Annotated in this window: 188 protein-coding genes, 3 tRNA genes and 1 other RNA gene (1 of these 192 only partly in view); 103 read left to right on the forward strand and 89 right to left on the reverse strand. The window is 60.2% G+C overall.

What is annotated here, in order from left to right; genetic code table 11:
* The 3 genes from plsX to BMZ35_RS11540 form a co-directional block, all read right to left on the reverse strand.
* On the reverse strand, nucleotides 1–655 hold the 5' portion of the coding sequence (gene plsX, locus BMZ35_RS11530; RefSeq protein ID WP_093094005.1) for a phosphate acyltransferase PlsX. 443 nt of this gene lie to the left of the window's left edge; the window shows 655 of its 1,098 coding nt (coding positions 1–655); it begins with the start codon at nucleotides 653–655; the stop codon falls past the left edge of the window.
* Between the two features lie 22 nt (nucleotides 656–677).
* Nucleotides 678–884, reverse strand: a complete 207-nt coding sequence (gene rpmF / locus BMZ35_RS11535) for a 50S ribosomal protein L32 (RefSeq protein ID WP_093094006.1) — start codon at nucleotides 882–884, stop codon at nucleotides 678–680.
* A 152-nt stretch (nucleotides 885–1,036) separates the two neighbouring features.
* The gene (locus tag BMZ35_RS11540; protein ID WP_093094007.1) at nucleotides 1,037–1,594 is read right to left on the reverse strand and encodes a YceD family protein; all 558 of its coding nucleotides are present in this window, start codon (nucleotides 1,592–1,594) and stop codon (nucleotides 1,037–1,039) included.
* 85 nt (nucleotides 1,595–1,679) lie between these two features.
* Here BMZ35_RS11540 and BMZ35_RS11545 point away from each other — a divergent pair, with 85 nt between their 5' ends.
* The 3 genes from BMZ35_RS11545 (at nucleotide 1,680) to BMZ35_RS11555 (ending at nucleotide 4,810) form a co-directional block, all read left to right on the forward strand.
* Nucleotides 1,680–2,135, forward strand: a complete 456-nt coding sequence (locus BMZ35_RS11545) for an outer membrane protein assembly factor BamE (RefSeq protein ID WP_093094008.1) — start codon at nucleotides 1,680–1,682, stop codon at nucleotides 2,133–2,135.
* A 69-nt stretch (nucleotides 2,136–2,204) separates the two neighbouring features.
* The gene (locus tag BMZ35_RS11550) at nucleotides 2,205–2,942 is read left to right on the forward strand and encodes a GNAT family N-acetyltransferase (protein WP_093094009.1); all 738 of its coding nucleotides are present in this window, start codon (nucleotides 2,205–2,207) and stop codon (nucleotides 2,940–2,942) included.
* A 59-nt stretch (nucleotides 2,943–3,001) separates the two neighbouring features.
* Nucleotides 3,002–4,810 (forward strand): ABC-F family ATP-binding cassette domain-containing protein, encoded by a 1,809-nt coding sequence (locus BMZ35_RS11555; protein WP_093094010.1) that lies wholly within the window; start codon nucleotides 3,002–3,004, stop codon nucleotides 4,808–4,810.
* A 161-nt stretch (nucleotides 4,811–4,971) separates the two neighbouring features.
* On the opposite strand, the gene BMZ35_RS11560 is transcribed toward BMZ35_RS11555, so the two are convergent.
* Nucleotides 4,972–5,565: a hypothetical protein gene (locus tag BMZ35_RS11560; RefSeq protein WP_093094011.1), complete on the reverse strand. Its 594-nt coding sequence runs from the start codon at nucleotides 5,563–5,565 to the stop codon at nucleotides 4,972–4,974.
* A 255-nt stretch (nucleotides 5,566–5,820) separates the two neighbouring features.
* On the opposite strand from BMZ35_RS11560, the gene BMZ35_RS11565 reads away from it, so the two are divergent.
* Nucleotides 5,821–6,291 (forward strand): hypothetical protein, encoded by a 471-nt coding sequence (locus BMZ35_RS11565; RefSeq protein WP_093094012.1) that lies wholly within the window; start codon nucleotides 5,821–5,823, stop codon nucleotides 6,289–6,291.
* Nucleotides 6,292–6,363: 72 nt separating this feature from the next.
* Here BMZ35_RS11565 and BMZ35_RS11570 read toward each other — a convergent pair whose 3' ends face one another.
* Nucleotides 6,364–7,119: an SDR family NAD(P)-dependent oxidoreductase gene (locus BMZ35_RS11570; RefSeq protein WP_093094183.1), complete on the reverse strand. Its 756-nt coding sequence runs from the start codon at nucleotides 7,117–7,119 to the stop codon at nucleotides 6,364–6,366.
* 206 nt (nucleotides 7,120–7,325) lie between these two features.
* Nucleotides 7,326–8,570 (reverse strand): tyrosine--tRNA ligase, encoded by a 1,245-nt coding sequence (gene tyrS, locus BMZ35_RS11575; protein WP_093094013.1) that lies wholly within the window; start codon nucleotides 8,568–8,570, stop codon nucleotides 7,326–7,328.
* Between the two features lie 63 nt (nucleotides 8,571–8,633).
* Between tyrS and BMZ35_RS11580 the strand changes: the two genes are divergently transcribed.
* Nucleotides 8,634–9,746 (forward strand): anhydro-N-acetylmuramic acid kinase, encoded by a 1,113-nt coding sequence (locus BMZ35_RS11580; RefSeq protein ID WP_093094014.1) that lies wholly within the window; start codon nucleotides 8,634–8,636, stop codon nucleotides 9,744–9,746.
* On the opposite strand, the gene BMZ35_RS11585 is transcribed toward BMZ35_RS11580, so the two are convergent.
* The gene (locus BMZ35_RS11585) at nucleotides 9,743–10,186 is read right to left on the reverse strand and encodes a cupin domain-containing protein (protein ID WP_423227756.1); all 444 of its coding nucleotides are present in this window, start codon (nucleotides 10,184–10,186) and stop codon (nucleotides 9,743–9,745) included. The genes BMZ35_RS11580 and BMZ35_RS11585 overlap by 4 nt on opposite strands.
* A gap of 136 nt (nucleotides 10,187–10,322) precedes the next feature.
* On the opposite strand from BMZ35_RS11585, the gene BMZ35_RS21305 reads away from it, so the two are divergent.
* On the forward strand, nucleotides 10,323–10,556 hold the full coding sequence (locus BMZ35_RS21305; protein ID WP_423227760.1) for a DUF1330 domain-containing protein: 234 nt from the start codon (nucleotides 10,323–10,325) through the stop codon (nucleotides 10,554–10,556).
* Between the two features lie 106 nt (nucleotides 10,557–10,662).
* Here BMZ35_RS21305 and eno read toward each other — a convergent pair whose 3' ends face one another.
* Complete coding sequence (gene eno, locus BMZ35_RS11595) at nucleotides 10,663–11,937, reverse strand: phosphopyruvate hydratase (protein ID WP_093094016.1); 1,275 nt, start codon at nucleotides 11,935–11,937, stop codon at nucleotides 10,663–10,665.
* A gap of 306 nt (nucleotides 11,938–12,243) precedes the next feature.
* On the opposite strand from eno, the gene BMZ35_RS11600 reads away from it, so the two are divergent.
* Nucleotides 12,244–13,788: a PAS domain-containing sensor histidine kinase gene (locus BMZ35_RS11600; protein ID WP_165610064.1), complete on the forward strand. Its 1,545-nt coding sequence runs from the start codon at nucleotides 12,244–12,246 to the stop codon at nucleotides 13,786–13,788.
* Here the strand turns inward: BMZ35_RS11600 and BMZ35_RS11605 are convergent.
* The 5 genes from BMZ35_RS11605 to BMZ35_RS20930 form a co-directional block, all read right to left on the reverse strand.
* Nucleotides 13,725–14,669: a DMT family transporter gene (locus BMZ35_RS11605; protein ID WP_093094018.1), complete on the reverse strand. Its 945-nt coding sequence runs from the start codon at nucleotides 14,667–14,669 to the stop codon at nucleotides 13,725–13,727. The genes BMZ35_RS11600 and BMZ35_RS11605 overlap by 64 nt on opposite strands.
* 226 nt (nucleotides 14,670–14,895) lie before the next feature.
* On the reverse strand, nucleotides 14,896–16,203 hold the full coding sequence (locus BMZ35_RS11610) for an HlyC/CorC family transporter (protein ID WP_093094019.1): 1,308 nt from the start codon (nucleotides 16,201–16,203) through the stop codon (nucleotides 14,896–14,898).
* A gap of 67 nt (nucleotides 16,204–16,270) precedes the next feature.
* A complete protein-coding gene (locus tag BMZ35_RS11615; protein ID WP_093094020.1) occupies nucleotides 16,271–17,209 on the reverse strand; it encodes a site-specific tyrosine recombinase XerD in 939 nt (312 codons plus the stop codon).
* A 3-nt stretch (nucleotides 17,210–17,212) separates the two neighbouring features.
* Nucleotides 17,213–18,733 (reverse strand): hypothetical protein, encoded by a 1,521-nt coding sequence (locus BMZ35_RS11620; RefSeq protein WP_242654773.1) that lies wholly within the window; start codon nucleotides 18,731–18,733, stop codon nucleotides 17,213–17,215.
* A complete protein-coding gene (locus tag BMZ35_RS20930) occupies nucleotides 18,723–18,872 on the reverse strand; it encodes a hypothetical protein (RefSeq protein ID WP_165610065.1) in 150 nt (49 codons plus the stop codon). Before BMZ35_RS20930 ends, BMZ35_RS11620 begins: the two co-directional genes overlap by 11 nt.
* Before the next feature lie 132 nt (nucleotides 18,873–19,004).
* Between BMZ35_RS20930 and BMZ35_RS11625 the strand changes: the two genes are divergently transcribed.
* From BMZ35_RS11625 to trpB, 3 genes are all read left to right on the forward strand, one after another.
* A complete protein-coding gene (locus tag BMZ35_RS11625) occupies nucleotides 19,005–19,556 on the forward strand; it encodes a shikimate kinase (RefSeq protein ID WP_093094021.1) in 552 nt (183 codons plus the stop codon).
* Entirely contained in the window at nucleotides 19,553–20,665 is a 1,113-nt protein-coding gene (gene aroB / locus BMZ35_RS11630; protein ID WP_093094022.1) for a 3-dehydroquinate synthase, read from the forward strand. Before BMZ35_RS11625 ends, aroB begins: the two co-directional genes overlap by 4 nt.
* A gap of 102 nt (nucleotides 20,666–20,767) precedes the next feature.
* Complete coding sequence (trpB, locus tag BMZ35_RS11635; protein WP_093094023.1) at nucleotides 20,768–21,976, forward strand: tryptophan synthase subunit beta; 1,209 nt, start codon at nucleotides 20,768–20,770, stop codon at nucleotides 21,974–21,976.
* Nucleotides 21,977–22,101: 125 nt separating this feature from the next.
* Here trpB and pepT read toward each other — a convergent pair whose 3' ends face one another.
* Entirely contained in the window at nucleotides 22,102–23,352 is a 1,251-nt protein-coding gene (gene pepT / locus BMZ35_RS11640; protein WP_093094024.1) for a peptidase T, read from the reverse strand.
* Nucleotides 23,353–23,365: 13 nt separating this feature from the next.
* Entirely contained in the window at nucleotides 23,366–23,878 is a 513-nt protein-coding gene (gene ssb / locus BMZ35_RS11645; protein ID WP_093094025.1) for a single-stranded DNA-binding protein, read from the reverse strand.
* A gap of 217 nt (nucleotides 23,879–24,095) precedes the next feature.
* Here ssb and BMZ35_RS11650 point away from each other — a divergent pair, with 217 nt between their 5' ends.
* Both BMZ35_RS11650 and BMZ35_RS11655 read left to right on the forward strand, forming a co-directional pair.
* Nucleotides 24,096–24,683 carry a lytic transglycosylase domain-containing protein gene (locus BMZ35_RS11650; RefSeq protein ID WP_093094026.1) on the forward strand — a complete coding sequence of 196 codons (588 nt, stop codon included), beginning with the start codon at nucleotides 24,096–24,098 and terminating at the stop codon, nucleotides 24,681–24,683.
* Nucleotides 24,684–24,757: 74 nt separating this feature from the next.
* Entirely contained in the window at nucleotides 24,758–25,894 is a 1,137-nt protein-coding gene (locus tag BMZ35_RS11655; RefSeq protein ID WP_093094027.1) for a cytochrome-c peroxidase, read from the forward strand.
* Nucleotides 25,895–25,906: 12 nt separating this feature from the next.
* On the opposite strand, the gene BMZ35_RS11660 is transcribed toward BMZ35_RS11655, so the two are convergent.
* Both BMZ35_RS11660 and BMZ35_RS11665 read right to left on the reverse strand, forming a co-directional pair.
* The gene (locus tag BMZ35_RS11660; RefSeq protein WP_093094028.1) at nucleotides 25,907–26,242 is read right to left on the reverse strand and encodes an antibiotic biosynthesis monooxygenase family protein; all 336 of its coding nucleotides are present in this window, start codon (nucleotides 26,240–26,242) and stop codon (nucleotides 25,907–25,909) included.
* 89 nt (nucleotides 26,243–26,331) lie between these two features.
* Nucleotides 26,332–27,912 (reverse strand): arylsulfatase, encoded by a 1,581-nt coding sequence (locus BMZ35_RS11665; RefSeq protein ID WP_242654774.1) that lies wholly within the window; start codon nucleotides 27,910–27,912, stop codon nucleotides 26,332–26,334.
* A 152-nt stretch (nucleotides 27,913–28,064) separates the two neighbouring features.
* Between BMZ35_RS11665 and BMZ35_RS11670 the strand changes: the two genes are divergently transcribed.
* Nucleotides 28,065–28,997 carry a LysR family transcriptional regulator gene (locus BMZ35_RS11670; RefSeq protein WP_165610066.1) on the forward strand — a complete coding sequence of 311 codons (933 nt, stop codon included), beginning with the start codon at nucleotides 28,065–28,067 and terminating at the stop codon, nucleotides 28,995–28,997.
* 15 nt (nucleotides 28,998–29,012) lie between these two features.
* Here BMZ35_RS11670 and BMZ35_RS11675 read toward each other — a convergent pair whose 3' ends face one another.
* The 5 genes from BMZ35_RS11675 to miaA form a co-directional block, all read right to left on the reverse strand.
* Nucleotides 29,013–31,100, reverse strand: coding sequence for a dipeptide ABC transporter ATP-binding protein (locus BMZ35_RS11675; RefSeq protein ID WP_093094031.1), 2,088 nt, complete (start codon nucleotides 31,098–31,100; stop codon nucleotides 29,013–29,015).
* A 105-nt stretch (nucleotides 31,101–31,205) separates the two neighbouring features.
* Nucleotides 31,206–32,657 (reverse strand): ABC transporter permease, encoded by a 1,452-nt coding sequence (locus BMZ35_RS11680; RefSeq protein ID WP_093094032.1) that lies wholly within the window; start codon nucleotides 32,655–32,657, stop codon nucleotides 31,206–31,208.
* 15 nt (nucleotides 32,658–32,672) lie between these two features.
* Complete coding sequence (locus BMZ35_RS11685) at nucleotides 32,673–33,758, reverse strand: ABC transporter permease (protein WP_093094033.1); 1,086 nt, start codon at nucleotides 33,756–33,758, stop codon at nucleotides 32,673–32,675.
* Nucleotides 33,759–34,168: 410 nt separating this feature from the next.
* Nucleotides 34,169–35,044 (reverse strand): helix-turn-helix domain-containing protein, encoded by an 876-nt coding sequence (locus BMZ35_RS11690; RefSeq protein ID WP_093094034.1) that lies wholly within the window; start codon nucleotides 35,042–35,044, stop codon nucleotides 34,169–34,171.
* An 88-nt stretch (nucleotides 35,045–35,132) separates the two neighbouring features.
* Nucleotides 35,133–36,014 carry a tRNA (adenosine(37)-N6)-dimethylallyltransferase MiaA gene (gene miaA / locus BMZ35_RS11695; protein WP_093094035.1) on the reverse strand — a complete coding sequence of 294 codons (882 nt, stop codon included), beginning with the start codon at nucleotides 36,012–36,014 and terminating at the stop codon, nucleotides 35,133–35,135.
* Between the two features lie 119 nt (nucleotides 36,015–36,133).
* Between miaA and pyrH the strand changes: the two genes are divergently transcribed.
* The 14 genes from pyrH to BMZ35_RS11760 all read left to right on the forward strand — a co-directional run bounded on the left by pyrH (nucleotide 36,134) and on the right by BMZ35_RS11760 (nucleotide 48,712).
* Nucleotides 36,134–36,868 carry a UMP kinase gene (pyrH, locus tag BMZ35_RS11700; RefSeq protein WP_093094036.1) on the forward strand — a complete coding sequence of 245 codons (735 nt, stop codon included), beginning with the start codon at nucleotides 36,134–36,136 and terminating at the stop codon, nucleotides 36,866–36,868.
* Between the two features lie 60 nt (nucleotides 36,869–36,928).
* The gene (gene frr / locus BMZ35_RS11705) at nucleotides 36,929–37,495 is read left to right on the forward strand and encodes a ribosome recycling factor (RefSeq protein ID WP_093094037.1); all 567 of its coding nucleotides are present in this window, start codon (nucleotides 36,929–36,931) and stop codon (nucleotides 37,493–37,495) included.
* Between the two features lie 5 nt (nucleotides 37,496–37,500).
* Nucleotides 37,501–38,223, forward strand: coding sequence for a polyprenyl diphosphate synthase (gene uppS, locus BMZ35_RS11710; protein ID WP_093094038.1), 723 nt, complete (start codon nucleotides 37,501–37,503; stop codon nucleotides 38,221–38,223).
* Nucleotides 38,220–38,993: a phosphatidate cytidylyltransferase gene (locus tag BMZ35_RS11715; RefSeq protein WP_093094039.1), complete on the forward strand. Its 774-nt coding sequence runs from the start codon at nucleotides 38,220–38,222 to the stop codon at nucleotides 38,991–38,993. The genes uppS and BMZ35_RS11715 overlap by 4 nt, the downstream gene beginning before the upstream one ends.
* Nucleotides 38,990–40,162, forward strand: a complete 1,173-nt coding sequence (dxr, locus tag BMZ35_RS11720) for a 1-deoxy-D-xylulose-5-phosphate reductoisomerase (RefSeq protein WP_093094040.1) — start codon at nucleotides 38,990–38,992, stop codon at nucleotides 40,160–40,162. The genes BMZ35_RS11715 and dxr overlap by 4 nt, the downstream gene beginning before the upstream one ends.
* A gap of 9 nt (nucleotides 40,163–40,171) precedes the next feature.
* Entirely contained in the window at nucleotides 40,172–41,518 is a 1,347-nt protein-coding gene (gene rseP / locus BMZ35_RS11725) for an RIP metalloprotease RseP (protein WP_093094041.1), read from the forward strand.
* A 79-nt stretch (nucleotides 41,519–41,597) separates the two neighbouring features.
* Nucleotides 41,598–41,735, forward strand: a complete 138-nt coding sequence (locus BMZ35_RS20935; RefSeq protein WP_165610067.1) for a hypothetical protein — start codon at nucleotides 41,598–41,600, stop codon at nucleotides 41,733–41,735.
* A 177-nt stretch (nucleotides 41,736–41,912) separates the two neighbouring features.
* The gene (gene bamA, locus BMZ35_RS11730; RefSeq protein WP_093094042.1) at nucleotides 41,913–44,264 is read left to right on the forward strand and encodes an outer membrane protein assembly factor BamA; all 2,352 of its coding nucleotides are present in this window, start codon (nucleotides 41,913–41,915) and stop codon (nucleotides 44,262–44,264) included.
* A 6-nt stretch (nucleotides 44,265–44,270) separates the two neighbouring features.
* Nucleotides 44,271–44,825, forward strand: coding sequence for an OmpH/Skp family outer membrane protein (locus BMZ35_RS11735; protein ID WP_093094186.1), 555 nt, complete (start codon nucleotides 44,271–44,273; stop codon nucleotides 44,823–44,825).
* Nucleotides 44,826–44,917: 92 nt separating this feature from the next.
* Nucleotides 44,918–45,382 carry a 3-hydroxyacyl-ACP dehydratase FabZ gene (fabZ, locus tag BMZ35_RS11740; RefSeq protein WP_093094043.1) on the forward strand — a complete coding sequence of 155 codons (465 nt, stop codon included), beginning with the start codon at nucleotides 44,918–44,920 and terminating at the stop codon, nucleotides 45,380–45,382.
* A 5-nt stretch (nucleotides 45,383–45,387) separates the two neighbouring features.
* Complete coding sequence (lpxA, locus tag BMZ35_RS11745; protein ID WP_093094044.1) at nucleotides 45,388–46,185, forward strand: acyl-ACP--UDP-N-acetylglucosamine O-acyltransferase; 798 nt, start codon at nucleotides 45,388–45,390, stop codon at nucleotides 46,183–46,185.
* 3 nt (nucleotides 46,186–46,188) lie between these two features.
* On the forward strand, nucleotides 46,189–46,989 hold the full coding sequence (locus BMZ35_RS11750; RefSeq protein WP_093094045.1) for an LpxI family protein: 801 nt from the start codon (nucleotides 46,189–46,191) through the stop codon (nucleotides 46,987–46,989).
* Nucleotides 46,989–48,152 (forward strand): lipid-A-disaccharide synthase, encoded by a 1,164-nt coding sequence (lpxB, locus tag BMZ35_RS11755; protein ID WP_093094046.1) that lies wholly within the window; start codon nucleotides 46,989–46,991, stop codon nucleotides 48,150–48,152. The genes BMZ35_RS11750 and lpxB overlap by 1 nt, the downstream gene beginning before the upstream one ends.
* Complete coding sequence (locus BMZ35_RS11760) at nucleotides 48,149–48,712, forward strand: hypothetical protein (RefSeq protein WP_093094047.1); 564 nt, start codon at nucleotides 48,149–48,151, stop codon at nucleotides 48,710–48,712. Before lpxB ends, BMZ35_RS11760 begins: the two co-directional genes overlap by 4 nt.
* Before the next feature lie 34 nt (nucleotides 48,713–48,746).
* On the opposite strand, the gene mnmA is transcribed toward BMZ35_RS11760, so the two are convergent.
* Nucleotides 48,747–49,892: a tRNA 2-thiouridine(34) synthase MnmA gene (mnmA, locus tag BMZ35_RS11765; RefSeq protein WP_093094048.1), complete on the reverse strand. Its 1,146-nt coding sequence runs from the start codon at nucleotides 49,890–49,892 to the stop codon at nucleotides 48,747–48,749.
* A gap of 121 nt (nucleotides 49,893–50,013) precedes the next feature.
* Here mnmA and sciP point away from each other — a divergent pair, with 121 nt between their 5' ends.
* The 5 genes from sciP to BMZ35_RS21210 all read left to right on the forward strand — a co-directional run bounded on the left by sciP (nucleotide 50,014) and on the right by BMZ35_RS21210 (nucleotide 55,794).
* Nucleotides 50,014–50,292 carry a CtrA inhibitor SciP gene (gene sciP / locus BMZ35_RS11770; RefSeq protein ID WP_093094049.1) on the forward strand — a complete coding sequence of 93 codons (279 nt, stop codon included), beginning with the start codon at nucleotides 50,014–50,016 and terminating at the stop codon, nucleotides 50,290–50,292.
* A 95-nt stretch (nucleotides 50,293–50,387) separates the two neighbouring features.
* On the forward strand, nucleotides 50,388–51,107 hold the full coding sequence (ctrA, locus tag BMZ35_RS11775) for a response regulator transcription factor CtrA (RefSeq protein WP_093094050.1): 720 nt from the start codon (nucleotides 50,388–50,390) through the stop codon (nucleotides 51,105–51,107).
* 92 nt (nucleotides 51,108–51,199) lie between these two features.
* Nucleotides 51,200–53,479 carry an NAD-dependent DNA ligase LigA gene (ligA, locus tag BMZ35_RS11780; protein WP_093094051.1) on the forward strand — a complete coding sequence of 760 codons (2,280 nt, stop codon included), beginning with the start codon at nucleotides 51,200–51,202 and terminating at the stop codon, nucleotides 53,477–53,479.
* A complete protein-coding gene (gene recG / locus BMZ35_RS11785; RefSeq protein WP_093094052.1) occupies nucleotides 53,476–55,566 on the forward strand; it encodes an ATP-dependent DNA helicase RecG in 2,091 nt (696 codons plus the stop codon). The genes ligA and recG overlap by 4 nt, the downstream gene beginning before the upstream one ends.
* Nucleotides 55,567–55,671: 105 nt before the next feature.
* Complete coding sequence (locus BMZ35_RS21210) at nucleotides 55,672–55,794, forward strand: hypothetical protein (RefSeq protein WP_278247146.1); 123 nt, start codon at nucleotides 55,672–55,674, stop codon at nucleotides 55,792–55,794.
* 215 nt (nucleotides 55,795–56,009) lie between these two features.
* Here the strand turns inward: BMZ35_RS21210 and BMZ35_RS11790 are convergent, their stop codons facing one another.
* Nucleotides 56,010–56,462: an iron-sulfur cluster assembly scaffold protein gene (locus BMZ35_RS11790; protein ID WP_093094053.1), complete on the reverse strand. Its 453-nt coding sequence runs from the start codon at nucleotides 56,460–56,462 to the stop codon at nucleotides 56,010–56,012.
* A 68-nt stretch (nucleotides 56,463–56,530) separates the two neighbouring features.
* Here BMZ35_RS11790 and hisI point away from each other — a divergent pair, with 68 nt between their 5' ends.
* Nucleotides 56,531–56,890, forward strand: coding sequence for a phosphoribosyl-AMP cyclohydrolase (gene hisI / locus BMZ35_RS11795; protein ID WP_093094054.1), 360 nt, complete (start codon nucleotides 56,531–56,533; stop codon nucleotides 56,888–56,890).
* A gap of 55 nt (nucleotides 56,891–56,945) precedes the next feature.
* On the opposite strand, the gene gluQRS is transcribed toward hisI, so the two are convergent.
* The 4 genes from gluQRS to BMZ35_RS11815 all read right to left on the reverse strand — a co-directional run bounded on the left by gluQRS (nucleotide 56,946) and on the right by BMZ35_RS11815 (nucleotide 61,092).
* Nucleotides 56,946–57,788, reverse strand: a complete 843-nt coding sequence (gene gluQRS, locus BMZ35_RS11800; protein ID WP_093094055.1) for a tRNA glutamyl-Q(34) synthetase GluQRS — start codon at nucleotides 57,786–57,788, stop codon at nucleotides 56,946–56,948.
* Entirely contained in the window at nucleotides 57,785–58,396 is a 612-nt protein-coding gene (locus tag BMZ35_RS11805; RefSeq protein ID WP_093094056.1) for a class I SAM-dependent DNA methyltransferase, read from the reverse strand. Before BMZ35_RS11805 ends, gluQRS begins: the two co-directional genes overlap by 4 nt.
* A gap of 37 nt (nucleotides 58,397–58,433) precedes the next feature.
* On the reverse strand, nucleotides 58,434–59,777 hold the full coding sequence (gene trmFO, locus BMZ35_RS11810; protein ID WP_093094057.1) for a methylenetetrahydrofolate--tRNA-(uracil(54)-C(5))-methyltransferase (FADH(2)-oxidizing) TrmFO: 1,344 nt from the start codon (nucleotides 59,775–59,777) through the stop codon (nucleotides 58,434–58,436).
* 529 nt (nucleotides 59,778–60,306) lie between these two features.
* A complete protein-coding gene (locus BMZ35_RS11815) occupies nucleotides 60,307–61,092 on the reverse strand; it encodes an enoyl-CoA hydratase (RefSeq protein ID WP_093094058.1) in 786 nt (261 codons plus the stop codon).
* Nucleotides 61,093–61,148: 56 nt separating this feature from the next.
* Here BMZ35_RS11815 and BMZ35_RS11820 point away from each other — a divergent pair, with 56 nt between their 5' ends.
* The 4 genes from BMZ35_RS11820 (at nucleotide 61,149) to rpsI (ending at nucleotide 63,773) form a co-directional block, all read left to right on the forward strand.
* Nucleotides 61,149–61,574, forward strand: coding sequence for a PaaI family thioesterase (locus BMZ35_RS11820; RefSeq protein ID WP_093094059.1), 426 nt, complete (start codon nucleotides 61,149–61,151; stop codon nucleotides 61,572–61,574).
* 90 nt (nucleotides 61,575–61,664) lie between these two features.
* Entirely contained in the window at nucleotides 61,665–62,645 is a 981-nt protein-coding gene (locus tag BMZ35_RS11825) for an SLAC1 anion channel family protein (protein WP_242654775.1), read from the forward strand.
* Between the two features lie 180 nt (nucleotides 62,646–62,825).
* The gene (gene rplM / locus BMZ35_RS11830) at nucleotides 62,826–63,284 is read left to right on the forward strand and encodes a 50S ribosomal protein L13 (RefSeq protein WP_093094060.1); all 459 of its coding nucleotides are present in this window, start codon (nucleotides 62,826–62,828) and stop codon (nucleotides 63,282–63,284) included.
* A gap of 3 nt (nucleotides 63,285–63,287) precedes the next feature.
* Nucleotides 63,288–63,773, forward strand: a complete 486-nt coding sequence (gene rpsI, locus BMZ35_RS11835; RefSeq protein ID WP_093094061.1) for a 30S ribosomal protein S9 — start codon at nucleotides 63,288–63,290, stop codon at nucleotides 63,771–63,773.
* A gap of 65 nt (nucleotides 63,774–63,838) precedes the next feature.
* Here the strand turns inward: rpsI and BMZ35_RS11840 are convergent, their stop codons facing one another.
* The 6 genes from BMZ35_RS11840 to BMZ35_RS11865 are packed head-to-tail and all read right to left on the reverse strand — an operon-like array spanning nucleotide 63,839 to nucleotide 69,390.
* Complete coding sequence (locus tag BMZ35_RS11840; RefSeq protein WP_093094062.1) at nucleotides 63,839–65,089, reverse strand: alpha/beta hydrolase; 1,251 nt, start codon at nucleotides 65,087–65,089, stop codon at nucleotides 63,839–63,841.
* A gap of 2 nt (nucleotides 65,090–65,091) precedes the next feature.
* Entirely contained in the window at nucleotides 65,092–65,712 is a 621-nt protein-coding gene (locus tag BMZ35_RS11845) for a TetR/AcrR family transcriptional regulator (protein ID WP_093094063.1), read from the reverse strand.
* Nucleotides 65,705–66,574 (reverse strand): polyphosphate kinase 2, encoded by an 870-nt coding sequence (gene ppk2 / locus BMZ35_RS11850; RefSeq protein WP_093094064.1) that lies wholly within the window; start codon nucleotides 66,572–66,574, stop codon nucleotides 65,705–65,707. Before ppk2 ends, BMZ35_RS11845 begins: the two co-directional genes overlap by 8 nt.
* Before the next feature lie 42 nt (nucleotides 66,575–66,616).
* A complete protein-coding gene (locus BMZ35_RS11855; RefSeq protein ID WP_093094065.1) occupies nucleotides 66,617–67,576 on the reverse strand; it encodes an alpha/beta fold hydrolase in 960 nt (319 codons plus the stop codon).
* Nucleotides 67,560–68,483 (reverse strand): homoserine O-acetyltransferase MetA, encoded by a 924-nt coding sequence (gene metA, locus BMZ35_RS11860; protein WP_093094066.1) that lies wholly within the window; start codon nucleotides 68,481–68,483, stop codon nucleotides 67,560–67,562. Before metA ends, BMZ35_RS11855 begins: the two co-directional genes overlap by 17 nt.
* A gap of 37 nt (nucleotides 68,484–68,520) precedes the next feature.
* Nucleotides 68,521–69,390: an ATPase gene (locus BMZ35_RS11865; protein WP_093094067.1), complete on the reverse strand. Its 870-nt coding sequence runs from the start codon at nucleotides 69,388–69,390 to the stop codon at nucleotides 68,521–68,523.
* A gap of 201 nt (nucleotides 69,391–69,591) precedes the next feature.
* On the opposite strand from BMZ35_RS11865, the gene BMZ35_RS11870 reads away from it, so the two are divergent.
* Nucleotides 69,592–70,473, forward strand: a complete 882-nt coding sequence (locus BMZ35_RS11870; RefSeq protein ID WP_093094068.1) for a sulfurtransferase — start codon at nucleotides 69,592–69,594, stop codon at nucleotides 70,471–70,473.
* Here BMZ35_RS11870 and BMZ35_RS11875 read toward each other — a convergent pair.
* From BMZ35_RS11875 to guaA, 4 genes are all read right to left on the reverse strand, one after another.
* Nucleotides 70,470–71,390 carry a DMT family transporter gene (locus BMZ35_RS11875; RefSeq protein ID WP_093094069.1) on the reverse strand — a complete coding sequence of 307 codons (921 nt, stop codon included), beginning with the start codon at nucleotides 71,388–71,390 and terminating at the stop codon, nucleotides 70,470–70,472. The genes BMZ35_RS11870 and BMZ35_RS11875 overlap by 4 nt on opposite strands.
* Before the next feature lie 41 nt (nucleotides 71,391–71,431).
* Nucleotides 71,432–72,301 (reverse strand): DMT family transporter, encoded by an 870-nt coding sequence (locus tag BMZ35_RS11880; protein WP_093094070.1) that lies wholly within the window; start codon nucleotides 72,299–72,301, stop codon nucleotides 71,432–71,434.
* A 10-nt stretch (nucleotides 72,302–72,311) separates the two neighbouring features.
* Complete coding sequence (locus BMZ35_RS11885) at nucleotides 72,312–72,665, reverse strand: hypothetical protein (RefSeq protein ID WP_093094071.1); 354 nt, start codon at nucleotides 72,663–72,665, stop codon at nucleotides 72,312–72,314.
* A 166-nt stretch (nucleotides 72,666–72,831) separates the two neighbouring features.
* Nucleotides 72,832–74,391, reverse strand: a complete 1,560-nt coding sequence (gene guaA / locus BMZ35_RS11890) for a glutamine-hydrolyzing GMP synthase (RefSeq protein WP_093094072.1) — start codon at nucleotides 74,389–74,391, stop codon at nucleotides 72,832–72,834.
* 257 nt (nucleotides 74,392–74,648) lie between these two features.
* Between guaA and BMZ35_RS11895 the strand changes: the two genes are divergently transcribed.
* Nucleotides 74,649–76,193 (forward strand): trimethylamine methyltransferase family protein, encoded by a 1,545-nt coding sequence (locus tag BMZ35_RS11895; protein WP_093094073.1) that lies wholly within the window; start codon nucleotides 74,649–74,651, stop codon nucleotides 76,191–76,193.
* Between the two features lie 10 nt (nucleotides 76,194–76,203).
* Here BMZ35_RS11895 and BMZ35_RS11900 read toward each other — a convergent pair whose 3' ends face one another.
* Entirely contained in the window at nucleotides 76,204–76,497 is a 294-nt protein-coding gene (locus BMZ35_RS11900; RefSeq protein WP_093094074.1) for a DUF6477 family protein, read from the reverse strand.
* Between the two features lie 244 nt (nucleotides 76,498–76,741).
* On the opposite strand from BMZ35_RS11900, the gene BMZ35_RS11905 reads away from it, so the two are divergent.
* A complete protein-coding gene (locus BMZ35_RS11905; protein WP_423227757.1) occupies nucleotides 76,742–77,824 on the forward strand; it encodes a DUF6456 domain-containing protein in 1,083 nt (360 codons plus the stop codon).
* Nucleotides 77,825–77,878: 54 nt separating this feature from the next.
* Here the strand turns inward: BMZ35_RS11905 and BMZ35_RS11910 are convergent, their stop codons facing one another.
* A complete protein-coding gene (locus tag BMZ35_RS11910; RefSeq protein WP_093094075.1) occupies nucleotides 77,879–78,427 on the reverse strand; it encodes a peroxiredoxin in 549 nt (182 codons plus the stop codon).
* A gap of 211 nt (nucleotides 78,428–78,638) precedes the next feature.
* Here BMZ35_RS11910 and lipA point away from each other — a divergent pair, with 211 nt between their 5' ends.
* Complete coding sequence (gene lipA / locus BMZ35_RS11915; RefSeq protein ID WP_093094076.1) at nucleotides 78,639–79,589, forward strand: lipoyl synthase; 951 nt, start codon at nucleotides 78,639–78,641, stop codon at nucleotides 79,587–79,589.
* Between the two features lie 16 nt (nucleotides 79,590–79,605).
* On the opposite strand, the gene BMZ35_RS11920 is transcribed toward lipA, so the two are convergent.
* The 4 genes from BMZ35_RS11920 to hpt all read right to left on the reverse strand — a co-directional run bounded on the left by BMZ35_RS11920 (nucleotide 79,606) and on the right by hpt (nucleotide 82,120).
* Nucleotides 79,606–80,493 (reverse strand): cytochrome c, encoded by an 888-nt coding sequence (locus BMZ35_RS11920; protein WP_093094077.1) that lies wholly within the window; start codon nucleotides 80,491–80,493, stop codon nucleotides 79,606–79,608.
* A 67-nt stretch (nucleotides 80,494–80,560) separates the two neighbouring features.
* Nucleotides 80,561–81,028, reverse strand: a complete 468-nt coding sequence (locus BMZ35_RS11925) for a c-type cytochrome (protein WP_093094078.1) — start codon at nucleotides 81,026–81,028, stop codon at nucleotides 80,561–80,563.
* Between the two features lie 373 nt (nucleotides 81,029–81,401).
* On the reverse strand, nucleotides 81,402–81,584 hold the full coding sequence (locus tag BMZ35_RS11930) for a hypothetical protein (RefSeq protein WP_093094079.1): 183 nt from the start codon (nucleotides 81,582–81,584) through the stop codon (nucleotides 81,402–81,404).
* On the reverse strand, nucleotides 81,581–82,120 hold the full coding sequence (gene hpt, locus BMZ35_RS11935) for a hypoxanthine phosphoribosyltransferase (RefSeq protein ID WP_093094080.1): 540 nt from the start codon (nucleotides 82,118–82,120) through the stop codon (nucleotides 81,581–81,583). The genes BMZ35_RS11930 and hpt overlap by 4 nt, the downstream gene beginning before the upstream one ends.
* Before the next feature lie 80 nt (nucleotides 82,121–82,200).
* On the opposite strand from hpt, the gene BMZ35_RS11940 reads away from it, so the two are divergent.
* Together BMZ35_RS11940 and BMZ35_RS11945 are read left to right on the forward strand one after the other, a co-directional pair.
* On the forward strand, nucleotides 82,201–82,644 hold the full coding sequence (locus BMZ35_RS11940) for a type II toxin-antitoxin system RatA family toxin (RefSeq protein WP_093094081.1): 444 nt from the start codon (nucleotides 82,201–82,203) through the stop codon (nucleotides 82,642–82,644).
* A gap of 19 nt (nucleotides 82,645–82,663) precedes the next feature.
* Nucleotides 82,664–83,956, forward strand: a complete 1,293-nt coding sequence (locus BMZ35_RS11945; RefSeq protein WP_093094082.1) for an MmgE/PrpD family protein — start codon at nucleotides 82,664–82,666, stop codon at nucleotides 83,954–83,956.
* Between the two features lie 76 nt (nucleotides 83,957–84,032).
* On the opposite strand, the gene BMZ35_RS11950 is transcribed toward BMZ35_RS11945, so the two are convergent.
* From BMZ35_RS11950 to BMZ35_RS11965, 4 genes are all read right to left on the reverse strand, one after another.
* The gene (locus tag BMZ35_RS11950; RefSeq protein WP_093094083.1) at nucleotides 84,033–85,214 is read right to left on the reverse strand and encodes an ammonium transporter; all 1,182 of its coding nucleotides are present in this window, start codon (nucleotides 85,212–85,214) and stop codon (nucleotides 84,033–84,035) included.
* A 159-nt stretch (nucleotides 85,215–85,373) separates the two neighbouring features.
* Complete coding sequence (locus BMZ35_RS11955) at nucleotides 85,374–85,847, reverse strand: CinA family protein (protein ID WP_093094084.1); 474 nt, start codon at nucleotides 85,845–85,847, stop codon at nucleotides 85,374–85,376.
* Nucleotides 85,847–86,329 (reverse strand): phosphatidylglycerophosphatase A family protein, encoded by a 483-nt coding sequence (locus BMZ35_RS11960; RefSeq protein ID WP_093094085.1) that lies wholly within the window; start codon nucleotides 86,327–86,329, stop codon nucleotides 85,847–85,849. Before BMZ35_RS11960 ends, BMZ35_RS11955 begins: the two co-directional genes overlap by 1 nt.
* On the reverse strand, nucleotides 86,326–87,471 hold the full coding sequence (locus BMZ35_RS11965) for a bifunctional 2-C-methyl-D-erythritol 4-phosphate cytidylyltransferase/2-C-methyl-D-erythritol 2,4-cyclodiphosphate synthase (RefSeq protein WP_093094086.1): 1,146 nt from the start codon (nucleotides 87,469–87,471) through the stop codon (nucleotides 86,326–86,328). The genes BMZ35_RS11960 and BMZ35_RS11965 overlap by 4 nt, the downstream gene beginning before the upstream one ends.
* 159 nt (nucleotides 87,472–87,630) lie before the next feature.
* On the opposite strand from BMZ35_RS11965, the gene dusB reads away from it, so the two are divergent.
* The 5 genes from dusB (at nucleotide 87,631) to ntrX (ending at nucleotide 94,860) form a co-directional block, all read left to right on the forward strand.
* Nucleotides 87,631–88,632, forward strand: coding sequence for a tRNA dihydrouridine synthase DusB (gene dusB, locus BMZ35_RS11970; RefSeq protein WP_093094087.1), 1,002 nt, complete (start codon nucleotides 87,631–87,633; stop codon nucleotides 88,630–88,632).
* A complete protein-coding gene (locus BMZ35_RS11975) occupies nucleotides 88,629–89,714 on the forward strand; it encodes a two-component system sensor histidine kinase NtrB (RefSeq protein WP_093094088.1) in 1,086 nt (361 codons plus the stop codon). The genes dusB and BMZ35_RS11975 overlap by 4 nt, the downstream gene beginning before the upstream one ends.
* Complete coding sequence (locus BMZ35_RS11980) at nucleotides 89,714–91,078, forward strand: response regulator (RefSeq protein ID WP_093094089.1); 1,365 nt, start codon at nucleotides 89,714–89,716, stop codon at nucleotides 91,076–91,078. The genes BMZ35_RS11975 and BMZ35_RS11980 overlap by 1 nt, the downstream gene beginning before the upstream one ends.
* Before the next feature lie 101 nt (nucleotides 91,079–91,179).
* Complete coding sequence (locus BMZ35_RS11985) at nucleotides 91,180–93,435, forward strand: sensor histidine kinase NtrY-like (RefSeq protein ID WP_093094090.1); 2,256 nt, start codon at nucleotides 91,180–91,182, stop codon at nucleotides 93,433–93,435.
* A 6-nt stretch (nucleotides 93,436–93,441) separates the two neighbouring features.
* Complete coding sequence (ntrX, locus tag BMZ35_RS11990; protein ID WP_093094091.1) at nucleotides 93,442–94,860, forward strand: nitrogen assimilation response regulator NtrX; 1,419 nt, start codon at nucleotides 93,442–93,444, stop codon at nucleotides 94,858–94,860.
* Here ntrX and BMZ35_RS11995 read toward each other — a convergent pair.
* The gene (locus BMZ35_RS11995; RefSeq protein WP_093094092.1) at nucleotides 94,857–95,294 is read right to left on the reverse strand and encodes a hypothetical protein; all 438 of its coding nucleotides are present in this window, start codon (nucleotides 95,292–95,294) and stop codon (nucleotides 94,857–94,859) included. The genes ntrX and BMZ35_RS11995 overlap by 4 nt on opposite strands.
* 42 nt (nucleotides 95,295–95,336) lie before the next feature.
* Nucleotides 95,337–95,804: a hypothetical protein gene (locus tag BMZ35_RS12000; protein WP_131814370.1), complete on the reverse strand. Its 468-nt coding sequence runs from the start codon at nucleotides 95,802–95,804 to the stop codon at nucleotides 95,337–95,339.
* Between the two features lie 128 nt (nucleotides 95,805–95,932).
* Here BMZ35_RS12000 and trkA point away from each other — a divergent pair, with 128 nt between their 5' ends.
* From trkA to hflX, 4 genes are all read left to right on the forward strand, one after another.
* Nucleotides 95,933–97,309, forward strand: a complete 1,377-nt coding sequence (gene trkA, locus BMZ35_RS12005; protein ID WP_093094094.1) for a Trk system potassium transporter TrkA — start codon at nucleotides 95,933–95,935, stop codon at nucleotides 97,307–97,309.
* Between the two features lie 4 nt (nucleotides 97,310–97,313).
* Nucleotides 97,314–98,831 carry a potassium transporter TrkG gene (locus tag BMZ35_RS12010; protein WP_093094095.1) on the forward strand — a complete coding sequence of 506 codons (1,518 nt, stop codon included), beginning with the start codon at nucleotides 97,314–97,316 and terminating at the stop codon, nucleotides 98,829–98,831.
* Nucleotides 98,832–98,961: 130 nt separating this feature from the next.
* On the forward strand, nucleotides 98,962–99,201 hold the full coding sequence (gene hfq / locus BMZ35_RS12015; RefSeq protein WP_008204623.1) for an RNA chaperone Hfq: 240 nt from the start codon (nucleotides 98,962–98,964) through the stop codon (nucleotides 99,199–99,201).
* The gene (gene hflX / locus BMZ35_RS12020) at nucleotides 99,201–100,472 is read left to right on the forward strand and encodes a GTPase HflX (protein ID WP_093094096.1); all 1,272 of its coding nucleotides are present in this window, start codon (nucleotides 99,201–99,203) and stop codon (nucleotides 100,470–100,472) included. The genes hfq and hflX overlap by 1 nt, the downstream gene beginning before the upstream one ends.
* On the opposite strand, the gene BMZ35_RS12025 is transcribed toward hflX, so the two are convergent.
* A complete protein-coding gene (locus BMZ35_RS12025; RefSeq protein WP_093094189.1) occupies nucleotides 100,469–102,943 on the reverse strand; it encodes a penicillin acylase family protein in 2,475 nt (824 codons plus the stop codon). The two genes, hflX and BMZ35_RS12025, sit on opposite strands and share 4 nt — an antisense overlap.
* Nucleotides 102,944–103,004: 61 nt before the next feature.
* On the opposite strand from BMZ35_RS12025, the gene BMZ35_RS12030 reads away from it, so the two are divergent.
* Nucleotides 103,005–103,898: an NAD(P)-dependent oxidoreductase gene (locus tag BMZ35_RS12030; RefSeq protein WP_110680251.1), complete on the forward strand. Its 894-nt coding sequence runs from the start codon at nucleotides 103,005–103,007 to the stop codon at nucleotides 103,896–103,898.
* Here BMZ35_RS12030 and BMZ35_RS12035 read toward each other — a convergent pair.
* The 3 genes from BMZ35_RS12035 to hemB all read right to left on the reverse strand — a co-directional run bounded on the left by BMZ35_RS12035 (nucleotide 103,873) and on the right by hemB (nucleotide 106,366).
* Nucleotides 103,873–104,676 carry an alpha/beta hydrolase gene (locus tag BMZ35_RS12035; RefSeq protein ID WP_093094098.1) on the reverse strand — a complete coding sequence of 268 codons (804 nt, stop codon included), beginning with the start codon at nucleotides 104,674–104,676 and terminating at the stop codon, nucleotides 103,873–103,875. The two genes, BMZ35_RS12030 and BMZ35_RS12035, sit on opposite strands and share 26 nt — an antisense overlap.
* A gap of 6 nt (nucleotides 104,677–104,682) precedes the next feature.
* Nucleotides 104,683–105,243, reverse strand: coding sequence for a lipid-binding SYLF domain-containing protein (locus tag BMZ35_RS12040; protein WP_093094099.1), 561 nt, complete (start codon nucleotides 105,241–105,243; stop codon nucleotides 104,683–104,685).
* A gap of 121 nt (nucleotides 105,244–105,364) precedes the next feature.
* A complete protein-coding gene (hemB, locus tag BMZ35_RS12045) occupies nucleotides 105,365–106,366 on the reverse strand; it encodes a porphobilinogen synthase (protein ID WP_093094100.1) in 1,002 nt (333 codons plus the stop codon).
* Nucleotides 106,367–106,516: 150 nt separating this feature from the next.
* Here hemB and BMZ35_RS12050 point away from each other — a divergent pair, with 150 nt between their 5' ends.
* Together BMZ35_RS12050 and mfd are read left to right on the forward strand one after the other, a co-directional pair.
* A complete protein-coding gene (locus BMZ35_RS12050; protein WP_423227758.1) occupies nucleotides 106,517–107,005 on the forward strand; it encodes a component of SufBCD complex in 489 nt (162 codons plus the stop codon).
* A gap of 16 nt (nucleotides 107,006–107,021) precedes the next feature.
* Complete coding sequence (gene mfd / locus BMZ35_RS12055) at nucleotides 107,022–110,501, forward strand: transcription-repair coupling factor (RefSeq protein ID WP_093094102.1); 3,480 nt, start codon at nucleotides 107,022–107,024, stop codon at nucleotides 110,499–110,501.
* Nucleotides 110,502–110,536: 35 nt separating this feature from the next.
* Here mfd and BMZ35_RS12060 read toward each other — a convergent pair whose 3' ends face one another.
* The 5 genes from BMZ35_RS12060 to BMZ35_RS12080 are packed head-to-tail and all read right to left on the reverse strand — an operon-like array spanning nucleotide 110,537 to nucleotide 115,994.
* The gene (locus tag BMZ35_RS12060; RefSeq protein ID WP_423227759.1) at nucleotides 110,537–112,213 is read right to left on the reverse strand and encodes a tetratricopeptide repeat protein; all 1,677 of its coding nucleotides are present in this window, start codon (nucleotides 112,211–112,213) and stop codon (nucleotides 110,537–110,539) included.
* Nucleotides 112,214–112,268: 55 nt separating this feature from the next.
* Nucleotides 112,269–113,480: a multidrug effflux MFS transporter gene (locus tag BMZ35_RS12065; protein ID WP_242654778.1), complete on the reverse strand. Its 1,212-nt coding sequence runs from the start codon at nucleotides 113,478–113,480 to the stop codon at nucleotides 112,269–112,271.
* The gene (locus tag BMZ35_RS12070) at nucleotides 113,477–113,839 is read right to left on the reverse strand and encodes a potassium channel family protein (protein ID WP_093094103.1); all 363 of its coding nucleotides are present in this window, start codon (nucleotides 113,837–113,839) and stop codon (nucleotides 113,477–113,479) included. Before BMZ35_RS12070 ends, BMZ35_RS12065 begins: the two co-directional genes overlap by 4 nt.
* Nucleotides 113,836–114,477 carry a DsbA family oxidoreductase gene (locus tag BMZ35_RS12075; RefSeq protein ID WP_093094104.1) on the reverse strand — a complete coding sequence of 214 codons (642 nt, stop codon included), beginning with the start codon at nucleotides 114,475–114,477 and terminating at the stop codon, nucleotides 113,836–113,838. Before BMZ35_RS12075 ends, BMZ35_RS12070 begins: the two co-directional genes overlap by 4 nt.
* Complete coding sequence (locus BMZ35_RS12080; protein WP_093094105.1) at nucleotides 114,474–115,994, reverse strand: class I adenylate-forming enzyme family protein; 1,521 nt, start codon at nucleotides 115,992–115,994, stop codon at nucleotides 114,474–114,476. The genes BMZ35_RS12075 and BMZ35_RS12080 overlap by 4 nt, the downstream gene beginning before the upstream one ends.
* Before the next feature lie 66 nt (nucleotides 115,995–116,060).
* Between BMZ35_RS12080 and BMZ35_RS12085 the strand changes: the two genes are divergently transcribed.
* Nucleotides 116,061–116,687 carry a helix-turn-helix domain-containing protein gene (locus BMZ35_RS12085; RefSeq protein WP_093094106.1) on the forward strand — a complete coding sequence of 209 codons (627 nt, stop codon included), beginning with the start codon at nucleotides 116,061–116,063 and terminating at the stop codon, nucleotides 116,685–116,687.
* Between the two features lie 17 nt (nucleotides 116,688–116,704).
* Complete coding sequence (locus BMZ35_RS12090; RefSeq protein ID WP_093094107.1) at nucleotides 116,705–118,495, forward strand: tetratricopeptide repeat-containing sulfotransferase family protein; 1,791 nt, start codon at nucleotides 116,705–116,707, stop codon at nucleotides 118,493–118,495.
* A 3-nt stretch (nucleotides 118,496–118,498) separates the two neighbouring features.
* On the opposite strand, the gene BMZ35_RS12095 is transcribed toward BMZ35_RS12090, so the two are convergent.
* Both BMZ35_RS12095 and BMZ35_RS12100 read right to left on the reverse strand, forming a co-directional pair.
* Nucleotides 118,499–119,137 (reverse strand): DUF1638 domain-containing protein, encoded by a 639-nt coding sequence (locus tag BMZ35_RS12095; protein ID WP_093094108.1) that lies wholly within the window; start codon nucleotides 119,135–119,137, stop codon nucleotides 118,499–118,501.
* 66 nt (nucleotides 119,138–119,203) lie between these two features.
* Complete coding sequence (locus BMZ35_RS12100) at nucleotides 119,204–119,905, reverse strand: corrinoid protein (protein WP_093094109.1); 702 nt, start codon at nucleotides 119,903–119,905, stop codon at nucleotides 119,204–119,206.
* Between the two features lie 228 nt (nucleotides 119,906–120,133).
* On the opposite strand from BMZ35_RS12100, the gene BMZ35_RS12105 reads away from it, so the two are divergent.
* Nucleotides 120,134–121,240 (forward strand): PA0069 family radical SAM protein, encoded by a 1,107-nt coding sequence (locus tag BMZ35_RS12105; RefSeq protein WP_093094110.1) that lies wholly within the window; start codon nucleotides 120,134–120,136, stop codon nucleotides 121,238–121,240.
* A 44-nt stretch (nucleotides 121,241–121,284) separates the two neighbouring features.
* Here the strand turns inward: BMZ35_RS12105 and bmt are convergent, their stop codons facing one another.
* The 3 genes from bmt to BMZ35_RS12120 form a co-directional block, all read right to left on the reverse strand.
* Nucleotides 121,285–122,301 (reverse strand): betaine--homocysteine S-methyltransferase, encoded by a 1,017-nt coding sequence (gene bmt / locus BMZ35_RS12110; RefSeq protein WP_093094111.1) that lies wholly within the window; start codon nucleotides 122,299–122,301, stop codon nucleotides 121,285–121,287.
* An 84-nt stretch (nucleotides 122,302–122,385) separates the two neighbouring features.
* On the reverse strand, nucleotides 122,386–124,278 hold the full coding sequence (locus tag BMZ35_RS12115) for a phosphatidylglycerol lysyltransferase domain-containing protein (RefSeq protein ID WP_093094112.1): 1,893 nt from the start codon (nucleotides 124,276–124,278) through the stop codon (nucleotides 122,386–122,388).
* A gap of 150 nt (nucleotides 124,279–124,428) precedes the next feature.
* Nucleotides 124,429–124,743 carry a DUF1476 domain-containing protein gene (locus BMZ35_RS12120; RefSeq protein WP_093094113.1) on the reverse strand — a complete coding sequence of 105 codons (315 nt, stop codon included), beginning with the start codon at nucleotides 124,741–124,743 and terminating at the stop codon, nucleotides 124,429–124,431.
* A 154-nt stretch (nucleotides 124,744–124,897) separates the two neighbouring features.
* Between BMZ35_RS12120 and purC the strand changes: the two genes are divergently transcribed.
* The 8 genes from purC to BMZ35_RS12160 all read left to right on the forward strand — a co-directional run bounded on the left by purC (nucleotide 124,898) and on the right by BMZ35_RS12160 (nucleotide 137,360).
* Nucleotides 124,898–125,656, forward strand: coding sequence for a phosphoribosylaminoimidazolesuccinocarboxamide synthase (purC, locus tag BMZ35_RS12125; protein WP_093094114.1), 759 nt, complete (start codon nucleotides 124,898–124,900; stop codon nucleotides 125,654–125,656).
* Nucleotides 125,657–125,747: 91 nt separating this feature from the next.
* Nucleotides 125,748–125,978, forward strand: a complete 231-nt coding sequence (purS, locus tag BMZ35_RS12130) for a phosphoribosylformylglycinamidine synthase subunit PurS (RefSeq protein WP_093094192.1) — start codon at nucleotides 125,748–125,750, stop codon at nucleotides 125,976–125,978.
* Between the two features lie 85 nt (nucleotides 125,979–126,063).
* Nucleotides 126,064–128,811, forward strand: coding sequence for a CHAT domain-containing tetratricopeptide repeat protein (locus BMZ35_RS12135; protein ID WP_093094115.1), 2,748 nt, complete (start codon nucleotides 126,064–126,066; stop codon nucleotides 128,809–128,811).
* A 50-nt stretch (nucleotides 128,812–128,861) separates the two neighbouring features.
* On the forward strand, nucleotides 128,862–129,905 hold the full coding sequence (locus tag BMZ35_RS12140; protein ID WP_093094116.1) for a zinc-dependent alcohol dehydrogenase family protein: 1,044 nt from the start codon (nucleotides 128,862–128,864) through the stop codon (nucleotides 129,903–129,905).
* Between the two features lie 11 nt (nucleotides 129,906–129,916).
* The gene (gene purQ, locus BMZ35_RS12145; RefSeq protein ID WP_093094117.1) at nucleotides 129,917–130,585 is read left to right on the forward strand and encodes a phosphoribosylformylglycinamidine synthase subunit PurQ; all 669 of its coding nucleotides are present in this window, start codon (nucleotides 129,917–129,919) and stop codon (nucleotides 130,583–130,585) included.
* A 37-nt stretch (nucleotides 130,586–130,622) separates the two neighbouring features.
* Entirely contained in the window at nucleotides 130,623–132,386 is a 1,764-nt protein-coding gene (locus BMZ35_RS12150; RefSeq protein ID WP_093094118.1) for a sensor histidine kinase, read from the forward strand.
* 4 nt (nucleotides 132,387–132,390) lie between these two features.
* Nucleotides 132,391–133,725 carry a sigma-54-dependent transcriptional regulator gene (locus BMZ35_RS12155; RefSeq protein WP_093094119.1) on the forward strand — a complete coding sequence of 445 codons (1,335 nt, stop codon included), beginning with the start codon at nucleotides 132,391–132,393 and terminating at the stop codon, nucleotides 133,723–133,725.
* 482 nt (nucleotides 133,726–134,207) lie between these two features.
* The gene (locus BMZ35_RS12160; RefSeq protein ID WP_093094120.1) at nucleotides 134,208–137,360 is read left to right on the forward strand and encodes an Rne/Rng family ribonuclease; all 3,153 of its coding nucleotides are present in this window, start codon (nucleotides 134,208–134,210) and stop codon (nucleotides 137,358–137,360) included.
* 45 nt (nucleotides 137,361–137,405) lie between these two features.
* Here BMZ35_RS12160 and BMZ35_RS12165 read toward each other — a convergent pair whose 3' ends face one another.
* Nucleotides 137,406–137,627 (reverse strand): sulfurtransferase TusA family protein, encoded by a 222-nt coding sequence (locus tag BMZ35_RS12165; RefSeq protein ID WP_093094121.1) that lies wholly within the window; start codon nucleotides 137,625–137,627, stop codon nucleotides 137,406–137,408.
* A gap of 104 nt (nucleotides 137,628–137,731) precedes the next feature.
* Between BMZ35_RS12165 and BMZ35_RS12170 the strand changes: the two genes are divergently transcribed.
* The 3 genes from BMZ35_RS12170 to BMZ35_RS12180 are packed head-to-tail and all read left to right on the forward strand — an operon-like array spanning nucleotide 137,732 to nucleotide 141,098.
* Entirely contained in the window at nucleotides 137,732–138,484 is a 753-nt protein-coding gene (locus BMZ35_RS12170; protein WP_093094122.1) for a cytochrome c biogenesis CcdA family protein, read from the forward strand.
* Between the two features lie 56 nt (nucleotides 138,485–138,540).
* Nucleotides 138,541–139,755 (forward strand): hypothetical protein, encoded by a 1,215-nt coding sequence (locus tag BMZ35_RS12175; protein ID WP_093094123.1) that lies wholly within the window; start codon nucleotides 138,541–138,543, stop codon nucleotides 139,753–139,755.
* The gene (locus BMZ35_RS12180; RefSeq protein WP_093094124.1) at nucleotides 139,752–141,098 is read left to right on the forward strand and encodes a cytochrome P450; all 1,347 of its coding nucleotides are present in this window, start codon (nucleotides 139,752–139,754) and stop codon (nucleotides 141,096–141,098) included. The genes BMZ35_RS12175 and BMZ35_RS12180 overlap by 4 nt, the downstream gene beginning before the upstream one ends.
* Before the next feature lie 19 nt (nucleotides 141,099–141,117).
* Here the strand turns inward: BMZ35_RS12180 and pdxA are convergent, their stop codons facing one another.
* The 5 genes from pdxA to lptF are packed head-to-tail and all read right to left on the reverse strand — an operon-like array spanning nucleotide 141,118 to nucleotide 147,669.
* The gene (pdxA, locus tag BMZ35_RS12185) at nucleotides 141,118–142,086 is read right to left on the reverse strand and encodes a 4-hydroxythreonine-4-phosphate dehydrogenase PdxA (protein WP_093094125.1); all 969 of its coding nucleotides are present in this window, start codon (nucleotides 142,084–142,086) and stop codon (nucleotides 141,118–141,120) included.
* On the reverse strand, nucleotides 142,083–143,300 hold the full coding sequence (locus tag BMZ35_RS12190) for a peptidylprolyl isomerase (RefSeq protein WP_242654779.1): 1,218 nt from the start codon (nucleotides 143,298–143,300) through the stop codon (nucleotides 142,083–142,085). The genes pdxA and BMZ35_RS12190 overlap by 4 nt, the downstream gene beginning before the upstream one ends.
* A 27-nt stretch (nucleotides 143,301–143,327) precedes the next feature.
* Nucleotides 143,328–145,460: an LPS-assembly protein LptD gene (locus BMZ35_RS12195; protein ID WP_093094127.1), complete on the reverse strand. Its 2,133-nt coding sequence runs from the start codon at nucleotides 145,458–145,460 to the stop codon at nucleotides 143,328–143,330.
* Nucleotides 145,457–146,554 (reverse strand): LPS export ABC transporter permease LptG, encoded by a 1,098-nt coding sequence (lptG, locus tag BMZ35_RS12200; protein WP_093094128.1) that lies wholly within the window; start codon nucleotides 146,552–146,554, stop codon nucleotides 145,457–145,459. The genes BMZ35_RS12195 and lptG overlap by 4 nt, the downstream gene beginning before the upstream one ends.
* Complete coding sequence (lptF, locus tag BMZ35_RS12205) at nucleotides 146,551–147,669, reverse strand: LPS export ABC transporter permease LptF (protein ID WP_093094129.1); 1,119 nt, start codon at nucleotides 147,667–147,669, stop codon at nucleotides 146,551–146,553. Before lptF ends, lptG begins: the two co-directional genes overlap by 4 nt.
* Nucleotides 147,670–147,799: 130 nt before the next feature.
* Between lptF and BMZ35_RS12210 the strand changes: the two genes are divergently transcribed.
* Both BMZ35_RS12210 and BMZ35_RS12215 read left to right on the forward strand, forming a co-directional pair.
* A complete protein-coding gene (locus BMZ35_RS12210) occupies nucleotides 147,800–149,275 on the forward strand; it encodes a leucyl aminopeptidase (RefSeq protein WP_093094130.1) in 1,476 nt (491 codons plus the stop codon).
* A gap of 4 nt (nucleotides 149,276–149,279) precedes the next feature.
* Entirely contained in the window at nucleotides 149,280–149,741 is a 462-nt protein-coding gene (locus BMZ35_RS12215) for a DNA polymerase III subunit chi (protein WP_093094131.1), read from the forward strand.
* Nucleotides 149,742–149,747: 6 nt separating this feature from the next.
* Here BMZ35_RS12215 and BMZ35_RS12220 read toward each other — a convergent pair whose 3' ends face one another.
* Genes BMZ35_RS12220 through BMZ35_RS12230 form a run of 3 tightly spaced genes read right to left on the reverse strand, consistent with a single transcriptional unit; the run spans nucleotide 149,748 to nucleotide 152,857 of the window.
* The gene (locus BMZ35_RS12220) at nucleotides 149,748–150,329 is read right to left on the reverse strand and encodes a retropepsin-like aspartic protease family protein (RefSeq protein WP_093094193.1); all 582 of its coding nucleotides are present in this window, start codon (nucleotides 150,327–150,329) and stop codon (nucleotides 149,748–149,750) included.
* 38 nt (nucleotides 150,330–150,367) lie between these two features.
* Nucleotides 150,368–150,994: a MarC family protein gene (locus BMZ35_RS12225; RefSeq protein WP_093094132.1), complete on the reverse strand. Its 627-nt coding sequence runs from the start codon at nucleotides 150,992–150,994 to the stop codon at nucleotides 150,368–150,370.
* Nucleotides 150,995–151,009: 15 nt separating this feature from the next.
* A complete protein-coding gene (locus tag BMZ35_RS12230) occupies nucleotides 151,010–152,857 on the reverse strand; it encodes an ABC-F family ATP-binding cassette domain-containing protein (protein ID WP_093094133.1) in 1,848 nt (615 codons plus the stop codon).
* A gap of 128 nt (nucleotides 152,858–152,985) precedes the next feature.
* Here BMZ35_RS12230 and ndk point away from each other — a divergent pair, with 128 nt between their 5' ends.
* Nucleotides 152,986–153,408, forward strand: a complete 423-nt coding sequence (ndk, locus tag BMZ35_RS12235) for a nucleoside-diphosphate kinase (RefSeq protein ID WP_093094134.1) — start codon at nucleotides 152,986–152,988, stop codon at nucleotides 153,406–153,408.
* Nucleotides 153,409–153,519: 111 nt separating this feature from the next.
* On the opposite strand, the gene BMZ35_RS12240 is transcribed toward ndk, so the two are convergent.
* Nucleotides 153,520–153,852, reverse strand: a complete 333-nt coding sequence (locus BMZ35_RS12240) for a TfoX/Sxy family DNA transformation protein (protein ID WP_093094135.1) — start codon at nucleotides 153,850–153,852, stop codon at nucleotides 153,520–153,522.
* Nucleotides 153,853–154,479: 627 nt separating this feature from the next.
* Here BMZ35_RS12240 and BMZ35_RS12245 point away from each other — a divergent pair.
* The 9 genes from BMZ35_RS12245 to BMZ35_RS12285 all read left to right on the forward strand — a co-directional run bounded on the left by BMZ35_RS12245 (nucleotide 154,480) and on the right by BMZ35_RS12285 (nucleotide 163,769).
* Complete coding sequence (locus BMZ35_RS12245; RefSeq protein ID WP_165610068.1) at nucleotides 154,480–155,736, forward strand: tyrosine-type recombinase/integrase; 1,257 nt, start codon at nucleotides 154,480–154,482, stop codon at nucleotides 155,734–155,736.
* Between the two features lie 32 nt (nucleotides 155,737–155,768).
* On the forward strand, nucleotides 155,769–156,377 hold the full coding sequence (locus BMZ35_RS12250; RefSeq protein WP_165610069.1) for a hypothetical protein: 609 nt from the start codon (nucleotides 155,769–155,771) through the stop codon (nucleotides 156,375–156,377).
* A gap of 89 nt (nucleotides 156,378–156,466) precedes the next feature.
* Complete coding sequence (locus tag BMZ35_RS12255) at nucleotides 156,467–156,667, forward strand: helix-turn-helix domain-containing protein (protein ID WP_093094138.1); 201 nt, start codon at nucleotides 156,467–156,469, stop codon at nucleotides 156,665–156,667.
* Nucleotides 156,664–157,122 (forward strand): hypothetical protein, encoded by a 459-nt coding sequence (locus tag BMZ35_RS12260; RefSeq protein WP_093094139.1) that lies wholly within the window; start codon nucleotides 156,664–156,666, stop codon nucleotides 157,120–157,122. Before BMZ35_RS12255 ends, BMZ35_RS12260 begins: the two co-directional genes overlap by 4 nt.
* A gap of 29 nt (nucleotides 157,123–157,151) precedes the next feature.
* A complete protein-coding gene (locus BMZ35_RS12265) occupies nucleotides 157,152–157,562 on the forward strand; it encodes a hypothetical protein (protein ID WP_093094140.1) in 411 nt (136 codons plus the stop codon).
* Complete coding sequence (locus tag BMZ35_RS12270) at nucleotides 157,562–160,948, forward strand: hypothetical protein (protein ID WP_093094141.1); 3,387 nt, start codon at nucleotides 157,562–157,564, stop codon at nucleotides 160,946–160,948. Before BMZ35_RS12265 ends, BMZ35_RS12270 begins: the two co-directional genes overlap by 1 nt.
* A gap of 285 nt (nucleotides 160,949–161,233) precedes the next feature.
* Nucleotides 161,234–161,593 carry an HNH endonuclease gene (locus BMZ35_RS12275; protein ID WP_093094142.1) on the forward strand — a complete coding sequence of 120 codons (360 nt, stop codon included), beginning with the start codon at nucleotides 161,234–161,236 and terminating at the stop codon, nucleotides 161,591–161,593.
* A gap of 89 nt (nucleotides 161,594–161,682) precedes the next feature.
* Nucleotides 161,683–162,063 carry a hypothetical protein gene (locus BMZ35_RS12280; protein ID WP_093094143.1) on the forward strand — a complete coding sequence of 127 codons (381 nt, stop codon included), beginning with the start codon at nucleotides 161,683–161,685 and terminating at the stop codon, nucleotides 162,061–162,063.
* The gene (locus BMZ35_RS12285; RefSeq protein WP_165610070.1) at nucleotides 162,063–163,769 is read left to right on the forward strand and encodes a terminase TerL endonuclease subunit; all 1,707 of its coding nucleotides are present in this window, start codon (nucleotides 162,063–162,065) and stop codon (nucleotides 163,767–163,769) included. The genes BMZ35_RS12280 and BMZ35_RS12285 overlap by 1 nt, the downstream gene beginning before the upstream one ends.
* Nucleotides 163,770–164,034: 265 nt before the next feature.
* Here BMZ35_RS12285 and BMZ35_RS12290 read toward each other — a convergent pair whose 3' ends face one another.
* The 3 genes from BMZ35_RS12290 to BMZ35_RS12300 all read right to left on the reverse strand — a co-directional run bounded on the left by BMZ35_RS12290 (nucleotide 164,035) and on the right by BMZ35_RS12300 (nucleotide 167,683).
* A complete protein-coding gene (locus tag BMZ35_RS12290; RefSeq protein WP_093094145.1) occupies nucleotides 164,035–165,993 on the reverse strand; it encodes an acyltransferase family protein in 1,959 nt (652 codons plus the stop codon).
* Between the two features lie 620 nt (nucleotides 165,994–166,613).
* Nucleotides 166,614–166,688, reverse strand: a tRNA-Asn gene (locus BMZ35_RS12295).
* Between the two features lie 80 nt (nucleotides 166,689–166,768).
* Nucleotides 166,769–167,683, reverse strand: a complete 915-nt coding sequence (locus tag BMZ35_RS12300; protein WP_093094146.1) for an MBL fold metallo-hydrolase — start codon at nucleotides 167,681–167,683, stop codon at nucleotides 166,769–166,771.
* Between the two features lie 39 nt (nucleotides 167,684–167,722).
* On the opposite strand from BMZ35_RS12300, the gene BMZ35_RS12305 reads away from it, so the two are divergent.
* The 3 genes from BMZ35_RS12305 to BMZ35_RS12315 all read left to right on the forward strand — a co-directional run bounded on the left by BMZ35_RS12305 (nucleotide 167,723) and on the right by BMZ35_RS12315 (nucleotide 173,435).
* Nucleotides 167,723–169,027 carry an ATP-binding protein gene (locus tag BMZ35_RS12305; protein WP_093094147.1) on the forward strand — a complete coding sequence of 435 codons (1,305 nt, stop codon included), beginning with the start codon at nucleotides 167,723–167,725 and terminating at the stop codon, nucleotides 169,025–169,027.
* Between the two features lie 142 nt (nucleotides 169,028–169,169).
* Complete coding sequence (locus tag BMZ35_RS12310; RefSeq protein ID WP_093094148.1) at nucleotides 169,170–170,300, forward strand: efflux RND transporter periplasmic adaptor subunit; 1,131 nt, start codon at nucleotides 169,170–169,172, stop codon at nucleotides 170,298–170,300.
* Nucleotides 170,301–170,306: 6 nt separating this feature from the next.
* The gene (locus tag BMZ35_RS12315) at nucleotides 170,307–173,435 is read left to right on the forward strand and encodes an efflux RND transporter permease subunit (protein ID WP_093094149.1); all 3,129 of its coding nucleotides are present in this window, start codon (nucleotides 170,307–170,309) and stop codon (nucleotides 173,433–173,435) included.
* A gap of 11 nt (nucleotides 173,436–173,446) precedes the next feature.
* Here BMZ35_RS12315 and BMZ35_RS12320 read toward each other — a convergent pair.
* Nucleotides 173,447–173,522 (reverse strand) — tRNA-Ile (locus BMZ35_RS12320).
* Between the two features lie 106 nt (nucleotides 173,523–173,628).
* Between BMZ35_RS12320 and purM the strand changes: the two genes are divergently transcribed.
* The 3 genes from purM to rnd all read left to right on the forward strand — a co-directional run bounded on the left by purM (nucleotide 173,629) and on the right by rnd (nucleotide 176,511).
* Entirely contained in the window at nucleotides 173,629–174,675 is a 1,047-nt protein-coding gene (gene purM, locus BMZ35_RS12325; RefSeq protein ID WP_093094150.1) for a phosphoribosylformylglycinamidine cyclo-ligase, read from the forward strand.
* Nucleotides 174,672–175,265: a phosphoribosylglycinamide formyltransferase gene (gene purN, locus BMZ35_RS12330; protein WP_093094151.1), complete on the forward strand. Its 594-nt coding sequence runs from the start codon at nucleotides 174,672–174,674 to the stop codon at nucleotides 175,263–175,265. The genes purM and purN overlap by 4 nt, the downstream gene beginning before the upstream one ends.
* A gap of 88 nt (nucleotides 175,266–175,353) precedes the next feature.
* Entirely contained in the window at nucleotides 175,354–176,511 is a 1,158-nt protein-coding gene (gene rnd / locus BMZ35_RS12335; RefSeq protein ID WP_093094152.1) for a ribonuclease D, read from the forward strand.
* Nucleotides 176,512–176,573: 62 nt separating this feature from the next.
* Here the strand turns inward: rnd and BMZ35_RS12340 are convergent, their stop codons facing one another.
* Nucleotides 176,574–177,071 carry a hypothetical protein gene (locus BMZ35_RS12340; protein ID WP_093094153.1) on the reverse strand — a complete coding sequence of 166 codons (498 nt, stop codon included), beginning with the start codon at nucleotides 177,069–177,071 and terminating at the stop codon, nucleotides 176,574–176,576.
* 125 nt (nucleotides 177,072–177,196) lie between these two features.
* Between BMZ35_RS12340 and BMZ35_RS12345 the strand changes: the two genes are divergently transcribed.
* Nucleotides 177,197–177,604, forward strand: coding sequence for a SufE family protein (locus BMZ35_RS12345; protein WP_093094154.1), 408 nt, complete (start codon nucleotides 177,197–177,199; stop codon nucleotides 177,602–177,604).
* Between the two features lie 53 nt (nucleotides 177,605–177,657).
* Here BMZ35_RS12345 and BMZ35_RS12350 read toward each other — a convergent pair whose 3' ends face one another.
* The 9 genes from BMZ35_RS12350 to BMZ35_RS12390 all read right to left on the reverse strand — a co-directional run bounded on the left by BMZ35_RS12350 (nucleotide 177,658) and on the right by BMZ35_RS12390 (nucleotide 183,537).
* The gene (locus BMZ35_RS12350) at nucleotides 177,658–177,879 is read right to left on the reverse strand and encodes a ribbon-helix-helix domain-containing protein (RefSeq protein WP_093094155.1); all 222 of its coding nucleotides are present in this window, start codon (nucleotides 177,877–177,879) and stop codon (nucleotides 177,658–177,660) included.
* Nucleotides 177,876–178,055, reverse strand: coding sequence for a DUF4169 family protein (locus tag BMZ35_RS12355; RefSeq protein WP_093094156.1), 180 nt, complete (start codon nucleotides 178,053–178,055; stop codon nucleotides 177,876–177,878). Before BMZ35_RS12355 ends, BMZ35_RS12350 begins: the two co-directional genes overlap by 4 nt.
* Nucleotides 178,055–179,449 (reverse strand): class II fumarate hydratase, encoded by a 1,395-nt coding sequence (gene fumC / locus BMZ35_RS12360; protein WP_093094157.1) that lies wholly within the window; start codon nucleotides 179,447–179,449, stop codon nucleotides 178,055–178,057. Before fumC ends, BMZ35_RS12355 begins: the two co-directional genes overlap by 1 nt.
* A gap of 112 nt (nucleotides 179,450–179,561) precedes the next feature.
* Nucleotides 179,562–180,032 (reverse strand): SspB family protein, encoded by a 471-nt coding sequence (locus BMZ35_RS12365; RefSeq protein WP_093094194.1) that lies wholly within the window; start codon nucleotides 180,030–180,032, stop codon nucleotides 179,562–179,564.
* Between the two features lie 81 nt (nucleotides 180,033–180,113).
* The gene (chrA, locus tag BMZ35_RS12370; RefSeq protein WP_093094158.1) at nucleotides 180,114–181,358 is read right to left on the reverse strand and encodes a chromate efflux transporter; all 1,245 of its coding nucleotides are present in this window, start codon (nucleotides 181,356–181,358) and stop codon (nucleotides 180,114–180,116) included.
* 48 nt (nucleotides 181,359–181,406) lie between these two features.
* Nucleotides 181,407–181,832, reverse strand: a complete 426-nt coding sequence (locus BMZ35_RS12375; protein WP_093094159.1) for an ester cyclase — start codon at nucleotides 181,830–181,832, stop codon at nucleotides 181,407–181,409.
* A gap of 76 nt (nucleotides 181,833–181,908) precedes the next feature.
* Nucleotides 181,909–182,257, reverse strand: a transfer-messenger RNA (tmRNA) gene (ssrA, locus tag BMZ35_RS12380).
* A 55-nt stretch (nucleotides 182,258–182,312) separates the two neighbouring features.
* The gene (locus BMZ35_RS12385) at nucleotides 182,313–182,690 is read right to left on the reverse strand and encodes a P-loop nucleotide/nucleoside kinase family protein (RefSeq protein WP_341350633.1); all 378 of its coding nucleotides are present in this window, start codon (nucleotides 182,688–182,690) and stop codon (nucleotides 182,313–182,315) included.
* 109 nt (nucleotides 182,691–182,799) lie between these two features.
* Nucleotides 182,800–183,537, reverse strand: coding sequence for a FadR/GntR family transcriptional regulator (locus tag BMZ35_RS12390; protein ID WP_093094160.1), 738 nt, complete (start codon nucleotides 183,535–183,537; stop codon nucleotides 182,800–182,802).
* Between the two features lie 289 nt (nucleotides 183,538–183,826).
* Here BMZ35_RS12390 and BMZ35_RS12400 point away from each other — a divergent pair, with 289 nt between their 5' ends.
* From BMZ35_RS12400 to BMZ35_RS12465, 14 genes are all read left to right on the forward strand, one after another.
* On the forward strand, nucleotides 183,827–184,930 hold the full coding sequence (locus BMZ35_RS12400) for a dimethylsulfoniopropionate demethylase (protein WP_093094162.1): 1,104 nt from the start codon (nucleotides 183,827–183,829) through the stop codon (nucleotides 184,928–184,930).
* A 92-nt stretch (nucleotides 184,931–185,022) separates the two neighbouring features.
* A complete protein-coding gene (acuI, locus tag BMZ35_RS12405; protein ID WP_093094163.1) occupies nucleotides 185,023–186,015 on the forward strand; it encodes an acryloyl-CoA reductase in 993 nt (330 codons plus the stop codon).
* Nucleotides 186,016–186,114: 99 nt separating this feature from the next.
* On the forward strand, nucleotides 186,115–186,684 hold the full coding sequence (locus tag BMZ35_RS12410) for a peroxidase-related enzyme (protein ID WP_093094195.1): 570 nt from the start codon (nucleotides 186,115–186,117) through the stop codon (nucleotides 186,682–186,684).
* A 114-nt stretch (nucleotides 186,685–186,798) separates the two neighbouring features.
* Nucleotides 186,799–187,218: an HIT family protein gene (locus BMZ35_RS12415; protein ID WP_093094196.1), complete on the forward strand. Its 420-nt coding sequence runs from the start codon at nucleotides 186,799–186,801 to the stop codon at nucleotides 187,216–187,218.
* Nucleotides 187,219–187,281: 63 nt separating this feature from the next.
* On the forward strand, nucleotides 187,282–188,502 hold the full coding sequence (locus BMZ35_RS12420) for an aminotransferase class V-fold PLP-dependent enzyme (RefSeq protein ID WP_093094164.1): 1,221 nt from the start codon (nucleotides 187,282–187,284) through the stop codon (nucleotides 188,500–188,502).
* A gap of 48 nt (nucleotides 188,503–188,550) precedes the next feature.
* Entirely contained in the window at nucleotides 188,551–189,969 is a 1,419-nt protein-coding gene (locus BMZ35_RS12425) for a cryptochrome/photolyase family protein (RefSeq protein ID WP_093094165.1), read from the forward strand.
* A gap of 64 nt (nucleotides 189,970–190,033) precedes the next feature.
* Complete coding sequence (locus tag BMZ35_RS12430) at nucleotides 190,034–191,242, forward strand: SAM-dependent methyltransferase (RefSeq protein ID WP_093094166.1); 1,209 nt, start codon at nucleotides 190,034–190,036, stop codon at nucleotides 191,240–191,242.
* The gene (locus tag BMZ35_RS12435) at nucleotides 191,242–191,682 is read left to right on the forward strand and encodes a TrgA family protein (protein ID WP_093094167.1); all 441 of its coding nucleotides are present in this window, start codon (nucleotides 191,242–191,244) and stop codon (nucleotides 191,680–191,682) included. Before BMZ35_RS12430 ends, BMZ35_RS12435 begins: the two co-directional genes overlap by 1 nt.
* A 4-nt stretch (nucleotides 191,683–191,686) precedes the next feature.
* A complete protein-coding gene (locus BMZ35_RS12440; RefSeq protein ID WP_093094168.1) occupies nucleotides 191,687–192,811 on the forward strand; it encodes an NUDIX domain-containing protein in 1,125 nt (374 codons plus the stop codon).
* 54 nt (nucleotides 192,812–192,865) lie between these two features.
* Nucleotides 192,866–193,903, forward strand: a complete 1,038-nt coding sequence (locus tag BMZ35_RS12445; RefSeq protein WP_093094169.1) for a cysteine synthase A — start codon at nucleotides 192,866–192,868, stop codon at nucleotides 193,901–193,903.
* An 8-nt stretch (nucleotides 193,904–193,911) separates the two neighbouring features.
* Nucleotides 193,912–196,455, forward strand: coding sequence for a DUF3772 domain-containing protein (locus BMZ35_RS12450; protein ID WP_165610072.1), 2,544 nt, complete (start codon nucleotides 193,912–193,914; stop codon nucleotides 196,453–196,455).
* Nucleotides 196,452–197,171: an alanyl-tRNA editing protein gene (locus BMZ35_RS12455; RefSeq protein ID WP_093094171.1), complete on the forward strand. Its 720-nt coding sequence runs from the start codon at nucleotides 196,452–196,454 to the stop codon at nucleotides 197,169–197,171. Before BMZ35_RS12450 ends, BMZ35_RS12455 begins: the two co-directional genes overlap by 4 nt.
* Before the next feature lie 287 nt (nucleotides 197,172–197,458).
* Nucleotides 197,459–197,548 (forward strand) — tRNA-Ser (locus BMZ35_RS12460).
* Between the two features lie 222 nt (nucleotides 197,549–197,770).
* The gene (locus BMZ35_RS12465) at nucleotides 197,771–198,904 is read left to right on the forward strand and encodes an ABC transporter substrate-binding protein (protein ID WP_093094172.1); all 1,134 of its coding nucleotides are present in this window, start codon (nucleotides 197,771–197,773) and stop codon (nucleotides 198,902–198,904) included.
* A gap of 39 nt (nucleotides 198,905–198,943) precedes the next feature.
* On the opposite strand, the gene BMZ35_RS12470 is transcribed toward BMZ35_RS12465, so the two are convergent.
* Entirely contained in the window at nucleotides 198,944–200,059 is a 1,116-nt protein-coding gene (locus tag BMZ35_RS12470; RefSeq protein ID WP_093094173.1) for a CaiB/BaiF CoA transferase family protein, read from the reverse strand.
* 310 nt (nucleotides 200,060–200,369) lie between these two features.
* On the opposite strand from BMZ35_RS12470, the gene BMZ35_RS12475 reads away from it, so the two are divergent.
* Nucleotides 200,370–201,580: acyl-CoA dehydrogenase (locus BMZ35_RS12475; protein WP_093094174.1), on the forward strand; the 1,211-nt coding region annotated here is incomplete at its 3' end.

Consider the following 201,580-nt stretch of genomic DNA (forward strand, 5'->3'; position numbering starts at 1 on the left):
CCGCGTTTTGGGCGATCAGCTCGTGAGCTTCCCTGAGTTCCGGGCGGCCCTTGTGCTCTTCGGTGCCCACGTTCAGCAGACCCACGCGGGGGCGTTGAAGCTCCATACCGTTGCGGGCATAGGACGCCCCCATGAGCGCGTATTGCAGCAGGTCGTGTTCGTCAGCGCGGATATCTGCGCCCGCATCAAGCATGATGTTGAACCCCTGGGGATTCGCCGATGGCCAGAGCACGGCGATGGCGGGGCGGTTCACTCCGGGCAGTTTGCGCAGGCGGACCACGGAGAGCATCATCAGGGCGCCGGTATTACCGCAGGACACGCAAACATCGGCTTCGCCATTGCGCACGCAGTCCACCGCCGACCACATCGAGGTGTTCTTTCCGTGGCGCATCACTTGGCTAGGCTTGTCTTCCATAGACACGACGTCTTCGGCGTGGCGAATCTCGACACGGCCAGCAAGAGGCTTCTTGCGGGCGACCAGTTTTTCCAGCTGGGGTTTGTCACCATGCAGAATAAACCCGATATCGGGGTTCTTCTTGGCAGACAGCGAAATGCCGGCAACAACTGCTGCCGGCCCGCGATCGCCACCCATGGCGTCAACTGAGACGATGGTGCGCCCGTCTTCCGCGTTTGCTGTCTGAGTCAAACCGGCCATGAGGGCGCAGATCCCGAAAAGGTTATGCCGCGTCTTCGTCCAGATCGACGTCATCGACCATTGCAACGACTTCACGGTCGTCATAGTGGCCGCAGGACGCGCACACGTGGTGCGGACGCTTGAGTTCGCCGCAGTTGGGGCATTCGTTGGGGTTCGCTGCAACCAGGGCGTCGTGTGCACGGCGGTTGTTGCGGCGCGATTTCGATACTTTGTTCTGCTGGACAGCCATTGTCGCAACCTTCGATTTACTGGGGTGAATGACAGCGCATTGCACCCGATTTCCTGAGCGTCCCGAGCCTCTACGCGACCTGCGCGCCCGAGTCCAACTCTAAATTCCAATGAGCGCGCGAAAATACTGTGAAATTCGCGCAACGCAAGCCCCTATTTGCCACCCTCGTCGGACAGTTTGTCCCGTAGCGCGGCAAGCCCGGCAAATGGGCGTGCATCTTCGTCGGTCATGGCCTGTTTGCCGGGTTCTGTAAAGACTGTTTCGTCAAGAGCGGCCCCTTCGCTGCGCGGATAAAGCGGTAGGTTGAGGGCAAGCGACTCGGTCATGATCGCCGAAACGTCGATCATTGTGCCAAGCGGCTCGGCATTTTCGTCTTCGGGCATTTCTACCTCTTCCTCGTCACCAAGGTCGGGCATGTCGGCAAGAAAGTGCCGTTCAACATCGACTTCGAGTCGGGTCGTGACCGGATCAAGGGTCAGCACGCAGGGTTGGATCACCGTCGCCCCAAGATGTGCCTGCAGGACCCAGTCGGCAGAACCGCTGGCGGACAAGGTGCCCTTGAACAGCAGCTTGCGCAGGCCAAGCAGCCCGAGATCCACGGCAATCTTCTCTAGCGCCGCGGCGGCGGGGCGCAATTCAAACGAGGTGGCACGGTTCTGAGGCAGATCGGCAACGCGAAAAACGGCTGAGATGTCTGATTTCCCGGGCATGTGAGGCAGCTTCCATTCTTGAACCGAGGGCATTCCTTCTGTAAGCGGGATAGAAGGCAGAAAAGGCCAACGCAAGAGGGCAGGCATGGCACGTCGCGGCAAAGCGCTGAAATCAATCGTCTTCGGGGCGGCCCTGTTGGTGGCGGTGTCCTGTACCACGCAGTACCGGAACCATGGCTATGTCCCGTCTTCGGAAGACCTCGCTGCGGTCACGCTGGGCGTGGATACGCGCGACACGGTTGCCGAGTCCCTTGGCACCCCGTCGGCCGGAGGTGTGCTGGACGATAGTGGCTATTACTATGTCCGCTCGAAGGTAAGGCATTTTGGTGCCATGAAACCCGAGGTCATCGAACGCCAGGTTGTTGCCATCAACTTTGACAGTCGGGGAATTGCCCGCAACGTGCAGCATTATTCGTTGCAGGATGGAAAAGTTGTTCCACTGGTGCGGCGGATCACGGATAACGGGTTGACCGAAACCAGTGTTATCAAGGCGTTGCTCGGCAATATCGGCAACTTCAGCCCGACCACCTTCGGCGGCTGATCGCCGGTGTCATTCCTCTGTCACGCGTCTGGCACTATATTGAGGTCAGAGACAGATGCGAGGCCGGGTATGGTTGCATTGAGCAGGGGGCGGTATCGCGCCAGAGTGGCAAGCGATACATCTGATATCGAAGCGGCGCAGCAACTGCGGCACCTCGCTTTTTTTGGGGGGGGCGTGGATGGATTGGACGTGGACCCGTTTGACGACATCTGCACACATATCCTTGTCGAAGATGGTGCCTCGGGGCAGTTGGTCTGTTGTTTCCGTTTCCTTACCTTGAATGGGGGGGACGAGATCGAACGCAGTTATTCGGCGCAGTTCTATGAGTTGAGCGCGCTCAGGGCCTTTGACGGCCCCATGGTCGAAATGGGACGGTTCTGTATTCACCCGGCGTTCAAGGATGCGGACATCCTGCGTGTGGCCTGGGGCGCGATGACGGCCTATGTTGATGAAAAAAATGTGGAAATGTTGTTCGGGTGCTCGTCATTTGCGGGCACGGATACTGGCGAATACCTGGATGCGTTTGCCATGCTGCGCGATCGCCATATCGCGCCGCGCCGCTGGCTGCCCAAGGTGAAGGCGCCCAACGTGTTCCGTTTCGCGGCGCGGCTCCGGCGCAAACCTGATCCGAAACGAGCGCATTTGAGGATGCCGCCCTTGCTGAGGACCTATCTGATGATGGGCGGCTGGGTCAGCGACCATGCGGTGGTCGATCCGCAAATGAACACGCTGCATGTGTTTACCGGGCTGGAAATCCGGGCGATTCCCCCGGAGCGCAAGCGGTTGCTACGGGCGATTGCCGGTTGAGCAATCCGGGCCGATGAAAGGCAGTTGACCGGACCGACGCGGCGGTTTAGCCGGGGGCCATGGCACGTATACCCCTTTTGCAGATGAGCGACATATCCCTGACCTTTGGCGGGGATCCGGTGTTTGATGACCTGAACCTTGTGGTGCAACCCGGTGACCGGGTGGCGCTTGTAGGACGGAACGGGTCCGGCAAGTCGACCCTGATGAAAGTCATGGCCGGACTGGTGGAGCCGGACCGGGGCGACATCGTGGTTCCGCCGGGCATCAGCGTCGGATACATGGAGCAAGACCCTGACATGGCAGGGTTTTCCACATTGGGCGAGTTCGCGTCAGCTGGGCTTGATCCGGGCGAGATGTACAAGGTGGAACGCGCGGGCGAAGGGCTGAAATTCGATCCTGATCGCGCGGTGTCGACGGCGTCGGGGGGTGAACGCCGCCGCGCGGCGCTGGCGCGGTTGATGGCCGAGGCACCGGACCTGATGCTCTTGGACGAACCGACCAACCATCTGGATATCGAGGCAATCGGCTGGCTGGAAGAAGAGCTGAAGGCGACGCGGGCGGCCTTTGTCCTGATCAGCCACGACCGGGCATTCCTGCGTGAACTTACGCACGCAACTCTTTGGATTGACAGGGGAATGGTGCGCCGGCAGGAAAAGGGGTTCGCGGGGTTCGAAGCCTGGAGGGACAAGATCTGGGAAGACGAGGACGTGGCCCGCCACAAGCTTAATCGAAAGATCAAGGCCGAGGCGCGGTGGGCCGTGGAAGGCATCAGTGCGCGGCGCAAGCGCAACATGGGTCGGGTGCGGGCGCTGCAGGATCTGCGGGCAGAACGCGCGGCGCAGATCAAGCGGCAGGGTGCTGCGGCGCTGGAGTTGAGCGCGGGGCCGAAATCCGGGAAAAAAGTGATTGATGCCAAGTTTTTGTCAAAGGCTTATGATGGCAAGGACATCGTGCGCAATTTCTCGATCACGGTGCAGCGCGGCGATCGGGTGGCCTTTGTCGGGCCGAATGGGGTGGGCAAAACGACCCTGATCAAGATGCTGATGGGAGAAGTGGAACCGGATGCGGGGACCGTGACCTTGGGCACCAACCTGTTGCCCGCGGTGTTCGATCAGGCGCGCAGCAAGCTCGACCCGGAGATGAGCCTTTGGGATAGTCTGACGGGCGATCCCGAGATGCGGGTTTCGGGCAAGGCGGACCAGGTGATGGTGCGCGGGAATCCCAAGCATGTTGTTGGTTACCTTAAAGAATTTCTGTTCGACGAACGTCAGGCAAGGGCGCCTGTCCGCTCGCTGTCTGGCGGTGAAAAGGCGCGTCTGTTGCTGGCCAAGCTGATGGCCAAGGAAAGCAACCTGTTGGTGATGGATGAACCGACAAACGATCTCGATGTGGAGACGCTCGACCTGTTGCAGGAGTTGCTGGACGACTATGACGGCACGGTTCTGCTGGTGAGTCACGACCGGGACTTTCTTGACCGGGTGGCGACAACCACGGTGGCGATGGAAGGCGACGGACGGGCCGTGGTCTATGCCGGGGGCTGGACGGATTACCGCCGCCAGCGCACAGATGACGCGCCGGCGAAAACCGTTGCGAAAACAAAGCCCAAGGCGGAAAAGGTCAAGCCGGAGAAGGCACCGAAAGAGGGGCTGAGCTTTACCGAGAAACACCGACTGGAAGAGCTGCCCGGGGTGATTGACCGGCTGGGGGCGGAAATCGCAAAGCTGGAAGAGTTCATGGCCGACCCGGAATTGTTCACCAAAGAGCCGGTGAAGTTTCAGAAGGCGACCGAGGCGCTGGTCGAGCGCCAGAAGGCCCTGGCGGCTGCCGAGGAAGAATGGCTGATGCTCGAAGAAAAGGCCGAAGGGTAGGCCGGATAGGCGACTCAAAGGTTAACGCCCTTGTTTTGCTGGATTTGCGCGTCGGTTTGACGTCGGTATCACGTCGGTATTGCATCGGTACGCGGGTGTTCGTCGGCTTTTGCGGGCAAGTGTTACCGTATCGTGCGCAAGGTTTTGGTAACGAAGGGCTGTTAGGGTGAACCTGCCACATCCGGTATGTACCCGGCGCGCAGAGCGGCGAGCGTCGGTTCGGGCGTGAGAACCGTGACCTGTCCGTTGGGGCGGCATTGCGGTGCGCCGTAGCCACTTGGGTGGAAAGGCAAAAGCGCATCCTGCCAGAGCAGTGCAGGGCCGGTGTCGTGCAGGATGAAGGTGCCGTCGGGCAGGGTAGCGGCCTCTGTCATATGGCGGCGTTGGGTGTAGCGGCGCGGGATGGCGCGCGCCGCGTGCAGTTTGGCGTCAAAAGCCGCGATGGGGCCAGTATGCCCGGCCGCGGCAAGGAAAGAGGTGTAATCAGAGCGGCGGCATTCGCCGCAGGGACGGTGGCCCGCAGCGAGCGCAACCGCTTCGTCATGGAAGAAGAGTTCGGTGTAGCGACCGGGGGACATGAGCGTGCGCCTGCGGCCCTTGAAGTTGAGAACACAACAGACCCACGCCTTGTGGCGCCAGCGCCGATGGGTGAGTTCCTTTGTGTCATGCAGGATGCCGCGATTGCCCATGAAGCGCCCGCGTGCAGGGTGTGCGAGGATCTCTCCGGTGGGTTGGACGCGGTTTTGCAGGGTCATGGGAGGAGCCTGCGGGAAGTTGGGCTGGCAGGCAAGGAAAACGGATAAGCGCCCAACGGACGAGGGTGTTATCTGTGGGAACAGTTCTCATGCAGGTTGGCCCGGGAGACGCAGGGCAAGCCGCAGGACCGCACCCTCTATTAACCCGCTCCAACATAGCAGCGATCGAATATGAAGTTTCTTTGACAGATCGCGGTCCAATGTGGACACTTGCCAGGCGAGACGATCTCATCGCGTAACAGGAGGGGAAGAAACATGAAACTTTTATTGCTTGCTGCTGCTGCGGTTGCGGCGGCGTTGACGCTTTCGACATCACAGGCGCGCGCCACGAATTGCGGGGCCGATTTTCAGCATGCCTATGAAAAGGGTGTGCGGGATGGTCGGGCTGATGGGGCGCATCTGCGTGAATACAACCCGTTGAGCCACGGCCGCAAGGTGAGTTTGAAATGGAACCACCGCGGGGATTGTTATCGCGAGGGGTACGATATCGGGTACCAGAATGCCGCAGCGGACGCCAAGAAAAGGCCCGCGCCGCCGAGCCATGACAATGCCCCGACACCCGGGTCAAACGAGCGGGCCTATTACGACGATGGGTGTCATGAAGGAACCGGCGACGCCCAAGCGAGCATGAGCATGGCCTATGAGCGCCATGCCGGTATGTATGACCGTCGGTTCGAGCCATACTTCAAGCAGGGCTACGAACACTGCTGGAAGATGTTCCGGTAACGGACTTTTTGACAGATGGACCGGGATGCGCAGGCAGTTGTCCTGCGCATCCCGGTTCATCCTTGTTCTTGATCACTGCATGCGCAGGGCGCCGTCGATGCGGATGACTTCGCCGTTGAGATAGCCGTTTTCGACGATGAAGCCGGCAAGGCGGGCGTATTCGGAAGGATCGCCAAGGCGGGCCGGGCAGGTGACATCAGATGCCAGTTGATCCTGGACCTCTTGCGGGAGGCCCTGCAGCATCGGGGTCAGGAAAATACCCGGCGCGATGGCCATGACACGGATGCCCGAGCGGGCAAGGTCACGCGCCATGGGCAGCGACAGGCCGACGATGCCGCCCTTGGAGGCCGCATAGGCGGCCTGACCGCGCTGACCGTCCATAGCGGCGATCGAGGCGGTGTTGATGATCACGCCGCGCGCGCCGTCGGCCTCGGGGTCGTTCTGGGCCATGACCTCGGCGGCAAGACGGGCGACGTTGAAGGAGCCGACGAGGTTGATGTCGATGGTTTGCTGGAAGGTGTGCAGCGGGTGGGGGCCGTTCTTGCCGATGGTAGTGGCGGCGGGCGCAATGCCGGCACAATTCACGGTCGCATTGATGCTGCCCATGGCGTCTTTGGCGGCGGCAATGGCGCTTGCGACGCTGTCTTCGCTGGTGACGTCGACCTTGTGGAAGGTGCCGCCAAGTTCGGCAGCCAGGGCGGTGCCGGCCTCTTCGTTGAGGTCAAACAGGGCGACCCTGGCGCCGTTTTCAGCGAAATGACGCGCAGTGGCCGCGCCCAGACCGGAGGCGCCGCCGGTGATCACGGCGCAGGTGGTGGCAAGTTTCATGGGGCTCTCCTCGGACATCATGAAATGAACATGTGTTCAAATAGCCGGGGAGGCGTGTTCTGTCCAGTGTTTCGCGGCGTCGCAGTCGGGGGACGGGTATGGGGGCGCTGCCCCTGTGGCGAGCAAGCTCGCGACTCCCCCGGAGTATTTCCGGTAAAATGAAAGGGGGGGTGGGCCGCCTTGCCGGTGAGGGGCGGCCCTGACGATCAACCGAGCTGCACCAGCGCGTGGCGTTTCTTGCCTGCGCTGAGCTTGATCGGGCTGCCGAGTGCGGCGGCGTCGATCATCAGCCCGGCATCGGTGAGCGGGGCGTCGTCGATCCTGGCGCCGTTTTCGGCAATCAGGCGCTTGGCTTCCTTGCCCGACTTGGCGAGGCCGGATTTCACGATCAGCTGCACGATCGAGGCGGGCAGGTCGTCGGCGGTGAGCGTCAGGGTGGGCAGGTCGTCGCCCACGCCGCCTTTCTCGAACACTTCGCGTGCGGTGGCTTCGGCGGCGGCGGCGGCGTCGGCCCCGTGGCAGAGCGTGGTCACCTCGTTGGCGAGGATGATCTTGGCGGCGTTGATTTCCGAGCCTGCGAGCGCACCGAGGCGTTCACATTCGTCGAGCGGCATCTCGGTGTAGAGCTTGAGGAAGCGGCCGACATCGGCGTCGGTGGTGTTGCGCCAGAACTGCCAGAATTCGTAGGGCGCGCGCATGTCGGCGTTGAGCCAGACGGCGCCGTCCGCAGATTTGCCCATCTTCTTGCCGTCCGAGGTGGTCAGCAGGGGCGATGTCAGGCCAAAGACCTGATTGTCATCGACGCGGCGGGTGAGGTCGATGCCGTTGACGATATTGCCCCATTGATCCGAGCCGCCGAACTGCACCATGCAGCCATAGCGGCGGTTCAGTTCGAGGAAGTCATAGGCCTGCAGGATCATGTAGTTGAATTCGAGGAACGAGAGTGACTGTTCGCGGTCGAGGCGCGATTTCACCGATTCGAAGCTGAGCATGCGGTTGACCGAAAAGTGACGGCCAATGTCGCGCAGGAAGGTGAGGTAGTTGAGATCGTCGAGCCATTCCGCGTTGTTGAGCATCAGCGCGTCTGTGTCGCCGTCCCCATAGGTGAGGTATTTGGCAAAGACCTGCTTGATGCCGGCGATGTTCGCGTCGATCTGTTCGTCAGTCAGAAGCGGGCGTTCGTCGGCGCGGAAAGAGGGGTCGCCCACCTTGGTGGTGCCGCCGCCCATGAGGGTCAGAGGTTTGTGGCCGGTTTTTTGCAGCCAGCGCAGCATCATGATCTGGATCAGCGAGCCGACATGCAGCGATTTGGCGGTCGCGTCAAAGCCGATATAGCCCGGTACCACGCCCTTGGTCAGGGCGGTGTCAAATGCCTCGTAATCCGTGCAATCCGCGACAAAGCCGCGCTCGAGCATCACGGTGAGGAAATCCGATTTGGGCTGGTAGGTCATGGTGTCGGTCCCGTATGATTTGCGGGCCTGTGTATAGGGGCGGAAGAGCAGAAGGAAAAGGCCATGTTGAAGGCCAAGAGAACAGAGGCGGTTGTGCGTGCTTTGGGGGCCATGTCGGGCACCTCTTTGGACGGGGTGGACGCGGCGGTCGTAGAGACCGACGGCGCGGCAATTCACGCGTTCGGGGCGCATGGGTACAGGGCCTATTCAAAGGAAGAGCAGGCGGTGTTGATGGCCGCGCTGGGGAAATGGGCCGGGCCGGAGGTTGAGGCGGCCACTGCCGTGGTGGACAGGGCCCATACCGAAGCGCTGGCCGGGTTTGAGGATATCGAGCTGGTCGGGTTTCACGGACAGACGCTGGCGCATGAACCGCGCGGACGGGGCACGTTGCAGGTGGGTGACGGGCAGGCGCTGGCCGAGGCGCTGGGGGTGCCGGTGGTCTGGGATTTCCGGTCGGCGGACGTGGAAATGGGCGGAGAGGGCGCGCCGCTTGCACCGTTCTTTCATTTTGCCTGTGCCAAGTGGATCGGGGCAGTCAAGCCGGTGGCGTTTCTGAACCTTGGGGGCGTAGGGAATATCACCTGGGTAGACCCGGGCAAGGCCAAGCCGGAGGACGAGGGCGCGTTGCTGGCCTTTGACACCGGGCCGGCAAATGCGCCACTCAACGATCTGTTGCGGCAGCGGCGGGGGCTTGCCTTTGACGAGGGCGGAAAGATCGCCGCGCGTGGAAAGGTGGCGACCGGCGCTTTGGAGCTGTTTCTGGCCGAGGGGTATTTCGCGAGAATGCCGCCCAAGTCACTGGACAGGAACGACTTTTCGGAAATGATCGAACTGGTCAGTGAGTTGTCGGATGAAGATGCGGCGGCGACCATGACGGCGATGTGTGCCGCCGCCGTGGCGCAGGGCATGGAGCATTGTCCGGTGCCGCCTGAGCAGGTCCTGGTGACGGGGGGCGGACGGCACAACCCGGTGCTCATGGAAATGCTGGCAGTGTCGTTGGATTGCCCGGTGGCCCCGGTCGAAGAGGTCGGGTTGGACGGGGATATGCTCGAGGCGCAGGCCTTTGCCTATCTGGCGGTGCGCGTGGCGCGGGGGCTGGCGACAAGTTGTCCGTCGACCACGGGCGTGCGGGCGCTGGTTGGCGGCGGGACCGTGAGCCGGCCGGAGACCGCCTAGCGCGGGATATCAAACCCCGGTGCGGCCAGTTCGAATCCTTCGAAGCGGAAACCGGGGGAAACGGTGCATCCGACAAGTGTCCAGGCGCCTGTGCTGCGTGCAGCTTGCCAGTGGTGGGGCGGCACGATCAGCTGCGGGGACTGGCCTGCGGCGAGGTCGGGCCCGAGGAGATGGTCTTGGGCCGGACCAGTTTCGGTCTCGGCCATGGAAAGCACCAGAGGCGCCCCGGCATGGAAATGCCAGATCTCGGTCGCGTCGACCCTGTGCCAATGGGAAACCTCGCCTTCGGCCAGAAGAAAGTAGATCGCTGTGCCCGATGGGCGAACGTCGCGGGGGGCGGCGGCGATCCACGTCTGGCGGTAATGGCCGCCTTCGGGGTGCGGTGAAAGGTTAAGGTGATCGATAACCTCGCGGGCGGTCATGGTCTTGGCAGGGGTCATTGTGTGTATCCGTTTGATTTTTCAGTATTTTAACGTCCTGGCCCGGTGTTGCGCAACCAATTGCTGAAAAATGCCGCGCGTTCGTGTAGGATGGCGCCCGTATTTGGTGAAAGGCATTGCGATGAGCTATGTGTTTATGGTGGCGCGCCCACGACATGAGGGGAGTGCTGCATTTGACAGGTTTGTTGAGAGTTCCCGGCCGGTTGTTGCGGCCTTTGATGGACATTTCCAGGATACGGACGGCGCGGCAAGTGCGTGCCGGGCGCCCGGATCGGGGGGCATGGTTGTCCGTTTCACGTCGATGTCCCGGGCGCGGGCATTTTACGACTCCGAGGACTATGCCCGGTTGCGCGGAGCGACGGAACAATAAGGCCGGAACAGATCAGATCCCTGTGACGTGGATGCGTCAGAGGTGTGGGGTGAAAAAACCCCGCGCGAAGGGCGCGGGGGTTGAATGTGTCGCGCTGGCGCCGAGATCACTTCAGGATCGAACGACCGGCATACTCCGCGGTCTCGCCGAGCAATTCCTCGATGCGGATCAACTGGTTGTACTTGGCGAGCCGGTCCGAACGCGCGAGCGAACCGGTCTTGATCTGGCCGCAGTTGGTGGCGACGGCAAGGTCGGCGATGGTGGCGTCTTCGGTTTCGCCCGAGCGGTGGCTCATCACGTTGGTGTAGCGCGCGCGGTGCGCCATATCGACAGCTTTCAGCGTTTCACTCAGCGAGCCGATCTGGTTCACCTTGACCAGCATCGAGTTGGCCACGCCCTGTGCGATGCCGTCGGCAAGGCGCACGGGGTTGGTCACGAAGAGGTCGTCACCCACCAGCTGGACCTTGTCGCCGATCTTGTCGGTCAGGATTTTCCAGCCTTCCCAATCATCTTCGCTCATGCCGTCTTCGATCGAGATGATCGGATAATCGGCGCAGAGCTGGGCGAGGTAATCGGCGTTTTCTTCCGAGGTCAGCGATTTGCCTTCGCCGGTCATTTCGTATTTGCCGTTCTTGTAATACTCGGTCGAGGCACAATCGAGGGCAAGGTAGATGTCTTCGCCCGGTTTGTAGCCGGCCTTTTCGATAGAGGTGAGGATCAGGTCGAGCGCGGCGCGGGTCGATTCCAGGTTGGGGGCAAAGCCGCCTTCGTCGCCCAGACCGGTGTTGTGACCGGCGGCGGTGAGTTCTTTTTTCAGGGTGTGGAAGACTTCCGAGCCCATGCGAACGGCTTCGCGGATATTCGCGGCCGAAACGGGCATGATCATGAATTCCTGGATGTCGATCGGGTTGTCGGCATGTTCGCCGCCGTTGATGATGTTCATCATCGGCACCGGCAGGACACGAGCCGAGGTGCCGCCGACATAGCGGAAGAGCGGCTGCGCGGTGAAATCGGCCGCAGCCTTGGCGCAAGCCATCGAGACGCCGAGAATGGCGTTGGCACCAAGACGGCCCTTGTTGGGGGTGCCGTCAAGTTCGATCATGGCCATGTCGATGGCGACCTGTTCGGTCACGTCCATGCCCACCAGTTCTTCGGCGATCTCGCCGTTGACCGCGGCGACCGCTTCCAGCACGCCTTTGCCCATGTAACGACTCTTGTCGCCGTCCCGCTTTTCCACGGCCTCATGTGCGCCGGTCGAGGCGCCCGAAGGCACTGCAGCGCGGCCCATGGTGCCGTCTTCGAGGATCACGTCGACTTCGACGGTTGGGTTGCCCCGGCTGTCGAGAATTTCGCGGGCGTGGATGTCGATAATGGTGCTCATCTTTGAGGTCCCTGAAATGGCCAGTGTGTTGCGCGCAGCTATAGCAGGGGCGGAGAGAATGTAAACCGGGGCTGATAGCGCTAACGGCCTGTTTTTCTGGTCGTTAGCGCTGACAGTGACATGATGGCACCGCTGCGATCCTGCGTGCCCGTTTGGGGCGGTTGGGGAACAGTTGCGTGAATATTCCTTGTGTTGAGTGATTGCCTGTTGATGCAACTTAAGATTTTGTTAGCATTGAGGGACAGGGCCGGGGGTTGCAACTGTGCGGTGGGTGATCCGATCCGATCGCACGGGAAAGGAATTGGGATGGCTGACGGCAGGAACGATGACCGGAACCCCGCCTCCACAACCTGTGCGTCGGCAAACCCGCGCAGAGGTGGCGACGACGGATTTGGCGACTTCATGGAACGGTCGACAATCTGCAAGATTCTGGCCTCGTCCGGCGTCGGGCTGTTCAGTGTCGACCTGGAAACCGGGAAATCGCAGGTGTCGCCAACTTGGAAAACCATGCTCGGGATAGAACCGGATGCGGATATTGAACCGCAGCGAGAATGGCATGCGCGCATGCATCCGGACGACCTTGAACGTTTGTTTGAACGCGATGCCGCGTTCCTTGCCGGGCAGGATTCGGAAAACCGGAACACCTATCGCATCCGCCATGCGGACGGGCATTGGGTCTGGATCGAGTCGAACGCCCATATCATCAAGCGCGATGACAATGGTCATCCGCTCGTGCTTGCCGGGACACATACCGATGTGACGGCAGAACAAACGATCCGGCGGATTGCGAAGGAAACCGACCAGCGCAACCGGCTGATGCTGAATCATTCGCCGGTCGGGATTGCGGTGTTCTGTCCCAAGGCGCGATTGCAGGACTGCAACGCGCTTTTTGCCGAGATGCTGGGCTATGCGCCCAACGAGGTTCTGGGGATGAGCCTGATGAAGCTTGTGTGGTTCGACATGGACCCGGACGAGGTGCGCAGGAAACAGGATTTCTACAACGGCAAGTCCAAGGAAATCACCTTTGAAACAGAGCTGCTGTGCAAGAATGGCGATCGCAAACATGCCATGGTCCGCGGTGTCAGGTTCGTGAACAAGGAGGACGAAGTGCGGTTCCTGTTCCAGTGCTCGGACATTACCGAGCGCGTTCAGGCGGAACTGCAGAAGGACGAGTTCCTTGCCACGGTGAGCCACGAGTTGCGCACGCCGCTGACCTCGATCGCCGGGGTGATCCGGCTTGCCAATTCGGGGGCGATTGGCGAGATGAGCCCGAAAATGAAAGAGCTGATGGCGGTTGCCGAGCGGGGGTGTGATACGCTGCTGCGGCTTGTGAACGAGCTGCTGGACTTCAAGTCGTTGGAGGCAGGAGAGCTGAGCTATTACAATGAGCAGTTCAGGGTTGCCGAGGCGGTGAGGGAGGCGATCGGGAACATGGCCGGTTACCTGAAGCCCGGACAGAAGGTGGAGACCGACGTGAGTCCTCGTGCGGAGGGTGTCGAGATTGTCGCGGACAGGGGACGGTTTCTGCAGATCCTGACGAACCTGCAGTCGAACGCGTCGAAAATCTCACCACCCGAAGCCTGTATCACGATACGGGTCTCATTGGCGCCCGGATGGGTGCGCGTGTCGGTGCAGGACCGGGGGCCCGGCGTGCCCAAGGAATTGGAAGGCAGGATTTTCCAAAGGTTTGCCCAGGCGAATTCGTCGGACAAGCGATCGGTGCAGGGGACCGGGCTTGGGTTGGCGATTTCGAGGCGCATGACGCAGGATATGAAGGGCCAGATCGGCTATTTCAACAACGATGACGGCGGCGCGACGTTCTGGGTGGCCTTTCCAGCCGAGCTGGACTGAGTCCTGGCAGGGGTGCGGGACTGTTTGTGGTGTCGTTCACGCAGGAAGGTATAGAGGCCGGACCCGATGATCAGCGCGGCCCCGGTCATGGTCAGCGGGTTGGGGCGTTCGCCAAACACCAGGATGCCGCCCATGACCGAGAAGACGAGGCGGGTGTAGCGGAATGGGGCCACGACCGAGGCTTCGCCGATGCGCATCGCGATCACGATGCCCCAGTAGCCCAAGGTATTGAAGATGACGGCTCCGGCAAGAAAACCAAGTTCGGGGATGTCCATCGGCGCGAGGCTACGCGGCGACAGGACCAGAAGGATCACCCCGGCAATGCTGAGCGCGCCCATGCCCTGAACAGCGAGGACGTAGGACGACACCGCGACATCCGCGCGGCGGGTGATCAGGTCACGGGTGGCGATCAGGGCGACGGCGCCAAGAACCAGGAGTGTGTCAGGATCGAACCCTTCGAAACCGGGGCGGATGATCAGAAGGACACCGCAGAAGCCGACTATCACGGCGCTCCAGCGGCGCCAGCCGACGGTTTCTTTCAAGAACAGGGCGGCACCGAGTGTGATGACCAGTGGCAGGGTCTGAAACACGGCGGCGACGGTGGAGAGGTCGACCCGTGCCAGGGCAGAGGTAAAAAACATCGCCGCGCCGCCGTCGGCAACGGCACGCAGCACCAGGAGCGGCTGCCACGCCGCGCGTTGCAGGAGGCGCGCGCCCCGGACGCGGGCAATGGCGGCAAAGATCAGGGCGGAAATTCCGCCCATGGCAAACAGGATCTGGCCCGTTGCATGGGTGGACGAAAGCTGTTTCACAAAAACATCCCCCAGCGTGAAGCCGAGCATCGCGCCGATCACGAGAAAGATGCCTTGGAGATTGTGCATGGGCCCGCTCCGATGGGTACGGTTTCGTGTGTGGAACCGAATGCCTGTTGGAGCAAGGTGTAATATTGCACATGTTATCAAATTTTGTTGGGCCGCCCATCAGGGGGCGTTGCCCCGTCACAGCACGCTGTGCCCCCCCCCCAGGGTATTTGAGGACCATTGAGAAGGACAGACGTGCTGTTTCTCAATGGTCATAAATACCCAAATCCCGCGCTTGCGGTATCGCTCAGAGGGGTCGGATCTTGAGATGGGTGATCCGGTTGTCCTTGCGCCCGGTGACTTCGAAGCGGAAGCCGTGGAAGGAGAAGACCTGCCCCACGGTGGGGATCATCTGGGCTTCGTGGATGACCAGACCGGCAATGGTGTTGGCCTCGTCATCAGGCAGGTTCCAGTCGGTGGCGCGGTTGAGATCGCGGATGGTCATGGCGCCCTCGATCAGGAACTGGCCGTCCTCGGATTTGCCGATTGGGTGTTCTGCGTCGGGGTCAAATTCGTCGGTGATCTCGCCCACGATCTCTTCGAGAATGTCTTCCAGCGTGATCAGCCCCTGCAGTGAACCGTATTCATCCACCACGAGCGCAAAATGCGAGCGGCGGCGCAGGAACTGGCGCATCTGGTCGTCGAGCGAGGTGGTTTCGGGCACGAAATAGGGTTTCTTGGCGACCTTGGTGATGTCGAAATTGGTCAGGTCGGCAAGGCTGCCTTCGGCGTCGGCAATCTGGCGGTGCATGCCGCGCAGGAGATCCTTGGCGTGGACCACGCCAATGATGTTTTCGGGCTCGTCCTTGAAGACCGGCAAGCGGGTGTAGTTGCTTTCGAGACACTGTGCGAGCACGTCGGCGGGGTCGCTGTCGGCGTCGATCATCTCGATGCCGGAGCGGTGCAACATGATCTCTTCGACGGCGCGTTCGGAGAGGTCCAGCGCGCCAAGGATACGGTCGCGGTCTTCCTTTTCGACGATGCCTTCGGAATGGCCAAGCTGGATCGCGCCAGCGATCTCCTCGCGCACAGCAAGGATATGGCTGTCGGGATCAGTCTGCACGCCGAACACGCGCAGCACGCCGCGCACCAAGAGGCGCACGGCCGAGACCACGGGGGCGAAGACGCGCACCACGATGCCGATCGTTCCGGCGACGCGCGAGGCGGCGGTTTCGGGGGCGGTGATGGCATAGGTTTTGGGCAGCACCTCGGCAAAGATCAGCACGAGCAGTGTCATCACCAGCGTGGCCAGCGCGACGCCGCTTTCGCCGAAGGCGCGGGTAAAGAGCGCGGTGGCCAGCGAGGCAGCAAGGATATTGACGAGGTTGTTGCCCAGAAGAACGGAGCCGATCAGGCGTTCATTGTCCTCGGTGATATCAAGCGCCTTTTGCGCACCGCGGTTGCCCCGGTCGGCCTGTGTGCGCAGCTTGCCGCGCGAGGCGGCGGTGAGTGCGGTTTCGCTGCCTGAAAAGAAGGCCGAGAGGATCAGAAGCCCGGCGATGGCGCCGGCGCTGATCCAGAATGAGCTGTCGAGAGTGGCGGTGGTTGCGTCCATGGTCCTGACCCGTTGGTTCCATTTGGGTTATGGGGGCAGGCGGGGGCGCAATCAAGGGGCTGGGGGGTCAGTTGTCGTCGCTGTCACGTGCCAGCGGGTGATTTTCCAGCACCAGATCGCGCAAGCGTTCATCAAGGACGTGGGTGTAAATCTCGGTCGTGGCCACGTCGGCATGGCCCAGAAGCGTCTGGATGGCGCGCAGATCGGCGCCGTTGGCCAGAAGGTGTGTCGCAAAAGCGTGGCGCAGGGTGTGGGGCGTGACCTTGTCCGGGGAAACACCACCCGCGACCGCCAGCTCCTTGATCAGCATGTAGAAACGATGTCGGGTCAGGTGGCCGGATTTGCCGCGCGAGGGGAAGAGGAAGCGCGACGGTGCGTGCCCATCGGCCCGGCGCGCGTCTTCGGCGGCATCGCGGGTTTTGAGCCATGCCGCGAGCGCCGTCCGCGCGGGGGGCGAGAGCGGCACCATGCGCTCTTTGGAGCCTTTGCCCATGACCAGCAGCATACGTGGATCGCCGCGCGCGGCGGAGACCGGCAGGCTTACGAGCTCGGTGACGCGCATGCCCGTGGCATAAAGGAGTTGCATCAGGCAAGTGTTGCGCAGGCGGTCGGTTTCGGAGCGGCCCGTGGTGCGGGCCGCGTCGATCAGGCGATCGACCTCAAGCACATCGAGCGTCTTTGGCAAACGTTTGGACCGGCCCGGCCCCTTGATCTGGATCGCGGGGTTGTCGTTGCGCCAGCCTTCTTCGAAGGCGAAACGATAGAGTTGTTTGATCGCGGAGAGGCGGCGGGCGCGGGTGGATTGGGCCAGCCCTTCGGCGTCACAGGCGACGAGGTAAGCTTCGATGTCGCTGCGCTGGATCGCGGCGAAATCCAGACCCTTGCCCTTGGCCCAGTCGGAAAAGGCGCGCAGGTCGCGGGCATAGGCCAGCTGCGTGTTCCGGGCCGCGCCGAGGTCGGCGGCCTGAGCGTCAAGAAAGGTCGATATCCAGTTCAGGTTGTCCATGCATCACCCCCGTGTATCGAGCAGCGCCACCTGCAGGGCGGCGCGCCGGGCCGTGTCTTCGAGACCGACGGCGCGCAGGGTGGCCAGCGCCTCGGTTAGGGCGCCAAGATCGCCCGCGGCCCCGTCATCCATGAGCGCCATGGCGTGCAGGATGGCTTCGCCCAGTTGCCCCCGTGCGAGCATGGTCGAGATTTCCTGTGGTACACCTGCGCCGTGCCAGGCATCGGCAATGGCACGGTGCGTGCGGTCCTGGGGCAGGCGGGGCGGCATACCCAGCGCGAGACCAGCGAGGAAATCGCGCGGTCCGGCATGGGCGGCACGTTCGTATTCGGCGGACAAGAGCGCGATGTCGCGGGCCTGTCGGGCGGTCACGCCCTGCAAGGGGAGCGTGAGCAGGGCGCTGCCGTAAAGCCGGGCAAAGGGGGTTTCCAGATGCACCTGCTGCATTGCCGCCCATGCGCCGGGCAGGGTTTCCGCAACGCGTCCGGCATCGCGGTTGGTCATGGCGCGGTCAAACGCCTGAAGGGCCGAGACCCGGTCCCAGATCATGCCCGACGCGGCCGGTTTACGTTCGGTGTAGATTCCGAGAAGGCGGTTTTCATGCAGGGCGGAGGTGCGGGCCAGCCGTTCGGCGGCCTCGAGCTGGGCTTTCCAGCCAGCGGTATCGCGCAGATCGGCATGGGCATAGGGGCGCGGCAGGGTGGTGGTGGTCTGGCCCTCGCCGATGGCTTCGTAGAGGCGGAACTTGAGTGGGCTCGGGGTGGTGGCCGCGACCAGCAGAGGTTCACCTTCAAAGAGATCAGGATCGAGGAAGCGCAGCAAGAGGGCGTCCATTTCCTCGGAAATGAGGCCCAGCGCCTTGGCGGTGTCGAGCGTCAGGGCCGCGGCGCGCCAATCGCCCGCGCGGGCGGTACAGAAGATACGTGCGCCGTACCCCGGGGCGAGGTGCGGTGCCGCGGTCAACGCCTCGCAGGCGGCATTTTCTTCTCCCATCAGAAGTGTCACGTCGAACCAGCGGGCAAAGAGTGACGGCGTGTCGGGGCCTGCACGCTCGAGCAGGGCGGCGGCCTGTTCCAAGGCACCCATTTCGACCAACTTGTCTACGCGGGCCAGAAGCAATTCATTGGCCGTTCCGGCGTCAAGCGGTGCATTGGCCTCGGCCAGAAGCAGGGTGTAGAGCAGCGCCTGCATCGCAGGAACGACCTCGGCGCGCTGGTCATGAACCATGTCGGCCAGACGCGATGCGTTGGAATTGGACCAGAGCGTGCTGGGCAGGCCGGTCACCGAGGACGGCAGGAGACCGACCGAATCGCGCCCTTCCTGATCAAGCGACGTGACGTCGATGGCAGGCGTGGCGACGCCTTCGCTCACCGGGGGCTCGGCAATGGGCAGGCCCATGTCGAGCGTCACCGTTGGGGTTGGGTTCAGCCATTCGATGGCCGAGAGCGGAGCGTCCTCGGCCAAGAGCGGAGTGACAGGGACAAGCGCGGCCAGCGCCGCGAGCAGGATGGGCTTAGTTACCATGCAGTTCCACGGGAATGCGCGTTTCGCTTTGGGGCGCCGAGAAATCGGCGCCGAAGATCGGGCCGATATAGGCATAGGCCACAAGGGCGATGATCGCCAACAGTACCAGTCCCAGAATTGCACGGATCAGTTTGCCCATGATTGCCCTCAATTTTCCTGCCCATTTTTTTCCAACATATAACTGGCCTTTTGGCCAAGATCACGTCATTCAGTGCGAAATCGTGAAATATGAGCGAGGCTTGGCCGATCAGGGGTCAGTGATGGGCGGTTCATGGGCTATGAATTGAAAAAGACGGTTGTGCTTGTCGGCATGATGGGCGCCGGAAAAACCGCCGTAGGGCGCGCTCTGGCCGCCAAGCTGGGCGTGGCGTTTCTGGATTCGGATGCCGAGATCGAGAAAGCCGCCAACATGACCATCGCCGAAATATTCGCCCGCGATGGCGAGCCGTTTTTCCGCGCCAAGGAAAGCCAGGTGATCGAACGACTGCTGGAAAGCGAACGCTGCATCCTGTCGACCGGGGGCGGGGCCTACCTCGCCGAGGGCAACCGGGCGATGATTGCCGAGAAGGGCGTGGCGGTCTGGTTGAATGCGGATGTGGACCTGTTGTGGACCCGGGTCAGGCACAAGGACACGCGCCCACTGTTGCGTACATCGAACCCGCGCAAGACGCTGGAAGAGATTTTTGCCGCGCGGGTGCCGTTTTACCAGCTGGCGGAGTTGCCCGTCGCCACGCAGGCCGGGTTTTCAATTGAACAGACCGCAGAGCGGGTGATTGAGGCGCTGAAGACGCGCCCGGATGTTTTGGTGGAGAATGACGCATGATGGAAACGGTGCATGTCGGCCTAGAGGGGCGCGCCTATGACATTCACATCGGGCCGGGGCTTCTGGCGCGGTCCGGCGCGCTGATCGCGCCGTTTCTCAAGCGCAAGCAGGTCTGTGTTGTCACCGATGAGAATGTCGCCGCACTGCATCTTGAGGGCTTGCGGGCGGGACTGGCTGCAGAAGGGATTGCCTGCGAGGCGATTGTGCTGCCCGCGGGCGAAAGCACCAAAAGCTGGCCGCATTTTGAGCGCACGGTGGAATGGCTGCTGGAGCAGAAGGTTGAGCGGCGTGACCTCGTGGTTGCGCTTGGCGGCGGGGTGATAGGCGATCTCACGGGATTTGCGGCGTCGGTTTTGCGTCGGGGCGTGGGCTTTGTACAGATCCCGACGAGCCTTCTGGCGCAGGTCGACAGTTCGGTGGGGGGCAAGACCGGGATCAACGCGCCGCAGGGCAAGAACCTGATCGGGGCGTTTCATCAGCCCACGCTGGTGCTGGCGGATACCGAGGTGCTGGGCACACTGACGCCGCGCGATTTCCTTGCCGGGTACGGCGAGGTGGTGAAATACGGGCTGCTGGGGGATAGCAATTTCTTCGAGTGGCTTGAAGAGCAGGGGCCTGCACTGGCGGCGGGTGACATGGGCGCGCGGATCGCGGCGGTGAAACGCTCCTGCGAGATGAAGGCCGAGATCGTGATGCGCGACGAGACCGAACAGGGGGATCGGGCGCTGTTGAACCTTGGCCATACTTTCTGTCACGCGCTGGAAGCGGCAACTGGCTATGGCGACCGGCTCTTGCATGGTGAGGGCGTGGCGATTGGCTGTGCGCTGGCGTTCGAGCTTTCGTATCGGCTGGGCCTGTGTTCGCAGGAAGATCCGAGCCGGGTGCGTCAGCATCTGTCCGAAATGGGCATGAAGGTCGATCTCAAGGATATTCCCGGCGACTTGCCGGAGGCCGAAGTGCTTCTTGACCTGATGGGGCAGGATAAGAAGGTGGTCGACGGGCAGTTGCGTTTCATTCTGGCGCGCGGGATTGGCGAGGCCTTCGTGACGGCGGATGTGCCGCGCGAGACGGTCCTGACCTTGCTGCGGGAAGAGCTGGCGCGCTGCTGAGGTGCTCGCGGTGGCCCCTTGGGCGACCGCGTCAAAACGTCTTATCACGGTTGCCCAAAAAACAGTCAAAGTGCCGTGGACTGAATTTTTGGGAGAAGCTGAATGTCATCTTATTTGAAATCGACACCGAACGCGGAAGGCTATTTCGGGGAGTATGGTGGCGCGATGCTGCCGCCGGTTCTGGAGCCGCATTTCAAGGAGATCGCCGAGGCCTATGCCAAGATTTCGAACTCGGCAGAGTACATTCGAGACCTGCGTTACGTGCGAAAGCATTTCCAGGGGCGGCCGACGCCGGTTTCGTATCTGCGGAACCTGAGTGACATGTCCGGGGGCGCGCAGATCTATGCCAAGCGCGAAGACCTGAACCATACCGGGGCGCACAAGCTCAACCATTGCATGGCCGAAGCCTTGCTCGCCAAGCATATGGGTAAGACCAAGCTGATGGCGGAAACCGGCGCCGGGCAGCATGGCGTGGCGCTGGCCACGGCGGCGGCCTATTTCGGCATGGAATGCGAAATCCACATGGGCGAGATCGACATCGCCAAGGAAGCGCCGAACGTCACGCGGATGAAGCTGCTGGGTGCCGAAGTGGTGCCGGTGGGCTTTGGTGGGCGGTCGCTCAAGGAAGCGGTGGATTCGGCGTTCCAGTCTTATGTGCCTCAGGCCGACACGGCGCTGTTTGCAATCGGTTCGGTGGTGGGGCCGCATCCCTTCCCGATGATGGTGCGGGATTTCCAGCATATAGTGGGCATCGAGGCGCGCGAGCAGTTCCTTGAGATGACCGGGAACCTGCCCGATATCGTGGCGGCCTGTGTCGGGGGCGGATCGAACGCGATGGGCATCTTTGCCGGGTTCATCGAGGACGAGGACGTGGCGCTTTACGGGGTTGAGCCGCTTGGCACGTCGTCCAAGCTGGGCGATCACGCGGCGACGATCACCTATGGCGAAGACGGTGACATTCACGGTTTCCGCACCATGCTGCTCAAGGACGAAAACGGCGAACCTGCGCCGGTGCACACGGTGGCCTCGGGGCTGGATTACCCCGGTGTCGGGCCGGAGCATGCGCATCTTTACCGGACCGGCAAGGCGAATTACGTGGCCGCGGATGACAAGGAGGCGCTGAACGCGTTTTATGCGTTGTCGCGCCATGAAGGCATCATCCCGGCGCTGGAAAGCGCGCATGCGGTGGCCTTTGCCATGCGCGAAGCAAAGAACCATCCGGGCAAGTCGATCCTGATCAACCTGTCGGGGCGGGGTGACAAGGATATCGACTATGTCACCGAAACCTATGGGTTTGGGGACGAAAGCTGAACCAAAGGCGCGAGCCTGTTCCCATCGAGGGAACAGGCTGGCGGGCCCGCTGAAGCGGGCGGTTGCAATACAAAAACGCCGGAGGAATGATCCTCCGGCGTTTTTTTTGGTCATGGAAAGCTGTGTCAGCCGTGCTTGGCGGCGATCTGAACGAGCTGGGCACAGATCCGGGTCGAAAGCACCATGTCCTGAACGCTGATCCATTCAAGCGGGCCGTGAATGTCCTGCATGCCGGTGAAGAGGTTGGGGCAGGGCACGCCCAGTTCGGTCAGGCGCGAGCCGTCGGTGCCGCCCCGGATGATCCCCGGCTTAGGCGTTATCCCTTCGGCGCGATAGGCATCTTGGGCAATGTCGACCGGGGTCATGTCCTCTTCGAGCCAGTAGCGCATGTTGCGGTATTGCTTGGTGATCTCGCAGGTCACGGTTGCGCCGGGGAAGGCGGCCTCGGCAGCGGCGCAGGCATTCTTGAGGCGGGTGCGGCGGGCGTCGAGGCCTTCGCGTTCGAAATCACGCAGGATGAAGCGAATCTCGGCCTCGGCCGAGCCGCCTTCGAGCCCGTAGACATGGATGAAGCCTTCACGATCGGACGTGGTTTCGGGGGTTTCGCCGGGCTTGTCGAGATCGGCCACGATATGCGCGGCGACGTGCAGCGCATTGACCAGCTTGTCCTTGGCATAGCCGGGATGGGCGGACACGCCTGTTACCTTGACCAAGGCGCCGTCGGCGGAAAAGCCTTCGAACTCGATCTCGCCCACGCGGGCGCCGTCGAGCGTATAGGCGAAATCGACATCGAAATCGGTGGGAAGTTGTGGATCGACACCGCGCCCGATCTCTTCGTCCGGCGTGAAGGCAAGCCGCACCTTGCCATGTTCGAGGCCCGGTGTGGTAAGCAGGTACTCGGCCATGGTCATGATGATCGCCACGCCGGCCTTGTCATCCGCGCCAAGCAGCGTCAGGCCGGAAGCCGTGATGATGTCATCCCCGACCTTGGAGGCAAGGTAGTCCGATTTGGAGGGGCTGAGCACCAGATCGGGCGCGTCCGGGTAGGTGATGTCGGACCCGTCCCAATTCGCATGCACGCGTGGTTTCACCCCGGTCGCGTTAAACTGGGGCGCGGTATCGACATGGGCGCAAAAGCCGATGGTTGGCGCGTCGGCCACGGTGGCGGGCACCGTGGCGAGGACCGCGCCATAGGGGGTCAGGGTGATGTCCGATGCCCCGATCCGCTCCAGCTCGGCCACGAGATGCCGGGACATGTCGAGCTGAATCGCGGTGCTGGGTTGCGTTGTCGCGTTTTCGTCACTTTGGCTGTCGATGGCGCAATAGGTGACAAGACGCGCCTGCAGCGCCGCCGCGAAATCGGGAAAACCGGTCATGTGTCAGGTCCGCTTAGAACGGGATTTCGTCGTCAAGGTCGCGCGAGGGGGCCGAGCCACCCTGGTTGCCGCCGCCAAAATTCCCGCCGCCCTGATCGTAGCCGCCGCCATAGTTGCCCTGGTCGTAGCCGCCCTGCGAACCGCCGCCATAGCCGCCCTGATCGCCGCCGCCACTGCGCCCGTCGAGCATGACCAGCGTGCCGCCGAAGCCCTGCAGAACAACTTCGGTCGAATAACGGTCCTGACCGGACTGGTCCTGCCATTTGCGGGTCTGAAGCTGGCCTTCGATGTAAACCTTGGAACCTTTGCGCAGGTATTGCTCGGCCACGCGCACGAGCCCTTCCTGGAAAATGGCCACGGAGTGCCACTCGGTCCGTTCGCGGCGTTCGCCGGTGTTGCGGTCTTTCCATGTCTCAGAGGTGGCAATGCGCAGATTGCAGACCTTGCCGCCGTTCTGGAAGCTGCGCACCTCGGGGTCGCGCCCCAGGTTGCCCACGAGAATTACCTTGTTCACCGATCCGGCCATGCGCCTGTCTCCCTCGGAATCTGTATTGCTTTGTTCAGGGCACCATACACCATTGCCCCTGCCAAATGGGAAGTCGATTCTTGTGGAAAACCCCTTTGGCCGCGCAATTGCCGTGGCGAATTTCGGCCATAGGGCGCAGGGGCCGTGCGGTTGATCTGGAAATTTCCCGATAAAATGTTATAAATCACCGCAAAACACGGGTGGGACAGACAAAGTCATGTCGTGGAAAGTGAGTGGTATAGTGGTTGCAGCCTTGCTGGCAGCGTCTCCGGCGCTGGCGCAGAGCGCGTTTTCAACCAAGTCGCAGGCGCGGCTGTTCAAGAACCAGACCAAGCTTCTGGATGGGCGGGCGTCTGAGCAATACAAGAACTCGGTACGTCTCAAACCCAAGCCGGTTTATACCCCCTCGAAATGGGGTGATGGGCGTTTCAAGGGAAAGTACAACGGCCCCTATCTGGCCATGGCGCGGCAGGCAGCGGCGCTGCATGGGGTGCCAGTGGATCTATTCCTGAAACTGGTTCAGCAGGAATCCGGCTGGAACGCTTCGGCCAAATCGCACAAGGGCGCGCTGGGGCTGGCGCAGCTGATGCCCGAGACGGCAAGGGTTCTGAGGGTGGACCCTCTGGACCCGCAGCAGAACCTTGAGGGTGGCGCGCGCTATCTCAGCCAGCAATACCGCAAGTTCGGTTCGTGGCGGCTTGCGTTGGCGGCGTATAACGCGGGGCCGGAAGCGGTGACAAAATATGGCGGCGTGCCGCCCTACAAGGAAACCCAGAATTACGTGCGTGTGATCCTCGGGCTCTGACGCGCCGTTTGACGGATATCAATTCCCCTTTTGCAGGACCTGATAGAACGGCTCCGGACAGAGAAGGAGCGGTGATGCGCGGGTTTGTCTTGTTGAGTGCTTTTGCGCTGGGGCTGGTGGGAAACGGTCTGGCCGAGCCGCGCGAAGCCCGTCTTGCGGCATTAGGGGAACGGCTGTTCTTTGAAACGCGCCTGTCGCTGAATGAAACGCAATCCTGTGCCACCTGTCACGACCCGGCGCACGCCTTCACCGATCCGCGCGAGACCATCGTGGGGCGGGCTGTGTCGTTGGGGGATGACGGGGTTTCGCTTGGGGATCGAAATGCGCCGACGCTGGGCTATGCGGCCCATGTTCCCGCGTTTCATCGCAACGGGGCGGGGCGCTATGTGGGCGGGCTGTTTCATGACGGTCGGGCGGCGACGCTGGAAGAGCAGGCCGGGGGACCGCCGCTCAATCCGCTGGAAATGGCCATGCCGGACCGGGCGGCGGTCGTGGCGCGGCTGGCGGCGGATCGGGAGTACGTGCTGGCCTTTGAAGAAGCGTTTGGGGCGGGTGTGTTGACCACACCGGACACCGGGTTCGCGGCGATGACGCAAGCCATTGCCGCCTTTGAGCGCACGGAGCCGTTTTCGCCCTTTGACAGCAAGTATGACCGCTCTTTGCGAGGAGAGGCCACGCTTAGCCGTCAGGAAAAACGGGGCCGGGACTTGTTCTTTGACCCGGAGGCCACGAATTGCAGCCTGTGCCATCAGTCATCTCCGCGTGCTGATGATCCGGGCGAAATTTTCACGAGCTTCGAGTATCACAATATCGGTATTCCGGTGAACAAAGCCGTGCGCGCCGCTCATGGGCGGGCCGGACGGGACGCGGGATTGCTGGACAATCCGGGTGTTGATCATCCGGCAGAGGCTGGTCGGTTCCGGGTGCCGACCCTGCGCAACGTCGCGGTGACGGGGCCGTACATGCATAATGGCGTGTTCACCGACCTGCGCACGGCGGTCCGGTTTTACAACAAGTACCAGTCCAAGCGACGCAAGTGGCAGGTCAACCCGGAAACCGGTGAGCCGTGGGCGCTGCCGGAGGTGTTCATGACGCTGGCGGTGGGAGAGCTAACCGAAGGGGAAGCCCTTTCTGAGCGCGATATCGACGCGATCGTGGCGTTTCTGAGAACCCTGACGGATGCGCAATATGAGCACCTGCTTGAGGACTAGGATCTGCTGATCCTACCGCCCCTCGGGGCCGTCATAGGCGCGTTCGACCTTGGCGACGCGCAGGGTGTAATGCTCGTACCAGCGGGTCTTGCCCAGTTTTTGTGCCAGAAGATGCTCGGAGACCTGTTTCCAGGCCTTAAGCGCGGCCTCGTCCTGCCAATAGCTGACGGTGATGCCGAGGCCATCCGCGTCGCGCGTGGATTCGATGCCGATATAGCCCGGCTGGCCGGCGGCAAGTTCCACCATCCTGTCTGCCATGGCGCCATAGCCCTGATCCCCCTCGCGTCGTTGCGCGGTGAAGATGACAGCGTAATAGGGCGGTTCGGGCAGGGGGGCAAAACGGGTCATGGGCGAAGGCTAGGCCGGAGTGCGGACTCTGGCAAGGAAAAGCGCCGCCCCTTGCAGGGGCGGCGCGTTTTTTGGGAGTGGTGGGCGGCTTATTGCGAGAAGCCGCCTTCGGATGCAGTCTGTTCCTGAACATGCGCCTCGTTCTTGACGGCGGAACCGCGCGGGGGGAAATTCGCGAAGGTGCCCAGATGCGCCTGCACAAGCCGGGCCGCTGGGCCAAAGGCCCACATCTTGTTACCCATCCAGCGGGTATACATGCCCGATTCCTCGGCCGCTTTTTCATAGGGGTCGCGCCGGAGATTGAACAACAGCGGCGCGTTCAGCTCTTCCTTGGGGCCGGCCCAGCCTTTTTCCTGGATCACGAAATGCGCCTTCCAGTCGCGATAGCGCACCGCCTGCAGGTTTGTGCCTTCGTAATAGATGATCTCGTTCCGGTTGGAGCCGGTTTCACCCGTCAGGAAGGACATCTGGTTATAGCCGTCGAGATGCACCTTGTAACCTTCGTAGCCCTCTTTCAGACGCGCGGGCAGGTCCTCGGGGCCACCAGCGGCGGCGACAAGGGTGGGCATCCAGTCCAGACCGTCAAAGATACCATTGGCGACGACACCCGCGGGCACCTTGCCGGGCCACCGGATGATGGCCGGAACACGGAAGCCGCCTTCCCAGGTTGTGCCTTTTTCGCCGTGGAAGGGCGTGGTGCCGCCATCCGGCCAAGTCATGGTTTCGGGACCATTGTCCGAGGTGAAAACGACAAGGGTGTTGTCGGAGATGCCCAGTTCGTCCAGGTGTCCCAGTACCTTGCCGACATTGTCGTCAAGTTCCTTCATCACGACGTCCTGAAGCCCGCGACCGTTCCCCAGCATCGCCTCGTATTTCGGGCTGAGATGGGTCCAGACATGCGCGCGGGCCGGGGCCATCCAGACAAAGAACGGCGTCTCGCTGTCCACGGCGCGGTTTATGAAATCGAGTGTTTTGGCCGTCACTTCGTCTTCGAGCGTTTTCTGACGTTTGGGCGGGGCGGGGCCGTCATCCACGATACGTTGTTTGCCGACCTTGCCCCACCGGGGATCGACGGTTTCGTCCTCTTCCTCGGTTGCCCAGGCGTGGATGATGTTGCGAGGTCCAAACTGGGCCGCGAACTCCGGATCATCCGGCCAGTCCGGGTCGGTCGTGTATTCCATCGCATTGAGGTGATAGAGCCAGCCCCAATATTCGTCGAACCCCTTGTTGGTTGGCAGGAAGCGGTTCTGATCCCCCAAATGGTTCTTGCCGAACTGGCCCGTGGTATAGCCCAGTGATTTCAGCATGTTGGCAAGGGTTGGATCTTCGGGCGCAAGGCCGACCGGATCGCCGGGCAAACCCACGGTGTGCATACCGGTGCGCACCGGAAATTGCCCCGTGATGAAGGCAGACCGACCGGCCGTGCATGAAGGCTGGGCATAATAATCTGTCAGGCGCGTGCCCTGTGCCGCCAGGGTGTCGAGGTTGGGCGTTTCGATGCTTTTGACACCTTGATGATAGCTGCCAAGGCTGGCCCAACCAACATCGTCTGCCATGATGACGAGGATGTTCGGCTTGTCCTGTGCGTGCGCTGAGACGGTGAATGTCACCAGCAGCCCAAGGCCGGCGGCCAAGGGGCGCATCAGACTGGACAATGAGATATGTCGCATGTCGGAATCCTGTGGAATGAATTGATGAAGGGCCGCACATTCGGCGACTTGAATGGAAGCCTAGCTTTCGGGCCGCCACCTCTCAATTTGCCGATGCAATTGTTTCGCATTATGAAAGGAACGAGAGAAAAAGTGAAATGATAGGGCGGGCCATGATTGACGAAACTCCCTTGAAGGCAATCCTCAGCCTGGCGCAAACAGGTCGCCTTCAGGACAGTGCGCGTGCTTTGGGGGTGTCAAACGCCACTCTGTCGCGCATCGTTCAACGTGCCGAGGACGAGCTTGGCATGGTCCTGTTCACAAGAGGCCGAATGGGCTTTGCGCTAACGGCGAGTGGGCGCGCCTTCCTGCCGCTGGCCGAGCGGCTGTTGGATGATCTGGGACGGTTTCACAACAAGGCGGATGCGTTGGTTGATGGTGGCGGGGCAAGGCTTGTCATCGGCTGCGGACCGCTGACCACCCGCACCATCGTCGCGCCGATCCTGAGCGATATGATGTCGGACATGCCCGACCTTCAAAGCCAGATCACGGTTGGTGCGGCAGAGGAACCGATTGCCCAGCTGGAACGCGGAGAACTGGACATCTTTGTCGGCGATCTGACGCATACGCCATGGACCGACCAGATCGAGATACAGGTGCTGGACAAGCGACCGGTTGTTTTTGTCGCCGGTCGCAATCATCCCCTACATCGGGATGGTCCACATCATCTGGCTGACGTGTTGCGCGAATATCCTCTGGGCTCGCCATTTCTCCACAAGCACTGGCAGGCCGCGCTGAGCTCGATGCTGGACGACGACGCGGCGGAAGGGGGAAAGACGCGACGTCTGCCACAGGTGCAATGTGACGATTATGCGTTTCTTGCCGCGCTTTGCCAGACCAGCACCATGGTTGTTGGCGGCATGGCTGAAACCTTTGCCGAGCATGTCGCCCAGGGTGATCTGCGCCCAATCCGGTTGCACCGAACGATGACGTGGAACATCTGCATCGCCCGGCGCCTCGGTGCGCGCTCTCTTGCTGAGGACCGGTTCTGGGACGCGGTCATAGCGCGCGACTGCCGCACGCATGGCACGGCATTTGCGCTTTGAGCGGTTGGCCTTGCGTTACTCGGCCGCGATCTTGATCACTGGGGTCATGCGCGCAAGAATATCATCCGCGAGGTGGCATTTGACCTGATGGCCTTCGGCGAGCTGGCGGACGGGCGGTACCTCTTGCTCACACAGGCCCCCGGGCACCTCGGATTTCCAGCGGCAGCGCGTCTGGAAGGGGCAGCCCGGCGGCGGGTTCATGGCCGAAGGAATGTCGCCCTCAAGAACGATGTGCTCCTTCTCCACGGACGTATCGGCAATCGGCACCGCCGAGAGCAGCGCCTCGGTATAAGGGTGATAGGGGGGCGCAAAAACCTGGTCGGTGGATCCCATCTCGACCACGTGGCCAAGATACATGACCATGACCCGATCGCTGAGATAACGCACGATGGAAAGGTCATGGGAAATGAAGAGCAGCGTGGTTTTTTCCTCGCGCTGGATTTCCATCAAGAGGTCGGTCACGGCGGCCTGCACCGACACGTCCAGCGCCGAGACAGGCTCGTCTGCCACCACGATGCGGGCCCCGCCCGCAAAGGCGCGGGCGATGCCGACACGCTGTTTCTGTCCGCCCGAAAGCTGGCGCGGCATGCGATCGGCAAAGGCGCGAGGCAGTTTGACGAGGTCGAGCAGTTCCAGCATGCGCTTACGCCGGTCGGCTTCGGACTCTCCAACGCCGAAGATTTCCAGGGCGCGCATGATCTGGCGGCCCACGGTCATCGACGGGTTCAGCGTATCAAACGGGTTCTGGAACACCATCTGCACGTCGGCCACCGTCTTGGTGTCGCGTTTCTGGATTGGGGTTTGTTCGATGTTGTTCCCATCAAGGAGGATTTGCCCGTCGGTGGCTGTTTCCAACCCCATCAGCACCTTGGCAAAGGTGGATTTGCCGCACCCCGACTCGCCGACAATGGCCAGCGTTTCGGATTCGCGTGCCTCGAAGGACAGGGTTTCGTTGGCCTTGACCACCTTCTTGTCGCCGCCGCCAAAGAGGGCATTGGCCGCCACTTCGTAGTATTTCTTGAGATTGTCCATCTTGAGAACAACCTTGCCGACCTCGGCCTTTTCCTTTTGCTCACCCATGGTGATCGGGGCGTTCCAGTCGATCTCCTCGGATTTAAGACAACGGGTTGAATGGCGCTCGAAGCCTTTGACATTCACCATTGGAATGTCCTGGGCATCACAGCGTCCTTCCTCGAAATAGTCACAGCGCGGGCCAAAGTTACACCCCGGCGGGCGTTCGTGGGGCAAAGGGAAGTTGCCCGGAATCGCCACCAGCGGGCGCGCATTCTTGTCCGCTCCGGGAAGTGGGATAGATCGGAACAGCGCCTGCGTATAGGGGTGCTGCATGTTGTCGAACACATCTTCGATCGAGCCGCGCTCGACCGCTTCGCCGGAATACATCACACAGAGGCGATCACAGGTTTCAAGCACAAGGCCGAGATTGTGCGAGATGAAGAGCATCGACGTGCCGTATTTCTTGCCCAGATCCTTGACCAGTTCCACGACCGCCGCCTCGACGGTGACATCAAGCGCGGTGGTGGGTTCATCAAGGATCAGGAGCGCCGGTTTGGACATCAGCGCCATCGCGATCACGATCCGCTGCTGCTGGCCGCCCGAAAGCTGGTGCGGGAAGGAATTGAGCATCCGCTCCGGATCGGGCAGGCGCACATCCGTGACCACCTCGAGTGCACGGTCCCGCGCCTCTTTTTCGCCGATCCCCTCGTGGATCATCGGCACTTCCATGAGCTGCTTGCCGATCTTCATCGCGGGGTTCAGCGAGGCCATGGGCTCCTGATAGATCATGGCGATCTCGTTGCCGCGAATGTCGCGCAGCTCGTCAGCGCTCATTTCCGAAAGATCGCGGCCCTTGAACTTGATGGTGCCGCCGACGATCTTGCCGTTCTTGCCTAGGTCCTGCATGACGCCCAGCGCCACGGTGGATTTGCCGCAACCGGATTCCCCGACAAGGCCCACGGCCTCGCCCGGTTGCACCCGGACCGAGAAATCCATCACTGCGGGGATCTCGCGCAGGCGGGTAAAAAAGGAGATGGACAGCTTGTCGATCTCAAGGATCGGGCCATCATAATCTGCCAACTTGCTCATGTTCCGTTCTCCCTGTTGGAGCGGTGGGCATGCGCCCTGTATGTCTTCATTTTGCCTGAAATACTCCGGGGGACCGGGGGGCTGGCCCCCCGGCCACCGAAGGTATCAGTCTCTCAGGCTTTCTTCGCGCAAGCCGTCGGCCAGCAGGTTCAGGCCCAGCACAAGGCTCAGCAAGGACAGTGCCGGCACGATCGCGGGGTGCGGATAGATCGACAACAGCTTGCGTCCATCGTTGATCGTGGTCCCCCAGTCCGGGCTTTCGGGCGGCAGGCCAAGGCCAAAGAAGCCCAGTGTCCCGAGAAGGATCGTGGTGTAGCCGATACGCAGGCAGAAATCGACGATCAGAGGGCCGCGCGCATTGGGCAGGATCTCCCACAGCATGATGTACCATGGACCCTCGCCACGGGTCTGGGCGGCGGCGACGTAGTCGCGGGTCTGTATGTCCATCACCAGCCCGCGCACGATGCGGAACACCGTGGGCGAGTTCACGAAGACCACCGACACGAACACCACCAATATCCCTGAGTTGATGTTGAAGAGATCCATGAAGCCCGGCAGCACGTTGATCACCGTGCCCGGCGCGGAAATCGCTGAAAGATAGAGCCAGATCATCACCAGCAGGATCGCTGACAAAAGCGGCGTGCGCAGTTTGGGGCGGGTGTAGAACCGCGAGTTCAGCAATACGCCGACAAAGATGATCGGGAAGGCAAAAAGCACCATGGCCATGTAGTTCGGGATGCCGGTTGCCACGATTTCCGGTGTCACCAGAAGGTAGAACAGCAGGATTACCGGGAAGGCCAGCACGAGATTGGCAAGAAACGACAGGAAGGCGTCGAGCTTGCCGCCGAAATACCCCGCTGGAAGGCCCAGCGTAATCCCGACCATGAAGGCGAACAGTGTCGCGAAGGGCGCAATCACGATCACGATGACCGACCCGTGCACCATGCGGCTGAACACGTCGCGGGCAAGGTTGTCGCCACCCAGAAGGTAATAGGGATAGACCCCTTCTTCGAGATTGCGCAATGGCGTGCCCGGCACCTTGTTCTTCATGCCCGAGAGCTGGGTCAGGGGGTCATGCACCGCGATCATGTCGAAAAGCCCGACAAACAGCGCCGTGTAAAACCAGAACATCAGAAGGCCGAAACCGATCATGCCGATCATGCTGTCAAACAGCTTGCCATAAAGCCCAAGCCTGCGCTTGTAGGTGATTGACAGCAGGAACGTCACCACGAGGGCAATCCAGACCGGGGCGAACTGGGCGGCGAGCGCGCCGACAATGCCAACCGTTCCAAGCGGCGTGAACATGCCGGCCAGGATGTAAAGCAGCACCAGCGCAACCAGCGCCAGGAGGCTGTATTTCACGCCCAAGCCGATCATCGCGTTTGGGCCTGTTCCGCGCCCGATGGTGCCATCGGCATTGATCACTTCGCTCACGGGCGGAAGGAGGTATGAGCCGATGATCTGCAGCACCACGGCGGCGATGAAGATATAGGCGACGAGGGTGAAGACCGGATCGACGATTGCGCCGAAAGAGCCTGTCCAGGTAAGTGGTTCCATGTCTCAGACCCTCCCTTATGAAATCCGGATGCGTGGGTTGAGGTAGACGTAGCCGATATCCGAGATCAGCTGCGTGACCAGAACCACGAAGACCGAGACCACCGAGACCGCGAGAAGCATCTCGATATCGTTGTTGCCGGCTGCGTTCACCAGCTGCCAGCCGAAGCCGGTATAGGAGAACAGTGTTTCCACGATCACCACGCCGTTGAGCAGCCATGGGAACTGCAGCATGATGACGGTGAAGGGCGCGATCAGCGCGTTCCGGAGCGCGTGTTTCATCACGATATTGCGGAAGCTGACGCCCTTGAGCCGCGCGGTGCGGATATACTGTGCCGTCATGACCTCGGCCATGGAGGCGCGTGTCATGCGGGCGATATAGCCCATGCCGTAAAGCGCTACGGTCAGCACGGGCAGGGTGAAATTCTCGAAGGTCACCTTGTCCATCGCCGTTTTTGCGGTGCCCTTGAAAAGCGCCTTGCCCTCGATCAGCCCCATCTCGTGCAGCCACGGCCCAATCCCGTTCCGGGTTGAGGCCAGAAGCGCGATGAAGATCACGCCGGAGACATATTCAGGTGTTGCCGTTGACAGGATCGAGGCGGTCGACAGGGTGCGGTCGGTGCGCGAGCCTTCGTTCATGCCCGCCAACACGCCGATGATCAGGGCCGAGGGCACCATGACCACCATGACCCAGAACATCAGCTTGCCTGTATTGGCCAGACGAGAGCCCAGAACATTGGCAACAGGTTCCTTGGCCACGGTCGAAAAGCCCCAGTCGCCCTGCAGGATGCCGCAGTAACGCGGGGTATCCTCGGGCGCCACGCCCGGGCGGACACATTTGCCGACGACGGATCCGTCTTCCTTGGTCATCGCGTGGCCCGGCAGAACTCCGAGCCATTGCAGGTACTTGATCGGGGTGGGCTGAAGGTAGCCGCGATCCCCGAGATAGCTGGCGACGGCTTCTTCCGACATGCGGAAGTTGCCCTGGGTCTTGGCCAGTTTTTCAAGATTGGGGTACAGGTTGGTCAGGAAGAAAACGATGTAGGTCAGGCAGATTGCCGTGAGCAACATCATTCCGAACCGCCTAAGTATGAATAGTCCCATGTGGTTCCCTGTTCTTTAGACCGCGCCCGCGTCCCGAGAGCCGGGGTGAAAGCGCTGGTGGCAAGGACGGGATCGCCCGCAAGGGCGCCCCCTGTGTCAGTTATTGTTCAGCAGCAAGCGGGGCAGAATGCCCGTGCAAGGGGGCGTGTGAGATCGAAAAGAACGACGCCGCAGATGCGGTAACAGTGGTCTGGCTGGCGTATTGGCAACGATTATCCCCCGGCGTGCCATGTCGCGTGCTGAACAAGCGATTTTGTTATGTGATGCCGTCGGATGCGGCATCTGTTTTGGTTATGAGCTTCATTCGGCAACAGAATTGGCGTTACGTCAACGGTTGCTATCGTCATTTAAGGGGCAAAAAACGACATCGCCGGTGTCGAATTTGGCAAATGAGGGGCTCGCAGGCGTGATCAGATACGGGGGCGGTCGCCCTGGGCCTGTTTGCGAATCTGGCTGGGTGCGTGGCCGAAGTGCTGTTGCGAAAACCGCGTGAAATAGGCCGCGCTGCCGAACCCGAGCGACGCGGCAATCTCGTTTATCGGCTTTTCAGTGTGGATCAGAAGGGCGCGGGCTTCGTGCTGGACCATTTGGGAAAGCATATCGGCAGCGGTCAGTCCGGCGCATTGGCGGCAGACCCGGGTCAGGTGGGTTGGCGTGATGTCGAGCTGGTCGGCATAGGCGGCCATGGATTGCCCGGAGCGGAATTCGAGCGCCAAGAGATCGCAGAAGCGTCGCACCAGTCGTTCGGCGGCCTTGGCCGGGGGTAGGGGGCCAATGCTCTGGATCTGGCGGCGCAGCGCGATCGACATGAGATGCGCCTGTGCGTTGAGTGCCTCGGCGACAAAGGGGCGATCCTCGTGCAGTTCGCGGCGCATGTCATCGAGGATGCCGGTCATCTCGGCCTGCGAAAGTCCATCAGTCAGGCGCAGATGCTGAGTACGGTCGGGCAGGGTGACGCGGCCGTCATCGGGGATCAGGATCGCCTGGCCCTGAACCTGCAATCCAAGTTCGAAGGCCAGAAGCTTTCCCGCCGGAATGAAGAGCGCATTGTGGGGGCCAAAACCGCGGCGCAGTCCGTGCAAGAGGACGCGCCCCTGACCACGGGTGGTCCAGAGCAGAATATGGTGGTTGCGCACATGCAGCTGTTCCAGAAGCCAGGGTTCGCCTTTTACGAGCTGCGCGATGGTCAGCACCTTGATCTGAGAGAGCGGTCGATCCGGAGAGGGATGCCGAGGCACGCTTTCGGACTTGGCCGATTGCAGGGGTTGCGGGCCCGGACGCGTCATGAATGACGGGATATGTAAATTTCGTGTGGTCATCTGGGCACTATGGATGCCCCGGATGTCGTTTTTTGGCAAGCGAGTCGATTCTTGGTCAGGCGGATTCCGGCCTGTACCTGATCCAGTTTCGCATTTTTGAACGGAACCACGTGCGTTGCCGTTTGGCGAACTGGCGCGTTGCCACCGTGGCCTGCATGCGGGCCTCGTCCAGCGTGAGGGCGCCTTGCAAATGCGCGACGAGTTCAGGTGCGCCGATGGCTTTGGCCGAGAGGTGGGCCGGATTCCACGTGGCAAGGTTGGCGCGGGCCTCGTCGAGCGCGCCGTGTTCCAGCATCAGGTCAAATCGGCGGGAAATGCGGGCGTTGAGCCACTCTTTGTCCACGTCGAACAGAATGGCGGTCGTTTCTGACAAGGGCAGCAGGGGGGGCGGGGTGTTGTCCTGCCAGTCGGCCAATGGACGACCCGTGGCCTGCAGGACCTCCCATGCCCGTTGCACGCGCATCGGGTTGAGACGGTCGATTCGGGTGGCGGTTTCGGCATCGAGTTCGGCCAGAAGCGTTTCGAACCCTTCTCGTGCGACGCGGGCATTGGCCGTTTCGCGAATATCTGGAGGGGTGGCTGGAATATCGGCTAACCCCTGTGTGAGCGCGGTGAAATAGAGGCCGGTGCCGCCGACGATTATGGGGCGTTCGGAGCCCTTCAGAAGCGGGGCAACCTCGCGCAGCCAGTGGCCCACCGAGTATTCGGCGTCAAAGGGGACATGCCCGTAAAGCAGGTGTGGCGCGCGCTGCTCATCCTCTTGCGAGGGCCGCGCGGTCAGCACGCGCCAGTTGGCAAACACCTGGATGGCGTCGGCATTGACAATCACACCGCCGCCCCGTTCGGCAATCTCGAGCGCAAGCGCGCTTTTGCCGCTGGCAGTCGGGCCAGCGATCAGGACGGGCTGATCTTTGGGAATGTCTGGCAGGACTGTCATGGCAATTGGGCGCCCGAAAACGTGAAATCATGGAATTGAGGGAACTCTCGCATTGAACCTGACCGCGTTTTCCGACATTTTGCGCGCGATCCTAAATCGACGCGCAGAGGAAGTGCAACATGAGCGACGACACCGCCCCGAACGAGACCACCTACAACCGTGTGATGCTCAAGATTTCGGGGGAGGCGCTCATGGGAGACCAGGGCTTTGGCCTGCATCCCCCTACGGTGCAGCGGATCGCCCGCGAGGTGAAATCGGTTCATGATATGGGCGTCGAAATCTGCATGGTGATTGGCGGCGGCAACATTTTCCGGGGGCTGCAGGGCTCGGCGCAGGGGATGGAGCGCACCACGGCCGACTACATGGGCATGCTGGCGACGGTCATGAACGCGCTTGGGATGCAGTCGGCTCTTGAGGCCGAAGGTGTCTTTACCCGCGTGATTTCCGCCATCCGCATGGATGAGGTGTGCGAGCCCTATATCCGTCGCCGCGCGGTGCGCCACCTTGAAAAGAAGCGGGTCTGCATATTTGCCGCGGGAACCGGCAACCCCTATTTCACTACCGACACAGCGGCGACGCTGCGTGCCAACGAGATGGCCTGTGAAGCGATCTTCATGGGCAAGAACGGGGTGGACGGGGTCTATGACAAGGATCCCAAGGAACACGACGACGCCACTCGCTATGATCAGGTGAGCTATGATGACGTGCTGACCAAGCGTCTGAAGGTGATGGATGCCAGCGCAATTGCGCTGGCGCGGGAAAACAACCTGCCGATCATCGTCTTCGGTCTGGACGAGCCGGGCGGGTTCAAGGGCATTCTCGCGGGCCGGGGCACCTATACAAAGGTCCAGTGAAGCCTTTAGAGTACAGAATGAAACAGGGGTGCATGGCCCCGGCAAAAAAAGAGCAAGCCAATGTCCGAAGAAGACTTTGAGATTGATACCGACGACCTGACCCGCCGCATGGATGGCGCCATGGGGGCGTTGAAGACCGAATTTGCATCGCTGCGCACCGGGCGGGCTTCGGCAACGATGCTGGAACCGGTGATGGTGGATGCCTACGGTCAGAAGACCCCGATCAACCAGGTGGGAACGGTCAACGTGCCCGAGCCGCGCATGGTGACGGTCAATGTCTGGGACAAGTCGCTGGTTAGCGCCGTGGAAAAGGCGATCATGAATTCCGGCCTCGGCATCAACCCGCAGACAAACGGCACGATCGTGATGCTGCCGATTCCCGAGTTGAACGAGGAACGCCGCGCAGAGCTGGCACGGGTGGCCGCGCAATATGCCGAACATGCCCGCGTCGCGATCCGCAACGTGCGTCGTGACGGCATGGACCAGATCAAGAAGGCCAAGTCCGCTGGCATGTCGGAAGATGACCAGAAGATCTGGGAAGGCGAAGTACAGGACCTGACCGACCGTTTCATCAAGCAGGTCGACGCGGCGCTTGAGCACAAGCAAGCCGAAATCATGCAGGTGTAACGCAAATGCCCGAGGACATCACTGCGCAAGGTCCGCGCCATGTGGCCATCATCATGGATGGCAACGGCCGCTGGGCCCAGGCCCGGGGGCGTCCTCGGTTGTTCGGCCACCATGCAGGGGCCAAACGGGTCAAGGAAATCGTGCGCGCCTGTAAACCGCTGGGCGTCAAGTACCTGACTATATTTGGTTTTTCGACGGAAAACTGGAAGCGGACGCAATCCGAGGTGGCCGGGCTGATGAGCCTGTTCCGCGCCTATATCCGCAAGGAAGCGCGGGCGTTGAAGGCCGAAGGTGTGCGGGTGCGATTTATTGGCGACCGTCCGGGATTGGATGCCAAGCTGCGCGCGCTCATGGATGAGCTGGAAGAGCTGACGGCGGAGAATGACGAGGTCAACCTGACCATCGCGCTCAATTACGGGGGGCGGGACGAGGTGGCCCGCGCGACCCAGCGCCTTGCCGAAGATGTTCAGGCCGGGCGGCTCAAACCGGAAGAGGTGAACGAAGAAACCCTTCCGAAATACCTTGATACCTGCGTGTTGCCCGATCCCGACCTGGTGATCCGTACAAGCGGAGAGGCACGGATTTCCAACTTTCTTCTATGGCAGTCAGCCTATGCGGAGTACGAGTTCATCGACACGCTTTGGCCAGATTTCTCGGAAGACGAGTTTCGGCGGCTGGTTGTTTCCTATTCCATGCGTGACCGCAGATTCGGTGCAGTAAGCGCGTGAGCGGGGCGGGCGGCACATGGGGCGATCTGCCGGCGCGGTTGGGCTCGGCAGCGGTCATGCTGATCATCGGGGCGTCGGCGATCTGGGCCGGCGGCGTGTGGTTTCACGAACTGGTGGCGCTGATCTGTGGCGGCATGATCTGGGAATTCTCGCGACTGATGGGGCCGGAAAAGCGCCGTTTCGCGATTCCGATGGGCGTTCTGGCAGCGGCGGCCATGGCGGCGACCATGTTCCTGCCGGGGCAGGCGGTCCTGCCTGTGCTTTTGGCGGTGGCCATCGCAGGGGCAACGCAGCTTGAGAAAGATCGTTTGATATACGGCGCTTATGCGTCGGCGTTGATCCTTGCCTGCTATGGGCTGATCGTTGTTCGCGATGTGCGCGGCGCCTATTGGATCGTTTGGCTGGTGTCGGTGGTCGTGGCCACAGACGTTGCTGGATATTTTGCCGGGCGTCTGCTTGGCGGGCCGAAATTCTGGCCGAAGGTCAGCCCCAAGAAAACCTGGTCCGGGACGATTGCGGGCTGGATTGCGGCAGGGGCCGTGGGTGTTGTGTTCGGTGGGCCGGCATTGATCGTGCTGAGCGTATTGACCTCCTTTGCTTCGCAGATGGGCGATGCGGCTGAAAGCGCGCTCAAGCGGCGGGCAGGGATCAAGGACAGCTCCAACCTCATTCCGGGGCATGGAGGATTGCTGGACCGGTTTGACGCTATGATGGGCGCGGCATTGTTCGTTTTGTTGATGGGGGCGGCGCTGGGGCTGCCGGCACTATGAGAAAAGTCAGTATTTTCGGGGCGACGGGGTCGATCGGGCAGAACACGATCGACCTGATCGCACGTGAACCCGGTGCCTATGATGTGGTGGCGCTTACCGGGGGACAGAACATCGCGCGCCTTGCGGCGGATGCGCGGCGGCTTAATGCACAGATCGCGGTTACGGCAGATGAATCACGCCTTGGCGAATTGCGCGAGGCACTGGCCGGGTCTGGTGTGGAGGCGGCGGCAGGCACGCGGGCGATTGTCGAAGCGGCCACGCGTCCCGCGGATTGGGTGATGAGCGCGATTGTCGGCGCGGCGGGGCTGGCGCCGGGAATGAAGGCACTTGAGCAAGGGGCGACGCTGGCGCTTGCCAACAAGGAATCACTGGTCACGGCGGGCGAACTGATCATGCGCACGGCGCGTCAGCATGGCGGGCGTATCCTGCCGGTGGACAGTGAACATTCTGCCGTATTCCAGGGCCTCGTTGGCGAGGACATGAGCGCGGTGGAGCGGATCATCATCACCGCCAGTGGTGGTGCGTTTCGTGATTGGAGCCTGCAGGAGATGGCCAGGGCGACCCCGGAACAGGCCGCGAAACATCCGAATTGGGATATGGGGCTGCGGATCACCATCGACAGTGCCAGCATGTTCAACAAGGCGTTGGAAGTTATTGAAACCAAGGAGTTCTTTGGTTGTCCGCACAGCATGATCGAGGTGCTTGTGCACCCCGAATCGATGGTGCATGCGTTGGTCGGTTTCAAAGACGGGGCGTTGATGGCGCATGTCGGTCCACCCGATATGCGTCATGCCATCGGGTATGCGCTGCATTGGCCGGACCGGCGCAAACTGCCGGTCGAGCGGCTTGACCTCGCCAAGATCGGAACATTCACATTCCGCCAGCCCGATCCGGTGCGTTACCCGGCACTTCGGCTTGCGCATGAGGTGTTGGAGGCAGGAGGACTGGCGGGGGCGGTGTTCAACGCCGCCAAGGAAACCGCGTTGGACGGGTTCCTGGCCCGGCGGATCGGTTTTCTTCAGATGGCCGAGGTGGTTGAGGAGGTGCTTGAACGCCTCGTGGCATCACAATGCCTTAAGAATGCCGAAATGACCCTTGATACCGTGCAGGAAACTGACCATCTGGCTCGCAAGACGGCCCAAGAGGTCATGGCTGAGCAGGACAGGTAGGAACGCGTTTTGGACATTTTTTCCCTTCTTCCGGGTTTCGGGAACTCGATTCTGGTGGTGCTGGCCTTTGTTGTTGCCTTGTCGGTGATCGTGGCGATCCACGAATATGGGCACTACATTGTCGGGCGTTGGTCGGGGATCGAGGCGGAAGTGTTCTCGCTCGGGTTTGGGCCGGTGATTTGGTCGCGCCACGACAAGCGGGGCACGAAATGGCAGCTCGCGGCGTTTCCGCTCGGGGGCTATGTGCGCTTCAAGGGAGATGCGAACGCGGCCAGCGGCAAGGACGGCGAAGCCATGGAAGGGCTGTCGGACGAAGAGCGGCGCAGCACCATGCATGGCGCACCGCTTTGGGCACGCACGGCCACTGTGGCTGCGGGTCCCTTTTTCAACTTTATCCTGTCGATCCTGATCTTTGCCGGCGTGTTGATGTCCAATGGTAAGGTGGGCGACGCGCTGATCGTTGGCGAACTGCGTGACCTTCCGGGGGTGAACTATACCCTGAAGGAAGGTGACGAGGTTCTGGCGATTGACGGTCGGGCGCTGCCGTCGATGGAAGACGGCGATGCATATGATGCCTTCTGGGAAGACATGACCAAGGCCAATCCACTGCCTTATGAGGTGGTGCGGGCCGGGGAAACCATCGAGGTGACAGGGCCTTACCTCTATCCGCCGATCGTGCTTCATCTCGCGCCGAAATCGGCGGCCTATTCTGCCGGATTGCAGGTCGGGGATGTGTTTACGGCGATTGACGGGACCCCCATCGTGGCGTTTGCGCAGCTCAAGGACGCGGTGGAGAACGGCAATGGAAAGACGCTGCAGCTCACGGTCAACCGGGGGGGAGCCGAGCAGATGTTCGACCTGACACCGCGCCGGGTGGACGAGCCGCAGGAAGATGGCGGGTTCAAGACCTATTGGCGGATCGGTATCGGCGGTGGGCTGGCGTTCGAACCGGCCACGGAAGCGCTGGGGCCGGGGGCTGCGGTCTGGAGCGGGGTCAAGCAGACCGGGCGCATCATCGAGGGGTCGATCTCGGGACTGTATCACATGGTCACAGGCGCGATCAGCAGTTGCAACCTGTCGGGGCCGGTGGGCATTGCGCAGACCTCGGGCGCGATGGCGAGTCAGGGTTTGCAGAGCTTTGTTTGGTTCATCGCGGTGTTGTCGACGGCAATCGGCATGCTCAACCTGTTCCCCATCCCGATCCTGGATGGCGGGCACCTGGTATTCTATGCCTATGAGGCCGTGACCGGCAAACCGCCAAGCGACGGGGCATTGCGTATCCTGATGACGATTGGCCTGACAATTGTGCTTGGATTGATGGCCTTCGGCCTGACCAACGACCTGTTTTGCCCATAAGCGCCACGGGTGTGCCCCATTTCTGCCAGAATCCCTGCCTAGCTTTGGCGGTGACGAACACAGAACCAAGGCCAATGTCATGCACACGATTGAAGACGGATACCGCGCACTCGGATTGCTGATTGATATCAACTGGGATCGCCTGTTGTTCCCGGCGGCGATATTGGGCGGACTGATGCTTGGTGCGTATCTAGGCATGTTCCTCAGCCAGTTCTGAGCCCCCTTAGGAACCGGTTTGACGGCAATGGCCCGCCACCAGATGATGTGGCGGGTCATTGTCATTCTACCAAGCCCTGTGGATAACTCGACAAACGCCTGCGCGTATTGGTCTTTTGACAAGAGGCCTCAGACTCGGTAGTCACGTTCCAACTGGGATGTCTTGCGGAGTTTGGGAATGGCCAAACATGAAAGAGCTTTGGCGGTGGCCAAAGACGGCGGCAATACACGACTTCGACAGATCGTATTTGCGTTTTTCTTTTTGATTTCAGCGGTTTTGCTTGCGCTTCCGAATTTGGCTTCGGCGCAGCAGTACCAGTTCGGCAGTATCGGCGTCGAAGGTAATCAACGGATCGAATCCGCTGCGGTGATCAGCTATGCCGGGCTCAAGACGGGTCAGACCGTCTCTGCCGGGCAATTGAACGCGGCCTATCAGCGGGTTTTGGCCAGTGGGTTGTTCGAGACCGTGGAGCTTGTTCCCAGCGGAAACCGGCTGGTCATCAAGGTGCAGGAATACCCGACGATCAACCTGATCAACTTCGAAGGCAATGCGCGGCTCAAGGATGATGCGCTGGCCAGCTTGATCGAATCGCAATCGCGGCGGGTGCTGAACCCGACGGTTGCGGAGCGTGACGCGGCGCGGATCACCGAGGCCTATGCGCAGTCCGGGCGCCTTGCCGCGCGGGTCACGCCGCGCATCATCCGCCGCAGCGACAACCGCGCCGATCTCATTTTCGAGATTTTCGAAGGCGGCATTGTTGAAATCGAGCGGATCGGATTTGTCGGCAACCAGGAATACTCGGACCGTCGCCTGCGCCGCGTGCTGGGCACCAAACAGGCGGGTCTTCTGCGTGCCCTGTTCAAGCAGGACACCTATGTCGACGACCGGATCGAGTTCGACAAACAGGTTTTGCGCGACTTTTACCTGTCGCGTGGCTTTGTCGATTTTCGCGTAACCAGCGTGAATGCGGAACTGTCGCGGGAACGGGACAGCTATTTCATCACCTTCAATATTCAGGAAGGGCAGCAGTTCGAATTCGGCAAAATCACCGCGACCAGCGAAGTGGCCGGCGCGGATCCTGATGAATATCTTGCCGCGATCAAGCTCAAGCCCGGCGTAATGTATTCGCCGTTGCAGGTAGAAAACGCCATCGCGCGCATGGAGACAAAGGCGCTCAAGCAGGGGCTGGATTTTGTCCGGGTCGATCCGCGCATCACGCGCGACGATGCGAATCTGGCGCTGGACGTGGAGTTCGCCATTGTCAAAGGCCCGCGCATCTTCGTTGAACGTATCGACATCGAAGGCAACACGACCACGATCGACCGGGTGATCCGTCACCAGTTCCGCATCGTCGAAGGTGATCCGTTCAACCCGCGCGAAATCCGCGAAAGCGCCGAGCGCATTCGCGCGCTGGAGTTCTTTGAAACCGCCGAGGTGAATGCCCGTGAGGGGAGCTCGCCCGATCAGGTGGTGATCGACGTGGACGTTGTCGAAAAGCCCACGGGTTCGCTCTCATTTGGCGCGACCTACGGAACCAATGACGGGTTCGGCCTCGTCGTGCGCTTCAACGAGCGCAACTTCCTTGGTCGTGGTCAAACTGTTGGGTTCTCGTTCTCGACGGCGTCGACCATCACCGATTATGGATTCAACTTCCTTGAACCGGCGTTCCTGGGTCGTGATCTCGCGGCCGGTTTTGCGCTGCGCTATCAGGAGTATGAGCCCAACGAGGCCCGCTTCAGCAACACGATTGGTGAGTTTCAGCCGACACTGGCGTTCCCGGTCAGTGAATATGGTGAGATGGCGTTGCGGTATACGCTGCAGAACTCGGAAATGGATATCAACAATGGTGAAGCGCTCGCCGGTTCGATCATCGACACGGAAGCGGCGCGCGGCGATATCTGGAAAAGCTCGGTCGGCTATACCTACAGCTTTGATACACGCAACCGCGGGCTTGATCCGAACCGGGGCGTTTTGCTTGAGTTTGGTCAGGATTTCGGTGGCCTTGGTGGGGATTACACCTTCATCAAGACCACTGCGCGTGCGATTGCAGAAACCCGGGTTTACCACGAGGAAATCACCCTGCGGGCGGTGCTTGAGGGCGGGGCGCTCTATTCGCCCGACAAAGACAGCCGCGCGGATGACCGTTTCATCACCACGGCGCGCAATATTCGCGGTTTTGAGCCCTTCGGGATCGGCCCGCGTGAATATCAGGGCGGCGGAGTGCAGGATGACGCGCTTGGCGGTAACTACTATGCCGTGGCCCGGTTTGAGGCAGAGTTCCCGCTGGGCTTGCCCGATGAACTCGGGATCAGGGGTGGTCTGTTCTATGATATCGGATCGCTCTGGGGGCTGGATGTTTCGTCGCCCAACGTGATCTATGAAGATTTCTCGTTGCGCCACGTGGTCGGCTTCTCTCTGTTCTGGGAAACGGCGATTGGGCCGCTGCGTTTCAACTTCTCCAAGGCGATCCAGAAAGAGAAGTTCGACAAGGAGCAGAACTTTGACTTCACCGTTAGCGCCCAGTTCTAAGTCGTGATGGACCGGCTGTTTGCGCTTATTGCCTCGGTTTTGCTGGCCTTTGGGCCGGCAGGGCCAGGGCAGGCACAAGAGACGGGCGCGCCGATTTCGGCCATTCTGACGATCGACAGCGAGCGTCTTTTCACGGACTCGCAATTCGGCCAGCGCGTGGCACGCGAAATTGCCGCCGAGCAGTCGGTTCTACGGGCCGAGAACCGCCAGATGGAGGCCAAGCTGGCCGAGGAAGAAAAGGTTCTTACCGAGAAACGCAAAGAAATGACGGCGGCGGATTTTCGGGCCGTGGCGGATGCATTTGACCGCCGGGTCGAGGAGATCCGTGATTTCCAGGACAACAAGGCGCGCGAGATTGCCTTGCGCCAGGAGCGAGAGGAAGCGCAGTTCGTTCAGGCCGCGCGCCCGGTGCTGGCCGAGTTGATGCGCGAAGCGCGGGCATCGGTTATCCTGGAACAGCGCACGATTCTGCTTTCGGACAACGCAATCGACGTCACGCAGGAAGCGATTGGCCGGCTGGATGCGGCCATCGGCGACGGATCGGGTCTTCAGCGGGAATAGGCCGCGGGACCATGCGCGCGCTTGCCCAACCGGGGCAGGGTTGCTAGGGACTTGTTCCAACACATGCACACAAATGACGGGAGCTTCTCGGGATGTCCGAAGAATTGAAAAGCGCAGATATCGGCCTGATCCAGCGGATTATTCCGCATCGCTATCCGTTTCTTCTCGTGGACAAGGTCGTCGATATCGACGGCTATACCTCGGCACGGGGCATCAAGAACGTCACGATGAACGAGCCGCATTTCCAAGGGCACTTTCCGGGCAAACCGATCATGCCGGGCGTGACCATTGTCGAGGCGATGGCACAGACCAGCGCGGTGATGGTGGGCGTAGCGATGGACATGGCCGACAAAGAGTTGCTGGTCTATTTCATGGGCATCGACAAATGCAAATTCCGCCGGATGGTGGTGCCGGGCGATGTTTTGGAAATGAACGTGAAAACCGTGCGCGGGCGGCCGGGCGGCAAGGTGTGGAAGTTCGAAGGGGTGGCCACTGTCGAAGGAGAAATGGCCTGTGAAGTCGAGTTCACGGCCATGATGGACCTGCCCAAGGAGTAACCCGGATGGCCATTGCGCAAAGTGCAACAGTGCACGCTTCGGCGGTTGTTGAAGAAGGTGCCGTCATCGGAGAAGGCTGCGTTATCGGCCCACTTTGCGTGGTGGGAGCGCACGTGGTGCTCAAAGAGCGGGTTGAGCTCAAATCACATGTGGTCGTGACCGGGCAGACCGAGATCGGGGCAGACACCGTGGTGTTTTCCTTTGCCGTGATCGGCGAGGTGCCGCAGGACCTCAAATTCAAGGGCGAGGCGTCACGACTTGTTATCGGGGAACGCAACCGCATCCGGGAGCACGTGACGATGAACACCGGCACCGAGGGCGGTGGCGGTATCACGTGCGTTGGTGATGACGGTCTGTTCATGGCGGGCTGTCACATCGCGCATGACGCCCAGATCGGCAATCGGGTGATCGTGGTCAATTCCGCTGCCGTTGCCGGACATTGCGTAATCGAGGATGACGTGATCATCGGCGGGTTGTGCGGCATACACCAATGGGTGCGGATCGGGCATGGCGCGATTATTGGCGCGCTCTCGATGGTGACAAATGACGTGATTCCTTATGGCCTTGTTCAAGGGCCGCGCGGCGCGCTGGACGGGCTGAACCTTGTCGGGTTGAAGCGCCGGGGCGTGGCACGTGCGGACATTACCGCGCTGCGGGCAGCGTTCCAGATGCTGGCGCAGGGCGAAGGGGCGTTCATGGAACGCGCAACGCGTCTCGGGGAGGAAACCGAGAGCGCCTATGTGCAGGAAATCGTGGATTTCATTCTGGGCGACACGGACCGGTCGTTCCTGACGCCGGGCTGAGCCATGGGACGTCTGGCAATTCTGTCCGGGGGTGGCGCACTGCCGCGTTTGCTGGCCGAGGCGCATCCGGATGCGCTGCGCGTGGTGTTCAAGGGCGTGGCCCATGATATGCCCGACCCGGTTGAAGTGCATTCCTTTGAGAAAATGGGCGGCCTTTTTGACGCCTTGCGATCCGCTGGTGTGGACGAGTTGGTTCTGGCCGGGGCAATGGGGCGTCCGGCTCTGAACCCGGCCGAATTCGACGCCGGGATGATGGCGATTGCACCGCGCCTCTTGCCCGCCTTGCATGGCGGCGATGATGCCATTCTGCGCCTGATTATCGCCGTTTTCGAAGAACAGGGGTTCCGCGTGGTGGGCGCGCATGAGGTGCTGCCAGCGCTGACCGTGCCCGAGGGGCTGTTTGCCGGGCCGGAGCCGAGTGCGGACGCGTTGAAAGATGCAGAGAAGGCGAGCGACATTCTTTTGGCATTGTCGCCTTTGGATGTGGGGCAGGGCGCCGTGGTCGCGGCCGGGCTGTGTCTTGGGGTTGAGACGTTGCAGGGCACGGATGCCATGTTGCGCTTTGTGGCAGAGACGCCCGCGCATCTGCGCCGCGGCAAGGGCGTGTTCGTCAAGGCACCCAAGCGGGGGCAGGATCTGCGCGTGGACATGCCTGCGATTGGTCCGCAGACAGTGCAGAACGCCGCAGAGGCGGGGCTTGAGGGGATCGTGGTGTCAGCCGGCAAGGTCTTGTTGCTTGAGGCAGAGGCCACGCGTGCAGCCCTTGAAGACACCGGGCTGTTCCTTTTGGGACGGGTGCTCTGATGAAGGTGTTCCTGGTCGCGGGCGAAATGTCGGGAGACAAGCTTGGCGGCGCGCTGATGGCGGGGCTGAAAACGCTTGTGCCGGAGGTGTCATTTCATGGGATTGGCGGTCCTGCGATGCAGGCCGAGGGGCTTACAAGCCAATTTCCGATGGAAGAACTGAGCGTGATGGGCATTGCCGAGGTGCTGCCCAAGTACCGCCATCTCAAGCGGCGGATTGCCGAGACCGCCGAGGCGGTTCTGCAGGCTCGACCGGATGTATTGATCACCATCGACAGCCCGGATTTCTCGTTGCGCGTGGCGCGGATCGTCAAGGACCGGAGCGATATTCGCACCGTGCATTACGTGGCCCCGACGGTTTGGGCGTGGCGTGCGGGGCGTGCCGAGAAGATGTCGAAAATGATCGATCAGGTGCTCGCGCTGTTGCCGTTCGAGCCGCCCTATATGGAAGCGGTGGGAATGCGCTGTGACTTTGTCGGGCATCCGGTGACTACCGAACCCGTGGCAAGTGACGCGGAGGTGTTGCAGTTCCGCGAAGCGCATGGGTTGGGCACATCGCCCGTGCTGCTTTTGCTGCCGGGATCGCGCCGGGGCGAGGTTTCGCGACTGGGACCGATCTTTGGGCAGGTGCTGCGCGATGTTTTGAATGCGCGCCCTGATCTGCGGGTGGTTCTGCCTGCGGCGGCGCCTGTGGCCGAAATGGTCAAGGAGATGTGCCGCGATTGGCCGGGTCAGGTGATCGTGCTGGACCCGCGGGATCGATTAGAGCACGAAGCGCAGGCCGAGAAAAGAGCGGCGTTCCGGGCCGCAGACGTGGCCCTTGCAGCCTCTGGCACGGTTTCTCTGGAGCTGGCCGCGGCTGGCACGCCGATGGTAATTGCCTATGACATGAACTGGCTCAGCCGCCAGATCATCGGCATGATGCTCAAGGTGGATACGGTGACGCTGGTCAATCTGGTGAGCGAGACTCGCGCGGTGCCGGAATTGATCGGGGCCGCCTGTCGGGCCGATCGGATTGCGCCAGTGGTGCTGGATGTACTGGGCGATCCAAGCGCACAGGCCGAGGCAATGCAGATCACCATGGACCGGTTGGGTCGCGGTGGCGAAGCGCCGGGGATTCGGGCGGCCAAGGCGGTGCTGGATGGTTTGGGGCGGCTTCCATGAGCCTTGCGGTTTTTGCGTTTTCGGTGACGCTGGCGCTGATCCTGACCAATCTCGACAATCTGGCCGTGATGGTGGCGCTCATGTTGCGGTTGCCCAAGAAACGTGTGCTGATCGCATTTGTCACTGCACAGGTCATCGTGCTGGCCGTCGCCAAGGCCATCGCGGAAGGGATCGAGATCGGCTTGTCGGCACAGGCCGGTTGGCTTGGCATAGTACCAATACTGATCGGGGTGCGCGCCCTTTTGCAGGAAAATGGCGGTGAGGGACCGAAGGCGCGCGATGACGCGACTCTTGTGGCGTTGGTGCTCCTGTTCCTGAGTATTTCCAGCGACAGCCTGATTGTGCTGGCGCCGTTGCTGGCAGATGCCGCGCCGGGGCACCGTGTAGCGGGGATATTCGGGGCGATTCTGGCGTGGGGCGGTTTGATGGCAGCGGGTCTGAAAACCGCACAAGCTGGCGGCACGACCGGGTGGGCCCGGCGGTTGGAACGATTGGCGCCTTGGGTGATGATCGCCGTCGGAACCTATGTCCTGCTCGATACCGCGACCGATATGACCTGAGGCGCGCCGCGGGGGAGCGGCGCGCTATGGCGTGTTACTGACCGCGCCAGATCCAGCCGCCGCCAAAGATGCGGCTGCCTTCGGTTTCATAGAACACACAAGCCTGACCCGGTGACACCCCTTCTTCGGGGGTCAACAGTTCGATCTCGGCCGTGTCCGGTCCGGTCGGGCGGATGACCGCTTCACGCGGGGGGCGGGTCGAGCGGACCTTGACCGCGAGGTGCCATTCCGTCTGACTGTCGAACGGGGCATCGCCAAGCCAGTTGATTTCCCGCACTGGAATGATCCGGGTGGCGAGCATCTCTTTTGGACCAACCACGACCTGTTTGGCGTCGACGTCCAGTTTCACGACGTAAAGCGGCTCGGTCAGTCCACCGATACCGAGGCCGCGGCGTTGGCCGATCGTGTAGTGAATCACGCCCTTGTGCGTGCCCAGGACGCGACCATCGGCGTGCACGATTTCGCCCGGTTCAGCCGAGCCTGGGCGCAGTTTCTCGATAACGCTGGCATAATCGCCATTAGGTACAAAGCAGATGTCCTGACTGTCAGGCTTGTCAGCCACGGCGAGTCCGTATTCTGCCGCCAGAGCGCGTGTAGCGTCCTTGGAAGGGAGGTGGCCCAGCGGAAAACGCAGATAGTCGAGCTGTTCCGGTGTGGTGGAGAACAGGAAATAGGACTGGTCGCGCGAGGCATCCGCCGCGCTGTGCAGCTCGGGGCCGTTTTCACCCACCATACGCTGGATGTAATGGCCGGTGGCCATGCAATCGGCATCCAGATCCTTGGCTGTTTCAAGAAGGTCCTTGAATTTGACGCGTTCGTTGCAGCGGATGCAGGGAACGGGTGTGGCCCCGGCGAGATAGCTGTCGGCGAATTCGTCGATCACCGCGTCCTGAAAGATATTCTCGTAGTCGAGCACGTAGTGAGGGAAGCCCTTTTCTTCGGCTACGCGACGCGCGTCGTGAATGTCGATCCCGGCACAGCATGCGCCTTTCTTGGCAAGCGCCGCGCCGTGGTCATAAAGCTGGAGCGTGACACCAACCACGTCATAGCCTTCGTCGGCAAGCTTGGCCGCGACGACGGAGGAGTCCACGCCGCCCGACATGGCCACCACCACGCGGGTTTCAGAAGGTGGCTTGGCAAAGCCAAGCGAGTTGAGGGTCGTGTCGCCGTCAAGGGCCATGGGAATCTCCGAAACTGAAGTCGTCGAGAATATAGGAAAATCTTAATTACTCTCAAGCCCCGGTTTCAGGTCTCGTTAAGCGGTTTGGCGCAGCATGAGCGCCAGAACGAGGATGAGAGTGATGTTTCTGAAGAAAGTGGAAGGGCCGAGATGTGTTACCCTGGCCGACGGGCGGGTGATGACCCGCGCGGATCTGCCCCCCGGTGATACCAAAAGATGGGTGGCGTCGCGAAAGGCTGCGGTGGTGCGCGGAGTCGCCTATGGGTTGATCAGTCAGGATGAGGCGCTGAGCTTGTACGGGTTGAGTGAAGAAGAATTTGGTGAATGGGTTACGGCGGTGTCGCGGCACGGGGTTGAAGCCTTGAAAGCCACAAGTTTACAAAAATATAGACAACCATAAGGAGAATGCCCTAGTTTCTGGGTGTCGGTAACTCGGGATTAACCTTTTTTGTTCACGGTTAGGTCCAACGACGCCCCTGATGCGAGGAGTTTTCTATGCGTGTTCTGTTGGTTGAGGATGATCCGACAACGTCCAAAAGTATCGAGATGATGCTGACCCATGCCAATCTCAACGTCTATGCGACGGACCTTGGGGAAGAGGGCATTGATCTGGCAAAACTGTATGACTATGACCTGATCCTTTTGGACCTTGGACTGCCGGACATGAATGGGCACGAGGTTTTGCGCCAGTTGCGCATTGCACGGGTGGATACGCCGATCCTGATCCTGTCAGGGGCGGATGACACGGAAAGCAAGCTCAAGGGATTTGGGTTTGGGGCGGATGATTACCTGACCAAACCATTCCATCGAGACGAACTGGTGGCACGAATTCACGCCATCATCCGCCGCTCCAAGGGGCATTCTCAGTCGATCATCAAGACCGGGCGTGTGTCGGTCAATCTGGATGCCAAGACTGTCGAGGTGGATGGCAAACCGGTGCACCTGACCGGTAAGGAATACCAGATGCTCGAGCTTTTGAGCCTGCGCAAGGGAACAACCCTCACCAAGGAGATGTTTCTGAACCATCTTTACGGCGGCATGGATGAGCCGGAACTCAAGATCATCGACGTTTTCATCTGTAAGCTTCGCAAGAAGCTGAGCGAGGCTTCGGATGGAGCAAATTACATCGAAACAGTCTGGGGGCGAGGGTATGTTCTGCGCGACCCTGAACCGGGCAGCATCGGTGATGAAGAACAGATGGCGCTGCGCGCCTGACCGTTCCCTGACACTGCGCGCTCGACGCGACCTCTGGACCTTGAGCGCGTGCCGCCCTATCACTTGGAACAAGTGATCAGGGAGCGCGCGGCGTGAGCGAAGACATCGAAGTTTCCCAACTGAGCGCAGATGAGGCCAAGGCGGAACTGGCGCGGCTGGCGGCGCTGCTGGGGCAGGCAAACAAGGCGTATCACACGGAAGATGCGCCGGAAATTTCGGATGCCGAATATGACCGTCTGAAGCAGCGCAACGCTGCGATCGAGGCGGCATTTCCCGAATTGAAGCGCCCCGATAGCCCAAGTGATCAAATTGGCGCCGCCCCGGCCAGCGGCTTTGGCAAGATCACGCATGCGGTGCCGATGCTGAGTTTGGGCAACGCTTTTGACGATGCGGATGTGTATGAGTTCGTCGAGCGCATTCGCCGGTATCTCTCCCTTGGCGATACGCCAGTTTCCTTTACGGCGGAACCCAAGATCGACGGATTGAGCCTGTCCTTGCGCTATGAACAGGGGCAGCTGGTGCATGCGGCAACGCGGGGAGACGGCAGCACGGGCGAAAACGTTACCGAAAATGCACGGACGATTGCAGATATTCCGGTCGAAATCGCAGGTGCGCCCGACGTGCTGGAGGTGCGCGGTGAGGTTTACATGAGTCACGCCGACTTTGAGGCGTTGAACGCGCGGATCGAGGCGGAAAATAAAACGCGTCTGGCCGATGGAAAACGCGCATTGCCCAAGTTCGCCAATCCGCGCAATGCGGCGGCCGGATCCTTGCGGCAGTTGAATCCGGAGATCACACGCAGCCGTCCGCTAAGGTTTTTCGCCTACGCCTGGGGCGACATCTCGGAACCGCTATCGGACACACAGATGGGCGCAATCAGGCGACTGGCGGAATTCGGTTTCGTGACCAATCCGCTGACTCTCGAATGCGCGGGGCCGGACGCGTTGATTGCGCAATACCGTGAAATCGAAGCTCAGCGCGCGACGCTGGGCTATGACATTGATGGCGTCGTTTACAAGGTCAACAGACTCGACTGGCAGGACCGCCTTGGTTTTCGTGCGACGACACCCCGTTGGGCCGTGGCTCACAAGTTTCCCGCGGAGTTGGCCTGGACCAGGCTGGAGGCGATCGACATCCAGGTGGGGCGGACCGGTGCGCTGAGTCCTGTCGCGCGCCTGACCCCGGTGACGGTGGGTGGTGTCGTCGTGTCAAACGCGACCCTTCACAACGAAGATTATATCGAAGGGCGTGATAACAACGGGGCCGAGATTCGGGGTGGCAAGGATATTCGTGTGGGCGATTGGGTACAGGTCTATCGCGCGGGTGACGTGATTCCCAAGGTCGCGGATGTCGACCTTGGCAAAAGACCGAATGATGCGGAGCGTTTTTCCTTTCCGACACGGTGCCCGGAGTGCGGGTCCGACGCGGTTCGCGAAGAAGGGGATTCGGTGCGTCGCTGTACAGGGGGAATGATATGTCCGGCTCAAGCTATTGAAAAATTAAAGCATTTTGTGTCTCGCAAGGCGTTTGACATCGAAGGTCTTGGTGCGAAGCAGGTGGAGATGTTTTATGAGGATGGCGACCTGCCCATTCGCAAACCTGCGGAAATATTCACCTTGCAGGCGCGGGACGCGGCCAATCTGACCCGGTTGAAAAACCGCCACGGCTGGGGGGAGCAGAGTGCCGAGAACCTGTTTGCCGCGATCGAGGAAAAGCGGCGCATTCCGCTTGCCCGCATGCTTTTTGCGCTGGGTATCCGCCATGTCGGGGAAGTGGCCGCCAAGGATCTCGCTCAGCACTATTTGCGGTGGGAAGATCTTGCCGAGGCCGTGGATCGCGCCCGCCCGGCGGCGTTGGCCCATCGGGCGGCGGACATGGCGGAAGACGCCGAACGGGTCGCTGCAGCCCACGAAGGCCGGCGGGCCCGCATCAAGGACACCCGGGATAGCGCGATCGCAGGGTGCCATGTGCCGCAAGACGCGCAGGCGGCCTGGGAGGATCTGACCGGAATTGACGGCATTGGCGCGACGGTTGGACTTTCCTTGTCGGATGCGCTTGCCAATGCCGAGGAGCGGGCCGCGATTGATGCATTGGTTGCCGCATTGGATATTCAGAGCCCCGAAGCGCCATCGCGCGAAAGCCCGGTGGCGGGAAAAACCGTGGTGTTCACGGGCAAGCTCGAAAAAATGACACGCGATGAAGCCAAGGCGCGGGCGGAATCCCTGGGGGCGAAGGTCAGCGGTTCGGTTTCGGGAAAGACCGATTTGCTGGTCGCCGGTCCGGGGGCCGGATCGAAAGCCAGGAAGGCCGCCGAGCTTGGCGTCGAAACCATTGACGAAGACGCCTGGCTGCGCCTGATTGAAGGTCTATGAGCGGGCGGCCGGAAATCCTGTTCCCCCTGTTCAGCGCTCTGACCGGGCTGGACGGGGTTGGCCCAAAGACGGCGCAGAATCTTGCGCATATTGACGTCGAGAAACCGCGTGACCTTTTGTTTTTGCTGCCGTATTCCGGGATTGACCGACGTCGGCGTGAGAGCGTGCAGGGTGCCGATCTGCCCGATAATGTGACCGTTGAGGTCGAGGTGGGGGCGCATCGACCACCAAGGGGGCGCGGCGGAGCCTACCGGGTGAACGTGCAGGACGCGCAGACCAGTTTCCAGATCGTGTTCTTCCATGCGCGCGGCGACTATTTGCAGAAGGTGCTGCCAGCCGGTGAGCGCCGTGTGGTGTCGGGCAAGGTCGAGTTGTTCGATGGCATCGCGCAGATGGTGCATCCGGAATACATCCTGCTCCCGGAAGAAGCCGACCAGATTCCCGAATTCGAACCGGTCTATCCGCTGACCGCTGGCGTCACGCAGAAAACCATGGTCAAGGCAGCGGCGTCGGCTCTGGATCGACTGCCAAAACTGAGGGAATGGATTGATCCGGCCCAGAAGGATCGGGCGCATTGGCCGGATTGGGACGCGGCGATGGGCAAAGCCCATGCGCCGTCGAGCCTGGGGGAAATGACCCCGTCAGAACCCGCGCGCGAGCGGTTGGCCTATGACGAGTTCTTTGCCCACCAGTTGACGCTGGCCCTTGCTCGGTCGCGACTGCAACGAGCAAAAGGAGTGATTTCCGAGGGCACGGGTGTGTTGCAGGGCCGGGTTCTGCAGGCATTGCCCTATACGCCGACCGGAGCACAACAACGGGCGATTGAGGCGATTGCCCTGGATATGGCGCGTCCGGCGCGGATGAACCGGTTGTTGCAGGGCGATGTGGGCGCGGGCAAGACGCTGGTGGCGTTCATGGCGCTTCTTGTGGCGGTCGAGGCTGGCGGGCAGGGCGTGATGATGGCCCCTACCGAGATACTTGCGCGCCAGCATCTGGCCGGGCTGAAACCGTTGGCCGAAAGCGCCGGGGTTGTTCTGGAGATCCTGACCGGACGAGACAAGGGGGCGGAACGTCGGGCCAAGCTTGAAGCATTGGCGCGGGGGGATATTCACATTCTGGTGGGAACCCACGCGGTATTCCAGGCAGATGTGCATTTTGCGGATTTGCGTCTTGCGATCGTGGACGAACAGCATCGCTTTGGCGTACGCCAGCGGTTGGAGCTGGGCAAAAAGGGGGCCGGGGCGGATGTTCTGGTCATGACGGCGACTCCGATCCCACGGTCCCTTGCGCTGGCGCAATATGGTGACATGGATGTGTCGGTGCTGGATGAAAAGCCGCCGGGACGCCAGCCGATCACGACCGCGCTGGTGTCGACAGGACGGATGGAGGAAGTGGTCGATCATCTTCGGCGCGCCGTGGCTGAAGGAAAACAATGTTACTGGGTGTGTCCTTTGGTCGAAGAAAGTGAAAGCGTGGACCTGACGGCGGCAGAGGAGCGCTTCAAACATTTGCGCGCAGTGCTGGGAGAGGGCGTCGTGGGGCTCGTGCATGGCCAGATGCCCCCTGCCGAAAAGGACGCGGCGATGGCTGCGTTTCAGAAAGGTGAGACGCAGGTGCTTGTCGCGACGACGGTGATCGAGGTGGGGGTGGATGTGCCTAACGCCACGATCATGGTAATCGAGCGGGCCGAAACATTTGGGTTGGCCCAGCTCCATCAGCTTCGCGGCCGTGTCGGGCGCGGCTCACAGGCATCGACCTGTCTTCTCATGTACCAGCCGCCTTTGAGTGAGAGCGGGGAAAAGCGGCTCAAGGTATTGCGGGAGAGTGAGGACGGTTTCCGGATTGCAGAAACGGATCTTGAGATGCGCGGGGCAGGGGATCTGATCGGAACGGCGCAGTCAGGGGTGCCGCGGTTCAGGATTGCCGATCTTGAGGGACAGGCGGCCCTGATGGCCATAGCGCAAAGCGACGCGCGAAAACTGCTGGTGGATGATCCCGATCTTACCGGCTCACGCGGACAGGCCGCGCGTGTTCTCTTGTGGCTGATGGAACAGGATCAGGCGATCCGTTTGATTACAGTGGGTTAAGCCCGCTCTTCTCTAAATGTTCTCAAATGTTCCCAAAAAGTTCTTTACAGGGCGTTAATGATGTGAGAACAAATAGGCAACAAATGAGAGAGCAGGAGCAAGCCAATGATGCACCAGATCAAATCCGTGATGCGCAATTCCCGCCAGACGCTGTTTCAGGATGCGTTGGGGGGGCTGGCTCTTGTTGTCATGATGGTCGTGGCGCTGCACGTGCCCGGCTTTGCCTGAGTTTTCTGCCTGCGGCCTTTACGCCGGTCCATCCGCCCGCATCCTGTCCCCAATTTGATGCGGTTCTGACTGACACTGCCTGTCCCATGTCCTGAAGGGTATTCTGCCTTAATCCCCCTTCGTGATGGCCCGGGTCCCACGTAAAAGACGCACCAAACTGCCGCCGCCTCTCATGCGAGAGTGCGGCGGTTTTTTTTGTTGGGCTCGAGAGGAGATCACGCGCAGTTGGCCTGTTCGGCCTGTTCCATGGCTTCTGCAGTCGCTTCGAGCGCGAGCAGGATCGAGGCGTGGCGGTTCTTGTAATCGCGCGCCGGGCGGAGGACTTCGAGACCGTCGAACGGGGCGGGCGGCGTCGGGCCGTCCTGTTTCAGCATCGCTCTGAGGGCATCACGGGCGGCTTCGATCTCGGCACGGCTTTGGCCGATTACGTTGGCCCCAACCACCGAAGCGGCCGCCTGACCCAAGGCGCAGGCTTTGACGTCCTGTCCGAAATCCTCCACGCGCCCATCCTTGAGCACGACATCCACGGTGACAGTCGAACCACAAAGTGGCGAGCGTTTCTTAACCGTGGCATCCGGGGCTGCGAGCCGGTCGGTATGCGGAATGGCCGCGGCCAGTTGCAGAATCTGGCCCGAGTAAAGCTTGATCAGGTCATTATCGACGGACATCGCGGTTTCCTTTGCTCTGTGATTCCTAGATAGAGGTCAAAACGGCTGATGCAAAGAGGGACGATGGTATGGGCTTTGATCCGAATTCGCTGACTTACAACGAGGCGGGGTTGATCCCGGCGATTGCGCAAGACGCCGAAAGTGGCGAGGTGCTGATGATGGCATGGATGAATGCCGAGGCGGTGGCACGCACGCTGGACACGCAGCGGGTGACCTATTGGAGCCGGTCACGGCAGAGCTTTTGGATAAAGGGGGAAAGCTCGGGCCATGTGCAGGAACTGGTGGATTTCCGATTCGATTGCGACAACGACTGTCTTTTGGTGCTGGTGAGCCAGACCGGACCGGCCTGTCACACCAACCGACGCAGTTGCTTTTATACTGCGGTGCGCGATGGGAAAGAGGTCGAGCTGATGGCGCCGATGGCGTGAGCGGCTCCTTGCGCCATGCCTGCGGCACGCGTTTGTTGGGCAAGATGACAGCGGTTTAGAGGCCGACCATTTCGCGAATGTCGTTCGGGCTCGCGCCGTCGGCCCGGTATTTTGAAATGGCACGGGCGTCGTCGCGCTTGGCAAGCCGCTTTCCTTGATCGTCGCGGATCAAGTCGTGGTGGTGGTACGTGGGTGTCGGCAGATCAAGCAGGTGTTGCAACACGACGTGAATGCGGGTCGCTTCAAAGAGATCGGCACCGCGGATCACATGGGTGACGCCCGTCGCCACGTCATCCAGCACCACGGAGAGGTGGTAGGACGCGGCCATTTGCCGGCGGGACAGCACGACATCGCCGATCGTGGTAACCAGATCAGATTTTTCGAGTTCGTGGTGGCCTGCGTGGGCGGGGCCGGTTTCAGAGAACGCGGCGGGGAGGCCGATGTCACAGCCAGCTGCCATGTTGAGACGGGTGCAGGTATCGGCGTTTGGGGAAAGGTTCAGGTCACGGCAGGTGCCGGGATAGATGCGCCCGTCGGGGCCGAATTCCGGCACACCTTCCTGAGGGGCGTTGGAGGCGGCGTCGATGTCGCGCCGGGAGCAACCGCATTCAAAGGTCAATCCACGCTCGCGCAGCTTCGCAAGCGTGGTCTCGTAATCTTGAAAATGTGCGGATTGACGGCGAACGGGGCCGTCCCATGAAATGCCGAGCCAGGTGAGGTCTTCATAGATCTGGTCTTCCCAGTGGGGTCGGGCACGGGATTGGTCGAGATCATCTATCCGAAGCAGAAAGCGTCCATCGGCGGCGCGCGCCATGTCATGCGCGAGAAGCGCGGAGTAGGCATGCCCCAGATGCAATGGACCTGTGGGAGACGGTGCAAAGCGTGTGGTGAATATCACAGTTTTTCAATCACATACACGGTGGAGTGGATGTTGCGCGCGGGCAGGTGAGGGCCGCGCTCACGAAAGAGCAGACGCACCGTTGCGGTATCGACATATTCATTCAGCCGGGCTTCATATGCGCGGTCTTTGAGCGCGTGGTCATTGTAGGAAAAAGTCATCAGGCCGCCTTGGTTCAAAAGGCCAACCAGCTTGTCGAACGTATCAAGCGGCGCGGCTCCGGGGCCGATCACACCGATGGCGGCGATGGCGGTGTAGTCCCCTTTGGCAACAGGTAGCGGTGCGTCGAGTTCTACTTTGGTCAACGTTCGATAAAGGTTCTTCTCCTCCGCCTGCGTCAGCATTTCAGACGAAAGATCGAACCCGTGCATGTTTGTGAACCCTTCGGCGTGAAGCGCGAGGCCCGACAGGCCGGTGCCACATCCAAAATCGAGGATCGGGGCGTCTTTGTCTTTGAGGAATCGTGCGAGGGCCGAGGCGCAGCGGCCCGGCGTGACATAGCCGTTCTCGGTGACTTCCTCTTCATAAGAGGTCGCCCAATCGTCATAAAACTCGGCGACGCCCTTGCCGATATAGTCATAAACCTTGTCGAGGAACTTGCGTGTCATGTCCTAAGAATAGGCGCAGGCACGGCCGTTCGTCCAGTCAGCTTTGCGCGTCGAGCCAGCCTTGCCAGTCGGCCTTGGCCCGGTCGGTATAGGCCTTGTAGCGATCCTTGCGGCCACGGCGTCCGCCTTTCAGCCCGTCAACGGGCTGAAACAGGCCGAAGTTGACGTTCATCGGTTGGAAGGTCTTGGCCTCGGCACCACCGGTGATGTGGTGCACAAGTGCACCCATGGCCGAGTTGAGCGGGGCGGTGGGCAACGGTTTGCCAAGGATTTCCGCCGCCGCAAGACGCCCGGCAAGAAGGCCCATGGCGGCGCTTTCGACATAGCCTTCAACGCCCGTAACCTGACCGGCAAAGCGGATGTTAGGACGTGACCTGAGGCGCATCTGGTCATCGAGAAGCGTGGGTGAATTGAGGAAGGTGTTGCGGTGAATGCCACCCAGCCGCGCAAACGAGGCGTTCTCAAGACCCGGGATCATCTTGAACACTTCGGTCTGGGCGCCGTATTTCATCTTGGTCTGAAAGCCGACGATATTATAGAGCGTTCCCAACGCGTTATCCCGGCGTAATTGCACCACGGCATAGGCTTTTTCATCCGGCTTATGGGCGTTGGTCAGGCCGACGGGCTTCATTGGTCCGTGGCGCAGGGTCTCGCGGCCGCGTTCGGCCATGACCTCGATCGGCAGGCAGCCGTCAAAGTAGCCAGCGGTTTCTCCCTCGTGGAACTCGGTCTTGTCGGCGGCGAGAAGCGCGTCAATAAAGGCCTCGTATTGGTCGCGGTTCATCGGGCAGTTGAGATAGGCTTTTTGCTCTTCCTCGGTTTCGCCCTTGTCGTAGCGCGACTGCATCCAGGCCACGTCCATGTCGATGGACTCGGCATAGACGATGGGAGCGATCGCGTCGAAAAAAGCGAGCCTTTCGGCGCCCGTTTCGGCCTGAATCGCGGCGCCAAGCGCAGAAGAGGTCAGCGGGCCGGTGGCGATGATCCAGTGGCCATCGCTGGGCAACTCGGTGATCTCACCGTATTCCACCCGCACGTTTGGCAGGGCGCGCAGGGTGTCAGTCACGCTCTCGGAGAACGGATCGCGGTCCACAGCCAGGGCACCGCCTGCGGGCAGGCGGTGTTTGTCGGCCATGGCCATGATCAGCCCGTTGGCCGCGCGCATCTCCCAATGCAGGAGGCCCACGGCGTTCTGTTCGTCATCATCCGAGCGGAACGAGTTGGAACAGACCATCTCGGCCAAGTTGCCGGTGCGATGGGCAAAGGTTTCCACCTTGGGGCGCATTTCGTGGATCACCACGTTGACGCCCATGTTCGCGGCCTGCCATGCGGCCTCGGATCCGGCCATGCCGCCGCCGACGATATGCAATTCCTGTGTCATGCAAGGGCACATAGGGTAGGGGCGCGGTTTTGGAAAGGGGGGAGATGGCTTTCGGGTCGCCGCGGTCATTTGGCTTGGCCAGAGAGAGCTGACCCAGGAGGGATCTTTTGCCGGCGGCGACCCGAAGTATGCGAAAAAATCGCGTTCGCTCCGTTCCGGTTATGACACGCGACCCGTTTCGCGCAAAGCCACAATTCGGAAAAACATGTGCCGCAAATCGGAAACAATTGGTTCAAACTGTTGGCAAATTGGAGGTGGAAAGAAGTGGCGCGGCCTTCGAAGGATCGAGGTAAGCTGGTTTGATCCCCGAAGGGCCGCGCAACCCGCGATGAGGGCAAACCTCACGCTGAGCGAACACAGTAACGGTCGTATCTTGTGGGGGACCGTTACGAGAGCCGGAACAGCTATGGCCTCCCGGCTTGACCGCCGCAACTGGGGTGCTGGGCGCTCCGATGGCCATATTGCGTTGAAAACGCGCGGGAAATAAAGTGGGGCATCGGAAAAACACCGTTGCCCCAGTCGAAACGCGTTATTGCTGCCAGTTTGGGTCGCGTTTTTCGAGAAAAGCGCTGATCCCTTCCTCGGTGTCGCGATAGAGCATGTTTTGAACCATCGCGTCGCCGGTATAGTCATAGGCCGCCTCGAGCGGCATTTGCAGCTGGTTATAGAAGGATTCCTTGCCAATCTTGACCGCCGCGCCAAGTTTACCCGCCACGGTCTCGGCCAATTCTGTGGTGGCCGCTTCAAGAGAGTCGGCGGGGACGGCGCGGTTGATCAGGCCAAGCGCTTCAGCGCGGGACGTGTCGATGAACTGCCCGGTGGTGAGCATCTCGAACGCCTGTTTTCGCGGGATATTGCGGGTAAGCGCCACCATCGGGGTCGAGCAGAACAGGCCGATATTGACGCCGTTCACGCCAAACCGGGTGCCTTCGGCGGCAACGGCCATGTCGCAGGTGGCCACAAGCTGACATCCTGCGGCGGTGGCGATCCCGTGGACCTGTGCGATCACCGGCTGTGGCAGTTTCTGGATTGTCTGCATCATGGTGGCGCAGCGGTCGAAGAGATCCTTGAAATAGGCCTTGCCGCCATCCTCGGCCTGACGTCCTGCGGTCATCTGTTTGAGGTCGTGCCCGGCACAGAAGGCCTTGCCCGCTCCCGAGAGCACGATGGCACGTATCGAGCGGTCTTCGGCCAACGCATCGAAGGTGGATTGCAGCTCCGCCAACATCTCGTCGGACAGGGCATTCAGCCGCTCGGGGCTGTTCATTGTCAGGTAAGCGACGGCATTTGTGTCGCGACGTTCCAGAATTCCCATCTTGCTCTCCAAATTCTTTGCGGCAAGCTTAACGGTGCTGAGCAGGGAGGAAAAGCATGCAGGCAGTCATGAGCCCGGAAGATATGATGGCGTTTCTTGAGACCGTATTTCCACAGGTGCGAGGTGAGTTCCTTGTCGAGGAAATGGACGGGGTCAATACGGTGGTGCGGTTGCTCGTGGGCGAGAAACATCTGCGCCCGGGAGGCACCATTTCCGGCCCTTCAATGTTTGGACTGGCGGATGTGACCGCCTATGTGGCCACCATGGCGCGGATCGGGAAGGAGCCGCTGACCGTGACGACCAACTGTTCGCTCGATTTCATGCGCAAACCGGTCTCGGGCAAGGATCTTTTGGCCAAGGCGCGGTTGCTCAAGCTGGGGCGGAGCCTGTCGGTCACGGATATCCTGATTTATTCGGAAGGTATGGCAGAGCCGGTTGCGCGCGCCAATATGACCTATGCGATTCCGCCCAAACGCGGTTGATGGGGCTGGATATATATTCGGCAAATGATATATGAGGTCTGAACCCGATATTTCGCGGGCGCAATTCGTGACTTTTCAGGGAGCCAAGCCATGGCAGAGGTCCAGACAGAAACCGAAATGCCCCATGCGCGGCTGATGCATTTCCCGGTGCCGATGTTCGCCATCGTCATGGGGCTGATGGGATTGGCGCTGGCGTTGCACAGTGCGGATGCGACCCTGCCGGTGGCGGGGATCCTGTCGGTTTGGGTGACATTGGCCGGGATCGTCGTGTTTGGGGTGATCGCGCTTTTTTATGTTGCCAAGCTGCTGCGGCACCCGCATGCCGTCGTGGGGGAGTGGAATCATCCGGTACGGCTTGCCTTTTTCCCTGCGATTTCGATTTCGATGCTGCTGATTGCGACCGCGCTTTTGCCTCAGGCCAAGGACGTGGCACGGTTGGTGTGGATCGTGGGCGCTGCTTTTCAGGGTGTGTTGACGCTTGCGGTGATCTCGGGCTGGATCAGCCATCGGTCCTTTCAGGTTGGGCAGTTGACCCCGGCATGGTTCATCCCTGCGGTGGGGAATGTCGTGGTGCCCATCGCGGGGGCGCAGCTGGGATATGTTGAGTTGTCCTGGCTGTTCTTCTCGACCGGGATCATCTTCTGGATTGTTCTTCTGACACTTGTGTTCAACCGGCTGATTTTCCATGACCCGATCCCCGGCAAGCTTTTGCCGACCTTGGTGATCCTCGTGGCGCCGCCCGCAGTTGGGTTTTTGGCCTATCTGTCGTTGAATGGCGGCGTGGACGGGTTCGCACGGGTGTTGCTGAATGCCGGCTATGTGTTTGCCGCGCTGGTCGCGGTGCAGGCCCCCAAGTTTCGCAGATTGCCCTTTGCCCTGCCGTGGTGGGCGTTGAGCTTTCCGGTTGCGGCGCTGACCATTGCCTCGTTCCGTTTTGCCGCGATGACCGGCTCGGGCGCGCATGAGGTGATCGGGCTGGGATTGCTGGCGGTTCTGATCCTGATCATGGCGGGGTTGATCTACCGCACATGCATTGCTGTGCTGCGCGGAGAGATTTGCGTTCCGGAATAAGGGCAAAGGGAGTGATATTTTGTGGGGTAATATAATACCTAATTTGTAAGATGTTGTTTTTGCTGAAGTAAAACGGCAATACTCCGCTTGACGTGACCACTGTCTGCTTTATAACCCGCGCATCGAATTCCGGTGCACCGTCATCGGTGCATCCGTCAACCAAATCTCAGGTAGACCAACATGAAAACCTTTTCTGCTACTCCGGCAGACATCGACAAGAAATGGATCATCATCGACGCCGAAGGCGTGGTGCTGGGCCGTCTTGCGTCGATCGTCGCCATGCGCCTGCGCGGCAAGCACAAGGCCACCTTCACTCCGCATATGGACATGGGTGACAATGTCATCGTGATCAACGCGGACAAGATTCAACTGACCGGCAACAAGCGTCAGGAGAACTACTACTGGCATACCGGCCACCCCGGTGGCATCAAGGAACGCACCAAGCAGCAGATCCTTGAAGGCGCGCATCCCGAGCGCGTGGTTATCAAAGCTGTTCAGCGCATGCTGCCCGGCAACCGCCTGTCGCGCAAGCAGATGACCAACCTGCGCGTTTACGCCGGTGCCGAACATCCGCACGAGGCACAGCAGCCTGAAGTGCTGGATGTCAAATCCATGAACAAGAAAAACACCCGGAGCTAATCAATGGCCGATCAAATCAACTCGCTTGAAGAGCTGAACGCCGTGGCCGGTGATGAAGCTCAAGTCGAAGTCGCAGCCCCGCGTGAGCCCGTCCGTGACGAGCTGGGCCGTTCCTATGCCACCGGCAAGCGTAAAGACGCTGTTGCCCGCGTCTGGATCAAGCCCGGTTCGGGCAAGGTCGTCGTGAACGGCAAGGATCAGGACAAGTATTTTGCACGTCCGGTTCTGCAGCTGATCCTGCGCCAGCCGTTCCAGGTTGCCGGCGTTGAAGGTGAATTCGACGTATACGCCACCGTGAAAGGCGGCGGTCTGACCGGTCAGGCCGGTGCGGTGAAGCACGGGATTTCGAAAGCTCTGCAGCTTTATGAACCCTCCCTGCGCGCGCCGCTGAAAGCCGCTGGCTTCCTGACCCGCGACAGCCGCGTGGTGGAACGTAAGAAATACGGTAAGCGCAAAGCACGTCGTTCGTTCCAGTTCTCGAAGCGTTAATCCGACGCACGAGGGACAGTATTGCAAAAGGGCCGCCCAGTTGGGTGGCCCTTTTCTTTTGCAGCTCAGTTGTAGAGTTGGTGCAGCCGTTCCGGATAGTTTGCAGGGAAGCGCCAAACTGGGCCCACGGTACGCTCCAGACCACGCTTATGCGGCGCCTGACCGTGCATCAGGGACAATAGGATATCGCTGCTGGTCCAGGGTGACGAGCGGAAATACCAATGGCCGTTCCCCGTCGCAGCGCCGGGCGCGTCGGTTACGTCGATCAGGGACCGTTTTTCCATCCGGGCCAGAGCTTCTTCGATATGGGCTGTCTCTGGGGTGCTCTCCCAGACTTGTCCCAGACGGTTTCGCCCAAAAAGGAAACGCGACAAGGCCAGTGCGGAGTCGCTGCCCGAGAGGTAGAGAGAAAACCGGTCGACTGCATCGAGAAGCCCGTCGGCGACGGCCTCGGCGAAATAGCCACGGTCCAGGTCGCTGGCGACCAGAACGACCTGCCCGAGACGGGCTGGGCTGTGTCCGGCTTTGTGTTGCAGCGCGATCTGGTACGCGGTTTCGAAGGCCAGACGCGATCCCGCGCTGTATCCGATCAGGTGGACGCGCCGGACGTTGGTCTCGCTGGAAAGAAATTCGATCAGAGAACGCAGGTTGCGCCGGGTGGCATCAGCGGTTTCCAGATCGCGGAGATAGGCAAAACGACTGGGCGTCGCGGGCCAATTGTAGCTGATGAACGCGCCCCGATAACCGAGATAATGGTGCAGCTCTTTGGCCGCGAGAGTCGGGTACTCGAAATCGACGTTGTAACCATGGACATAGATATAGGCGTCGCTCCCTCCGGAGCGCGCGAGCTGTTGATTGATCTGGTTGCGAAAGTCGGCCTTGGTCTTGGCCAGAACCGCCGCTTCGGGGTACTGGACCAGGGGATTGAGTGGCTCGATTGGCAGTGGGCCGATCTCATTGACCCCGGTAACGGAAAGCGTGCGTTTTGTCTTGGACTCGCTGGAAAGTGTCAGTTCGCGCAACTCGCCCAGCGTGGTGATGGGCGGGGACATTGTGACTTCGGCCGTACCTACCCTGAGAATCTGGCCCCGCCGGTTGGCATAGAAGTCGCTGGCATCCTCGGGCGTGGCTGGCGCGCGGTCGGTCGCGTAGAACAAGGTGTTGTGGCTCAGCGCGCGCGAAGTGTTTCCCTTGAAAGGATCAATTGCGCCGCTGGTGACGGAGACCGGTGACGGCATCAGCACGATTTCATTGTACTGTTTTTCTCCGCAAGCGGTGAGGAACAGGACCAGGAAAAGAAGGAGTTTGCGCGCCATTGTCACGAATCCGGCCTGATCAGGCCAAGCCCGCGCAGGTAGACGCCAATGCCGCTTTCAAGCAGGTCTTCGGGAGAAAAGGGCGACTGGGTGCCGGGGCTGTTGCGGGCATAGAGTTCGACGACGCCGTGGCTCATCGCCCAGATATGGGCCGAGAACATGCTGGCGGGCGGGCGTTTTTCCGGTGGGATGTGCTGGCTGAGGTCAGTGGCGGCGCGCTCCATCACACCACGAGCGCGGGCGGCAACCTCGGCCAGTTCGGGTGTGCGATTGACGGAAATTCCGCTTTCGAACATGGCGATATAATGCCCCGGATAGCGGCGCGCAAAGGCGAGATAGGCGCGGCCTGTGGCCTCGAATGATGCCAGTGCCGAAGGTTGTCCCTTTTCATAGGCATATTGCATCAGGTCGGCGAAAATCTCGTAGCCTTGTCGCGCGGCCTCGGCGATCAGGTCTTCGCGCCCCTCGAAGTGGCGATACACGGCGGCTGGAGTAACGCCGGCCTGTTTCGCTGCCTCGGAGAGAGTAAACCCGGTCGGGCCCTTGGTTTCGATCAGCTTGAGCGCTGCTTCGACCAAAGCCTGACGGAGATTGCCGTGATGATAGCCGCGTTTCTTAGGCATTCCAGATGTCCGGCCCCCCGCAGATCGTCGGATCAATGGACCCAATGGCCTTGGCATCCTTGCGATCATAGTCAAGCTTGCTCAGCACTGCGCGGATCGCATTGAGCCGGGCGCGGCGCTTGTCATCCGAGCGTACAATGGTCCATGGCGCAAGCTCGCCGTGGCTACGGGTGAGGGTTTCGGAGATGGCCTTGGTGTAATCATCCCAGCGTTTCAGACCTTCGACGTCGATCCAGCTGAGTTTCCATTGCTTGAGCGGGTCGCTTTCACGGGCGAGGAAACGGCGCAGTTGTTCGGCGCGGCCGACATTCATCCAGATCTTGAAAACATAGATGCCGTCGTTCACCAGCGTTTCTTCGAACGGGGTCACCTGGCGAAAAAAGCGCGCGCGCTGATCGTCATCGCAGAAACCGAAGACCTTTTCCACGACACCGCGATTGTACCACGAGCGGTCATAGAACACGATCTCACCACCCGCTGGCAGGTGATCGATGTAGCGCTGGAAATACCATTGCGTTTGTTCTGCGTCCGTGGGTTTGGAAAGCGCCACAACTCGCGCGCCGCGTGGATTAAGATTCTCACGGAAGCGTTTGATTGTGCCGCCTTTTCCGGCAGCATCACGGCCTTCGAAGATGATCGCGATCCGTGCGCCTGTCTCCTTGGCCCAGTGCTGCATCTTGACCAGTTCGATTTGCAGCGCTTTTAGTTCAGCCTCGTAGGCTTTGCGATTGAGCCGTTCGCCATGCGGGTAGGACGGGTCAAGGATTTCATTCTTGTCGGCGCGCTTGATCGCGTTGTGGACCGCTTTGGGAGCGTCGTTCTTGTAGAACGCGCTGATTGCGCCATCAAATGGCAACTCCATGAAACCTCTCCCTTTTTTTCACACTATGACGGCAGCGCGCAGTTAGCGCAATCCGGCACGAGACGCCGCACGGTGGATGGCTTGGATCACCTCTGTCTGTGCGGCGTGCTGCGGCATGTGTCCAATGCCGGGCAGAACGGTCAGCTTTGCACCCGAAATTATGGCGGCGAGGGGACGGGCGTGGATATCGAGCCCCACAATCGTGTCTATGTCGCCATGCACGATTTCGGTTGGCACCCGAATGTCCGGGTAGTGCGGGGCCATTTCGGTGATCTCGTCGAGCAGGTTGGCGCGTTGCAAGGCATTTGCGCGTAAGGAATCGCGCCTCAGCGTGAGGCCCGCGCCAATATGGTCAAGATATCCATCCGGAGCGGTCTGGGGATCGAAGATATCGGAAACTTCGCGCTCGACACGCTCGTCATGGATATAGGCGGTCAGCACGGGGATCGCCAGTGGGCCAAGGAAGGGATGGGACAGAACGCGATAATACAGGCTGAGTGGCGTGGTCCATGGCAGGCCCGGTCCGGCCAGTGTCACAAGGGCAGAAAGGCGATCCGGGTGGTAGGTCGCCCAGGCAAGGGCGACCGCCCCGCCATAGGAGTGACCGACGACGATCGGGGATTTGGCGCCAAGCTGCTCGGCGGCTTTGATGAAAAGCCCGGCCTGTTGACGGATCGTTGCGCCGGTTTTGTTGATGCGCTCGGTATAGCCAAGGCCGGGGCGGTCGAAGACGATGACACGGTAGTCAGCGGCCAGGGCGGGGGCGAGCGCATGGGTGAAGTCGCGCGCATTGCCCGAGGCCCCGTGGATCAGGACAAGGTCCGGGCCTTCGCCCATGACAACGGCATGCACGGCGTGGCCATCAACCTGAAGGATTTGCCCCTCGGGCGGAAACATGGCCTCGGCTTGCCGCTCGTGCTGGCGGGCGCGATGCGTGGTCCAGACCGACGCGACCACCAGAAGAAAAGCGAATAATATGAATGCCTTACCTGCCAATGTCATTCATGTCGTAATGCGTGGTCTCGTAGACCTCGGTGATCCAGTTGCCGTAAAGCAGATGCGCGTGGCTGCGCCAGCGGTTCTGTGGCGGGCGGGACGGATCGTCATCGGGATAGTAGTTGCAGGGCACGTTGATCGGTGTGCCATTGGCGACGTCGCGGTCATATTCCTGTTTGAGCGTATCGCTGTCATACTCGAAATGATTGAAGATATAGAGCGCGCGATGCTCCGGGTCTTCGACCAGACAGGGGCCGACCTCATCGCTGCTGAGTAGGGTCTTGAGGGCGGGGACGGCGTCGATCTCGGCCTGTTTCATCTCGGTCCAGCGGCTAACCGGAATGACGCAATCATCTGAAAATCCACGCAAATAATGGCTTGCGGGGTCCATGTTGCGATGCCGGAAACAGCCAAACGCCTTGGCGTCGAGCATGTGTTTCCTGACGCCGTGGAAATGGTTGATCATCGCCATGCCGCCCCAGCAGACGCCGAAGGTGGAATGCACGTTGGTCTGGGTCCATTCAAAGACTTCGATCAATTCTTGCCAATAGGTTACGTCTTCGAACGGGAGGTGTTCGATGGGCGCCCCAGTGATGATCAGGCCGTCGAATTTCTCGCCCGTTGCCTTCACCTCGGAGAAGGGGCGGTAAAACTCGGCCATATGTTCAGCGGCGGTGTTCTTGGTCTGATGTTCGCTCATACGGATTAAGGAAAACTCAATCTGTAGCGCGGTTGCGCCGATCAGGCGTGCGAACTGGTTCTCGGTCTGGATCTTCTTGGGCATCAGGTTCAAGAGGCCGATGCGCAAGGGGCGAATGTCCTGACGGGCGGCCTGGTCCTCGGACATAACCATCACACCTTCGCGCGAAAGCACGTCAAAGGCAGGGAGGTCCGAAGGAAGCTTGATAGGCATGTCAGGTCTTTCCGTATGGCGTTTGTGAAGGGGGTAGTTAGGCAGTTTGGCCTTGTTTCTCAAGGGTCTGTGCGATCAGGGCGTTGAAATCCGAGGCGGTTGTGACCTTGGAGACGTCTTCTGCGGTGACGGTCACGCCCCAGCGCGCCATGGCGGCATAGCGGGGCTGGCGGTGGGCCAGCGCCTTGGCGTAGGTCCAGCGGACAAAGGCGTTCGGGTCGACCTGCGCTTCGGATTTTCCGGTTTCGGCAAGGTATTCCTGCCAGCGCGCGAGAAGAAACTCGGGCTGGTAGTACATCGGCTTGGGCGCGCGGTCGAAGCGGCGGATCAGTTCTTCGGTATGGGCCTCGGACCCCTTGATCCAAACCATCAGTGCATTTGAAGAAAGCGCATTCAAAACAGGGTCTTGCGGGTCTTCGGGATCCACGACTTCGCAGATGGAGCCGCCGGTGTCACAGACAAAATGGTCATAGCCATAAAGCGTTTGGGCGCGGTCGATGAAGTGGGCGGTGTCGAGCAGGGCGGCGGTTTCGGCGACGTGGTGCTGATCCTGTCGGCGCATGTATTCGTCAAATGGAACGCCGCCGAGATCGGGGTTCCCGGGCTTGCCCAAATAGGTCGAAAGCGGAGCTAAGTTATTGAAAGTAATGTTGGAACCGATATAGATCGAGTCCGACATCAGGAGTTCCCGCAGGAAAGGGACCTTCATCGCCTCGCGTTTGGCGTTGTCGGCGATGTGTTCGCCCATGTAGCGGGTGCCGATCCGGTAGTCGATCGAGTAGTGGAACCATTCACCGCTGTCCCGCAAGATATTGGAAACATGTGTTTTTCCAAGGCCGGACATGCCGAAAAGCACAACTTTGCGGCGCGCGGCGTCTTGCCAGGTTTGTGCGGTTGGATAGATCATCAACCCATTCCTTTACGATCTCCCCGCAGGTGGTAGCCGCCTGCGCCCAAGCGGTCAACGGCAATCCCTGGACACTTGAATCCGGGCCTCGGTTTTGCGTCGGTGAAACGTCGGTGAAACGTCGGTATTGCGTCGGTATTGAGGAAGGTTTGGCGCAAGTTGGCCTGCTGCGGTAAGGTGTTGTTAAGAGGAGGGACACCCATGGCCCATCAACGTTTCCGGTTTCCCGAGGCGATTGTCGAAACCGGCTGGCTTGCCGTGCATTTGAACGATCCCGATCTGCGGGTATTTGATTGTACCACCTATCTTGAGTTCACGCCTGACGAGGCTCGACCCTATGATGTCGTGAGCGGGCATGAGTCCCATTTGCATGGCCACATTCCCGGCGCAGGCTATCTTGATTTGCAGGGCGCGTTTTCGACCCCGGACGCGCCGTTCGCCATGAGCCTGCCGCGTGTCGAGGACGCCGTGCGCGCGTTTGAGATGCATGGCGTCTCAGATGGCACGCGGGTCGTGCTTTACAGCCGAACGACGCTGCCGTGGGCGACACGGTTCTGGTGGATGCTGCGCTGGATCGGGTTTGACAACGCGGCAATCCTGAATGGTGGGTTCGCGAAATGGCAGGCCGAGGGGCATCCGGTAGAACAGGGCGAAAATCGCTATGCTGCCGGAAAGATCACGCCCAGGCCTCGGCCCGGGGTTTTTGTCGGGAAGGACGAAGTGCTGGCAGGGACAGATGCGGCGCAGACCTGTGTCGTCAACGCACTCAGTCCGGACCTGCATTCCGGTGAGAATGACCGCTATGGGCGGGCGGGGCGCATTCCGGGGAGCGTGAACGTGCCAGCGGCGTCCGTGGTGGAAGCGGAGAGTCAGATCCTGAAACCATATAGCGAGATCGCGGCGGCGTTCGAGGCGTCCGGGGCAAGTGGCGCAGCGCGGCAGATCACCTATTGCGGCGGTGGGATATTCGCGACGCTGGATGCGTTCCTGTTGCACCAGTTGGGATGCGAGGATGTGGCGGTGTATGACAATTCGATGAGCGAATGGGCCAATGACCCGTCGCTGCCGATGGAAACCGACTAGACCGGTTTGGCGGAGAAGATGCGAAAAACCCGCCCGTCGATTACAGCAAGCCCAAGGGCGAGGAGCGCAAAGCCAATCAGGGCGCGGGGCGCGACGGTTTCCCCCAGAACCAGCCAGCCAAGGCAGATGGCAAAGGGCGGGATCAACAAGGTGACGAGCAGAAGATTGCCCGACCCTGCAACGGCAAGCAGGCGGTAATAGAGAAGGTAGGCACCTGCAGTGGCGATCAGCGAAGCAAAGCCAATGGCGCCCCATGTGACGGGCATCAGTGCAAAATCAAACGGGCCTTCGACGCTCCATGCCATGGGCAGGATCATCACGCTTGAGGCGGTCAGCATCCCGGCGGCGGCGACCTGTGGCGACAGGCCATTGAGCGTTGCGCGCGCCCATGCGCCGGCAAAGGCGTAAGACAGGGTGGCGGCGACGGCGGCCAGTTGGGCCAAGTTGCGTGGATCAAGGTGGGTCAGGTTGGAAAGGCCGATGGCGGTTGCCACACCGAGAAAGCCGAGGCCGACGCCAAGCGCCTTGCGGACGCTGAGGCGCTCATCGGCAAAGAAGAGCGCGGCGACCACCACGCCAAAGATGGCGGTGGTGGCGTTGAAGATCGAGGCGAGGCCGCTTTCGATGGACAGTTGCGCCCAGTTCAGCAGGGCGAAGGGCAGGATGTTGTTGAGCAATCCCATGACAAGAAACGCCCCCCAGACGCGGGGTTCCCGTGGCACCGGTAAGCGGCGCATCAGGACCACCGCCCAGAGCACCAGCGTGGCCCAGAACACGCGATGGGCCACTAGGGTGAGCACGCCGATTTCGTTCAGCGCGAGGCGGCTGGCCAGAAAGATGCCCCCCCAGATCAGGCCGAGCAGCAAGAGTTCGGCCCATGCGGAAGGGGACAGGGATTTTTGGGTAATCGCGCTCATGGTCGGACCCTAGCGGCGCAGTTAGTGGCGCGCGACCCGGATCATGCGGATTTCGGACGGCGGGTCTGGGTCCAGATATTGAGGTAATTGCCGCCAAAGATGAGCAGCGCGCCGATCACCACAAAGATGTCGATGGGTTCATTGTAGAGCAACACGCCCACCACGGCGATCAGCGGCAGGCGGACAAAATCGATGGGCATGACAACGGTGGCGGGGGCGAGGCTGAGCGCGGTGGTGAGGCAGAAATGGGCGACCAGTCCGGCGCATCCGATCAGCACGAGCCACGGGACCGAGGCGGCAGAGGGCAGGGAGATGTCCCCGTCAAACCCGGCGCAGATCAGGCCAAAGACGGCCTGCATCACGGTCAGGTAGAACAGGATGCAGGTGATGGTCTGATTGCGGGTGAGTTTGCGGGTGAAGAGCGCCGAGAGCGCAAAGCCAATGGCGGCAAGGGCGGCCGTCACCTGTCCGGGATCGAAGGTCTCGGGGGACGGGCGGGCCACGACGAGGATGCCGACAAAGCCGATGATGGCAGAGAGCGCACCAACCGGCGTGATGCGTTCGCCAAGGATCAGCGGGGCGAGAAGGATCGCCCAGAGCGGCGAGGTGAATTCCAGCGCAAAGACCTGCGCAAGCGGGATCACCGTGATCGAGCAGAACCACAGGTTCTGTCCTGCGAAGTGGCTGATATTACGCACCAAATGCAGACCGAGGTTGCGGGTGTTCACCTGATTGATCGTGCCCGCAACGGTGGCGACGATGAGCACGATCGCGATGCCGACAAAGCTTCGGTACATCATGATTTCGAACGTATCGAGCTCGAAACTCACGGCGCGTCCGGCGATGGCCATGGAGGTGAAGGAGAGGATGGCGCCGCTCATCCAGAGTGCGGCCTTGAGGGTATCGCTCATCTTTGTGTCCTTATTCCGCAACCGTGCAGCAGCCGTGCTGCAGGCGGTGGGCGGGCTGTCCTGTCAGCAGGTAATAGCGCAGCGGAAAGGTGCCGGAGGCGATGGCGCAGGGGAGTTCGTCAAGGATCAGGGTGGCGGGCGCATCGTTGAGATGCGTGGTCCAGGCCCTTGGAAAGGTGGTGGCGCTGTCCAGTGGCGTGAGCGGTAAGGTCGCGGTCTCGTTGGGTGCGTGGCGGATATGCAGGCGGTTGCCTTCGATGGTCATGACCGGCAACCCGCCCACGTCCTCGCAGGCCAGAGGCGGCAGGGCGAAGCCTGTCGTGGCGGGAAGGATTGCAACGAGTGTCATCAGGGCGTGACGCATGAAGGGCCTCTTGGGTGTTGGCCCATGTTTGGCAGTGGCGCCGCGGAAGTTCCAGCGCTTTGTTGCACATGTGAAGGAGGTGGCGTTCGCGCAATGCAAAACGCCGCCCCGTGGGAGAGCGGCGTTTCGACATGGATCGTGGCTCAGGGTTTGGCCGGATCGGCGCTCACTCCCACTCGATGGTTCCCGGAGGTTTCGAGGTCACGTCATAGGTGACGCGGTTGATGCCCTTGACCTCGTTGATGATCCGGGTGGCGGTTTCACCGAGGAACTCGTGGGTGAAGGGGTAGTAGTCTGCGGTCATGCCGTCCACGGACGTCACGGCGCGCAGGGCGCAGGCATAGTCATAGGTGCGCCCGTCTCCCATCACGCCAACGGTGCGTACGGGCAGGATTGCGACGAAGGCCTGCCAGATCTCGTCATAGAGCCCGTGCTTACGGATCTGGTCGATATAGACCGCGTCGGCTTCGCGCAGGATGTCGAGTTTTTCGGTGGTGATCTCGCCGGGGCAGCGGATGGCAAGGCCCGGTCCGGGAAATGGGTGACGACCGATGAAGCTTTGTGGCAGGCCGAGTTCACGACCCAGCGCACGGACTTCATCTTTGAAGAGTTCGCGCAGGGGTTCGACCAGCTTGAGGCCCATCTTTTCGGGCAGGCCGCCGACATTGTGATGCGATTTGATCGTCACCGAGGGGCCGCCGGAGAAGGAAACCGATTCAATCACGTCCGGGTAGAGCGTGCCTTGTGCGAGGAATTCTGCACCTTCGATCGTGTCGGCGTGTTTCTGGAACACGTCGATGAAGAGCTTGCCGATGATCTTGCGCTTGGTTTCGGGGTCGGACTGACCTTCCAGTTCACCAAGGAAGAGCTCGGATTCGTCGGCATGGATCAGCTGGATGTTGTAATTGTCGCGGAACATGCCGACGACTTCTTCGGCCTCGTTCTTGCGCAGCAGGCCGTGATCGACAAAGACGCAGGTGAGCTGATCACCGATGGCTTCGTGGATCAGAATCGCCGCGACGGAGCTGTCGACGCCGCCCGAGAGGCCACAGATCACCTTCTTGTCGCCAACCTGTTCGCGAATCTTGGCGATCATCTCGTCGCGATAGGCGCCCATGGTCCAGTCGCCGGTGAACCCGGCGAGTTTCACGAAGTTTTCGTAAAGCTTGGCACCGTTCGGGGTGTGGTGCACCTCGGGGTGGAATTGCACAGCGTAGAAATGGCGCGACGTGTCGGCGGTGATGGCGAAGGGCGCGCCGGGGGAGGTGCCGAAGACCTCGAAACCGGGGGCGATGGCGCTGACGTGATCGCCGTGAGACATCCAGACCTCTTCGCGGCCCTCTTCGAACCAGCCATCCAGCAGGTCGAGCTTGCCTTTGGGTTCGACATAGGCGCGGCCGAACTCGGCGGTGCCGTGGCCGCTTTCGACCTTGCCGCCCAGTTGGGTCATCATGACCTGCTGACCGTAGCAGATGCCGAGGATCGGCACACCATAGTCGAAGATTTCCTGCGGGGCGCGCGGGCTGCCCTCGCGGGTGACGCTGTCGGGACCGCCCGAGAAAATGATCGCCTTGGGCGCCATCTCGCGGACCATGTCCATGGTAACGCTCTGGTAGGGGTGAATTTCGCAATAGACGTTCAGTTCACGCAGGCGGCGCGCGATGAGCTGCGTAACCTGGCTGCCGAAGTCGATGATCAGGAGGCGGGCGTGAGATGTGTCAGACATGAGCGCGGATTAGCGCCTGCGCAGGGTTTGCGCAAGCGTGTTTGCGCGCTGTGACATGGGGAAGGGGGGCTGTCTGCCCCCCGGCCTGCAATGCAGGCGCTCCCCCCGAGGATATTTCCGGCAAAAGGAAGGGGAATGGGCGGAAATTTGCGGGGCGATGTCGCATTCTTGTTCCAATGGCCGCTAATTTGCCGTGACGCGGGTGAATTGCAGGCTAGATCAGGAGCAGGATAACGCTTCAGGCGCGAGGAATTGACATGGCAGAAGCAACGACACGTCGGCGGAGCCGCTCGGGTGGAGGGGCCGCACGTCGGGCCGAACGCACCACGCTCAAGATCGAGACCGCAAAATACATCGAACGCAACATTCCGCTGTTCGAGATCCTCAACGAGGAAGCGCTCGAAATAATCGAGGCCAATGCGGAATTGATTCTTGAAGAGGTTGGCGTGAATTTCGTCAACAATCCCGGGGCGCTGGAGCGCTGGCGCAATGCGGGTGCCGATGTCGAGGGCGAACGTGTGCGCATTCCGCGCGGCCTTGCGCGGGAGCTTTGCAAGACGGCGCCGTCGCGGATCACGCAGCACGCGCGCAACCCCGAGCGGACCGTCGAGATCGGTGGCAACACGCTGGTTTGCGCCCCGGTCTATGGCCCGCCCTTCGTCCGGGATTTGGATGGTGGTCGGCGTTATGCGACGATGGATGATTTCCAGAAATTCGTGAAGCTGGGCTACATGTCCAAGTGGTTGCACCATTCGGGCGGTACGGTTTGTGAACCGACTGACGTGGCGGTGAACAAGCGTCACCTGGACATGTTGCTGGCGCACATGACCCTGTCGGACAAGCCGTTCATGGGCTCGGTCACGGAACCCAGCCGCGCGCAGGACAGCGTTGAGATGTGTGAAATCCTGTTCGGCAAAGAGTTCGTGCAGGAAAACACGGTGATGACGTCGCTCATCAACATCAACTCGCCCATGACCTTTGACGACGTGATGATGGGCGCGCTTGAGGTTTACGCGGCCAACAACCAGGCCTGCATCGTGTCGCCCTTTATCGTGGGTGGTGCCATGGCGCCGGTGTCGGTGGCGGGCACGCTGACGCAGGTCTTGGCCGAGGTGCTGGCGGGGATCGCCTATTCGCAGTTGATCCGCCCCGGCGCGCCGGTGATCTTCGGGGCCTTCGTGACCTCGATCGACATGAATTCGGGGGCGCCGACCTTTGGCACGCCGGAAGCGAGCCAGATCCTTTATGGGGCCGGTCAGCTGGCGCGTCGTCTTGGTCTGCCGTTCCGTTCGGGTGGGGGCTTGTGCGGCTCGAAGCTGCCGGATGCGCAGGCAGCCTATGAAACCGCGCACACGCACAACGCGGCGCTGTTGGGCGGCGTGAACTTCATGCTGCATTCGTGTGGCTGGCTGGAAGGCGGGCTGGTGTCGAGCTTTGAGAAATTCGTGATGGACGCGGATCAGCTTGGCGTGTTGCACCAGATGGCGCGCGGCGTGAGCCATGACGAGAACGCGCAGGCGCTGGACGCGATCCGTGAAGTGGGGCCGGGGGGGCATTACCTTGGCTGCGCCCACACGCAGGCGAACTTCAAAGAGGCGTTCTGGCGGTCTGAACTGCTTGACTACAAACCGTTCGAGACATGGGAAGACGAGGGTGCGCGCGATACGCAGGCGCTGGCGTCGCTGCGGGTGGAAAAACTGCTGGCGGGCTATCAGAAACCCGCCATGGATCCAGGCGTGGAAGAGGCGCTCAACGCCTATGTCGCCGAGAAGAAAGCCTCGATGCCGGACAGCTTCATCTGATCCAACTGGCCTAGCAAGTGCCTTGTGAGGCCCGCAAGACGCGGGCTTCGCCCATCATGGCGATGAGAATGTCGACATGTTTGACCAATGAATAGGCGGCGTCGCTTGTGCGTCGCTGCCGGTTCAGGTCGTCTTCCAATTCCATCAGACGCATCAGGGCCGCGCCGCTGCGCGGCAAAGGGCCATACCCCAGATGCCGCTTGAGGTGCTGTTCGCGCCGGTATTCGTTTGCGCCCGCGCGGGCCGCGCGGATCAGCAGGCGGGGACGGTTCAGGCTGTTGAGCATGGCGAGGATGTCTTTCATGGAATCACTCCTGTCTTGGATTGACCCCAGAAAGCACAACTATAGCGGGTGTTGCATGTAGCGCAGAACAGCGTACGCGGTCTTTCGGGAGCGTTCACGTTTTGGAAACAATACTGACCTCACGGCTCGAATGTTAACAGCTAGGTAAGAATTCAATTCTAAGTTGTGGAAAATTCGAGGGAAAACCTTGTGGGTAACTAGGGCACTTGTCCTGACCCGTACGGAGCAGAAGGAGAACGGTGGGATGCGTATGGAAAGCCGCAATGAAGATTTGCCTGCCTGGGTACCTGAGAGTGTTGCGCGGTACGTGGCGCATACCGAGGACGGGTTGTCGATCCGGGAACTGGCGCGGCGTGACGGATGCCATGCATCCACCATCCTGCGCCAGATCCGCAAATTAGAGTCCAAGCGGGATGATCCGCTGATCGATGCGGCCCTGGACCGGTTCCGTCGCGCGTCGGAGCGGGGAAGTCCGGCAAAACCGAAGGCACAACAGGCGGTCCCAAGCGAAGACACGGTGATGCAGGAAGGGCGGCGTGTTCTGAGCCGGCTGTGCGAAACGGGTGCAGTGCTGGCCGTGGCGCGGGACATGGACAAGGCGGTGGTCGTGCGCGACCGGGGTGATGGGGGATCGGCGCGCACGGCCGTGGTAGACAGGGACGTGGCACAGGCCATGGTCCTGAAGGACTGGATCAGTTGTTCGGCGCAGGGGCGCATCGCGCAATACACGATCACGGCGGCAGGGAAGGCTGCGCTGCAGCGCATGCTGGCCGAGGCGGAAAATGCCGCGCAGGGCTTTGCCGAGGCACAAAACCCGTTTGCCGAGCAGCATCGCGCGTGGGGCGAAAAGACCGTGCGCGAGAAGGGACGCACGCGGCAGATGCGGTTCAACATGGCCGAGAGCCCGCTCACATCGCTGGCGCGGCGCAAGGACAAGGATGGCAAACCGTTCCTGAGCACCGATCTTGTCGCAGCCGGAGAGCGGTTGCGCGAGGATTTTGAGCTGGCGCAGATGGGGCCGCGCGTCGGGCAGAACTGGGAGCGGTTCCTGACCGGGGGCGAGCGTGGCGGGTATCGGCCCGACAGCGGCGTCGGATCCGGCCCCGATGGCGCGCGCGAGCGCGTGGCGAAGGCTCTGGAAGATCTTGGCGATGGGCTGTCGGACGTCGCATTGCGCTGTTGCTGTTTCCTGGAAGGGTTGGAAACCGCGGAAAAGCGGCTGGGTTGGTCGGCGCGGTCGGGCAAGATCGTGCTACGGATTGCGCTGATGCGGCTGCGCGAACATTATCGCGGACAGGCCGGGGGCGCCGGGGATTACATCGGTTGAAACAAAAACGGCCCGCAGGACATGCGGGCCGTTTCTTTTGGAAGCCGAAGCGGTTTACGCGGCGGTTTCCACGTTGGCTGCTTCGAGATACTTGAGCAGGTTTTCGGGCGAGCTTTCGCCATAGGGGTCAGCGCCGTGGTTGTCTTCGAGGCCGGGCTCTTCGAACCAAGCTTCAACCTTGCCGTCATTGATGATGGCGGCATAGCGCCAGGACCGCAGGCCAAAGCCGAGGTTGTCTTTACGCACCAGCATGCCGACTTTGCGGGTGAATTCGCCGGACCCGTCGGGGATCACTTTGACGTTCTTGATGCCCTGCGCTTCGGCCCATTTGTTCATCACGAAGCTGTCGTTGACGGACATGCAGTAGATGTCCTCGATGCCCAGTTCCTGGAACTTGGCAAAATTGTCCTCAAAGCCCGGAAGCTGGTAGGTCGAGCAGGTCGGGGTGAAGGCACCCGGCAGCGAGAACAGGATCACGCGCTTGCCCTTGAAATAGTCGTCGCTGGTCACATCCTGCCAGCGGAACGGGTTCGGGCCGCCAACGGCTTCGTCACGCACGCGGGTTTTGAAAACGACATTGGGGACTTTTACGCCAACTTGCATCGGGTGATTCCTCTTTGATTTGAATGGTCCGGCGCGACTTATAGCAATTCTAAACTAGGGCGCAATGCTGCATTTGCTAAGTATCTTTCTGCAGCTGCAAAGCGACCGGGAATTGTGCGAGACACATGGCTGGGTTGCGATTCTGGTACTAGCGGGAACCGTGCGCTATGGTATGCACTCAGGAATCCATGTTGCCCCGAGGTAAAGACCATTGCGTGACTTGAAACTGCCCGAACAGCGCCACCCGGAAAAAGCCCACCGTCCGGACAATGCCCAGCCGCGCAAACCCAAGTGGATTCGCGTCAAGGCGCCCACCGGGGAAGGCTATAACGCCACCAAGAAAATTATGCGTGACAACAAGCTGGTTACGGTTTGTGAAGAGGCGGGATGCCCAAATGCGGGCGAATGCTGGAGCGCGGGACACGCGACCATGATGATCATGGGCGAGATCTGTACGCGCGGCTGTACCTTCTGCAACATCGCCACCGGCAAGCCCAACGCGCTTGATGCGTTCGAACCGGGGCGTGTGGCGGATGCGGTAGCTAAGCTTGGGCTCAACCACGTGGTGATCACCTCGGTCGATCGGGATGACCTTGAGGATGGCGGCGCCGAGCATTTTGCCCAGACCATTCGCGCAGTGCGGCATCGTTCGCCCACGACCACGATCGAGATCCTGACGCCGGATTTTCTGAAATGTGCGCCGGAGGTTCTTGAGGTGGTTGTTGCGGCCAAGCCGGATGTGTTTAACCACAACCTTGAAACCGTTCCCGGCCTTTACCCGCAGGTGCGGCCAGGGGCGCGGTATTTCCATTCGCTGCGCCTGTTGCAGCGGGTCAAGGAGATGGACCCGTCGATCTTTACCAAGTCTGGTATCATGGTGGGGCTGGGCGAAGACAAGCAGGCCGTGCATCAGGTGATGGATGACATGCGCGCCGCCGATATCGACTTCCTGACCATTGGGCAGTATCTGCAGCCGACGCCGAAACACCACGGGGTGGATCGGTTCGTGACGCCGGAAGAGTTCGAGGGCTATGAAAAGGCCGCCTATGGCAAGGGATTCCTGATGGTGTCGGCAACGCCGCTCACCCGTTCATCCTATCACGCGGGGGATGATTTCGCGCGTTTGCGCGCCGCGCGTGAGGCGCAGTTGGCCAAGGGCTGAGATTTTCTGCCAAGGCCTATTGGCCCGCAGGTAGCGCTTTGAGGTAGGCGGCAATCGCCTCGCGGTCGCCGGCGTCGAGTTTCGACAGGTTTTCAATGACATGCGCCATGTGCCCGCCGGCGCTGTCATAGTCGGGTGTGAACCCCGTTTCAAAATAATACACCAGGTCCTGCGCGGGCCAGTCGAGTTGTGCCGGGGTGATGCCGGGGATTTTGCCCTTGCCTGACGGATCGGGTGCGCCAGCCAGCCATTGGTCGAGATCGACATTTCCCAGCGGGCCGCGGGGCGTGTGGCATTCGCCGCAATGACCGAGGGCTTCGACAAGGTAGCGCCCGCGTTCGAGCTCTGGCGTGGCGGCCTCGGTGATCCAGTCATCGTTCAGGAACAGGAATTTCCAGCCCCCAAGGGAGAGGCGGATGTTGAAGGGAAAGCCGATGTCGTGCGGTTGGCTTGGCGTCGCATCGGCAGGCAGGGTCATCATGTAGGCGTGCAGATCGGTGATGTCCTGCAAGGTGGCGCGGCTGTAAGAACTGTAGGGGAAGGCCGGATAGTAATGCTGTCCATCTGGCGAGGTGCCGTGTTTAATCGCATTGGCAAGGTCCAGCGCGCTCCAGTCCCCGATGCCATGGGTTGTGTCAGGCGAGATATTGGGGGCGATGAAGGTGCCAAAGGGCGAGGGGAAGCTCTGACCGCCAGAGAGAACTGGCGCACCTTCGGATTCGGCATTGGGGGCGGTGTGACAGGACGCGCAGCCTGCCGCGTAAAACACGGTTTCACCGCGCGTTGCATCGGCGGTCAGTCCCTCAAGCGCGTCCGAGGGCAGGGTTTCTGGGCGGGTCAGGAACCAGAAAGCCGCGAAACCGAGAAGGCCAAGCAGAAACAGGCGAACGATAAGGCGGCGCATGGCGAGCTCCTGAAAGAAAAGCACCGATGGCCGAAGTCATCGGTGCGGTCAGTCGTGCGAGGACGGATCAGCTTTCCGGTTCGCGGTAGGGTTTGTGGCAGCTGCTGCAGGACCCTCCAAGCGCGCCCATGGCGCCGCGCAGGCTATCGAGCCCGCCGCCCGCCGCCGCTTGCATGGCCATGGCGGCGTCACCCAAGGCCTTGCCCTTGGCCATCACGTCCGGGAAGTTGTCCCACATGTCGGGTTTGGCGCGGGTGCCGTCGACGGACATGCTGTCGGACCCCCCGGGCCACATGGCGGACTGGTCCATCTTGGTCAGCGTGAGGAGATTATTGGCCGCAGCCGAGGCGACGGCGGCGTCATAGTCCATTTCGCCTTTGGCCATGGCGCCCAGCTGGCCGATGTTGAAGGCATAAAGTTGCATCTGGGCCTGGCGGGCCTTGATCGCGGCGTTGACATGGCCGTCTGCAAAAGCGGCGCCTGCGAGCAGGGCTAGAGTGGTCGCGGTGGCAAGAGTTTTCAGTCTGCGTTTCATGGGAACCTCCTGTGGCAAATTGATTGAAAAAAAGTCTATCCGGGTTGATGCAAAAACTTATCTATCACTTTTGTAGATTGAGCCTCAAAAAACGCACAGTGAAAACCGGGTCGTAGCGGACTTGTTCCGGGATCGACCTTTGCAGAGGGTTCGTGCACTTACGTCCTGCGTTGACGGTGGGTGTGTTTAAGATTCTGAGACCCGTGTGTGGTTTATTTATATTTATAAAACAACTAATTGAATTACTTTCCTAAAGTGGAAGTTGTCGTTCAAAAGTGACGCTGAGCGCTCTGAGGTCAGGCGGCAAAGACGCATGGAACCAGTGCCGTGCGCCGGGTTTTCGCGTGATTTCACAATCGCGTGAGAGGGGGCTTCAGCGAGTCATGCGCCCCTTTGGCGTGTTGCCGAGAGTCATCCAGTCGGGCCAGCCAAAGACCTTTTCGAAAGCAAAAACCACAAGGCAGATGGCAATGATCGCGAACACCAGTTTGACCCGCCCCTCGGAGGGCGGGTTGCGGGCCCAGCGGGCCATGCGCAGGAAATGGCGGATCTTCACTCGGTGAACCGCACCTTGCCGATAAAGGGCAGGTTGCGGTTGCGTTGCGCAAAGTCGATGCCGTAGCCGACGACAAATTCGTCCGGGATCGAGAATCCGATCCAATCGGCGGCGATATCGGCTTCGCGACGCGAGGGTTTGTCGAGCAACGCAATGGTCTTGAGTTTGCGCGGATTGCGCGATTCCAAGAGGTGCATGACATGGGTCAGCGTGTGGCCCGTGTCCACGATGTCTTCGACAACCAACACGTCTCGGCCTTCAATTTCGCCGCGCAAATCTTTGAGAATACGGACTTCTCTCGAACTCTCCATGGAGTTTCCATATGAGGAGGCTTCAAGGAAATCGACCTCGACAGGCAGATCGAGTTCGCGCACGAGATCGGCGATAAACACGAAGGACCCGCGCAGAAGCCCGACCACGACAAGCTTGTCGGTGCCTTCGTATTCGCGCGAAATCTCGTCGCAAAGCTCTTCGATCCGGGCGGCGATGGACTTGGCCGAGATCATTTGATCGATGACATATGGACGCTCTGGCATGAGACCCCCTTGATTTTCCCGCCGCAGAATACGAAATGGGCGCCCAGTGTCACGCGAAAACCCGAACGTCAGGGGGCGACATGCCGACCCACTCAGAAACCCGCACGCTGCCTTACACGGCGCAGCAGATGTATGATCTCGTCGCGGATGTGGCGTCTTATCCGAAATTCCTGCCGTGGTGTGCGGCGGCGCGCATCCGCTCGCGTACGCCGGAAGGGGCCAGCGAAGTGATGCTGGCGGACCTCGTGATCTCGTTCAAGGTGTTCCGCGAACGGTTCGGGAGCCGCGTGGTGTTGCACCCCGAGACCAAGCATATTGATACGGAATACCTCGACGGGCCGTTCAAATACATGAAATCCACGTGGGATTTCAAAGATGTGGATGGCGGCTGCGAGGTGGCGTTCTTTGTGGATTTCGAGTTCCGTAACCTGATTTTGCAAAAGGCAATCGGGTTGGTGTTCAATGAAGCGATGCATCGCATCGTGGCGGCGTTCGAGGCGCGCGCCAAAGCGCTGCACGGCTGAAACTGTCCGGGAGGACGACATGATTACCGAGAAACTGGCCGCGCTCGTGGCGGGAACGGGCGCGGATGCCGTGCCGGGTGATACGTTGCAGATGCTGCGGCTGTCGATGCTTGACTGGGCGGCGGTGGGGATAGCCGGGGTGTCAGAGCCGGTCGCGCGGATCACTCGAGCGATGGCGATGGACGAAGCTGGTGCGGCGCAGGCGCATCTTTTTGGCGGGGGCCGGGTGCCAGCGCGAGCGGCGGCCCTGGTCAATGGGGCCACCAGTCATGCATTGGACTACGACGATACGCATTTTGCGCATATCGGCCATCCCAGCGTTGCGGTGATTCCGGCAGCTTTGGCCGTGGGCGAGGCCATTGGGGCGTCAGGAGACGATGTGCAGCTTGCGGCGCTGATCGGGATCGAGGTGAGCATTCGCGTGGGTGTCTGGCTGGGTCGGGACCATTACCAAAGCGGGTTTCACCAGACGGGCACGGCGGGCGCCTTTGGCGCGACGGCGGCGAGTGCGCGGCTTTTGGGGCTGGACGAGGACGGGATTGCAGCGGCCTTGGGGCTGGTTGCGACGCGCGCGTCGGGGCTGAAATCGCAATTCGGGACAATGGGCAAACCCTATAACGCGGGGATTGCGGCGACCAATGGGGTCGAAGCGGCGCAGTTGGTGGCGCGGGGCTTTGTGCCCAATTCCCAAGGACTTGAGGTGGCGCAGGGCTTTGGGGCGACCCATGCGGGCGAAGGCAATGCGCGGGCGCTTGATGGGCTGGGGCAGGACTGGGCGTTTGATCGGATCAGTCACAAGTTCCATGCTTGCTGTCACGGTCTGCACGCCACGCTCGAGGCGCTGGCGTCGATGAACCGCCCGGCGGCTTCGGATGTGGCGGCGGTAAAGATCACAACCCATCCGCGTTGGATGACGGTGTGCAACCAGCCAGATCCCGAAACCGGGCTGGGCGCCAAGTTTTCCTATCGCATGGTGACGGCAATGGCCTTGCTTGGGCATGATACGGCCGCATTGGACAGCTATTCGGATGCGCTTTGTGTCGATGCGGACGTGGTTGCATTGCGAGGCAAGGTGTCGGTTTCCACCGATGAGGGGTTGAGCGAGATGCAGGCGCGGGTGCGGATCACGCAGAAGGATGGCACAACCCATGACGGGTTTCACGATCTTGATGCGCCTGTAGTGCTGGCTGCGCGTGCAGAGCGGTTACAGTCCAAGGCCGCGTCTTTGATTGGTGCGGAGCGGGCCGGGGCGCTGTGGGCGTTGATCGAAGCGGCAGCAGCGCCGGATGAAATAGGGGCTGCGCTGGGATAATCGGAATATCTTAAGTCGGAAACAAGGAAAAGCGGCCCAAGGGGGCCGCTTTTCTGTTCCATAGGCCATCATTTTCTTACGACACGATGTCGTAGGCCCGTTCGCCATGGGCCGAAAGGTCGAGCCCGTTGACCTCGGTTTCGGCATCGACGCGCAGCGGGGTGATGGCGCCGCAGACCTTGATCAGCACGACAGTCACGACGGCGGTGAAGACACCCACCACGGCAAGGCCGCCAAGCTGGGCCAGCCACGTGCCCTGACCGAAAACCGCGATCATGATCGTGCCGAAGATACCGCCGACACCGTGCACGGCGAAAACGTCCAGCGTGTCGTCGATCTTGAGCTTGTTGCGCACGAAATTCACGGCTTCCTGACAGAGGATGCCCGCGACGGCACCGATGATCAGCGCTTCGACCGGGCCGACAAAGCCCGAAGCCGGGGTGATCGAGGCGAGGCCCGCGATGGTGCCGGTGACAAGGCCCACCATCGAGGCTTTGCCATACTTGATGCGTTCCCAGAGCGCCCATGTCAGCGAGGCGGTCGCGGCCGAGATATGGGTCACGGTAAGCGCCATGGCGGCGCCACCGTCGGCGGCAAGTTGCGAGCCGCCATTGAAGCCGAACCAGCCAACCCAGAGCATCGCCGCGCCGATCATGACCATCCAGGGGGCGTGCGGCGGGGTGGTGCGGTTCTTGCGGGGGCCAAGGAAGACGGCGATGATCAGGGCTGCGAGACCTGCGGTCTCATGCACGACGATACCGCCGGCAAAATCACGCACGCCGGTTTCGCCAAAGATGCCGCCATCGGCCAGCATGCCGCCGCCCCAGATCCAGTGAACCACGGGGGCATAGCAGAGCAGCATCCAGAGGCCGGAGAACAGCAGCACGAAGCCAAAGCCGATGCGTTCGACATAGGCACCAACGATCAGCGCCGGGGTGATGATGGCAAAGGTCATCTGGAAGGCAAAGAACAGGACTTCAGGCAGGGTGCCCGAGAGGCTGTCGGCAGTGACGCCGCCGAGGAACATCTTGCCAAGGCCGCCCCAGAGGCCCGAGCCGCCGTCACCAAAAGCGATCGTGTAGCCAAAGGCGAGCCAGAGCACGCTCATCAGGCAGGCGATGGCATAGGTTTGCATAAAGACGCTGAGCACGTTGCGTGCCCGTACAAGCCCGCCGTAAAACAGCGCCAGGCCCGGCAATGTCATGAACAGGACCAGGGCTGTCGCCACGATGATCCATGCGGTGTCCGCTCCGTTCATTTCCCTTCCTTTCCGTGAGTATCGGGAGTTTTGGGGTCAAAAAGCGGATCGGCAGCGCAAAACAAAGAGGCAAGGCGCCGGGAGGGCGCCTTAATCATAGGCATTTTGTAAGCTGTCTAAAATTTGGGCGTTATCTGCGGGGGTGCGCCCGAAATGGCGTCACTTTGCGCAAATTGCATCGAGAAGCAGAGAGAGAGCGTGATTCCGTGCCGCTTCGCGTACCTTGTCGCGCCCCGGTGCGCCGAATTCGATGGTTTCGGTCGTGCAACCCTCGCGCGTCGCCAGCCCAAAGCAGACGCGGCCCTCGGGTTTGAACTCGGAACCTCCGGGTCCGGCGATGCCCGTGATGGAGACGGCGACATCCGCGTCGCTGTTGACCAGTGCACCAAGCGCCATTTCACGCGCCACGTCTTCGGAGACCGCGCCGACAGCGGCAAGCGTGGACTCGCGTACGCCCAGCATCTCTGTCTTGGCGGTGTTGGTGTATGTCACGAACCCGCGTTCGAACACGTCCGAAGAGCCGGGCACATCAGTCAAGGCAACTGCGACCATGCCCCCGGTGCAGCTTTCTGCGGTGGCGATGCGCAGACCCTTTTCGCGGGCCGCATCGAGGATATCGCCGGCATGTGTCATCAGATCAGGAAGATATGGTAGAGCGCCGCCGCGACCAAGGTTGCAAGACCTGCGAACACGCCGGCCCAGATATCGTCCAGCATGACGCCGTCAGCGTCATGGCGCTGATCCGCGCGGCCCACAAGCCAGGGTTTCTTGATGTCGAACAGGCGGAAAAGCAGGAAGGCTGCGATCGGTCCGGGCCAGACCATGGACATGTCGCGCATGTAAAAAGCTGCGGCAGGGAACAGCATGGCGATCCACATGCCTGCGACTTCGTCGATCACGATTTCCGAGGGATCATCCCCCGGTTTGTCCCGCAGCTCGGTTCGACAGGCCCAGAAGCCTGCGACAATCGACAGGCTCGTGGCCACGACCAATGGCCAGAAGCCGAGGTAGCGCTCGATGCCCCAACCAAGGATCAGTGCCGCCAGCGAGCCCCAAGTGCCCGGTGCCCAGGGGAGAAGGCCGACGCCGAAAAAGGTTGCAACCTGTCTGCTCATGATTTCACCAATGTTGCGGTGGCCAGCGCCGCAATCCCTTCTTCGCGGCCCGTGAAGCCCAGTTTCTCAGATGTGGTCGCCTTGATGGAAACGCGGTCAGCATCAAGGTCCATGATCTCGGACATGCGGGCGGTCATGGCAGCGGCGTGAGGGCCGACCTTGGGACGTTCGCAGATCAGGGTGCAGTCGATATTGGAGATGGCAAAGCCCATCTCCTTGGCCAGATTGACCGCGTGGCGCAGGAAAATGGCGCTGTCGGCACCTTTCCATTCCGCTTCGGAGGGGGGGAAGTGGCGACCGATATCGCCCTTTGCCAGAGCCCCGTAGATGGCGTCGGTCACGGCATGCATGCCGACATCCGCGTCGCTGTGCCCCTTGAGCGCCTTGTCATGCGGGATGTTCACGCCGCAAAGCGTGACGTGATCTCCGCTTTCAAAGGCGTGCACGTCAAAACCGTTGCCCAGTCGAATATCCATTCTGCCTCTCAGATGCGCGTCAAGCCGGGCGAAATCCTCCGGCGTGGTGATTTTCAGATTGCCCTCGTCGCCCGCCACGATGGCGACGTCAAGTCCGGCGGCGCGTGCGACCTCGACATCATCGGCCGCGCCGCCCGGGTGGGTGCGGTGAGCGGCAAGGATCGCGTCATAGGCAAACCCCTGGGGGGTTTGGGCGCGGTACAGGTTTTCGCGGCTTTGGGTGCCGGACACTTTGCCGTCCGTACCGCGCCAGAGAGCGTCGGTGACCGGCAGGGCCGGAGCGGCGCCAAGGGAGCCATTCCGGAGCGCGTCGAGGACGGCGGTGATGGTTTGATCGGAAATCCCCGCGCGGGCGACATCGTGGATCAGCACATGGCTGAAGCCATGCCCCTTGAGCGCTTCGAGCCCTGCCTGAACCGAGGCGTCGCGCGTGGCGCCACCATGCACAACCTCGACCTCCAGTCCCTCGGCAAAAGAGTGGTCGTCCGGATGAATGACCAGCACGATATGGTCGATACCGGGATGGGCCACAAAGCGCGCCAGGGTCCAGTCCGCCACGCGGCGTCCGGCCAATGGCCGCCATTGCTTTGGCAAGCCGCCCCCGGCGCGGGTACCGCGCCCCGCGGCGACGATTACGGCGGCGGTTTTGAAATCACTGTTTGTCATGGGCCATGTCTAGAACCTGCAAGTCAGAGTGGCAATCGACCCCTTGCACTTGCCCAAAAAATAGGCAAATGCGTAAATCCCCTACAAATCACTCAGCGGAAACATTGTTCTTGTTAAGTGAGTCGGGTAGCACGAAATCAATGCACAAGGATTAGGCATTTGACCGTTCAAGTCGCACATCTGTCATTTTCGCCCCCGGTTTTCCTGGCGCCCCTCGCCGGGATCACGGATCGGCCATTCAGGGATCTGGTGTCCCGGTTTGGTGCCGGGTTGGTGGTGAGCGAGATGGTGGCGAGCCAGGAGATGGTGCAGGCCAAGCCGGGGGTGCGCGAAAAGGCAGAGCTAGGCTATGGCCGCGAAAACACGGCGGTGCAGCTTGCGGGGCGCGAGGCGCATTGGATGGCCGAAGCTGCGCGACAGGTCGAGGCCAACGGGGCCGCGTTGATCGACATCAACATGGGCTGTCCGGCCAAGAAGGTGACCAGCGCCAGCGGGGCCGGGGCCAGCGGGTCGGCCCTGATGAAAGATCTCGATCACGCGTTGACATTGATCGAGGCGGTTGTCGGCGCGGTCGAGATCCCGGTGACGCTCAAGACTCGGTTGGGATGGGATGACGCGATGCTAAACGCGCCGGAGCTGGCGCGGCGTGCGGAAAACGCAGGCGTTCAGATGATCACCATTCACGGGCGCACACGGTGTCAGTTCTACAAGGGGCAGGCGGATTGGGAAGCGATTGCGGCGGTCAAGGATGTCGTGTCGGTTCCGGTGATTGCCAATGGCGACATCGTGTCGAGCGACGCCGCGCGTCAGGCGCTGTCTCAGTCCGGGGCCGACGGGGTTATGGTGGGACGGGGCGCGCAGGGGCGGCCATGGCTGTTGGCCAAGATCGCGGCTGACCTATTCGGCGCCAAGTCCCCCGAGATACCGAAGGGGGACGCGCTGGTGGAGATGGTGAGCGATCACTATTGCGAGATGCTTGCGTTTTATGGAGATGAGCTTGGTGGGCGCGTCGCGCGCAAGCATCTGGGTTGGTACATGGATGATGCGGGCACCAATGCCATCTTACGCCGGAAAATCTTGACCGAGCGGACCCCGGCGGAAGTGTTGCGGCTGTTGCCGCGCGCGTTTGATCCCGCACAACAAGAAGAAGAGGCGGCATGAGCGCTGAAAACCCGATCTGGAATTCGTTGCCGGTTCCGGCGCTGATGGTGGATGCCTATGACACCATCACCGAGATCAACCCGGCTGCCGAGACATTTCTCAATGCATCGGCCAAGGCGATGCGGGGGCAGCCGATCTGGGACAAAGTGATGATCGACGCGCCGCTCGAAGAAGCATTCCGGCGCGCCCGCGAGCATGGCACCCCGCTTTTCGTGAACGATGCAGATGTCGGTACTGGGGATGGGCCCCCGGTGCAGTGCAATCTGCAGATTGCCCCGCTGGCGGATGTCCCGGGGCATATGCTGTTCCTGATCTCCTCGCGCGAACTGGCCGGGCGCATGACGCGCAGTCACGGCGTCAAATCCTCGGCGCAATCGGCGATCGGGATGGCGGAAATGCTGGCGCATGAGATCAAGAACCCGCTTGCCGGGATCACCGGGGCGGCACAGCTCTTGTCGATGAACCTGTCTCCAGAAGATCTTGAGCTCACTGACCTGATTGTCGAGGAGAGCCGACGGATCGTGAAGCTGTTGGAACAGGTCGAGCAATTTGGCAATCTGTCACTGCCACAGAGAAAGCCCGTGAACCTTCACGATGTCCTTGATCGTGCGCGCCGCTCTGCGTTGCTGGGATTTGGTGCACATATGAAGATCATCGAGGATTATGACCCGTCGCTGCCTCATGCCGAAGGGGATGCGGATCAGCTTTTGCAAGTGCTTCTGAACCTGTTGAAGAACGCCTCGGAAGCCTCTGAGGGAAATGGCACAATTCGGCTTCATACCTATTATGAGCACTCGTTCCGGCTACGTCGGGCCGATGGCACAGGCCAGCCCTTGCCCTTGCAGGTCGAGGTGATTGACGACGGGCCGGGGCTTCCTGCCGACATACAGGGCGACGTGTTCGATCCGTTTGTCTCGGGCCGGGAAAACGGCACCGGGCTGGGGCTCGCGCTGGTCAGCAAGATCATCTCGGACCATGGCGGGATGATTGCCGTGGACAGCGTGCCGGGGCGGACCGTGTTCCGCCTGTCTCTGCCACGTGCGGGAAATGAAACATTGAAGAAATACGAGGAGAGCCTCTGATGGATGGGACCGTTCTTGTCGCTGATGATGACCGCACGATCCGGACTGTGCTGACCCAGGCGCTGACCCGTGCCGGATGCAAGGTGCATGCCACCTCTTCGCTGACGACGCTGATGCGCTGGGTGGGCGAGGGCAAGGGCGACGTGGTGATCACGGACGTGATGATGCCGGACGGCAATGGGCTTGAGATGCTGCCCAAAATTGCCGAGGACCGCCCCGGTCTCCCAGTAATCGTGATTTCGGCGCAGAACACGATCATGACGGCCATTCAGGCCGCCGAGGCAGAGGCCTATGATTACCTGCCCAAACCGTTTGACCTGCCGGACCTGATGAAGCGCACCGGCAAGGCACTTGAGCAAAAGCGGCGGGTGCCAAGCCCCCAGAACACCGACACCGAGCGCCCGGACGAGCTGCCACTGGTGGGGCGGACTGCTGCGATGCAGGCCCTTTATCGGCTGGTTGCGCGGGTGATGAATACCGATCTACCTGTTTTGATTTCCGGGGAAAGTGGTACAGGTAAGTCGCTGATTGCACGCGAAATTCACGACTTTTCGGATCGGCGCACCTTGCCATTTGTGGTGGTGAATGCGGCGGATCTGACTGATCTTGAAGGGCCGGTGCGGGTGTTGGCCAAAGCCAAGGGCGGCACCATCCTGTTTGACGAGATCGGCGATATTGATGACGAGATTCAGGCGCGGATCGTGCGCATGATCGACAACCCGGGCGAACAAAACCCGCGTTTCATGGCGACAAGCCAGAGCAACCTCGGCGAGGCGATGGAAAAGGGCTCCGTGCGTCAGGATTTGTACTACAGGCTGAACGGGGCGACGATCCATGTGCCCAGCCTGCGCGAGCGGGTGGATGATATACCGCTACTGGTTGAGCATTTCCTGGCGCGTGCCGAACGCGATGGCGCGCCGATGCGTAGTTTTTCCAAGGAAGCGATGGAGATGTTTCGCGCCTATAGCTGGCCGGGCAATGTGCGCCAGTTGGAAAACGCTGTGCGTCGGCTTGTGCTGACCGCGCGGGCCGAAGAGATCACGCAGACCGAAGCCGAGGCGGTCATGGGCACCCAGCCGCAGGTCGGGCCGCTCTTGGGTGGCGAGGACACGGAAAAGCTTTCGGCGGCGGTGGCGCGGCATTTGCGGCGGTATTTCGATCTGCATGGCAATATGCTGCCGCCTGCGGGTCTTTACGCGCGAATCTTGCGTGAGATCGAATTGCCGCTGATCGAGATTGCTTTGGATGCGACGGGCGGGAATCAGGCGAAATGCGCAGATCTTCTGGGCATTAACCGGAATACGCTGCGTAAAAAAATCACTGATCTGGATATTCACGTGACACGACGCCGCAAGTTGATGTAAAACTGCCACATAAGCGTGGCGCAAAGGTCGCAGGCCTTGGGCAGACCACAAAATATGGCGGTTGACCGCGCAAGCGGTGCAAAATCAATTGAGGGCGTCGGGTGGCAAGCCGGACAGATACGAGCCATTGGGCGAAATTCAGGCGTTTGCGTCGTCAGAGACGTGTCCAGAATGTCGCAACTTGGGGATTGGTGGTTCTGGGGCCTGTTCTGGCGGTCTGCACCTATCTGATTCTCGGGCCACTGGGGCAGGGCGCAAGCTCGGGCGCGCTGCGCACGATCCTTCTGACAGACCTCGTCTATGTGTTGGCGGTCGCGGCGCTTGTGCTGCAGCGCGTCGCGCGAATGATCGCGTCGCGCCGGGCCCAATCAGCGGGGTCGCGTTTGCATTTGCGCCTGACCGGGGCGTTTGCGGCGCTGGCGCTGGTACCGACAGTGACCGTTGCTGTTTTCGCCGGGCTGACGGTGAACATCGGTCTGGAGGGCTGGTTCAGCGATCGGGTGCGCCAGGTGGTGGGAAATTCTCTGGCGGCGGCACAAGCCTATGAAGCAGAGCATGTCGAGGGGCTTGAACTTGATGCCAAGGCTTTGGCGGAGTTTCTCAATGCCAGCCGCCGCGCAACGTTTTTCATGGATGAAGGCGACATCAGGGTGGTGCTGGCCAGCGGTCAGAACCAGATCCAGCGCGGGTTGAAGCAAGCCTATGTCATTGATGGAACTGCCAAAATTCGCGCGCGGGGGGAGCGGTCCTATCTGTTCTATTTCGTTGCGCCCACGCAAGCGGATTTCGACACGGCGAACGATGAAGGCATTGCGATCATCCGCGATTTGGAAAACAGTGAAATCCGGGCGCTGGTGCCGCTTGAGGCCTTTGTTGACCGCTATCTCTATGTCAGCCGCGACGTGGATGCCGAGATTTTCACGCTGTTGGACGAAACCCGCGAGACGGCGCAGTTGTATCAGCAGTTGGAAAGCGAACGGGGTCGGGTGCTTTTTGAGTTCGGCCTGATTTATATCGGGTTTGCGCTAATCCTGATCCTGGCTGCGATCTGGATGGGGATGTGGTTTGCCGAACGGTTGTCGCGTCCGGTCGGGCGCCTGACCGGGGCGGCGCAGCGCGTGGGCGCAGGGGATCTGGACGTGCAGGTCCTTGAGGAAGAGGGCGATGACGAGATTGCCATGCTGGGGCGGTACTTCAACCAGATGACCCGGCAATTGAAGGCACAGCGGGACACGCTTCTGGACAACAACCGCCAGATTGAGCGACGACGACGGATGTTTGATTCAGTGCTCAGTTCGGTCACCTCGGGGGTCGTGGGGCTGGACGACTCGGGGCGCGTGTCATTCGTAAACCGCTCTGCAGAGCGGCTGCTGGATTGGTCGGATGACCATCAGACCATGGCGCTTTCGGTTGCGGTGCCGGAATTCGGAGCGATGTTCGATGCTTTGAAGAATTCGAACAACGAGATTGCGCAGGAAGAAATCAAGGTCACACGGTCGGGACGGCTGGAAAATCTGTTGGTGCGCATGTCGACGCGGCGGCGAGAAGACGGGTCGCTCGAGGGATATGTGGTGGCATTTGACGATGTGACCAACCTCGTGACCGCGCAGCGCATGGCGGCGTGGGGTGATGTGGCGCGGCGGATCGCGCATGAGATCAAGAACCCGCTGACACCGATCCAGCTTTCGGCGGAGCGTATCCGGCGCAAATTTGCCAGCAAGGTGGGCGAGGACAGTGAAACGCTTGAACAGATGACGGATGTGATCGTGCGCCAGACCAATGACCTGCGCCGGATCGTGGACGAGTTTTCGAAATTCGCGCGGATGCCCGAACCAGAACGCAAGACCATCGATCTTGTCGAGTTGCTGAACGGCGCGGTGTTATTGCAGGAGACCGGACAACCGGGGGTGCGGTTCGAAACGGACATCTGTGATGGCCCACTTTGCGCGGATCTTGATGGTACGATGATTTCACAGGCGTTGACGAACCTGATCAAGAACGCGGGCGAAGCGATTGAAACGCTCGTGGAAAAGGGGGCACCCGACGGGTTTGTGCCCGAAATCCACATTCACTGTGCAGTGGAAGGCAGCAAGGCCGCAATCCGGATTGCCGACAATGGGATCGGGCTTCCCGAAGACCGGGCGCGGCTGTTTGAGCCTTATGTGACGACCCGCGACAAGGGGACCGGACTGGGTCTTCCGATCGTGAAGAAGATTATCGAAGAGCACGGGGGGACGCTCGATCTGCTGGACGCCCCGATTTTTGAGAACAACGACCACGCTGGCGCGATGGCCGAAATTCAGCTGCCTTTGGCAGGTGGGAACGGACAGGCCGGCGGGCAGAAAAATGACAAGTGAGGTCTCATGAGTGACATTCTGATCGTTGATGACGAACGCGATATCCGCGAGTTGATCTCGGATATTCTGCAGGATGAGGGGTATACCACGCGGCTTGCCGGGAATTCGGACGACGCAATGGCGGAGATCGCTGCAGAGCAGCCCGCCTTGCTGATCCTTGATATCTGGCTCAAGGACAGCAACATGGACGGGATCGACATCCTCAAGGCGGCCAAGCGGGATTACCCCGAGGTGCCGGTGGTGATCATTTCGGGCCATGGCAATATTGAAATCGCCGTCGCGGCGATCAAGCAGGGTGCATATGATTTCATCGAAAAGCCCTTCAATATTGACCAGTTGCTTGTCGTGATCCGCCGGGCCATGGAAACTTCGCGCCTGCGGCGCGAGAACACCGAGTTGAAGCGGCAGGACGTCAAACCCGCGGACATGGTCGGGGAAAGCGCTGCTTTCCGCACGCTTTTGGGACAGCTCGACAAGGTCACGAAATCCAACGGACGGGTGATGCTGACTGGGCCTGCGGGCGTGGGCAAGGACGTGGCGGCGCGCTATGTGCATGCCAATTCGAACCGGGCTTCGGGGCCCTTCGTCACGGTCAACTGTGCGGGGATGGAGCCCGACCGGGTTGAGGAATTGCTGTTTGGCCGGGAAGGGGCCGAACGCGGCGTCGAGCCGGGCCTTTTGGAACAGGCGCACGGCGGGGTGGTCTATTTCGACGAGGTGGCGGACATGCCGCTGGCCACGCAATCCAAGATTTTGCGGGTGCTGGTGGATCAGCAGTTCCAACGTGTGGGCGGGTCGGACAAGGTGCGGGTGGACCTGCGGGTGATCTCATCGACCAACCGCGACCTGAAGGCGGAAATCGATGCAGGGCGCCTGCGGGAGGAGTTGTATCACCGGTTGAACGTGGTGCCGATCCCGGTGCCGTCTCTGGAGGAGCGGCGGGAAGATATACCGATGCTGGCGCGGCACTTCATCGAGAGCTTCAATGAAACGCAAGGGTTGCCGATGCGTGAATTGAGCGAAGAGGCGGTTGCGCTGATGCAGACGATGGTCTGGCCGGGCAATGTGCGGCAACTCAAGAACTTGATCGAACGGGTTCTGATCCTTGGGGATGGCACCGGAGAGATCGAAGCCCGCGAGTTGCCCAGCGATTCCGGTGGGTCGCAGGAAGAGGACCGTGTGGTTCTTTCCGGGGCGCTGGCAACATTGCCGTTGCGCGAAGCACGCGAAGCCTTTGAGCGGGAATACCTGCTGACCCAGATCAACCGGTTTGGCGGCAACATCAGCCGGACTGCGAATTTCGTGGGCATGGAGCGCAGCGCGCTGCACCGCAAGCTTAAATCGCTGGGCGTGGTGACATCGAACAAGGCGGGCGCGCGGGTGGCGCATATCTCGGATGATGAGGACGCGCGCGAAGCCGGTTAATTCACCGGCTTGCTCAGGTCGACCAGAACTCGGCCCCCGCCCGGTTGCCGCACGGCACAGATCGAGGGGCCAATGGGCGGCGAAGTCGTGAGCGGGCGGTAGTTGCGCCCCTCGAGCGCTTCTTTCGGGCAGTAGGGAATGCTGACCCGAGAGTAGCCTTGTTGTTCCATGCAACGTTGGACCGTCGAGTTCCGGCGCCCTTCGTTGGCGTCATAGATTTCGTTGCGATAACCGATGATCCGGCCATCCGCGCCGAAGACCGGGATCAGGTCGTTGATGATCATCGGAGGCACGGTATTGGCGGCATAGGTGTTGCACTGGGCCCGTGTAACGTTGGCCTCCTGCGTGGTCGCGCCGACCTTGTACATGGGGGTATAATCCAGACAGGCGGACAGGCTCGCAAGGGCGACGAGGGAAAGAGGCAGGCGTTTCATTTTGCCCTCCTTTGGGTCATGGACCGGATCGCGGCGACCGGATCACAATGGGCGCGACAGGTCGATCAGCGCGCGCCCGCCGCCTTCGGTGGTTACGGCGCAGATATTTGCAGACGGGGTCGGTGAGCGGGTCAGGGGCGCATAGGACCGCCCGGCAAGCTGATCGCTTGTGCAGACCGGGAAGGTATAGGGTTCATATCCCTTGAGTCGCATGCATTGGGTTCGGTGCTGATTGCGCATATTGGCGTTCACGTCGGTCGAGGTGACAATGCCGCCGCCCCAGCCCCAGCCGCCGCCATAATACCCCACACCGCCATAGGGAATGGTCTGCGGGAAATTGGCCGCGGGGAACAGGCGGTTGGCTTCGATGTCGCATTCGGCACGGTCGCGGTTAACGCGGTCGACGCCGGTTCCGGGTTTGATATAGGCCGAGTAACTGTTGGACGAGCACCCGGCCAGCACCATAGCGACCAGGGCAAGGGCACTGAAAAGCTTTGTGTTTTTGTACATGATCAAATCCCCGGCTCTCAGGCCGATGAAAGCGCATGTCATGGGGTAAGGTCAATGGTTGCATTTGACCTCTGCGAGGCATTCTGTCATGGCTTGGAGCAAATCCCGGGGAGGCCGAGAAGCAAGTCATGAAGGTCATTATCTGTGGGGCCGGTCAGGTCGGGTGGCAGATCGCGCGACATCTTTCCGGCGAAAAAAACGACGTCACCGTGGTGGATAACAATCCCGAGCTGGTGCGCCGTGCCACTGACTCGCTGGATGTGCAGGGCATCGCCGGGTTTGCGAGCTATCCCGATGTGCTGGACCGTGCGGGGGCGCGGGACGCGGACATGATAATTGCCGCGACCTATTCGGACGAGGTGAACATGGTCACGTGCCAGGTGGCGCATTCCGTGTTCGCGGTGCCGCGCAAAATCGCGCGTCTGCGCAGCCAGGCCTATCTCGACGTGGTCTATTCGGACTTGTACAGACGCGATCACATGCCGATTGACGTGGTGATTTCGCCCGAGCTCGAGGTGGCCGAAGCCGCGCTCAAGCGACTGACAGCGCCTGCGGCCTTTGACACCGAGTTGTTCCTTGATGGAAAGGTTCAGATGTTGGGCCTGTCGCTGGACGAGGATTGCCCGGTGCTGAACACGCCCTTGCGCCAGCTGACCGATCTGTTCTCAACCCTGCGTGCTGTGGTGGTCGGGGTCAGGCGGCGCGGATCGTTGTTTGCGCCCGAACCCGGAGACCAGCTTTTTACCGGAGATGAGATCTACGTCTTCACATTCTCGGAGGATGTAGGTCGGACCATGGAGGTTTTCGGCAAGACGCAGAAGAAACAGGAACGCGCCATTATCGTGGGCGGCGGCAATGTCGGTCTGATGGTTGCGCAACGCCTTGAAAGCGGCGCGGAGCGGGTGCGGACAAAGGTGATCGAACGCAGCAGGGCGACCGCGGAAAAGGCCGCCGAGTCGCTCGAACGCACCATTGTCCTGCACGGAGACGGGTTGGATTCCGCCCTTTTGGCAGAGGCCGGGGTCGCGCGCGCAGACGCCATTCTTGCGGTAACGGACGATGACAAGACCAACATGCTGGCGTCCGTTCGGGCCAAGGCGAACGGGTGCCCCCTTGCGATTGCCCTGATCAATGATCCGACGCTGGCGCCGCTGATGGCGCCCCTGGGGATTGACGCCTTTATCAATCCACGCGCCACGACGGTAAGCTCGATCCTGCGCCACATTCGCCATGGCCGTGTGCGCGGGGTCTATTCCGTGGGGGACGCAGAGGCCGAGATCATCGAGGCCGAGGTGCTGTCGACCTCGCCAATCGCCGGACAGCAGGTACGCGACATTGATTTCCCAGAAGGGGTTCTGATCGGAGCCATCATGAAGGGAAAGGACGTGATCAAACCCAAGGGTGGAACGCGGGTTGAAGAGGGGGACGTGATCGCGCTTTTCAGCATGGCGGCGGATGTGCCCGAGGTCGAGCGCCTGTTGCAAGTGTCGATTGACTTCTTCTGATCCGATGCTGTCCCATCTTTCAAAACTGCCCCTCTTCCTGCACTTGGTGGCGCTTTCGGGGCTGTTGATGTTCGTTCCGGCGGCGATGGCTTCGGCGCAGAACGATGACTTCATCGCGCGCATGTTCTTTTACAGCGGGACACTGGTTCTGTTTGTCAGCACGTTGATCGCGATGGCTATTTCGGGAACGCGGGCGGCGGCGCGCACGGTGGATCTTTTGCTGGCTCTGCTGCTTGCCTTTACGGTGTTGCCCGCCGTGCTGGCCCTTCCATTCTATGAAGCGCTTGATACGACGAGTTTCATCAACGCCTATTTCGAGATGGTGTCCTGTATGACAACCACGGGGGCCACGGTATTTTCCGATGCCGACCGATTGGCGCCTTCTTTGCATCTGTGGCGGGGGCTGGTCGGCTGGATGGGCGGTTTGATGATGTGGATCGCAGCGTCGGCGGTGTTTGCGCCGCTGTCGCTGGGGGGGTTCGAAGTGACCGCGCGGGGCGAACCGGGGCAGGCGGAACTGGGCGGCCAGATGCGACAGGCCGCGCCCATGAAACGCTGGAAACGCGCGACGCAGGCCCTGGTGCCGGTCTATGCCGGGCTGACACTGGCGATCTGGGTGATGCTCATGGTTCTAGGGGACAAGCCGCTGACCGGGTTGATGCATGCCATGTCGACCATGGCAACCAGCGGGATTTCATCGGTTGGGGGGGTGCAGAACGCCGGTGCGGGGATCGCCGGGGAAGCGGTGATCTTTCTGTTCATGCTGTTCGCCCTGTCCCGAATGACGTTTTCGGCAGATACCGGGGCAGTGCGCCGCGAAAGCCTCGTCGAGGACCCGGAGTTCCGGCTTGGTCTTCTTCTGGTGGTACTGGTGCCGCTGATCCTGTTCCTGCGCCATTGGTTTGGTGCGATTGAGGTCAGTGAAACGCCGGATACGCTTGCGGCGCTCAAGGCCGCGTGGGGCGGGGTATTCACGGTTTTGAGCTTTCTGACGACGACGGGCTTTGAGAGTGCGGAGTGGCATGTGGCGCGGGATTGGTCGGGGTTGAGTTCTCCGGGGCTCATTCTTCTGGGGCTGGCGCTTGTCGGCGGTGGGGTGGCGACAACGGCGGGCGGGGTCAAGCTTTTGCGGGTCTATGCGCTTTATCTTCAGGGACTGGGCGAAATGGAAAAGCTGGTGCACCCGTCGGTGGTGGTTGGCAGCCGAGGCGGTGGTGCGCGCCGTATCCGGCGCCGTGGCGCGGTGATTGCCTGGGTGTTCTTCATGCTTTTTGCGATCTCGCTGGCGGGGATCACCATCATTCTTGCGGCCCTGGGAAGCGACTTTGAACAGGCGCTGGTATTGGCCATTTCGGCTTTGACCACAACCGGTCCGCTTACCCAGATCGCCGCCGAGGCGCCGATTGACCTCTTGGTGCTGGGATCGTGGGAGAAGGCGGTTCTGTGTGGCGCTATGGTGCTTGGGCGGATGGAAACGCTGGCGATCATCGCGTTGATATCGCCCGAGTTGTGGCACAAATGATGCGTTTGCCGCTGGCACGCGTCGTTGCATTCGAATTTTGGGGTGGAAACTCTGGAAACCGCACTCCATACTCGCCCCGATAAGAATGAACGCACCCGATGCACCCAACAAGAACAAAGGCAAGCGCGCGATGGCTTCGGACAGACAGAATCTCCAAGACGCATTTTTAAACCACGTCCGGAAAACCAAGGTTCCGGTCACAATTTTTCTGATCAATGGTGTGAAGCTTCAGGGCGTTATCACATGGTTCGACAATTTTTGTGTGCTGCTGCGCCGCGACGGTCAGAGCCAGCTTGTTTACAAGCACGCAATCTCGACCATCATGCCGGCCCAGCCCATCAGCCTTTATGAAGGTGAAGACGCCTCTTGATGGAGCATGATACGCAGGTTACCCGTGCCTGGGTCCTGCATCCCGACATTTACGGCGCCGACAAGCGGCGCGAGGCCTCTTTCGCTTTGGAAGAGGCCGTTTCTCTTGCCGCTGCTTTGCCAGAGCTTGAAGTGGTCGGTGCGACCAACGTGAAACTGCCCCGCGCTCATCCGGGCATGTTGTTCGGATCTGGAAAAATTGAAGAACTTGGCGCGATGTTCAAGGCCAATGAGATTGAGTTGGTTTTGATCGACGGGCCGGTCACGCCGGTGCAGCAACGCAACCTTGAAAAAGCGTGGAAGGTCAAACTTCTTGATCGGACCGGGCTGATACTCGAGATTTTCAGCGATCGGGCGCGTACGCGCGAAGGCGTGTTACAGGTCGAGATGGCGGCGCTGAGCTATCAGCGCACGCGGTTGGTGCGGGCCTGGACCCACCTGGAACGTCAGCGGGGCGGGCTGGGGTTCGTGGGCGGACCGGGGGAAACCCAGATCGAGGCCGACCGCCGGGCGATTGACGAACAATTGGTGCGGTTGCGTCGGCAATTGGCCAAGGTTGTAAAAACCCGCGAACTGCATCGCAAGGCGCGCGCCAAGGTGCCGTTCCCGATCGTGGCGCTGGTCGGCTATACCAACGCCGGGAAGTCGACGCTGTTTAATCACGTAACCGGGGCGGACGTGATGGCCAAGGACATGCTCTTTGCCACGCTGGACCCGACAATGCGCGCGGTGCAATTGCCCGACGGCCCAGAGGTGATCCTGTCGGACACGGTGGGCTTTATCAGTGACCTGCCGACTGAGCTTGTCGCGTCGTTCCGCGCCACGCTGGAAGAGGTGTTGGCGGCTGATCTGGTGTTGCATGTGCGCGACGTGGCCCATCCGGAAAGCGAACATCAGGCCGAGGATGTGCGCAGCATTCTGGAATCGCTTGGGATTGGCGACGAGACGCGCCAGATCGAGGTCTGGAACAAGATCGACCTGCTTGACCCGGAACAGCGCGCTGCAATGCAGGCCAAAGCCGGGCGTGAGGACGACATTTTCGCGGTGTCTGCTGTGACGGGCGAAGGGTTGGGCGATTTGTTTGACGCGATTGCCAAGGTTCTCGCTTCGGAAAAGACGCGTGAAACGCTGCATCTAGATTTTGCCCAAGGCAAGGAACGGGCGTGGCTCTTTAAAGAGGGCGTGGTGGAGTCTGAGACACAGGGCGAGGACGGCTTCGAGATCGAAGTGGTCTGGACCGCGCGTCAAGCCCGCAAGTTCGAAAGCCTTTAATCGCGCGCTTGGGGTGGCTTGATCCGGGTGACGCCGACCGCTGCGGCACGGGCCAGTTCCGTGTCCAGCGACATCGGGATGTACTCGCCGCGCCGCCATAGCTGGGCCATGTCGTCATAGTAGCGGGACAGGAAGTGGCCCGATTGTCCGGTTGAAATCACAAAAACCGAGCTGTCCGGATCGGCAAAGTCATACACCCCGCGGTATCCGGCTGCGTGGACGTTGTGAAAGGGGTCGGGTGCGGATCCGCTTGTGCGGCCGCGCTGAAGCGTGTTGTCGCCGCCGGAGGTGGACTGGCGAATGTTCACGAAATACTTGAGGAGCGGCACCTCTCCAAGGACCTGATGGTCATGAGTGGCTTGGTGGGCATCACCCCAACGCAGGGATTCAAGCTGGGTGCCATAGCGCTCTTCGATCCAGATCAGCGCATCATCCAGTGCGAGCCGGGCCATGTCCGTGCAGCTTTCTTTGGGCGCACTCTGGGCCACGTCGCACCAGTGGCTTGCGCCGTCCACGTTGCGGAATACACGTTCTATGAAGAGTGGCTCCACGCGGGTAAACTCATCGGCAAGCGGACCGAGATCGTCGCGGATCAGGCGATCCTGTAAGGCGCGCACCCAAGCAGCATAAAGCAGCGGTTCCGGCATGTGCTCGTTCATCTCGCCATTCCATTCTGCCAGCAGAGTCAATGCACGCTGGCGCTGGCGTTCGCGGGTGCCGTCCGGGGCAGCCTCGCCAGTGAACCAGAGATCGGCGCCGATCAGGGGCAGCAACGCGCGGGCCGAGAAGCTGACTGTATCAAGCTGGGTTTCGACAAAGCTGTCCCGGGTGTGAACCTGGCGCTCCTGCATGAGCCGTTGCCAGCGTTGGATCCGCTGGCTGTCCCCCCATTCAAAGGAGACATGCAGCGGGAAGGGGCGTTCGACCACCTTGTTGTTGGTGTTCCCGACGATGCCGCCAACGGGGGACACAAAGCCGGGGTTGGACACATAGGGAAAGGTGCCCTGCCAGCGATTTTCGGCGCGCCAGCCGGGCGCGGGCAGGCGACCTTGGCTCTGATGGCGCGCGTCGCGGCGGGGCATGGCACCGACCAGTTTGAGAGCAATCGTTTCCTGGTCAGCCAGCGTCAGGTTCTGGGAGGGTGAAACATAGGCTTCGGCGGCAGCGAGTGCCTGTTTTACGTTCTGCGCACGCATCAAGGCGACAGCGGCGGTCGTCGAGGTATCCTGTCCGCTGAGGGCGGTCCAACTCAGCGAGGCGACATGTCCCTTGGGCGTTATGCTGGCCAGATTGTAATGGGTGCCGGGCAGGACCGGGCCATTGTCTGTCCAGCGCAGGGTGATGGTGATCGGGCTTTCATCCTTGATATGGATGATGGATTTGCGTGTCTCGAAACGTTTGTAGCCGCCCGGGGTCTGGTACTCTTCGGGGTTGTTGGGGTTCAGCTTTTCGATGAACACGTCCTGATCGTCGAGATAGGACGAGGTCAGCCCCCAGCCCAACGCGTTGGAGCGCCCGGTCAGGATGGCCGGAATGCCGGGTATGGTGCCACCGATCACTCCGCCCGAGGAAAGCTCCATGCGTGCCAGGTACCAGATGGCCGGGGCAGATAGGCCAAGATGGGGATCATTGGCGAGCAACGTGCCCCCTGAAGCGCTGCGGGTGGCGGCGGCGGCCCAGGCATTCGACGCGCCGGCAAGGCCGCGTTGGGGAAAGGGCGAGAGCGGGGTGTCGGGCATCGGGATCGAGGCCGCGTAACGCGGGGCGTCGTGAACAAGGTCGGCATATTCCGGAAGCGCGGCCACACCGGCGCCGGGGGCGTCGGGCAGGATGTCGGACAAGCGTGTCTGATCCTTGAGCGCGAGCGAAGTGCGTGCGCGCAGCACCTCTTCTTCCAGATGACCGGAGAGCTGGAGCGCCATGAGCTTTTGCACGGCGAGAGAGTCGGCGGGCTGCCAGGGGGCGATGGCTTGTGAGAAGAGGAACAGTTCTGGGGCGCCGCGCCCGAGTGAGCTGACGTTGATCTCGTCAATGCGGGTGTTCACGCCGTTGGCATAGGCACGCAGGGCGCGGGTGGTGTCGGCGTCCTGCGCGCTGACAGATTGTTGCGCCAGTGTATAAAGATCAAGGCGGCGCAGGAGTTTGTCGACTTCGAGCGTGCGGCGGCCAAAGACTTCGGACAGGCGCCCCTGTGCGGTGCGGCGCAGGGTGATCATCTGCCAAAGCCTGTCCTGTGCGTGGGCGTAGCCAAGGGCAAAGAACACGTCCTGATCGCTTTCGCCGAAGATATGCGGGACGTTTGCATTGTCGCGAACGATATTGACCTGGGCGGTCACGGCCGGCGTGATCAGAGCCTTGTCATAATTGGGCAGAGAGCGCGAGGCGAGGTAGTAAACAAACAAGACCGTAACGACGGCCAGAATCACCAAACCGCTGGCAATCCGCAGAAGCCATTGAATTATTGAGGCCAAAGTGCCGCTCCGCATTGTGTCTTGCGTTCTGCCCGTACAGGCGGGACAAGTATTACGACGAATGATTGCGAGGGAAAAGCAAATGGCAAAAGTGGCATTTCTGGGCTTGGGAGTGATGGGCTATCCGATGGCGGGGCATCTGGTGAAGGCCGGTCATGAAGTCACCGTATACAACCGCACGACGGCCAAGGCCGAGGCTTGGGCCAAGGCGCATGGCGGCAGCTTTGGGGCCACGCCCGAGGAGGCCGTGCAAGGTGCCGCGTTCGTGATGGCCTGTGTTGGCAATGACGATGACCTGCGCACGGTTTGCGTGGGGGAGAACGGGGCTTTTGCGGGCATGAGCGAAGGCACGATTTTTGTCGACCACACAACCGTGTCGGCCAAGGTGACGCGCGAAATGTACGCGGCGGGCAAGGAACGAGGTGTCAGCTTTGTGGATGCGCCGATTTCCGGCGGTCAGGCGGGGGCTGAGAACGGTGTGCTGTCGATCATGTGTGGCGGCGACGTGGTGGCCTATGAAGCGGCGGAGCCCGTTATGGACGCCTATGGGCGGACGATCAAAAGGCTGGGCGAGAGCGGGGCCGGTCAATTGACCAAGATGGTGAACCAGATCTGCATTGCCGGGCTGGTGCAGGGGTTGAGCGAGGGCTTGCATTTTGCCGAGAAGGCCGGGCTTGACGGGCGCGCGGTGGTCGAAGTGATCTCGGGCGGCGCGGCGGGCAGCTGGCAGATGGCGAACCGCTATGAAACCATGATTGACGATGAATTCGATCACGGGTTTGCGGTCGACTGGATGCGCAAGGATCTTGGGATTTGCCTTGCCACGGCCAACGAGAACGGCGCGAGCCTGCCGGTGACGGCGTTGGTGGACCAGTTCTACAAGGATGTGCAGAAGCTGGGTGGTGGACGTTGGGATACGTCCAGTCTGATCAAGCGCCTGCGGGCGATGGGCTGATCATCCCGGCGCTGGAAAACAGGGGCATCATGTGATCCCAGTACGGCGTCCCGTCCGGGGCGTCGTCCTGCAGCAGCGCCTGCATAGGCGCATTGTGGCCGCGACGTGGGCAGGTGAGCAGGGTGAGGGACGCGCCGTGGTTCTCAGCGGCGGAGCGGGCCAGTTCCGCGATTTCGGGCGCAATGATGCGGTCCTGCTGACTATGGAGCATCAATACTGGCGGCCCGTTGGGAGTAACTGCCCATGGATGGGCCAGCGCGGCCCCCAAAGCAATGACGGCATTTGGTTTGGCGGCGGCCGGCAGGTTGTCGGGCGGATAAGCCAGAGCCAGCCCGGCGATCCCGCCAGCGGAAACACCGAAAACGGCGATCTTGTCACTGTCGATCTCGAACGAATTGCGATTGGCGCGTAGAAAGTCGATGGCCGCGCCGAGATCCTGTCTTGCGGCTTCGAATGCAGGGCCGAGCATACGTTTGGCGATCTTGACACCGCCCTTTAGCGCGCGCCTGCGATTGTGTTGAATGGCGCGCTGGTCCAGGTCTGAAAAAGCGTCGGGACCTGTCCCAAGGCGATAGTCGATAGATGCGAGCGCCAGCCCCAAGTCGCAAAGGCGTTCGGCAAGGATTTTGACTCGTGGCCCGTGCCGGTCGCCTTTGAAAAAACCGCCGCCATGGGCCTGTATCACCATGCCCGACGCCGGACCGTCCGGCTGATACAAATCGAGCGCCAGGGGCTGGCCCGGGCGCTCGGCATAAAGGATATCCCTTGTCAGGCGCATGCGCGCTCAGGGGATGATGCGGGTGTATTTGATGCCTTCGAGTGTCGCGCCCACCTTGAGGCCCGCCTGACCAAAGATCACGGCGATCACTGGCGCCAGAAGGTTCGTGGTCTCTGCGCTCAGATCACCTGCGTCGTTGGCGACGACATATTCCACGCCAGCCCCGGCAGCCCAGCCGCTGGAGTGACGAAACTCGGTCAGGGCGCCTTCTGTCATGAAGAACAGCACATGCGCGTATTGGTTGGCGCCGATCTGGAAGCCGACGCTGCCTTTGGTGGCCGAGTAATAATCGACGGTGACATCATTCACCCGTAGCGCGCCACGACCGTAGCCGCCGCCAACCCCAAACCCGGCCTCGGTCACGACCGGCATCACCAACATGCCCGACGCCTTGTCCCGCAGATCGGTCGTGTTGGGGTAGTTGGAATAGAGATAGCTCAGTGTAGCATCGACCCGCGCGTCGATCTCATTGGCGCCGTTGCTGCCAACGCCATTGCCACAGGCGGCTGTCATACCCGCTGCTGCAAGTCCGGTCAGCGCAAAGCCGCGTCTTGTCATCCTGTCCATAGTGGTTTGCCTGTATTTTGTTTGTTGTCTGCTCATACCGCCGGTTGTGATCCGGATCCTGCGGCGCATTATAGGCTGCGCCGCATCTTCTGTCACTAGGCGTTCAAAGGGGTTGAGCGGGTTAACGCGCGTTGAGTTTGCGCGCCACCGCGGGGGCGAAATAGGTCAGGATGCCGTCACAGCCCGCGCGTTTGAAGGCCATCAGGCTTTCGACCATCGCCTTGTCGCCGTCGATCCATCCGTTCTGTGCTGCGCCCATGATCATCGCGTATTCGCCCGATACTTGGTAGGCATAGGTCGGCACCCCGAACCTGTCTTTGACCCGGCGGCAAATGTCGAGATAGGGCATGCCCGGTTTCACCATGACCATGTCGGCCCCTTCGGAAATGTCCCGCGCGACAAGACGCAGGGCCTCGTCGCTGTTGGCCGGGTCCATCTGGTAAGTTGTCTTGTCGCCTTTGAGCGCGCCTGATGCGCCCACCGCATCGCGGAAGGGGCCATAAAAGGCGCTGGCATATTTTGCGGCATAGCTGAGAAGCATCACGTCGCTGTGGCCATTGGTTTCGAGCGCGTCACGAATGGCGCCGATCCGCCCGTCCATCATGTCGGACGGACCAATGATGTCTGCCCCGGCCTCGGCCTGGCTGAGTGCCTGTTTCACAAGGGCCTCGACAGTTTCGTCATTCAGGATCTGACCGTCCACGACAAAACCGTCATGTCCATTGATGTTGTATGGATCGAGCGCCACGTCGGTCATTACGGCAATCTCGGGTACGGCGACCTTGATGGCGCGGGTTGCTCGGTTCGAGAGGTTGTTTGGGTTCCAAGCTTCGGCACAGTCCTCGGTCTTGAGGGCCGGGTCCGTGTAGGGGAAGAGGCAGATCGCCGGAATGCCCAGATCCGCCGCTTCACGCGCGGCCTCGACAATCTTGTCGACCGAACGGCGCACGACGCCGGGCATCGAAGGAACAGGTTCCTCCACACCTTCACCGTCGCGCACGAAAATCGGCCAGATCAGATCATCCGTACTCAGCGTGTTTTCACGCACCAGGCCGCGGATGGCAGCGGATTGGCGAGTGCGGCGCGGGCGCGCGGTGGGAAAGGCGGGGGGTGTGACGGTCATGGCATCCTCGGGAATTGCTCCCTGACTGGTGCCACGGATTTTCCCCTATCTCAAGGCTAGGAATTGCCGCAGAGCCGCGTTATGTGAAGGAGAAATCCAAAAGGGCAGCAGATTTTGAACTGGCACCAGACCGTATTCGAACTCATCGATATGCGCAGCTTCTCGAACCTCTGGTTCTGGATTGCGCTGGCTGTTTTCTGGTCCTCGGCAAGCCATTGGGTGCTTGGCGTGCCTTGGGATATGGTGCTTCGGGCGAAACGCGTGGGCGCGCAGGCCGAAATCGACCTGCAGGATATGGTGCGGATCAACACAAACCGCATTCTTTACATCGCGCGAGTGTCAGGGCTTTGGCTTTTGGCGCTGGCCTGTTTCGTGTTGACTGGCCTCGCGGTCCTGGGCTGGTTCTATGCGGTTGAATTTGCCCAGGCGGTGTTTTTGCTGATGTTTCCGATGTCTTTCGTGGGCGCGATGAGCATTTCGACAGCGAACCGTATCCAGGTCGAAGAGGCCACGGGAGAGCTATTGCGCAAGCGGTTGGGACGGCATCGTTTCTGGGTGCAATTCGTTGGCATGATTTCCATTTTTGTCACCTCGCTTTGGGGCATGTACCAGAATTTTCAAATTTCGCCCTTGGGCTGATCGGGACGACTGAGCCATGCAAGACGCGCAACACATTTTGGTGGGCGGGGCGCCCGAGGGCTATGACGCACGGTTGATCCTGCGTGAAGTGGCCCGCAGCGATGGCCCGGTTCTGCATGTTGCCCGCGATGACAAGCGGCTGGCCGCCATGCGGGCAGCATTGGCGTTTTTCCAACCCGATATGCCGGTCGTCACTTTCCCGGGCTGGGATTGCCTTCCCTATGACCGGATGTCACCGAACGCGGATATCTCGGCCACGCGCATGGCGACACTGGCGGGTCTCGTGCATGGGATGCCGGAACAATACGTGCTGTTGACGACGCTCAACGCGGCGACACAACGGGTTCCGGCGCGCGAAGTGCTGCGAGAAGCGGCGTTCAAGGCCGAAGTGGGTTATCGCGTCGATGAAGGGGCGCTGCGCGCGTTTCTGGTGCGGATGGGGTTCACTCAGGCGCCCACGGTGATGGAACCGGGGGATTACGCCATTCGGGGCGGGATCATCGACATTTATCCACCGGGGGACAGTGGTCCGGTGCGGCTTGATCTCTTTGGGGATGTGTTGGACGGGGCGCGGCGGTTTGATCCTGCGACACAGCGCACCACGGAGAAACTCGATCGGATCGAGCTGGCGCCGGTGAGCGAGGTCATTCTGGACGAAGCCGCGATCACGCGGTTCCGCCAGAATTACAGGATCGATTTTGGCGCCGCAGGTACGGATGATCCGCTTTATGAAGCGATCAGCGCGGGGCGCAAGCATCAGGGCGTCGAGCATTGGCTGCCGTTTTTCCATGATCGCCTGGAGACCCTGTTCGATTATCTGCCGGACGCGGTGGTTTCGCTTGATGATCAGGTAGATGCCGCCCGTCTTTCACGTTGGGATATGGTTGAGGATCAGTACCAGACCCGCAAGCTCGCCATGCAGCAGAAGGCGCGGATCGACACGGTCTACAAACCTGTGCCGCCGGGGTTGCTGTATCTGAACGATCCGGATTGGGTTGAGGCGATTGCCAGCCGGCGCGTGTTACAATTCAATCCACTGCCACAAGCCAGCGGACCCGGCGCGATTGATGCCGGAGGGCGGATCGGCCGGAATTTCGCGCCCGAGCGTCAGCAGGAAAACCTGAGCCTTTTTGAGGCATTGGCGGATCATATTCGCAAGAAACTGCCCGATGGGCCGGTGGTTGTGGCCAGCTATTCCGAAGGGGCGCGGGAACGTCTGAGCGGGTTGATCGAAGACGAAGGTCTGGCCGAAACCGTGCATGTCACGGACGCTGCGCGGATTGGGAAAACCGGTCTGTATCTCGCAGTTTGGGCGCTTGAGCATGGCTTCGAAACGCCAGACATGACGGTGATTTCCGAGCAGGATGTTCTGGGGGACCGGTTGATCCGGGCGCCGCGCAAGAAGCGTCGGGCAGAGAATTTTCTGACCGAGGCGCAGTCGCTCAGCCCCGGCGATCTGGTCGTTCATGTGGATCACGGGATCGGGCGCTATCACGGGCTGGAGGTGATCACCGCCGCGGGCGCGGCGCATGAGTGTATCAGCCTTGAGTATGCTGAAAACTCAAAGCTTTACCTACCGGTCGAGAATATCGAACTGCTGTCCAAATACGGCCATGATGAGGGGCTGTTGGATCGGCTGGGTGGTGGCGCGTGGCAGGCCAAGAAAGCCAAGCTCAAGGAACGCATTCGCGAGATGGCGGACCGCCTGATCCGCGTGGCGGCCGAGCGGGCCTTGCGCACCGCGCCGGTGATGCAGGCGCAGCACCATGCGTGGGAGGAATTCAGCGCGCGGTTCCCCTATGAGGAGACCGACGACCAGTTGCGAGCCATCGAAGACGTGATGGGCGATCTGGGGTCGGGGCAACCGATGGACCGTCTGGTTTGTGGCGATGTGGGTTTCGGCAAAACCGAGGTGGCGATGCGCGCGGCCTTTGTTGCGGCGATGTCGGGCATGCAGGTGGCGGTGATCGCGCCAACAACGCTTTTGGCGCGACAGCACTTCAAGAGCTTTGCCGAACGGTTCCGGGGTTTTCCTTTGGAAGTCAGAGGCTTGTCGCGCTTTGTTTCTGCGGGCGAAGCGGACAAGACGCGGGACGGGATTGCGCGGGGTACTGTGGATATTGTCATTGGCACCCACGCGTTGCTGGCCAAATCGGTACGGTTCAAGAACCTCGGCCTGTTGGTTATTGACGAGGAACAGCATTTCGGCGTGTCCCACAAAGAGCGGCTCAAACAGATGCGCTCGGACGTGCATGTGCTGACCCTGACCGCGACACCCATCCCGCGCACCCTGCAACTTAGCCTGTCGGGGGTGCGCGACCTTTCGATCATTGGCACGCCGCCCGTGGATCGTTTGGCGATCCGCACCTATGTCAGCGAATTTGATGGCGTTACCATACGCGAGGCGCTGTTAAGGGAGCATTACCGGGGCGGGCAAAGTTTCTATGTCGTGCCAAGGATCAGCGATCTACCTGATATCGAAGCGTTTTTGCGAGATCATGTGCCGGAGGTGTCGGTCATCACTGCGCATGGCCAGATGGCGGCGGGAGAGCTGGATGATCGCATGAACGCCTTCTATGACGGCAAGTATGACGTTCTGCTGGCAACAACCATTGTTGAATCCGGGTTGGACATTCCAACGGCGAACACGATGGTGGTGCATCGCGCGGATATGTTTGGGCTTGCGCAACTCTACCAGATCAGGGGGCGCGTGGGCCGCTCGAAGACGCGGGCTTATGCGTATTTGACCACGAAACCACGAATGAAGCTGACCCCGGCGGCGGAAAAACGGCTGCGGGTTCTGGGCTCTCTGGATACGCTGGGGGCCGGATTTACCCTTGCTTCTCAAGATCTTGACATTCGCGGGGCCGGGAACCTGCTGGGCGAGGAACAGTCGGGGCAGATGCGCGATGTCGGCTATGAGCTTTACCAGTCGATGCTGGAAGAGGCGATTGCCAAGATCAAAGCAGGCGAGATGGAAGGGTTGTCGGATGCCGATGACCAATGGGCACCGCAGATCAACCTTGGGGTGCCGGTTCTGATCCCGGAAAGCTATGTGCCCGATCTTGATGTGCGTCTTGGGCTTTACCGTCGACTGAGCGGGTTGCAGGGCAAGGTTGAGCTTGAGGGCTTTGCTGCGGAACTGATCGACCGGTTTGGGAAATTGCCGAAAGAAGTCAACACTTTGCTGCTCGTTGTTCGCATCAAGGAGATGTGCAAGAAGGCCGGGATTGCCAAGCTGGATGGTGGCCCCAAGGGGGCGACGATCCAGTTTCACAACGACAAGTTTGCCTCGCCGCAGGGGCTTGTGGAGTTCATCCAGAACCAGAAGGGTCTGGCCAAGGTCAAGGACAACAAGATCGTGGTGCGGCGCGACTGGAAGAGCGAAGCAGACAAGATCAAGGGGGCGTTCGCCATTGCACGCGACCTTGCCGTGAAGGTGCGCGATGAGCGTAAACGGGCCAAGGCGAAGGGGCAGAAACCGACGTCGGTCTAACGTCGGTATCGTGTCGGTATTGCGTCGGTAACGGCTTAGGAGGCTGCCATGGCGGCTTGAGCACAGGCACAGGAAGCTTTGACCGAGGCGTCGGCGCGAGCTTCGGCCAAATCGAGGCGTTGGCGGATGTGGAGCAGTTCCGCGGTGTCGCCGCGCGCCTTGAGGCAGTCATGCAATCCGCGCAGCGCCCAGATATTGTCGGGGTGCATCGTGGCACGCGAGAGTTGGCCGCCAAGTCCGAGGTCCTCGCGATAGACGGCTTCGGCCTCGGCCAGGTGGCCCTGTTCAAAGAGAAGCGCGCCGAGGGCGTGGCGCACAGGCTGCATCCAGCCCCATGGCTCGTCATAGTTCAGGTTGTCTTCGAAATGCACCGCCTTGCGCAGGTGGTCGAAGGCAAGGTCGTAGTTCTCTTTGCGGTATTCCAGTTCGCCATGCAGCATGTGGTGGGCGACTTCAAGCAGGTCGACGACGGTGTTGGTGTGCAGTAGGCGGGTTTCAGGCACGGCGGCACGGGCTTTGGCAAAGGCGGCGGCCTCGATCTCTGCCTGTGCGACATTGCCGAGGGCGGCGTTGGCGACGCCGCGGGCGTAATAGGTATAGGCGTTGAGCGTGCAGTAAAGGTCTGGGTCTTCGGGCGGATCAAGCTGGGTGAGTTCCTGCCATTTGCCGAACCGGATCAGGATATGCGGGTACATGGCGCAATAGGATTCAAAATAGTCCGCCATGGGGGGTGATGGGACGCGGAGCATTTCCTCGGGGCAGGTGTCGAGGATGCCTTGATTTGCGTCGAGCGCGGGCTGCATCTGTCCAAGGAACAGCGCGCCGTAGATCACGAAATGGTAGTTGTGGATGCGGTAGCCGGTATAAATGTTGTAGGGGCCCTCGCGTTCGTAGAACTTCATGTCCGCAACGGTCGCAGCCTGATTCCAGCGCACAACGTTTTCGTAATGCCCACAAAGCACGTCGATATGGGTTGGCATGTGGATCAGATGGCCGCCATCGGGCATCAGCGTGCGCAGGACGTCGCCAGCCTTGAGCGCCTTTTCGGGATAGGGCGACATCTCCATCAGGTGCACGTAGAGGTGCAAAAGACCAGGGTGACGCATGGCGGCCGGGTCGTTGGCCATTGCGCGTTCAAGGATGGCCTCGCATTCAAGCGTATCGGCGCCTTCGGTCGGGGCGGCGGCGGGCAGGTTCCACATGTTCCACGGAAAGCGGTTGAGCAGGGATTCTGCGAAAATGGTGGTGACCTCAAGGCTGTCGGGATGCGCGGCGTGGGCTGTTCGCATGGCGTTGGCAAAGGCATCGTTCCACGTTTCCATGGTGTCGATGTCAGTGACGGCCTCTTGCGGGTAGCGGGCGGGCAGGGCGCGGATCAGGGCGGCTTCCACCTCGGTGGTGTTGGGGAGGCGGTCCATGGCGGCCTGTGTGGCGGCAAAGCTGGTGGCGAGTGCCTCGGCCCGTCCGGCGTCATCGAAATGTTCCCACCACATGTTGTAATTGGGGCCTGCCGCATAGGCGATGCCCCAGTGGGCCATGGCGCAATTGGGGTCAGCTTCGGCGGCTTTTTGGAAACAGACGACGGCCTCCTCGTGATTGTAATTGTAAGTCCAGTTCAGGCCGCGATCGAACCAGCGTTGGGCGTCGGGGCTGGTTGTGGTGACGGCAAAGCTGTGCTGTCCGAGGTCATAATCGTAGGTATTCATGGTCATTGCCCCCCTGTGTAAAAGGGGCAGTATAACATGGTTTTCGATTGTCTGCTGGAGGTCAGGACAGGGCTTCGACGCGGCGCATGCGCAGCATTAGAAGAAAGCTAAGGGTGGACAGCACGAAGAGAGCCACGGCCAGCGGCAGCGCGGTGCCGTCAAAGGCCAGTCCGATGGGGGCGGCGATGGCCGCGCCAAGGACGGTGGCAATGGCACCCATGATCGACGCGGCGGTGCCGGCCATGTGGCCTAGCGGTTCCATGGCAAGCGCGTTGAGGTTGCCCAGTGTCATCCCGACGCTGAAGAATACCATGGTTTGCCAGAGAACGAAGGCATAGAACTGTGCCTCACCGACGGGCAGGGCGATGGCGGCCAAGGCCATGGCGGCGGCGAGGAGGATTTGGACACCCGTGGCCACCGTGATCAGGAAGCGCATGCCAAGGCGCATGACGAGTTTTGCGTTGAGCAGGCTCGCGCTCCCGGAGATCAGGGCAACACCGGCAAACCAGAGCGGGAATTCGGCGCCGCGATCATAGGTCAGGTCATAGACCTGTTGCACGGAACTGATCATGCCAAAAAGGGATCCGAAGATCAGCGATTGCACGAGGATCGAAATACGCACGGCAGGGATGCGCCACATCTCGCCCACGCCCGAAACCAGCTTGCCCAGTGAGAACGGGCGGCGGTTTTCCACGGCGAGCGGTTCGGGCAGGCGGATGCTTACCCAGAGAACCGTGATCAGCGAAAACAGCATGAAGGCGATGAAGATGCCGCGCCAGCCGGAAAAGTCGATGATCACCGCGCCCAGTGCCGGGGCGATGGCCGGAACCAGCGTGAAGATCATCATGGCAAAGGACACGATGCGCGCCATTTCGCGACCTGAATAGAGGTCGCGCACGATGGCCATGGTGACGATGCGCGGACCGGCCGTGCCGATGCCCTGGACGACGCGGGCGATCAGGATGATTTCGAGTGTCTGGCCGATATAGGCGACAAAGGCGCAGATCGAATATATCACCGCGCCGCCGATCAACACGGGTTTGCGTCCGAAACGGTCCGACAGCGGCCCCGTGAAAAACGTGCCCACGCCCATGCCCAGAACATAGGAAGTCAGGATCAGTTGCGCACGGTTGATGTTGTCGGGGCTGAGCTGTTGTCCGATCTCGGGAAGTGCGGGCAACATGGCGTCTATGGAAAAGGCCACGGTCGCAAAGAGCATCGCACACATGGCGATGAATTCGACCCGGCTCATGGGCATGGTATCCTTGGTCATGGCCTGGGCGGGTCGTCCATGTTGTCGGCTTGCGGTTCGTGTTCGGCCTTGTGATGTCCAAGCCGCGCAACGAGCCATTCGGTGTGGGCCGCGCGTTTTTCGGCGGCGATATGGCCGATCTGCTGAATAACGAAAGCAAAGATGCCCAGTCCGACGAAGATGAAAACAGTGGTTCCGATCTTGCCCAGCGTGGTGGCGGGCACCAAGGAGCCGTAGCCGACGGTGGACAGGGTCACAACCGAGAAGAAATAACTGTCGACCCAGCTCCAGCCTTCGACAAAATGAAAGAAGACCGTACCGCCCACGATGACGGGGGCGAGCAGAAGAATCAGGGTGATCAGCCGCTCAAGTGTTGTCATTCGGCGGCCTGTTGGTCTCGCAATTCGCCGATCACCTTGCGCCAGAGATCGGTGGGTTGCGCGCCGGGAACCGCATGCTGGTTGGCCACGATGAATGTCGGCACCGAGTTCACGCCCATCTCGCGGCTGTGGGCGTCGCGCTGGCGGATGTTGTCCACGTCGGCGTCCGAGGCGAGCAGTTTGCCAATGACCGCGGCATCCAGTCCGGCGCTGTCGGCGATGTCGCAGAGCACTTCGCTGTTGCCAATATCGCGGCCTTCCTTGAAATACGCCTTGAAGAGCGCATCCACGACGGCGTTCTGTTTGCCCTCGATCCCGGCCCAGTGGATCAGGCGATGGGCGTTGATGGTGTTGGGGGTGCGTTTGATCGCGGCAAAGTCGATGTCGAGCCCTTCGTCGCGGGCGTGCTGGTCGATCTCGGCATAGACACGCACGGCGTTTTCCTTTCCACCGAACTTGGCTTCAAGATACTGGCGCCGGTCCATGCCCTCTGGCGGCATGTCGGGGTTAAGCTGGAACGGGTGCCATTCGATGGCAAAGGGGTGATCGGGCTCGGCCTCCATCGCCTTTTCCAGCCGGGCCTTGCCGATATAGCACCAAGGGCAGATGGGGTCGGAGAGAATGTCGAGCTTGATCATGTCTTTGCCTCGAATTGGTCGCGCAGGGCGCGGCGGCTGAGCTTGCCGTTGGGGTTGGTCGGCAGGGCGTCGAGCCGTTGGAAGAGTTTGGGCTGCTTGTAGCGGGCCAGCGTCTGTTCGGCATACGCTTTCAGAGCGGTTTCGTCCAGTTCACCGGCAGACGTATAGAAGGCGGCGATGATACGGGCGTCGCGTTTGATTTCAATATCGGTGACGCCAACGGCGGTGATGCCGGGAAAGCGCGAGAGCGCAGCTTCAACCTCGAGCGGGGAGACGCGATAGCCCCCGGCGTTCATCATGTCATCGGCGCGACCCGCATAGGTGATGTAGAAGTCATCATCCATGACCCCCTGATCCCCTGTCAGGAACCAGTCGCCCTGAAACTTGGCGGCGGTTTCTTCGGGGGCGTTCAGGTAGCCCAGCATCAGGCCGGGATCGGAGCGATGCACGGCGATGGTGCCCTCGTTGCCCAGCGGCACGGGGCCATTCTCATCGACAATGGCAATTCGGCGCCCGTCTTGGGGGCGGCCCAGCGTGCCGGGATGGGCTGGGTTGGCGGGGCTGGCCGAAATGAAGGTGGAGCATTCGGACATGCCGTAAGCCTCGTAGAGCGCTGTACCGGTCGCTTCGAACCACTCTTCACGGATGGTTTCCGAGAGTTTTTCGCCCGCTGTCAGCCCGTGGCGCAGGTCTGGCAGATGGATGTCGGGGTGATCCGAGAGCATCTTGCGGTAGACCCCCGGTGCGGCTGCAAAGATCGTGGCCTGGTGGCGCTTGAGCAGCAGCGGCAGGGCCTTGATGTCGACGCCTTGCGCCGGGATGAGGGCGGTCGCGCCGACGGACCACGGGTCCATGAGGCCGGTGCCCAGCGTGTAGGTCCAGTTGAAGGCCCCGGCATGCAAGAGGCGGTCCGTGGGTTTCAGGCCGTACCAGCCCTCGTGCATCATCTGGCGCGCCCAGATGGCGCGATGTGCGTGGCACACGGCGCGGGGGATGCCGGACGTGCCGGAGGTGTAGATGATATAGGCCATGCGATCGGGATCGCCCATGTCGATTTCTGCGGGGGGCAGATCGCGCATGGCTTCCAGGTCATCGAGCAGGATTTGCGGGATGCCGGGCGTGTCCGGGCAAGCGATGGAAGGATCGCGCGGGATCGCGCCGGGAGTGAGATCGGCGACCATCTTGGCGGTCTCACCTTCGGTGAGCTGAGAGGAGGTCGGGACCGGGATCAGGCCCACGGCGATGGCGCCGAGATAGGCGATGGGAAATTCGACCGTGTTGCCGAGGCGCATGAGCACCCTGTCGCCGGGGTTCAATCCCGCCTGCAAAAGCCCGGTGCCAGTGCCGAGCACGGCGGCCTTCATGCGGGCATAGCTCCAGCGTTCGGAGCCGGAAAGAGACAGCACCGACAGCGCGATCTTGTCGGGCTGTGAATCAGCCAGTGCCAGAACATGGGCGGCCATGTTGAAGAAGGCTGGGCAGGGCGGGGGCGGGCCTTGGTCGAAAAGGGAGGTCATGAGGCGTAGCTAAGCCCGTGAGCAGGAGGTTGCAAGTCTTTGCGCCGCTGCGTTAGAAGCGCGGGTATGAATGTGGACAAAGACCCGAAATCGCTGATCCGGATCGCCCGCGAAAACGGGGTGCAGGACCATGTCGAGCCGCTCGACCTTGGGGTGCGGGTGCGCGAATTGCGCAAGGCGCATGGCTGGACGCTGGAACAGGCGGCAAAACAGGCCGGACTGGCCCGCTCGACCCTGTCCAAGATCGAGAACGGGCAGATGTCGCCGACCTATGAGGCGCTCAAGAAACTGGCCGTGGGGCTGGAAATTTCGGTGCCCCAGCTTTTCACGCCCCTCAAGAAGGATCAGGTCATGGGGCGTATGTCCGTGGTCAAGTCGGGCGAGGGGGTGCATCAGGCCACGGTGACCTATGAGCACGAGTTGCTGGCCGAGGGGCTGCGCAAGAAGGCGATGCTGCCGTACCGCGCTCGTATCCGGGCACGCAATGTCGAAGAATTCGACGGTTGGGTGCGTCATGACGGGGAAGAGTTTCTGTATGTGCTGACCGGGGTGATCCGGCTTTATACCGAGTTTTACGAGCCGGTTGAAATGCGGCGGGGTGACAGCGCCTATTATGACGGCGCCATGGGGCATAACGTGGTGTCGGTCAGCGACGAGGACGCCACGATCCTGTGGGTGACGTCGCTGGTTTAAGAGGCGGGTGCGACGCGGTGGCAGGACAATCCTTCAAGGCAGGTGACAAGCTTCGCGTGGCCGCGGCGGCGGAAAAGGCGGGGCGGCTGGACGAGGCGCGCGCTCTGTTTGCCGAGGTCGTCGCGCGGTTTCCGGGAAATGCAAAGGCCAAGGCCGGGTTGAAGCGGGTCGAGGCGCAAAAGGGGGCTGGTTTTCCGGCCGGGTTTGAACAGGCGGTCACGCCCGATCCGCTTGCCACGCTTTCGGGCGCGCGGCTTTCCGGGATCAAGGACCCCTTTGCCGTTCCGGCCAAGCCCGTGGTGACGGCGCCCCAGCCCCAGAGCCTTGGGGCATTGACGCCTGGCGCGAAGCCGCCAAAGGGCGCGGACGCGGGAATGTTGGCCACAAGGGCGGTTGCCGCGCATGGCAGGGGCCAGTTGGCGGAGGCGATTTCGCTGTTCGATCAGGCGGTGGTCGGCGATCCGGCGCGCACTGACCTGCGACACAATCTCGGGGTTTGCCTGCGCGAGGCGGGGCGGTTTGACGAGGCGCGCGCGGTGTTGGAGACTGCGGTGGAACGTGAACCGCTGGATCCGGATTTGCGCGCGACGCTGGGCCTTGTCTTGTCGGATATGGACGCATTTGATGCGGCGCGTGCCTGTTTCGAGCAGGTGTTGAAGGCGCACCCTGATCACGTCACTGCCCTGTCCGGGCTGGGGGCGGTTTATTCAGCGACGGGGCAGACGGAACAGGCGCTGGCGCAATACGAGGCGCTGGTGGCGCGTCATCCTGAGGAAACAGACGCCTATGTGCGGATTGGTGCGCTGCGCCGGTTCGAAGCGGGCGATCCGGTTTTGGCGCGGCTTGAAGGTGTTTTGCGCAAGGGGCGGCTTTCCGATGTGCGCGAGGCCGAGGCGCGGTTTGCGTTGGGCAAGGCGCAGGCCGATCTGGGCGAGATCGACACGTCTTTTGCCAGCCTTGTGGCGGCCAACAAGGCGGCACGGCGCGCGCGGCCCTATGATCGGGCAGGGGATGCCCGACGGATGGCGCAGGTGCGGTCATGGTTCGAAAGCGGGGCGTCTGAGCAGCTTGTTCTGCCTGAAGTGGGGCATGGCGCTGTATCCCCGATCTTCATCGTCGGAATGCCGCGTTCGGGCAGTTCGCTGATCGAACAGGTGCTGGCAAGCCATTCTCGCGTATATGGCGCGGGTGAGATCGGCGTGTTTGACGCGATCATGGCGACAGTTGTTCGGGAACGGCCCGAAGGCGCGCGTCTGGACAAGCCATTGTTGCGCGATATCCGGGATGCCTATCTTGGGGAGGCCGCGAGATTGGCCGCGCCTAAGCGGATTGTGACAGACAAGAACTTGATGAATTTCAGGGATATAGGCGTCATTCTTGCAGCGTTTCCCGAAACGCGTGTGATCCATCTGCAGCGTGATGCGATGGCCGTCTGCTGGTCGATCTTCAAGCATAGTTTTTCGGGCGGGTTGATCAACTTCTCGTATGATCTGGACGACATCGCGGCGTTCTACCTGATGTATCGCGCACAAATGGCGTTCTGGCACGAGACCTTTCCCGGACGTATTCTGGATCTGGACTACGAGGCCTTTACGCAAGCGCCGGAGGAGAACACGCGACAGTTGCTCAAGGATTGTGGCCTTCCATTCGAAGAGGCCTGTCTTGCGTTTCACGAAACGCGGCGCACCGCGCGCACGGCAAGCATGATGCAGGTGCGGGAAAAAGTGTACCAGGGCAGCTCGCGGGCATGGCAGCCCTATCGCGCCCATCTGGGTCCGCTGATGGAGCAGATCGACTACGACGGCTGAGCCCTAGAGGGATTTCAGCGCAGACGTGAGATCGCCATAGCCTGTGAAGCGGCGTTCGAAGGCCAGCCCGAGCCGGTCGGCGCAAACGCGGGCCTTTTCCGTCAGGTCGGGATCTTCGGTCTGGGCCTGATAGACCAGCTTCTCGTAATTGCCGAAATACATGTCGATCAGCTCGGGGTGACGATCGAGCCCCATCGGTTTCCACACGAAAGCGTCGAACTGGCGCACGAGGAAATCGGTGAGATAGAAAGCGGTGAACTCGGACTCTGCGATCTCTGCAAAGCGCTCGTTGCCTTCGAAGAAACTGTAACAATGGGGGCCGGAAACCATGGCCACACCCAGTTCGTCGCAGGTTTTCTGCAAGAGTCCGCCGGTCCCGCAATCCGCGTAGACGACGAAGATGTCAGCATAGGCGTCGCGGTGCTTCACGACGGCATCGCGCACGGCTTCGGGGATTTTTTCGGGATGGATGTGGAGGATCGCAGGCAGGCAGGTGAGATCCATGTGATCCCAGCCGTTGGCCTTTTTGAGTGCGAGAATTTCGCGGGCCAGCGCGCCACAGGCCAGCAAAAGCACACGCCCGGAGCCCTTTTCAGGGGCCAGTCCCTTGGTCGTCAGTTCCGAATCCGGGGGCAGGGGCATGGGACGCCTTGAATGAAAAAGGCCCGCCCGGTACAGGGGCGGGCCAATGAGAAGAAGATGCCCGCTTCAGGCGTTCATCTGGTTGTGTTTGCGGGCCACGAAATCCTTGGCGGTTTCGACAGCGACGGCGGCGTCGCGGCAATAGGCGTCGGCGCCGATGGCTTTGCCGAATTCCTCGTTCAGCGGCGCGCCGCCCACGAGAACGATATAGTCATCGCGGAGACCCTGTTCGATCATCGTGTCGATCACCACCTTCATATAGGGCATGGTGGTGGTCAGCAGGGCCGACATGCCGAGGATGTCGGGTTTGTGCTCTTCAAGCGCTTCGAGATAGGATTCCACGGGGTTGTTGATCCCGAGGTCGACCACTTCGAACCCGGCGCCTTCCATCATCATCGAGACGAGGTTCTTGCCAATGTCGTGGATGTCGCCTTTGACGGTGCCGATCACCATGGAGCCCATGCGCGGGGCACCGGTTTCCGCGAGAAGCGGCTTGAGAATGGCCATGCCACCCTTCATCGCGTTCGCCGCCAAAAGAACTTCGGGCACAAAAAGGATACCGTCCCGGAAGTCGTTTCCGACAATTGTCATGCCGCCCACGAGGGCTTCGGTCAAAACGCGGTAGGGCTGCCAGCCGCGTTCGAGCAGGATGTTCACGCCTTCTTCGATCTCTTCCTTGAGACCGTCGTAAAGGTCGTCGAACATCTGTTGGACCAGTTCTTCGTCATCGAGTTCCGACAGGATGATATCGTCTTCTTCTTCCGACATGGCCGTTTCCTTGCTTGTCGGCGCGCGCGCCTATTGAGTGTCTTTCTGTCTCTACATTGTCCGAATGGACCATTCAGACTGTCTGAATAGCGACATAGCCGACGCCGGTTCCGACTTGTAAGTCGGAAAATGAAGGGCGGGCGTGAAAGTTTTTCATGTCAAATATGGGGTTGGTTGCAATTGTTCTCTATTTGTTCCAATCTGAGGTATCGAAAGCGGAGAAGCTGCATGAAATGGGTCGATATTGCTCCGGAAAAACGTCGCGGGCGAGCTGCGCAGAGCAATCGTAGCGGGCGGTCCGACCTTTCGCGCGAGGTCATCGATGATGGCTGGGGCCTGCCTGAGGCCTTTGAGGATTTCCGTACCAGCGTCGAGATCGAGGAACCACGCAGCGTGATCACGCGCAACACGTCGCCGGACGTGCCTTTTGACCGATCACTTAATCCATATCGCGGGTGTGAACATGGCTGCATCTATTGTTTTGCCCGGCCAACCCACGCCTATCTTGGCTATTCGGCCGGATTGGATTTCGAAACCCGGCTGGTCGCCCGGCCAAACGCACCGGAGATACTGGCGACTGCGTTGCGCCGGAATTCTTACAAGGTCGCCCCGCTGGCCATTGGGACAAATACCGATCCTTACCAGCCGATCGAAGGCACATATGAGGTGATGCGCGGCGTGCTCGAGGTGCTGCAGGCGTTTCGCCACCCGGTTGCGATCGTGACCAAGGGGGCATTGATCGAACGCGACATCGACATTCTTGCGGAGATGGCAAGCGAGGGACTTGCCCAGATCGGCATTTCGGTGACGACACTGGATCGGAAGGTGGCGAGGTTGATGGAGCCGCGTGTGCCCGCGCCGGAACGACGACTGCAGAGCATCGAGCGTTTGAGTGCGGCGGGTATTCCGGTGCGGGTGATGATGGCCCCGGTGGTGCCCGCGATCACGGATGTGGAGATTGAAGCGGTGATGCGGGCCGGGTCCGAAGCCGGGGCGCGCGCGGCGAGCTGGATCATGCTGCGCTTGCCGCTGGAGGTTTCGGAGTTGTTCCAGGAATGGTTGTCGGCACATTTCCCGGAGCGCGCCGCGCGAGTCATGGCGCGAGTGCGCGAAATGCATCGCGGGCAGGACTACGATGCCCGCTGGGGGCGGCGCATGCGCGGTGAAGGCGTCTATGCCGAGATGATTGCACGCCGGTTCGAGATGGCGATGAGGCGCTATGGCCTAGTTCGCAAACTGCCCGCGCTACGCTGTGACCGTTTTGCGCCGCCGCTGGCGCGCGGTGGGCAGATGGACTTGTTCCAGGGGGCGTTGCCCCCGTCTCAGCGGGGCTGAGACTCCCCCAGGGTATTTTTGGAAAAAGAAAGAACGCGCTTGGGTCAGACACGACGCCGGGAACGGCGGCGTTCGCGTGCGGGCGGGTTGTCGTCGCCGGTGCCGTCACTGGCCGAGGAAAAGGCACCAAGGGCCGCGGTGATCTTGTCCAGCGTCGGGCGCGGGCCGCGCGGACGGGTTTCAAGCGCCTCACGCATGGCGTGCAGGTGTTCGGGCATGGTGCCGCAGCAGCCGCCGATGATGGTTGCCCCGCAATCGCGTGCCATGACCGCATAATCGGCCATCAGGTCCGGCGTGCCATCATAGTGGATATGCCCGTCAACATATTTCGGTATCCCGGCGTTGCCCTTGGCGATGATAGGAATTTCGACCCCTTGCGCCGAGAAGCCGAGCACGGTGCGCAGCAGATCGGCAGCACCGGTGCCACAATTGGCGCCGAAGGCAAGCGGCGGATTGGGCAGGGATTGCACCAGTTGGACCATGTCGGCCGAAGTCACACCCATCATGGTGCGCCCGGCGGTGTCAAAGCTCATCGTGCCGCACCAGGGCATGTCGGCAAGCGCAAAGGCTTCGGCGGCGGCGCGGTATTCTTCGGGGGCGGAGATGGTTTCCAGCCAGAGAACGTCTGCGCCACCTTCCTTGAGACCCTCGGCCTGTTCATGGAAGATTTCGACGGCGTCGGCATGGCTGAGCGAGCCGACCGGTTCCATGATGTCGCCGGTCGGTCCGACCGAGCCCGCCACGATGACCGGGCGGTCGGCGGCATCTGCCACGTCGCGTCCAAGCTCGGCGGCGACGCGCGAAATCTCACGGGCGCGGTGACCAGCGTCATGCAGTTTCAGGCGCGAGCTGTTGCCACCGAAAGAGTTGGTAAGGAAGATGTCCGAGCCATTGTCCACGGCGAACTTGTAGAGTTTCTTTATGCGGTCGGGGTGCTCAATGTTCCACATTTCGGGGGCGTCGCCCGAGCTGAGCCCCATGTTGAACAGGTTCGTGCCCGTGGCGCCATCGGCCATGAGCCAGTCGCGGGTTTCCAGCAGTTTGCTCAGGGCATTGGTCATCGGACACTCCTCGGCACGTATGTCAATTGCGCGCGGGTTTGGCACGGGTGGCCGCGCAGCGCAATCGCATTCTTTGCAGGAAGATTATGAAGCGAGCGAAATCGCGGGCGGTGCCGCCAAGGTGATCGGAGTGGCCGGAGCGCTGCGCAGCCGGACCGAACGGATCAGGTCAAGCGCGGCGAGTGTGAGTTGCGCAACACCGGGGGCGGCCATGAAAAGTGGCTGCCATTCGGGATTGAAGCAGGACTTGAATTGACGCAATCCCGGGCCGCCCCCAAGCACGTGGAAGCGCCGGCGCAGACCGCGTTCGAGCAGCGTCGCACCGCCGGGTAGTGCGGGGGCGGCTGCGAGAGACAGACGTGCCGCCCCTGCGGCGGCGGCTCGTGTGATGGCGAGATGAACGAGCGCGTGCATGGTGCCATCAGGAGCTTCTGGCAAGACTCGCATCAAATCGAGACACCACTCTCTCTGGGAGACATGGAAGCTGACAAAACCAATCAACTGTCCGTTGTCGTGGGCCAGGTAGACGCGCTGGCCGGATACGTAAGGGCCGTCAAACCGCCCCATGGTAAAGCCGCGCGGCACGCCGTGTTTGTCTTCCCAGGCGCGCGATACCTGCTCCATTGCGTCGAGCGGCAAAGGTGTGTTGGCCTCGCTCAGGGAAATGCCCGCCTTTTCGGCCTGGCGGATCTTGCGGCGCAGCTGACGGTAGGCAGGGCCATCGAGCACGTGGCGGGAGGGATCCAGAACGGCCTCGTCCGAAATGTGAAGAACGGACCAGCCCGCGCTGCGGGCGTGCACGGCTTGGCGGGCGGTGATCTTGTATTTGCAGACAATCCGGTTCTGGGCCCGTGCCGCGCGGCGAAGTGGGGCCGCGAGAGAACCGGAATGTCCGTCCAGCGGATCGAACAGAGCGGTCAGTGTCTGGCCCGTACGCACGATTCCGCAGCTGCCGGTTTCACAGCGCAGGATGGCGCCGCCGTTCTGACGTAAAACGCCAAGTTCGGCCCGGGCCTGCGGTGTGTCTGGCAGTGTTTCAAAAGGCAGAAAGAGCGCCGGAGCGGCGGCGGCCTGATCGGTGGCGGATTTGCGGGCAAGGCGCGACAGCAGGGTGGCGCCGCCAATCAGAGCTGGCAGGGCGTAGTAGACCGCGCGAAAAGCCAGCACCCCGGCCAGCAGTTCGGCCTCGGGCACATGGGGCAAAAGCGCAAGCAGGGTGAGTTCGAACGGACCGACCCCACCCGGTGTGCCGGAAAAGATGGCCGCGCCAAGGGCGATCAGAAAGACCGGAAGAAGTGTGGCGAAACCAAGGGACAGGGTTTCGGGCAGCAGGACGTAAAGTGCGAGGGCGGCAAAGACGGTATCAAGAACACAAAGGGAGAGCAGGGCGAGGAGCGCGGGCAGTGTCGGAAGGCTGATCACGCGCCCCCCCCGTCCCAGAACCGGGAAGAAAAAGGCGACGAGCACCAGAAGCGCCGCACCAATCAGGATCAGAGGTGGCAGGAGTGTGGGAATGTGCGGGGTCGGCAGAACCAGCGCGGCAGCGGCGATCACCACGGACAAGGCAGCCAGAAATGTCACTGCCACGAAACCGGCGAGGCGCGCCGCATCGCTGAGCGGCAGGCCCGGCATCATCCGCCAGCGCACAAAGGCGCCAACGACCACGCCCGCGCCAAGCGTTTGACCCAGCGCGATGGCCGTCGCGCCGGCGCGCATGGCCTGGGAAGATGGGCGGGACATCTGGAAGTGGCGCAGGGCAATCACGTCATAGCGGGCCACGGCGAGGAAGCTGAACCCGGTGAAGGCCAGCGCGAGGCCCCAGCGCCATGGCGTGACTTGTTGAACACCCGCCCACATAGCGGACATGTCGAACCCGTCCAGTTGATGTGCGAGGAACACACAGCACGCCACACCCAGAAGCAGGGGCAGCGCATGGCGCAGCACCTGACGGGTTCGATGGAGAGATTGCATGGCCATCTGGGCGACTCCGACTGTCCCTTGTCGACTCTCACTATGAGAGGTCAGGGTTTCGGCCCGCTTAATGTCGAAAATCCGCGCAAAAAAAAACGCGCAAGCTGCTGCCTGCGCGCCATTGTCACATCAGTGTCATGAAGCGATCCCGGGGGATCAGACCTCATTCATGATCTGTTCCTGCGCCTGCGCGAGAAGCTCGGCGCGTTTGGCGCGGATCACCTCTGCGGTCACGTGACCTTCGAGATCACCGACAACCTTGCGGATCACGTCTTCGTGGCCGGCTTCTTCGAAGTCGGCAATCACCACGGTTTTTGCATAATCGTCAGCCTCTTGGCCGGACTTGCCCATCTGCTCGGCAGCCCAGAGGCCCAGCATCTTGTTGCAGCGCGCCTCGGCCTTGAACTTCATTTCCTCGTCATGGGCAAATTTGTTCTCGAAGGCGTTTTCGCGGTCGTCGAAGGTGGTCATCAGAAGATTCCCCTGAAAGCGTTGAAGTTGTCCCAGATATGCCCTTTGGGCGCGGATGCTGCAAGAGGGTCGGGTATGCTTGCGACAATGCCGCCCATCCAGTAAGAGAGCGCCTGACTCCGGGACTCAGCCCGGCACATGAGGAAGGGCAGCCATGGCGCGCGGCAAGAAAATCTACGAAGGCAAGGCCAAGATCCTGTTTGAGGGGCCCGAACCGGGCACTATCGTGCAGTATTTCAAGGATGACGCCACCGCGTTCAATGCCGAGAAGAAAGATGTCATTGATGGCAAGGGCGTTCTGAACAACCGCCTGAGCGAATATTTCATGGTCGGCCTGAACCAGATTGGCGTACCGACGCACTTCCTCAAGCGACTGAACATGCGCGAGCAACTGGTGCGGTCCTGCGAGATCATCCCGCTGGAAGTGATCGTGCGCAATTTTGCCGCCGGATCGATGAGCAAGCGTCTGGGAATCGAGGAAGGCACGCAGTTGCCGCGCCCGATCGTGGAGTATTGCTACAAGGACGACGCGCTGGGTGATCCGCTGGTTACGGAAGAGCATATCGCGGCCTTTGGCTGGGCCACGCAGCAGGACATGGACGATATCCTTGGACTTGCGCTTCGGGTGAATGATTACCTGTCGGGTGTGATGTATGGCGTCGGGATCAAGCTGATCGACTTCAAGATTGAGATCGGCCGGGTTTACGAGGGGGATTTCCAGCGCCTTGTGGTTGCCGACGAAATCAGCCCGGACAGCTGTCGCCTTTGGGACATCGAGACCGGGCAAAAGCTCGACAAGGACGTGTTCCGCCGGGATCTGGGTAGCCTGACGGATGCCTATGCCGAAGTGGCGCGGCGACTGGGCGTGATGCCCAAGAATTCGGGGCCGAGCAAACCGACATTGGTCAACTGACCCGGTCGCGTGCATGGTGCGCGACGGAATTGAGTATTTTGGCAAGATGAAGACACCCTGGAACGGTGCCTTCCATTCGGAGAAGAAGAACATGAAAGCGCGTGTCTATGTGATGCTGAAAAACGGGGTTCTGGATCCGCAGGGCGAAGCGGTGCGGCACGCGCTTGGCAGCCTTGGGTTTGATGGCGTGGAAGGCGTGCGTCAGGGCAAGGTGATCGAGCTTGATCTGGCCGATGGCACCACAGAGGCCACCGTGACCGAAATGTGCGAAAAGCTGCTCGCCAACACTGTGATCGAAAGCTACCGCGTGGAAATGGGCTGAGGCCCCCCTCGTAGACTTTTGATTGCGTCAAACGCGCGCTTGGCCTAGCCTTTGAACCAATTTTCAAAGGGGCCGGGGGTCGCGGATGATCCATCGTACCGCATTTCTGAGCGTTGTATTTTGTGCTGCTTTCGTCTGGACTGCGGGTGGCGTGGTCTTGGCGCAGGGTGCTGGCGGCAGCGCGGCTGCGCAAAATGGCGGTGAGGGTGGTCGCGCCACAGCACAGGACGGCACGGGGACGACCCAGAGGGGAACCGCTTCGGAGCAAGTCCGGGCGGAAGACCCGCAGGACAGTCAACCCGTTGCGCCCGATGACCCGCTCGCGCTGGCCGACCACAGCCAGCGAGCGGGGGCGGATGCCGGGGACCCGTATGCCGCCTACAATTATGTAATCCCGATCTTCAACGGTCCGCGCATGAGCGAAGCCACGCTGCGCGCGGTGCTGCCGTATTTGGAAATCGCCTATGAGGGCTGGAGTGGAGGATCGGACCAGGAGCAGGTCTATGCCGCATATGCCGCGCGCCAGATCGGTCAGTCGCTGGGGCATCTGTCGGAACATGCAGAGTCGCTCAGATGGCTCAGCGTTGCAGTGCGTATCCTGCTGTTCAATCTCGACGATCCCGGCAACGAAGTGTTGCTTGCGCAGTGTTACGAGGACATGGCGATCACCCTGCAGGCTCTGGAGCGCCACGAAGCGAGCCTTGATTATCTTGGGCAGGCGCGGCGCATTTACCTTGCGCACAAGGACACGATCGAAGGCATGGAATTGTCGGCTGCGAACACGCTTTTGAACGAAGGTGTGGGGCTTGATGGGCTGAAGCGCTTTCGCGAGGCGATCGCGGTCTATGAAGATGCGCTTGAGGTGTTTGAGGCGGATCCCGGCAAGGGACAGCCGGGAAACAAGAGCGAGATCATCGCGGCCTATATCGCCAACAATATCGGCGTCAGCTACTGGAAACTCGAGGAATTCGAGGCGGCTGAGGCATGGATTAAGCGGGCATTGCCGGTCATCGAGCGTGTGGACGGGCCGCTTTCGGATACCACGGGCAAGGCGCGAATGAATATCGGCATCGTGATTTCCGAAACCGGACGCTATGACGAGGCAATCCGGTGGGGCATGTCGGCCATGCCCTATATCGCTGCCAACCGGACCCAGTCGCTGAGTGATCAGCGTTGGCTGTTCGAGATGTTCTCGCGGGCTTTTGCGGCCAAGGGCAACCGGGAGCGCGCGATCTTTTTTGGCAAGATGGCAGTGAACGCACAACAGGAGTTGCGCGCGCTGAATGCAACGCTCAGCGAGAGCGGCACCGAGGAATTGCGTGCCGAGTGGCGGCGGCTTTACGAGGAACTGGCCGATCTGCTGATCGCCGAAGGTCGGATCAGTGAAGCGCAGGCTGTGCTCAATATGGAAAAGGAAGAAGAGGTTTTCGAATTCCTGCGCCGCGATAGCGGGGCGGAGTTGACCAATACGCGCGCCATTCTAACGGACGGGGAATTGAGTGTTGAGGCGCGGTTGGCGGCGCTTGCCGAAATCCCGATCCAGGCAGAACAGGCGTTGCACGGGCTATATGCAAAACTGGATGCGGGAACGGCGACCGAAGCCGAAGAAGAACAGTTGATGCTTTTGGAAGACGCGTTGCAGGTGGCCTCGGACGAGTTCAACGCCGCAGTGGACGCGTTCCTTGCACAGGTCGAAGACGATGCGGAAAAGGCAGGGCTGCAAGACCAGTTTGACGCGGTGGGTGCCTATCAGGATGTGCTGGCCGGGCTGGATCGACCGACGGCAATCCTTCAGGTCGCCGCCCTTGACGAGGCTGTGCACCTGTTCCTCACCTTGCCGGGTGTGACCGTGCATGAGGAGGTTGCGCTCTCCAAGGGGGCATTGGCGCAGCAGGTGCTGGATGTATTGCAGGCGATCGAAGGGCAGCGCCCGGAAGCGCAAGCCCGGTTGGAGACATTGTATGATGTGGTCTTTGCGCCTATGCGCGGGTCGCTGGACGCAGCTGGAACCGAGGTGGTCATGCTCAACCTCGAAGGGTTCCTGCGATATGTCCCATTTGCGGCGCTGCATGATGGTGAGCATTATCTGGTCGAGAGCTTTGCATTTTCGCTTTATTCCACGGCGGTGCCTACCCAATTCGCCCGTGGTCCCCGTGTGGCAGATGCTGCGGCGGGTTTCGGGGTGACGCGCGCCCATCCGGGCTTTTCACCTTTGCCCGGCGTGGCGGATGAGATCGAGACCATTTTTGCGGCGAGCGACGGGCAGGGCGTGCTGCACGGCGACGCGATGCTGGATGAGGGATTTGACACAAAAAGTCTGCGGCGGGTGCTGATGCGCAAGCCCGGCATCCTGCATATTGCAAGCCACTTTTCGCTCTTGCCGGGACAGGAGGATGATTCCTTTCTTTTGCTGGGGGATGGTTCTCACCTGAGTCTGAGCGAAATCCGGGAAACCCGCGCCTTTCGGTTTCGCGGCGTGGACTTGTTGACGCTGTCTGCCTGCCAGACGGCGCGGGGCGGGGATGGGTCGGAAATCGACGGGTTCGGCGCGACGGCACAGTTGAACGGCGCCAGTTCGGTGATGGCGTCACTCTGGCCGGTGGCGGATGCGGCGACGCCGATCCTGATGCAGGATTTCTATCGCGGCATGATTGAAGAGGGACTCGACAAGGCCGAGGCGCTGCGCCGGTCTCAGATCAAGATGCTGCAAAGTGAGGGGCAAGTGGCGGGCGCGACCCGGGCTGCCGAGGGGCTTGTCGAGGAGTTTGGGGATACCGGCTTTCAACACCCCTATTTCTGGTCGGCTTTCGTGTTGATGGGCAACTGGCTCTGAGCGCCCTCTTGGGGCTGGAACCCAAGGGCAAGATAGGCTAGGGGAGGCCCATGAGAGCCGCCCAGTTGACAGCCTATCGACAGCCTTTGACGCTGGCCACGATCCCGGATCCTGAGCCGCCACGGGATGGCGTGGTCCTGCGTGTACTGGCGTGCGGCGTGTGTCGGTCGGACTGGCATGCCTGGAGCGGGGCGGACCCGGATGTGGTTCTGCCGATGGTTCCGGGTCATGAGTATTGTGGCGAGGTGGTTGCCGTTGGTCCCGAAGTGACGCGCTGGCATGTTGGCGACCGTGTGATTGCGCCTTTCATCCTTGCCTGTGGTCGCTGCGGCGATTGTGCGGCGGGCAACCAGACCACCTGTGCAACGCAGGTTGTGCCAGGTTTCACCTGTGACGGGGCTTTTGCCGAGATGATCGCGGTTGCGCATGCCGATGCCAACCTGACCGCTTTGCCGGGCACGCTTGCGCCAGAGATTGCCGCCAGTCTTGGCTGTCGGGTGACGACGGCCTGGCAGGCGTTGGTTGGGCGGGCCGAGTTGAAGCCGGGCGAATGGTTGGCCGTGTTTGGTGGCGGGGGCGTCGGGATTTCCGCGCTTTTGCTCGGCCGGGCTCTGGGCGCGCGGGTTGTCGTGGTCGACGTGGTTCCTGAAAAGCTGGACTATGCCCGCACGCTGGGTGCGGATGCGGTGGTCAATGCGGCCGAGCAGGGATCGGTGGACGCGGTGCGCGAGATTACCGGCGGGGGCGCGCATGTGTCGGTCGAGGCGCTTGGCATCGAGACCACCACCGTTGCGGCAATGCGGGCCCTTCGTAAGATGGGGCGCATGGTGCAGATTGGCATGCCTGCCGGGGATCACGCACAAATGCGCCTGCCGATGGATGTGCTTTACTCCGGGCAATTGAGCGTGCATGGCACGCGCGGTATGCCGAGTTGGAGATACCCGTCGTTGTTGAACCTGATCGCGGGGGGGCAGGTAGATCTGAGCCCGCTCGTGACCCGTACGATTGCGCTGTCAAATGCCAGCGCGGAACTTGCCGCTTTTGACCGTCCGGCCCCGCCGGGCGTGGCGGTCATCACCGATTTTCAGAACTAGGAGACGCCAAAATGCGCGCTGCTGTCATCGTTTTTCCCGGATCGAACTGTGATCGTGACCTTGCTGTTGCCTTTGAGCAGGCTGGCATGGATGTGACCATGGTCTGGCACAAGGACACGCAACTTCCCGAGGGGTTGGATATCGTGGGCGTGCCGGGCGGTTTCTCATTTGGCGATTACCTGCGCTGTGGCGCGATCGCGGCGAACTCTCCGATTTGCAAGTCGCTGATCAACCACACCGAACGGGGCGGATATGCCATTGGCGTTTGCAATGGTTTCCAGATCCTGACCGAAACCGGCATTCTACCGGGGGCGCTGCGCCGCAATGCGGGGCTGAAATACATCTGCCGCACGGTGGGTTTGAAAGTTGAGAACAACGAAACAGCCTTTACCAGCGGCTATGACCTTGGGCAGGTGATCGACATTCCGATCGCGCACCATGACGGAAACTATTTTGTCACCGATGAAAAGCTGGCCCAACTGCGGGACGAGGGCCGGATTGCCTTTACCTATACCGACAACCCCAACGGGTCGGTGGCCGATATTGCCGGTGTGATTTCGAAGAACCGCCGGGTTCTTGGCATGATGCCGCACCCCGAACGCGCGGCGGATGCAGGCCATGGCGGCACCGACGGGGTGGCAATGTTCCGCTCGTTGATGGATCAGCTGGCCACCGCCTGACTTGAGATCAGCCACCGTGGTCCGTAATCTGGGGGGCATGAGCCTGCCCCCTGTGAAAATTCCGGATATGCCTCGGCCGAGAGCGGCCAGCTGGCGCGTGCGCGCGGCGCTGGCGGCGCTTTGCATATTTGCCGGGGTGACGATCTGGGTTACGAACAGCCTTTTGACGGACCGGTTCACGCAGAACACGCGCAATCGCGCAGAGCTGCGGTTGGCGCTCTATTCGGGAAACCTGCTTTCGGAATTGCGCCGCAACGCCATCGTGCCGCAGCTTCTGGCCAAGGACCCGGCGTTGATCGGGGCGCTCAATTCCGACGACTATTCGCAATCCACCGCGCGGCTGATTTCCTTTGTTGATGAAATCGGGGCGGCATCGCTGTTATTGCTGGATGAAAGCGGGCGCACGGTGGCGGCAACGGATCGAACGCGGCTTGGGGTCAATCACCGATCCAGTGAGTTCTTTGTCAATGCGCTGCGTTCGAATGCCACACTGTTTTCGGCGACGCAGGACGATGCGGGGGCCAATCGGTTCACCTATTCTCGGCGTCTGGACAGCCAGGGGCAGGCGATCGGCGTGATTGTTGTTGAGGTAGATCTTCACAAGTTCGAGCGGGCCTGGGCCGGGATTTCGGATGCGGTATATGTCACCGACAGCCAAGGGACGATCCTGTTGGCGTCGGAACCACGCTGGCGTGGTCGGACCGAGGCCGAGGCGCTGGCGCGTCAACCCGCTCAGGGGGCGATTGAGCGCGCCATTCAGGCAACGGCGGATTGGACGCAGGTTCCGGCAGATGCCTATCTTCAGGGCGAAGCGGTCATGCGCAAGGACGTGCGGATTCCGTTCCGCGGCTGGCGCATGACCTCGTTCACGACCTATGCCAGCGTGCGGGAAAAGGTGAACGCGGTTCTGGCTCTGGAGATCATGGGGTTCGCCATTCTTCTGGCGCTGGCTTTCTATGTTCTGAGCCGCAAAAGCGCGGTGCGCATGGCGTTGTTCCAGCGGGAGTCGGCCGATCTTCGTGCCCTCAACCAGCGCCTGCAGCGCGAGATTGCCGAACGGGAACGGATGCAGCAGAGCCTTGAAGTGGCAGAGCACAGCCTTGCGCAAAGTTCCAAGCTGGCCGCGTTGGGAGAGATGTCGGCGGCGGTGAGCCACGAGTTGAACCAACCGCTGGCGGCGATGAAGACCTATCTTGCCGGGGCGCGGTTGTTGTTACGGCGCAATCGCCCGGAAGAGGCACTGTCCTCGTTCCAGAGAATTGACGATCTGATCGAGCGCATGGGGGCCATTACCAAGCAGCTGAAATCCTATGCCCGAAAAGGCGGCGATGATTTTGCCCCCGTCAACATGGTGGAAGCACTGAACTCGGCCCTGTCGATGATGGAGCCGCAATTGCGCCAGCGCGAGGTGCGTATCAGCCCGATCCTGCCGGATGAACCGGTGCGTGTGATGGGCGATCGGGTGCGGATCGAACAGGTGATGATCAACCTGCTGCGCAACGCGCTGGATGCGACCGAAGGCGTGGATGACCCCGAAATCGACATCATTCTTGCGGCGGGGGAAACCGCGACGCTGACGGTGCGCGACAACGGCCCCGGAATCGAGAACCTCGATGATCTGTTCGAGCCCTTCTTTACAACCAAGCAGCCGGGCGAAGGCGTTGGGTTGGGGCTGGCGATTTCGTCGGGAATTGTGAACGACCTGGGTGGGCGGCTGACCGCGCGCAATGGTCATGGACGGGGGGCTGTATTCGAAGTGCAGCTGCCTATCTTGAGTGAAGACATGGAAGCAGCGGAGTAAACGCGTGGCACAAGGTATGAAGATTGCGATCGTGGATGACGAACAGGATATGCGTCAGTCGATCAGCCAGTGGCTGGCCCTTTCGGGTTATGACACGGAGACCTTTGCCAGCGCCGAGGATGCGCTCAAGGCGCTGGGGTCGGACTATCCGGGTATCGTGATTACGGATATCAAGATGCCCGGCATGGATGGAATGCAGTTTCTCAAGAAGCTGATGGGGGCGGATTCGGCGCTTCCGGTGATCATGATTACCGGTCATGGGGACGTGCCGATGGCCGTGGAAGCGATGCGGGTCGGGGCTTATGATTTCCTCGAGAAACCGTTCAACCCGGATCGCATGAGCCAGCTTGCCAAGAAGGCCACCAATGCACGTCGTCTGACGCTGGACAGCCGGGCCTTGCGCCGGGAACTGAGCGATGGCGGTCAGATCATGAAAAAGCTGATCGGGGCCAGCCCGGTGATGGAGCGGCTCAAGGAAGATATTCTCGACCTGGGGCAGGCCGATGGGCATGTTTTGATCGACGGGGAAACCGGAACCGGAAAGACTCTGGTCGCGCATGCGCTGCACGCCGTCGGCAGCCGCGCCGGGAAGAAATTCGTGCTGGTCAGCTGTGGCGCCTTCGAGGAAGAGTCGCTGGGGCGGCGTTTGTTCGGACCGATGCAGCCCGAAGACAGCCAGTTGCCCGCGATTGAAGAAGCGCGCGGTGGCACGCTGGTTCTGGAAGACGTGGAAATGCTGAGCGACGGTCTCCAGGCCAAGCTGCTCAACGTGATCAACGAACAGGGCACGCCCGCCGAAACCCGGATCATCGCGATTTGCAACATGCAGGAGCAGGATCGCACCTGCGAAGACGCCCTGCGACCGGACCTGTTCTATCGGCTGGCCGCTCTGCGGATCACCGTGCCCCCTCTGCGTCAGAGAGGTGAAGATATTCTGACGCTGTTTACCCGATTGGGCGAACAATTTGCCGAAGAATATGGGTGTGATGCGCCCCAGGTTAGTGCGCAGGAGGCGGCGCAGCTTTTGCAGGCGCCGTGGCCCGGAAACGTTCGCCAGCTCATAAACCTCGTGGAACGCGCCGTGCTTCAATCGCGCCGGGGTGGAGGGACTATCGCGTCGCTGTTGATGAGCGACCACGAAGACATGCAGCCGGTGATGACAACCGAAGGCAAACCGCTCAAGGAATACGTGGAAGCCTTTGAACGGATGTTGATCGACAACACCATGCGGCGGCATCGCGGGTCGATTGCGTCGGTCATGGAAGAGCTTTGCCTGCCGCGCAGAACGCTGAACGAGAAAATGGCAAAATACGGACTGCAACGGGCGGATTATCTTTGAGCAGACGCGGCGTGTCGTGCTTGACCATGCGCATGCGCATTGAATTTCGGCCCTGTCAGGTCAAATGCAGGCTTCCCCGTGTCGGTGGTGTCGTTTCGGCATTGTAATTTCTAGTTGGCTGGTCTTATGTAGATACACGGCAGACTTGGGTTTTTCAGTCTGACCAGATGAGTTTCGCTGAACAGTGTCACGCATGAGGCCAATGGCCGGGCGCATTGTTCAGACCGATTAGGCCCTCAAAAGGGGCCAATGAGATGCCTCTCCGCATGGCGGTGGGCAAATAACAGGCGCGGGGCCAAAGCAGGCCTGATGCGTCGGAGAAGAAACGCGATGAAGCGCGCGATCAAATTATTGGACAGAGCAGAGGCCGCAAGCGGCCCTCTTGTCCGCGCGCCTGACATTGCACAGACAAGCCACCCTTCGGAATTTGCCCTCAACGCCCCACCGGGGCGCGGACGATTGCGTGGGTGCACACGGATAACATGGCTAAGAAAATGCTCATTGATGCCACCCACGCGGAGGAAACCCGCGTCGTGGTGGTGGACGGAAACAAGGTCGAGGAGTTCGACTTTGAATCGGAAAACAAACGTCAGCTAGCAGGAAACATCTATCTCGCCAAAGTCACGCGCGTGGAGCCGTCGCTTCAGGCTGCTTTTGTTGACTATGGCGGAAACCGGCACGGTTTCCTCGCTTTTTCGGAAATTCATCCCGATTACTACCAGATCCCCGTCGCGGATCGTGAAGCGCTGCTTGAAGAGGAGCGCGCCTATGCAGAGTCGCTGAAGACCCGCGACGAGGAAGAGGAAAAACCCAAATCCTCGCGGTCCCGTTCGCGTTCGCGTTCGAGAAAGTCCAAGGACACCGCGGTTAATGAGGCCACCGAGGATAAGTCGGTCGCAACGGCGGACGAAGCTCCCAAGGCTGTGAACAAAGCCGAAGCCGCGCCGATTGCCGGCATGGAAACCATCGACCTTGATGAGGGCGATGCGGAGGACACCGAAGGTTTGTCCCCGATGGAGCTTGTCGCGGAAACACCGGTTGAAGAGCCGGTCGATGAGCCCTCCGAAGTAACTGAAAACGCGGCTGAGACGGTGGAAGCCGTAGAAGAAGAGGCGGCGCCTGAGGTGGTAGAAGAGCCTGAGGTTGTGGAAGAGTCGGTCGAGGAACCCGAAGTTGCAGCGGCGTCCGAAGATGAGACGACGGATGAGGGCGACAAGGAAGAAGACGACGGCAAAGACAGCGGCAAGACCATGGCCGCCAAGTCTGAAACCGAGGATTCGGTGGCCACGAAAGACCCGGAGACCGGCGAAGAGACGGTAATCGAAGCGCAGGATTCGGAAGAACCGGAACCTGCGGAAACCGCCGCGTCCGAAGCCGAGGGCGAAGACTCCGAAACAGAAGCCGTGGAAACGGCGGAAGCATCAGAAACCGCAGAAGCCGAGGAAAGCGCTCCGGATGAGGACGCCGAGGAGGCTGCTGATACCGACGGCACGCCATCGGCAGAGGACATGGTTTTGGATGCCAAAGCGGAAGATGATTCTTCTGACACGGACACGCCATCGGAAGACGTGGATGGTGTCGATGAAAGCGATGAAACGCCATCAAAAGCGGCGGATGCCGCTGCCAAGGATGACAGCATCGAATCCGTCGCCGAGGAGGATGATAGCGAAGATATTCGTCCGCTGCGCAAGCCGCGCCCGCGCCGCTACAAGATCCAGGAAGTGATCAAGGTGCGCCAGATCATGCTGGTGCAGGTGGTCAAGGAAGAGCGCGGCAACAAGGGCGCTGCGCTGACGACCTACCTGTCGCTGGCTGGTCGGTATTGCGTTCTCATGCCCAACACGGCGCGTGGCGGCGGCATCAGTCGCAAGATCACCAACGCGGCGGACCGCAAGAAGCTCAAGGAAATTGCGTCGGAGATCGAAGTGCCGCAGGGCGCCGGCCTCATCGTGCGCACGGCGGGTGCCAAGCGGACCAAGACCGAGATCAAGCGCGACTATGACTACCTCAAGCGGCTTTGGGAGCAGATCCGCGAGTTGACGCTGAAGTCGATCGCACCTGCGAAGATCTACGAGGAAGGCGACCTGATCAAACGCTCGATCCGCGACCTTTACAACCGTGAGATCGACGAGGTTCTGGTGGAAGGCGAGCGTGGTTATCGCATCGCCAAGGACTTCATGAAGATGATCATGCCGTCCCACGCCAAGAACGTGAAACAATACACCGATCCGCTGCCGCTTTTGGCGCGCTACCAGGTGGAAAGCTATCTGTCGGGCATGTTCAATCCGACCGTTCAGCTGAAGTCGGGCGGCTATATCGTGATTGGCGTGACTGAAGCGCTGGTGGCAATTGACGTGAACTCGGGCCGGGCCACCAAGGAAGGCTCGATCGAGGAAACCGCGCTCAAGACCAACCTTGAGGCAGCTGACGAAGTGGCGCGCCAGCTGCGTCTGCGCGACCTTGCGGGCCTGATCGTCATCGACTTCATCGACATGGACGAACGCAAGAACAATGCTGCCGTCGAAAAACGGATGAAGGACAAGCTGAAGACCGACCGCGCCCGCATACAGGTTGGCCGCATCTCGGGCTTTGGCCTGATGGAAATGAGCCGTCAGCGTCTGCGGCCCGGTATGATCGAGGCCACGACCCAGCCTTGCCCGGCCTGCCATGGCACGGGGCTGATCCGGTCGGACGACAACCTTGCGCTGTCAATCCTGCGCCAGATCGAGGAAGAGGGTACGCGTCGCCGTTCACGCGAAGTTCTGGTGAAATGTCCGGTTGCGATTGCCAACTACATCATGAACCAGAAGCGCGAGCACGTTGCGCAGATCGAGGCACGCTATGGGCTTTCGGTCCGCATTGAAGGCGACATGCATCTGATCTCTCCTGAGTTCACGCTTGAGAAATTCAAGACGGCGACACGCGTGGTTGCCGAGGTCGCTGCCCCGGTCGTGTCGGTCGATACGTCCCTGATGGACGAAATTGACGAGATGGAGTCTTCGGCAAGTGAAACGCCGGAAACGCCCGAAGCAGGTGAGGAGGAGGCTAAACCCAAGAAGCGCCGCCGTCGTCGCCGCCGCCGGAGCAAATCGTCGGGCGGGTCTTCCGAGAATGACGCCGAGGCTTCGGAAGCCAACGAAGTCGACGAGACCGAAGATCACGACGGCGCAGCCGGTGAAAGCGAGTCGGACGCCAAGGGTGAAGCCGAGGTCGCGGAAGCGGTTGAGGTAGAGGAAAAACCCAAATCGCGGTCGAGAAGCCGTTCGCGCAGCCGCTCACGGTCGAAGAAATCCGAGACACCTTCTGAAGAAGTCGCGGAGTCGCAAGATACGGTTGCGGTTGAAGCAACCACTGGCGAAGGCGAAGCGGAAACGGTGGAAGAGGCCCCGGAGGTGGAAGCCGCTGAAGCCGCGCCCGAAGTGGTGAACGGTAAGGATGTCGATGCGCAAGCGCCTGCGGTTGAGGCCGAGGTTGCGACCGATGAAGCAGACGAGACCGGAGTCGAAGACGCAGAGGTTGCGGAAGAGGTTTTGGAATCGGCTCCGGCGCCGGAGGCAGAAGAAACGGCTGCGCCTAAAGCGCCTGCCGAACCGCCCAAGCCCAAGCGGCGCGGGTGGTGGTCCATGGGCCGCTGAGTTTTACAAGAAGCGCCGGGGGAGACCCCGGCGTTTTCTTTTGCGCTATCGCTTTTCGACGATGAAGATCATGTGACCGTCCTGTTCGCTCATGCCATGGAACATATGTCCGGATTCGTTGCAAAAATGCGGGACATCGATAATGGCGGCAGGGTCATCCGCGAGCAGGCGGATACGGGTGCCGGACGCAAGCGGCATCATCCGCTTGCGTAGCCGAAGGACTGGTAGTGGGCACAGGAGTCCAATTGCGTCGATTTCATGATCCATGACAATGACATATTCCGCGCGATTTGTTCTGTAAACCGGGATGTGACGCAGCTGTGACCGGGTGTGCACGTGACCTTGGTTTTGGGATGGGATAAGGGTGAGCCATGTTCGGAATCGATATCATCGACGCGGGCCTGATCCCCGCCATGCTGGTCGCGCTGGTTGCAGGCGTGATCTCGTTCCTCAGCCCCTGTGTGCTCCCGATCGTGCCGCCCTATCTCGCGTATATGAGCGGGGTCAGCATGGCCGAGTTGACCGACGAAAACGCGGCGCGGCGCAAGGCTATCATAGCGGCGCTGTTCTTTGTCATGGGACTTTCGACCGTGTTCCTGTTCCTTGGGTTCACGGCGTCGGCGTTCGGAGCGTTTTTCCTGCAGAATCAAACGCTTTTCGGGCAGATTGCAGGGGTCGTCGTGATTATTTTCGGCCTGCACTTCCTTAATGTGTTCCGCATTCCTTTCCTCGATCGCGAAGCGCGTATTGATGCCGGGGAGTCCGGTGGGTCGGCTTTTGGGGCCTATGTTCTGGGCCTGGCCTTTGCCTTTGGCTGGACACCCTGTATCGGGCCGCAGCTGGGGGCAATTCTGTCGATGGCGGCCGGAGAACAGTCGGTGACGCGGGGCACGCTTTTGCTTGGCGTCTATGCGGCTGGTTTGGGTATTCCTTTCCTTTTGGCCGCGATTTTTCTCAGTCGGGCCATGGGGGTGATGAACAAGCTCAAACGCCATATGGGGCTGATTGAGAAAATCATGGGCGGATTGCTTCTGTTTGTCGGTATCATGTTGGTAACAGGCGCATTCTCAACCTTTAGCTGGTGGTTGCTTGAGACATTCCCTGCCTTGGCAACGCTTGGTTAGGGGCCTATTCTTGCCCCAGAAGTGAGGTAGTCTGCCAGAAAAGAAAGGGCAGGCAAATGGGCAAGAGCAGCAACGTAATCGTGCGTCGCCGCCGGGTGTTTTACATTCCCGGCTATGATCCCATTCATCCAAGGCGCTATCGCGAGCTTTATCGCACGGAAGGCGCCGAACAGGCGAACATCTCGGGATATGAGATCGATTTGGCTGCGAAGAAGCCGGGAAGCGGGCCGTATGGCTGGCATGTCTCGGGGCGGATCGAAGGCGGTGAAACCGAGACTAATGTCGAGGTGCTGGTCTGGTCGGACATCGTGCGGGACAGCATGTCGAACACGATTCAGGCGACCTATGTGCAACTGGCCCGTACAGCATGGACCTATATTGGAAGTGGCGCGCTTTGGCGGTTGATGAAGCTGCGCAAGGGGCCGGTGATCGCGGCGCTTTACCCTGTATTGTTCCTGATTGGGCAATTGGCCCTGGCGCTTTTGATGGCTTGGGGTCTGGGTCAGGCGATTGCCCTTTTCCTTCCATGGTGGGTCGGCTTTGCCGGGCTTGCCGTAGTGCCGCCAGTCCTGATGTGGTTTCGCAAGATGGACGGCAAGTTCTTTGCCTACTACCTCATGCATGACTATGCCTATTCGGCGGCAAGCAAAGGGGAAAACCCTCCTGAGCTCGAGGCGCGTATGTCCGAGTTCGGTGCGCGGATCGCAGCGGCCCTGAAAGAGGATGTCGATGAGGTGCTGGTCGTCGGTCATTCGTCGGGTGCGCATCTGGCGGTGTCGATCCTGTCGGATGTCATCCGGGCGGGACTGGTGCCCGAGGATGGCCCGGCATTGTCTTTCCTGAGTTTGGGGCAGGTCGTGCCGATGGTGTCTTTCCTGCCGCGCGCCTTTCGGTTGCGGGCGGATCTTGCTTACTTGTCGGCGCGCACTGAACTGACATGGGTGGATGTGACGGCGCCGGGGGATGGCTGTTCCTTTGCATTGTGTGATCCCGTGTCGGTGAGCGGTGTCGCGCCAGAAGACAAGCGTTGGCCGCTTGTGGTGTCGGCAGCTTTTACCCAGACGCTGAGCCCCGAGCGTTGGCAAGAGCTGCGGTGGCGGTTTTTCCGGCTGCATTTCCAGTATCTTTGCGCCTTCGATCGACCGGGTGACTATGACTACTTCCGCATTACGGCCGGTCCGAAAACGCTGGCGGCGCGATACGAAGGGCGCAGCCCGTCGAAATCTAGGATTGAGGGGGCGGTAAACAAGTTTCCGCAAATCGCACCATGACATTGCCGCCAAAGCCCGCTTCGAGGCCCGAAAAGGTATCCTTGCGCCAATACGTTAAGCTGTTTCGCGAGGACATTCTTTCCGCGCAGCCAGCAAAGCTATACCGCGCCTGGATGGCCGAGTTTCGCACGCCGTTCTTCCGATCCTACCTTTTGAACCAACCCGAGTTGATCAAGACGGTGCTCAAGGAACGTCCCGATGATTTTCCCAAGTCGAGCCGCATCAGTGAGGGATTGCGCCCGTTGCTTGGAAACTCGGTGTTCCTGACCAATGGTGACGTCTGGAAGCGTCAGCGCCGGATTATAGATCCGGCTTTTGAAGGCGGGCGGCTGCGCGACACGTTTGGCGCGATGTGGGCGGCGAGCGAAGCCGCTGTTGCGCGTCTTGCAAAGCTTGAAGGGCAGGTTGTCGAGATCGAGGAAGAAACCAGCCACGCGGCGGCGGACGTCATTTTCCGCACGTTGTTTTCGATCCCGATCGAGCACGAGATCGCCAGTCAGGTGTTTTCGCAGTTCCGTGACTACCAGCGTAGTCAGCCCATTCTGAATCTTGGGGCTTTTGTGCCGCTGCCTCGGTGGGTGCCGCGGTTTTTTCGTGCAGAGACAAAGGCGACGGCTGCGTCGATTCGGGGGTTGATCAAACAGCTGACCGAAGAGCGTATGGCGGCTATTCGTGCCGGAACGGCGCCGGATGACCTTGCCACCAAGATCATGACGACGCGGGATCCGGAAACCGGGGATACGTTTGACGCGGACGAGATGGTCGACCAGGTGGCGATCTTCTTTCTCGCGGGTCATGAAACCAGCGCCTCCGCCTTGGCATGGGCGCTGTATCTCATGGCGCTTTACCCAGATTGGCAGGAAAAGATCGCGGCAGAGGCCGTTGATTTGGAGGAGAGCTTTTCGGCGGTCTCCCGTTTGAAAGTAAGCCGGGATGTATTTCGCGAAGCGTTGAGGCTTTATCCCCCAGTACCAATGATGGTGCGCCAGTCGACCTGTCCCGAGACGTTCCGGAGTCGGCAGATCAGACCGGGTGCTCAGATGGTGCTGTCACCATGGCACCTGCACCGGCATGAACGGCTGTGGGAAAACCCGGACGGGTTCGATCCGACGCGTTGGCAGACCGAGAACGGCCGTCAATGCGCACGGGATGCCTATATGCCGTTCTCGGCGGGGCCGCGTGTTTGCACCGGGGCCGGCTTTGCGATGGTCGAGGGGCCGCTGATCCTCTCCATGATCCTTCGACATTTTCGGATCACCCCGGAGGGGCCTTCGCCTGTGCCGGTGGCCTATCTGACGGTACGCTCCAAAGATGGCATTCGGCTGCGTCTGGAGCGCCGTTGATCCGACGCGCGTACGTTCGTCAGGCGCGCGATGCCATGCGATGGGCGAGTCGCAGGGCTTCGATGGTGCTAGTAGGGGCGGCGATGCCCTTCCCGGCAATGTCGAAGGCGGTTCCATGGTCTGGGGACGTGCGGATGAATGGCAGGCCGAGCGTCACGTTGACCCCGCGATCGAAAGCCAGCGTTTTCATCGGGATGAGTGCCTGATCGTGATACGCGCAGATCGCGACATCGTAGCGGGCTCGTGCGGCGGCGTGGAACATGGTATCGGCGGGCAGGGGGCCGGTGACATCGACCCCTTCGGCGCGAAATCCCTCGATGATCGGTGCAAGGATCGTAGCATCCTCTTGGCCCATAGTTCCGCCTTCGCCGGCGTGCGGATTGAGGCCGGCCACGGCGATGCGCGGGTTCGGAATGCCGAACTGCGCGCGCAGCCCCTCTGCGGTAATGCTGATGGTTTGGCGCAACAGGTCCGGCGTCAGGGCCGCCGGTACATCGGACAGCGGGATGTGGATGGTGGTCGGCACAACGCGCAGCTCGTCACTGGCGAGCATCATAACCACGTTTTCGACATCGCCCAGATAGGCAAGATATTCCGTATGGCCGGGCCACGGAAAATCGGCGCCAACCTTAAGCGCCTTCTTGTTGATTGGCGCGGTACAGAGAGCAGACGCGGCACCGGACATCGCGAGGTCAGCCCCACGCGCGATCGCCTCGATAACGCCTTCGGCATTGTCCGGGTCGGGCTCACCGGGTACGGCCTTGCCAGAAAACGGATGTGGCAGCACGGGCAAAGCGTTGGGCATGATGGCACGCGCTTCGCTGGGATCTTGAATGAACGTCGCTGGCACCGTGCCCGGCAGGTGGTCCGGGTCGGCGATAAGGAAAAACGCAAGCTCGTCGCGCAGGGCCCGCCAGGCTTTCTCGGCCAGTTCCAGACCGACACCTGCGGGTTCACCGCAGGTGAGAGCAATGGGGGCCACGGTCATTTTTCGACGATGATCGCGTCGGCGCGCAATTGTTCAAGATAGCTGTCTGCAAAGGACTGAAGGCGCTGTTGGCGGAGGGCACCGGCGACGTCTTCGCGGGAAAGCTCTTCGCCAAGCTGCGCGGTGCGGCCACAAAGCATCAGGAAAATCAACGATTGGCGGTTGGCCGTCGTAAGTGCGGTCGAGACTTCGTTATCATCAAGCTTGGCAAGTTCGAGCGCGATATCGCGCGGAATCTTTCCGGGGGCTTGCGCTTCGCGCACAAGTGTTCCGGCAGGTTGCCCTTTGGCGAGACCATAAAGATCGTCGCAGCGGTCAATGGTGTCGCGGATTTCCTGTGCGCGGGCGAGTGTTTCCGGGGTGCGTCCGCCGGGAATGTAGAGCATCGCGTAGTCGATTGCCGAATATGAGGGGGCGCGGCGCCCGGTTTCCTCGATGCCCCGCATTTGGAAGATCGCAACCGCATTGGGAAGCTGCACCGGATCGGTAACCTCTCCGGGGCCAAGCGCCGAGATCAGCGGGCGCAACTGCGGAGGCAGGTTGGTGATCGACATCCAGTCGATCTTGCCGCCGTCCTGTTTCGTCGGGGCGCCAGAATATGTTCGCGCGGCATTTTCGAAATCGGCAAACGAGCGGATCTGTGAGAGTTGCGTGGCCAGCGACGTGACCTGTTCGCGGGTCTGGGGCGTGGCCGGGATAACGATTTCAGACAGGAGCACGCGGATTCCGCCAGCGCCGCTGTTCGAGGCAATGGCCCGGTCGATTTCCTCTTCGGTAATCTGAACCCGCGATCCGAACCGTGTTTGGATCACGCCGCGCCAGGCCAGTCCCGAAAATGTAAAGGCCCGCATGGTTTCCTCGTCCACACCTTCCGCGGCCAGCGCCTTGATCATGTCTTCGGGCGGCATGTTCACGCGTTGCGCAAACTCTGCAATACCGGCCTGAATACCGTCCTCACTTGGGGTGATGCCGGCAATTTCGGCGGCTTCGAGCTTGAGCCGGTCCTCGATCAGCTGTTCACGCGCCAGTTTGCGGACATCGCCCGGCGTGTTCATGATCGCGAGCAACAGAGCGCGTTGTTCGATTTCGTAGTATGTGACGACCCGGTCGTTCACGATGATGGCAGGCGAAAATGCACTTTGCGCCTGCGCGGTCTGAGTCGTGAACAGAGCAAAAGCAACGGCTGCTATTCCAGTGAAAAGGCGGGATATCATGATGTGGTTCTTCCTGCTCATTTACGTCTAGCCGCAGGTGCGGTCGTAACTTTTCTGGCTCGATTTGACCGAGAAGCCCAGCAAGGCGACCGTCAGGCCAAAACTCGTGCTCGATTGCACCGTAGTGGATGTTGAGAAGCGGCGCGAGACCGAAAGCTCGACCTTGACGCATTCGTTGCGGTATTCCAGCCCGACACCCGCTTCGGCGGTCTTGTTGTTGCCGGCATCGTATCGCCAATCAAACAGGCCGGTCCAGTGGCGTGCCAGGCGATAGCGACTGTCCAGCGCCCATTCCGAAAGGGTCGATGTTCGGTTTTCGGCCACGTCCGGCGCAAGCCAGACATAACGTCCGTCCAGCCAGAGCTTGCTATTGCTCCAGCCGACCCGCGCATCGGCTTTCCTGATACCGGCGTCATAGTCGTAGATCGTGCGCGCGGTGAAGGACAAACCATTACGGGTTTTGATCTGCCCGGCGAGCAATAGGTCCGAAACGACATCGTCCAAACCGGATGTCCGGGTGAAATCCACCTGGTCCTCTTCGTGGAACACCTGGCCAATCGTGAGATTGCCCTGCCAGCCTGCCGCGCTGTAACGAGACCAGTTCAGCCCGACAGCGCCCGCCAAACCGCGCTCGCGGCGGTCGTATGAAGGAAATCTAGACAAGGCGAGAAGGTTGCCCTCATCAAATTCGACGCGGGTGCTTTCGTCATTGGCCACGTCAAGATTACTGCCGCCGGTCCAGGCGATCTGGGCGACGGGTTCGATGACATAGGTGGCGCCATCCGAGCCGGTCTTGCTCATGGGATAGCGGACATGGGCCGCAACGGTTGGGGTTAGTTGGCTGGCGTATTCGGGGTAGGTCGAGTCGTTGTTGGTGTGAAACGCGTCAAAGGCCAGTTCGCTCGTGACGCCAGTGCGCAAACCGCTTGGCAGAATCCAGTTTCGCCGCCAGGACACGTCAGCATGGGCGCGTCCCACATCACGGCCCACGATATCGGCGTCGGACCGGCGCTGGTGGCCGTGCAACTCAACATTTGTGCGCAGTTCGCCGCCAATCGCGTTTGGGAAATACCGCCGTTCGGTGGTGGCTACCGCAACAAGTGTCGGCAAAGTGTTGTTATCTTCATTCGGGCGAAGAGATTGGTAGTGCAGCAATGCAACGCGCGTGGCCTCGTCACGGTAGGACCGCTGTACGGTGATATTGCTGACCAGGCGGTCGTCATCCGAATAATCGTAGTCAGTGATGTAACTGTCATCGCTGACGGCCTTGAGATCAAAGCTGAGTTTAAAGTCGCGTGGCAGGTCGAAACGACCTTCGGCGAAGAGATAGCCGCGGGTCTTGTTGGGCAGGATCGTGTCGTCGGACACGGCTCCATTGAGTTCGATCCGCCCTTTTTTGAAGGCTTGGCGGTACCGGAACTCTAGCGTCCTTGTCTCGGAGGAGACATAGGGCGTCAGGGTGATGTCGCGGTGATTTCCGAGGGTAATGAAATACGGCATCTTGAGGCCGTAGCTCAACTGGCTCGTGGTGCGCACGGTCGGGATCAGGAAGCCTGTGGCCCGATCCAGCGTGGGGTCCGGGAGGCGTAAGTGCGGAAAGTAGAGTACCGGGACGTCCCGGATCAGAAGGCTGGCGTGGTCAAAATAGAGCTGGCGCTCCAACTGGTCGTGCACAACGCGCCGGGCGCGGATTTGCCAGAGGGGCGGCTCTCCGGTTTGGCAGATCCGACACGAGGACGCGCTGGTTTTGCTGAGCACCGAGTAGCGACCATCCACGCGGTTGAGCTGGTTGGCGGCAAGTTGCACCTGTTGGTCAAGAACCATACGAGCGCTGCGAAGTAGCCCGTTGTTGAAGGCGCTGTCCAGCTCGGCTGAAGAAGCAATAATCGTGACCTCGTCCCCCTGAATAATCCGGATGGGGCCTTTCAGGGTGATCTTGTCGGCATTGGCATCATATTCGATTTCGGTCGCCATCAGGCGCACGTCGTCCATGAGGGCCTCGACATGGCCGCGCGCCGTCAGGACAGATTCACCCGACACATAAACATGGTCTGCAACAAGCATGACGTTTCCGGGGTCGGAAACAGTCTGAGCCCCGGCGGAAAACGCCAAAGAGACCGACAGCAGACAGCCGGACAGAAAACGGGTGGCAGCGTTCATCCGTCCTCCATATGCAACAACAAACCCAGTGCCAACATGACACTTGCAACAGGTGGCGCCCAGGCCGCCAATGTGGCCGATATCTGCCCGTTCTCCCCCAGGATCTGAGCAAAGTTTCGTACGAAATAGAGGGCGAAACCAATGAGAACTGAAACAAGCACGGCAACCCCAGTATTGCCGAAGCGCGTATGGCGCATGGTAAAGGCCGAGGCGATCAGGACCATGGCCATCAGGAACAGTGGCTGGGCAAGTTCCATGTTGAGCCAGACTATGTGGCGACGGGCGGAAAACCCGGCTTCCTTCAGTTCTTCGATGAAGGCGGGAAGATGCCAAATGGAAATTGCGGACGGTGTGCCAAAGCGGTCACGAATGCGGTCGGGGGTCAAAGTGCTGGGCAGGCGCAAGACCTCGTGTTCACGCGCATTGGATTCGGAATTAATACCGTGCACGAGCGGCCAGGCCTTGGCGTCACGCAATTCCCAGGCGCCTTCGAGGAGCTGCGCAGAAGCGGCTTCAATGCGCGTCTTGGGGCCGCCATCCTTGGCATAGCTCACGATGGTGACGTCATAGAAGATCGACGCATCCGGATCACTTCGTGCCACGTGGATGACCGCCTGGCCTTGAGCGCCCCCCTGACGCAGCCAGAGGCCCTCGCTGGACAACGACAGGGCGCTGCGTCCTTCGACGCGCATTTGTTCGGACAACTCGTCGTAGCGCACGCTGGTCGCGGCCACGAGCGGGTTGAGTGTGGTGACAGCCAAGATACCAATCATGAGCGCCACGGTCACGGGGGACAGTAGGGAAAGAATGGCCGAACGACCGGCCGCACGTACCACAACCAATTCGGACGTGCGCGCCAGGCTGATGAAGAGAGTGATTGTTGCCAGGATGATGATGAGCGGCAGAAGCTGATAAAGCCCCTCCGGCGTTTTGAGCAGCGTTAGAAACACGACGGACGAAAAGCCAACCTGATCGACATCGAAACGGCGCAGTTGTTCCATCAAGTCAATCAGCGCCATCAAGACAAAGAAGATGCCCAACAGGCCAAGCAGGATCCAAAGAAACTTGCGGGCGAAATAGAAGTGAATGGTCATGCGCGGGACCTCCGCCGCCAATGGATCGGATTCGATGCCAAGCGCATAATGCCGAAGATCAGGACGGTGCCGAGCAATGCCGGAGCATAAACAAGAGGCCACATGTTCGGATGGTTGCGTACCGGGTCTGTCATGGCACTCTTTGTCAACTCAAGAATGACCAGAAGGACAAAGGCGATCAGAATCTGTTTCCAGACGCCAAAGCGGCTGTACCCTCCGACGAGCAGCACGGCAAATCCGACCAACGGGAAGACGATTGTGGAAAGGGCCTGGGCAAAGCGGCCGTGACCTTCGTAGACAATGACGCCCCGGTCGATATTCGTTTCTCGCGCGAGCCTATAGCTATCAAAAAGCAACTCGGTGGTTTGAAGGTGTTTGATTTCGCGTCTTGGCTTGGCATCGCGGTTTATTACGGTACCGATATCGTATGAGAAATCCGAGAAATTGGTGGTGATCAGACGTCCATCTTTGGTTGAATGAACCTGAGCAAGGCCGCTGACCATGATCAGCTTGGGGCCGGAGTCGTCCTGAACCAGATAGGCCTCTTCCGCTGTGTAGGTTGTCGTGCGCGCCGGGTTGCGCCGGTCTGAAAGGAAAACGTCGCGCAGAACGCCATCATTGGAGATTTCGCGGATATAGAATGTGACACCGGAAGTCGGGTGAAGGAAAGTTCCCTCTGTTAACAGCCGGGACGTAACGTTCTCGGCGATTTCCTTTTGGCGCTCGGTGAGCTGGACAAGGCTGGCCGGGACAAGAAAGTGAGTGAGGGCTGACATCATCACCGCAACAATGATGCCGAAATACAGAACGGGCCGCCCGAGGCGCCAGGGGCTGAACCCGGTGGCCTGCATCACGGTCAGTTCGCTTTCGCTGCTCAAACGGTTGATCACGTAGACCGTTGCAGCGAAGACGGACATGGGCAGCACCAAGCGAATGACGTTCGGCAGGCTGAGGATCGTGAGTTCAAGAAAGACGGTCGCGTTCTGACCGCTGGCGATCAGTTGATCGAACAGGACGACAGCGCGATTGACCCAGTAGACCGACACCAGAACCAGTGAAAAAAAGCCAAACAGAGTCAGGAGCTGCGACAGGATATATCTGTCGAATCTGCTCACTGCCCAAGAATCCCCCAAAGCATCTTGTTTTGAGCGAACATTAGAGGAATTGGAACACTGGGAAAACTGCTATCTGGCAAATACAGTCTGCGCAGGCTAGGACTCACGCAAAATGTAGGGGAGTTGAGACGTGTCGAAACCTGTGAGCATTTCCTTTGAGGAGACAAACCTAGATGCTGTGGCGGCAGCAGAAGGCCGGATTTGCGTGTTGGTTCCGTTGGAGGGGAACCTGGGCCAGGAAGCGCGACGCGTGAACCGGTTGAGCCGGGGCGCCATCGAGCGCATGCGCGCGGCGCAGGGAGAAGAAGCCAAGGTCGGGGATCATGCCGCGCTTGCATGGCCGATGGGGTTGGCGGCGCAGGCCGTCGACGTGGTTTTCCTTCCGCGTCGTTGTACCGTCGAAGAGGCACGCAAGGCAGGCGCGAAATTGGCGCAGCAGCGGGGCGGCAAAGACGTGCTGGTTCTGGCGGGAAATCACCCGAAAGCCGCTGAAATTGCAATGGGTTTGGCACTGCGCGACTATGGTTTCGACGACCACAAGACCGCCGATGCTGCCCCGGACGCGCGCAAAGTGCGCTTCATGGTCTCCAAGCCCGAAGAAGTTTCGGCAGCAGCGGAACCACTCCTGGCGGTTGCAGAGGGAGTGTTTTTCACCCGTGATCTGGTGAATGAACCGGCCAATGTTCTTACAACCAGTGAGTTCGCAGCGCGGCTGGAGGCGATGCGGGGCATTGGTCTTGAGGTCGAAATCCTTGAAGAAAGGGCCTTGGAAGACCTAGGGATGGGCGCGCTGTTGTCGGTTGGGGAAGGATCGGACAGCCCGTCCAAAGTGGCAGTGATGCAATGGAATGGCGGTGACAAGGAGGCCGCTCCGCTGGCGCTTGTTGGCAAGGGTGTCGTTTTCGATACCGGCGGCATTTCTCTCAAGCCGGCGGCCGGCATGGAAGATATGACCATGGATATGGGCGGCGCCGGTGTTGTGGCGGGTGTGATGCGCGCGCTTGCGCTGCGCAAGGCCAAGGCCAATGTCGTGGGGCTTGTCGGTCTGGTCGAGAACATGCCTTCAGGGCGCGCGACCCGTCCGGGGGACGTGGTGACGTCAATGAAAGGCGATACGATCGAGGTGATCAACACCGATGCCGAGGGGCGTTTGGTGTTGTGTGACGTGATGCATTACGCACAGGATCGGTTCAAACCGGCTGCGATGATTGATCTGGCCACGCTGACAGGGGCGATTATCATCGGTCTAGGACATGAAAAAGCAGGTGTTTTTGCCAATGACGACGCTTTGTGCAATCAATTCCTCAAAGCTGCGGACAGCGAGAATGAAGGCGCATGGCGCATGCCGCTTGGGCAAGCCTATGCCGATCAGCTGAAGTCGCGTATTGCCGATCTCAAAAACACCGGGGGGCGTCCGGCTGGGTCGGTGACGGCGGCCGAATTCCTGCACCGGTTTGTTCAGGAGGGCGTGCCGTGGATACACCTCGACATTGCCGGGGTTGCCAGCGTGAAAACCGACACCGCCTATGCGCCGAAGGGGGCAACGGGATGGGGAGTGATGGCGCTCAACCGGCTGGTGGCGGACCAGTTCGAAACCGGGGAATAGAGGCGTGGGCGCAGCCTATTTCTATCATCTGACCCGTGCGCCGCTGGAGGCGACCTTGCCGCGCCTCATTGAAAAGGCGCGTGGGGCGGGCTGGAAAATCGCCGTGCGCGGACAGGATCCGCAGCGCATGGAGTGGCTCGACCAGAAACTCTGGTTGCTGGGCGACGAGAGTTTCTTGGCACATGGGCTCGAAGGCGGCCCCCACGACGCTTTGCAGCCAGTCCTGTTGACCTCTGGCGATGCGCGCCCGAACAATGCCTCCTGTGTCATGGCGATTGATGGGGCGGATGTTGCGGCAGACGAAGTGAATGCGCTTGAGCGGGTGTGTATCCTGTTTGATGGACACGACCCGGACGCGGTCCAGCATGCACGGGGGCAATGGAAGGCGCTGGTGGATGCAGGCTGCAGCGCTCAATACTGGAGCGAAGAAGGCGGTGCCTGGCAGAAGAAGGCGGAAAGCGGCTAGACGCGGCTAGCGGATGAGGATCATGCGATTGCCTGCGATCGTGATCTGCTCGTAGCGTTGAAGATACGACATGCCGAGCAAGGATTGCTGCAACTCGCCACCATTGATGCGGGCGGCAATGTTGCGGTCTTGGATGCCATCCAGTGAAACGGACTCAAGCCGGACCGGTGCGGTGCGCACCTCTCCGTTTGCCGTCATAGCGCGCCCATAATAGGGCAGGTCGTCCGGATTGAACCCCACCCGGCGCGCATCCTGTTTGCTCAGAACGATATCGGACGCGCCAGTGTCCACGATGAACGTGACCGGTGTGTTGTTCACTTCCAGTGTCAGGCGATAGTGGCCATCCTGCCCCCGTGGAATCTCGATCCTGCCAGCATCGGAGAAGACCGCCTGCGTGGGTCTGACCGTCGAGCGGATATCGTCCCACAGGCCGACGACCGCGATCATGCCGAGGATAATCAGCCCCCAGATAACGGCCTGCTGGAGCGTCTTTCCCAAAGAGTTGCGATTGCTGACAAAAAACCAGAAACCAACGGCGGCGGTCAGGAGGACGAGATAGGCGAGGTTTCCGATTTCGATATTGCTCATGAGGAGCATATAGGCGTGAATGGATCTGTCGGGAAGGGTCAGGTGACAAAACCAAAATCGCGCAGCCCCGTCAGGATGAACTGAACCGCTAGGGCCGCCAGCAACATGCCCAGAAGCCGGGTGACGACGTTGATGCCGGTGCGCCCCAACGCCCGTTCAAAAAGTCCGGCCATGAGGAAAAGACCCAGCACCACGACCAGAACCGCCATGGCAACGCCCAGCACGAGGAACGTGGATTGCACTCCAGGGTACTGACCGGACAGGAGGATGATCGTCGCGATCGAACCCGGTCCCGCGATCAGCGGAATGGCCAGCGGGAAAACCGATGGATCAGGGTGATCTTCCTCGTCCGCATCGCCAGCCTGATCTTCGCGACGCTTGCTGCGTCGTTCGAATAGCATGTCAAGCGCAGTCAGAAACAGGAGAACGCCGCCGGCAATACGGAAGGCAGGCATGGAAATGCCCACGAACCCCAGGACGGCCTCGCCCAGAAAGGCGAACATTGCCAGAAGGACAAAAGCGATTAGGCAGGAGCGGATGGCAATGGCACGGCGCTGCGCGGGCGGAACACCCTGAGTCAGAGCCACGAACAAAGGCATCAACCCAATGGGGTCGATGATCACGAAGAGCGTGACGAAGGCGGTTATCAGCGCAGACGTGTCCATCGGGAACCCTAGCCCTCAGCTCTCGGCTTTTTCAAGTTTTTCCAGGGCGCGTATCCACAAATCCTCGGCGCGGTCCTGTGCGTCTCGGACTTCGGCGTATTTGCGCTGCCAGATTTCCAATTCACCCTGCTTTCCGTCCTCGTAGATGGACGGATCGGCCAGCTTTTTCGCCAGCTTCTCGCTCATTTCGTTGAGCTTTTCCACACGCGCTTCACATTTGCGGATTTCGGTCTTCAGGGCCTGAATATCCGTGCGGGAGGCGCGCTTGGGGGCGGGTTTTTCCTTGGTTTTACCCGCGGGTTTGTCAGCGCTGAGCAGAAGTTTGCGATAGGCGGGAAGGTCTTCTTCATAGGGTTTAACGGTGCCACCCTGAACCAGCCACAGACGATCTGCGACCAGCGTGAGAAGGTGCATGTCGTGGCTGACAAGAATGACGGCTCCTGAATAGGCCGTGAGCGCTTCAACCAGCGCTTCACGGCTTTCGATGTCAAGGTGGTTGGTCGGTTCGTCAAGGATCAGGAGATGCGGTGCGTCGAGCGTGGCCAGCAATAAAGACAAGCGGGCTTTTTGCCCCCCCGACAAACGCCCGACTTCGGTTTCCGCCTGAGCGGCGCCCAGTCCGAACCCGGCAAGGCGGGCGCGCAGCCGGGCCTGTCCTTCGCTGGGACGTTCGCGCATCAGGTGCTGGATCGGGGTCTCATCAATGTAAAGTTCGTCCACTTGATGCTGGGCAAAAAAGCCGATCCGCAGCTTACTGGAGGTTGTGATCTTGCCGCCCAACGGATCGAGCCGACCGGACAGAAGTTTGGCCAGCGTGGACTTGCCCTGACCGTTTTTGCCAAGCAATGCAATGCGGTCGTCCTGATCGATGCGCAGGTTCAGGTTCTTGAGCACCACCGTATCGCCATAGCCAGTCGATCCGCCTTCCACGGCAATAATCGGCGGCGAGAGTTCCTCTGGTTTTGGGAAGGTGAAAACGACACGGGCCGCGTCTTCCGGTGCAGTAATCGGCGTCATCTTTTCGAGCATCTTGACGCGCGACTGGGCCTGTTTGGCCTTGCTGGCCTTGGCTTTGAAACGATCCACGAAGGCCTGAAGATGTTCGCGCTGAGCCTGCTGCTTTTTGGCCGCTGCGGTTTGCACGGCGCGCTGTTCAGCGCGTTGGCGGGCAAACTGGTCGTAGGGGCCGGAGTAGTAGGTGAGTTTACGCTCATCAAGGTGCAGGATCGCCCCGACGGAACGGTTCAAAAGCTCTCGGTCGTGGCTGATGATCAGTACAGTATGGGGGTATTTGACCAGATAGTTTTCCAGCCAAAGCGCCCCTTCAAGATCAAGGTAGTTTGTCGGCTCGTCCAATAACAGATAATCGGGCTGTGAAAACAGGACCGCCGCCAGGGCAACGCGCATCCGCCATCCGCCCGAGAAGGCGGAGCAGGGCATCTGTTGCTCGGCATGGTCAAAGCCAAGGCCCTTGAGGATGGAACCTGCGCGGGCCTCTGCGCTCCAGGCATCAATATCGGCCAGTCGGGTCTGAATTTCAGCGATCCGATTGGAGTCGGTTGCCGTTTCGGCTTCGGCCATCAGGGACGCGCGTTCGGTGTCGGCGGCCAGCACCGTGTCAATTAGCGACACTTCGTTGCCGGGCACCTCCTGAGCCACACCACCGATGCGCGCGCGCTGGGGCAGGGTGATCGAGCCGCCTTCAAGGGCCAGTTCCCCACGGATCAGGCGGAAAAGCGTGGTTTTGCCAGCCCCGTTACGACCGATCAGTCCCACCTTGTGACCGGGGGGAATCGTGGCGGAAGCGTCTTGAAACAGGGGGCGGCCTTCGACGGAGTAGCTGATATCTGAAATCTTGAGCATGTGAGACCGTTTGACTGAACAAGAGAGCGGCGTCAATCATCGCTTTTCATGGGGGAGAACCCATGTTATCGGAGCGCCAATTCGAACATCAGTGGAGCAGGCCGCTCCGCTTAAAAAGGAGATACACAATGGCGCTGGAACGCACCTTTTCGATCATCAAACCCGATGCCACCCGCCGCAACCTGACTGGCAAGATCAATGCCAAGTTCGAGGAAGCCGGTCTGCGCATCGTTGCCCAGAAGCGCATTCACCTGACCAAGGCGCAAGCCGGCGAATTCTATGCCGTGCACAAAGAGCGCCCCTTCTATGACGAGCTGTGCGAATTCATGGCGTCGGCTCCGATCGTTGCGCAGGTTCTGGAAGGCGAAGGCGCGATTGCAAAGAACCGCGAAGTCATGGGGGCAACCAACCCAGCCGACGCGGCACCCGGCACCATCCGCGCCGAATTCGCCGAGTCAGTTGGCGAGAACTCGGTGCACGGCTCGGACGCTCCTGAAACAGCCGCAGTTGAAATCGCATATTTCTTCTCGGGCCTGGAACTGGTGGGCTAAGGGTTTCGGATAGCTAACGCGATCCGGCCGATGTTGGGGCGCAACCCCGACACACATGCCCAAGTGGGGGCCAGCCCCCACACCCCCGTGGTTCTTCCGGAAAAAGAAAGATCAGGGGCGTTTCTCAATGACGCCGATCCTGTCGAGGGCCGCTTCGAGTTCGGAGCGGCCTTTGTCGTGGGCTGCGGCCTTGATTGCATCAAAACGTTTGCGCAGGGCGGCCTTTTCCTTGCCTTTGCAATCATTCCACGGCCGGCCCTGCAGACCCATCACGAGCACGTAGTACCCGATGAAGTGCGGCCTGGCGCCACTTTTCAGGAGTTGGGTGTAGGCAGTGTCCGCCCCCAGCGCACGAAGTTCCTGGGCTGAGTGAATGCCAGCCCGATTGCATGCCTGTTCGAAGGCAGGACCAAGATTGCGGATCGAGGAGACGGGGTCTGTCATGTGGGCCAGATTAATCCATGTAGCCGCGCCTGCAATACTGTCAGATCATGGCCCAGTCAGTGAACACGTATTTCTTGACAGGTTTTTGTTTTGACGTGCCCGGATTCTGATCTTTCTTTTCCGGTTCTTGGCGTGGAGTCGGTTTGGTGTTCGTCACATAAGGCATCTATCTGCTTTCTCATTATCTTCCGCCGATCCGTTTCAGCTGCGCCGCATTGGTGAAGGAAGCATGGCCAAATGGAATGGCGTTGTGATGCCGGGAAACAGGTCATTTCCTGCCGAGATTGTGCCGATATGATCTGGAAAAACCAAAAGAACCCAGTGCTTTCACACTGAGTTCTTGAAACTTTGGCTCCGGCGGTAGGGATCGAACCTACGACCAATTGATTAACAGTCTCAATTTTACCCCTTTGCTATCAATGGATTACAGTCACAAATAGTTGATATTACTCAATTCGAGGGTGATGGAGGGGGATGGAGGGTGACTGAAAGGTATTTCAAGAGTTGCCTGAGAGTTGCCTGATGGCTATATCTGGGCTGAACAGTCAACTGGTCGTGAGGGGCCGGGTGGGTGCGGCGGCGGCAACCGCCACACCCGAGATGCCGGCAGGAGAGAAGAGGAATACCATGCCGACACCAGAGAAAGTCATACCGCTGCACCCGACAGCGGCCAAGCCCAAGGGATCGATCAAGGTCAACTTCACGATCACCAGGCTGCGACAGCTTGTCGAAGAGACGGAGGGCAAATCGTTCTATGTCCATGACCTGGGGCAGCCAGGCCTATGCCTTCGGATGCAGAACGGGGCATGGGCCTTCTATTTCCAGAAGCGGGTCCGCAAAGAGCTCTACCGGATCAAGCTTGCCGACTGGCACGAGAAGGCCAAGATCGCCCCGTTGCGGGAGAAGGCGGCCGAGATCATGGCGTCGATCCTTGACGGGTCCTACGGCCAGGAGAAGGCCGATGCGGCTGCCGATGACTTGGCGGCCATGACATGGGCCGAGGTCCTCGAGAAGCACATTGCGATCGCCGAGCTGCGGCCCTCGACTGCGAAGCAATACACCTATGCACTGGCAGCCTTTGGCGATCGTATCCCGGCCCGAGTGGCCGAGCTGACGGGGCAGGGGTGGCGGAAGGCCTTCGAGGCCTCGATCTCCGAGTGCCAGCTAACCACCCGAACCGCATCGACCTACGGCCGCTGCCTCAGGGCGATCTGGGAGACCTGGGCTTACATGCACGAGCAGGCCAACCGGCCGCAGATCAACCCGGTGCGGTCGGGAATGCAGACGGGGCCCCGCAAGAGCCTCTGGGCGGCCCCTAAGGCCAAGGACGGCCACATTCCGGCCGCTCGCATTGGCGACTGGCTAGAGGCATGCCGTGCTCTTGCGGCCGAGGCCGGGCCGCTTCTTGATGTACCCTTCGTGGCACTCGAGGCGATCCTGCTGACCGGGATGCGGTCGAGCGAGATGTCGCAGCTGCGATGGAGCGAAGTGCAAGGCGACTGGCTGCGGCTGCCGGGTGATCGGGTGAAGAACGGCAAGGCCTTCGGCAAGGCGATCACGCCCCGCCTGAGGCAGCTCCTCGACCACCAGGCAGGGGCATCCGAGACGTGGGTCTTTCCATCCTGGAAGTCTGACGGCCCGGTGAACGACCTTCGCAAAGCCCTCGGCAAGATCGAGGCCAAGACAGGCATCCGCGTCACGGTGCATGACCTCAGACGCACCTATATCCAGGCCGCCGAACGTGCCGGGGTCGAGCAAGGGATGCTGAAGCGGCTGGTCGGGCACAGCATAGAAAAGGATGTCACGGACAAGCATTACCTTGGCGACCTCGAGGACCGTAAGGCCGAGGCGGCCCTGCAAGTCGAGCGGGAGCTGCTGAAATGATCGGGACTGACCAAGACATCCGACTGCAGCTGATGTATCGCCCTCGGCCGCTTCTGTGGCTCCTGACCGTCCTGGTCGACCGAGACCGGCTGCCCGAGTTGATGCATCTGGTTGATGAAGAGGACCTGGCCCGCTCCTGGCACACGGACGACATCGACCGCATGGCTGACCGCGCCCCGCCCCTCGATCTGCTGCGGGAGATCGAGGCAGGCGGTATCGCCCTGACCGGCATGCCGCAGAGCGATCCGCTGCAAAGACGGGACATCCCGCTCGAGCACCTGACCAACGGATCGTGGAACTGGCTTCGGAGTCGGATCAGTGTGCCGGCGATTGGTTATGCCTGGATTGCGGTCGAGGTCTCGGTCGCGGATGAACCGTCTGCGAGCGAACGCAAACAGCTGCGGATCGCCGACATGAAGAGCTGGCTCGACCGCCACCCGCATTGGTTCGAGCCGTCCGGTGACGGCAAGTTCCAACGCACAGCGGGCCCGACTGAGATCTTCAATGCCTTGCGAGGTAGCCGGCTTTGGGGGGATGCCGGTCTCAAGACCGTCCAGGCGATGATCCACGGGACCGGCAGCCACCAAGATGCGGGCCTGCATAAGGTCGACCCTCGAGTGGTGAAAAAGGCGGGAGGATAGGACGTGAAATAGGCGTTTTGGGCGGCTTTCTATAGGCGGTCCGCAATCGGCAGCCTTGAGGGACTTTCAATCCTTCAAGGAGCCCTGTAATGCCCGACACGATCCAAGATGCATCGCATCTGCTAACGACGCGACAGGCGGCCGATCGCCTGTCCGTCCACCCAGACACATTGAAGAAAGGCCGAGCCGGCGAAGGCGCCTTCGCCCAGCTTGATTATGTCCGCTTGGGCCGGGCGATCCGCTATCGCAGCTCCGACATCGACCGCCTGGTCGAAGGCGGTGCAGCATGAGCACGTACACAGATCGCCCCGGAAACAAGAGCGACATCACCTTCACCCGGCTCGTCAAGCGGCTCCGCCATCACGGCCTGATCGAGATCGAAGTCGACGACCCGTCGAAGGTCCGGGACCTGCCAGAGTGGAGCTTCGCTCGTTTGCCCCGCCGGTCGGTCGACATGGCGAACCGCATCTTCCCACGTGACCTCGGCATCCGCTTCGGCCGAGCCTGCCCGCTGACCAGCGTCAAAGTTTTCGGCACGGAATCCGGCGAGACAACCTCGGCAGTCTATCGCTCGATTGCTTACGCGGCCTTGACGACCGAGCCATACCTGCAGGTCCTGGTCGGTTACGACCCGAGGCAGCTGACCTGGCGACGGCACCTGCAAGAGGAGCTCAAGCTGTCTGCCCCCACCGGCATCCGCACTGCGGACGAGGTTCTCGAGGCAATCGAGATGGAGGTGGTCTAATGCAGCTTAACCGAAATTTGAGACGCGCAATGCGGAAGGACGCGAAGCGTCTGGCACGGCTCGCGGCGGCCAACTGCCTCGACTATGAGACCGGCCGGCTGCGGATGGTGGAGACCGATCGAGCCAGGGCGATCCTAGCCAGGGTCTTTGAACGCCTGTTCACGGCCGGCGGTGAGCCCCAGGTCATGCGGCTTGAGGAAGGGGATGCCTCATACTTCCCTTCGTTCGATCAGGCCAAGACGCCCGAGGGCTGCGAGACCTGGATCGCGGCCGGCCTGGATGGAGCTGGTGCGGCGACCTATGCGATCCGAGAGATACGCGTCGAAGGCATCGATGACCCCCGCCACCGCAAGGCACACATCCAGGCCTGGATGCTTGATCAGCTGGGCCCTGAGCTGGCCTTCGCCGGCTATCCCCAAGACATAAGAAAGGACGCGTGATGGCACGTCCCGCAACAAAACAGCTAGACGCCGAATTGCTGCCCCGTGCTGAAGAGCTCCTGGCATCGGTCCTCGGTCCCGACAATGTTCGGGCCGAGGGTGACACAATCCACATCAACGGCAGCATGAGCTTCGACCCGGCAACGGGTGCCTGGTCAGGCGACGGCTTCACGGGCAGTGGCCTCTGCAGCTGCGTATCAGCCGCATTGGGTCGCACCCTGGCTAAGTCGAAGGCATTGCTCGAGGCGGCCGCAGAGGCCGAGGTCGAGCCGGTGGAGGCCCTGGATGTGGCTGACTTCGAGGCCGAGCTGCAGGAGGCTGAGACCGTCCCTGTGCCGCTGCCGTATGCAGGGCCCGTCTTGCCGATGTCGGTCGGTTGCTTCACGCATGTCGATCCGACCGCGCCCGCACCGGGCAAATACTTCAGCCAGGCCCCAGACGGCAGCTTGGTCAAGGCGACCCGAGGCAGCATCATCCACAGCCGCTATGAGACCGTCTCGATCGGCACCCTTGCCGAGCTACAGCATTGGATGGAAGCGGCAAGCTCCGGGACGCACTTGACCCAAGGCATCAGTCGGCACCCGCAAGCGGCCGCCCTCTATGCGGGTCGGGTCGCAGAGCTCGAGGCGGCCGGTAACACGGTCGATCCCATGACGCAGCTGCCCCTGATCACCCGATCGAATGCTGATCTCTCCTGGTCGGCAGGGCCTGGGCTGATGGTGATCGACAGCGATGCGGTAAACGACATGGATGATGTCTGGGAGGCCCTATGTGATGCCCAGGCAGGCCTTGATGCCTATGCCTGCCTGCAGACCACATCCTCGAGCTCGAATGTGGAGCTTGCTGGCACAACCACCGGCATCCGTGGCCTGCATACATACCTGCACCCCCTCGATGCATCCGATGTGTCTCGTGCCCTCGAGGCCCTGCATGTCCGGTCAATCCTGGCAGGCCATGCCAGGCACAGGATCAGCCAGACTGGGGCTTTCCTGCCCAGGTCCTATGTAGACATGGCCCTTAAGGTGCCGTCACAGCCCGTCTACCTGAAGGCACATGTCACGGCACCTGTCAGCCAGTCGAAGGCATTCCTGCATCGGCCAGGGGTCGAGGTGATCGACACGCGACAGGTGATCCCGGACCTGACCGAGCAGGAACGGACCGATCTGGCCGTGCACCTGGCCGAGGCCCGGCTGCAGATGCTGCCCCAGATGGAGAAGCAACGCTCGGTCTATCTCGATGACCGTACAGGTGAGATCGCCCAGGCACGGGGTATAACGATCGAGGCGGCCCGTACACTGGCCGAGGCGGCCCTGCAGGGCGGCAAGCTCTACAGCGACTTCCTGATCTATGTGGACGGCAAGCCGGTCTCGGTTGGCGAGATACTGGCAGACCCGACCGCATATCACGGCAAGGCATGCTGCGACCCGCTCGAGCCCGACTATGCCGGTGCTCGGACCGTGGCGATGATCTACTCAGACCAGGCCCGTCCGGTGATCCACAGCTTCGCACATAGCGGTGGCGATCGTGGCTCGGTGTATGAGCTGATCGGCCTGGGGACGGTCCCCATGCCGGTCTCAGTGGACTGGGCGGCCGGACAGGCCGCAGAGGCCGAAGGGGTCAAGCAAGCGGCCCAGCTGGCCGCCTGGCTGAATGTGGAGCCCGTGGTTGATGATGATGCCGTGATCGGCTTTCTGGGTGGTACCCAAACCGAGGGCATCCAGTATGTGGACCCGATCGGGTTGATCGATGATCAGGGCCAGGTCCTGCAGGCATCAGTCAACGGGCTGCTTAAGTGGATGCGAGATGTGAACCGTGCCGGCAATGCCGAGCCGATGAAGGCCTGGGGCGAATGCTTGGTTACGTATGCAGGTGTCACTTGGGATGCCGTGCCTCTGACCCTGCCAGATGTGACCCGTGTCCTCGGCATCGGCAAGAAAGAGGCCCGTCCCGTCCTGAAATCCGCGATCGGTGACTGGGATGCCCGACGCGGGGCGATACGGGCCGCCCTTGTGCCGCAGATGCCCGTTGCGGTCGATAACGGCCTGACTGTCGAAGAGAGGGCTGCAGAGGCAGCCAGGGAGACTGTCCGCCGGCAGAATGCCTTGCTTGGTCAGTGTCGACACATTGCGGCTGATCCTCTGGGCGAACTGGACAAGGCATTGACCGCCCTGAACGTGGTCGGTGAACGGCATGTGGCGAACACGGTGTTCCTCTGCGTGGCGACGGCCGTGATGGACAAGCCGGTCAATCTGATCAATCGCGGTCAGTCCTCGGCCGGCAAGAGCTACACCACGGAAATGGTCACAAGACTTTTCCCCGAGAGCTTCGTCTTTGAACTGACTTCCATGTCGGCGAAGTCGCTGATCTACCTGCCCGAGGGGTCGCTCAGTCACCGCTTCATCTACCTCGAGGAAGGGGAAGCATTGGCTAGGCAAGACGGTGAAAAGAACGATGTAGCGGAGATGCTGCGGGTGATGATCTCCAAGGGATTCCTCAGTCACGCGGTGGTCGAGAAGAACCCGGAGACAGGCCAGTTCGAAACCCGCATCATCACCCAGGAAGGACCGACAGGTCTGATCACGACAACGACCAGGGCGCATTTGGACAACGAGATCGAGACCAGGATGCTGTCGAACTGGCTGGACGAAAGTTCCGATCAGTCTCGGGCGATCATGGAAGCCATTGCCAGTGTTGCTGAAGGCACCGCACTCGGACAGACCGACATCAGCCAATGGCATGCCTTCGGGGAGTGGCTGAGGACTGGAGCGACCAGGGTGAAGGTGCCGTTCGCGGCGAAGCTTGCCCAGGCATTACCGGCCCACACGGTCCGCATCAGACGCGACATCCGCTCGATCCTCGACATCATTAAGGCCTCGGCCCTGGTGCACCGCCTGGTGCGGGATACAGATGCGGAGGGCAACATCCTTGCGACCCTGGATGATTATGATGTCGCGGTCGGCTGCATCGGGCAGAGCATCGGCGAAGGTCACGAGGTGATGGCATCAGACAATGCCAGGAGCCTGCTGAAGGCCGTGTCGGCAGCGATCGATGCAGCGGCTGGCTTGCCTGCCGTCGGTGGATACGTGACCGACCCCTGGGGCACGGTGCTCGAGCCTCGGAAGGTGTATCACCCTGCCCAGCTGCCGCCACATGTGCAGCAAGGACATGAAGGTCTGTGGCTCACTGGCTCGGTTCGCGACATGTCACACCTGTTGGACGTGTCTAAGTCGACGTTCAACCGTCACGCGAAGCACTGCATCATCGAGGAATATCTTGAGCATCCCTTCGGCAACAGTCAGGGCTGGCTGATCACGGCACGGGGTCGGCACGTGGTCGATGGCCTCGAGGCGAACATCTTCCCCGATCGGAAGGATTTAGAGGAATGAAGAAAATTATTTCTTTCCTCGCATTCCTGAGACGCGTGGGACAGTGGGGCAGATGTCTTAAGCTATTGATGCTGCTATGAAATACCGATCCACCTCACTTGGGACGCATGTGGGACGCCCTTGGGACGCTGATCGAAACCCCCAAGTGTCCCAGCCCTGTCTCAGGACCGTCCCAGTAGGTGTTGGATCGATTTAATGGCGTGATGTCAGCGACTTACGGCGTCTGTCCCACTGTCCCACGCGTCTCAGGAATGCGAGAGGCAAAATAAAAAAAAGGAGGAATTAATGAAACGAAACTGGAATAAACTGAATGGTCCTGGCCTTCGATCGCCCACGGTTGGACTGCGGGTCGCCAAGGTCAAGGAAGACCAGAGCCGCACCCGTGCCGGCTTCAGCCTCTACGGTTCGGACAAGTGGAAGCGGCTGTCGGCACAACTAAGACGCGATCACCCTTACTGTCGGCAATGCGGTAAGACATCGATGCAGACGACATTGCAGGTCGACCACATCGTGCCTCTGCGGGACGGCGGCGATCCGTTCGATCGATCGAACCTGCAGGTCCTCTGCATCCCTTGCCACAACACCAAGACCCGAGCCGAGCGGAACGCACGGGCCGAGCGGCACCCAGGGGGCGGTACCTCGTAACGATTCGCGCGGGAGATGCACACCGAGCTGTGGGGTCATTCACAGGTTTTTCACGCCCCATAAACGTTAACATGCTAAGGAGTTTGAGTATGACAAAACAGACCTACATAGCCGCCGATATCGGCCTGAAATCCGTAAAAGGATCGAATGCTTCGATCTCAAAGACGATCAACGCGATCGCATCGCAGTTAGGTGATCTGACAGCTGCCGATGTGTCTCAGTTGCGTGATCTGGCCGTCCTGATGGTCAAGATCGAGGACAATGCCGGCATGATCGAGCTGGCCAAGAAGGCCCAGGACCTGGCCATGTGGCATAAGATGGTCAGCCTGGGCGACAAGCTGGTGGCGACCAAGCGGATGCTGTTGAAGGACCTGAAGATCACCCGCTCGAGCATCCCGGCCCCGCAGACAGGAGCCCGAGAAGCCAAGGCCCAGGGCAAGGGCGGCAGTGAATGGAAAGGGGTGCTCTGATGGCCCGTAAACCGAACCCTCAGCAAGGCCTGGCCTTCGACTGGACCTTCCCCCAGCCCGACTGGCAGGACCGCATCCGCCAGCATCAGGTGCCGATCGACCTGGCCAAGCTGCGGCCGTACCTGAACACCGATCGGGCCGATCGAGCCCGTGCGATCCTGAACAACCTGAGGCTTGCGGATGTACCTGATCAGCCCCGCATGATGCAGGCCGGTGGGGAATGGTTCTTCCAGATCGCAGAGGTCATTGCCGGCAGTGTCCTGAAGGACGGCAAGGCCCGCATCTCCGATGTGCTGATCCAGGTGCCAAAGAAGAACAGCAAGACCACATTCGGCGGTTTGCTGATGTTGAGCTTGATGTTGATGTCGCCCCGTCCTCGGGCCGAGTTTGTGCTGATCGGGCCGACACTCGAGATCGCCCAGCTGGCATTCAACCAGATCGCCGGTGCGATCTATCTGGACGATCACCTCAGAGAGATTCTGCATGTGCGGGAACACCTGAAGACGATCGAGCACCGGACAAGTGGATGCCGCCTCAGCTGCAAAGCCTTCGACATGCAGATCGCCACGGGCAGCCGGCCGGCCGCCTACCTCCTGGATGAGGCCTGGCTTCTGAAGGGTGAAGATGCGGCCCGTGTCATAGGGCAGCTGAAAGGCGGCCAGGCATCGATCCCAGAAGGCATCGGCATCACGATCAGCACCCAAGCTGACCAGGCCCCCCAAGGCTACTGGAAGGCCGAGCTGACCAAGGCACGGGCCGTGCGAGACGGTACCGCGACGATACCGGGATACCTGCCCGTCATGTATGAACCGCCCCTTGATGTCGCGGCCGATCTCGATCGCCTCTGCCAACCCGAGACCTGGGAGATGGTCAACCCGAACCTGGGCAAGTCGGTCGATCTCGACTGGCTGAAGGCATCCTTCTCGATGTCAAAGGCGGTCGACAAGTTCGAGCTGCAGAGGTGGCTGTCGCAGCATGTGAATGCAGAGGTCACGACATATGCGGCTGCCGATGATGCTTGGGGCGGGGCCGAGGTCTGGGACAAGACATCAAGCCGATCGTGCCGATTCGACTGGATATGCCAGGAAGCCAAGTACCTCTACTTCGGCTTTGATGGTGGCGGTGGTGATGACCTGACATCCCTGGCCGTGATCGGTCAGTTCTCGGACGATGGCCCGTGGTATGCCGCGACCCGCTCCTGGGTCTGGCCGATCGCCCTGGAACGACGCAAGAGCATTGCGACCCAGCTGCGGGACTTCGAGAAAGATGGTGATCTCGCTGTTGTCGATGTTGGTGAAGACCTGAGGCAGATCACAGACATCATTGCGGCCGCTGCATCTGCCGGCAAGTTCATCGGCTGCGGTGTGGACCCGAACGGCATCGCGGCCGACCTGGCCAATGCCCTGGAGGATGCCGGGGTCGAGCGGGAGCGGGTGATCGCGGTCAAGCAAGGTTTCGCCCTTCGCCCTGGATGGCTCGGCCTCGAGCGTCGGGCCCGGCAAGGCCAGCTGATACACAGTGATCAGGCGATCCTTTCCTGGGCGGTCAGTAATACCAAGGTCGATCCCAAGTCGGGCCTGATCACCAAGAAATACAACGGCGTCGGCAAGATCGATCCGGTGGTCGCCCTGGCCACGGCCGCGATGGTGGTGCTCGACAGCCCGCCTAAGCCCTGGGTCTTTGATGTCGGTGCCTTGGTAGGGTGAAAGACAGGTAGATGAATCAGACGATCCCGAGCCTGCTGTCACCATTGAATAAGTTAGTTCTTGTCGACGGTCACAACCGAAAGAAATCCACAGTCCGCGTCGAAGCCATCATCCGTCGAGCACTATCAAACGACAACTTTGATTAGAATGCTTTGAAGGTCTGATTTTAACAATTGCTGGCAAGCCGACGTCTGAGTTCGCAAATAGCGAGGGCTTCAATTCTCGCAAAAAAGGCAGCATCTTAGGACCTACGGTGCCTCTTCTATCACTGATACTGCAAAAGATCGCGTGCGTTTGGTGTCAACCGTAGTGCTCCTTTCCAACTCAAGTGATCACCGTCGCGATAGAGAAGCGTTTCACCATCGAAAAGCGGACACAAGCGGTCGTTGCAAAGAACGCCAAAGAGGGGCTGGTAAATGACGTTGGGCAAATCTGCCGCGATACCCTTAAGAATGTCTTCGTATTGTGTGCGCTGAGCTTTATAATCTTCCTCAGGGAGGCCAAACTCTGCCGATCTTCCGGCTTTCATCCGTCTAAGCTGGTCGCGAATATGCAAGGCGCTACCGGTTGGCACATCATCTAGAAGTATTATTTTCCTATCTGGAAAAAGACGAGCCAACCGCGCCATTCCGTGCTCGACAGCACTCTTATTGTACTCTGCGCCAGAGCCGTCATACTCATCATCAACCCAAATTCCGCCTTGGTGGCGATAGGTGTAGCCCGTCAATTGTAGTTGCCAATAACGCGCAACAATCAATGTTTTGATTGTCGGTCGATTTTTCAGAAATTCGATAAAGGCATCGACATCATCCGTTCCTTCGCGCCCAAGACGCCAGACGCCAGGAAACGGTGCGAAGCCTGCGTCAGTGTACTGATAGCCAGCAAGATTCAAGTCATTCGCCGCAGCAAAAATCGCTGGACTGATAGCATCAGCATGGCTGTCACCCACAAGTACAAAGCTTGGCTCGACCTTTGCCGCGCCACGCACGCACACATCCCCTTTACTGGCGCGAGACGGATTTACAAAGTGGCAATCCCGACGGTCATGCGCGAAGTTTTTTGAGTTCGCCATCGCAAGTAGGTCGGGATCAACTCTATTTGGCATGCCATCAAGTTGCCAAATTGCGACGCCGATGCCGATGGACAGGAACATCGCAAAAACTGAACCTGCGGCAATCGTACGAGTGCCGACACGGCTCCTGTCTCGCAATGGCTGTTCGACAAAGCGCCAGGACAAATATGCCAGTATGAACGAAATAACCAAACACAAAATGCCGTCCGACCGAGACAGGTCCCCGCGCTGGTAAAAAAAAAGGGAGATTACCGGCCAGTGCCACAAGTAGAGGGAGTAGGATAGTTTTCCGACAAATGTCATGGGCGAAAGCGAGAGTAGTCTAGTTCCAACACTACGTCCGTCAGAACCAACGGAAATCAAAAGGAATGCACCCAGGCAAGGCAGTAGGGCTGTAATGCCAGGAAAAAGTGTTTCAGTGTTATAGGCCAAGATAGGCCACAGTATCGCGGCAAGACCGGCCAAAGAGAGTACATGTTTTCCCCAACCAGGCATCCAAGGTAGTGGTCCCCACCACCGCCGAACGACGGCGATCGCAAGCAATGAGCCTATAAGCAATTCCCATGCGCGCAGTTGAGGAAGGTAAAATGCGGCTTCGGGAGCCGATGAAGTGGCAATGACCGAAGCCAAAAACGAGCAAAGACCGACTATGGAGATAAGAACGAACGCGCCTCGCCTACCCAAAACGCGCGATGCAGCGAAAAGCAAGAGCGGAAAGATGATATAATATTGTTCTTCAACGCCCAGAGACCATGTGTGAAGCAGCGGCTCGAGTTCAGCTGCTTCGGTGAAGTAGCCTTCTTCGCGAAAAAACCAGATGTTCGCTGCGAACAGAGTGGTGGCGACAAGAGATTTGCCAAAATCTCTAAAGTCGAATGGCATCATGGTCACGGATGCAGCAAGTGCAGTCGCCAACAACATAGTGAACAAGGCTGGAAAAATCCGTCGAGCCCGCCTTTCATAAAATTTTAGGATCGAAAACCGGTCAGCGTCGATCTCGGCAACCAACAAGTAGGTGATCAAGTAGCCGGAGATGACAAAAAAGACGTCAACGCCGACGAACCCTCCAGGCAGCCCAAGGCCAGCGTGATAGATAATCACTGGCAAAACGGCGATCGTTCTCAACCCGTCAATATCTGCCCTGTATTTCACGCTTGGAAATGCCCTTAACTATTTTCGCCTGTTTTTACCTCAGAAGGTACTACCCTGCTTTTGCTTATCTGAGTTTGCCATTTCCTCAAAAGAGTTAAGTTAACTTGTGGCGGTACTCGAAATGTTCAAAGTTAGACGATCTCAGACGAGGACTAACATCTTGTAAGTGATTTGAAAACAGGATGCTGCAGCCTTGTTAATGCAAGGTTGGGTTTTAGCCTACGCCTTTGGCGACGCGACGCATGCAGGGAGGCCTTTCGATCGCAATTTTGCTAGAGTGAACAACCAAACGATTAAACCGCTACATCTTAGACAGATGAAACCCTGCGGTTACGTTGTGTTTCAAAAACCGTCATTGATAACCTTGGTGCTTCGGTCAGGTTTGCCCTATGCCGAGTATTGAACCGAGTTTTGGCCCTTCCGGCAGGTTGACGAACCGTACATTTCAAGCGGCCCGACAACGGCAGATCAAATGCCCGAACGATCGAAGTCACGCGCTTCATTGATGTCGAGACGAATGTTAGCAATTTCAAAGTTGCCTGAAAGTTGCCTGAGGTAATTTCAGCCCAAGGCCGCTTAATAAAGAAACCCGCTAAGTCTTTGACCTAGCGGGCTTTTTATGGCTCCGGCGGTAGGGATCGAACCTACGACCAATTGATTAACAGTCAACTGCTCTACCGCTGAGCTACGCCGGAATGTGGAGCGGGGTATAGCCTCGGTTTTTGAGGACGTCCAGAGGGTTCTTTCACATTTTTTCCAATTTCGGAGAAAAAAATCAGAGACGCGCAAAAACTGCTTCGGAATGTAACTCGCCCTGCGGTGAAACTATTGATTTTCCTGTCAAATCAACAAGGTGTGCAAACACATTGCGAGTGGCGGCGCCCATCAGCGCCGTGGGTGTTTCGGTGTAGATACCGCACGCGAGGTCGTATGCGCGGGCTGGTCCCTGTCCGAGGGCCGCGAGAATCTCGGCTTCACGTCCCAAGCGGTGCGCAATGAGCCAATCGAGGCGTTTAGAGGGGGCGGTGATCGGGGCGCCGTGACCTGAGTGGAAGACGGACCAGTCCCGCGACCGGAGTTTTCGGCAGGATGCCATGAAGTCTGTCAGGTCACCATCCGGGGGAGAGACAAGGGAACTGGCCCAGCCCATGACATGATCCCCCACAAAGCAGGCATCGCCCATGGCGAAGGACAGGTGGTTTCCAAAATGGCCGGGGGTGTGGATCGCTTCGAGTGACCAGCCGCCCCCTTGCACGATGTCGCCTTCCTTGAGCAGGTGGTCGGGGGCAAAATGCGCATCAACTCCTTCTCCACCGCCGGCAAGACCCTTGGCGGCAAGCTCCTGCATAACGGGGCTACGCCCCGTCGAGGCGTCCCCGAATCCATAGACTGGGGCACCGGTGTCCCGTGACAGGCGGGCGGCCAGCGGGGAGTGGTCGACATGCGCATGCGTGACGAGAATATGGGTTATTTGCTGTCCGGGTTCCAATGCGGCGAGAATGGCGCTGTTGTGGTCCGCCATGTCCGGCCCCGGATCAATGACGCAGATGTCATCCGTGCCGACGAGATACGTGTTGGTTCCGCGAAATGTCATTGGCGATGGGTTTGGCGCCAATACTCGGCGCACATTCGGCGACAGTGCTTCGACAAGACCGGGTTCCGGATCAAATGCAAGAATTTCGGCATCCATGGGCTTTCCTTCCTTGGCGGGTCGCGGCAAGACTTAGACATGTTTTTCAAATGGCTCAAACGCTATATGCCCCGTAGCCTTTATGGACGGGCCGCACTTATCCTGATCTTCCCGGTTGTGTTCTTGCAGCTGGTGGTTTCATTCGTCTTCATTCAGCGCCATTTCGAAGGCGTGACCGATCAGATGACCCGAGCCGTGGCGAGAGAGATTTCGCTTGTTCTGGTTGCAGCGGAACGCCGGAATGAAGATCCGGAGGAGTTTCGGAGAATAACGGACACATTGGCCATGGAGATGTCCTTCCCGGATGATTTATCCGGGGAAGACACGCGGATTTGGTACGATTTCTCGGCTCTGATCGTGGGGCGCAATCTCTACCAAAAAGTGCCGGGGCTGGAATTTGTGCAGCTTGCCCAAAACAAGAGGGTTCGTTTGGGAATATCTTATGATACCGGACCCGTGGTTATCGCGTTCGACCGGTCACGGGTGTCGGCATCAAACTCTCATCAGCTTCTGGTAAACATGGTGTTTTTTGGCGGGCTTCTGACGCTTGTGGCATATCTTTATCTACGCAACCAGCTGCGTCCGATTACCAAGCTGGCTGCGGCGAGCGAAGCCTTTGGGCGGGGACGGAACGTGCCCTATTCGCCGGGTGGCGCGGTCGAGGTGCGTGCCGCCGGAAATGCATTTCTGGACATGCGCAACCGGATCGAACGTCAGATTGAACAACGTACCCTCATGTTATCAGGGGTCAGCCACGACTTGCGCACACCATTGACCCGGCTGAAGCTTGGACTGTCCATGCTGGAAGACGAAGACCGTGAGCCGCTGGAACGGGATGTGGAAGACATGCAGCGGATGCTGGACGCTTTCCTGAGTTTCGCACGCGGGGCTTATGAGGGTGAACCGGAAACGGTTGATCCGCGAGCCCTGATAGAGCGGGTTGTTGAGGACTGTGCCCGCGGCGGGCAGGATGTGAGCCTGATTGAATGTGAGGGTCATGGCGAAGTGTCATGGCGTATTCTGGCTGTACGTCGGGCCGTCGAGAACCTGATCGGCAATGCGGTTCGATATGGTGAGCGGGCAGAAGTTTCGCTTCGCATCACTGAAAAATCCGTGCGAATCCGAGTGGAAGATTGCGGGCCTGGAATCGCGCCACAGGATCGGGAAGAGGCGCTCAAGCCTTTTGCCCGTCTGGAACCGGGTCGCAATCAGAACCGGGGATTGGGGGTCGGGCTTGGTCTGTCCATTGCCGCGGACGTCGCGCGCGCGCATGGTGGCGTGCTGCGGCTCGAAAGGAGCGAGCGGCTTGGCGGTCTGTGCGCCGATATGGTCTTTGCCCGCTAACTCATCTTTTTCGTGACGTTTTTTGTCCGGTGGTTCCTTAGCGACAACCATTGTGGGAATCCGTATGCCGTGTTTGAATGCCCCAAAGGTTTATTGCTGGAAATCCTGCACAAGGATCGCTGCAAAAAAGAGGTTTCAATTGATGAAGAAAGTCCTGCAATTCGGGTTGAATGGTCTGGCGGCCTTGATTTTGTCTCAGGCGGTTGCGTTTGCTCAGGACGCGGCCGCTCCGAAAGTGGCTGTTGCGGCCGCATATATGGACGAACTGATCGATACGGCTGAGTTCATCGGCAAAGGTGAGGCCATCGACAAAGTCGATATCATCGCGCGGGTCGGCGGATTTGTCGAAGAGGTGCTGGTTGAGGACGGGCAGTTCGTCAAAAAGGGCGATGTTCTCTATCGGATTGAGGATGACACATATTCCGCCACGCTTGCCGCACGTGAGGCAGATCTGGCGCAGGCGCATGCGAACCTGCACCTCTCTGAAGTTGAGCTTGCCCGGAAGGAAGAACTTTTCGAACGTCAAGTCGGCACTGAGGCGGATCGAGATGTGGCCTATGCGAACAACCAGGTCGCGATCGCCGGTGTGCAGATTGCGGAAGCCGCCGTGCGCATGGCACAGCTGGACGTGGACTACACGGAAGTACACGCACCCTTTGATGGGCGCGTTGGCCGTACGACCGCCAGTGTGGGTGAGTTGGTCGGACCAAGCAGCCCGCCATTGATCAACCTGGTGCGGCTGGCACCGATCTATGTCGAGTTTTCGCTTACCGAACGACAATTGATGAATATCATGGAGCAATTCGACGCGACCATTGCCGAGGTGGGCAACAACCCGAGAACGCCGGATGTTTTTGTGGTTTTGCCCAACGGAGAAGAGCTGGATGAGGCCGGGCGAGTGGTTTTTGCAGACAACCGTATCGACCCGATGACCGGGACCATTACTATCCGGGCGCAATTCGAAAACAAGCGGGGCTTTATCGTTGACGGATCATTCCTGACCGTGCGGGTTGAGGATCCGGAACCGCGGGAGGTGCTGATGATCCCTCAGGCGTCTGTCCAGCGGGATCAGCGGGGCGATTTTGTTCTGGTGGTCGGTCAGCAGGGAACGGTGGAACAGCGCTATGTCACTCTTGGACGTCAGGTTGAAACGGCTGTTGTTGTTGAAGACGGAATGCGCGAAGGCGAGGCCGTGATTGTCGAAGGCTTGCAGCGTGTGCGGCCGGGCGTTGCGGTTGACGCCGTGCTCGCTGGCACGTCGAAAGAGGAGTAAGACAACGTGTTCTCCTCGATCTTTATTGCGCGCCCCAAGACGTCGTTCGTGATTTCACTGGTTCTGACCCTCATGGGGATCATCGGATTTGTCGCGCTGCCGGTGGAACAATTCCCAGAGATCACGCCGCCGGTGGTGAATGTCAGCGCCAACTATACCGGTGCCAACTCGGAAACCGTTGAAAACACCGTCGCAGCGCCGATCGAGGCACAGGTCAACGGTGTGGATGACATGATTTACATGTCCTCGGACAGCACGGATACCGGATCCTACAATCTTTCAGTCACATTCGAAGTCGGTACCGATCCGGATATTGCGTCGGTGAACGTCCAGAACCGGGTGGCTCAGGCGGTCGCCTCTCTGCCGACGGAAGTGACCAATTCGGGTGTTGTGACACAGAAATCGTCATCCAACATGCTGTTGATCGTTACGCTGGCCTCCCCCAACAAGACATATGACGAAGTTTTCCTTTCCAACTATGCGTCGATCAACCTTAAGGATGCTTTGGCGCGTGTTGGCGGGGTCGGCAAGGCCGACGTCATGACCAATTTCGAATACTCCATGCGGATGTGGATGGATCCAGACCGCATGGCCGGGTTGGGGCTCACACCGACAGACCTTGTGGCAGCGATTCGCGAGCAGAACCTTGAAGTCTCTGCAGGGCAGGTGGGAACCCCTCCAGTGCCGGCCGGGCAACAATTTCAATATACGATCAAGTCAAAAGGGCGCCTGACGACTGTCAAGGAGTTCGAAGACATCGTTCTTCGGACTGGTGACGCCGGAAGCATCGTGCGAATTCGGGATGTTGCGCGGGTTGAGTTGGGATCAAGCTACTACAACGCCTCGGGGCGCTTTTCGGGCAATCCCGCGACGGTTCTTGCGATCTACCAGGCGCCTGGCGCGAACGCTTTGGCCGTTCGCGATGGCGTGATGACCGAACTGGAACGTCTGTCCCTCGCGTTTCCGGATGATGTAGAGTTTGCGGTTCCGTTCGATTCCACGCGCTTTGTGAACCAGTCACTGAAGGATGTGATGGTCACGCTGATGCAGACCTTCGTTCTGGTGATCGCGGTTGTTTTCATCTTCCTCGGGAGTGTGCGGGCCACGGTCATTCCAGCAGTCGCAATTCCCGTGTCGCTGATCGGGACCTTCGCATTTCTTCTGGCATTCGGGATGTCGCTAAACACGATTTCGCTATTCGCGTTGGTTTTGGCGATCGGGATCGTGGTGGATGACGCGATCGTCGTTGTTGAAAACGTCGAACGGATCATTGCTGAAGAGGGGTTGAGTCCGCCGGACGCGACCCGCAAGGCGATGCAACAGATCACTGGTCCGGTGATTGCAACCACCTTGGTTCTGCTGGCGGTGTTTGTCCCCGTGACCTTCATGCCGGGAATCACGGGGAGGCTATATTCCCAGTTCGCTGTAACGATTTCGACGGCTGTCGTGATCTCCTCCGTGAACGCGCTGACCTTGTCCCCAGCGTTGTGCTCGTTGATCCTGAAGGCGCGCTCGGGTCCGCCCAAGGGGCTGCTGGCGGTGTTCGAACGGGGTATCGGAGGCGTGCGCGGCGGGTATGTCGGGATCGTCAAGCGCATGGTGCGCATTCCCCTGATCGCTCTGGCGATCCTTGGTGGACTTATCCTTGGTGGTGGGTCTCTGATGAAAGCGCTTCCAGCCGGGTTCATTCCCTTGGAAGACAACGGGTATCTCTTCGTCGATGTCCAATTGCCCGATGCCGCCTCGTTGGAGCGTACGGAAGCGGTGACGAACCGGCTGAACGAACAGATCCTGGAAGTGCCCGGCGTGGTGTCGACCGTGCTTGTGAACGGGTTCAGCCTGTTGAGCGGCGGTAGCTCGAACGGGGCGATGATCATCGCGAACCTTGCGCCATGGACCGAGCGGGAAACGCCGGAGTTGAGTGCTAACGGAGTTCTGCGAAATATCCTTGGCATCGCCAATCAGGAAGTGGCCGCCAGCGTCATCGCGTTCAACCCGCCGCCCATTTCGGGTCTTGGCATGAGCGCCGGTGTGGAAATGAAAGTGCAACAGACCGGAGGTGGCTCGGCACAGGATCTTTCGGCAGCTGTGGGATCTCTTGTTTATGCAGCGAACCAGCGGCCCGAGCTTGCGCAGGCCTATTCGACGTTCCGGGCCAATGTGCCAAAAGTGTTCGTTGATCTTGACCGGGAGAAGGCCAAGTCTCTCAATGTATCCGTCGCGGACGTATTCCAGACTCTGCAAGGTTACATGGGATCGATCTATGTCAACGATTTCAACCTGTTTGGGCGGGTCTATCGCGTCATGATCCAGGCCGAAGGTGAATATCGCGACCGGGTCGAGGATATCAACAGCCTGTATGTGCGTTCGCAATCGGGGGAAATGGTACCGTTGGGTACACTGGTCACGGTGAAAAAGGAACTGGGGCCTGTTGCGCTTAATCGCTACAACATGTTCCGCTCGGCAACGGTGACGGCGGTTCCCAAGGAAGGATTGTCGACGGGCGATGCGATCCGGGTGCTCGAGGAAGAGGCCGCGAATGCCTTGCCGCCAGGTTATGCGTTCGAATGGACCGGCACGGCCCAGCAGCAACAGGCAGCTGGGGGTCTGGTGGCGCTCATTCTCGCGATGGCGGTGATTTTCGGGTACCTGTTCCTTGTTGCGCAATATGAAAGCTGGACCATGCCGATTGGTATTCTGCTGTCGGTGACGGTGGCGCTCTTCGGTGCCTTGGCAGCGGTGGCCATCGCGGGTGGGGATGTGAACCTCTATACCCAGATCGGGATGATCATGCTGATTGGTCTGGCCTCCAAGAACGCGATCCTGATTGTGGAGTTCGCAATGGAACGCAGGGCATCCGGCCTGTCCATTCGCGAAGCGGCGATCGAGGCCGCATCCCAGCGGTTCCGGGCCGTGATGATGACCGCGTTGTCCTTCCTGCTGGGGGTGGTGCCATTGGTTGCTGCCAGCGGCGCTGGTGCGGCGTCGCAGCAGGCGATCGGTATCGCCGTCTTTGGTGGCATGTTGGCTGCAACTGTGATCGGGGTAATCATCGTGCCCGTCCTGTACGTTCTACTGCAAGGCGCACGTGAATGGATCAAGGGCCAGGGCAAGCCCAAGGTGCAGGAAGGGTGATTGGCAGGGGTTGGTAGGCCCGGCAGGATTCGAACCTGCAACCAAAGCGTTATGAGCGCTCTGCTCTAACCGTTGAGCTACAGGCCCGCCTGAGGCCATTTGCTAACAGAACAGACAGGCGCGTCAAGGGATACCGTTGCCCTTGACGCCGGGATGGTCTAGTGCCTCACGCAAGCGAAAAATGGAGTAGGCCATGAGCGACGGCAAGAACGGCATTACCTATGCGGATGCAGGTGTGGACATTGATGCGGGCAATGCGTTGGTGGAGCGGATCAAGCCTGCCGCAAAGCGGACCACGCGCAGCGGCGTCATGGCGGGTCTTGGTGGTTTCGGGGCCCTGTTCGATCTCAAGGACGCGGGCTATGTCGACCCGATCCTTGTTGCCGCGACTGACGGCGTTGGTACCAAGCTGCGTATTGCGATTGATACCGGCAATGTGGATGGCGTGGGCATCGACCTTGTCGCGATGTGCGTGAATGACCTCGTGTGTCAAGGCGCCGAACCTCTGTTTTTCCTGGACTATTTTGCGACCGGAAAACTCGAAACTGAGCAGGCGGCACGGATCGTCGAAGGGATTGCCGAGGGTTGTTTCCAATCTGGATGCGCGCTGATCGGTGGCGAAACCGCCGAAATGCCGGGCATGTACGAAGCCGGAGATTTCGACCTTGCGGGGTTTGCCGTCGGCGCGATGGAACGCGGTGCGGACTTGCCCGATGGCGTGGTCGAGGGCGATGTGCTGCTTGGGCTGGCGTCCAACGGTGTGCATTCGAACGGCTATTCTCTGGTTCGCAAGCTTGTTGAACTCTCAGGCCTTGGTTGGGGCGATGATTGTCCGTGGGCCGAGGGAACGCTTGGTGCGGCTTTGCTGGCACCGACCCGGCTTTATGTGAAGCAGGCGCTGGCGGCAGTGCGGGCAGGGGGCGTGCATGCGCTGGCCCATATCACGGGTGGTGGCTTGACCGAGAACCTGCCGCGCGTTCTGCCGGAAGATCTGGGTGCGGATGTGGATCTGGATGCCTGGGACCTGCCTGACGTCTTCAAATGGCTGGCCAAAACCGGCGGCATGGAAGAGGCGGAAATGCTCAAGACCTTCAATTGCGGCGTCGGCATGATCCTGTCGGTGGACGCGGCGCGGGCCGACGCGCTTCAAGCATTACTGCGTGATGAAGGCGAATCCGTTTACCGGCTCGGTCACGTGACCAAAGGGGCAGGGATGCGTTATTCGGGCAAGCTCCTGTGAAGAAACGCGTTGCCATTTTCATTTCCGGAGGCGGATCGAACATGGTGCGCCTTTTGGAGGACATGGCCGCAGCGGACCACCCGGCGGAACCCGTATTGGTTTTGGCCAATGACGCGGAGGCTGGCGGGCTGAAAAAAGCCGCGGGCATGGGCGTGCAAACCGCTGTGGTGGATCACCGTCCCTTCAAAGGGGATCGGCCAGCCTTTGAGCAGGCCCTTCAGGCTGAACTCGACAAGGTGCGCCCGGATATCCTGTGTCTGGCGGGGTTCATGCGGGTTCTGACCGAAGGATTCGTTGCCCCTTGGGAAGGGCGTATGCTCAATATCCACCCGTCGCTTCTTCCCAAGTACAAGGGCCTGCATACCCATGCCCGCGCCTTGGAAGCTGGGGATGCAGAGCACGGTTGTACTGTGCATCTTGTTACTCCTGCGTTGGACGACGGGCCGATCCTTGGGCAAGCGAAGGTCGCGATCCAAGCGGACGATACACCTGACACGCTTGCGTCGCGCGTTCTGACCATGGAGCACAAACTGTATCCAGCCGTCTTGCGTCGGTTTGCCGAAGGTGACAGGACACCGGTATTCCTGTGAGCCGGGCAAATTTGCATTTCCCACGCTTTGTGCGTAGAGCTTGGTGAGCACGCAAGGCACGCACAGAAACGAAGAAGAACTGCCGCATATGAAAACCCTGACAAGCACGGAAGAACTCGCGCAATTCTGCCAGATGGCGCGCGGGTATCCCTATGTGACCATTGACACCGAGTTCCTGCGCGAGCGGACCTATTATTCCAAACTGTGCCTGATCCAATTGGCGGTGCCCGAAGAGGGGGACGACAGCGCTGTTCTGGTTGACCCACTGGTCGGCGATATGTCGCTTGAGCCGTTATACGATCTGTTTCGTGACACCTCTGTGGTCAAGGTGTTCCACGCCGCACGGCAGGATCTGGAGATCTTTTTTGTTGAAGCCGGTGTGTTCCCCAATCCCCTGTTTGACACGCAGGTTGCGGCGATGGTCTGTGGCTTTGGAGAGCAGGCCGGGTATGAAACGCTTGTCCGGAAGATCGCCAAGCAAGGCGTTGATAAAACAAGCCGTTTCACGGATTGGTCGCGGCGTCCTCTGACCGAGGCGCAAAAGAAATACGCGTTGGCCGATGTGACTCATCTGCGCAAGATCTACGAGTTTCTTGCCGCCAAACTCGAAGAGACCGGGCGCAGCCATTGGGTTGAAGAAGAACTGGCCATCCTTACCAACCCCGAGACCTATGTCATCAAACCTTCCGAAGCATGGCGGCGTGTGAAAACCCGCACGACGTCTCCCAAGTTTCTGAGCATTGTCAGAGAGTTGGCGCGGTTCCGTGAAGGCTATGCCCAGAGCCGCAACGTGCCACGCAACCGGGTGTTCAAGGACGACGCGCTGGTTGAGTTGGCCTCGACCAAGCCGGGCAACATGAATGATCTCGGGCGGTCTCGCCTGTTGCTGCGCGAAGCGCGCAAGGGGGAGATTGCCGAAGGCATCCTCAGTGCAATCCAGGTCGGACTGGAATGCCCGCCGGAAGACATGCCAAAGGTGGAAGCCAAGAATGACCGGCAGCAGGTCAATCCCGCGTTGGCGGACCTTCTCCGCGTTCTTTTGAAGGCCAAGACGGAGAGTTCGGGCGTGGCGCCTAAACTGATTGCGACGGCTTCGGAGCTTGATGCGCTGGCCTCTGGCGAACGTGACGTTGCGGCGCTGCAGGGGTGGCGAAAAGAAGTGTTCGGCGAGGACGCCCTACGCCTGTGCGACGGTCAGGTCGCGCTGGCGGCCAAAGGTGGTTCCGTCAGGATCATCAAGCTCTGATAAACCGCGAAATACCGGGGTCGGCATCACGTCGGTAAAACGTCGGTATTGCGTCGGTGGCTTTAGCGGCGCCGGGCCTGACGCGCATTTTGCTGGCCTGCGACGCGAATGGTGTGCACGCCTTGGAGCTGCTGCGTGGTCACGACATGTCCGACAGTCACTTCACGCGACCGTTCCGGGCCGCCATAGGGGGCTTCGGACGGGTGAACGCCCAAAAGGTCGTAGGTCAGCACGCCGTTTTCTGGAACGCCGCCATTGCGCGGTTTGAGTTTCACCGCGAAGACGCCGTGTACGCGAGGTACACCGACGGCTGTGACCAGGGCGCCTTCGGGCACCTTCTGAACAGTTACTGATTTGACGGTCTGGATTGGGATGCCGCTATAAACCGCAACAGGACGCTTGGCGAAGACGCCGGTGTCCTCCTGACCCGGCAAGAGCGGGTTCGCCGTTCCTTCGGGGGCCGGTTCGTCTGCTCCGAACCAGTTGACCGGATTCCAGCGGGACTGACAGGCCGTCAGAGCCAGTGTGGAGATCAGCAGAAGGGACAGGACAATACGCATCAATCAGGCCTCTTTCGTTGCTTCAATGGGTTAGCGCATCGGGACCATCTTGAAAAGCGTCAATGGCAGGTCTGGACCTTTTGCGCAGTCCAACTTAGGTGATGGGTAAGTGAAGGAGGCCGGGCATGGCAACGGAAGCATTCGAAGAGATTGTCGAGGATTTCGATTTCATCGAGGAGTGGGAAGACCGCTATCGTTATGTCATCGAGCAGGGCAAGGAGATGCAACCGTTGGACGACGCGCTGAAGGTGCCCGCCACCAAGGTTGATGGCTGTGCCAGCCAAGTGTGGTTGCATCCCCGTATCGAGGGGGGCGTATTCCAGTTTGACGGCGACAGTGACGCGATGATCGTGCGGGGGCTGATCGCGCTGCTGCGCAAACTTTACAACGGGCTGACGCTTGCCGAGGTTCTGGACGTGGATGCCCGTGCCGAGATGGCGCGACTGGGGTTGAACGAACACTTGTCGTCACAGCGCTCGAACGGGTTGCGCGCCATGATCGAGCGGATTCGCTCGGTTGCGGCGTTGGGATGATATCCGCCTTCGGCGGATGCCTGCGGCGCGAGTATTTTTTGGCAAAATGAAGATCAGGTTTTGGCGCGATAATGTGCCAGAACATAGAGCCGGATAGCGGTGGCCAGCCCGGTATCAAGGTCACGTCTCGCATCAATTTCGGCTGCTAGGGCGTTGATTGGTAGATCTTTTTCTTCTGCGATGTCGCGAAAGGCGCGCCAGAAGTCATCTTCGAGAGACACGCTGGTACGATGGCCTTTGAGGGTCAGAGAGCGTTTGACGGGCCGGGCGCTCATGGATCGTCCCGCTTGTGGCCGTCAATATGGCGCGAGGCCTTTTCAGCTTCGGCCTTGTCGCGCTGTTTTTCAACCTTTGTGCGGCCAAACTTGATCGCGTTCTGATCGGCGCGCGCCTTTTTGTCGGCGCGCGCTTTTTGTTTTCGAAACCGGTTCAGGTTGACCGGCTCTGACATCAGTCCTTGGGCCCGATCATCTGATCGGGGCGTACGACCTTGTCAAAGGTTTCAGCATCCACAAAGCCCAGAGCGATGGCCTCTTCCTTGAGAGTTGTGCCGTTCTTGTGGGCTGTTTTGGCAACCTTGGTGGCGTTGTCATAGCCGATGGTGGGAGCCAGAGCCGTGACCAGCATCAGCGATTCCTTCATCAGCTTGTCGATGCGCGGTTCGTTGGCCTGAATGCCCAGCAACATGCGTTCGGTGAAGCTGTCGGCGACGTCGCCGAGAAGCTGGATCGACTGCAGCAAGTTGTAGGACATCATCGGGTTGTAGACGTTGAGCTCGAAGTGACCTTGAGAACCCGCAAAGGTCATGGCGGCGTTGTTGCCCATGACATGCGCGGCGACCTGGGTCATGGCTTCGGCCTGGGTCGGGTTGACCTTGCCCGGCATGATCGAGGAGCCGGGTTCGTTTTCCGGCAGGATCAGTTCGCCAAGCCCCGAACGCGGGCCGGAGCCGAGGAAGCGAATGTCGTTGGCGATCTTGTACATGGCGCCTGCAACGGTCGCGAGGGCGCCAGACATGAAGACCATGGCGTCATGGGCGGCCAGAGCTTCGAACTTGTTGGGGGCGGTGACAAAGGGCAGACCGGTGATCTCGGCCATGTTGGCCGCCACGGTTTCGCCCCAGCCTTTCTGGGTGTTGAGGCCGGTTCCGACCGCGGTTCCGCCTTGGGCAAGTTCGTAGATGCCGGGCAGGGCGGCTTCGACGCGGGCGATGCCCTGACGGATCTGGTGGGCATAACCCGAGAATTCCTGCCCCAGCGTGAGCGGGGTGGCATCCTGGGTGTGGGTCCGGCCTATCTTGATGATGTCCTTGAACTCTTCCGACTTCTGCTCGAGCCCTTTGGCCAGCTTGGTCAGGCCGGGCATCAGCACGTCGCGCACGGACATCGCGGTGGCGATGTGCATGGCGGTGGGGAACGTGTCGTTGGAGGACTGGCCCATGTTGCAGTGATCGTTGGGGTGGACCGGATCCTTGGAGCCGATCTCGCCGCCGAGGATTTCGATGGCGCGGTTGGCGATCACCTCGTTGGAGTTCATGTTCGACTGGGTGCCGGACCCGGTCTGCCAGACGACCAGCGGGAAGTTGTCGTCAAACTTGCCCGCGACCACTTCGGAGGCGGCCTGAATGATGGCGTCTGCGAGCGTGGCGTCGAGTTTGCCCGAGGCCTTGTTGGCCATGGCGCAGGCCTGTTTGATCACACCCAGCGCGCGCACGATGGCGACGGGCTGTTTTTCCCAGCCGATGGGAAAGTTCATGATGGACCGCTGGGTCTGGGCACCCCAGTATTTGTCTGCGGGGACTTCCAGCGGGCCGAAGCTGTCGGTTTCAGTGCGGGTTTGAGCCATTGTGACCTCCGGTAAAACAGTTGCGTTTGTCATACCGGACGGGGCGTAAAGTGCAATACTGTATACCGTGGGATACCGCTAACAGGCGGATGCAAATCGTCGCGGGCGGATGCTATTTGCGGAAGCTGTCCAGGCTGACAACGTCGGCTTCCTTGCGAGGGGAGTCTTCTTCGTCCGCCTCGAGGTCTTTTTCCTCGAGCAGGTCGTCGAGATCGTCGTCCTCATCGTCTTCCTGCGTTTCGAAGCGCAGACCGAATTCGACCGAGGGGTCCACGAATGTCTTGATCGCGTCATAGGGAATGTACAGCGGCTCCGGTGAATCCCCGAAGTTCAGCGTGACCCCGAATCCCTCGTCTCCAACCTCGAGATTGTCGTACCAGTGCTGCATGACCACGGTCATTTCACCCGGGTAGCGGTCTGACAACCAATCCGCGATTTCTACATCAGGGTGTTGCGTGTCGAAGGTGATGAAAAAGTGGTGCTCACCGGGAAGACCGTTTTTCTGCACATCGCTCAGCACTTCCTGAATCAGGCTGCGCATGGCGCGGTGCATGAGGTTTCCATAGTCGATGCTTCGGGACATGGCGGCTTTCTCGATAAGGGCTGCATTTACAATAGAAGATTCGTCGGGAAACAAAAGATGAGGGCGGGCAAATTTTTGCTCTCAGAGGAGGTTGGGAACGAGCCCTGCGAAAGCGCAGAGCGCAAGCACCGCGAGAAGGGGAAGTCGCAAGGCAAACAGCATCAAGCAGGCGAGGCCAACGAGGGCCGCCATGAAGGGGGAAAAGCTGGATAGGTTGGGTAGGGGCACCGGATGCGGCGTGACTGTTTTGAAGAGGAGGTTCAGCGTGAACCACAGACTCAGATTGATGATGACGCCGGTCACCGCGGCGGAAATGAAATGCAGCCCGGCGGATAGGCGCGGATTGGCGAGAATGCGGCTTACATGTGGAGCACCGGCGAATATCCACAGAAAACAAGGGGTAAATGTGCACCATAGAGCCGTGATGCCAGCAAGCGCAGCGAGGGTTGCGCCGCCCTGATGATGTCCGGCGAGAGTGGCTACGAATTGCGTGACGAGGATCAGCGGGCCGGGGGTTGTCTCTGCAAGCCCAAGCGCGTCGATCATTTCCCCGGTGCTGATCCAGCCATGATCCTGAACGACGGCTTGCACCATATAGGCCAGTACTGCGTAGGCGCCGCCAAATGTCACAACCGCCAGCTTGGAGAAAAATACCGCCACGTCCCAAAGGAATGTCGCATTGACGAGGTGGAGAAAGCCAATCGGGGCCAGCCAGAGCGTGCCCCAGATCAAGATGGTTCGGAAGGTCCTGGAAACCGGGGCGCGCGCGGGTGATAAGGCTGGGGTCTGTTGTTCGGTGGCGCGCGCCATTCCGATAAGCGCAGCGGCCGCAATCACGGCCGGAAAAGGAAGCCATCCGGCATAAAGGCAGATGAAGCTGGCAAGTGCCATGCCCCATTCCTGGGGGCCGGTAAGAACCTTTCGGGAGAGACGAACCAAGGCTTGCAGGATGATGGCGACAACCGCCGCCTTGACGCCCAAAAACGCGGCCTGAACCAACGGCACATTTCCGAAAGTGATGTAGAGCGCGGCAAGGGCAGCGATGACCAACGCGCCGGGCAGAACAAAAAGCAGACCCGCGAGCAGACCACCCGCCGTGCCGCGGATCTTCCAACCACAGAACGTGGCGAGTTGCATGGCTTCGGGGCCGGGAAGCAACATGCAGAAGGAGAGGGCGCCCAGAAAATCTTTTTCGGAAAGCCAGCCTGTCCGATCCACCAGTTCACGGTGCATCAGGCTGATCTGGGCCGCAGGACCACCAAATGACAGGAGCCCAATCCGCCCGAACACGGAAAACAGGTGAGAAAGGTCAGTGGTGCGCGCCATGCTGTTTTGGCACCACGATGCGGTGCAAAAAGCAAGGCGATTCGGACTTTATCCGATCCGTTGACCCGTCAGGCAGAGCGCCATCGACTGTTCCGGCAGCAGCCCCATTTGCTCAAAGAAGCTCATGAAGTCGAAGCTGTTGTAGGTTTCCACCATCTTGTCGCCCTCGAACCGGGCGAAAAGCTGTCCCGAACCGATTACGGGCTGACCATTGGCGGGGTTGGTCACGCGCATCGAATACAAGGCCGAAGCCCAGTCGCCGTCTTCCATGACCTTGTCGAGGGATACCTTGGGATCTTCGACCATATCGAGGAACATCGGGACAAGTTCGCGAAAATCATCCGGACCCACCTGCAAGTCGGGCAACAACCCCTGTGCCTGTGTGTCCGGGCTGAATAACTCGTCAATGGCATCGAGGTCGGCGTCGATCCAGACGCGCTGATACCATTCCTGTAAGATGTCACGCTTTTCCATGAGAAATACCTGCCTAGCTGCGGAATGTCTGACACAGGCATAACGCGAAAGAATGATCGACAGGTTAACGGGAGAAAGTGCAGGCTTCTGTTGCCAGGTGCCTGCGAACCCCGCCTGACGCTGCTAGGCATCAGGACTTAAGTTTCGGTCTTGTTACTGCTTACGCAGCAACTGCAACCGGAGCACGATTGTCATTTGCAATTGTACAAGTTTCGCCGATAACGGTGGCAGACAGCCGAGACAAAGCTAACCCCTTTAGACGTTCGTCGATCCTGTTTCGGCCCCATGACCCCCAAATGAAGGGTTTTGGTGGAGCCGCCGGGTACCGCCCCCGGGTCCGATCCGCTTATTACGAGCGCGTTTATGTCCATAGTTCCCGAGGGAACGTCCAAGATATAAGTCCCGATCCGTTCCGTTGCAAGCCGCAGATTTCGAGAAGCTCACCAATGCCCCGACAAGATCAAATTTGAAATTGTTAACTTACTCAAAGGTATATGTTGTGATGTTAAAGTTTTCGTCCAGTGACGGTGCAACAAAATGCCGGGTAATGTGTTCAAACTGTTCTTCGCTGACGGAAAACGGGTGAGTGCCTGAGGCATTTCGGATGCGCAGGCGCGCACGGCAGGTTTCGGTTGGAACGTCCAGATAATGGAGAACGTGGGGACAGCCGCTGTCCTTTAGGATATCATGCAGCCAGGCACGGCTTTCAAGCGTGTTGGCTCCGAAGTCCAGAACCACTGAGACGCCCGCACGCAGCAATCCGGTCACGTGTGGGGTCATGGCCGCGCGCAACCGGGCAGAATAGCGCACGTAATCCGCGAGAGAGGACATATCCGGGCCGAAGAGTTCGGACGCCATTGGTCTTCGGAAATAACCACGGTCGCCGGGTCAAGCGCCAGTTTGGCGGCCAAGGTTGATTTCCCGGCCGCCACTTTGCCAACGAGAATATGTAGGCTTCCGCATTGGGTCATGGCGATGCGCGTGCCGCGCGAGCGGCCATGGCATCCCTGCCAAGCTGGAGTGTGCAGGCTGTCAGCTCGGACAGGGCCGCGTCCGCGCTGGCGGCATCCCGGGCCTCGATGGCATCGGCAATTCTGGTGTGCAGAGCAACAATCACGTCTCGGTTGCGTTGGGTGAAGGTAATCATGTTCATCAAGGGCTGCATCGCCTCGACTGCACCCGCGAGTTGGTAGGACAGGACAGGATTGGAGGCGCCGTCGACAAGGGCGCGGTGAAAGGCGACGTCGCTGTCACAAAAGCTTTCATCCGACAGGCCCGGCTGGCCTTGACGATGGATCTCGGCGCGCATTGTCGCCAGATGGTCCGGGGTGCGGCGCTCGGCAGAAAGGGGCGCGCAGGCCCGCTCGAGTGCGAACCGCGCTTCGCAGGCTGTCTGAAAGTCCACCGCATTCATGGACAACAGCAGGGTCGAGGTCGTGATATGGTGGGCATAGGCCTCGTCATAGCTCAGGCGCCGCACGAAAGCGCCGCCGGTGGCCCCGCGCTGGGTGCGGATCAGGTTCTGCGCGGCAAGGCGTTTGAGCGCTTCGCGCACCGTCGGGCGAGAGACGTCGAACTGGTCCGCAAGCTCGGCTTCGGACGGCAGGCGTTCATCCACGATCAGGTCGCCCGAGATGATCGCGTCGCGAATGGCCTTGGCGATTTGGGCGGAGAGATCGGAACGGCTCTTGGGGTCAATTTTCATTTGTCAGACATTTATTGTTTGCTCGAACTTTAAATGTCTGACATTTTGATGGCAAGAGGTGAGTCGCATCGGGGGAGATTGCGAAAATGCTTGCTGCCCATATCGTAGGCATGTTCGGCGGGTGTTGGCCTGCCAACAGCACAGTGAAACTGGAAACGTGGCCGAAGGCGTCGTTCGGCGCGCAGTTCAACCAACCATCTGATCACCGCGGACAGGGAGATGATCCCGTGACAGCGGCGTGTCAAACAACTGTGGGCACCGACCCGGTGTTCCCGCCGGAGGATCCTGTATGGCTTTGATTGCCCCCTCGCGCCGTCTGCGGCGCACTCCCTTTTCCGACGGTGTCGAAGCCGCCGGTGTCAAGGGGTATACTGTTTATAACCGCATGCTCCTGCCGACCGTGTTCCGGTCGGTGCAGGAGGACTATCGCCACCTGAAGGAGGCGGTTCAGGTCTGGGATGTGGCCTGTGAACGCCAAGTCGAACTGCGTGGCCCCGACGCCAGTCGTCTCATGCAGATTTTGACCCCGCGCGACCTGCGCGGCATGCTGCCCGGACAGTGTTATTACGTGCCCATCGTGGATGAAACGGGTGGCATGTTGAACGATCCGGTGGCTGTCAAGCTGGCTGACGACCGTTGGTGGGTTTCCATCGCGGACAGCGACCTTTTGCTTTGGGTCAAGGCGATCGCCCATGGGTACCGATTGGATGTACTTGTGGACGAGCCGGATGTGTCGCCGCTGGCGGTGCAGGGGCCCAAGGCCGACGATCTGATGGCGCGGGTCTTTGGTGACAAGATCCGGGACGTGCGGTTCTTCAGATTTGGCTGGTTCGAGTTCCAGGGTCGTGACCTTGTTATTGCACGTTCAGGCTATTCCAAGCAGGGCGGGTTCGAGATTTATGTCGAGGGCGGAGATCTCGGAATGCCCCTGTGGAATGCGCTCTTCGAAGCGGGCAAGGATCTGGATGTGCATGCAGGCTGCCCCAACCTGATCGAACGGATCGAAGGGGGATTATTGAGTTACGGCAATGACATGACCGACGACAATACACCCCACGAATGTGGTCTGGGGCGCTTCTGTAACACGCAGAGTGCGATTGGCTGCGTCGGGCGGGATGCCTTGCTGCGGGTTGCCAAGGAAGGGCCGGTGAAGCAAATCCGCCCGATCGAGATCCACGGCGAAGCAGTGCCGCCCTGTGATCGACTTTGGCCGGTGATGGATGGCGATCTTCATGTCGGTGATATCAGCAGCGCCGCATGGTCGCCGGATTACAATACGAACGTGGCAATCGGCATGGTGCGAATGACCCATTGGAATGCCGGCACGGAATTGGACGTCATCACACCGGATGGGGTGCGCCCCGCCACGGTGTTCGAGGCGTTCTGGACCTGAAGACAGATAAGCAACGCCGGCGCCCTAGGGGCGCTGGTCAATTGGACGAGATGAAGTCGGGACCTGGTTGCGACGAAAGATAGGAGATTTTGATGTTCAAGGCATTGGTAATGGAACAAAACGCCGAGGGTTTGGCAGAAGCACAACTCAAGGAAATCGGTGAAGACCAGTTGCCGGAAGGCGATGTCACCGTGGCAGTCGAATACTCGACCGTTAACTACAAGGACGGTCTGTGCCTGTCGGCAAAGGGGGGCGGGCTGGTGCGTAAGTATCCGCATGTGCCGGGCATTGATTTTGCGGGAACTGTCGAGACCTCGGAGGATGCGCGGTACAAGCCCGGTGACAAGGTTGTCCTGACCGGTTGGCGCGTGGGCGAGATCCATTGGGGTGGATATGCCCAGAAGGCGAGGGTCAAGGGTGACTGGCTGGTGCCTTTGCCCGAAGGGCTGAGCACCAAACAGGCGATGGCCGTGGGGACGGCGGGTTTTACCGCGATGCTGGCTGTTATGGCATTGGAAGACCATGGGTTGAAACCCGGGCAGGGGCCTGTGCTGGTGACAGGGGCCGCAGGGGGCGTTGGTTCGGTGGCGACAGCCATTCTTGCCAACCTGGGCTACGAGGTGGCCGGTGTCACGGGGCGGCCGGATACAGAGGACTACCTCAAATCCCTTGGTGCAGCGCGGATCGTGGCCCGCGAAGAGCTCAACGAAACCACAAAGCGCCCGTTGGAAGCGGAAACATGGGCGGGCTGTGTTGATGCGGTGGGCGGCGAGATGCTGGCCCGCGTGCTGGGGCAGTTGAAATACGGAGCCAGTGTGGGCGCGGTGGGGCTTGCCGGTGGGGCGGCGCTGCCTGCGACCGTCATTCCGTTCCTTCTGCGCGGGGTGAACCTTTTGGGAATCGATTCCGTGATGCAGCCCTATGACAATCGGGTTCGCGCCTGGAAACGGATCGCCAGCGATCTGCCCATGGACAAGCTTGAAGCGATGATCCGGCCTGCAAGGCTGGAAGACCTGCCGCAACTGGGGGCGGATATCCTCAAGGGGCAGGTTCAGGGCCGCGTCGTGGTGGATGTGAACGGCTGATCGCCTGATACATTTTTGCAAAGTTCCCGTGGCACGACCACGGGGCCTTTGCCGCGCATGATTTTTCGCCTGCACATTATTTTTGAAAGGACCAAGTCTATGACCGACAAACCCATCAGCCGCTATCCCGTGCCAGCGCTTGACGACCTTCCCGAAGACATCCGAAACTTGATGCTTGGCGTTCAGGAGAAAGCAGGGTTTATTCCCAACGTGTTCCTGACTCTGGCCCATCGTCCCGACGAATTCCGCGCCTTCATGGCTTACCATGACGCTCTGATGGAGAAAGACAGCGGTTTGACCAAGGCGGATCGCGAAATGATCGTGGTGGTGACGTCGAGTGACAATAGCTGCCAGTATTGCGTGGTCGCGCATGGGGCGATCCTGCGTATTCGGGCCAAGGATGCGACCATTGCCGACCAGGTTGCCGCTAATTATCGCAAGGCTGATATCACGCCACGGCAGATGGCAATGCTGGATTTTGCCATAAAAGTGTCGAACGATGCCCGTGCGATTTGCGAGGGCGACTTCGAAACGCTGCGTGCCCACGGGTTCAGCGACGAGGATATCTGGGATATTGCTGGGGTCACGTCCTTCTTTGGCCTGTCGAACCGAATGGCCAATTTCATCTCGATGCGCCCCAATGAAGAATTTTATGGCATGGGGCGCTGACCGCGGTGTCGCACGGGTGAGGTTGCTTGACCTCGTCCGCGCGAACCTCGAAAAGAACGATACAGGGGCAGCTTGCCCCCGGTTCACAGAATTTCAGCGCGACAGAAAGGTGTCCTGATGGCTTATGACAACGACAATATCTTTGCCAAGATCCTGCGCGGTGAAATCCCAAGCGAAAAGCTGTATGAAGACGCGGACACTTTCGTGTTCATGGATATCATGCCGCGTGCCGACGGGCATTGTCTGGTGATCCCGAAAACGCCCTGCCGGAACATGCTGGATGCGTCGCCTGAACAGCTGTTGGCCTGTATGAAAACGGTGCAAAAGGTGAGCCATGCGTGCCTAGAGGCATTTGGGGCCGAGGGCATCACCCTGCAGCAGTTCAATGAACCGGCGGGCGGGCAGGAGGTATATCACCTGCATTTCCATATCCTGCCCCGCCACGAGGGTGTGAAGCTGCGCCCGCCGGGCCAAATGGCGGATTTTGCCGTTTTGAAACAGCACGCGGACAAGATCCGGGCCGCGCTTGCGTGATTGGACAGGCTTGACCTTCTGCGACAAGGCCGATTTTCTCACCGCGAAAGCGAGAGGTGAGTCATGTTGGATGTCGATTTTGTCCGGAAACAGTTTCCGGCATTTTCCGAACCGTCCCTTGAGGGGCAGGCGTTTTTTGAGAATGCCGGGGGCAGCTATACCTGCGGGCAGGTGATCAACCGGCTAACCCGGTTCTATACCCAGCGCAAAGTGCAGCCCTATGCGCCTTATCAAGCTTCAGAACTTGCCGGGGCGGAGATGGATGAATCCCGTGCGCGTCTTGCGGCGATGCTGGGTGTGGAGACAGACGAAGTCAGCTTTGGTCCTTCGACGACCCAGAACACTTATGTATTGGCGCAGGCCTTTCGGAAATGGATGGATCCGGGTGACGCGATCATCGTGACCAATCAGGATCACGAGGCCAATACCGGCCCATGGCGACGGTTGGCAGAGGACGGTATCGAGGTGCGGGAGTGGAAGATTGACCCCGAAACCGGGCATCTCAATCCCGAGCACCTGTCCGACCTGCTGGACGACCGGGTCAGGCTGGTCTGTTTTCCGCATTGTTCGAACGTCGTCGGAGAAATCAATCCGGTCGGTGAGATTGCGGCCCTTGCGCATGCGGCAGGTGCGTTTGTGTGTGTCGATGGCGTGAGTTACGCGCCGCACGGTTTGCCGGATGTTGGTGCGCTAGGGCCCGACATCTACCTGTTTTCCGCCTACAAGACCTATGGCCCGCATCAAGGCGTCATGGTGATCCGCCGTAACCTTGGCATGCTCCTGCCCAATCAGGCGCACTACTTCAATGCGGATGTGCTTTACAAACGGTTCACCCCGGCTGGTCCGGATCACGCCCAGGTCGCCGCTTGTGCGGGGATGGTGGACTATGCCGAGGCGCTGGCGGCTCATCACGGCGTTCTTGGTGAAACGACCGCCGCAACCGGGGCTGCTGTGCATGACCTCATGCGCGCGCATGAGACCGCGTTATTGCAGCCGGTTCTTGACTATGTGCAGTCCCGCAATTCCGTGCGCCTTATCGGTCCGTCCGAGGCAGAAAAGCGCGCGCCAACCGTGACAATCGCGGCCAATGTGCCGGGAGAAGAGCTCGCGGCTAATCTGGCGGATCATGGCGTTATGGCCGGCGGTGGCGATTTCTATGCCAACCGTGCGCTCGAAGCACAGAAGGTTGATATGGACAAAGGGGTCCTGCGCGTCAGTTTCGTGCATTACACGACCCAAGGCGAGGTCGATCAGCTATTGAACGCGCTGGAAGCCGTTTTGTGATCCAATGCCCAGAAGCCCCCGTATCAATTGAAAAATTACGGGGGCACCATGGGGACCGAGCACACGACCATCTTTTGGTTCAGGCGTGATCTGCGGCTGGAAAATCACCGCGCGCTGAGCGCGGCGGCGGAGCGTGGCACGATTGTGCCGTTGTTCATACATGACGCATCCGTGGAAGCGCTTGGGGCGGCTTCGAAAATGCGCCTTGAGATGTCGTTGAAGGCTTTGGCCTCGGATCTTGAGGCGCACGGGCTTTCGATGATCTTCCGGCGCGGCGATCCGCACGAGGTTCTGAGCGAGATGATTGCCGAGACCGGGGCAACTGCTGTCTTCTGGAGCCGCCGCTATGACCCGGCTGGAGTCGCGATTGACACTGCGATCAAGGAAGAGCTGAGCAGGGATGGGATCGACGCCCGGAGTTTTGCCGGAACGCTCTTGTTCGAACCCTGGACGGTCGAGACCGGGCAGGGCGGGCCGTACCGGGTCTATACCCCTTTCTGGAAAGCCGTGCGGGCCCGGGCGGTTCCGGATGTGTTGCCGGTTCCCAAGCTGGTCGGGATGGACAAGGGGCCGTCATCGGACCAGCTGGAAGACTGGCACCTGTCACGGGACATGCACCGGGGTCGGGCGATTGTGGCCGAACATGTGCAGGCCGGAGAGCGGTCGGCGCTAAACAAACTGCACCGGTTCATCGATGAGAGAATCGGCGCATACAAGGCCGAACGCGATTTTTTGGACCGGGGTGCCACGTCGGAGCTCTCCGATGCACTCAGCTTAGGCGAGATCAGCCCGGCGCAATGCTGGCACTTGGCACAGCGCGCCATGCAGGAAGGCGAGCAGGGGGCGGAACATTTCCTGAAGGAACTGGTCTGGCGAGAATTTGCGTGGCACCTGATGTGGCATTTCCCGAATCTGGCGCAGGACAACTGGCGCCGCGAATGGGACGCGTTTCCATGGATCGAAGACAGTTCTGATCCCAAGTTTCTGGCCTGGTGCCAAGGACGGACCGGTGTGGCAATTGTCGACGCGGCCATGCGCGAAATGTATGTGACCGGGAAAATGCACAATCGTGCCCGTATGGTCGCGGCGAGTTACCTGACAAAACACCTTGGGGTTCACTGGCGCTTGGGACTTGCCTGGTTTGAGGCATGTCTCGTGGACTGGGACGCAGCATCGAACGCGATGGGATGGCAATGGGTGGCCGGATCAGGGCCGGACGCTGCACCGTATTTCCGGATTTACAACCCGGACACGCAAGCCGACAAATTTGATCCCAAGGCACGGTACCGGCGCAGGTGGCTTGCCGAACCCTATGAAAAGCCGACACAAACCGCCTTGCAGTTTTTTGAGGCGGCGCCACAGAGCTGGCACCTTGATTCAGTCGAAGCCCCAAAGGCGCCAATTGTGGCCCTTAAAGAAGGGCGCGCGGCGGCACTTGCCGCCTATGAAAACTTCAAATCGCAATAAATTCTTGCCGATCCGGCAAATTAACGCCTAGCCTTGAGACCAAACCGCGCATGGGAGGAAGCGGATGCACCTGACCACCACCAAGAACCAGAGCGAATTGCCCAGGTATTTCCCCGCCGTTTTCGAAATGGCGACCAAGATCAATCACGGGCGGATTGATTTTGTGATGCCGGACGGGCGCAAATTTCGCGCCGAGGGACCAAATCCGGGGCCGGTCTGCGAATTGCACGTGCACAATGGCGATACATTTGCGCGCCTGATGCGAGAAGGTGAGCTTGGTTTCTGTGATGCCTACATCGAAGGCTGGTGGAGCACGCCGGACCTGCAGGCGTTCTGCGATTTCCTTCGGACCGATAATGACGAACTCTATGACGGTTTTCCGGGTATGTTCTTTGTCCGGGCCTTTGAAAAGCTACGCCACTGGATGAACTCCAACACCAAGCGGCAGGCGCGCAAGAACATTTCGTTCCATTACGATCTGGGAAACGAGTTCTACGCGCTTTGGTTGGACGATACGATGACTTATTCCTCGGCCCTGTTTGAGACCGGGCAGGAAAGCATGGAGGCAGCGCAAACCGCGAAATACGCATCCATGGTGGATCAGATGGGAGCACAGCCGGGGGATCATGTGCTTGAAATTGGGTGCGGATGGGGCGGTTTCGCGGAATATGCCGCAAGGGAGCGGGGGCTCAAAGTTACCGGACTGACCATTTCGGAAGAGCAGTTGAAGTATGCTAGAGAACGCATCGAAAAGGCGGGTCTTTCCAGCATGGTTGAGTTCAAGCTTCAGGATTACCGCGATGAGACGGGTCAATATGACGGGATTGCCAGCATTGAAATGTTCGAAGCGGTTGGCGAAAAATACTGGCCGGTCTATTTCCAGACGGTGCGGGACCGTTTGAAGCCCGGGCGGCAGGCGACGCTACAGATCATTACGATCAGCGAGGAGCGCTTTGATGCATATCGGAAAGGTGTTGATTTCATACAGAAATATATCTTCCCAGGAGGCATGTTACCCAGTCCAGGCGCGCTTCGACAGGAGGTGAAAAATGCGGGCATGAACGTGGTGAAATCGGTCGAGTTCGGTGAAAGCTACAGCCAAACGCTTCGGCGCTGGTATGAAACCTTCAATGACAGATGGGATGATATTCAACACATGGGATTTGACGAACGGTTCCGCCGTATGTGGAATTTCTATCTGACCTCTTGCGCTGCGGCGTTTCACAGTGGAAGTTGTGACGTAACGCAAATCACGATATCCAGACCGAATTGATGCCTACAGCCAACAACCTGGTCGCCGCACTCTGCCTTGCCATTCTTGGCGCGGTGGTGTCCGAGCTCATCAAGCCGCAAATGCCCGAAGGGTTCAACTTTGGACATTTCACGCTGATAAGCGCGGGACTTGGTGTGTGGGTTGGATGGAAAATCATGGGTCCCCGTGCCGGAAAGGGCACCACGATGGCCATCAACAATGGTATCACTGGGGTGATCACGCTGGTGATCGCGGGTTTGCTTTTGTTCGGCGCCATCGAGATGCTGGATCGCTCTCTGAACAGGCGTTATCAGGATCCGATCACGGCCATTCAGGACATCGTTTCCCTTGCCGCAGATTACAGTTTCACCCTGCTGGATACCAAGGTGATCACTGCTTTGGTCGTCGGTGCCGTTCTATCCGGTTTGATCACGGAATTCGCCTATCGGCGCTGGAGATAATTTCATGAAGTCATTGTTTTTGTACGGCACGTTGCGACACGTGCCCTTGTTGTCTGCCGTTTTGGGGCGTGATGCGGCGGATCTCGATGTCACCGCGGCAACGCTTGCAGGACACGAGGTTTGCGCGGTGGCAGGCGAAGTGTTTCCGATGATCCGGAAGGGGGGAAACGGTGCCGAAGGTATTCTCGTGCGGAGCCTGACACCGGACGATGTCGCGCGGATGGAGTTCTACGAAGGCGGTTTTGACTATGATCTCGAAGAGATGACGGTGACCGCTGACGGGCAAACGGTAGAAGCGCAGGTTTTTTTTCCTGCACCGGGCGCTTGGACCGCGGATGGGCCTTGGTCGCTTGAAAAATGGATTGAATGCTTTGGGAAATGGTCCGTCTACGGTGCGCTGGAGGAAATGAGTTATTTCGGTCAGCGTAGCCGTGAGCAGGTCGACCAGATGCTGTCCATGATTCAGGCAAGGGCAACAGCCAAGGTTAATGCCAGCAATTGCGATCTGGGCCACAGTCCCGGCGGAATGGTTCGCGCGGATGTGAGTGATGTACACGTCGCAAGGCCATTTGCAGAGTTCTATACATTGGAAGAGTACGACCTTGCCTTCAAGCGCTATGATGGCTCGACGAGCGCGATGGTACGGCGCGAGGTTTTTGTGGCGACAGACGCGATAATCGTGTTGCCCTATGACCCGGTGCGGGATCGGGTTCTTTTGATAGAACAGTTCCGCCCCGGGCCCTTTGCCCGGGGCGATCAGAAGCCCTGGCTGCTTGAGCCGATCGCCGGGCGGATCGACACCAATGAAACCGCCGAAGAAACCGCCCACCGGGAGGCGATGGAAGAAGCCGGTTTGACGCTTTCCAGACTGGAAGAGGTCGCCCATTGTTATGCATCCCCGGGGTGCAGCACGGAGTATTTCGACATCTACGTCGGGATTGCCGATCTTCCGGATGATGTCGCAGGGGTGAACGGACTTGAGGAAGAAGCCGAAGACATTCGGTCATTCATTTTTAGTTTCAATGACTTGATGCGGCTTGTTGATGAGATGCAGATCGTGAATGCGCCCTTGGCGTTGGCTGCACTTTGGCTTGCGCGACACAGGGACAGACTGCGCGGCGCGGCTTGAGTTCCCACCACCGGTTGCCTACACAGGAAAAGACAGATTTGAAAGGACGTCCGAATGCAGTTTGCGCGTGACCTGGCCGAGGCAATCGGCAATACGCCCCTGATCCGCCTGAACAAAGCCAGCGAGGCAACCGGGTGCGAGATCCTCGGGAAGGCCGAGTTCATGAACCCCGGTCAATCGGTCAAGGACCGGGCGGCCCTGTTTATCATTCGGGATGCTTTGGCGCGGGGCACTTTGAAACCCGGTGGTACGATTGTGGAGGGCACGGCCGGAAACACTGGCATCGGGCTTGCTCTGGTTGGCGCATCCATGGGGTTCAAGACGGTGATCGTTATCCCGGAAACCCAAAGCCAGGAAAAGAAGGACATGCTTCGGCTGGCCGGTGCGGAGCTGGTTCAGGTGCCTGCTGCCCCTTACAAGAACCCGAACAATTACGTCCGTTATTCAGGGCGCCTAGCGGAAGAACTCGCCAAAACCGAACCAAATGGCGCGATCTGGGCGAACCAGTTCGACAACGTCGCCAACCGACAGGCACATGTGGAAACCACTGGCCCCGAGATCTGGCGCCAGACCGACGGCAAGGTGGATGGATTCATCTGTGCCGTCGGGTCTGGCGGCACGCTGGCAGGTGTCGCAGAAGCGCTTCAACCCAAGGGCGTGAAGATCGGTCTTGCCGATCCGATGGGCGCGGCATTGTACAGCTATTACACATCCGGTGAGTTCAAGGCCGAGGGTGGGTCGATTACCGAAGGTATCGGGCAGGGTCGTATCACGGCCAACCTCGAAGGGTTTACCCCTGACATGAGCTTCCAGATTCCCGATGAAGAGGCATTGCCGGTCGTTTTTGACCTGCTGCAGGACGAGGGTCTTTGTCTTGGCGGGTCATCTGGTGTGAATGTCGCAGGCGCGATCCGGATGGCCAAGGAAATGGGGCCTGGTCATACAATCGTGACCGTTCTGTGTGACTATGGCACCCGCTATCAGTCCAAGCTGTTTAACCCCGCGTTCCTGCGGGAAAAGGGGTTGCCTGCGCCTGAATGGCTTGGAGACACGGGGCCATCCAGCATTCCGGGTGTCTTCGAAGACGTGTGAGGAAACAGATGGGGTTCTTGGTTCGCTTTCTCGGTGTTCTCGTTGCTCTGGTCTTCTGGGGGGGCGCAACACCCCTGTTGGCGCAGCAGGATACGCCCTCTCTAGAAGCGACCGAGCCGGGAGGAAATGAGACCGACGAAGCGTCGCAAGCCGACCAGACCTCAGAGGCTCTGACGAGCGCGGGCCATACACGGTTGTCCCAACGCCAAATCGACTTTCTTAATGACTGGACTGCGACGGCGCGACGGGCGGAAAACACGATCGAGGCAAACCGCGCGTCGATTGCCGCTTTGGAAGGATTGCGCGAAGAAGTTGCCGGTTATCGGGCGATTTTTTCGAAAACTCGCGATGACAGCACCGCGCGGCTCAACACGCTTCAAGCGCAACTCGATGCGCTCGGTCCGGCTCCTGAAGATGGGAAAGCGGAACCAATCGAAATCGCCACGCTGCGCGCGGAAATCAAGGAAAAGATGGAGGAACTACGTGTTCCTGTTTTGATTACACGCGAGAACTTCACCCGGGCAGATGGGATCATAAGCGAAATCGACAGGCTCATTCGAGAGAGGCGAGCTGCGCAAATTCTACAACGCACGGTAAGCCCGCTGAACCCAGCACATTGGTCTCGGGCGCTTGAAGACTACGCGGACGGAATCCGGGATGTCATCACAGAGACGCGGGTGAACCTGCGAAACAAGGTCGAGCAAAAGCTGTTGCGAAAATCCGCGCCGGTGGTTCTGGTGCTTCTGGCATTCGGATTTCTCTTCCTTCTGAGAGGTCGTCCTTGGGCCGAGTGGTTCGGCAACAAGTTGCGCCGGCTTGGTGGCCGCGGAACGGGCGTCTGGCGCTTTGTCGTGTCTTTGGGCCGTATCGTTATTCCACTTGTGGGTGTTCTACTCATATCCGTCGCGCTGGTGACCAGCCAGGTGCTTGGATTGCGCGGACAATTGGTACTGGAGCAGGTCCCCCAATGGGCCGCAATGCTTCTTGGGTATCGATGGCTGGCAGACAGGCTTTATCCGAAGCGCGACGAAGATTGCTTCTTTGGAATGAGCACCCAAAACCGAGGAGCGGCGCGCAGAAATCTCACCGCTTTGGGGGTGATGTTGGTCACGTTTGACGTGCTGCGCCTTTTTGAAGTGATCGAAAACCTGCCTGACTCTTCGCGCGCGGTTGTGGGTTTCATTCCGATCCTTGTCACCAGCTTGCTTCTTTTTCGACTTCGACAAGTGATCCTGCGCGAAGTGGTCCGTCGTCGGGAGGAGAACGAGACCGCGGATATCAGGCTCGGGATTTTTCGGTTTGCACCAACACTGCGTATGATCACGCTGGTCGTTGCATTCACGACGCCAATTCTGGCCGCCGTGGGCTATGCGCGTCTCGCCGAACTTGGGCAGTACGCATATATTCAGACCCTTGGTCTCTACGGGCTTCTGCTTGTGTTGCAAAAGTTCTTTGTAGATCTGTACGCGTGGCTTTCTCGCAAGGGTCTTGCTGCGGTTGAAGAGGGCGTCGCACCGTTTTTTATCGGGATGATCCTGGTACTGCTGGCATTTCCGCTGCTCGCCCTGATTTGGGGCGCGCGGATGTTCGAGTTGACCGAACTCTGGCAACAGTTCCTCGAAGGTGTCCCGATTGGGGAAACCCGGATCACGCCGGTGGATTTCCTGACCTTCGTAATTGTGTTCGTTATCGGTTACACGTTGACGCGGATGTTCCAGGGTGCGCTACGCAACAACCTTTTGCCAAAAACCAGCTTGGACGCTGGCGGTCAAACAGCCGTGGTGTCGGGCGTTGGTTATGTTGGTATTTTCCTTGCCGCACTCATCGCGGTTGCGATGGCTGGTATTGATCTTTCCGGTCTTGCGATTGTTGCGGGTGCGTTGTCTGTTGGCATTGGTTTCGGTCTTCAGACCATCGTGTCGAACTTTGTCAGCGGCATCATCCTGTTGATCGAACGCCCGGTTTCTGAAGGGGACTGGATAGAGGTCGGCGGGCAGATGGGGTATGTCCGCGATATTTCGGTGCGTTCGACCCGGATCGAGACCTTTGACCGCACGGACGTGATCGTGCCGAACTCGGACCTGATTTCTGGAACTGTCACGAACTACACCCGCGGCAATACCGTCGGGCGTGTCATTGTTCCGGTCGGGGTTGCGTATGGAACCGACACACGGCTTGTCGAGAGAATCCTGAGGGAAATTGCCGAAGCCCATCCGATGGTTCTTGGCAACCCGGCTCCCAACGTGGTCTTTCAGGGGTTCGGGGCGGATTCACTGGATTTCGAAATTCGGGCAATTCTGCGAGACGTAAATTGGATGCTGTCCGTCAAATCTGAGATGAACCATGAAATCGCCCGTCGGTTTGTCGAAGCCGGGATCGAGATCCCGTTTGCGCAGCGCGACATCTGGATTCGCAATCCGGAGGCACTCGTTCCCGGAGAAAAATCCACCAATCCGGAAAAACCTGCCGAGACAGCCCAGGTGAGCGAAACCATGCGGCCGGATATGCAGGATTTCGACGGCGGCGCCGATGGGGAAGGGGACAACAGATGACAGAGTTGTTGTTTCGTGAGGATGCATATCTCAAGGAAGCAGAGGCCTGTGTTGTCGCATATACGCCCGAGGGTGGGGTTGTTCTGGACCGATCAATTTTCTATCCAACCGGCGGCGGTCAGCCCGGCGACAGCGGGCAACTGATGTGGAACGGCGGCAGTCTTGACGTGGCAACGACCGTCAAAGTGGATGGGGACAACATTGCTTTGGTTCCCGCCGCGGCACAAGCTTTGCCGCCTGTGGGAGCTGTCGTACAGCAGGAATTGGATTGGACGCGGCGCTATCGGCATATGCGCGTGCATACGGCGTTGCACCTGTTGTCGGTCGTTATTCCACTTCCCGTGACCGGCGGGTCGATTGGACCGGACAAGGGACGTCTGGATTTCGATATGCCCGAGGCTCCCGAGGACAAGGAGGCGCTGGAGGCGGCCCTCAATGCGCTTGTCGATCAGGATTATCAAGTTTCTCAACGCTGGATCACGGATCAGGAACTCGAGGCCAATCCGGGGCTGGTCAAGACCATGTCTGTCAAGCCGCCCATGGGGGCGGGGCGCGTTCGGCTCATATGGATCGGAAGGGGGGTCGATCAGGTTGATCTGCAACCTTGCGGCGGGACTCACGTTGCGCGCACGTCAGAAATCGGACGTGTGCGACTTGGCAAGATCGAGAACAAGGGACGTCAGAACCGTCGCGTAAACATTTTGTTGGACGATTGAGCCGTTCCGACGCCGCGAGTTTGCTGCGCATCTCTCCAAGCCAATGAAAAAGTGAGAAATTTCTGCGGTTTTTTCGAAATATGCCGGAAGCCGCCGTCTTGCGGCACATAGGTGCAGGCGGCTTGAGTACATGTCTCCTGCCCCGAATACCACGGGATCAACAGGACTTGTGGCAAGGTCATCGAACGCGTTTGAAGACGTTGTTGCATAAGAAACGAACCGAGCGTCGTTTTTCGTGCCGGGACCCCTTGCCAATGGTGGTGGTGGGACGCTAAAGAGCGCAGCACGGAGCGGTGGCCGAGTGGTCGAAGGCGCACGCCTGGAAAGTGTGTAGGCGGGAAACCGTCTCCAGGGTTCGAATCCCTGTCGCTCCGCCATTCATCTCACAAAACCGAGCAGAGATTGATCTTTGCAGGTCATTTTAAGAGTGCACGCTCTTCGAGCAAATGGCTTGTATTGAAGCATTTTCGGCAAGACTTGACGCGTCACGTTGACGTGATGCCGCGCGTCTCCCGGCGCTCAACAAGAAGGATCGCTTGACCCTGGAGCCATGCAGCGCACAAAGTCCAATGGTCAAGACAATAGGGAGAGAACTAGACATGTTATTTTCGAGGCTGGCCACTGCGGCCCTTGCCATGGGGCTGGCAACTGCCGTTTCGGCGGATGTCAAAGTCGGGATGATTACGACGCTGTCCGGAGGGGGCGCAGGACTTGGGATCGACGTGCGCGACGGGTTCTTGCTGGCCGTCAAGCAGGCTGACCGCAACGATCTTGAACTTGTCATCGAAGATGACCAGCGCAAACCGGATATCGCCGTACAACTGGCAGACAAGATGATCCAGTCAGAAAAGGTTGATGTGCTGACCGGTATCATCTGGTCGAACCTTGCGATGGCGGTTGTTCCTGCGGCGACTGCGCAGGGAAAGTTCTACCTGTCGCCCAATGCCGGACCTTCTGCGCTGGCCGGAAAGGGATGCCACCCGAACTATTTCAACGTGGCATGGCAGAACGATAACCTGCATGAAGCAGCGGGCGCATATGCAAAGGCCACCGGCTATGAGAATAGTTTCATTCTCGCGCCCAACTACCCAGCCGGCAAGGATGCGTTGACCGGCTACAAGCGACTATATGGCGGGGAACTGGCTGGCGAAGTCTATACCAAACTTGGACAGACTGATTATGCCGCCGAAATCGCCCAGATCCGGGCCAGCGGGGCAGATAGCGTGTTCTTTTTCCTGCCCGGTGGCATGGGGATTTCCTTCCTCAAGCAATATGCGGACAGCGGTGTCGATCTTCCTGTTGTGGGGCCAGCCTTCAGCTTTGACCAAGGGATTCTGCAGGCTGTTGGTGGCGCAGCACTCGGCGTGAAGAACACGAGCCAGTGGAACAAGGATATCGACAACGCTGCAAACAAGGCATTTGTTCAAAGCTTCCAGGCCGAATATGGCCGCTTGCCGTCTCTTTATGCCAGTCAGGGGTTTGATACCGCGAACCTGCTGTTCTCGGCCATGGACAAGGCCGATGTGAAAGACGCTGATGCGTTCCGGGCAGCGCTGAAGGCGGCCGAATTCGACTCGGTGCGCGGCGATTTTGCATTTGGCAACAACCACCACCCGATCCAAGACATTTATGTGCGTGAAGTGATCCAGGAAGGCGACATCTTTACGAACAAGATCATCGCGGTTGGTCTGGAAAACCACGCGGATGCCTATGCGTCCGAGTGCAAAATGTAAGAGAGAACATGTCGGGGCGACCATGTCGCCCCGATGCGCTTATTTGCTGTCCGATTGCGGCAGCACCGGTGCGCTCTGATCCAGCGCCAGTTCCGCGTCCGAAAACACCCAAGGCCCGCGCACACCCGGCACGCCTTCGGGAGAGATCACCATGCTACGGGCCTTGATCTGCGGGTCGTTCAGCGCGTCGCCGATTGCATTGATGGGACCAGCCGGAACCGTGGCCGCCTCAAGAGCGTCAAGCAATTCTGCGGAAGTGAACTTGCAGGTCTCCTGCTCAATCTCGGAAGTCAGATCGTCACGATTGGAAACCCGCAACTGGTTGCTGGTAAAGTCCGGGTTGGCAGCAAGGTCTGCGCGCTTGAGCACGTCGCACATGCGTTGAAACTGCCCGTCATTGCCGACGGCGATGATGATATGACCGTCCGAAGTCGGTACCACCTGATAGGGCGCAATGTTGGGGTGCGCGTTGCCTTTGCGGGTCGGGCTGGCGCCGGTTGCCAGATAGTTCATGGCCTGATTGGCCAGAAGCGCAGTGGCACAATCGAGCAGGGACATGTCGAGGTGTTGGCCACGCCCCGAACGGTGGCGCTGTTCGACGGCAGCTAGGATGCCGATCGTCCCGTAAAGGCCGGTGACAACATCGGTGACGGCAACGCCAACTTTCTGGGGCTGGCGTTCTGGTTCTCCGGTGATCGACATCAGGCCGGAAATGCCCTGGATCATGAAATCATACCCGGCACGCGTGGCATATGGGCCGTCCTGCCCGAAGCCGGTGATCGAGCAATAGATCAGACGAGGGTTGAGTTCTGACAGCGACGCATAGTCCAACCCATATTTCTTCAATCCCCCGACCTTGAAATTCTCGATGAGGATGTCGGCATCGGCCACAAGGTCGCGGACCCTTTGCTGCCCTTCCGGAGAGCGAAAATCAATCGTGACCGAGCGTTTGCCGCGGTTGGCTGAATAGAAATACGCCGCTGTCTTGTCACCGTCACGCTCAATGAAGGGCGGTCCCCAGCGACGGGTGTCATCGCCCTCGGGGGCTTCAATCTTGATCACCTCGGCACCTAGATCGGCCAGAGACTGACCCACCCAGGGGCCTGCGAGAATGCGGGCCAGTTCGACAACTTTCAGACCTTCGAGCGGTTTCATGGGCTTCCTTTAGCGGTTTTACTGAGAGCGATGGAGGGCATTTAGATCGGCTTAGACTGTGCGCCAGCATGGAAGAACGGAACTGTAGCGTTGCGCCAAGGTCAAGCTCTTCCATCCGGGGCGGGTTTCCTTCAATGTTTCGCAGACGTTTTGGCAGATTCGAAGCTGATGCGCAATTTTTAACTAGAAGCGCTCAAAAAAATGCGCAATAGGTGCGTGAACATGTGAAGCAAGCGGTGATTGCGGGAGCGGATGCCAGATGCCCCGAACACAAAGAGACGCACCGCGCGCGGCAAAGAAGGAGGCTTTCATGGCCAAAGAACTCGCCCCCCAATCGAAACCCGACCTGAATGCCTTCAACTGGGAAGATCCCTTCCTGTTGGAAAGTCAGCTGCTTGAAGACGAGCGGATGATCCGTGATGCGGCCAAGGCCTATTGCGATGAAAAGCTGATGCCGCGTGTGACGGCGGCGTTCGAGAACGAGCAGACCGACCCCGAGATTTTCCGTGAAATGGGCGAAATGGGCCTGTTGGGCACCACGATCCCCGAGGAATACGGCGGCATTGGCGCGGGTTATGTGAGCTATGGCCTGGTCGCGCGCGAGGTTGAGCGGATTGACTCAGGCTACCGCTCGATGATGTCGGTGCAAAGCTCGCTGGTGATGTACCCGATCTATGCCTATGGCAGCGAAGAGCAGCGTCAAAAATACCTGCCCAAGCTGGCCAGCGGTGAATATATCGGATGTTTCGGCCTGACCGAGCCGGATGCGGGCTCTGATCCCGGCAGCATGAAGACCACCGCCAAGAAGGTTGACGGCGGCTATGTGCTGAACGGATCGAAGATGTGGATTTCCAACGCGCCGATCGCGGATGTGTTCGTGGTCTGGGCCAAATCGGATGCGCATGGCGACAAGATCCGCGGCTTCGTGCTCGAGAAGGGCGCCAAGGGTCTGAGCGCGCCCAAGATCGCGAACAAGGCCTCGTTGCGGGCCTCGATCACGGGTGAGATCGTGATGGACAATGTCGCGGTGGCTGACGATGCGCTCCTGCCCAATGTCGAGGGTCTCAAGGGGCCGTTCGGCTGTCTGAACCGGGCGCGCTATGGCATTGCCTGGGGCGCGATGGGCGCGGCCGAGTTCTGCTGGCACGCGGCGCGTCAATACGGGCTGGATCGCAAGCAGTTCAACAAGCCGCTGGCGCAGACGCAGCTGTTCCAGCTCAAGCTGGCCAACATGCAGACCGAGATCTCGCTGGGCCTGCAGGCGGCGCTACGGGTGGGCCGGTTGATGGACGAGGCCAACGCTGCGCCGGAGATGGTGTCGATCATCAAGCGCAACAACTGCGGAAAGGCGTTGGAAATCGCCCGCCACGCGCGCGACATGCATGGCGGCAACGGCATCAGCCTCGATTTCCACGTGATCCGTCACATGGTCAACCTGGAAACCGTGAACACCTACGAAGGCACTCACGACGTCCACGCCCTCATCCTCGGCCGCGCACAGACCGGACTGCAGGCGTTTGC

This window comes from Shimia aestuarii, from assembly GCF_900114635.1.
GTDB classification, from domain to species: Bacteria; Pseudomonadota; Alphaproteobacteria; order Rhodobacterales; family Rhodobacteraceae; genus Shimia; species Shimia aestuarii.

Coding starts and splice junctions, on each gene's coding strand:
- rpmF (WP_093094006.1), bottom strand. CDS start 884: ATGGCTGTCCAGCAGAACAAAGTATCGAAATCGCGCCGCAACAACCGC.
- BMZ35_RS11540 (WP_093094007.1), bottom strand. CDS start 1,594: ATGCCCGGGAAATCAGACATCTCAGCCGTTTTTCGCGTTGCCGATCTG.
- BMZ35_RS11545 (WP_093094008.1), top strand. CDS start 1,680: ATGGCACGTCGCGGCAAAGCGCTGAAATCAATCGTCTTCGGGGCGGCC.
- BMZ35_RS11550 (WP_093094009.1), top strand. CDS start 2,205: ATGGTTGCATTGAGCAGGGGGCGGTATCGCGCCAGAGTGGCAAGCGAT.
- BMZ35_RS11555 (WP_093094010.1), top strand. CDS start 3,002: ATGGCACGTATACCCCTTTTGCAGATGAGCGACATATCCCTGACCTTT.
- BMZ35_RS11560 (WP_093094011.1), bottom strand. CDS start 5,565: ATGACCCTGCAAAACCGCGTCCAACCCACCGGAGAGATCCTCGCACAC.
- BMZ35_RS11565 (WP_093094012.1), top strand. CDS start 5,821: ATGAAACTTTTATTGCTTGCTGCTGCTGCGGTTGCGGCGGCGTTGACG.
- BMZ35_RS11570 (WP_093094183.1), bottom strand. CDS start 7,119: ATGAAACTTGCCACCACCTGCGCCGTGATCACCGGCGGCGCCTCCGGT.
- tyrS (WP_093094013.1), bottom strand. CDS start 8,570: ATGACCTACCAGCCCAAATCGGATTTCCTCACCGTGATGCTCGAGCGC.
- BMZ35_RS11580 (WP_093094014.1), top strand. CDS start 8,634: ATGTTGAAGGCCAAGAGAACAGAGGCGGTTGTGCGTGCTTTGGGGGCC.
- BMZ35_RS11585 (WP_423227756.1), bottom strand. CDS start 10,186: ATGACCCCTGCCAAGACCATGACCGCCCGCGAGGTTATCGATCACCTT.
- BMZ35_RS21305 (WP_423227760.1), top strand. CDS start 10,323: ATGGTGGCGCGCCCACGACATGAGGGGAGTGCTGCATTTGACAGGTTT.
- eno (WP_093094016.1), bottom strand. CDS start 11,937: ATGAGCACCATTATCGACATCCACGCCCGCGAAATTCTCGACAGCCGG.
- BMZ35_RS11600 (WP_165610064.1), top strand. CDS start 12,244: ATGGCTGACGGCAGGAACGATGACCGGAACCCCGCCTCCACAACCTGT.
- BMZ35_RS11605 (WP_093094018.1), bottom strand. CDS start 14,669: ATGCACAATCTCCAAGGCATCTTTCTCGTGATCGGCGCGATGCTCGGC.
- BMZ35_RS11610 (WP_093094019.1), bottom strand. CDS start 16,203: ATGGACGCAACCACCGCCACTCTCGACAGCTCATTCTGGATCAGCGCC.
- BMZ35_RS11615 (WP_093094020.1), bottom strand. CDS start 17,209: ATGGACAACCTGAACTGGATATCGACCTTTCTTGACGCTCAGGCCGCC.
- BMZ35_RS11620 (WP_242654773.1), bottom strand. CDS start 18,733: ATGGTAACTAAGCCCATCCTGCTCGCGGCGCTGGCCGCGCTTGTCCCT.
- BMZ35_RS20930 (WP_165610065.1), bottom strand. CDS start 18,872: ATGGGCAAACTGATCCGTGCAATTCTGGGACTGGTACTGTTGGCGATC.
- BMZ35_RS11625 (WP_093094021.1), top strand. CDS start 19,005: ATGGGCTATGAATTGAAAAAGACGGTTGTGCTTGTCGGCATGATGGGC.
- aroB (WP_093094022.1), top strand. CDS start 19,553: ATGATGGAAACGGTGCATGTCGGCCTAGAGGGGCGCGCCTATGACATT.
- trpB (WP_093094023.1), top strand. CDS start 20,768: ATGTCATCTTATTTGAAATCGACACCGAACGCGGAAGGCTATTTCGGG.
- pepT (WP_093094024.1), bottom strand. CDS start 23,352: ATGACCGGTTTTCCCGATTTCGCGGCGGCGCTGCAGGCGCGTCTTGTC.
- ssb (WP_093094025.1), bottom strand. CDS start 23,878: ATGGCCGGATCGGTGAACAAGGTAATTCTCGTGGGCAACCTGGGGCGC.
- BMZ35_RS11650 (WP_093094026.1), top strand. CDS start 24,096: ATGTCGTGGAAAGTGAGTGGTATAGTGGTTGCAGCCTTGCTGGCAGCG.
- BMZ35_RS11655 (WP_093094027.1), top strand. CDS start 24,758: ATGCGCGGGTTTGTCTTGTTGAGTGCTTTTGCGCTGGGGCTGGTGGGA.
- BMZ35_RS11660 (WP_093094028.1), bottom strand. CDS start 26,242: ATGACCCGTTTTGCCCCCCTGCCCGAACCGCCCTATTACGCTGTCATC.
- BMZ35_RS11665 (WP_242654774.1), bottom strand. CDS start 27,912: ATGCGACATATCTCATTGTCCAGTCTGATGCGCCCCTTGGCCGCCGGC.
- BMZ35_RS11670 (WP_165610066.1), top strand. CDS start 28,065: ATGATTGACGAAACTCCCTTGAAGGCAATCCTCAGCCTGGCGCAAACA.
- BMZ35_RS11675 (WP_093094031.1), bottom strand. CDS start 31,100: ATGAGCAAGTTGGCAGATTATGATGGCCCGATCCTTGAGATCGACAAG.
- BMZ35_RS11680 (WP_093094032.1), bottom strand. CDS start 32,657: ATGGAACCACTTACCTGGACAGGCTCTTTCGGCGCAATCGTCGATCCG.
- BMZ35_RS11685 (WP_093094033.1), bottom strand. CDS start 33,758: ATGGGACTATTCATACTTAGGCGGTTCGGAATGATGTTGCTCACGGCA.
- BMZ35_RS11690 (WP_093094034.1), bottom strand. CDS start 35,044: ATGACGCGTCCGGGCCCGCAACCCCTGCAATCGGCCAAGTCCGAAAGC.
- miaA (WP_093094035.1), bottom strand. CDS start 36,014: ATGACAGTCCTGCCAGACATTCCCAAAGATCAGCCCGTCCTGATCGCT.
- pyrH (WP_093094036.1), top strand. CDS start 36,134: ATGAGCGACGACACCGCCCCGAACGAGACCACCTACAACCGTGTGATG.
- frr (WP_093094037.1), top strand. CDS start 36,929: ATGTCCGAAGAAGACTTTGAGATTGATACCGACGACCTGACCCGCCGC.
- uppS (WP_093094038.1), top strand. CDS start 37,501: ATGCCCGAGGACATCACTGCGCAAGGTCCGCGCCATGTGGCCATCATC.
- dxr (WP_093094040.1), top strand. CDS start 38,990: ATGAGAAAAGTCAGTATTTTCGGGGCGACGGGGTCGATCGGGCAGAAC.
- BMZ35_RS20935 (WP_165610067.1), top strand. CDS start 41,598: ATGCACACGATTGAAGACGGATACCGCGCACTCGGATTGCTGATTGAT.
- bamA (WP_093094042.1), top strand. CDS start 41,913: ATGGCCAAACATGAAAGAGCTTTGGCGGTGGCCAAAGACGGCGGCAAT.
- BMZ35_RS11735 (WP_093094186.1), top strand. CDS start 44,271: ATGGACCGGCTGTTTGCGCTTATTGCCTCGGTTTTGCTGGCCTTTGGG.
- fabZ (WP_093094043.1), top strand. CDS start 44,918: ATGTCCGAAGAATTGAAAAGCGCAGATATCGGCCTGATCCAGCGGATT.
- lpxA (WP_093094044.1), top strand. CDS start 45,388: ATGGCCATTGCGCAAAGTGCAACAGTGCACGCTTCGGCGGTTGTTGAA.
- BMZ35_RS11750 (WP_093094045.1), top strand. CDS start 46,189: ATGGGACGTCTGGCAATTCTGTCCGGGGGTGGCGCACTGCCGCGTTTG.
- lpxB (WP_093094046.1), top strand. CDS start 46,989: ATGAAGGTGTTCCTGGTCGCGGGCGAAATGTCGGGAGACAAGCTTGGC.
- BMZ35_RS11760 (WP_093094047.1), top strand. CDS start 48,149: ATGAGCCTTGCGGTTTTTGCGTTTTCGGTGACGCTGGCGCTGATCCTG.
- mnmA (WP_093094048.1), bottom strand. CDS start 49,892: ATGGCCCTTGACGGCGACACGACCCTCAACTCGCTTGGCTTTGCCAAG.
- sciP (WP_093094049.1), top strand. CDS start 50,014: ATGTTTCTGAAGAAAGTGGAAGGGCCGAGATGTGTTACCCTGGCCGAC.
- ctrA (WP_093094050.1), top strand. CDS start 50,388: ATGCGTGTTCTGTTGGTTGAGGATGATCCGACAACGTCCAAAAGTATC.
- recG (WP_093094052.1), top strand. CDS start 53,476: ATGAGCGGGCGGCCGGAAATCCTGTTCCCCCTGTTCAGCGCTCTGACC.
- BMZ35_RS21210 (WP_278247146.1), top strand. CDS start 55,672: ATGATGCACCAGATCAAATCCGTGATGCGCAATTCCCGCCAGACGCTG.
- BMZ35_RS11790 (WP_093094053.1), bottom strand. CDS start 56,462: ATGTCCGTCGATAATGACCTGATCAAGCTTTACTCGGGCCAGATTCTG.
- hisI (WP_093094054.1), top strand. CDS start 56,531: ATGGGCTTTGATCCGAATTCGCTGACTTACAACGAGGCGGGGTTGATC.
- BMZ35_RS11805 (WP_093094056.1), bottom strand. CDS start 58,396: ATGACACGCAAGTTCCTCGACAAGGTTTATGACTATATCGGCAAGGGC.
- trmFO (WP_093094057.1), bottom strand. CDS start 59,777: ATGACACAGGAATTGCATATCGTCGGCGGCGGCATGGCCGGATCCGAG.
- BMZ35_RS11815 (WP_093094058.1), bottom strand. CDS start 61,092: ATGGGAATTCTGGAACGTCGCGACACAAATGCCGTCGCTTACCTGACA.
- BMZ35_RS11820 (WP_093094059.1), top strand. CDS start 61,149: ATGCAGGCAGTCATGAGCCCGGAAGATATGATGGCGTTTCTTGAGACC.
- BMZ35_RS11825 (WP_242654775.1), top strand. CDS start 61,665: ATGGCAGAGGTCCAGACAGAAACCGAAATGCCCCATGCGCGGCTGATG.
- rplM (WP_093094060.1), top strand. CDS start 62,826: ATGAAAACCTTTTCTGCTACTCCGGCAGACATCGACAAGAAATGGATC.
- rpsI (WP_093094061.1), top strand. CDS start 63,288: ATGGCCGATCAAATCAACTCGCTTGAAGAGCTGAACGCCGTGGCCGGT.
- BMZ35_RS11840 (WP_093094062.1), bottom strand. CDS start 65,089: ATGGCGCGCAAACTCCTTCTTTTCCTGGTCCTGTTCCTCACCGCTTGC.
- BMZ35_RS11845 (WP_093094063.1), bottom strand. CDS start 65,712: ATGCCTAAGAAACGCGGCTATCATCACGGCAATCTCCGTCAGGCTTTG.
- ppk2 (WP_093094064.1), bottom strand. CDS start 66,574: ATGGAGTTGCCATTTGATGGCGCAATCAGCGCGTTCTACAAGAACGAC.
- BMZ35_RS11855 (WP_093094065.1), bottom strand. CDS start 67,576: ATGACATTGGCAGGTAAGGCATTCATATTATTCGCTTTTCTTCTGGTG.
- metA (WP_093094066.1), bottom strand. CDS start 68,483: ATGCCTATCAAGCTTCCTTCGGACCTCCCTGCCTTTGACGTGCTTTCG.
- BMZ35_RS11865 (WP_093094067.1), bottom strand. CDS start 69,390: ATGATCTATCCAACCGCACAAACCTGGCAAGACGCCGCGCGCCGCAAA.
- BMZ35_RS11870 (WP_093094068.1), top strand. CDS start 69,592: ATGGCCCATCAACGTTTCCGGTTTCCCGAGGCGATTGTCGAAACCGGC.
- BMZ35_RS11875 (WP_093094069.1), bottom strand. CDS start 71,390: ATGAGCGCGATTACCCAAAAATCCCTGTCCCCTTCCGCATGGGCCGAA.
- BMZ35_RS11880 (WP_093094070.1), bottom strand. CDS start 72,301: ATGAGCGATACCCTCAAGGCCGCACTCTGGATGAGCGGCGCCATCCTC.
- BMZ35_RS11885 (WP_093094071.1), bottom strand. CDS start 72,665: ATGCGTCACGCCCTGATGACACTCGTTGCAATCCTTCCCGCCACGACA.
- guaA (WP_093094072.1), bottom strand. CDS start 74,391: ATGTCTGACACATCTCACGCCCGCCTCCTGATCATCGACTTCGGCAGC.
- BMZ35_RS11895 (WP_093094073.1), top strand. CDS start 74,649: ATGGCAGAAGCAACGACACGTCGGCGGAGCCGCTCGGGTGGAGGGGCC.
- BMZ35_RS11900 (WP_093094074.1), bottom strand. CDS start 76,497: ATGAAAGACATCCTCGCCATGCTCAACAGCCTGAACCGTCCCCGCCTG.
- BMZ35_RS11905 (WP_423227757.1), top strand. CDS start 76,742: ATGCGTATGGAAAGCCGCAATGAAGATTTGCCTGCCTGGGTACCTGAG.
- BMZ35_RS11910 (WP_093094075.1), bottom strand. CDS start 78,427: ATGCAAGTTGGCGTAAAAGTCCCCAATGTCGTTTTCAAAACCCGCGTG.
- BMZ35_RS11920 (WP_093094077.1), bottom strand. CDS start 80,493: ATGCGCCGCCTTATCGTTCGCCTGTTTCTGCTTGGCCTTCTCGGTTTC.
- BMZ35_RS11925 (WP_093094078.1), bottom strand. CDS start 81,028: ATGAAACGCAGACTGAAAACTCTTGCCACCGCGACCACTCTAGCCCTG.
- hpt (WP_093094080.1), bottom strand. CDS start 82,120: ATGCCAGAGCGTCCATATGTCATCGATCAAATGATCTCGGCCAAGTCC.
- BMZ35_RS11940 (WP_093094081.1), top strand. CDS start 82,201: ATGCCGACCCACTCAGAAACCCGCACGCTGCCTTACACGGCGCAGCAG.
- BMZ35_RS11945 (WP_093094082.1), top strand. CDS start 82,664: ATGATTACCGAGAAACTGGCCGCGCTCGTGGCGGGAACGGGCGCGGAT.
- BMZ35_RS11950 (WP_093094083.1), bottom strand. CDS start 85,214: ATGAACGGAGCGGACACCGCATGGATCATCGTGGCGACAGCCCTGGTC.
- BMZ35_RS11955 (WP_093094084.1), bottom strand. CDS start 85,847: ATGACACATGCCGGCGATATCCTCGATGCGGCCCGCGAAAAGGGTCTG.
- BMZ35_RS11960 (WP_093094085.1), bottom strand. CDS start 86,329: ATGAGCAGACAGGTTGCAACCTTTTTCGGCGTCGGCCTTCTCCCCTGG.
- BMZ35_RS11965 (WP_093094086.1), bottom strand. CDS start 87,471: ATGACAAACAGTGATTTCAAAACCGCCGCCGTAATCGTCGCCGCGGGG.
- BMZ35_RS11975 (WP_093094088.1), top strand. CDS start 88,629: ATGAGCGCTGAAAACCCGATCTGGAATTCGTTGCCGGTTCCGGCGCTG.
- BMZ35_RS11980 (WP_093094089.1), top strand. CDS start 89,714: ATGGATGGGACCGTTCTTGTCGCTGATGATGACCGCACGATCCGGACT.
- ntrX (WP_093094091.1), top strand. CDS start 93,442: ATGAGTGACATTCTGATCGTTGATGACGAACGCGATATCCGCGAGTTG.
- BMZ35_RS11995 (WP_093094092.1), bottom strand. CDS start 95,294: ATGAAACGCCTGCCTCTTTCCCTCGTCGCCCTTGCGAGCCTGTCCGCC.
- BMZ35_RS12000 (WP_131814370.1), bottom strand. CDS start 95,804: ATGTACAAAAACACAAAGCTTTTCAGTGCCCTTGCCCTGGTCGCTATG.
- trkA (WP_093094094.1), top strand. CDS start 95,933: ATGAAGGTCATTATCTGTGGGGCCGGTCAGGTCGGGTGGCAGATCGCG.
- BMZ35_RS12010 (WP_093094095.1), top strand. CDS start 97,314: ATGCTGTCCCATCTTTCAAAACTGCCCCTCTTCCTGCACTTGGTGGCG.
- hfq (WP_008204623.1), top strand. CDS start 98,962: ATGGCTTCGGACAGACAGAATCTCCAAGACGCATTTTTAAACCACGTC.
- hflX (WP_093094096.1), top strand. CDS start 99,201: ATGGAGCATGATACGCAGGTTACCCGTGCCTGGGTCCTGCATCCCGAC.
- BMZ35_RS12030 (WP_110680251.1), top strand. CDS start 103,005: ATGATTGCGAGGGAAAAGCAAATGGCAAAAGTGGCATTTCTGGGCTTG.
- BMZ35_RS12035 (WP_093094098.1), bottom strand. CDS start 104,676: ATGCGCCTGACAAGGGATATCCTTTATGCCGAGCGCCCGGGCCAGCCC.
- BMZ35_RS12040 (WP_093094099.1), bottom strand. CDS start 105,243: ATGGACAGGATGACAAGACGCGGCTTTGCGCTGACCGGACTTGCAGCA.
- hemB (WP_093094100.1), bottom strand. CDS start 106,366: ATGACCGTCACACCCCCCGCCTTTCCCACCGCGCGCCCGCGCCGCACT.
- BMZ35_RS12050 (WP_423227758.1), top strand. CDS start 106,517: ATGCGCAGCTTCTCGAACCTCTGGTTCTGGATTGCGCTGGCTGTTTTC.
- mfd (WP_093094102.1), top strand. CDS start 107,022: ATGCAAGACGCGCAACACATTTTGGTGGGCGGGGCGCCCGAGGGCTAT.
- BMZ35_RS12060 (WP_423227759.1), bottom strand. CDS start 112,213: ATGACCATGAATACCTACGATTATGACCTCGGACAGCACAGCTTTGCC.
- BMZ35_RS12065 (WP_242654778.1), bottom strand. CDS start 113,480: ATGACCAAGGATACCATGCCCATGAGCCGGGTCGAATTCATCGCCATG.
- BMZ35_RS12070 (WP_093094103.1), bottom strand. CDS start 113,839: ATGACAACACTTGAGCGGCTGATCACCCTGATTCTTCTGCTCGCCCCC.
- BMZ35_RS12075 (WP_093094104.1), bottom strand. CDS start 114,477: ATGATCAAGCTCGACATTCTCTCCGACCCCATCTGCCCTTGGTGCTAT.
- BMZ35_RS12080 (WP_093094105.1), bottom strand. CDS start 115,994: ATGACCTCCCTTTTCGACCAAGGCCCGCCCCCGCCCTGCCCAGCCTTC.
- BMZ35_RS12085 (WP_093094106.1), top strand. CDS start 116,061: ATGAATGTGGACAAAGACCCGAAATCGCTGATCCGGATCGCCCGCGAA.
- BMZ35_RS12095 (WP_093094108.1), bottom strand. CDS start 119,137: ATGCCCCTGCCCCCGGATTCGGAACTGACGACCAAGGGACTGGCCCCT.
- BMZ35_RS12100 (WP_093094109.1), bottom strand. CDS start 119,905: ATGTCGGAAGAAGAAGACGATATCATCCTGTCGGAACTCGATGACGAA.
- BMZ35_RS12105 (WP_093094110.1), top strand. CDS start 120,134: ATGAAATGGGTCGATATTGCTCCGGAAAAACGTCGCGGGCGAGCTGCG.
- bmt (WP_093094111.1), bottom strand. CDS start 122,301: ATGACCAATGCCCTGAGCAAACTGCTGGAAACCCGCGACTGGCTCATG.
- BMZ35_RS12115 (WP_093094112.1), bottom strand. CDS start 124,278: ATGGCCATGCAATCTCTCCATCGAACCCGTCAGGTGCTGCGCCATGCG.
- BMZ35_RS12120 (WP_093094113.1), bottom strand. CDS start 124,743: ATGACCACCTTCGACGACCGCGAAAACGCCTTCGAGAACAAATTTGCC.
- purC (WP_093094114.1), top strand. CDS start 124,898: ATGGCGCGCGGCAAGAAAATCTACGAAGGCAAGGCCAAGATCCTGTTT.
- purS (WP_093094192.1), top strand. CDS start 125,748: ATGAAAGCGCGTGTCTATGTGATGCTGAAAAACGGGGTTCTGGATCCG.
- BMZ35_RS12135 (WP_093094115.1), top strand. CDS start 126,064: ATGATCCATCGTACCGCATTTCTGAGCGTTGTATTTTGTGCTGCTTTC.
- BMZ35_RS12140 (WP_093094116.1), top strand. CDS start 128,862: ATGAGAGCCGCCCAGTTGACAGCCTATCGACAGCCTTTGACGCTGGCC.
- purQ (WP_093094117.1), top strand. CDS start 129,917: ATGCGCGCTGCTGTCATCGTTTTTCCCGGATCGAACTGTGATCGTGAC.
- BMZ35_RS12150 (WP_093094118.1), top strand. CDS start 130,623: ATGAGCCTGCCCCCTGTGAAAATTCCGGATATGCCTCGGCCGAGAGCG.
- BMZ35_RS12160 (WP_093094120.1), top strand. CDS start 134,208: ATGGCTAAGAAAATGCTCATTGATGCCACCCACGCGGAGGAAACCCGC.
- BMZ35_RS12165 (WP_093094121.1), bottom strand. CDS start 137,627: ATGGATCATGAAATCGACGCAATTGGACTCCTGTGCCCACTACCAGTC.
- BMZ35_RS12170 (WP_093094122.1), top strand. CDS start 137,732: ATGTTCGGAATCGATATCATCGACGCGGGCCTGATCCCCGCCATGCTG.
- BMZ35_RS12175 (WP_093094123.1), top strand. CDS start 138,541: ATGGGCAAGAGCAGCAACGTAATCGTGCGTCGCCGCCGGGTGTTTTAC.
- BMZ35_RS12180 (WP_093094124.1), top strand. CDS start 139,752: ATGACATTGCCGCCAAAGCCCGCTTCGAGGCCCGAAAAGGTATCCTTG.
- pdxA (WP_093094125.1), bottom strand. CDS start 142,086: ATGACCGTGGCCCCCATTGCTCTCACCTGCGGTGAACCCGCAGGTGTC.
- BMZ35_RS12190 (WP_242654779.1), bottom strand. CDS start 143,300: ATGATATCCCGCCTTTTCACTGGAATAGCAGCCGTTGCTTTTGCTCTG.
- BMZ35_RS12195 (WP_093094127.1), bottom strand. CDS start 145,460: ATGAACGCTGCCACCCGTTTTCTGTCCGGCTGTCTGCTGTCGGTCTCT.
- lptG (WP_093094128.1), bottom strand. CDS start 146,554: ATGACCATTCACTTCTATTTCGCCCGCAAGTTTCTTTGGATCCTGCTT.
- BMZ35_RS12220 (WP_093094193.1), bottom strand. CDS start 150,329: ATGAGCAATATCGAAATCGGAAACCTCGCCTATCTCGTCCTCCTGACC.
- BMZ35_RS12225 (WP_093094132.1), bottom strand. CDS start 150,994: ATGGACACGTCTGCGCTGATAACCGCCTTCGTCACGCTCTTCGTGATC.
- BMZ35_RS12230 (WP_093094133.1), bottom strand. CDS start 152,857: ATGCTCAAGATTTCAGATATCAGCTACTCCGTCGAAGGCCGCCCCCTG.
- ndk (WP_093094134.1), top strand. CDS start 152,986: ATGGCGCTGGAACGCACCTTTTCGATCATCAAACCCGATGCCACCCGC.
- BMZ35_RS12240 (WP_093094135.1), bottom strand. CDS start 153,852: ATGACAGACCCCGTCTCCTCGATCCGCAATCTTGGTCCTGCCTTCGAA.
- BMZ35_RS12245 (WP_165610068.1), top strand. CDS start 154,480: ATGCCGACACCAGAGAAAGTCATACCGCTGCACCCGACAGCGGCCAAG.
- BMZ35_RS12250 (WP_165610069.1), top strand. CDS start 155,769: ATGTATCGCCCTCGGCCGCTTCTGTGGCTCCTGACCGTCCTGGTCGAC.
- BMZ35_RS12255 (WP_093094138.1), top strand. CDS start 156,467: ATGCCCGACACGATCCAAGATGCATCGCATCTGCTAACGACGCGACAG.
- BMZ35_RS12260 (WP_093094139.1), top strand. CDS start 156,664: ATGAGCACGTACACAGATCGCCCCGGAAACAAGAGCGACATCACCTTC.
- BMZ35_RS12265 (WP_093094140.1), top strand. CDS start 157,152: ATGCGGAAGGACGCGAAGCGTCTGGCACGGCTCGCGGCGGCCAACTGC.
- BMZ35_RS12270 (WP_093094141.1), top strand. CDS start 157,562: ATGGCACGTCCCGCAACAAAACAGCTAGACGCCGAATTGCTGCCCCGT.
- BMZ35_RS12275 (WP_093094142.1), top strand. CDS start 161,234: ATGAAACGAAACTGGAATAAACTGAATGGTCCTGGCCTTCGATCGCCC.
- BMZ35_RS12280 (WP_093094143.1), top strand. CDS start 161,683: ATGACAAAACAGACCTACATAGCCGCCGATATCGGCCTGAAATCCGTA.
- BMZ35_RS12285 (WP_165610070.1), top strand. CDS start 162,063: ATGGCCCGTAAACCGAACCCTCAGCAAGGCCTGGCCTTCGACTGGACC.
- BMZ35_RS12300 (WP_093094146.1), bottom strand. CDS start 167,683: ATGGATGCCGAAATTCTTGCATTTGATCCGGAACCCGGTCTTGTCGAA.
- BMZ35_RS12305 (WP_093094147.1), top strand. CDS start 167,723: ATGTTTTTCAAATGGCTCAAACGCTATATGCCCCGTAGCCTTTATGGA.
- BMZ35_RS12310 (WP_093094148.1), top strand. CDS start 169,170: ATGAAGAAAGTCCTGCAATTCGGGTTGAATGGTCTGGCGGCCTTGATT.
- purM (WP_093094150.1), top strand. CDS start 173,629: ATGAGCGACGGCAAGAACGGCATTACCTATGCGGATGCAGGTGTGGAC.
- rnd (WP_093094152.1), top strand. CDS start 175,354: ATGAAAACCCTGACAAGCACGGAAGAACTCGCGCAATTCTGCCAGATG.
- BMZ35_RS12340 (WP_093094153.1), bottom strand. CDS start 177,071: ATGCGTATTGTCCTGTCCCTTCTGCTGATCTCCACACTGGCTCTGACG.
- BMZ35_RS12345 (WP_093094154.1), top strand. CDS start 177,197: ATGGCAACGGAAGCATTCGAAGAGATTGTCGAGGATTTCGATTTCATC.
- BMZ35_RS12350 (WP_093094155.1), bottom strand. CDS start 177,879: ATGAGCGCCCGGCCCGTCAAACGCTCTCTGACCCTCAAAGGCCATCGT.
- BMZ35_RS12355 (WP_093094156.1), bottom strand. CDS start 178,055: ATGTCAGAGCCGGTCAACCTGAACCGGTTTCGAAAACAAAAAGCGCGC.
- fumC (WP_093094157.1), bottom strand. CDS start 179,449: ATGGCTCAAACCCGCACTGAAACCGACAGCTTCGGCCCGCTGGAAGTC.
- BMZ35_RS12365 (WP_093094194.1), bottom strand. CDS start 180,032: ATGTCCCGAAGCATCGACTATGGAAACCTCATGCACCGCGCCATGCGC.
- chrA (WP_093094158.1), bottom strand. CDS start 181,358: ATGGCGCGCACCACTGACCTTTCTCACCTGTTTTCCGTGTTCGGGCGG.
- BMZ35_RS12375 (WP_093094159.1), bottom strand. CDS start 181,832: ATGGAAAAGCGTGACATCTTACAGGAATGGTATCAGCGCGTCTGGATC.
- BMZ35_RS12385 (WP_341350633.1), bottom strand. CDS start 182,690: ATGGCGTCCGAACTCTTCGGCCCGGATATGTCCTCTCTCGCGGATTAC.
- BMZ35_RS12390 (WP_093094160.1), bottom strand. CDS start 183,537: ATGAAAATTGACCCCAAGAGCCGTTCCGATCTCTCCGCCCAAATCGCC.
- BMZ35_RS12400 (WP_093094162.1), top strand. CDS start 183,827: ATGGCTTTGATTGCCCCCTCGCGCCGTCTGCGGCGCACTCCCTTTTCC.
- acuI (WP_093094163.1), top strand. CDS start 185,023: ATGTTCAAGGCATTGGTAATGGAACAAAACGCCGAGGGTTTGGCAGAA.
- BMZ35_RS12410 (WP_093094195.1), top strand. CDS start 186,115: ATGACCGACAAACCCATCAGCCGCTATCCCGTGCCAGCGCTTGACGAC.
- BMZ35_RS12420 (WP_093094164.1), top strand. CDS start 187,282: ATGTTGGATGTCGATTTTGTCCGGAAACAGTTTCCGGCATTTTCCGAA.
- BMZ35_RS12425 (WP_093094165.1), top strand. CDS start 188,551: ATGGGGACCGAGCACACGACCATCTTTTGGTTCAGGCGTGATCTGCGG.
- BMZ35_RS12430 (WP_093094166.1), top strand. CDS start 190,034: ATGCACCTGACCACCACCAAGAACCAGAGCGAATTGCCCAGGTATTTC.
- BMZ35_RS12435 (WP_093094167.1), top strand. CDS start 191,242: ATGCCTACAGCCAACAACCTGGTCGCCGCACTCTGCCTTGCCATTCTT.
- BMZ35_RS12440 (WP_093094168.1), top strand. CDS start 191,687: ATGAAGTCATTGTTTTTGTACGGCACGTTGCGACACGTGCCCTTGTTG.
- BMZ35_RS12445 (WP_093094169.1), top strand. CDS start 192,866: ATGCAGTTTGCGCGTGACCTGGCCGAGGCAATCGGCAATACGCCCCTG.
- BMZ35_RS12450 (WP_165610072.1), top strand. CDS start 193,912: ATGGGGTTCTTGGTTCGCTTTCTCGGTGTTCTCGTTGCTCTGGTCTTC.
- BMZ35_RS12455 (WP_093094171.1), top strand. CDS start 196,452: ATGACAGAGTTGTTGTTTCGTGAGGATGCATATCTCAAGGAAGCAGAG.
- BMZ35_RS12465 (WP_093094172.1), top strand. CDS start 197,771: ATGTTATTTTCGAGGCTGGCCACTGCGGCCCTTGCCATGGGGCTGGCA.
- BMZ35_RS12470 (WP_093094173.1), bottom strand. CDS start 200,059: ATGAAACCGCTCGAAGGTCTGAAAGTTGTCGAACTGGCCCGCATTCTC.